Genomic DNA, 230,686 nt, shown 5'->3' with positions numbered 1-230,686 from the left:
CGCATCATCATTGAGCGTGAACTGCCGCTGGACCTGCAGACCGTTTGCGAGTGGGCCGAGCAGAACTTCAGCGTGCTGACCGAGCAGAACACCGCCACCACCGTGGTGGACTACATGCTCGAGCGCTTCCGCGCCCACTACGAAGAGCAGGGCATCGGCGCCGAGGTCTACCTCGCGGTGCACGCCCGCCGGCCCACCAAACCGCTGGACTTCGATCGCCGGGTCAAGGCCGTGGAAGCCTTCCGCCAGCTGCCCGAGGCCCAGGCCCTGGCGGGGGCCAACAAACGGGTATCCAACATCCTGACCAAGCAGGGTGGTGACAGCATCGGCGAAACCGTGGACGACAACCTGTTGCAGGATGCCGAGGAAAAGACCCTGGCGGCCCGGGTGGAAGAGCAGGCCCACAAGGTGGTGCCGCTGTTCGAGCAGGGCGACTACGCCAGTGCCCTGAGCTCCCTGGCGAGCCTGCGGGAGCCGGTGGATACCTTCTTCGACGAGGTCATGGTCATGGCCGAGGACGAGGCGATCCGCAACAACCGCCTGGCGCTGCTCAATCGCCTGCGCAACCTGTTCCTGCGGGTGGCGGACATTTCCCTGTTGCCCACCGCCGGGTAACAGGGACGGCGAGACGGCCGGTACTGGCAGTTATACGGACAAAAATTCCCCGCCCAAGGGGTAGCCAAAACGCGTTTAATCCGTATAATACCGGCCGTTGTTCGGCGTGTGGCGCAGCTTGGTAGCGCACTTCGTTCGGGACGAAGGGGTCGCAGGTTCGAATCCTGCCACGCCGACCATTTCCTTCCCGCTTTTCTCTGCTAAGACATCTGTCAGACTGATCCCCTATAACAGGGATTCGATCGGCATCAACGACCAGAAAAACACCATCATTCGCTTCAGTGGCCCGGTGCCCGGCTCATGGCTGTATGTCACCGTCCGGTGTTCCTGTTGCTCCAGCCAGCGCAGGTCACCGTCCTCGTTCAGCACCACCTGGTAAGCACTGAAGCGCACCTGTTGGTCAAATTCCCGTTCCAGGGTTCGCGCCAACTCCGGACTCTCAATCACAAACCCCAGTTCGGTATTGAGGTGGATGGAGCGGGGATCGAAGTTGAATGAGCCCACGAAGAGGGTCTGGCCATCCACCGCGAAAGTCTTCGCATGCAGGCTGGAAGCCGAACTGCCCATCATGCCCGTTTGCAGGTCTTCTTCCCGCGGCGCCTCATCATCGAGCCTGCGCATTTCCCACAGCTCGACACCCGCCCGTAGCAGGGGTTTCCGGTATTTGCTGTAACCGGCATGCACCAGGGCCACGTCGTTGGCCTCAAGGGAATTGGTCAGAACCCGCACCTCAACCCCCCGCTCTTCCAGCTTTCGGAACAGTTCGACTCCGGCATCCCGGGGGATGAAGTAGGGAGAGATCAGCGTGATACTCCGTTCGGGGTCCTCGAGTGCCCGGGCCAGCTGCCGGCTGAGCAGGTCCTCCTGGTCGCTCTCACCCATCACTTTCGAAGGATCATCGCTGACCATGACCACTGGCGCCCAGTTGAACGTCAGCTTCCTGGCCAACAGCTTTCGCAGGAACTCCGAATCCTCCAGCGCGCGGACATAGACCGCGGCTGCATCACTGTTCTCGGCGCTGCTGAACAGATCGGTGAGTGCCGCCTGCGGATCAGGATCCGGATCCGGCTCACCCAGGATCCGCTGGACGGGCCAGGAGGCACTGCTGGCCCAGTAACGGTCGAAATCCCGGGATACCTCATCCACCGCCGGGCCGATGGCCAGCACATCCAGATCCGCAAACAACGCACCCTGGGCGGCGCCAAAGTATTCATCCGCAATGTTACGGCCACCAATGATCGTGACCTGATTGTCCGCGGTGAAGGATTTGTTGTGCATCCGGTGATTGAGGCGCCGGAAGTCCGTAAAGTAACCCAGCCATTTGGGGTTTCGCACCACGAACGGATTGAACAGACGAATCTGGATGTCAGGATGCCGGCTCAGGGCCCCAAGGATGTCGTCCATGCCGGCAATGCCGTTGTCATCCAGCAACAGCCTGACCCGCACGCCGCGTTCGGCAGCCCGATAGAGGGTATACAGCATCAGGGTACCAGTGGTGTCCGGCCGCCAGATGTAATACTGCACATCCAGGCTGCTCTCTGCGGCTTCGGTCAGCAGGGCCCGGGCGGCAAAGGCATCGTAGGGATCCGCCAGCAGAACGACTCCGCTCTCTCCGGGATGGGCATCGGTCTTCGGCGCAATGGCCTGCCCCAGGGCCGTCTCACGAGTTTGGGACTGAGGAAACGACTGGCTGACAGGCCGGTCGGCCAATGGCGGCAAGGCACAGCCCGATAACAACAGAAAGAGTGCCGCTACCGGCCAAAGCCAGGTACGTCGCACTGCAGGAAATGTCGCTGCCAATCGCCCCTCCATCCAGGAGTATAGGAATCTCCTCCTGACACTATAATGCAGAACCGACTCTTCGCCCGGTCTTTGGGCCACCTGACATATTTCTATTTGATATAACGTTATACCTCAATGTTTGCTAATATTTGATCAATATCAACCACGGCCTGGTGGTTGCTCCAAGAAAGACAAACAGAGAGGTTCAAGGCATGAATTCGAATGCAGTCCCACGGGAATACGACAAAAAACACACCGTAGTGATTGTGGGTGGTGGAGCCGCGGGCATTTCAGTCGCGTCCAGCCTCCACAATCGGGACCGGACCCTCGATGTCTCGGTGCTGGAACCGTCCTCCATCCACCACTACCAGCCCGGCTGGACCATGGTTGGAGGGGGTGTCTTCCGTCCCGAGGTGACCGCCAAACCCATGCAGGAGGTCATGCCCTCATTCGTCAGCTGGTACCAGCAAAAAGTCATCGCCCTCGACCCGGACCAGAACTGCATCCAATTGGCGGACGGCTCCTGGATGGCGTACGAGACTCTGGTAATCGCGCCAGGCCTGGAACTGCACTGGGAGGGAATCGACGGTCTGAAGGAAGCGCTCGGACAAAATGGCGTAACCTCGAACTACCTGGAGGGGATGGCCAGCTACACCTGGGAAACCGTGCGAAGCCTGAAACAGGGCCGCGCTCTGTTCAGTCAGCCACCAATGCCCATCAAATGCGCCGGAGCGCCCCAGAAAGCCATGTACCTGTCGTCGGACTACTGGCTCAAACATGGCGTGCTGGAGGGCATTGATATCCAGTTCCACAATGCCGGTGCGGTGTTGTTCGGTGTTCCCGACTATGTGCCGGCGCTGGAGGCCTACATCCGCAAATACGGCATCGATGTGAGTTTCCAGAGCAACCTGGTGGCGGTAAATGGTCCGGCACAGACTGCCACATTCCGCGTCACCGATGCCGAGGGTAACAGCCGGGACAAGGACGTGAACTTCGATATGCTGCATGCGGTGCCGCCGCAGCGGGCGCCGGAAGTTGTCCGGGAATCCACCCTGGCCAATGAAGGTGGCTGGCTGGACCTGGAGGAGGACACCCTGCGCCACAGGCGCTTTGCCAATGTCTTTGGCCTGGGGGATGTCAGCGGCACAGGCAACGCCAAAACCGCGGCGGCAGTCCGCAAACAGGCGCCGGTTGTAGCCGAGAACCTGCTGGCAACCCTGCGCAATCAACCCTTGAAAGCAGCCTATCTGGGCTATGGCTCCTGCCCGCTGACGGTGGAGAACGGCCGGATTGTGCTGGCCGAGTTCGGCTATGGCGGCCAGCTGCAGCCCAGCTTCCCGAAGTGGCTCAACGATGGCACCAAGGCAACGCGGGCGGCCTGGTGGTTGAAGGCCAAGCAACTGCCGGGCCTCTACTGGCACGGCATGCTGAAGGGTCACGAATGGCTGGCAAAGCCCGCACCACGAGGGTGAGGGCTAACGCTCAGTAAGCCCCGCGGATCAGGTCAATACCGGGGTTCAGCACTTCCCGCCAGGCCTTGCCCAACTCCGGTGTGTAGTCCGGGTCGTGCTGGCGAACGGTTTTCAGCAGCGCCTCCAGCCACAACGTATACCACTCCGGCTTGATGTCGTAGTTGTTACGGTTGTGGCTCTCGCCCAGGGCTCGCAGCTTACGGTCCGACATGCCACGGGCATGCAGGATCAGCTGCATGATGCCGTTCCGGAGCAGATGCCGCTGGGCGTCCATGTCGGTTTTCAGGAAGCGGTTGCGGATGGTATCGGAACTGGACATGAAAAAGTCGTAGAAATCGACGAAAAAATCATCCCTGCGGCAGCAACGTCCATAACTCTGGAAAACGAGATCCGTGTTGTTCATTTGCAGTCTGTGTCCTTGTCGAGAGTGAAACCAGTCTGATAAGGCCACGCATTCTAATTCTGCAAAGAAACTTTTCCATAGCTAAATGTAACTACTAGTCGGTCTTATAGTTTATTTTTGCATAAAAACCGTTTAACAGATTTATATCGCGGCCGCTGTCACTTCCGCCTTACCGGTTTTCAGTAGGGCGTATCCGAAACCGATGACCAGGGAACCGATGCCGATGGCGACCAGATAAGGAAGAACGGCACTCACCGCATTCGGAATGGCCAGGACAAACAGACCGCCATGGGGTGCCATCAGTTTTACTGTGAACAACATGGACAGCGCCCCGGTGATTGCACCTCCGAGCATGCATACCGGAATCACTCGCAGCGGGTCCTTGGCCATGAACGGAATCGCGCCCTCGGAGATAAAGCACAGGCCGAGCACAAACGACGCCCGACCGGCCTGGCGTTCGGCCTCCGCGAACTTGCGTCGAGCCACGAAAGAGGCGACCCCCATGCCTATGGCGGGAACCATCCCTGCCGCCATGATCGCCGCCATGGGTGCTGAGCCGCCACTGCCCTCGGACAGCAACCCCACACCAAACGTGTAGGCGGCTTTATTCACGGGGCCTCCGAGATCAAAGCACATCATGGCGCCAAGGATTCCGCCCAGCAGGATGGCGTTGGTGGTACCCATACTCTCGAGCCAGCCGGTCAGGCTGTCCATGATCGCGGCCATGGGTTCGCCGATCACGTAGATCATGCCCAGTCCGGTCACCAGGCTGGCGATCAATGGAATGATCAGGATCGGTTTCAGGGACTCAATGCTTTCCGGCAACGGCAGTTTCTGGCTTACCGCCCGGGCGGTATAACCGGCCAGGAAGCCGGCGACGATACCACCGAGGAAGCCGGCCCCAAGAGTTCCGGCCAGGTAACCGCCGATCATGCCCGGAGCCAGACCGGGCCGGTCCGCAATCGACCAGGCAATGTAGCCCGCCAGCAACGGAATCATCAGCTTGAAGGCGGTGCCGCCCCCGATCTGCATCAGCGCGGCGGCCAGGGTTCCTTCTTCCTGGAAGGCCTCGATGCCAAAAACGAAGGACAGGGCTATCAGCAGGCCGCCGGCCACCACCATCGGCAGCATGAATGAGACCCCTGTCAGCAGGTGCTTGTAGGGGCCACGCTTCTCACCGCCGGCGGCCGTTTCCGTTTTCTGGCTCGACGCGCTCAGCACCTCGGCCCGGTCCAGGGCATCCCGGATGGTGTCCGCCGGTTTCTTCAGCGCCGCACCGGTGGAGGTGCGCCAGACCCGCTTGCCGGCAAACCGGCCAGGCTCTACCTCGATGTCGCAGGCCAGGATGACCACATCGGCGCCGGCAATTTCCTCGTCGGTGAGCGGGTCCTGGGCACCCACGGAGCCCTGGGTCTCCACCCGGATCCGGTGCCCGGCTGCCTCGGCTGCCGCGGTCAATGCCTCCGCGGCCATGAAGGTGTGGGCGACGCCGGTCGGGCAGGCTGTAACCGCCACAATGGATTTACCGCCCGGTGCCGCGGCGTCGCCTGAGCCACCGGGTTCGGCCTCCGGCTCGAACGGGATGGCGTTCCGTTCGGCCAGCTTCAGGACTGCGCCCGGATCCGGCAGAGCCTCGGTCACCGGCAGGCGGTAAAGTCGCTTGCCAACATATGCACTCAGGTCAGCCGGGGCACTGACGGCGGCGATCACCAGGTCGGCACCGGCAATGGTCTCCGGGGCAGGCAGGCTGTCGATCCGGCCACCCTGGCCGCGAATGTCTGTGGTCACGTGCCAGCCTTTCTGCGTGGCGGCACGTTCCAGGGCCCGTGCGGCGAGAAAACCGGTGGCAACGCCCTGTGGGCAGGCGGTGACAATGATCAGGTTCATGATGGCATCTCCCCATTGTTGTTCGTCCCGGGCCAGGGGGTGATCCGGGTCTGGTCGAGTAAAGCTTGAAAATCCGGGGCGGCAGGGTCGCCGACACCCACGTGGCGTACACATTCGGCGGACAGGGCGGTGGCGTACCGCAGCACCTCCTCCGGTTGTTCCGGGCGTGTCAGCAGCCCGTGGACCATGCCGGCCAGCAGGGTGTCTCCGGCACAGACAGTGTTGGCGACGGATACCGCCGGCGGAATGGCCGAACAGGCTCCGCCCGGGGAGTACCAGAGCACGCCAGCTGCGCCACGGGATACCACCGCTTGCTGCACGCCCCGAGAGTGGAGCTGTCCGACTGCGTCGGTGATGGTCCCGGCATCCTCCAGGGGTTGACCGATCCAGTCCGACAGCTCCTCCAGGTTCGGCTTTACCCCAAAGGGTGCCGCGTCGAGCCCCTGAGTCAGGGCATCGCCACTGGCATCAAGCCAGACCGGTCTGCCGGCACTCCGGCCGAGGCGAACCAGCCCCGCAACGGCCTCGGCAGCGAGCCCCGAGGGCAGACTTCCGGCAATGACCATGGCATCGCAGTCCTCGAGCAGGGGCGCCAGGCGAACCTCGAGACGATTGCGGGCATCGGCCGGTACCTGGAAGCCGGGGCCGTTGATTTCAGTCACCTGCCCACTGGCGTTTGCCAGCTTGATATTGCTGCGGGTCTGGCCGGGGACCCGGACGAATCGGTCCTCAAGGGCTTCATCGTTGAACAGCTGCTCGAAGACCCCGGCGTTGTCCTCACCCAGCAGCCCGGAAACCGTAACACTGTGGCCAAGGCGGGCCAGTACCCGGGCAACGTTGATCCCCTTGCCCGCCGGCACCAGCCGGGTCCGGGTCGCCCGGTTGACTGCTCCTTGCTGCAGTTCCGCCAGCTCTACATTCAGATCCAGCGCCGGATTGAGGGTTATGGTCAGGATACGGGCCATCAGAAAGCCTCCAGGGCGTCCCGCACCTCGGCTGCGGTGGCCTTGCTGAGGGCCAGTGCCGCCTGTTCCCGGGCTGCAGCGCGGGTCAGGCCACGGATGCAGGCCTTCACGAGGGGCACCCGGCGACTGGTGACCGACAGTTCATCGACATCGAGGCCCACCAGCACCGGCACGGCCTGGGGGTCGGACGCCAGTTCGCCGCAAATGCCAACCCAACGGTTGTGGGCATGAGCGGCCTCAACGGTCATACGGATCAGCTGCAGTACCGCCGGATGCAGGCCATCGGACTCCGCGGACAACTGGCCGTGGCCCCGGTCAATGGCCAGGGTGTACTGGGTCAGGTCGTTGGTGCCGATGGAGAAGAAATCCACTTCCGGTGCCAGGCTTGGTGCCAGCAGCGCACAGGACGGTACTTCGATCATCACGCCAACCTGGACGTCGGCTGCCGCCACCTCCTCGCGCACCCTGTCGACTATGGCTTTGGCGGCGCGGAATTCGGCGAGGTCCTTGACCATGGGAAACATGATCCGCAGAGGCCGGTCACCCGCCGCCACAAGCAGGGCGCGGACCTGGGTTTCCAGGATGTCCGGGCGGGTCAGGGACAGGCGAATACCGCGCAGGCCCAGGAACGGATTATCCTCCGGGGGCAGGGGCCAGTAGTCCAGGGGCTTGTCCCCACCGACATCCAGGGTCCGTGCCACCAGGGGCAGGCCGTTCAACGCGTCGAACGCGTGCCGGTACTCCTGTACCTGGGTTTCAAGGTCTGGCGCTTGCGGGTGTGCCATGAAGATGAACTCGGTCCGCAGCAGGCCGACACCGTCTGCGCCACGCGCCACCGCATCGGGGGTATGGGCGGTGTTGCCGAGGTTGGCGCAGACTTCCAGGGTATGGCCATCCCGGGTGGTCGCCGGTTCGTCCTTCTGCTCATGGGCCCGGGCCTGCAGGGTTTCCAGCTGGGCCAGACGGCGTTCGATCCGGGCCCGGCGCTCGGCACCCGGATTCGGCACCAGGCATCCGCGCTCGCCGTCCACCACCAGGTCAGTCTCCCCGGCAATGGACAGAATCCGGTCGCCGGCACCTACCACCGCGGGTAAACCCAAGGCACGGGCCAGAATGGCACTGTGTGACGTGGCGCCGCCCCGGGCGGTTACCAGACCCCGAACCCGGGACGTGTCGAGTCGCGCGACATCGGATGGACCGAGGTCGTCAGCCACGAGGATAAACGGATGCTCGGGCGGTGAGGGCATCGTCACCCCGCACAGATTGGCCAGGACCCGGCGACCGACGTCACGAAGGTCCGCCGCGCGCTCGGCCAGCAGTCGGTCTGCCAGCGCTTCCTGGGCCCGGGCAGCGGTATCGATTGCCTGCCACCAGCCGGCTTCGGCCGAAGCACCGTCATTGCTGATCGCCTCGAGGGCTGCCTGATACAGATCCTCGTCCTGCAGCATTTCCACATGGACTGACAGGATGGGTGCCGCTTCGCCCCCTTCCGCCTGGCGGATCAGGGTGCGCAGCTGGCCGTCCGCATCATCAATGGCCTGGTTCAGGCGCTGGATTTCGGCCTCACTGTCGCTGGCCCGGGCCGGATACTCCAGCATTGGTTGGCGCAGAACAAAAGCCGGCGCCAGGGCCAGCCCCGGGGACGCGGCCACTGCCTTGAGTGGCTCGTCGTCGACCAGCGGTTCCGGTTCGGGCTGCTCAGTCTGCACCGGTTGGTCGTTGCTGCGCAGCGGCAAAACCTTTTCCCCGAGACCGTCAGTAATAGCTCTCGACAATGCCTCAATCGCGGCACCGGCCTGCTCACCGGTGGCCGACAGTACGAGGGTCTGGCCACGACGGGCCCCGAGGCCGATGATCCGGGTCAGGCTCGTGGCGGAAACCGCATTGCCGTCACCCTCCTGCAACCGGACCCGGATGCTGGCGTTGAAGCGGCGCGCTTCCTGCACCAGCTGCTTGGCCGGACGGGCATGCAGGCCGTGGGTATTGAGTAGCGTCACCCGCGCCGTAACCGCGTCGGCCGCCTCACCGGACAACCGGGCGAGTACCGCTTCTGTGGATAACCCCTCGATGGGCTCGGGATTGGCCAGGAAATTGTCCATCCGTTCCAGCAGTTCATGGCATTGATCACCGGGCCCGGCCAGGCAGAAGACTCCACGCAGGGAGCCCGTCACCCGCCGGGGTGTGGCCAGCGCCAGGGCAGGCCGTCGCGCCCCGATGGTGTGATGCACCAGCCAGTATCCCTGGCCCAGATCCACCGGCTCATGACCACTGATGGCGGCCAGGAAGTCTGGTCCGACGCAGTTCAGACGCTGCAGCCGGGCAGCCGCAACCATTGCCAGCTCGGTGGGTGCGGTGGCATCGACGTTGAGGCACAGGGTATCTGCATCGCATCTGGCGGCCACCGGTTCCCGGGACAACAGGGCAACCAGTTCGGACGCATCGGTCGCGGTAGCCAGCTTTTCCGCCAGGCCCGGCTTGTCCAGCACCCGGGTCAGGTGGCGCAGGATGTCCAGATGTTCGTCAGACTGGGCGGCAATGGCCACCAGAACATACACGGTCTCCTCATCGTGCCAGGTGATACCGTCAGGGAACTGCAGGATCCGGATACCGGTGGTGGTGACCGCCTGGCGGCTTTCGGGGGTTCCGTGGGGAATGGCGATGCCGTTGCCCAGTACGGTGGAAGACTGGCCTTCACGGTCCAGCATGCCATCCAGGTAATCGGGGGTGGTACGTCCGGCCTGACGGAGATCGTCGGCGGCCTGGGCCAGGGCATCTCGCCAGTGGTCGGCGGAGGCGCCGAGACGTACGTCATTGGCAGTCAGCGTCAGCATGGGGAGTTGCCTCGCTTTGTTGTTGTGGTATCCGTTTCGGTAAAACACTGGATCGTGTTTGCTGAATCGTGTCAGCATGCTTAAAATGGATCATGAAACAGATATGATCAGAAATCAAGCAGACTTTTCAGACGCCGCTGCAACCCCAGGAGAACCGACAGCATGACTCTGGCCGAACTTGCCCGCCTTGCCGGGGTATCGAGAACCACCGCCAGCTATGTGATCAATGGGCAGGGACCAGCCCGGCGTATCAAACAGGAAACCATCGACAAGGTGCTGGCGATCGCCCGCGACCACAATTTCCAGGTCGATACCCAGGCGGCCGCCCTGCGGGGCGGTGCCAGCCGCACCCTCGGTTTTATCCTGCCGGACCTCGAAAACACCAGTTACGCCCGGCTGGCCAAATTGCTGGAGCGGGGGGCCAGAGCCCGGGGGTATCAGTTGCTGATCGCCGGATCCGACGACGATCCGGGCACCGAGAAAGCGCTGGCACTGGCCCTGAAGGCCCGCCGATGCGATGCGTTGATTGTAGCCAGTGCCCTGCCCACGGATGACGCGTTCTATCCACGGCTTCAGGAGCAGGGTCTGCCGGTGGTCGCGGTGGACCGGGCCCAGTCGCCGGACCGGATCTCCTGCGTGGTGAGCGACAATGCCGGCGCAGCCCAGGAACTGACCGAGTCACTGTTGTCCGAGGCGACGGGGACCGTGCTATGGCTCGATGCCGTGCCAGCCCTGGCCATGAGCCGGGAGCGTCGATACGGCTTCGAGCAGGCCGTCAGCAAACTCGCTTGCCGGGCAGTGATCAGAAGCTGCTCCCACTATGACCGCAAGGCCGGTGCCGAAGCCATGCGGACATTCCTGCAACAGCACCCGATGCCCGATGCGGTGATGACGGCTTCCTATACCCTGATGCAGGGTGTTCTTGATGTGCTGGTGGAGCAACCGGGGGACCTGCCGGACGATTTGCGGCTGGCCACCTTCGGTGATGATCGCCTGCTGGACTTCCTGCCACTACCGGTCAATTCCCTGCCCCAGAATCACGAAGCCATTGCCGCCGCGACCCTGGAGCAGGTCTGGCGGATCATCAGCGGCGATACCGCGCCGAAAACCATCACCATCAATCGCTCGTTGAAGCGTCGTCTTCCGGCCGGGAAAACCACCAGCGTGGGAGCAGGCTCCGCACCTGAGGACGCATGAACCGGTCATCGATCAGCCAGATCACACCCTGGTCCTCCGGAGTGCGGATTACCCGGCCGGCGGCCTGGGCCACTTTCCGGAGCCCGGGAATCAGGTAGGTGTAGTCATAGCCGGCGCCGAAGCGATCCTGTAGCCGTTCCTTGAGTATCTCGTGCCACGGGTCGAACGGCGGCAGCCCCAGGGTCGCCACGAACGCCCCGATCAGCTGCTCACCGGGCAGATCGATCCCCTCACTGAACACCCCACCCAGCACGGCAAACGCCACACCGGGCTCCGGTTGCCGGAACTCCGCCAGGAAGGCCTCTCGCTCAACCTGGCTCATGCCCGGTGTCTGACAGCGCCGGGGGATGTCCGGAGCCTGCTCGGCAAGCGTCTCACTGACCGACCGGAGATACTGGAAGCTGCTGAAGAACGCCAGGTAATGGCCGGGCCGCTCCCGGAACTGATGGGCAATGATCTCCGCGATGGGCGCCCGTGACGCTTCCCGGTGCGCCTGGCGGGTACTGATCCTGGGCGTAAAGTGGACCTGCAGCTGGTCGGCGCTGAAGGGACTGGGCAGAGAGGTGAAGGCGGTGGTTTCCGGCAGGCCCAGCAAATCCCGGTAGTAGATGCCGGGGCTCAGGGTGGCCGAGAACAACAACACCGAGCCGGCGGCGGCGAACCGTTCGCGCAGGAAGTCCGCCGGGATCAGGTTCTGGATGGTGAGTGAGGCCCGACCACGACCGGAGCGCCGGAATTCGCACAGCGAGTGGTCGCCGAAGCTGTCCGCCAGCTTCATGAAGCCGACGCTCTCGAACAAGAGCTCCTGCAGTGCCAGATCCGGCGGGTTGTCGGCGAGGTAATCGGTCAGGCTGGAGACCAGCCCCTGCAGACTGCCGATCAGGCTGGGCGGCAGAGACTCGAGAAACACCGGCCCGGACGGGTCCTCATCCTGATCCCGGATGAGGGTTTGCCAGGCACGTGCGGTGCGATCCAGCGCTTTCTTCAGCACCTTCGGAGCGGTTTTCCTGACCCGCAACAGCCGCTGCTGTTCCAGCGTGACCGAGTACATGCCCCGGGCCCGGTCCACCAGGTTATGGGCCTCGTCCACCAGGATCGATGCCTGCCACTGGTTCTGGCGAACCAGGCCATGGAGCAGGGCGGACTGGTCGAACATCCGGTTGACGTCGCCGATCACCACATCAGTCCAGCGGGCCATCTCCTGGGCCAGGAAATAGGGGCAGATGTCATGGCCCGCGGCAATGCGCGCCAGCTCGGCCCGGGTCAGCACCCCGGATTGAGCCGCTTCGGCGCGGGCATCGGGCAGTCGATCGAAAAACCCTTTCGCCAGAGGACAGGATTCACCGTGGCAGGCCTTGTCCGGATGCTCGCAGGCATCGTCCTTCGCCACCAACTCCAGAACCCTGAGCGACCAGTCAACAGACCCGTCCTGGGCGGCCCTGAGTTTATCCACGGCGTCCAGGGCCAGCTGCCGGGCGGTATTGCGGCAGGTCAGATAGAACAACCGGTCCTGGTTGCCCTGGGCCATCGCCATCAGGCCCGGAAACAGTGTCCCCAGGGTTTTGCCAAGACCGGTGGGCGCCTCCAGCAACAGAGTGCCGCCGGTCATGGCATTCTTGTAGACGGTTTCGGCCAGTTGCCGCTGGCGCGGCCGGAAGTCGGCAAAGGGAAAACTCAATCGGGCGAGGGCAGCATTACGCTGGTTCCGGTGGTGTTCTTCCTGTTCGGCCCAGGCCCGAAATCGTCGGCACAGCTCTTCGAGTTCCTGCCAGAGTTCATCGGCATTTGCGGTTTCGGCAAGCTGACTTTCCTTGTCCCGACCGGTGTCGTAATACACCAGCACCAGCTCGATCCTTTTCAGCTTTTCCTGTTTGCACAGCAGGGCACCGTAGGCCCGCAACTGGGCCCGGTGCAGGGCCCGCTGGTGTTCCCTTATCCGGGCAAGGTCGCCCCGGTGGGTCTTGATTTCCTCCAGCCGGCCACGATGGGGATCATAACCGTCCGCTCTTCCGGAAAGCTTTATTTCCAGGCACTCACCGGTCAGTAAATACTCGCTTTTGTAACCGTAGCCCCGGCGGGACTGGATGGCCTGGTGGCCGGCAATGCCCTCCTCGGAGGAGGGTGCCGGGGTGTACCGGAAGTCTAGGTCCCCCCGGCGGGCAGCGAACTCGCAGAGGGTGCGAACCGCAACCTTCACGGCATCTCCTCGCCAGTGTTTTCCTGCCAGCGCACGTAACAGACGCTGGCGGGAATGCCCTCGCGGGCAAAGAAATCGAGCCACCGGCGTTGGTGGTCCTGCAACCGGTCACCCGGGCCTTTGACCTCCACCATCTCGTAACCTGGCTTGTCCCCGGAGCCTTTCGGATGGAACTGGATCAGGTCCGGGAATCCGCTGCGATGCTCCTTCACATTCAGCAGCAGGCGCCGGAACATCGCCTCCAGATGGTCCGGGGGAATACAATCCAGCGCCAGCTCGATCAGGGCCTCGGACAGGGCCGGCCAGACGACAAACGGATTGGCGAGCCCCTGCTTGCCGTGCCAGGTGTCCAGGATGCGCTCGCGGTAACAACCATCGCGAAGTGCGGCGAAGCAGGCCTCGAAATCGGACCGGCGGCGCACCACGAAATCCTCCCGGGTCAGGTCGGCGGGGCCGGTATGGAAGGGGTGGAAAAAGGCGCCGGGCACCGGCTTGAAGATCACCGGCCAGCACAACAGGCCGAACAGGCCGTTGATCAGGGTGTTTTCCACATACGCCACCGGAGCCTGGGGTTGATTCAAATGTTCAGCCGCAGCCCATTCCACCGAACCAGCCGAGGGCCGGGGTAAGGAAACCTGCCACTCATTGATCGGTCGTGCCGTCGCCAGGGCTGGCCTGGGTTCCCCCACCTTCGGAGCCAGCCGTTTCAGGATCCGGTCCAGCCCCTGACGTTCGGCATCACTCAATTCCCCGGTCTGCCACTGGCTGGCAATCTGCCAGGCCTCCCGGTGACGCTTCATCCGCTCGAGCAGCCGCAATTGCTTCAACCGGGCTTCGCGATGCCCGCTGCCGGCCAAGGCGGTCAGCGCCAGCTCACGGTCGCCCTGGCGCTCGGCCTGCCGGCCCAGTTCCAGCAGCAGTCGATCCCGCCGACCCGCCAGCCAGGCGTTGGTCACCGGGCCGGGGACCTGCGGCCACACTTCAGATGCCGGAACCTCCTGGTCGAGCTGATCCCGACAGGCCTGCATGGCCAGATAGCAGTCCACGTCACTGCGGCAGTCGAAGGCCCGGGATTCGCGATTGATTGGTACCTGCTCGTAGGCCTGGTACCCCAGCTCCACCAGCACAAAGTCAGACCAGGTCTGGCGCAGGTTACCAAAGAACATCAGGCGGACCCGGTCGAACAGTGCCATGTGCTGCAAACGGACCACCCGGGCATCACCGGTATCGAACCATTGGTCGAGGGTCCGTGCCTCGGAAAAGTGATCGGACAACACCCTTTTCATGGCCGCTTTGGGCAGCCCGCGGTTGTGGCCGAGCCCTTTCAGGGTATCGGCGAAGGCCGGTCGTAACTCGGCCAGGGTGAACAGGCGGAACAGCTGGTCAAGGTCGAGCAGGGGCTCCGTCTCGACCCAATCGGCCGACACCAGGCGGTGCAGGATTTCAGAAACGGGTGAATCCAGCTCCGGATAGGCCAGTTTGTCCGCCCGGAACAGTTCCCCTGTGCGCATCACCAATCGGGTCAGCAGGGCTTTTTCCCCGGTCTCGAGACCGAGGAAGGTTTCCAGCAGGCGGAATTCGGGCCCGGTCAGAAGATCCCCGTGGTGATCCAGCACCCACCGTACCACGGTTTCCATGTTTTCCAGGTAATACAGAGGATTATCCAGGTCCGCGGTGCGCGGCACAGAAGCAGGGTCAAACGTGGTCATAGGGCGAGCAGGTACTTCACGGAAAGCTGTCAGATCGTGCAACTTTACGCCCGCTCGCCCGTGACCTCAAACGCGCTTTAGATTCCCATGTCCGTGGGCTGCAACTGCACACCGGCCACCCGCCAGTCGCCATCACTGCGCACCATTCGGTAGTAGGCATCCCAGCGTTGTCCATCCGGACCGGTCAGTCGCACCACCTGGATGTCGAACGTGCCGTGAGGGACCAGTTCGACAAATTCGATGGTCGAGGCCCGGTGCACTGCCGGGTAGGCCTCCCGAACCATGCTGAAGAACACACCGGCGTCACCAAACCGTCGTTTGATGCCCTCGGAGGCAAACGCCCAAGCGGCCTCCTGGTCGTCGTTGGCAAAGGCTTCGATCTGCCTCAGGATGGTCTGTTCGATGGCCTCGTCCTGTTCCCCGGCGCTGGGCAGACCCGGCAGCGCCACAACCACCAGGACGATCAGAAGAAAAAAAGGTAAACGGACTCTTGTCCGGAGAGGATTCCAGGCCATTTTTCTCACCTCCGCTTTTTGCACCACGCCCTCTCCAGATCATACGCTGCAGGCCCGCAACAGATGATTAAAAAATGATCGACCAGTAAAACGCCTGCGACCGTGGCTGTCGCAGCCAATGGTCAGACTGATCAGGCATAATGACCGTCTGATTTCCCAGCCACATACGGTAACCTGTGGCATCAGGATTGAACCGATCGCCAACAAGGAGCCCCATGGCCGACCACTCCGCCATCCAGCCCGGCTTTCACGCCATCCATGCCAACCACCTGGAAGATCTGCGCCGCGCGGTGATTTTCCTGTGCCGGGAGAACCCGCTGCCGCCGCTGCAGAGCGAGACCTTCCTGGTCCAGAGTAACGGTATTGCCCAGTGGCTGAAGCTGGCCCTGGCGGAGAAGCGCTCGGACGAGGGCGCCGAGGGCGGCCTGGGTATCGCCGCCGGCATGGACTTCCTGTTTCCGGCCCGGTTTATCTGGCAGGCGTACCGGGCGGTGCTGCCGGACGGCGAAGTGCCGGAACAATCCCCCTTCGACAAACGCCGGCTGGTGTGGCGGCTATACCGGTTACTGCCGGATCTGGTGGACCAGGACGAGGCCTTTACGCCGCTGGCGCGGTTTCTGGAGGGCACCGACACCGACCTGCGCAACTTCCAGCTGGCGGAGAAAGTGGCGGATCTGTTCGACCAGTACCAGGTGTTCCGGGCCGACTGGCTCAGTGCCTGGGAGCAGGGCCGGGATGTGGTGATCAGCGCCCGCAATGAGGAAAAGCCCCTGGATCCGGAGACGCTCTGGCAACCCCTGCTGTGGCGCAAGCTGGTGGAGGATGTGGGATCGGATGCCCACACCAGCCGGTCCCGGATTCACACCCGGTTCATGGACGAGGGCCAGCGCGTGGCGTCCCCCGCCAATCCGGCCCGGCTACCCGAACGGATAGTGGTGTTCGGAGTCTCCTCGCTACCGCGTCAGGCGCTGGAAGCGCTGTACGTGCTCAGCCGGTTCAGTCAGGTTGTGCTTTGCGTTCACAACCCGTGCCAGTACTACTGGGCCGATATTGTCAGTGACCGGGAGTTGCTCAAGGCCGAACGCAAACGGGGGGCCGTCCATCCGGAGCTGTCGAAGGTTGCCGACCCGGACCAGCTGCACCAGCACGCCAATCCGCTGCTGGCCGCCTGGGGTAAGCAGGGGCGGGACTACATCCGCCTGCTGGACGAGTTCGATAACCCCGAGGAATACCGGGACCGGTTCGAGACCCCGGACCAGAAAATCGATATCTTCTCCGCGCACGGAGAACCGGACCAACCGGCCCTGCTGCACCAGCTGCAAAACGACATCTATAACCTGACACCCCTGCAGGACATCCGGGCAGAAAACCGCCATCTGGACCTGGCCCGGGACCAATCGCTGGTCTTCCACGACGCCCACAGCCCCCAGCGGGAAGTGGAAATCCTGCACGACCAGCTGCTGGCCGCCTTCAATGCCGATCCCGGCCTGCGGCCCCGGGACGTGATGGTCATGGTGCCGGACATCAATGTCTACGCGCCCCATATTCAGGCCGTGTTCGGCCGCTACCGGGCCGGTCAGAAACGCCACATCCCGTTTACCATCTCCGACCAGGGCCAGCGCCATCACGAACCGATACTGATCGCCTTGGAGACCCTGATGTCCCTGCCCCGCAGCCGTTTCGGGGTGAGCGAGATCCTGAGCCTGCTGGAGGTCCCGGGTATCCGGGACCGCTTCGGCATCGACGAGGCCGAGATTCCCCTGGCCCGGCGCTGGGTGGAGGGGGCCAACATCCGCTGGGGCCTGCACGGGCGACACCGGGAGAGCCTGGCGTTGCCGGCGGAGCTGGAACGTAACACCTGGCAATCCGGCCTGCGGGCGATGCTGCTCGGTTACGGTATGGGTGAGGACGAGCCCTGGGCCGGTATCGAACCCTATGGCGAGATTGGCGGGCTGCAGGCAAGCCTGGCCGGACGGCTGGCGGAATTCGTCGAGCAACTCGAGGATCTTTGGCAGGCGCTGCAGACACCACGTACCCCGGTAGAGTGGGAAGCCCTGTTTTCGCAGATGCTGGAACGCTTCTTCCTCAAGGTGGAAGGCAACGACCTCTTGCTGCTCAACCGCTTCCGCCGCCAGCTGGAACAATGGCTGGACGATGCGCTCGCCGCCGGACTGGAAACCCGGCCGTTACCACTGAACATCGTCAAGGATGTACTGCTGGCGGGTCTGGACGAAGGCGGACTGAACCAGCGCTTCCTCGCCGGCAAGGTGAACTTCGCCACCCTGATGCCGATGCGGGCGATCCCGTTCCGAAAGGTCTGTCTGCTGGGTATGAATGATGGCGACTACCCTCGCTCCCGGCCTCCGGTGGACTTCGACCTCATGGCCAACGACTACCGGCCCGGCGACCGATCCCGGCGTGAGGACGATCGCTACCTGTTCCTGGAGGCTCTGCTGTCGGCCAGGGACCAGCTCTACATCAGCTGGGTGGGTCGCAGCATCCGGGACGATTCGGAGCGCCCGCCCTCGGTTCTGGTGGGCCAGCTGCAGGATCACCTGGACAGCCTGTGGCGCCTGCCCGGTGAAGACGAGCGGTCGGTCACCGGGGCACTGACCACCCGACACCCGCTGCAGCCATTCAGCCGGGCTTACTTTCCCCGTACCAACGGGCTCGACACGGGTCCCGAGAGCCCGCCCCGGCCTCTGGCCGAGGTACTGCAGGCCCGTAGCCTGTTCACCTTCGAGCGGGAATGGCGCAGTGCCCATGGAGCCGAAACAGCGGAACCGGACCAGGCACCGCTGCCGTACCGGCAACCGGAGGAGCCGATCCGGCTGGCCGATCTGTCGAACTTCCTGAAAAAGCCCATCGACACCTTCTACCAGCGACGGCTGCAGGTGCATTTCGAGGAGCTGGAGGACGATGACACCGATAACGAGAACTTCGACCTCACCGGCCTGGAACGGTGGCGCCTGGACAGCGAACTGATCCGGGAAGGCGTCATCAAGGCGGTCAGCGAGGAGGACCTGCATGAAAGACTCGAAACGACCCTCGATCGCATGGCCCGCCGCGGAGATCTGGGCATGGGGGTTACCGAACACCGCCTGCGCACGGAGCTGGCAGGTCGGCTACCGGACCTGCACCAGCGCTACCGGACCGCACTGGCCGACTGGCCGGAGGCTATCTCCGAGCCGCTGAGTTTCGAATACCAGTACCAGAATGGCACGGGCTCGGTGGAGGTGGTCGACCTGATTGATAACCTGCGTAGTGGTCCGGCCGGCAAGCTTTGCCGGCTGGTGGTAGCCAACTCCAGCCTGTTAAGCAGTTCAGGCAACGGCAAGAAAGTGCGCTATGCCAACCTGCTGCGGGACTGGGTGATCCATCTGGCCGGGCAACTGAGCGACCAGCCTTTTGAAACCTTGATCCTGGGTAAGGAAGAAGGCCGAAAGTTCTACTTCCCGGCGATGGTTCCTGACCAAGCACAGAAGTATTTTGAGGCCATTCTCGGTCGCTGGATGGAGGCCACCACCCGGGCCTTGCCAATCCACTGCGACGCCGGTTTTGCTTGGATCTACAGCTTCTATCAGAGCCGGGATTATAAGGCCAATCACGAGCGCGCTTCGGAACAAGCTGAACAGGCTTACGCCACCGCTCTGGAGCGGGACGCCGGCTATTTACGGGGCACCTTTGAAAACCCCGACGCGCTGACGGCCGGAGGAGAGTTCAAGATCCTGTTGCACGAGCTATATGTACCCCTGTGGGAAGCGGAGCAGGGCAAATACGCGGCAGAACAGGTAGGCCACCAGGACGAGGAGCAGGCATGAGTCGGACAACCAGCAACCGCAACCCGAACTTGGACCCGCTATCACTACCCCTGAACGGCAGCGCGTTGATCGAGGCCAGTGCCGGCACCGGCAAGACCTTCACCATCGCCATCCTGTACGTACGCCTAATTCTGGGCCACAGCCAGAACGACGATAGCCCACTGCAGAACCTGTTGCCGCCCAACCTGCTGGTGGTGACCTTTACCGAGGCCGCTACCAAGGAGCTGCGGGACCGCATCCGCACCCGCCTGACTCAAGCTGCAGAGGTGTTTTCCGAGGTGGCTGAACTGCCGGAGCCCACCCCAGAAACCGCTCTTATCCACAAGCTTCGGGACGAAAGCTACCCGGACCCATCCACTTGGCCCGACTGCCGCAAGAAGCTATTGCTGGCCGCGGAATGGATGGACGAGGCCGCCGTCTCTACCATCCACGGCTGGTGCAACCGGATGCTCAGCGAACACGCTTTCGACAGCGGCAGCCTCTTCCGGCTCACCCTGCAAACCGACCAGACCGAACTACTGGACGATGTCGTCCGGGACTACTGGCGTACTTTTATCTACCCGCTCAACACGACCGAGAGCGAGCGCCTTTCAGAGTGGTGGAAAACCCCCGAGGCCTTGCGCAAGGCGATCAAAAATTTGTTGGGTGATCCTTCAATCTCCTGTGCCAATAACGCCGATCCGCACAGCCTTCTGCAACGGGCCGCCAGCGAAAAAGCTTCTTTTCTAAGGGCTTTGAAATCCGAATGGGCGGTTTGGTGTGAGGAATTGAGCGATTGGATTGCCAGTACTCAGAATTTCAAGAAAGCCGCGGACAAAACGATCGGCGGCACGCAGGCCAACACATTAAAAACGGCAATCGCGCACCTGAAGGCATGGTGTGCCAATGAGGATGAGTCTCCGAAAGGCCTGCTGGAGAGCGGGAGTAAACGACCCAAAGGCTATTACTACCTGTCTCTGGAGGGCATGCAGGAGATATGGAAAGGGCCAGAGCCCTTCGATATCCACCCCGCGATGAAAGGCATTCTGGCATTACCCGAAAAACTGAAAGCCCTGCCAAGCGCCAAGTCGGACATCCTGAGACACGCCAGTCACTGGATTGCCAACCGACTGGAAGCAGAGAAACAGCAACGCTCGGAGATGGGTTTCGACGACCTGCTCACCCGCCTGGACGATGCCCTGCACGGCCCCCGGGGCGACCAGCTTGCCGCCACCATCCGCCGCCAGTTCCCGGTGGCGCTGATCGACGAGTTCCAGGACACCGACCCGGTCCAGTACCGGATCTTCAATCGCATCTACCGGGTGACGGACAACGACCCGAACACCTGCCTGCTGATGATCGGGGACCCCAAGCAGGCCATCTATGGATTCCGCGGTGCGGACATTTACACCTACCTGGAGGCCCGCCAGGGTGCCCGGGACCGGACCTGGACCCTGGGTCGCAACTTCCGTTCCTCCGCCAGCATGGTGGCGGCGGTAAACCGGGTGTTCGAACACGCCGACCAGCACAGCCGGGACGGCGCCTTCCTGTTCGGAAAGGGCGACCGTACCCCATTGCCCTTCCAGGGCGTCGATGCCAACGGCACCAAACGGCAATGGCGGATCGACGGCGAGGACCAGCCCAGCCTCCGTTTCTGGACCCTGGACAGTGAGGACGAAGACCGGAACGGCAACCGCAAGCCCCTGGCCAAGGGCACGGCCACCGCCGCGGTAGCCGAGACCTGTGCCAGCGAAGTCGCCCGCCTGCTGACCCTGGGACAACAGGGCCGGGCCGGCTTCGCCCTGCCGGATGACCCGGCGGATCTGCAGCCGGTCCGTCCCTCGGACATCGCCATCCTGGTCAACAACCGCAGCGAGGCGGCGGCGGTGCGTGATGCCCTGGGCCAGCGTCGGATCAAGAGCGTGTATCTGTCTGACCGGGATTCGGTGCTGACCTCTACCGAGGCCAACGAAGTGCTGACCTGGCTGCGCGCCTTCGCCGAACCCCGGCAACTGGCCCTGACCCGGGCGGCCCTTGCCACCCCGACTCTGGGACAGTCCTGGCAAAGCCTGGATCGGCTGCTCACCGATGAAATCGCCCTGGAGCGGGAAATCGAGCGGTTCATGGGCTACCACAACCAGTGGCAAACCCAGGGCGTGCTGCCCATGCTGCGCTCGTTCCTGATGGACTTTGACGTGCCGGCACGGCTGCTGCAACGGCCCGATGGCGAACGGCGACTGACGGATATCCTGCACATTGCCGAACTGCTGCAACAGGACAGTCTGCAACTGGACGGCGAGCACGCGCTGGTGCATCACTACGCCCAGATCCTCAGGGCGGCCGATGAGGAAGATGAACACCGCACCCTGCGACTGGAAAGCGATGCCGGCCTGGTCAAGGTCATCACCGTGCACAAATCCAAGGGTCTGGAATACCCGTTGGTGTTTCTGCCGTTCGGGACCGCGTTCCGGGCGCAGAACGACAAACAGGCCTATGTCCGCTACCACGATGACCAGGGCCGGCTGGTCACCGTGTTCGATCCGGAGCCCGAGGCGGTTGCCCGGGCCGACCGGGAACGGCTCGGCGAGGATATCCGTAAGCTCTACGTGGCCCTGACCCGGGCCCGCTATGCCACCTGGGTGGGTGTCGCTGCCATCGACAGCTGGAGCCAGAGTGGCCTGGGCTACCTGCTCGGCGGCGAAGGCCGGGAACAACAACCTCTGAGCGACAGCCTGATGCCTCTGGCCCGGGACGAGGACACCATCGCGGTCATGGCGCTGCCTGAAGCCGATACGGCCTGCTACGCGGAAGCCGCACCGGACGCCCTCGGACCGGCACTCGAAGCCGGCCGGGAAGCCCGGGAAGACTGGTGGATTGCCAGTTATTCCTCGATCGAATACACCGGCCTGGCCGGCACCGGCGTCGTATTCAGCGGGGAAGTGGAGGACGCTGAAAGCCAGAACCTGCTGGAAGAATCCGCGCAGGATACGGGGGAGGAGGGGCCGACAGCTCACGCCGATCATTCCCTCCACCGGTTTCCGAAAGGGGCGGGGCCGGGCACCTTCCTCCACGAACTGCTGGAATGGTGCTGCCAGCAGGGTTTCGACCAGATTGTGGATAACCCGGAGCGGCTACGTGAATACCTGGTACGTCGCTGTACCACCCGGGGCTGGGGTGACTGGGCCGACACCCTTGAGCACTGGCTGCTGAGCCTGCTGCGCACCCCCTTGCGCCTCGGACGCCACGACGACACCCGCGCCGCCCTGAGGGATTTGCATTCCGTGCGCCCGGAACTGGAATTCTGGTTCGAGAGCTGCAACGTCGCCACCGGCGCCCTGGACAGCCTGGTGCGCCGGCACACCCTGGAGGGTGCGGACCGGGTCCAGGTGGACGACCGGCGGTTCAACGGCATGCTCAAGGGTTTCATTGACCTTGTCTTCGAACACGAGGGCCGCTACTACGTGCTCGACTACAAATCCAACACCCTCGGCGACGATGACAGCGCCTACACCGACCAGACCATGGGCCAGGCCATCCTGGACAAGCGCTACGACCTGCAATACGTGCTCTACCTGCTGGCCCTGCACCGCCTGTTGAAGGCCCGGCTGCCCGATTACGACTACGACCGGCACATCGGGGGTGCGGTCTACCTGTTCCTGCGGGGGATTCATGCACCCGGCGCCGGGGCGTTCACCGACAAACCACCCCGGGCACTGATCGAACAGCTCGATGCCCTGTTCGATGGTGATAACGGGCGCGGGGAGGAGGCCGCATGAAGCTGAACGAACTGGACGCACTGCTGGCGCAATGGCGCGAGGCCGAATGGATCCGCCCCCTGGATGTGGCCTTCGCCCGGCTGATCCGGCAACTGTGTGAGGAGCAGGGCGAACACCCGGAGCCGCTGCTGCTGTTGCTGGCCGCGCTGGCCTCGCACCAGGTCGGGCGGGGGCATGTCTGTGTCGACCTGGTGACCTTGCTGGAGGACGCCGGTAACACCCTGGCCTTGCCACCGGAGGATACCGTTACCGTAGGAACGGAGGAGGACCCGGACCCATGCCCTCCGCCGTCCGAAGTTCTGGCAAAGATTTCAATCGGCGCGTGCCTATCCGCCCTTTCCAACACCCAAGCGGTAAGTGATGGCTCACTGACGGCGCCTCTGGTTCTCAACGATACTCGGCTATACCTGCGGCGCTTCTGGCGTTACGAACAGCGGATTGCCCGGGGCATCCGCACCCGCCTGGCGCTGACCTCTTCACTCGATGATGCCGGCTCCGGAGCCTCCCAGACCCTGGCGGCAACGCTGCAGACCCTGTTCCGGCCCACGGATGACGTGGACTACCAGAAACTGGCCTGCGCCCTGGCCGCACGCAAGCGTTTTGCCGTGATTACCGGCGGGCCCGGCACCGGCAAGACCACCACGGTGGTGAACCTGCTGGCGGCGTTGCAGGCGGTCGCGGGTGAGGACCCTGTCCGTGCCGGCAGGAAGTTCCGCATTCGGCTGGCCGCGCCCACCGGCAAGGCAGCGGCACGGCTGAACGAGTCCATTGGCGGGGCGGTCAGTCGCCTGCCCCTGGACCAGCTGCCCGGTCGGGTCCGGCTGGAGGATATTCCGAACCGGGTCACCACCCTGCACCGGTTATTGGGCAGCCGTCCCGATACCCGTAAGTTCCGGCATAACCGGGACAATCCGCTGCTGGTGGATATCCTGGTAATCGACGAAGCCTCCATGGTCGATGTTGACCTGATGGCCTCCGTGTTCGAGGCCCTGCCGGAGCATGCCCAGCTGATCCTGCTCGGCGACAAGGACCAGCTCGCCTCGGTGGATGCCGGTGCGGTTCTGGGCGAATTGTGCCAGCGGGCCCGTGAGGCCCACTACCAACCCGATACGGCCCAGTGGCTGGAAACCGTGACGGGACAAACCGTGCCGGAGGATCTTCTGGATTCCCAGGGGCAGGCCCTGGACCAGGCCGTGGCCATGCTGCGCAAGAGCTACCGCTTTACCGAAGGCAGCGGCATCCGTCAGCTGGCAGAAGCCGTCAATACCAACACCCTCGACGCCGCGATGCTCGACCATTGCCGCCGGGCCCACTTCGATGATGTGATCTGGCTCAACGGCGACGATGCCACACCCGATCCGGAAGCCACGCTGGAGCACATCTGCCAACATGCCATCTCCGGCAGTCCCGGGGCATTCCGTGACGGTGGCCGGGGCAGGGTCCTGCACGGCAAAGAACTGCCGGCACCGGTAGGCTATCGCCATTACCTCGAACGGATGGCCAACCACGATCTGGGGATGGACAGCCCCCTGGCGGACTGGGACGAGCTGGCGCGCAGGGTGTTGGCCGCCTTCGGTGACTTCCAGCTCCTGTGTGCCCTGCGTCAGGGGCCGTGGGGCGTGGAAGGTCTGAACGAGCGCATTGCCCGACACCTGCTGGCGGAAAAGCTGATTCCCCGGGCCGAGGGCTGGTACGCCGGCCGGCCGGTGCTGGTCACCGGTAACGATTACAACCTGGGCCTGATGAACGGGGATATCGGCATCACCTTCAGCGTGCCCTGGGACCGGGCCGAGAACGGAGAACCCCGGCCGGCCCTGCGGGTAGCCTTTCCCAGCAGCGACGGCACCGACGGAATCCGCTGGATTTCCCCGAGCCGCCTGCAACAGCTGGAGACGGTCTATGCCATGACGGTCCACAAATCCCAGGGTTCGGAATTCAATCACACCTGCCTGGTACTGCCCGACCGGATGAGTCCGGTGCTGACCCGGGAGCTGGTGTACACCGGAATCACCCGAGCACGGAACTGGTTCAGCCTGATAACCGGTGATGCCGGCGTGCTGACCGCCAGTACCAGCCAGCGGGTGGTGCGGGCCTCGGGGCTGGCCCGGGCCCTTGCCAAATCTGCCGTGCCGGATGAGTCGTAGGTGTGTGGCGCCTCAACGAACCCATCTACGGGGTAACGGCGGAGCAGGGGCGCAACGATGCTTTCCGGATCTTCGAAAAGATCCATCCGGGCCGACGCTGGGCTCTATGCGGGCGAAGCTGCGGGTCGAAACCGGGTCATGGTGTCTGACCGCAGCCTGCCCCGGACCGCCCATCATTCCGGCGCCTGATCCTGGTGCTGCTGATGCCAGAGCCGGGCATAATGACCACCCAGAGCAAGCAGGTCACTGTGATGGCCGCTTTCCACAAGCCGGCCAGCGTCCATCACCAGAATGCTGTCGGCATCGCGGATGGTTGACAGCCGATGGGCAATCACCAGGGTGGTCCGCTGACGACTGACCTCCTGCAGAGCCCCCAGAATCGCCCGTTCCGACAGGGAATCCAGTGAGGACGTGGCTTCATCCAGAATCAGCAGGGGTGGATTCTTGAGAATCACCCGGGCGATAGCCACCCGTTGCTTCTCACCACCCGACAGTTTCAGGCCGCGTTCACCGACCCGGGTGTCGTAACCCTCGGGCAGGCTGTGGATAAAGCCTTCCAGGTGGGCCATGCGTGCAGCCCGGTACACCTCCGCTTCGGTCGCCTCCGGCCGACCATACGCCAGGTTCCGGTAAAGCGTGTCGTTGAACAGGACGGTGTCCTGGGGCACCACACCGATGGCAGCCCGCAGGCTGTCCTGGGTTACGTCCCGGATGTCCTGGCCATCAATCCGGATACTGCCGCTGTCCACGTCAAAGAAACGGAACAGCAATCTCGCCAGGGTAGACTTGCCGGCGCCACTGGCACCGACCACCGCCACCGTATGACCGGCGGGAATGGAGAAATCCACATCCCTCAGGATCGGCCGGTCGGCACGATAGCCGAAGCAAACATGCTCAAACCGGACCTCGCCCTTGGCCACGGCGAGGGATGGAGCATCGGGTTTATCCACAATCGCCGGCCGGTCACCAAGCAGCTTGAACAGACGCTCCACGTTGACCAGCGCCTGACGAATTTCCCGGTAGACAAAGCCCAACGCATTCAGGGGAATGAACAGCTGGATCAGGTAGGCGTTGATCATGGTGAAATCACCCAGGGTAATGGTACCCGTGGCCACCTCGCGCACCGCCATCGCCATGATCACGATGAGCGCCAGGCCAATGATCAGGGCCTGTCCGCCGTTCAGGGTGGCCAGGGATAACCGGTTTTTCAGCCGGGCCTGTTCCCACTCCTCCAGATCCCGGTCATACAGCTGGGCCTCATAGTTTTCGTTGTTGAAATACTTGACCGTCTCGTAGTTGAGCAGACTGTCCACCGCCCGGGAATTGGACTGGTTGTCCCGGGCGTTGGCCTCACGCACGAATCTGGTCCGCCACTCGGTCACCCTGATCGAGAACACCACGTACACCACCACGGCTACCAGGATCGCCAGCACATACGTGACGTTGAACACCACCAGGAGGATACCGGCGACAAGGAGGATCTCGAGCAGAGTCGGGACGATGTTGAACAGGGTGAAGCGCAGCAGAAAACTGATCCCGTTGGTGCCACGCTCGATATCCCGGGCCAGACCACCGGTCTTCCGGTCCAGGTGGAAGGCAAGTTCCCGCTGGTGCAAATGGCGGAACACCCGCAGGGACACCCGACGCATGGCCCGCTCCGCCACCCGGGCAAAGACGGCATCGCGTAGCTCGCTGAACAGGGTGCTGGCAAACCGGAGGCTGCCGTAGGCGACCACGAGAACCACCGGTATCCACAGTACCAGGTCCGCGCTCCGGTTCTGGTCCAGGTAATCGACGATGTACTTGAGCGCAATCGGTGTGGCGACCGTGGCCAGTTTCGCCAGCACCAGCAACGACAGTGCCAGGAACACCCGGCCCCGGAACTCCGTGAGGTAGGGCCAAAGGCCCGCGATTACTTTCCAGTCTGGCTTGTGGTCGGCGGGGTAGTCGTTGTCGGCATAGGCGCGCACGGTTTTTCCTTCTTGGTCAAGGCAAAATGATCCATTCAGCCGTATGATGAACAGCGCTCAAAGTGTACAGCACTTCCACTGCAGATCCGGAGGCAGACCATCAATACCCGTCACCGCAAAGCCCTGAAACTGGTCCTGGAGTTCATCAGCCCGTATCGACGGGCCGTTGCCGGCGCCCTCGTGGCGCTGGTGTTCACCGCCGGCATCACCCTGAGCCTGGGGCAGGGACTGCGGGTTCTGGTGGATCAGGGGCTGGCCACCGAATCGCCCGCCAACCTGGCACGGGCCATCGGCCTGTTCTTCATACTGGTGCTGGGTCTGGCGTTCGGGTCCTTTGCACGCTTCTACCTGGTGTCCTGGATTGGCGAACGGGTCGTCGCCGATATTCGCAAACGGGTCTTCAACCATCTGATTGATCTGCACCCCGGTTTCTTCGAACAGAACCGGGCTCTGGAAATCCAGTCGCGCTTCACCGCCGATACCACGGTCCTGCAATCGGTGATCGGCTCGACGGTCTCCATCGCCCTGCGTAACGCCCTGATGCTGGTGGGCGGCCTGATTCTGCTGTTTGTGACCAACCCGAAGCTGGCCAGCATCATCCTGCTCGGTTTCCCGCTGGTGATTGCACCCATCCTGTTCTTCGGGCGCCGGGTTCGGCAACTGTCCCGACTGAGCCAGGACCGGGTCGCCGATGTGGGCAGTTACGTGGGTGAAAGCCTCACCCAGATCAAGACGGTGCAGGCGTTCAATCACCAATCCGAGGATCGGCGTTTCTTTGCCGGAGTGTCGGAACGGGCGTTCGAGATTGCCCGCGACCGGATCCGGCAGCGCGCCTGGCTGACAACACTGGCGATCTCCCTGGTGATGGGCGCCGTGGGCATCGTAATCTGGATTGGCGGGCTTGACGTCATCGAAGGCCGTATCAGTCCCGGGGAACTGGCGGCATTCGTGTTCTACAGCCTGTTGGTGGGCGTGGCCGCCGGCGCCATCAGCGAGGTCATCGGGGAGCTTCAAAGGGCCGCCGGGTCTGCTGCCCGGCTGTTCGAACTGCTGGAAACCCGCCCGGAAATCGGGCCGCCGATGGCGGGCAAAAACCAACTGCCAGAACCCGTAACCGGACGGCTCGAGATTGACCACCTGCGGTTCGGTTACCCGAGTCGAACTGAAAGCCCCGCGCTGGATGACCTGTCACTCACCATTGAGCCCGGCGAAACCGTCGCGCTGGTGGGGCCGTCGGGGGCCGGCAAATCGACGTTATTCGACCTGTTATTGCGCTTCTATGTCCCGCAGGCAGGCACTATCCGGATCGAGGGCGTGGATATCTCCACACTCGAGCTGGCTGACCTGCGCCGGTGTTTCGCCCTGGTGCCGCAAAACCCGGCCCTGTTCAACGGCTCGGTCGCCGACAACATCCGGTATGCCCGTCCGGACGCCAGCCAGGCGGAGGTGGAGCAGGTGGCCCGCGTTGCCCACGCCCATGAATTTATCCACAGGCTACCCCAGGGCTACGACACCCGGCTCGGCGATAACGGCCTGGGGCTGTCCGGAGGCCAGAAACAGCGTCTGGCGCTGGCCCGGGCTCTGTTGACCAAGGCCCCCGTGCTGTTGCTGGACGAGGCCACCAGTGCCCTGGATGCCGAGAGTGAGCATCTGATCCAGCAAGCGATGCCGGCGTTGACCCGGGGTCGGACCACCCTGGTGATTGCCCATCGGCTGGCGACGGTGCGGGATGCCGACCGGATTGCTGTGCTCGATGAAGGCCGCTTGCTGGCCGTTGGCAACCATGAGGAACTGATTGATTCCAACCCGCTTTACCGGCGTCTTGCCCGCCTGCAGTTCCGGGACCAGCAGACCTGAGACAGTGGTCGGTTTGTGGCTGGCGCCCGTACTCCTTACACTGGTAGTTAAACCTACTGACTCCAGAACAGGAGGATCGCAAAGTGAGCAATCAAGAATTGCAGGCACTGAAAGAACGTTACGTGGCCGCTGGCGCGGCAAGCCCCAATGAACAGTTTGCTGATCATGCCCTCAATGCGGAGCTTTGGGATGCCGATGGCAAACGTATGATCGACTTCGCCGGCGGGATCGGCGTGTTGAATATCGGCCACCGTCATCCCAAAGTGGTCGAGGCCGTCAAGGCCCAGCTGGACAAGGTCATGCACACCTGTCAGACGGTGATGCCCTACGAGGGCTATGTGAAACTGGCCCAGAAGCTGAGTGAAGTGGTGCCGGTACGCGGCCATGGCAAGGTGATGCTGGCCAACTCCGGGGCCGAGGCTCTGGAGAATGCCGTAAAGATCGCACGGGCCGCCACCGGCAAGACCAACGTCATCTGTTTTGACGGCGGCTATCATGGCCGCACCTTCATGACCATGGCCATGAACGGCAAGGCTGCCCCCTACCAGACCGACTTCGGTCCCATGCCAGGTATGGTGTACCGGGCACCCTTTCCGGTGCCTTACCACGGGGTTTCCGAGGACGAGGCGCTGCGCGGGCTGGCCATGACCATGAAAGCAGACTCGCCGGCCCGCAACACTGCGGCGATCGTGCTGGAACCGGTTCTGGGCGAGGGCGGTTTCTACCCGGCTCCCAAGAGCTTCCTGGAGAAGGTTCGCAAGATCTGCGACGACAACGACATCCTGATGATCGTGGACGAGGTTCAGAGTGGCTTTGGCCGCACCGGCAAGATGTTCGCCATCGAGCACAGCGGCGTCGAGCCGGACATCATGACCATGGCCAAATCCATGGCAGACGGCATGCCGATTTCTGCCATCGTGGGTACCGACAAAGTCATGGATTCGTCCGGCCCCAACTCCCTGGGCGGCACCTATACCGGCAGTCCGACGGCATGCGCGGCGGCCCTGGCGGTGTTCGACGTGTTCAAGGAAGAGGACATCCTCGGCAAGAGCCAGCGTCTGGGCGAAAAACTCAAGGCCCGCTTTGCCCAATGGCAGGAGCAGTTCGAGCATGTGGATAACGTGCGGAATCTCGGTCCCATGGCGGCGATCGAACTGGTCGAAAGCAAGGATTCCCACACCCCCATGCCGGAACTCGCCGCTGCGGTCACCAAGAAGGCCAAGGAGAAGGGCCTGATTCTGTTGAGCTGTGGCATGTATGGCAACACGCTGCGCTTCCTGATGCCGGTGACCATTGAGGACGAGGTCCTGGAAGAGGGGCTGAACATCGTTGAGGATTGTCTGAAAGAGGCAGGTGCCTGATTCATTGAGCATTTGCCGGCCGGGCCCAGGTGGCCCGGCCACCTCCCTTCGAATACCCCCGGAATCATCGTATACTGCCTGAAAACTGTTATTCACCGTCCCTGTTCATACAGGCTTACCAACCAGGTAATTCAATGACTCCGGATACTCCCCGATCTGTTCCTGATCACAAACCACGCCCCTGGGTCGATCTGCTCGTCAGTATCATCATCCCATCAGTCATCCTGATGAAGCTCAGCGGTGACGAGTATCTGGGTAGCGTGAACGCCCTGATCATCGGCCTGGCATTCCCGCTTGGCTGGGGGCTGTTTGAACTGGTGCGTTACCACAAGAAGAACTTTATCGCGCTGCTGGGCCTGATCAGTGTCGGCCTCACCGGTGGCATCGGTTTGCTGGAACTGAATTCGCAGTGGCTGGCCATCAAGGAGGCGGCGGTGCCAGCCATCATCGGGCTGGCTGTACTCGTGTCCACCCGCACCCGTTACCCGCTGGTACGGACACTGCTGTACAACCCGTCGGTGCTGGATGTGGACAAGATCCAGGAGCGTCTGGTGCATGAGGGCCGGGAGGGTGAATTTGAGACCCGGTTGCTGAAGGCCAGCTACTTTTTTGCCGGGACTTTCCTGTTTTCCTCGATCATGAACTATGTGCTGGCCAAATGGATCGTTACGAGTCCTTCCGGCACCCAGGCTTTCAATGAAGAGCTGGGGCGCATGACCCTGGTGGGTTATCCGATGATTGCGATTCCGTCGATGGTGATGATGATGCTGATTTTCTGGTATCTGTGGCGCACCATTCGGCGATTGACCGGCTACACGCTGGAAGAGGTTATGGCGCCTCATCTGCTGGAAAAGGAAAAAGAGAAGGCCCGCTCCCGGGAACAGACCTCCGGGAAATAGGGTTTAGAGCTTCCCGAAATAAAGGAAGTTTTTTAATACAAAAAAAGGCGGGAAGCTCTCACTTCCCGCCTTTTTTATTCGCTTTTCAAAGCACCTATACGTCCAGGTTGGTGACTTCCAGAGCATTGGTCTGGATAAAGTCACGGCGGGGCTCCACGTCATCACCCATCAGTGTGGTGAAGATCTGGTCGGCCGCGATGGCATCTTCGATGGTGACTTTCATCATCCGGCGGGTCTCGGGGTCCATGGTGGTTTCCCACAGCTGCTCCGGGTTCATCTCACCGAGACCCTTGTAGCGCTGAATGTTCAGGCCCCGCTGGGCCTCCTTCATCAACCAGGCCAGGGCGCCCTCGAACGACAGCACCGCCTGCTTCCGTTCGCCCCGCTGAATGTACGCACCTTCCTCGATCAGGCCGTCCAGGGTTTCGCCCATGCGGGCAATGGCGGCATAGGACGACGACTCGAAGAAATCGTGACTGAACACGTGCTCATGGGGAATACCATGCACGTAGATGGTGACCTTGGGCAGGAACAGGCCTCGTTCTTCATCCCGGGTAACCGAGAAGGTGTACTTGGTGCCTGTCCGGGTGTCCAGGTTCAGGCCTTCTCCGAGACGGCCAACCCAGCGTGCCACGCTTTCCTCGTCCTTCAGGTCATCCATCTTGAGCGTGACGTTGTGCAGCATCTGCTCCAGAACCTTGGCCGGGTAGGCGCGGGACAAGCGGTCAATCATCGCCATCACCGCCTGGTAGTCCTTCACCATGGTTTCCAGGGCAGAGTCCTTGATGGCCGGCGCTTCCGGGTTTACGTACAGCTGAGCGCCCTCAAGAGCGGTCTGGGTGAGATAGGCTTCCTTGGCCTTCTCATCTTTCAGGTATTGCTCCTGCTTGCCACGCTTGACCTTGTACAGGGGCGGCATGGCAATGAAGACGTGGCCACGCTCGATGATTTCCCGCATCTGCCGGAACAGGAAAGTCAGCAACAGGGTCCGAATGTGGGAACCGTCCACATCCGCATCGGTCATGATAATGATGGAGTGGTACCGCAGCTTGTCCGGGTTGAACTCCTCGCGACCAATGCCACAGCCCAGCGCAGTGATCAGAGTGCCGACTTCCGCGGACGACAGCATCTTGTCGAAGCGCGCCTTTTCCACATTCAGGATCTTGCCCTTGAGGGGCAGAATGGCCTGGGTCTTGCGGTCCCGGCCCTGCTTGGCACTGCCACCCGCAGAATCACCCTCCACAATGAACAGCTCAGAGAGGGCAGGGTCCTTTTCCTGGCAGTCGGCGAGCTTGCCGGGCAAACCGGCGATGTCCAGGGCACCTTTCCGGCGGGTCATGTCCCGGGCCTTTCGGGCCGCTTCACGGGCACGGGCCGCCTCGATCATCTTGTTGACGATCAGCTTGGCTTCGTTGGGCTGCTCCTGCAGGAAATCACTGAAGCTCTGGTACAGCTCCTGTTCCACGGCGGTCTTCACTTCCGAGGAAACCAGCTTGTCCTTGGTCTGGGAAGAAAACTTCGGATCCGGCACCTTCACGGAAATAATGGCAGTCAGGCCTTCCCGGGCGTCATCACCGGAGGTCGCCACCTTGGCTTTCTTGCCCAGACCCTCATGCTCGATGTAGTTGTTCAGGGAACGGGTCAGGGCCGCCCGGAACCCCGCCAGGTGAGTACCACCATCCCGCTGCGGGATGTTGTTGGTGAAGCAGTAGATGTTTTCCTGGAAGGCATCGTTCCACTGCATGGCGACCTCGACGGCGATTCCGTCCTCGCGCTCACGATTGAAGTGGAACACCCGGTTGATGGGGGTCTTGCTGGAATTGAGGTGCTCGACGAATGCCCGAAGGCCACCTTCGTATTCGAAGACTTCTTCCTTACCCGACCGCTCGTCGGTCAAACGAATCCGTACGCCACTGTTCAGGAAGGCGAGCTCCCGCAGCCGTTTGGCCAGGATGTCATAGTGGAACTGGATACTGGAGAAAGTTTCCGGAGACGGAATGAAATGGACCTTGGTGCCGGAGACATCGGTATCACCAACCACCGAGAGCGGCGCTTTCGGCACACCGTGGGTATAGGTCTGCTCCCAGACCTTACCATCACGGCGGATGGTAAGGGTCAGGTTCGAGGAGAGGGCATTGACCACGGATACGCCGACACCGTGGAGACCACCCGACACCTTGTAGCTGTTGTCATCGAACTTACCACCGGCGTGAAGCACCGTCATGATGACCTCGGCCGCAGAAACGCCTTCTTCCTCATGGAGATCGGTGGGGATGCCCCGGCCGTTGTCCTTGACGGTGACCGACTCGTCAGGGTGAATAATCACCCCGATTTCAGAGCAATAACCTGCGAGCGCCTCATCGATGGAATTATCCACCAACTCAAAGACCATGTGGTGCAGGCCGGTACCATCATCGGTGTCGCCGATGTACATCCCTGGCCGTTTGCGCACCGCATCCAGTCCTTTCAAGACTTTGATACTGGAGGAATTGTAGCTCGATTCACTCATTAAGGTGACTCCTGAAGGGTGATGACCGGTGCTCACCTGAAGGCCTCTTGGCTGATCATCAGGCTCGGCATCGCCGGTTTATTCTTCCGTCAATTTGCCATGTTCCACGTGGAACATTCTGTAATCCGGAGTGTCGACATTGCCCCAAAGGGATTCCGGGTCCGGATATTCAATCGATGTAATAAATACCTGGCTGCCCAGGGCACGGAGTTTCTGCGCCAGCATTGCCCGATGACCCACATCCAGCTCTGCATTGATGTCATCGAGCAAAAACGTGACCTGACGGCCCATCTCACTCAACACCATCCCTTGGGCGATCTTCATCAATATAACCAGGGTTTTCTGCTGTCCCCGGGAAAAGGTTTCTGCGACCGGCCGCCCCTGGAATTTAAGACGGATGTCGGCACGGTTCGGGCCATACAGCGTGTGGCCCATTTTCAATTCCTGTTCCCGGTGACGTCCCAGAATTTCAGTCAGGGCCTGAGCCCGATCCCAACCTGGGAAAAACTCCATCTTCAGACCTTGGGTCCAGGGTACGTCCACCTGCTCCACCAGAAGCTCAAACGATTCCTTGAAGCGATCGAACGTCGCTTGCCGCGCGTCACTCAGACGCTCGCTGAGGGCTGTGTACTGAGTATCCCAGACCCGTAACAGGGATTCGTCCATTCTACCATTTCTGAGCGTTTGATTCCGCTGTGATGTGACTCTCTGGCATTGCTGCCAGACCGACGCAAAGGAAGGTTCCACGTGGAACACTAACCAGTCGAGAAATTGCCGACGTTTCCCGGGACCGCCCGCCACAATGTCGAAAACGCCGGGATCAATGACCGACACGGGCAGGTGCTTTGCCATGAGCGACAGACTTCGCACACTTTCCCCGTCCACCCGCAGCGAGGTCTCTTTCAGACTCACATCCCGGGAGATCCCGAGCCGATGGGCGAGACCTTCCGTTGCACCGGGTCCCGGCTCTTCATCAGCCCCTCGGTCCAGCCCGCCAAATACCGTGAAACGGCTCTGCCCGTGACTCACGACGGCCTGATGCCGACTGACCCGGAAGGACCGTCCGAGCCCCAGGTAGCCTATGGCTTCCAACACGCTGGTTTTTCCACTGCCATTCGCGCCATAAAGAAGATTGAACGATGGAGAAAACGACACCGGTTCCGGCGCAAGATTGCGAAAGTGCTCGGTCTGGAGTCTGACAAGGGCCATAGAAGGGTTGGCTTTCCGGGGGGACGAAACTTGGCCATAAAAAAAGGCAGCACCGGATTATCCGGGAGCTGCCTTAGTGTACAAAAGCTGTCCGGTAATGGCGACCGGCTTCAATGCAACATGTTTAAACGTTCATCCATGAACACATCCATTTCCGGGGCCAGGATGTGAACATACCGATCGAAGTACAGGAACTGCTTGAGCAGCAGCGCGAATTCCCTGGGGAAATGCAAACCGTGGCTCTCTCCGATCCTGACCATATCCATGAGAATGTTATTCACATCATCCTCGGCCTGATCGGCGCCATAGGGCACCTGATCCGGCACCATACGGTCCATCTGCTGATAAAGACGCCGCAGATCCGCCGCCAGCTCTGAAACTTTCACGGTCTGATGGGTAACGCCGATCCGGATCATCGCATCCGCCATTCCATCAAAGTTGCCAACCATGATCGCGGAAATGAAATCACTCACCGCCTGCCAGGTATCCGGCTTGATTCGCCCAACGATACCGAAATCGATGAAACCGACCCGGCCGTCGCGCAACACCATCAGGTTCCCGGCATGCACATCGGCATGGAAAAACTCGCAGCGAGTCAGACTGGCAAACCAGGTATTCATGGCCGTAATGAGCGTGTGTTCCGGATCCCGGGCATAACCCCGGATACTTTCCAGATCGGTCAGTGGTACGCCGTGGAAACGTTCCATGGTCAGGATGCGACGGGTACTGCACTGCTCATATACCCGGGGGCATGTCGCCTCCTCGTTGTGGGTATCGTGCAGAAAATTGCGGAAGACCTTCAGGTTGTTCGCTTCCTTGATGAAATCACACTCTTCCATCATGGTGCGCTGGATTTCCTCGATTATCCCGGACATGGATGTCCAGGACAGCTTCGGCGCCAGGGTTTCCAGAATGCGTGCCGAGAGGTACAGGAAATTGAGATCGGTCAGCAGGATGTTTTCCACACCCGGTTTCTGGACCTTGATCACCACGTCCTCGCCGGTCACCAATCGTGCCGCATGGACCTGGGCAATCGACGCCGACGCCAGCGCAACCGGGTCGATCTCGGAGTAAACCTCCTCGATCGGACGCCCCAACTCCTCCCGGATGATCTTCTTGATCACCCCGAACGGCAGGCTCGGCGTCTTGTCCAGACAGTACTGGAATTCCTCGACGTACTCTTTCGGGAAGAACGTCGGAGAACTGGCAATGAACTGACCCAGCTTGATGTAGGTCGCGCCCAGGGACTCGAAAGTCTGGCGCAACAGACGCGGGGCAGGGGGCCGTTCGCCCCGAACCCAGTTGATGCCCGTCCGGCCCAGCACCGACAGCGTCTGGCCAATCCTGAATGCCCCTTTGATTCCGTTCGTCACGGTACCCATGGTATGTCTCCCTTACCCGGTACCCGGGTTACAGCCGCATCGGCATGACCACGTACAGGCACCGGTTGTCATTTTCCGCTTCGATCAATGCACTGCTGTTGGGATTGGACAGGGTAATCTTGACCTGATCGTCATCCAGCGCATTCATCACATCCACCAGGTAGCCTACATTAAAGCCGATCTGGAGTGATTCGCCCTGATACTCCACCGGCAGCGCGTCTTCGGCCTGTTCCTGGTCCGGATTGTTGGCAAACACCTGAAGCTGGTTTGGCCCGAGGTTCAACCGGACACCGCGGATATTCTCGTGGGACAGAATCCCTGCACGCTGCAAAGTGTTCTTCAGGGTCGACCGGTCAGCAAGTACCACCTTGTCGCCACCTCGAGGAATCACCCGGTTGTAATCCGGGAACTTGCCTTCAATGAGTTTGGAGGTAAAGGTGTAGGCTCCGACCGTCGCCCGCAGATGGTTATCACCAATCACCAGCGTTACCGGCGTTTCCACATCGTCCAGCAGTCGCGCCAGTTCCAGTACGCCCTTGCGCGGAACGATCACCTGGCGCAAGTCGGGGCAGCCGGTCTGCATGTCCACGTGCGCCATCGCCAGCCGGTGACCATCGGTAGCGACTGTGCGTACGTGCTCGGCCGACACTTCCAGCAACAGACCGTTCAGATAGTAGCGAACATCCTGTTGGGCCATGGCAAACGCGGTGGCATCCAGCATCCGACCCAACTCCTTCTGGGGCAGCTCCAGCCGGAAGCTCTCGTCCTCATCCTCGACGTTGGGGAAATGTTCCGCGGGCAACGTGGAGAGGGTGAAGTGGCTGTTACCCGAGCGCAGATGCAGCCGATCCCCCTCCAGGGACAACTCGATCGGCGATTCATCGCCCAGGGCCCGGCAAATATCAGCCAGCTTCCGGGCGGGTACCGTAATCCGGCCAGACTGGTCCACATGCACCGGAGTCACCCGGCCCACCAGTTCAACCTCCATATTGGTCCCGGTCAGGGTCAGCGTATTGTCCTCGGCCACCAGCAGTACGTTGGAAAGCACGGGCATTGTCTGTTTCTTCTCTACCACGCCGGCAATACTTTGCAGCGGGGTGAGCAGGGATTCACGGCTGATCGTCAGTTTCATGGCACTCAGCTTTCTTTGTGTTGGAAGGGTGAATGTTATCGCTAACGCCCGGCATCAGGTGGTCAGCAGTCTCATAAAGTTCTGATAATCCTCACGGATACCCGGATCCGTATCCTGCAGTTCCAGGATCTTCTTGCACGCATGCAGTACCGTGGTGTGATCTCGTCCGCCAAAGGCATCGCCTATTTCCGGCAAACTGTGATTGGTCAGTTCCTTGGCCAGGGACATCGCCACCTGCCGGGGCCGGGTCACTGTCCGGGTCCGGCGCTTGGACAGCAGGTCCGCCACCTTGATCTTGTAGTATTCCGCCACCGTGCGCTGAATGTTGTCGATGCTGACCTGTTTCTCGTGCAGCGCCAGCAGGTCCTTCAGGCTCTCCCGGATGAACGGTGGGGTGATTTCCGACCCCGTGAAGTGAGCATTCGCTATCACCAGACGAAGCGCCCCCTCTAGCTCCCGCACATTCGAACGAATCTTCTGGGCAATAAAAAACGCGGCTTCACTACTGAGTTTGACGTTGGCCTGCTCGGCTTTTTTCATCAGGATCGCGACCCGTGTTTCCAGTTCCGGCGGCTCCACCATGACCGTCAGACCCCAGCCGAAGCGGGATTTCAGACGCTCCTCCATATCCGAAATTTCCTTGGGGAAACGGTCACAGGTCACGATGACCTGCTGGCCGCCCTCAAGCAGGGCGTTGAAGGTGTGGAAAAACTCTTCCTGGGATCGCTCCTTGCGCGCAAAGAACTGGATGTCGTCGATCAACAGGGCATCAACGGACCGGTAATAGCGCTTGAATTCATTGATCGCGTTGAGCTGCAACGCCTTGACCATGTCCGCCACAAACCGCTCTGAGCGGAGATAGGCAACCTTGGCCCGGGGATTCCGACGAACGATTTCATTACCAATCGCATGCATCAGGTGGGTCTTACCCAGGCCCACACCGCCATACAGGAAAAGAGGGTTATAGGCGCCCCCCGGATTCTCCGCTACCTGCATGGACGCCGCCCGGGCCAGTTGGTTCGATTTACCTTCGACGAAGGTTTCGAAGGTGAAGCCTTCATTCAGAAAACTCTGGTGCTTGATGTCACCTTCAACCTGGACCTCCCGACGATTGTGGTCAGCTTTGGGCTTTACACTCACCGGGCCAGCCACTGTCGCGGCCACACCTTTCTCTTCTTCGGTGACCTGATTGCCGGTTTCCTCCTGCAGCCTGCCGTTGACCTTCGGCTTTTCCGCGGCCCGATTGACGGGGGTTTCCTCCCGAGGCGCCGAACCGACCTTCATATTGACCCGGGGCGCCTGACCACCGTTCAGATCCTTGAGTACTTCCTCTATACGGCGCAGATACTTTTCATTGACCCAGTCCATCACGAACCGGTTGGGAGCGAACAGCACCAGCTGGCCTTCCCGGTGATCCGACTGAAGGGGCCTCAACCAGGTATTGAATTGCTGTGCGGGAAACTCGTCCCGGAGTACTTCAAGACATTGATGCCACATACTGTTCGGCACGACCGTCTGCTCCCGATAACCCAGAAATTCTTCTTGCCGGACCGACTGCTTCCGGTAGTAAAGAGGTGATCCCGGATTCTAACCCGAGCGCCCTACCAGTAAAAGTGCAAAACTGAACTCATAAACAGCCTGTGGAAATTTAAAAACTGCTAAAACAAACCCTTAGGGACTTACCTACACCCTTGTGTACAGTAAACCCACTATAAAAAAGTTACCCACAGCCCTGTGTGTACACCCTGCGCGCAACCCTGTGCGAAATCCCGGGACCGATCAGTGGATAACCACGATCCTTTCCGATAATCCGACTTTCCCACATTTCGTCAGCCTTCCCTCCACAGACCTCAGGCCTCCTTGTCAATAACCTTGTCAACGAGCTAGGAAACTGACGATCAAAGAAAAATTGCCCTTATCCACAGAAACCCTGACGCCTAATAACAGTAATAAATAATCCTTAAAAGAATTCATAAAAGACTTATTGATTCTGTTATTCGGTTGCCCACCCCGGCACACCGGATACCACGTATTCGTCCTGGCACAATAAACATTGAATTTTCACCGGCATTTGCATAGAATGCCGCTCCTGTTTTGGCTGTACATTTTCCAGCCAGTTACTGAATTTCAAACTTACGAAATGTGAGATCGTCACCATGAAAAGAACGTTTCAACCAAGCGTCCTGAAGCGTAAGCGCGTCCACGGTTTCCGTGCCCGTATGGCCACTGCCAACGGCCGCAAGGTTCTGTCCCGTCGCCGTGCCAAAGGTCGCGCGCGCCTGTCAGCGTAAGATTTGCTCGCCTGATGAAGGCTTTGGGTTTTCCAAAATCCGCCCGTCTCCTACGGCCTGCGGATTACAGCAAAGTCTTCGATGACGTACAGCTGAAGGTTCCGCACCGGAATTTCCTGATCCTGGCCACACCGAATAATCTCGGTCACGCCAGGATCGGTCTGGTGTTTTCCAAGAAGAATCTGAAGCTGGCCGTCCAGAGAAACCGGGTAAAACGCCAGGTCCGAGAGACTTTCAGACTCCAGCACGACCTGCCCGGCGTGGATATCGTGCTCCTTGGACGTCAGGGGTTGGCCAGTCTGGACAACCAGAGTATCCGGGACTCACTGAACGATCTCTGGCGCCGACTCAAAAAAAAATACCACCAGTCATCGCCGTCCCGAGCAGCTGAAAGCAGGCCTGCCGGTAGAGGAACGGGTTAATGCGCAAACTGTTGCTTGTGCCCATTCGCTTCTATCAATACGCAATCAGTCCTCTGATGGCGAGTCACTGCCGCCACTATCCCACGTGCTCGCAATATGCTCTTGAAGCCATTAACCTGCACGGTGCCGCCAAAGGCTCGGTTCTCGCCATCCGGCGTTTAGGCAGGTGTCACCCCTGGAGTGAAGGCGGCTACGATCCTGTTCCAGGTACTGAGCATTCCCCTCAAACCACCCAGACCAGACAGTAATCCTATGGATATTCAACGCATTGTTTTGTTTGCCGGCCTGGCGATTGTCAGTTATCTGATGGTGCTGGCCTGGAACGAGGATTATCATCAGCAGCCTCAGGCTACTGAAACTGCACAGGTTGCCAGCCCGTCAAATACCAGCAGCACCAGCGGTGACGACGGCATGGTGCTCCCGGAACAGAACGGTTCAACTGCGGCAGGTACCGAAGAGTTTTCCACACCCGAGAGTGGCCAGGCGACCGTGGCAGCAACCGCGGAAGGCACCACTGTCGAAGACCAGTTTGTGACCGTACGGACCGATGTTTACGACCTGACGATCGACCGGGTCAGCGGTAATCTTGTCCACAGCTCCCTGCTGAATTACGACAAATCCCTGAACAGCAAGGAACCGCTCAAGCTTCTGACCAACACTGAAACCCGCACCTACGTTCTGGAAAGCGGACTGATCGGTCAGGATGGCCCCGATAGCCAGAAAAATGGCACGGCGCCCGTTTACCAGACCGCCGCCAATCAGTATGAGCTCGAGGAAGGCCAGGACCAGTTGACGGTGGACCTCACCTTTACCACCGATAATGGCGTGAAAATCACCAAGCGTTACCAGTTCGAGCGCGACAGCTACGAGATTGGTGTGCGCTACCTGGTTGAAAACAATTCCGGTGAACCCTGGCAGGCCAACTTCACCGGCAAGATCGTCCGCGACGAAGCCCCGGATCCTACCAGCCAGGCAAGCATGGGCATTCGTGCCTATCTGGGCATGGTGATGAGCTCGCCGGAAGATCCCTATGAAAAATTCGACTTTGACGATCTCAAGGAAAACCGCGTTAACCAGCAAGTCACCAATGGCTGGCTGGCGTTCCTGCAGCACTATTTCCTGAGTGCCTGGATTCCCGAGCGTGATACGCCAGCGCAGTTCCAGAGCACCCAGCGCGGGCCATTGCACGTCATGGGATTCGTCTATCCCGCCACCACCGTCGCACCGGGCGAGACCGCCGATGTTGGCGCCACTGCCTATGTCGGTCCGAAGATCATCGACCGGCTTGAGGCAGTCGCGCCGAATCTCGACCGTACCGTGGACTTTGGCTGGCTGTTCTTCATTTCCCTGCCGCTGTTCTACATCCTGCAGTGGTTCCACGGCCTGGTGGGTAACTGGGGCGTGTCCATCATTCTGCTGACCGTTCTGGTCAAGGGCGTATTCTTCCACCTGTCCGCGACCAGTTACCGTTCCATGGCGAAGATGCGTGCGGTTGCTCCGCAGCTGACCCGGCTCAAGGAACTGTACGGCGATGATCGCCAGCGCATGTCCCAGGAAATGATGGCCCTGTACAAGCGGGAGAAGATCAACCCGCTCGGCGGCTGTCTCCCGATCCTGGTGCAGATGCCGGTGTTCATTTCCCTGTACTGGGTGTTGTTCGAGAGTGTGCAGCTGCGTCATGCCCCGTTCATGCTGTGGATAAATGACCTGTCCCAGATGGATCCGTACTTCATCCTGCCGATCCTGATGGGTGCCAGCATGTTCCTGCAGATGCACCTGAACCCGACACCGCCGGATCCCATGCAGGCCAAGATCATGAAGATGATGCCGCTGATCTTCACCGTGTTCTTCCTGTGGTTCCCGGCAGGTCTGGTTCTGTACTGGCTGGTCAACAACATTCTGTCGATCGCCCAGCAGTGGTACATTACCCGCAAGATCGAAGCGGAAGTGGCAGGCAAGAAGCACTGACCGAAGTGCTGACCTGACCCGACAGAGGCTCCTTCACGGAGCCTCTGTTATTTCAGCCGGGGAATTTTCATGCAGCAGAGTACAGACACCATTGCCGCGATTGCCACCGCGCCTGGCCAGGCCGGTGTCGGTATCGTTCGGGTCTCCGGTCCGAAGGCCCGGGCCATCGCCAACCGCATGCTCGGTTTTGAGCCGAAACCCCGGTACGCCCATTACGGGCCCTTTGTGGATAACTCTGGTCAGCTCATCGACGAGGGCATCGGGCTGTTTTTCCCCAACCCTCACTCCTTCACCGGCGAGGACGTGTTCGAGCTCCAGGGCCATGGTGGCACGGTGATCCTGGATCTGTTGCTCCGGGAAGTCTGCAGCCTCGGTGCCCGGCTGGCCCGACCGGGGGAATTTTCCGAGCGGGCCTTTCTCAATGACAAGCTCGACCTCGCCCAGGCCGAGGCCATTGCCGATCTGATCGAAAGCAGTTCGGAGCAGGCGGCACGCTGTGCCGTGCGCTCGATGCAAGGGGTTTTCTCCCGCCGGATCGACGAGCTCGTGGACGCGGTCACTCACTTACGGATCTACGTCGAGGCTGCCATCGACTTTCCCGAGGAGGAAATCGACTTCCTGGCCGATGGCAAGGTGGCCACCGACCTGAATGCGTTGATTGAACGGGTCCATACCATCCTGGCCGAGGCCCAGCAGGGCACCATTCTGCGGGACGGCATGAAAGTGGTGATTGGCGGACGCCCCAATGCCGGCAAGTCCTCCCTGCTCAATGCTCTGGCGGGTCGGGAAGCGGCCATTGTCACTGCCATCGAGGGCACCACCCGGGACGTGCTCCGGGAACATATCCACATCGACGGCATGCCGCTGCATATCATCGATACCGCTGGTCTGCGGGACAGTCCCGACGAAGTGGAACAGATCGGCATTGCCCGGGCCTGGGATGAGATCCGTCAGGCCGACCGGATCCTGCTGATGGTGGATGCCACCACCACCGACAAGACCGAGCCCCACGAAATCTGGCCGGACTTCATCGACCGGCTGCCCCCGAATGCCCCGGTGACCGTGATCCGGAACAAGGTGGATCTGTCGGGAGAGGCCGTTGGCATCACGGCCGAGCCCCACCAGGCAGCGCCCGTCATCCGGCTGGCGGCCAAATCCTCTGAAGGACTCGAAATTCTGCGGGACCATCTGAAACAGTGCATGGGCTTTGTGACCACCACCGAGGGGGGATTCCTGGCCCGGCGTCGGCATCTGGATGCCCTGGAACGCGCCCGGGACTCCCTGCTCCAGGGCCAGACCCAGCTCGAAGGCTATGGCGCCGGCGAACTGCTGGCTGAAGATCTGCGAGCGGCCCAGGATGCCCTCGGGGAAATCACCGGGCATCTGACCCCGGATGAACTTCTGGGCAAGATATTCAGCAGTTTCTGTATCGGAAAATAAGAGGACAAAGCCATGGAAACGTCACACGGCCGGGTAGCTGCGTTGATGACCGCGTTTCTGCTCGCCCTGGCACTGGGCGGCTGCAGCACGGTGTACTACAACGCCATGGAAAAACTCGGCTTCGAAAAGCGGGGTATTCTGGTGGACCGGGTGGAAGACGCCCGCGATGCCCAATCGGAAGCCCAGGAAACCTTCCGCTCGTCCCTGGCCCGGTTCCAGAGCGTGGTGGCCACGCCGGACACCGAACTCAAGGAGAAATACGAGGAGATCCGTGACGCATACGAGGACAGCGTCGATGCCGCTGACGCGGTGAGGGATCGTATTGACGGTGTCGAGGATGTGTCCGAAGCCCTCTTCGATGAATGGGAAGAGGAGCTGGATCTTTACGAAAGTGCCTCCCTGAGGCGCAGCAGCCAGCAGCAGCTGCGGGAAACCCGGAGTCAGTACCAACAACTGATCACCCGCATGCATCAGGCCGAAGATCAGATGGATCCGGTCCTGCAGGCCTTCGAGGACCAGGTGCTGTATCTCAAGCACAACCTCAACGCCCAGGCCATCGGGGCTCTGGAAACCGAACTTGGCCGGATCCGCAGTGATGTGGATAACCTGATTCGCAACATGGAAGCCTCGATTGCCGAATCCGAGGCGTTTATCCGGCGGTTCCGGGATCAGTGACCCGGCTCAACCGCTACTGACTGGAAGGGGAAGCCGCATCCGGGCTTCCCTTTTCTGCTTCCCGGCACGTACAAGCCTCTCGTTGATTCCGGTTACCCGAACGTACAGCTGAATTATTTATTGAGTGATCGCTCAATAATTACTAAAGTACTGGACAGGATAACAACAACAGCCATTGTTCAGGAGCAAAAGCGATGAATCCCAGGATCGATTATTACTTCACCTGCATTTCCCCGTTCACCTATCTCGGACACCGGGTGTTTCTGGAGACGGCCGGACAGGCTGGCGCAGAGGTCAATTTCAAGCCAGTGAAACTGGCAAAGGTGTTTGCCAACTCCGGCGCGAAACCCGTGCCTGAGCGCCCGGTTTGCCGTCAGGAATACCGCCTGCTAGAGATCGAACGATGGGCAAAGAAACGAGGTCTGGCCGTTAATCTCAAACCTGCACACTTCCCGACAGATCCCGGCTTGGCCGACCGTTGCGTTATTGCACTGCAACAGGCTGGCCGCCATCCCGGCGAATTTGTCCAGCGCGTTCTGGCCGCCTGTTGGGCCGAGGAGAAGGACATCGCGGATGAAGCGGTGATTCGTGACATTCTGAATACGCTCGAACTGGACGCCGATGGTGTCATTGAAGCGGCGCAGTCAACGGACATCGCTGACCTATATGACCGCAACAGCGACGAGGCGGTTGACCAGGGCGTTCTCGGTGCTCCGGCCTATGTGTTGAATGGCGAGCAGTTCTGGGGTCAGGACCGGATTGAGTTGTTGGCCGAGACTCTGGAAGCAAAGCCCGGAGAATAATGATGATCGATCTCTATTACTGGCCGACTCCCAATGGCCACAAGATCACCATTTTCCTCGAGGAGGCGGGCCTTGATTACCGGATCCACCCTGTGGATATCAGTGCCGGAGACCAGTTCAAGCCCGAGTTTCTTGCCTTCTCACCCAACAATCGCATGCCGGCGATCATCGACCGGGATCCCGGCGACGGTGATGATGAGCCGGTCACCGTGTTCGAGTCCGGCGCCATCCTTATCTATCTGGCAGAAAAGACCGGCTGCTTCCTCCCCGTCGACCTTCGGGGCAGGAAAACCGCACTGGAATGGCTGATGTGGCAGATGGGAGGTCTGGGACCGATGGCAGGGCAGGCCCATCACTTTGTGCAGTACGCCCCTGAACAGGTTCCGTACGCGATCAATCGTTACGTCAATGAAACCAACCGCCTGTACGGCGTACTCGATACCCGTCTGCATGGTCGGGACTGGGTTGCCGACAGTTATTCCATTGCCGATATCGCCATTTATCCCTGGATCGTGCCCCACGAGCGGCAACGGCAATCCCTCTCGGACTTTCCCAACCTTGAGCGGTGGTTCTATTCGATGCAAGCAAGGCCGGCGGTGATTGCTGCCTACGAGAAAGGCAAGCCCTGGTCCAGCCGTCCGGCGGTCACCGAGGAAGGAAAGAAACTGTTGTTTGGTCAAACGGCAGCGACGGACAGGAAAGGTTAGGGGAAGCCTTCCGGCTTCCCCCTCCCGTTGCAATCGCAGGGTCGTGTTACCCGGTTTTGCGCCAGTTGTCCTGACCAGCCGGTTTCAGGGCTTCAGTGCGGGTGCGGTTGCCGAGGAAGTCCGGCCGCGGCTTGTTGCCGCAGTAGGGCTGTTCCAGCTGGTTTTCCACACTGTTGTAGACAAAGAACAGGTTGCTCCGCGGCCAGGGTGACATGTTGGCGTTGGAGGCGTGCAGGGTGTTGCACTCGAAAATGATCAGCGAGCCGGCTGCGCCGGTGGGCGCCTTGATGCCGTACTCATCGGCCATCCGTTTCAGGTCCTGATCATTGGGTACCCCGAGCTCCTGTTTTTTCAGGGAGGACTGGTAGTTGTCCTCGGGGGTGCGGCCGACGCAGGGTACAAAGGTCTTGTGGGAGCCCGGGATCAGCATCAGCGGGCCGTTGAACGGGGTGTTGTCGGTCAGTGCGATCGAGAAGCTGACGGCGCGCATACGAGGCATGCCGTCCTCGGCGTGCCAGGTCTCGAAATCGGAGTGCCAGTCGAATCCCTTGCCGTGGAAGCCCGGCTTGAAGTTGATGCGGGATTGGTGGATGTAGGCATCGCTGCCCAGCAGTTGCCTTACCATGGCGAGAATTTTCGGATCCCGGGTCAGGCGGTCAAAGCGATCGGACAGCTCGTGAATGCCGAAGATCGAGCGAATCTCCTGCTTGCCCGGCTCGGTGATGGTGCCCTCGGAGCGCAGGATGCTGTCATCGTCCTCATAGGCACGCAGATCCTCACGGAATTTCTGGACGGTGGCCTGGTCGAGAAAGTTGTTGATGGCGAGGAACCCGTCGCGCTCGTATTGGGCCAGTTCGGTTTCACTCAGGGGACCGTTGGTGCGGTCGTCTCCGGTGCTGTGGATAACCGGGTCCCGGCGTTCAAAGCTCGGGGTGGGGCGTTCCAGGCGGGTTGGATAAAAGTCGTCAGTACGAGTCTCCATATTCGAACCTCCTTCTTTTATTCAATGTCTGAACAAATTTTTCCTTTCACCTCATAGAGTTAATGAATTCAGCACGGAAAGGCACCAAAGAGATGGGGGTGCCTGAGTCAATTTCAAGGGCAGAAAATCCCCCGGGGTTTGTACCCCGGGGGGACTCAATGTCAGTCGAGTGTTTCAGCCATGGCTTCCTCCCGGTAGGCGGCAACCGGGTTGTCCAGCGTGCCGACAAACTGAAGAGCACCGGCCGGGTCTGACAGGTCCACCATCTGCTGGTTATTGGCCAGCTGTAACCGGTTCAGGCAGGAACGGGCGAATTTGGGCGCGAACAGATCATGACGCCGGAACTTGTCCGCCAGGTCGGGATGCGCCGCCTGGTAATCATGGATGCATTCTGCGACCAGTCGCCAGAACTCGGACTCCGGGAAGTCGCCCTGGTCCTCGAGAATGGCTGACATGAACCGGAAGATACAGTCAAACAGGTCGGTGAAAATCGACAGCACCTTGAGATCTTCCGGTACTGCCACCTGTAAACGACGCACGTTAGCCGACAACTCCACGTCGGTATTCATGATGGCGGCCTCCTCGGCGATGTCTTTCATGATCGCGCGCACCGGTGCCCCGTTTTCCAGCACCAGAATGAGGTTTTCGCCATGGGGCATGAACACCAGATCGTGGGCATAGAAGCAGTGGAGGAGAGGGCAGAGGTAGCATTGCAGATAGCGGCTCACCCAGGATCGGGTGCTCAGTCCGGATCGGGCAATCAGGGCGGGTAACAGGGCATTGCCCTGGTTATCCACGTGCAACAGTGCCGCCATCGTCATCAGCTGCTGGCTTTCCTCGACGGTGGGCACAGGGCTTTCTCGCCACAACGCGGACAACATCTTGCGGTAGGGGCTGTGATTGTCGACCGAATGCTCAAAGTAGCGATTGGTGTAGCCGATACCGGCGACCTCCCGCAGGATGCTGAAACCGGTTCCGGCCAGGTAGGGATCCTGCCTCACCAGGTTGTGGATAAAATCGTTGATGGCCGGCGTGGTGCTCATGTAATACGGCGACAGCCCCCGCATGAAGCCCATATTGAGAATGGACAGGGCGGTCTTGACGTAATGCCGGTGTGGCTGGTCCCGGTTGAAAAAGGTGCGGATGGACTGCTGGGCCTGATAGCAATCGGCGCCGTGTCCCAGGTACACAAGGTGGCGGTTGGCCAGATCCGGAGCGAAAATATGACTCAGCTTGTTGGTCCACTGCCAGGGATGAACCGGGATAAACAGATAATCGGCCGGTTCCAGGCCCAGTTTCCGTAGCTGCGCATCAAAGGCCTCCACTTGCGCGGCTCCCAGCTGGCTGGCAATGAGGTCCCGATGACTCAGCCCGTCACTGGCCGCGAAACTGGTGTGGTCACGATGCGCCGCGAGCCAGATCAAGCGCACCGGAGCGCCGGCTTCCGGGCTGAAACGCCGATAGTCGTCGGCGCCGAAGCCGATGCGGCCGTTGTTAGCCACGAAGCAGGGATGACCCTCGGACATGGCAGCCTCGATCTGCTGGAAGCCGGCATCCACCAGCTCGTCAACAGTCCGTCCCGGCCGATGGTGTTTGAAGGCACTGCCGTACAGAGTGCTGCTGATTTCTTCCAGATAGGTCGGCAGCATGGCCTCGCCAATGCCCAGGGTCCGGCGGAACTCGATGATGAAATCCACTGCGTCTACCTGAGCCGGTTGTCCGTCTACCCGTTTGTTGATGGAAGCGGGGTCGATTTGCCAGTGGTCGAGGGCCAGCTTGCGGGCCTGGAAGTGGTACTCGATGTCGCGTTCGTCGGCGGACACCCGGTAGTGGTTCCATCCGTCAGTGCTGGACAGGCACTCGGGCTTGAGCAGCAGTTCGTGGGCGAATTCACTCAGGGCCTTGCGAACCAGCAGGGTATTGACGTGCTGCCACAGGGTTGGATTCAGGTGCTCGGTTGCTTGCTGTGGCGACCATTCGGATTCTGTGCTCATGGTTGAACTCTCGTTAAGGTGTGGGCGGAGGGCTTGTCGGAAACGGTCAGGGGTGCAGAACGCCAGGTGGGCGGTCTTGTCCGGCAGTTCGATGACCCGGTCGTAGACAAAGCCCGCATAACGGTTGAGGGTATGGATGCGGTCGTTACGGATATCCGGCTCCACCACGACCCGGCGGGCGTTCAGCTGCTCGAAAAGGAACGCCATGATCACCGTGAAAACGCCACGGGTGAAGCCGGCAATCCGCTGATCCGACGGCGCCACCAGGATGTGCATGCCGAGGTCACCGGTCTGCACCGGGTAGTGATCGGCGAGGGGGGAATGCTCCGGCAGGTAGGTCTCCATCAGAAATGAGGGTTGGCCCATGTGGTAGCCGATGAATGCGTCACCCTCGCCGGTTTCACGCAGTCGGGTATAAAACGTCGCCAGATCCGTCTCGCTCATGTCCTGCATGCCCCAATAGCGCGCATGGTCGGAACTGAGCCAGGCATGGATCCGGGGCAGGTCGGCAGGCAGCACCACCGGCCGGACCGTGAACTCGCCCAGGTCGGGATGCGGGTAGTTGAACAGGGGGGTGTCGATGGTCATGAATGACTCCTCACGGGTTCGGGGGATTGGGCGTGGGACCGCAACAGGGGTCTTACCAGGACCAGAAAGGCGATGGCGGTCAGAAGCAGCCCGGCGGCTCCGGCCACAAACGGGGTGGTCAGTTCGAATCGGGCGACCAGGGAACCGGCGACCAGTGAAGCCACCAGCACGCCAAACTGCTGGCAGAAATTGATCTTGCTGAAGTCGGCGGCGTATCGGATCGGAGTACTGAGGGCAAACAACAGCTGGTCGAGGCGCACGGTGGTCTGGAACAGGCCCCAGCCAAACAGGCAGCGCCCCAACAACACGTGGAGGGGCTGGTCTGACGCCTGGATCAGCAGTCCGGCAGCGGCAAGCAACAGGGCAGACGTGATTCCGGCTCCGGCAGTGGCGGTGGCGTTGCGCCGGAGATTGAGCCAAAGTGCTGCAATCGCGATGGCGGCGGGGATGGCAAATACCAGGCCGGATACGACCTCATTCGTGAGCGCTGACGCCGACTCCCAGTGGCGCACGAAAAATGGCCGGATCAGGTAGGCGCTGAAATAAAAACCGAACATGACCACGCCCAGGGGCAGCAGAAACCGGACCGTCCCCCCGGCTCCCGGAGTGGCGGCGGACGGGGTTTCCGCCACTTCCCGTCCCGCGTCTCCATTCACCGGCCGTCGCAGGAGATACAGACAGGTTGCGGTCTGCAGGAAGTCGCTCACCGACATCACCAGGAACACCTGTCGCGGTTCGAACCACTGCAGCACGGCCCCTCCGAGCACCGCGCCGACGATGCCGCCTAGATGGACCACTACCGAAAGCAGGCCGATGGTGCCGCCGTGCCTGTCCTGGCGTTCCTCCGCCATGATCATCGGGTAGATCAGCAGGTAGCTGGCCTTGAACACCAGCATACCCAGCGAAACCAGCCAGAACACCGCCAGGGTGTCGGTCCAGTAACACAGGATGCTGAGCAGTCCGGCGACAACCTGGGTGCAGACCAGGAGCCGCAACACACCGGTGTGTTGCACCAACCGGGCCCAGAGTGGCAACGCCAGGATCACGGCAAAGCAGCAGGCGCTGAGATAGAGGCCAATATGGTTGGCGTCGGTGACGCCGAACACCGTGGCAAAGAAGTGGGGATAGAACGGCAGCAGCATCGAATCGGCGACCACCGCGGAGATGGTCATGCCGATCAGCCAGAACTTCAGGCTTCGATGGGTCATATCAACACAGCTCCGCCTGCAGCCGGGGAGCGGCCTCGGGCACACCGAATTCCTGGAAGGCAATCCTGCGTTCGATGGGGTAAGGCTCTCGGCCGGTCAGTTCCCGAAGGATCCAGGCGTTCCGATAGCAGGCCATTCCGAGGTCCGGTGTCACAAAGCCGTGGGTGTGCAATTCGGCGTTCTGGACAAAGATTTCGCCACCGTTTTTGTCAATGCTGTAGTTGCGTTTCACGTCGAAACGGTCCTGGTCATCCCACCCGATCCGCTCACGGATGCCCTCCAGAAATGCTGGCGGCTGGTACCGGTAGCCGGTAGCCAGGACCAGGCCGTGACAGTGGTGGTTAAACGAGCGGTTCTGTTCGGTGTGGTGGAACGACAACCGGAACCCGCCAACGGACGCGTCCTGCCGGGCATCGGTGAGCCGGCAATTGGTCATCAGGCGGGCGTCCAGGTCGGTCTGCAGGCGTTTGGTATAGAGCAGGTCGTGGATGTCGTTGATCAGGTCGGTATTGATGCCCTTGTAGAGGTGTTTCTGTTGGCTCACCAGGCGATCCCGGGTCTCCGGGGGCAGACTGTGGAAATAGTCCACGTATTCCGGTGAGGTCATCTCCAGGGTCAGTTTGCTGTACTCAAGCGGGAAGAAGCGGGGCGAGCGGGTGATCCAGTTCAGGCGGTAACCAAAGTGGTCGATGTCCTTCAGCAGGTCGTGAAAGATCTCTGCTGCGCTCTGGCCGCTGCCAAGGACGGTGATCGCCGGCTGGGCCTGCAGTTCCGACTTGCGTTGAAGGTATTCCGAGGAATGCAGGGCCGGTCCTTTCAGCTGTTTGCAGCAGGCCGGCAGGTAGGGTCGGGGACCGGTACCGAGCACCAGTTTGCGGGCGCGGAATATCCGGTATTCACCGGTGCGGGTACAACGGGTGCTCAGGCGGTAACAGCGATCTTCATCCTCGTACTCGACCTGTTCCACCCGGGTGTTGAAGCGGACATTGCCCAAACGCCCGGCTACCCATTGGCAGTACTGGTTGTACTCCCGCCGCTGGAGGAAGAAATTCTCCCGGATGTAGAACGAGTAGATTCGCCCCCGGGCCTTGATGTAATTGAGAAAGCTGTAGGGGCTGGTGGGGTCTGCCAGCGTTACCAGGTCAGACAGGAACGGCGTCTGCAGGTGTGTGCCCTCCAGCATCATGCCCGGGTGCCAGTCGAAGCCGGGGTTTTCGTCGAGCACCAGACCCTTGAGGTCAGTCACCGGTTCGGCCAGGGCGGCCAGACTCAGGTTGAAGGGGCCGAGGCCAATAGCGATGAAATCGTAGCAGTCAGTCACAGATCAGCTCCTCATTTTCAGGTTCCCTTGCGGGGGTGGTCGGGGTGGGTCTCTGTCCCCGGTACTCAGAGCCGTGCCGCTTGATTAGACGAAGAATGGCTTGCAGGTCCCGGATCCGGGTTTCGGGATTGAGCAGGGTGAATTTCAGATACTGCCGGCCTCGTACCTCGGTGGCTGCGATCATCGCCTCGCCGGACGCCATGATCGCTTGCCGGATGTGGCGGTTGACGTCGTCCAGTTGATCCCCGGAAAGTCTTCGGTCGGGGTGGAAGCGAAACACCAGCGTACTGAGCTGAGGCTGATGGATTACCTCGATTGCGTCGTCGGAGAGCAGGAGCAGGTAGGTCTTGCGGGCGAGGTGTATTACGTTGTCGAAAGCCTCGCCGAGGCTGTCGGGACCCAGGGTGCGCAGAGTTATCCACAGCTTGAGGGCATCGAACCGGCGCGTGGTCTGGAGACTTTTGTCCACAAGGTTGGGGGTTCCCTGCTCCCGGGCACTGAGTGGGTTGAGATATTCAGCGTGCCAGGTGACACAGGACAGGGTCCGTCTGTCCCGAACCAGCAGGGCACTGCATGCCACCGGCTGGAGGAACGACTTGTGGTAATCCACGGTCACCGAATCCGCGTGCTCTATTCCCTGTAACAGATGGCGGTGCCGGAGGGAGGTGAGCAACCCGCAGCCGTAGGCGGCGTCCACATGCAGCCAAAGGTTCCGGGCCTTACAAAGGCTGGCAATGGCCGGCAGAGGATCGATGCTGCCGAAATCCGTGGTGCCGGCAGTAGCAACGACCGCCATGGGAATTTCACCCCGGTCAACACAGTCGGTCAGGAGTGTGTCCAGGGCATCGGGGTCCATTCGGAAGTAACCGTCACAGGGCACCGGTACCACCGCCTCGTAGCCCAGTCCGAGCAGGGCGGCTGCTTTCTGGATACTGAAATGACTCACTTCGGAGCAGAATACCCTCAGCTTGTGGGCGTCGGGGTGTAAACCGCGCTCCCGGGTGCTGTGCTGCCACAGCCGCTGGCAGGTGTTGTCCCGGGCCAGCAGCATGGCCATCAGATTGGATTGGGTGCCGCCGCTGGTGAAGACACCATCGGCCTCCGGTCCCAGACCGATCCGGCCGGCAGTCCAGTCGATCAGACTCTGCTCGATCAGGGTGGCACCGGCGCTCTGGTCCCAGGTATCCACGGAGGTATTGAGGGACGCCTGGATGAGTTCGGCAAGGATCGCAGGGACGGTCACCGGGCAGTTAAGGTGAGCCGCGTATCGAGGGTGATGGAAGTAAACGGCATGGTCCAGATACAGCCCCCTGAGCTCATTGAGGCTTTGTCGCAGGTCCCCTAATGGTTGATCGAGGCACACGTTCTGGAAACTCTGGCTCAGTTTTTCCGGGCTGATACCGGAAAATGGCTTGTGGACCGAGTGCATTTGCTGCTCGATCAGCTGTAGCACCTCCTGCAGGCCGTTTTTGTAGCCGGCAAGATTGTCGTGATGGAAAAGCGGTGGGGTACGGTTGGCGAGGGTGGTGTGTGGTGGCACACCGGGAGACTTCTCCGGGGCAAAGCTCTCGACGGGTTCCTGGTTCATCGACTGTATCCTTATTGATAACATCAGTTACAAATCGGGATACAAACGATAATGATTTTTATTTAAATTTGATATGTGTCAAGTTACGACATATAAAACCGGCTTAGGGGAGGAACCGGGTCCAGATGGACCCGGTGTTGCGGTGGGGCTGACGGGACCTCAGTCCAGAAACGCCATATGATCGGAATCCATCTGCATCAGGCTCCGGGTCGGGCTGAGCATGCTGGTTGCGTGAGTCTGGGCCCGGGGCAGCAGGCGTTCAAAGTAGAATTCCGTGGTCGCCAGCTTGGCCTTGTAGAATTCCCCGGATTCCTCGCCCCCGTTATCCAGTTTATCCACAGCCACGGCCGCCTGGCGCAACCACATGTAGGCCATGGTCACGTAGCCGCTGTACATCAGGAAATCGTTGGCAGCGGAACTCACCACATCCCGATCCTTCCGGGCGGCGAGCATGACTCGCACGGTCAGCAGGTTCCACTGGGCGGTCAGTTTGAGCAGCTCGACGGCATAGGGCCGCAGGCGCTTGTCGGTGAGGTGTTTGCGGGCAAAATTGGCGACCTTCAGGGTGAATTCCCGAACCGCGCCGCCCTGGGTCATCAGCAGCACTTTCCGGCCCAGCAGGTCCAGGGCCTGGATACCGGTGGTGCCCTCGTACAGGGTGGCAATGCGGGTATCCCGGACGATCTGTTCCATGCCGTGTTCGCGGATATAGCCATGGCCGCCGAACACCTGCATGCCCAGGTTGGTGCACTCATAGCCCAGTTCGGTCAGGAAGCCTTTGAGAATCGGGGTGAGGAAGCCCAGCTTATCGTCGTAGGCCTCGGCTTTCCTGTCGTCCCCCCGGGTATGAGCTTCCACCATATGGTCGGCCAACCGGGCGGCGTAGTAGAGCATGGCCCGTCCACCCTCGGCGACCGCTTTCTGCGTCAGGAGCATGCGCCGGACATCGGCGTGGTGGATGATGGCGTCGGCCACCTGCTCCGGCTCCTTCTTGCCCGACAATGCCCGCATGGACCGGCGCTCTTTCGCATAGTCCAGAGCCCACTGGTAGGACAGTTCGGCGGGGCCCACACCCTGGATGGCGGTCCCGATACGGGCGGTGTTCATGAAAGTGAACATACACTCCAGCCCCTGGTTTTCCGGGCCGATCAGGTACCCGGTGGCACCGTCGAAGTTCATGACGCACGTCGCCGAGGCCTTGATGCCCATTTTCTTTTCCAGGCTGCCGCAGCTGACGCCATTGCGCTCGCCGACACCGCCGCTGGCATCCGGCAGGAACTTGGGCACGATGAACAGGCTGATGCCCCGGGTTCCCTTGGGGGCATCCGGCAGACGGGCGAGGACAATGTGGACGATGTTCTCGGTCAGGTCGTGTTCACCGGAGGAAATGAAGATCTTGGTGCCGGTGATCCGGTAGCTGCCGTCGCCCTGGGGCTCCGCTTTGGTCTTGACCTGGCCCAGGTCGGTTCCGCACTGGGGCTCGGTCAGGCACATGGTGCCGCCCCAACGGCCTTCGGTCAGGGGTACCAGATAGGTCTGTTTCTGGGTCTCGCTGCCATGCAGGTAAATGGTATTCATCGCGCCCAGGGACAGGCCCGGGTACATGGAAAACGACCAGTTGGCAGTGCCCATCATCTCCTGTTTGAGCAGACCCATGGAGGCCGGCAGTCCCTGGCCGCCGTATTCTTCGGGGGCGGAAAGGCCCTGCCAGCCTCCCATCATGTACTGGTTGTAGGCTTCCTTGTAACCGGCGGGCGTGGTCACTTCGCCGTTTTCCAGCTTGCAGCCTTCCTCATCGCCGGACTGGTACAGCGGACTGAGGACTTCTTCGCAGAACTTGCCGCATTCGGCCAGGATGGCATCGACGATGTCCGGCGTGGCGTTCTCGCCACTGGCCAGGGAGGCGTAGTGTCTCGGGTAATCGAACACTTCATTGAGCAGGAATTTCATATCGCGCAGGGGCGCCTTGTAGACCGGCATAACGAAACCTCTGTACCTGTAATGGATTCGGGGGAGGGCGATCGGCCTCCGATGAACCCTGTTTTACGGCATTCCCGCAGAGCTGCCATTGACGAAAAGCGCCGGACGGTGTGTCACCAAAGACAATTGGCTGAAATGACGGTCGGCTTTCCGACAGGCACAGACGACTCTGATCGAACCTCAGCCCGGACTCGTATATTCCCCGGCATATTCGGGAGTTTCAGCCACGCGGGAGTGTAAAAGTCATGCAAAAGCCTCAAATTGCGCCCGGGGACAGTAGCCGTGCAGCGCTGCTGTGGTTATGTTTAAGTCTGGTGCTGCTGGCCGGCTGTGCCTCCCCGTCACTGGAGGATTACGCGGACCGGTCGCCGAAACTGGTTCCGGAGCAGTTTTTCAGCGGCGAACTTTCGGCTCGGGGTGTGGTCAAGAATTTCGCGGGCGAAGTGATTCGAACCTTTGATGCCGATATCTCCGCCTCCTGGGACGCCGACGGCGTCGGCACCCTGGACGAGGTGTTCCGGTTTGACGACGGCGAGGTCCAGACCCGGGTCTGGACCCTGGAGCCATCGCCGGAGGGCTATCGCGCCGACGCCGGAGATGTGGTGGAGCCGGGCACCATGCGCTGGCAGGGCAATGCCATCCATATGAATTACGTGCTTCGGGTTGCCTATGGCGACGGTACCATCGACGTTCGTATGGATGACTGGATGTATCTGATTACCCCGGACACCCTTATCAACCAGACCACCATGAGCAAGTGGGGAATCGGAGTCGGGGAGATCGTGTTGGTCATCCAGAAAAAGTAACCGGGCCGGCATACCGGATCATCAAACTGAAGGCAGTCATACCATCATGTGGAAACAATGGGTCATCGCGCTGGTTCTCGTTGCCGTTGCAGTCGGTGGGGCATGGATCTACCGGTCCTACGACAGCGATGCGGAACAGCAGGCCGGTAATGAGCGTCCCGCCAGCCCCGTGAACACCGTGCGCCCGGAGCGGGATACGGTCAGGGATGTGGTCAAGGCCGTGGGTAACCTCCAGGCACTGAATGCCGTGGAACTGACCACCGAGGTCAGTGGCCGGGTGATCGAGATCAATCTGGCAGCCGGCCAGAAGGTTGCCACCGGCGCTCTGCTTCTGCGCCTCGATGACCGCCAGGCCCGCGCCGACCTGGCCGAGATCGAAGCCCGGCTGGCGGATGCCCGGCGGCAACTGGAGCGGGCAAGTCGTCTGCGTTCCAACAACAGCATTTCCCAGTCCCAGGTGGACGAATTGAGGACCGCCGTCGACGTGGCCCTGGCCCAGCGCCAGGCGGCCCGGGTGCGGCTGGACAATCATCGCATCACGGCGCCGTTTTCCGGGGTCGTGGGGCTCAGTGATATCAGTATCGGCGCTTATGTCAGCGCGGGGACGGCGATCACCACGCTCGATACCACCGAGCAGATGGAGCTCAGTTTCAGTATTCCCGAGCGCTTCCTGGGACAGGTGACCGAGGGGCAGGAGGTCCGGGGCATATCCCCGGCCTACCCGGGAGAGCCGTTCCGGGGTGAACTGGTGGAATTGGGGACTCGCATCAACGAGCTGAGCCGGAGCCTGCCGGTTCGCGCTGTCATTGACAACGCCGAGGGACGACTGAGGCCGGGCCAGTTCATGTCCGCGACCCTGACGCTGCAGCAGCGCGAGGCCCTGGTTATTCCCGAACAGGCGGTGATGATCCGGGGTGATGAGAAATATGTCTTTGTCGCCGAGGATGGCTCAGCCAGACGGGTATCGGTGCAGCTGGGTTCCAGGATGCCGGGCAAGGTGGAAGTGGTCAGCGGTGTGCAGCCGGAGGATGAGGTGATCGTAACCGGTCAGGATCGGCTGAGCTCCGGTGACCGCATCCGGATCCTGGACGGGGAGAACGTGATCCCCGAAAACCGTTTTGTCAGCTCCCTGGAGTCATAGGCCGTGGTGCTGTCGGATATTTCCATCAAACGCCCGGTCTTTGCGACGGTCCTGAGCCTGCTGATCGTGGTCTTCGGGCTGGCGGCCCTGTTCGAACTGCCGGTCCGGGAGTATCCCGACATTGACCCTCCGGTCGTGTCCATTTCCACGGATTACACCGGCGCCGCCGCGGAGGTGGTCGACACCCAGATCACCCAGGTGATCGAGGGCGCCATCAGTGGTATCGAGGGTATCCGTTCCATCGAGTCTTCCACCGAGCAGGGGGAGTCCCGCACCAGCATCGAGTTCAACCTTTCCCGGGATGTGGATATTGCCGCCAACGATGTCCGCGATGCGGTATCCCGTGTGGCCAATCAACTGCCGGACGAGGCCGACGCCCCGGTGGTGAGCAAGGCGGATTCCGACGCCCGCCCGATGATGTGGATAACTCTGCGCAGCCAGGTCTGGGACAGCGCCGAGCTCAGTGATTTCGCTGACCGGGTGCTGGCGGACCGGTTTTCGGTGCTCGACGGCGTTGCGGATGTCCGAATCGGTGGTGAGCGCCGGTATGCCATCCGGGTCTGGCTTGACCGCGAACGGCTGGCCGCCCGGAACATCACCGTGGCCGAGGTGGAACGGGCACTGCGGGCCAACAACGTGGAACTGCCGGCGGGGTCGGTGGATTCCTCCACCCGCAATTTCACGGTGCGGGCCGAGGGTCGGTTATCCACAGTCGAGCAATTCCGCGAACTGGTCATCCGTCGCGACGGCAACGATCTGTTGCGACTCGGCGAGGTGGCCAATGTCCAGATGGGCGTGGAATCCGATGTCAGCCGGTTGCGGGCCAACGGGGAAACCGCCATTGGCATGGGCATTATCCGCCAGTCCAAGGCCAACACCGTGGCGGTATCCGACGCGGTACGGGCCGAGCTCGACAGGATCCGGGAAACCCTGCCGCCGGAAGTCACCATTGCCGAGAGCTACGACGAATCCATTTTCATCCGGGCGTCCATCAGGGAAGTGGTGATTACCCTGGCCATTGCCGTTTCCCTGGTCATTCTGGTGATCTTCCTTTTCCTGCGCTCCTGGCGGGCGACTCTGATTCCGGCCGTGACCATCCCGGTGGCAGTCATCGGTGCCTTCATCGGCCTGGGCTTTCTCGGCTTCTCCATCAACGTGCTGACGCTGTTGGCGGTGATCCTCGCCATCGGCCTGGTGGTGGACGATGCCATCGTCATGCTGGAAAACATCCAGCGCCGGATTGACGAGGGCGAGCCGCCCCTGCTGGCCGCCTACCGGGGGGCCAAACAGGTGGCCTTTGCCGTTATTGCCACGACCCTGACTCTGGTGGCGGTGTTCGTGCCTATCTCGTTCATGGGGGGCAACACCGGTCGGCTGTTTGCCGAGTTCGGTTTTACCCTTGCCGCTGCGGTGGTGTTCTCGAGCCTGGTGGCCCTGACGCTGGCACCCATGCTCTGTTCCAAGTGGCTGCGCCACAGTCCGGAATCTGCCGAGGGGCACCGGCTCTGGGCCGCCAGTGAGACAGTTCTCAATGGACTGACCCGGAGTTATGAGCGGCTGTTGCGTTTTTCCCTGAGGATGCCGGGCCTGCTGATCGGCCTGGGCCTGGCAGGCCTCGTCGTGGCGGCGGTGGTCTATCCGAAGCTGCCCCAGGAACTCGCCCCCACCGAGGACCGGGGCATCATCATCATGCCCACCAGTGCGCCGAGGGGCTCCACCGTGGAGTTCACCGACCATTACGTGCGCAAGGCGGAGGAGAAGCTGCTGCCCTACCTGGATGAGGGTATTGCCAACCGGCTGCTGTCGATCGTCGGCTTCCGGGACGAGGAAGACAATGCCTTCATGATCATGGGGCTGGAGCCCTGGGAAGAACGGGATATCAGGCAACAGCAGGTGACCAGCGAAATCCGGCAGAAGCTTGGTGACATTTCCGGGATCCGGACCGTGGCAATCAATCCACCGGGCCTGGGCCAGCGCGGTTTCAGCCAGCCCGTGGAATTCGTAGTGGCAGGGCCTGACTATGACTCGGTGCAGGCCTGGAGTGAGGAGATCGTCGCGCGTGCGAAAGAGAATCCGAATCTGCTCAACCTGGAGACGGACTTTGAACTGACCCGACCGGAACTGCGGGTCAGGATTGATCGGGAACGGGCCGCAGACCTGGACATCACGGTCGAGGACGTTGGCCTGACCCTGCAGACGATGCTGGCTTCCCGCCAGGTGACGACCTATCTGGACCGCGGCCGGGAGTACGATGTCATTGTCCAGGCCACCGAAGCCGATCGGGCCACGCCGGCGGACCTCGGCCAGATTTTTCTGCGCCCTCGGGAAGGTGGCAACCTGATCCCCCTGCAGGCGCTGGTGTCAGTGGAGGAAATCGGTGCCAACCCGGATCTTCGGCGGATTGACCGCCTGCCGGCGGTGGTGATCAGTGGCTCCCTGGCCGATGGCTATGATCTTGGTTCGGCACTGACCTATCTCAACAATCTGGCTGTGGATAACCTGCCGCCGGAAGCGAGGGTGAGTTACAAGGGCCTGTCCCGGGAATTCGAGGAATCGTCCAACGCCATCTACGTGACCTTCGCTCTCGCCTTCGTGATTGTCTTCCTGGTACTGGCGGCGCAGTTCGAGAGCTGGATTCACCCGCTGATCATCATGCTGACGGTGCCACTGGCGGTCACCGGGGCTCTGCTGGCGTTGTTATGGTCCGGCATCAGTCTGAACATCTACAGTCAGATCGGCATCATCATGCTGTTGGGTTTGATGGCCAAGAACGGAATCCTGATCGTGGAGTTCGCGAACCAGCTCAGGGACAAGGGCTATGAAGTCAGGGATGCGATTCTCGAAGGCGCTGTGTTGCGCTTTCGCCCGGTACTGATGACCACCATCTCCACCATCTTCGGTGCGGTACCGCTGGTGATTGCCACCGGCGCTGGCGCCGAGAGCCGGGCCGCCATCGGTATGGTGATCCTCGGGGGGCTGATTTTCGCCACCACCCTTACCCTGTTCCTGATACCGGTGCTCTACAACCTCCTGGCCCGGTTTGCCAAATCCACCAACGCGGTGGAGCAGGAGCTCGAACGGCTGGCAGCCGGACAGTCCGGAGGGGCGGGCCTGGCATCGGTGCCCCAGAAGCGGGCCGACGATTTCTGATCCCCCCGACCGGATCATGAACGGTCAATGGACGGCCCGTTTGCGGGAAGAGTGCAACGGCGTGGCACGGGAGCGGGCAAGGGTGTCGCGCAACCGGGCTTCGGCCCGTTCCCGGGCGCCCGGGGATGCCTCATCGGGATGCCCGAAGGCATAGCCCTGGACCAGGTCGGCCCCGGCCGACAGCGCGATGCGGGCCTGATCTGCGGTTTCGACGCCCTCCAGCAGCACGAGGCTGCCGCTCTCCTGCAACATGCCAACCAGGCTCTCCAGCATGAGCCGACCCCGGCGATCTTTCTCCGCATTCAGCAACAGGCACCGATCCAGTTTTACGATCAGCGGTTTGATCAGCCACAGCCGTTCAAAGTTGGAATGTCCGGTACCGAAATCGTCAATGGCAATCTGGAACCCCAGCGTCCGGGCGTTGTGGATAAAACCGAGCAGGGCATCCGGTTTATCCGAGGCAGTCTCCACCAGTTCCAGCACAACCTGCCGCGGGTCAACGCCGCAGTCCCGGCAATGCCGGGCCAATCGCTCCAGGGAAGCGCCCGGATGGACACAGCTGTACGGGTTCACATTGAGGAAAAGCCAGAAGGGGTTGCCGGCAGCCCGATAATTATCCAGGTGCATGTGCACCAGATAGCGGTCGAGTTCGGCCAGCTGGTTGCGTTGTCGGGCCAGTTCAAACAGCGCGGGCGGCGTCATGGTGTCGCGGCCTTTGCCGACCCGTACCAGTGCCTCATAACCCACCAGCATTTGATGGGTGGGGCTGAGTATGGGTTGGTACACCGAACGGAGATCGTGGCGGTGGATAATATCGGGAACGACGCCGATGCTGTCACGCCGGAGGTTTTGCCGTGAGAGACTCACTACGCTACTCATGGTCAGGGGCCTGTATCCTGTTGTCCTGTTGGTAGCCGTCCTGGCCATGGAAATGATCGGTCCAGCGCAAATCCAAGGCGAATTCTGTGCCAAGCTATTGAAAACGCGGTGATCCGGAAGGCCGGCAGGTTAGGCGAGGAGTTTGAAGGTTTCATGACACCCCTCGGCGCACCAGATTCGTGCAGGGAAAGGCGTTGCAGAGGACACGATGCACCAACAACAGCACAACTGACCATCCAGGCGCTTCCTGTTATCCCGGGAATCCGACCGAATTCTGTGGACAAATAATTGAACAAGGTACAGATAACCACTGGATGGATTTTAAAATATCAATAAAAAACAAATGCTTAAGCTTTAAAATTTGGTGATCAGCAAGTGTTCTGGCTTGTGGATAACTTTTTGAAAACTTTTCTGAAAAGGTGATCGCAAGCCACTGATAAAGCATGAATTTCGGTTAATACTTATACAGAATAAGGTTGGTTCCGGAGGTTTTTAACAGTTCCCGTGGCGTCATGGCTTTCATGTGTTGCTGGCTCTGGTTAAAATTTACCCATTCTGACTGCATTTTCCACGGCGAGGCGTTATACTCGCCGCCCTGTTTTTATCCCCCGATTTCCGAGGTGAAGAGTGGAGTTTCCGACCCGTTTCGATGTCATTGTCATTGGTGGTGGCCATGCCGGTACCGAAGCCGCGCTGGCAGCAGCCCGCATGGGTTCGCAAACCCTGCTGCTGACCCACAACATTGAGACCCTGGGCCAGATGTCCTGTAACCCGGCCATCGGCGGGATCGGCAAGAGCCATCTGGTCAAGGAAATCGACGCCCTGGGCGGCGCCATGGCCCACGCCACCGACCAGGCCGGGATCCAGTTCCGGGTACTGAACAGCCGCAAGGGCCCGGCGGTCAGGGCCACCCGCGCCCAGGCGGACCGGGTGCTGTACAAGGCGGCGATCCGCCACGCACTGGAAAACCAGCCCAATCTGACCCTGTTCCAGCAGGCGGCGGACGACCTGGTTGTGGAAAACGACCAGGTGACCGGCGTGGTGACCCAGACCGGCATCCGCTTCAACGCCAAAACCGTGGTGTTGACCACCGGGACTTTCCTCGGCGGTGTTATCCACATCGGCATGCAGCACCACTCCGGCGGCCGTGCCGGGGATGCGCCGGCCAATGCGCTGGCCAGGCGCCTGCGCGAACTGCCGTTCAACGTCGGTCGGCTGAAGACCGGCACGCCGCCCCGGATTGATGCCCGGTCTGTGGATTTCTCCGTGATGGACCAGCAATGGGGAGACAACCCGACCCCGGTGATGTCCTTCATCGGCAGCCGCGATGAGCATCCCGAGCAGATCTGCTGCTACGTCACCCGCACCACCGAGCAGACCCACGACATCATCCGCAGCGGTTTTGACCGCTCGCCGATGTTTGCTGGCAGTATCGAAGGTGTCGGTCCGCGCTACTGCCCGTCCATCGAGGACAAGGTGAACCGCTTTGCCGACAAGGACTCGCACCAGATTTTCGTGGAGCCGGAAGGTCTGACCACCAACGAGCTGTATCCGAACGGCATCTCCACCAGCCTGCCCTTTGATATCCAGCTGGCGGCGGTGCGCTCGATCCCGGGCTTCGAGAACGCCCACATCACCCGGCCGGGCTATGCCATCGAGTACGATTTCCTGAACCCGCAGGATCTGCGCCACACCCTGGAAACCAAATTCATCCAGGGCCTGTACTTTGCCGGCCAGATCAACGGCACCACCGGCTACGAAGAGGCCGGCGCCCAGGGGCTGCTGGCCGGCATCAATGCGTCGCTGCGGGCCCAGGAAAAGGACGAATGGTACCCGCGCCGGGACGAAGCCTATCTCGGCGTGCTGGTGGACGACCTGATCACCATGGGCACCAGCGAGCCCTATCGCATGTTCACCAGCCGCGCCGAATACCGGCTGATCCTGCGGGAAGACAATGCCGACCTGCGCCTGACCGAAACCGGCCGGAACCTCGGCCTGGTGGACGATGCCCGCTGGCAGAAGTTCAACGACAAGCGTGACGGCATCGTCAGGGAGCGTAGCCGCCTGGAAGCGACCCGGATTCACCCCAATACCGATGCGGGCGAGCGCGCCAACAGCTTCCTGAAACAGCCCCTGGCCCGCGACCAGTCCCTGGCGGAGCTGCTGCGTCGTCCGGAGATTGCCTACGACCAGATCGCCGAGATTGGTGGCGAGCGTGCGGACGACCAGAACGTGGCAGACCAGGTGGAGATCGAGATCAAGTACGAGGGCTACATCTCCCGCCAGGCGGACGAGATCGAACGCCTGCGCAAGAACGAGAACACCCCGCTGCCCATCGATCTGGATTACGATGTGATTGGCGGTCTGTCCAACGAGATCAAGCAGAAACTCAAGGACGTGCGCCCGGAGACCGTGGCCCAGGCTTCCCGCATCCAGGGCGTGACCCCGGCGGCGGTGAGCCAGATTCTGGTTCACCTGAAAAAACGGGACCTGCTGCGCAAGCAGAGCGCCTGATTCGCCCATGACGCAAGCACTCTGGCAATGCCAGCTCCGGGACGGGCTGGCCGAGATGGAGCTGTCCCTGACCGACGGCCAGCAGCAACAGCTGTTGGCCTTTCTGGCTTTGCTGAACAAGTGGAACAAGGCGTATAACCTCACTGCCGTGCGCGACGAGCGGGTAATGGTCTCGCGCCAGTTACTCGACAGCCTGAGTATTCTGCCCTGGGTCACCACAGACCACCTGCTCGATGTCGGCGCCGGCGGTGGCTTGCCGGGCATTCCCCTGGCCATCGCCTTGCCGGACAAGCGCTTCACCCTGCTCGACAGCAATGGCAAGAAGACCCGTTTCCTCAACCAGTGTGTGCTTGAGCTGGGGCTGGACAACGTGGACGTCATTCACGGGCGGGCCGAGGACTGCCAGCCGGAACAGCCCTTCACCCAGATCGGCAGTCGGGCGTTTACCGCCCTCGAGAACCTGGTGACCTGGTGCGGGTCCCTGCTGGCAAATGAGGGTGAGTTCCTTGCCATGAAAGGTCAGTTTCCGGATGATGAGGTGGCTGCCCTTCCGGCCGGCTGGCAGGTAAAATCCAGCCAGTCCCTGAAGGTCCCCGGCGCAGATGGCGAGCGGCATTTGCTGGTCGTGGCCCGGACTGAATATTCCCGGTAACCCGCAACAGGAGGCGTAACATGGCGCGCGTGATGGCAGTGACCAATCAGAAAGGCGGTGTGGGCAAGACCACCACCTGCGTCAACCTGGCTGCCTCGCTGGCCGCGATCAAGCGGCGGGTGTTGCTGGTGGATATGGATCCCCAGGGTAACGCGACCATGGGCAGTGGTGTGGATAAAAACGCCCTGGAATTGTCCGGTTACGATGTACTCACCAAGCGCGCAGCCCCGGCCGACGTCATTATCAAGGTGGAAAATGGCGGCTTTGACCTGTTGCCCGCCAACGGCGACCTGACGGCGGCGGAAGTGGAACTGATGAATGAAATCGGTCGGGAGCATCGGCTGCGCCTTGCCCTGAACAGCATCCGTGACCGCTACGATTACATCCTGATCGACTGTCCGCCCTCCCTCAACCTGCTGACCGTTAATGCCCTGTCTGCGGCGGACTCGGTGCTGATCCCCATGCAGTGTGAGTACTATGCCCTGGAGGGCCTGGCCGCACTGATGAACACGGTGGAGCAGATCCAGGAAACGGTGAACCCCAATCTGGAAATCGAGGGTCTGTTGCGCACCATGTACGATCCGCGTAACAGTCTGACTCTGGACGTATCCGCCCAACTGGCGGAGTTTTTCGGTGACAAGGTCTACCGGGCAGTGATTCCGCGCAACGTGCGGCTGGCAGAGGCGCCCAGTTATGGCTTGCCGGCGTTGAGCTACGATCGCGCCTCCAAGGGCGCCGTGGCTTACCTGGCCCTGGCCGGCGAAATGGTCCGTCGCCATGGCTCGAAAAAGACATCCGCGCCGGTTGCGGTGTAACATACCCGACCGTTGGTACACGACACATAACGCTTTTCCACGGGAAGAATGACAGACACCATGGCGGCTAAGAAACGAGGATTGGGTGAGCGTGGCCTCGGGGCCCTGCTGCAGGGTTCCAAGGTCAACCTGAACCAGGAGGTGAAGGACCACGACGGAGAGCTGCGCGAGATCCCCATCGACCTGGTCCAGCGTGGCCGCTACCAGCCGCGCCGGGACATGGATCCCTCCGCGTTGCAGGAGTTGGCCGATTCCATCCGCCAGCAGGGTGTGATGCAGCCGGTGGTGGTCCGGCCGATTGCCGAGGGTCGCTTTGAGCTGATCGCCGGTGAACGTCGCTGGCGGGCCGCCCAGATTGCCGAGCTGGACAGCATTCCTGCCATCATCCGGGATGTACCGGATGAAGCCGCCATTGCCATGGCGCTGATCGAGAACATCCAGCGGGAAAACCTCAACCCCATCGAGGAAGCGTTTGCCCTGCAGCGCCTGCAGGACGAGTTCGGCCTGACCCAGGCCCAGGTCGCCGAGGCTGTGGGTAAGTCCCGGACTACCATCACCAACCTGCTGCGACTGATCGGTCTGACCGAGGATGTCCGGCTGATGCTCGAACACGGTGACCTGGAGATGGGTCACGGCCGGGCCATGCTGACCCTGCCCCCGGAACTCCAGATGCAGGTGGCCCGCCAGGTAGTGGCCAAGTCCCTGTCGGTGCGGCAGACCGAAGCGCTGGTACGCCGCGTCCAGCAACAGGCGCCCGAGGGCAAATCGAAAGACAAGGGCGCCATCGATCCCAATATCCGCGCTCTGCAGGATGATCTGGCCGAACGCCTCGGCGCCCGCGTTTCCATCAATCACGGCCAGCGTGGCAAGGGCAAACTCGTGATCGAGTACAGCTCCCTCGATGAGCTCGATGGCATACTGGGCCACATTAAGTAAGCGGGATTTTTTCCTGGTCTTTTCGACCCCCTACCAAAGTCCTTGGGGTGGTCATTTACACAACATGTAGTGTTCAATTTTTATTCCCGTACCTATTTGTGTCCGGCCGGTGTAAACGCCGCTGATTTAGCGCCATCCGGGGCTCCGTGGCGCGGCCGGATTTGTTGATTCGTGCACATTGAACACATATAATCTGCCGCGCTTGTGTCGGTGTATTTGTTTATTTTTTAGACCGAATCGAGTCGAAAACACCGAATTCCCGGGAAAAACATGACGAAGGCAACCCCGAGCGGCATTCGCCGCCCGCCCATCGCACGATGGTTCTTGATTGAAAGTGTGATCCTTGTCATCGTCAGCCTGGCCTTTTTATTGCGCAGCCAGGTCGCAGGTTATTCAGCGCTGTTAGGTGGGCTTATTTTTCTTCTGCCCCACGGTTATTTTGCGCTCAAGGCATTCCGCTACTCCGGCGCGCGGTCTGCCAAAAAGATCATGAGTTCTTTTTACCAGGGTGAGGCCGGCAAGCTCATCCTGTGCGCCATCCTCTTCACGATGGTGTTCAAATGGATTCAGCCGCTTGATATAGCGGCACTTTTTTTAACATTTGCGATCATGCTGGTCACCAACTGGTTGACACCGCTTCTGGCGGGCAGCAATACGCAGCAAAGCTAACTGGACCTGGGAACCCGTTATGGCAGGAAGTGCATCCGAATATATACAGCATCACCTCCAGAACCTGACCTACGGTAAGCTGCCGGCAGGCTATGAGCGTGCCGATGGAACCGTAATCGAAGACGCCACCTGGACACTGGCCCACACGGCGCAAGAAGCGTCGGATATGGGCTTCTGGGCGGTACATGTGGACTCGTTGGGCTGGGCAGTCGGCCTCGGCGTCCTGTTCCTGTTTCTGTTCCGCATGGCGGCCAAGCGCGCCACTTCCGATCAGCCCGGCGGGCTCCAGAACTTCGTGGAAGTGATGGTCGAGTTCGTGGACAACAGTGTGAAGGAAACCTTCCACGGCAAGAACAAGGTGATTGCCCCGCTGGCCCTGACCATTTTCTGCTGGATCTTCCTGATGAACCTGATGGACCTCGTGCCGGTGGACTTCCTGCCGCAGCTGTTCCATCTGATGGGCGCCGACTACATGAAGGTCGTCCCGACCACCGACGTTAACGTGACGCTGGGCATGTCCCTGTCCGTGTTCTTCCTGATTATTTTCTACAGCCTGAAGGTCAAGGGCGTGGGTGGTTTCCTGGGCGAACTGACCCTGCATCCGTTCTCCTCTGACAACCTGGTCCTGAAGATCCTGCTGGTTCCGGTCAACCTGCTGCTGGAAGGCGTGAGCCTGATCGCCAAGCCGATCTCACTGGCGCTGCGTCTGTTCGGTAACCTGTACGCCGGCGAGCTGATCTTTATCCTGATTGCACTGCTGCCGTTGTGGGCACAGTGGACGCTGTCTGTACCCTGGGCGATCTTCCACATCCTGGTTATCACCCTGCAGGCATTCATTTTCATGATGTTGACGATCGTGTACCTGAGCATGGCTCACGAAGACAGTCACTGATCGGACACCATTGAACCGTAGTCTTAAACCCTAAACCCTTAAACTGAAAACCTAACTGAAACTGGGAGTTATCATGGAAACTGTAGTTGGAATGACCGCTATTGCTGTTGCACTGCTGATCGGCCTGGGTGCCCTGGGTACTGCAATCGGCTTTGGTATCCTCGGTGGCAAGTTCCTGGAAGGCGCTGCGCGTCAGCCGGAAATGACCCCGATGCTGCAGGTTAAAATGTTCATCGTTGCTGGTCTGCTGGATGCCGTGACCATGATCGGTGTTGGTATCGCACTGTTCTTCACCTTCGCCAACCCGTTTGTCGGCCAGATCGCCGGTTAATCGAGTCGCCAGCCGGGGGCCCTACCCCGGTCAGATGATTCTTAACAAAACAGGCGAGAGGTGAAGACGTGAACATTAATTTGACGATGATTGGTCAAGCCATCGCGTTCTTTATCTTTGTCGTCTTCTGCATGAAGTATGTGTGGCCGCCCATCATGGCCGCACTGCAGGAGCGTCAAAAGAAGATCGCTGACGGCCTGGCTGCTTCAGACCGTGCTGCGCGCGATCTGGAACTGGCTCAGGAAAAGTCAGCTCAGGAACTGCGTGAAGCCAAGCAGCAAGCTGCGGCCCTGATTGAGCAGGCCAACAAGCGTGCGGCCCAGATTGTGGAAGCGTCCAAAGACGATGCCCGCAAGGAAGGTCAGAAGCTGATTGAGCAGGCCAAGGCCGAAATTGAACAGGAGCGTAATCAGGCTCGTGACGCCCTGCGTGCAGAAATTGCCGCAATCGCTGTCGCCGGTGCTGAGAAGATCCTGGAAACCTCTGTCGATGCCTCCAAGCACAACGAGATGTTGGAAAAACTGGCGGCAGAACTTTAAACGGCGAGGTTCATCATGGCAGAACTGAGAACGCTGGCCCGTCCATACGCGAAAGCAGCATTTGCAGCCGCCCAGGAGCATAAAGAGCTGGCTGAGTGGTCCCAGGTGCTGACGATTGCCGGACAGGTCACCGCGAATGAAGACATTCGACAGCTTCTCGCGAATCCGGGTCTGGAAGAGCAGAAGAAAGCCGAGCTGATTCTGGAGGTCGTCGAGGACGGCGTCACCGAACAGGTTCGCAATTTCTTCGCTGTACTGGCAGAAAACCGCCGGCTGACTCTTCTTCCTGAGATTGCAGCGCTCTTCAACACGTACCGGGCTGATCTGGAGCGCACTGTTGATATCGACGTCACCGCCGCATTCGAGCTGACGGACGAACAGCAACAGAAGCTCGCCCAGGCGCTCTCCGAAAAACTCGAGCGGAAAGTGTCACTCGCAGCGTCTTTGGACAAGTCTCTGATTGGCGGTGTGATCATCCGCACCGGCGATCTGGTCATTGACGCATCTGTACGCGGAAAGCTGGACAAGCTGGCCGACGCTCTGGGCTCCTGATTTCAGCACAAGGTTTGAGGATATTGGCATGCAGCAACTGAATCCATCCGAGATCAGTGACATCATCAAGAAGAGAATCGAGAAGCTCGATATCTCTTCCGAAGCAAAGAACGAAGGTACGATCCTGTCCGTTTCTGACGGTATCGTGCTGATCCACGGTCTCGCCGACGTTATGTACGGTGAGATGATTGAATTCGCCAACGGCACTTTCGGCATGGCTCTGAACCTGGAGCGTGATTCCGTTGGTGCGGTTGTGCTGGGTGACTACGAAGGTCTGGCAGAAGGCCAGAAGGTTCGTTGTACCGGCCGCATCCTGGAAGTTCCGGTAGGTCCGGAACTGATGGGTCGCGTGGTTGACGCCCTGGGTAACCCGATCGACGGTAAAGGCGATCTGGGCACCGACCTCAGCTCTCCGGTTGAGAAGGTTGCACCCGGCGTTATCGCTCGTCAGTCCGTTGACGAGCCGGTCCAGACCGGTCTGAAAGCGATCGACACCATGGTGCCGATCGGCCGTGGTCAGCGTGAGCTGATCATCGGTGACCGTCAGATCGGTAAGACTGCGGTTGCGATCGACGCGATCATCAACCAGAAGGACACCGGCATCAAGTGTATCTACGTTGCCGTTGGCCAGAAGCAGTCTTCCATTGCCGCCGTCGTACGTAAGCTCGAAGAGCACGGCGCCATGGACCACACCATCGTGGTTGCCGCCGGTGCCGCCGATCCTGCAGCGATGCAGTTCCTGGCTCCGTACTCCGGTACTTCCATGGGTGAATACTTCCGCGACCGCGGTGAAGACGCCCTGATCATCTACGATGATCTGTCCAAGCAGGCCGTGGCCTACCGCCAGATTTCCCTGCTGCTGCGTCGTCCGCCGGGCCGTGAAGCTTACCCGGGTGACGTATTCTACCTGCACTCGCGTCTGCTGGAGCGTGCCTCCCGCGTTAACGCCGAGTACGTAGAGCAGCTGACCAACGGTGAAGTGAAAGGCCAGACCGGTTCCCTGACCGCGCTGCCGATCATCGAGACCCAGGCCGGTGACGTTTCCGCATTCGTACCGACCAACGTAATCTCGATCACCGACGGCCAGATCTTCCTGGAAACCAACCTGTTCAACTCCGGCATCCGTCCGGCGATGAACGCCGGTATCTCCGTATCCCGGGTAGGTGGTTCCGCCCAGACCAAGATCATGAAGAAGCTTGGCGGTAACATCCGTCTGGCCCTGGCCCAGTATCGTGAACTGGCCGCTTTCGCGCAGTTTGCTTCCGATCTCGACGAAGCAACCCGTAAGCAGCTTGAGCACGGTCAGCGTGTTACGGAACTCATGAAGCAGAACCAGTACAGCCCGATGTCCGTGGCTGAGATGGGCACCGTTCTGTTTGCAGCCAACGAAGGCTTCCTGGACGACGTTGATGTCGACAAGGTAGTGAAGTTCGAAGCGCAGATGCTTGACTGGATGCGCTCCGAGCAGAAAGACCTCCTCGACAAGATCAACGAGAAAGGCGATTACAACGACGAAATCGCTGCCGGCCTGAAAGCTGCACTTGAGAAATTCAAGACCACTCAGAGCTGGTAAGAAATCGGGCCTGCGGCGTCAGTCGCGGGCCGCTTTCGTAGCAACGAGTGTCTAACTTGAGAAGGCAGTGAGTTATGGCCGTCGGCAAAGAAATACGTAACCAGATTTCAAGCATCAAGAGCACGCAGAAAATCACCAGCGCCATGGAAATGGTGGCTGCGAGTAAGATGCGGAAGGCTCAGGAGCGCATGCAGGCGACTCGCCCGTATGCCGACAAGATGCGTCAGGTGATCGGGCACATTGCCAAGGCGAATGCTCAGTACAAGCACCCGTTCATGGTCGAGCGCGACGTCAAGCGCGTGGGCTATATCGTGGTGTCGACTGATCGTGGCCTCTGCGGTGGTCTGAACATCAACCTGTTCAAAGCGCTTGTCCGTGAAATGAAAGCGTGGAAAGAAAAAGGAGTCGAAACCGATCTGTGCGCCATCGGGCAGAAAGGGGCTTCCTTTTTCCGGAGCTATGGCGGCAATGTCGTTGCGGCATTGACCCATCTGGGTGACAGCCCGAGCTCTGAAAAACTCATCGGCAACGTCAAGGTTATGCTGGACGCGTTCTCGGAAGGCAAGATCGATCGCCTTTATGTGGTAAGCAACGAGTTCGTCAACACCATGACCCAGAGCCCGAAGGTGGAGCAGCTTCTGCCCCTGCCTGCGAGCGAAGACGAAGAAGAGATCAAGAACCAGTGGGATTATCTCTACGAGCCCGATGCCAGGCAGATCCTCGATGGCCTTCTGCCACGTTTTATTGAATCCCAGGTGTACCAGGGTGTGGTAGAGAATCTGGCATGTGAACAGGCAGCCCGGATGATCGCCATGAAGAGCGCAACTGATAACGCCGGTAACATTATCGACGAACTTCAGCTGGCTTATAACAAGGCGCGTCAGGCAGCCATCACCCAAGAGATTTCAGAGATTGTGAGCGGTGCGGCTTCGGTCTGATCACCCCACGATCCAACTGGTTTTATTGACTATCAAGATAACGAGGAACCGAGCATGAGTAGCGGACAAATCGTTCAGATCATTGGCGCGGTTATCGACGTGGAATTTCCACGTGACTCCGTACCCAACGTATATGACGCACTGCTGCTTGAAGGTGGCGAAACAACTCTGGAAGTCCAGCAACAGCTGGGTGACGGCATTGTTCGTACCATCGCCATGGGCAGCACCGAGGGCCTGAAGCGTGGCCTGAAAGCAGATAACACCGGCGCACCGATCTCCGTACCCGTGGGTACCGAGACCCTGGGCCGGATCATGGACGTTCTGGGTCGTCCCATCGACGAACAGGGCGACATTGGCGAGCAGGAAAAGTGGGCCATCCACCGGAAGGCTCCGGGCTATGCCGATCAGGCAGCCTCTGCTGACCTGCTGGAAACCGGCATCAAGGTTATCGACCTGATCTGCCCGTTCGCCAAGGGTGGTAAGGTTGGCCTGTTCGGCGGCGCCGGCGTGGGCAAGACCGTAAACATGATGGAGCTGATCAACAACATCGCGAAAGAGCACTCCGGTCTCTCCGTATTCGCAGGTGTTGGTGAGCGGACCCGGGAAGGTAACGACTTCTACTATGAAATGAAGGAGTCCAACGTTCTCGATAAGGTTGCCATGGTTTACGGCCAGATGAACGAGCCCCCCGGAAACCGTCTGCGTGTGGCCCTGACCGGTCTCACCATGGCCGAGAAGTTCCGTGACGAAGGCCGTGACGTTCTGCTGTTCGTTGACAACATCTACCGTTACACCCTGGCCGGTACCGAGGTATCTGCACTGCTGGGCCGTATGCCTTCAGCGGTAGGTTACCAGCCGACCCTGGCGGAAGAGATGGGTCAGCTGCAGGAGCGGATCACCTCCACCAAGACCGGTTCCATCACGTCCATCCAGGCGGTCTACGTACCGGCGGATGACTTGACTGACCCGTCCCCGGCGACCACCTTCTCGCACCTGGACGCGACCGTGGTACTGAGCCGTGACATCGCCTCCAAGGGTATCTACCCGGCGATCGATCCGCTGGATTCCACCTCCCGTCAGCTGGATCCGCTGATCATCGGTCAGGAGCACTATGAAGTGGCTCGTGGCGTGCAGACCAACCTGCAGCGCTACAAGGAACTGAAAGACATCATCGCCATCCTGGGTATGGACGAACTGTCAGAAGAAGACAAGCTGACTGTTGCCCGTGCCCGTAAGATCGAGCGTTTTCTGTCCCAGCCGTTCCACGTTGCTGAAGTATTCACCGGCTCCCCCGGTAAGTACGTGTCTCTGAAGGAGACCATCAGCAGCTTTAAGGGCATCCTCAATGGCGACTATGACGACATGCCTGAGCAGGCGTTCTACATGGTCGGTACCATCGAGGAAGCGGTCGAGAAAGCGAAGGAAATGAAGAGCAAGGGCGAGTAAACTGAAGCCTGAGCCCGAATTTCCGGATCGATCAAAGAGGCAACTGACATGGGTATGACCGTGCATTGTGACGTGGTAAGTGCCGAAACAAAGATCTATTCCGGATTGGTAGAAATGCTGATCGCAGCGGGTTCTGAAGGTGACCTGGGTATTGCCCCGGGTCACACTCCGCTGCTGACCCAGCTGAAGCCTGGTCCCATTCGGATCATCAAGCAGGGCGGTGAAGAAGAAATTCTTTACGTGTCCGGCGGATATCTGGAAGTCCAGCCCAATCTGGTGACTTTGCTGGCAGACACAGCCGTTCGTGCAAAGGATGTGGACGAAGCTGCTGCGCTTGAAGCCCAGAAAGAGGCTGAGAAGGCACTTGCCGACAAGACCGGTGAATTCGAGTATTCCCGTGCTGCTGCGGAACTGGCGGAGGCTGTTGCACAGCTTCGTACCATTCAGCAGCTGCGTAACAAAATGCGCTGAGCATTTTCGTTTCGGGTTTGCCGAACACCAAAGCCGCATCCTGAGCGGCTGGAATACCAGCGCACCGCGTTGGCGATCCGGCCCCGAAGGTTGCGGCTTTTTTATTGATTCAAACAAACATCCCGGGAGCCTGCGTTTTCCATGAGCCCGTTACACGTCGTGATCCTGGCCGCCGGCCAGGGCTCCAGAATGAAGTCCGCCTTGCCCAAGGTTCTGCATCCGGTGGCCGGCAAGGCCATGCTGCACCATGTGGTGGATACCGCGAAGCAGCTGGGGGCGGAGAAAATTCACACGGTGATCGGTCACGGTGCAGACCGGGTAAGGGCCTCCCTGGACGATGCGGCGGTGAACTGGGTGCTCCAGACCGAACAGCTGGGCACCGGCCACGCGGTGGCGCAGGCGTTGCCTGACCTGCCGGACGATGCCCGGGTCCTGGTGCTGTACGGTGATGTGCCGCTGACCCGCCGGGAAACCCTGGAAGCCATGGTCGGCGAACTGGATGAACGCAGCCTGGCCCTGCTGACCGTCGATATGGACAACCCGCACGGCTACGGTCGTATCGTGCGTGACGCCCACGGTGAGGTGCAGGCCATTGTCGAGCAGAAGGACGCCACCGCCGAGCAGCAGGCCATCCATGAAGTGAATACCGGCATCCTTGCCGTCGCCGCGAAGCACCTCAAGAGCTGGCTGCCGACCCTGTCTAACAGCAATGCCCAGGGCGAATACTACCTGACGGACATTATTGCCATGGCGGTAGAGCACGGCCTGGCTGTGACCGTGTCCCAACCGCTCAACCCGTTCGAAGTGCAGGGCGTCAATAACCGGGTCCAACTGGCCGAACTGGAGCGCTGGTACCAGCGCCAGCAGGCCGAGCGTCTGATGACCGAGGGGGCCAGCCTGGCCGATCCGGCCCGGGTGGATGTGCGCGGGGAGCTCAGCATCGGCAATGACCTGTGGATCGACGTGAATGCCGTGTTCGAAGGCACGGTCAGCCTCGGCAACAACGTGGTCATCGGGCCTAACTGTCTGATCAAGGATGCCACCATTGCCGACGGGGTCGAGATCAAGGCCAACAGCGTGATCGAAGGCGCCGTGATCGGTGCCAATGCCCAGATCGGCCCGTTCGCGCGCCTGCGACCGGGGACCGAACTGGCCGCCAACACCAAGGTGGGCAACTTCGTCGAAACCAAGAAAGCGGTCGTGGGTGAGGGCAGCAAAATCAATCACCTGAGTTACGTGGGTGATGCCTCCCTGGGTCGTAATGTGAATGTGGGTGCAGGTACCATTACCTGCAACTATGATGGGGTGAACAAGCACCGGACGGAGATCGGTGACGGTGTGTTTGTGGGATCGAATACGTCCCTTGTTGCCCCCGTCACGATTGCGCCGGAAGCGACGATCGGTGCCGGCTCCACCATCACCCGGGACGTCGCAGACAGTGAATTGGCCGTGGCCCGTGGCCGTCAGCGCAATATTTCCGGTTGGGAAAAGCCGAAAAAAGCGTAAACGAACGAATAGCGAACAGGTGACAACAGCATGTGTGGGATTGTAGGAGCGGTTTCCGAACGGGACGTCCAGGGTATTTTGCTGGAAGGATTACGCCGCCTGGAGTATCGGGGATATGACTCAGCGGGTATGGCCGTCATCGATGGCCAGAATCAGGTGCAGCGCGCCAGGGAAGTCGGCAAGGTCGCCGCACTGGCCGATGCGATCGACGCCAATCCCCTGAGCGGCAACCTGGGCATTGCCCACACCCGCTGGGCCACCCACGGGGAGCCATCCCGGGTCAATGCACACCCGCACATGTCCGGTGATCGTCTGGCCATTGTCCATAACGGCATCATCGAGAACTACCAGGAGCTGCGAGAAGAACTCAAAACCGACGGCTTCGAGTTCACCTCCCAGACCGACACCGAGGTGGTCGCGCACCTGATCGAAAAGAACTATCGCGAGCTCGGCGAGCTGTATGCTGCGGTAAAAGCCGCCATCACCCGACTGCGCGGAGCCTACGCGCTCGCCGTCGTCCACGCTGACGAGCCGGAACATCTGGTGGTGTGCCGTGAGGGCAGTCCGCTGGTTTTGGGCGTGGGTATCGGTGAGAACTTCATCGCCTCGGACCAGCTGGCACTGCTGCCGGTGACCGACCGGTTCATGTTCCTGGAAGAGGGCGACATCGCCGACATCCGCAAGGACAAGATCGAGGTCCACGACCGCGAGGGCACGCCGGTCGAGCGCCCGGTTACCCGTTTCGAGCACGGCGCCGATTCTGCCGACAAGGGCGAATACCGCCACTTCATGCTCAAGGAAATCTACGAGCAGCCGAAGGTGATCAAGGCCACCATGGAAGGTCGACTGACCGATTCCCGGGTTCTGGAACAGGCACTGGGTACGGAAGCGGCCAATCTGCTGGACAACGTTCGCCATGTCCAGATCATCGCCTGCGGTACCTCCTACCACGCCGGCATGGTGGCCCGTTACTGGATCGAGGAACTGGCCGGTGTGCCCTGTTCCGTGGAGGTGGCCTCCGAGTTCCGCTACCGCAAACACGTGATCCAGCCGGATACCCTGTTCCTGTGCATTTCCCAGTCCGGTGAGACTGCCGACACCCTGGCGGCCCTGCGTCAGGCCAAGCAAGCCGGTTTCCGCGCAGCCCTCGCCATCTGTAACGTGCCGGGCAGCTCGCTGGTGCGGGAATCCGATCTGGTGATCATGACCCAGGCCGGCCCCGAGATTGGTGTTGCTTCCACCAAGGCTTTTACCACCCAACTGACCGCCCTGCTGATTTTCTCCCTTGCGCTCGCCCGTCACAACGGTTTGGATGCGGAGCGTGAGGCAGAGATCGTCACCGCGATCCACCAGTTACCGGGCCAGGTCAGCAATATCCTCGCCCTGGACGGCGAGATCGAGGACATGTCCAAGGCCTTCATGGACAAGCACCATAGCCTGTTCCTCGGCCGCGGCTCCCAGTACCCGGTGGCGATGGAAGGGGCCCTGAAGCTCAAGGAAATCTCCTACATCCACGCCGAAGCCTACCCCGCGGGGGAACTCAAACATGGCCCGCTTGCGCTTGTGGACAGCGAAATGCCGGTCGTCACTGTCGCGCCCAACAATGACCTCGTGGAAAAACTCAAATCCAACCTCGAGGAAGTGCGTGCCCGTGGGGGGGAACTGTTTGTCTTTGCCGACAAGGCGGCCGACGTGAAGGCGGAAGAGGGCATCCACGTGATGCAGATTCCTTCAGTACATGAGATCACTGCACCGATTGTGTACACCGTGCCGCTGCAGCTGCTGTCCTACCATGTGGCTGTGCTCAAGGGCACGGATGTGGATCAGCCGCGGAATCTGGCCAAGAGCGTGACGGTGGAGTAAAGAGCCAGCCTTGGCATGCGAAATGCAAACGTTTAGGCTAAAGTTCGTTTCAGACGTGCTGGCGGGAGAGACCGGGTCGCGCAATTGCGTGACCCGGCGCCGAAGGAGCAACTGCCCCGGAAACTCTCAGGCAAAAGGACCGCTAGCATGAAGACTTTCCGAAGAGCTGCCGACGACCGCGTCCGTCGGCACACCGAAGGAGCAAGCGGCCGCTTTCATTGAAGCGGCGCGTGAATCTCTCAGGTCCCGTGACGGAAGGGGTGCTGTCCACCATGTTGTGTGGAGAGGAAACCCTGGACGCCCCTGGAGATTTTCATGAAGCGAATTGCAGTTATTGGCGGTGGTATTACCGGTATCACCACTGCTTACACCCTGGCCAAGCGCGGCTTCGATGTCACCGTGTACGAAAAGCACCGCTACGCCGCGATGGAGACGTCCTTCGCCAATGGGGGGCAGCTCTCGGCCTCCAACGCCGAGGTCTGGAACAACTGGCAGACGGTGATCAAGGGCATCAAGTGGATGTCCCGAAGAGATGCACCGCTGCTGGTCAATCCCAAGCCCTCCTGGCACAAGCTGAGCTGGTTCGCCGAGTTCATTGCCGCCATCCCCCAGTACGAAACGAACACCACCGAAACCGCCCGCCTGGCGATTGCTGCCCGGGATCACCTGTTCCAGTGGGCGCAGGACGAGGGCATCGATTTCGACCTCAAGAAGCGGGGCATCCTGCATATCTACCGTGACAAGGACGGCTTCGATCATGCCGCCCACGTCTCGAAGCTGCTCGCCGCCGGAGGGCTGGAGCGCCGCGCCGTCACGCCCGAAGAAATGCGTGCCATCGAGCCCACATTGGCCGGCAGCTATTACGGCGGCTTCTATACCGAGAGTGATTCAACCGGGGATATCCACAAGTTCACCCACGGGCTGGCCGAGGCGATCCTGCGCCTCGGAGTCACGACCTGTTATGGCCACACCGTCACCGAACTGAGCGCGGACCAGAGCCATGCCTGGGTGACCGCGGACGACGGCGAACAGCAGAACCGTGAAACCTTCGATGGCGTGGTGATCTGTGCCGGCGTGGGCAGCCGGGCGCTGGCGAAGAAGCTCGGGGATCGCGTCAACATTTATCCGGTCAAGGGCTATTCCATCACGGTTGAACTCAACGACGAGGACTCGCAAAAATCGGCGCCGACGGTCAGCCTGCTGGATGATGCCACCAAGATCGTGACCAGCCGGCTGGGCGATGACCGGTTCCGGGTTGCCGGTACCGCGGAATTCAGCGGTTTCAATCGGGATATCCGCGATGACCGGATTCGGCCGCTGACCCGCTGGGTGGAGCAGTGTTTCCCGGGGGTCAGCACCCGACGGGTCATACCCTGGGCCGGTCTTCGCCCCATGTTGCCCAACATGATGCCCCGGGTCGGACCAGGCCGCCTGCCGACGGTGTTCTACAACACCGGTCATGGCCATCTGGGCTGGACGCTGTCTGCGATTACGGCCGAGATGCTGGCCGATGCGGTTGAAAAGGCTTAGGCTCCGGAGTCAGCCATAGTGGGGGGAATCCACCCCCCCATTCACCGACCGACCCCCGACTTCTCGACGTTCCTGCCGGTGTCCCGATGACACCGGTTATCGGAAAAACCGTGTCCAAACCACAACAAATTCTGACCAGACTTTGAGTATCTGAGGAATTTATTCGTAATAACAAAGGCTTAGTCTGTGGCATGCAAAATGCAGGACCATACATGAGCAAAGCCCTGAGGGCTTTTGAGAAATACAATGTATGAGGTCCCTGGCCATGTTGGACATAACCAATCCCTTCTACTCCGCAACTCCCGACCCCATCCCGGATCAAGAACAAAGCCATGCGGAGGTACCCGGGCTACGGTAATTGCCGGTAACCGAGCCATCCTGGAGTGTCCGGGAGCTTGTTGCTCTTTGCGACCAATCAAGCCGTTTTGCAGGTGGCGAGCTGGTTACCAAGTTCAACGAAAACCCCGGAGCTCTCTATGTGGTCGGAAGTGGCGCCGCCAAGAGTTTCTACTACGACGCCGACGGCAATGAGCGCATCACCGCATTTTATCTCCCTGGAGAGGTCTTTGGACTGGAGGGGCTCAATCGCAACAATCTGTCTATCGCAAACAAGATGTTGGTGACGGGACACCTGTTCCGTATTCCTTTCAGCCAACTCTTCTATCTGCTCAGCAGGGATATACAGTTTTCGAAATATCTCGTCGAATTGCTCAGCTATGAGACGTTCGATGCGCGAAGAATGTCGATCATCAACGGCCATTACACCGCAGAAGTCCGGCTCGCCTACTTCCTGTTGAATCTGTGGACACGGCTAAAAGCGCAGTGCCACCAGGATCATGTCCTGACCTTGCCGATGACACGGATCGAAATAGGCAATTTTCTGGGGTTAACGCCGGAAACCATCAGCCGGTGCCTCGCTCTTTTCAAGAAAAACAATTGGATCGAGTCGCGCGGGAGAAAGATCAAACTGGTTGATATGGACAGCCTGACCCAGCTGGTCACCGGCACTTCGGCCTGGAATTCGCGACACATCAAGTCACTGTGCGGGAAAACAGCAGCCTGAAAGCTCACGCAATTCAAAGCGGGTTAATCAAATGATATCCGATCATTCCGTAGTGAATGCCGCCCGGGAGCATGCCAATGCCGAGCTCCCGGGTGATTTTGCCATGTGGCTGTTCATCCTGATGGAGCTGACGGTTTTTGCCATCTTTTTCATCAGCTTCGCCGTGATGCAGAGCCTGTTCCCCGAGATGTTCGGGGCCGGAAAAGCATCGCTGCACCCGGTGGCGGGCATGATATGCACACTGGCCCTGATCACCAGCAGTTACTTTGTTGCCATGGCCGGAATCCAGTTGAAGCAGGGGGATCACCGTCATTGCGGTTTTCTGCTGGTCGCGGCACTGGTGGCCGCCACGGTATACCTGGTGACCAAATTCTGGGAGTACTCGGAACTTATCGGCGCGGGATACGACCTGTCGACCAACTCGTTCTATACGCTCTACTTCTTCGTCACCTTTTTCCACTTGATGCACGTGGTGCTGGGCATGGTGATCCTCGGCTACATGTTCTACCGGGCATGGCAAGGGGCGTATGCCGCAACGGACCATTCCGGTTTTGAGTCCGGGGCTTCCTATTGGCACATGGTGGATCTGGTCTGGATCATTCTGTTTCCCATCATGTACATAATCCATTGAGATCCGGAGGGCACGGCACCATGAGTACATTGACCATCAAGGCAACCAATTCCTGGCTGATTCTCAATGCCCTGACTCTGCTGTCGCTGGCTGCCACCGAACTGGTGGGGAACCTGTCGGTGCTGATCCTGTTCGTCGTGCTCACCGTTATCGTGAAGGGGCAGACGATCGTTGATGTGTTCATGGGCCTGAAAACGGCACCCGTCACCTGGCGGCGGCTTCTGCTCGCCTACGTTGTCGTGGTTCCGGGCATTATCGGAGCGATCATGGTATTGCTGTGAGTTGCAGGTAGCTCACAGCACCCCCGACCAGGAAGGTCATCACCAGGAAATAGCCGGTCACAATCCATCGAGGGAGAGGCGCCGCGTTTCTCAGGTTCATGAACTCCCGGATGACCCAACGTCCTTTCAACACCACCACCAGACAGACGAAAACGGTCCCGGTGACAGACGGTTGACCGGACTCCCCGATCAACACACTCAGTAACGTGAGCCCGACCAGTGCCAGCCACACCACGCGCAGGTTCTCGCCACCCTTCGTTCCGGTCGTCCGGATTGGTTGGAATTTCGGCATGAAACTACCTCAATACATAAACCAGGGGAAACAGGAGAATCCAGACGAGGTCGATCATGTGCCAGTAGCTCGCCGCGCCTTCCAGGCCTTCATGGGAATTGGGTGTAAAGTGGCCGAGGGCGGTAAGCACAGCTGTGGCAAGAATCGTGACGGTTCCGATCACAACGTGGAGGAAGTGATTGAACATCAGGTAGTAGTAGCTGGTGAAAAAGTAGTTGGTCCGGGACGTCAGGCCCATCGCTGCGTTCCACTGGTATTCCCAGGCCTTGATCAGGCAGTAGGTCACCCCGGCAGCCACGGTGCAGAGTAACCAGACCACGGTGCGCCGTTGTGCCCCGTGTTTGATTGCCTCGACGGCGCGGGCGATGCAGAAGCTGCTGGTGAGCAGCACCAGAGTGTTCAGCAACCCTGCCAGGGTATTGAGCTGAGAGGGCCCCGCGTGGAAATCCTCAGGGAAGTAGAGTTTGGCCACCAGGAATGCCAGGAAGAAAAAGCCGAACTCGGTTAACTCCGCGTAGATGAAAATCCACACGGCGATATTTCCGGGCGTGTGCTGTTCTGTTCCGACGCAAACGGGGTGGCCGGTTCTGGAGATCTCGGCTGCAGTCATTCAGTTCGCCATCAGAAGTGAGCGTCTACCAACCGTATCAGCGGCTCCAATGTTGACGGCTCGTCCGTCAGCGGCTCGATCAGGCAATACAGGCAGGCCTTGCGCGCAGGGCACCCGCTGCTGAGCATCTTGCCCGCGTAGATCAACAGGCGGGTTGAGACTGCCGCCTTGAGGTCGATATCGGTCAGTCGGCGAATGTCCGTCGCGAGTTTGACGAGTTGGCCGGCGGTTGCCTCATCAATGCCCGCCTCATGGGAGACGATCGACGCTTCCACCGATGGCTCCGGATAATCGAAACTCATGGCCACGAAGCGTTGCCGGGTACTGGGCTTCAGGCCCTTGACCATGTTCTGGTAGGAGGGGTTGTAGGAGATCACCAGCATGAAGTCATCATGGGCAATCACGGTTTCCCCGGTGCGCTCGAGGTGAACCGTACGCCGGTGGTCCGACAGGGAGTGCAGCGCAACCGTCGTGTCCTTGCGGGCCTCGATGATTTCGTCGAGGTAGCAGATTCCGCCTTCGCGAGCTGCCCGGGTCAGGGGACCATCCTGCCAGTAGGTCCCTTCCGGGCCCACAAGGTGCCGGCCCAGCAGGTCTGCCGCGGTCAGATCGTCGTGGCAGGACACGGTATACAGGGGGCGTCCAAGCTGTTGCGCCATGTGCTCGATAAAGCGGGTCTTGCCGCAGCCCGTTGGCCCTTTGATCAATACCGGCAGGCGATGCTGGACCGCGTATTGAAAGATTTCACATTCATCATTTTGAACCTGGTAATGGGTGCAGGTATTCATGGTGACCTCAGAGTCAGTGCGTTGATAGGTTCAGATAAATTCGCGGGAGTACGCCGGGCAGCTGGGCGGGGTCCCTGACCACCGCAAAACCGTCCCGGCCAAACAGGTAGGGCAGGTAGTCGTGGCCCTGTTCATCCACCGTGACGCAGTAGGGGGTAATGCCCTGGCGCTGGGCTTCGATGACGGCCTGGCGGGTATCCTCGATGCCGTAGCGCCCCTCGTACTGATCCAGGTCGTTGGGCTTGCCATCGCTCACCAGCAACAGAACCCGGTGAGCCTGTGGCTGCATGTCCAGGATACGGGTGGACTGCCGGATCGCCGCTCCCATGCGGGTATAGAAACCCGGTTTGATGCGGGCAATACGGCCACGGACCCGATCGCTGTATGGCTCCCCGAAGTTCTTCATTAACTGGTAGCGAACATGGTTACTGCGCACGGACGAGAAACCGTAAATGGCAAACTCGTCCTGTATCCGGTCCAGTCCCTCGGCCAGAACCATCAGACTGTCGCGGATCACATCAATAACCTGGCAGTCGTCACTGACGTAGCCTTCGGTCGAAAGGGACAGGTCCGCCAGGATCAGGCAACCGAAGTCACGGTGATGCTGGCGCCGGTCGAGGAAAAAGTTCTGGCGGGTCGTATCCTTGACCGGCCGGCTGTAGTCGTCGAGCCAGGCATCAAGGTCCAGTTCCTGACCGTCGGGCTGGCCTCGGAGCCGGGTGCGCTGGAGTCCCAGTCGGGAGAACTGCTGTTTGACCTCGTCGGCGGTCCCTGCCAGGTGTGGCGGTAGTGAGACCGGCTCCGCGTCATCCGTCAGCAGAGGCTGCAACAGGCAAACATCCGGTCGCAGCCTGCCCTGTTTGAAGTGCCACTCCGGCAGGCGGATGCCCGGTCCCAGGCAGAGCTCATCATTCTCCGCCGCGGGCAGGTCCAGGTCGAACTTCACCTTTGCCGCAGTCGCTTTGCGCCGACTTGAGACCGTAATCAGATCGAGGTCGCTGGCAACCTGGTCGAGGTCCCCATCGCCGTCGTCGTCCTGGCAGCGATCAAGGTTGATCTGTTCGGTCCAGCTCATCAGGCTGTCGGGCAGAAAGACCAGCAAGCCATCGGTTTCGTGTTCGTCATCGATGCGCTGCGCCTGTTTGCGCTGTTCCAGTCTGGTTTGTCGGGGAGAGCGTTGCCCGGGGTCGCGCTCCGTCGAGCTGTCGTCACTGGCCTCCGGAACGCAATGAAGCGTTACAGGTGGAGGATAAGACCACAACCAGACGGGAAAACAGTCGAACCGGGCGAAGGGCAGGTCTGCCAAGGCACCCGGGTTGCGCAACGCCTCTGCGACCGCCCGTTCCCGGCGTTGCAGGTCATCCGGCAGATCCTCCGCCGGTGGCCTCAGCGTCAACAGCGTCTCGGCAAGCTCACGGTACTGTCGGCCAAGACCGGGGTAGTGACCGATGAGTGCCAGCACGGTCTGCTGGTTGTCGGCAAACCAGTTGTGTACCTGCGGCAGGTAGGCAGCCATTGCGACCTGCCAGTAGTACAGGGCGGTGTTTAACCGGGCTGAAGGGAACACTGCCAGTGACGGTGGCAAGCGCACGCTGCGTTCATCCTGCCAGGGCAGGGCAAAACGCTGGTGAGTGCCGGCGACGCGCTGCATACCGGTTCGCCTGAGCCGTACCCGTCGGGTATCCGCCGGCTCCAGAGTTTTACCCGGCGCGCCGCCTAACGCGTGGTAATAGAGCGTCAGCTCCGCCTGCAGATCCGCCAGGCGGACCGAGGCGCCGGAGTAATCCGACGCCACCTGTCGGGTAACCCAGCGATCCCAGATCTTGCCAATGACTTCTTCCATAGCGGTTCCTCGGGTGCGGCGGTTGCCGCACACCCGGGACCCGGTCAAACCGGATCGCGGGGAGCGGACCGCCTGTGGGATTAGTTCACCGCGGCACTACGGCGTTTCGGGTAGGGGAGCGCGGGCTTCTACATCCACGGTTTTGGCTCCGACAAAGAAGCTGGCGAAGTACGCCACCAGGCCGAGGGCGAACAGGACACCGAAGCCCAGCCGGACCCAGTACATGCCCATCAGCTCGCCTTGTGTGGCCATGAAGCTGAGCGCCTCACCGGATTCGGGTATGCGCTGGAGAGCGACCTGCAGGGCGCCGGCTACCGTCAGGGCCAGGGTAATACCCGACATGGCGATGCACATGGCCCAGAATCCGAACTTCTCCACTTTCTGGGCCGACACCGGGTTGCCCTGGGGGCGACCCCGCAGGATGGGCATGGCATAGGAAATGATGCACATCACGATCATGGCGTAGGCACCAAAGAACGCCAGGTGGCCATGCGCGGCGGTCAGCTGGGTCGCGTGGGTGTAATAGTTCACCGGGGCGAGGGTATGGATAAAGCCCCACACACCGGCACCGAGGAACGCCATCACGGAGGTGCCCAGCGCCCAGGTGACGGCCACCTGGTTGTGGTGCTGACGCCGGCGCTCCCTCACCATCTTGAAGGCAAACAGTACCATCATGAAGAAAGGCACAGGCTCCAGTGCGGAGAACACGGACCCCATCCACAGCCAGTACTCGGGCGGCCCGATCCAGAAATAGTGATGCCCCATGCCGATCAATCCGGAAATCAGCGCCATGGCGATGATCAGGTACAGCCATTTTTCGATGTGTTCACGATCGACACCGGTGACCTTGATCAGTACGAAGGCCAGAATCGCGCCAAGAATGAGCTCCCACACCCCTTCAACCCAAAGGTGGACGACGAACCACCAGAAGTACTTGTCGAGCGCCAGGTTGACCGGATTGTAGAAGGAGAACAGGAAGAAGACCGCCAGACCCACGAGGCCGGTAATCAACACCATGTTTACGACGGTTTTTCTCCCCTTCAGGATGGTCATCCCGATATTGAAGATGAAGGACAGGCAGACCAGGACAATGCCGAACTTGGTAATGGTTGGCTGTTCGAGGAATTCCCGCCCCATGGTGGGCAAGAGGTGATTCTGGGTGATGCGAGCCAGCTCCGCGTAGGGCACAAGCAGATACCCGAGAACCGTCGCAACCGCGGCAGCAGCAAAGACCCAGAAGGTAATGCGTGCCAGTCTCGGGCTGAACAGCTCGGTCTCGGATTCCTCCGGAACGAGGTAGTAACTCGCTCCCATAAAGCCGAACAGTATCCATATGATCAGGAGGTTTACGTGGACCATCCGCGCCACATTGAACGGGATGGCCGGGAACCCGATATCACCGTCGATATACTGGATGCCCATCAGCAGACCAAACACGATCTGGCCCGCAAACAGGATCAGCGCCATAATAAAGTAGGGTTTTGCAACCAGTTGAGAAGTGTATTTCATAAGTATTCCCCGCCTCAGCCTTCGATGTTGGGTGGCCAGTCGTTGTCGTTGATTCTTGACGTCCAGATCAGGAATTCCGCGAGCGCATCGACTTCTTCCTGGCTAAGGTCGAACTGAGGCATTTTTCGCCGTCCGGGATTATCCATAGGCTGAGCCGCGAGCCATGCCTGCATGAAGCCCTTGAAAGCCTCTTCGTTCGCCAGACCCCGGCGATCAAACACGTTCGCCAACTCGGGCGCGTAGTAGGCGCCTTCGCCCATGAGGCTGTGGCATCCGATACAGTTGTTGGTTTCCCACAACTCTTTGCCAAGGGCTACTTCGGGGGTGATCTTCTCATCGTTGCTCCGCTCCGGGAGTTGACGCACGGTATCGACGGTCAACCCCAGGAGCAGTAACAGAAAGAAGAAGCCACCACCGTAATAGATGTTCCTGGCCATACCTTTGGTAAATTTCTCAGCCATTGCTGACTCCTGTTATGCATTGGTATTTCAAACTGCACAGGGGTAGAGCAAGTCACGTACCATGATTTCAGTTGACTGTTTTTATTGGTTTTATTGAAAATTCGTGTGGCTCCGTAGTAAAAATGACAGCGTCAGGCTCATGTCATATCGATAGCGGGTGTCATTTCGACAGCGCATTAGATCAGGCCGAGTTCCAGCTGCGCTTCCTCGCTGACCATGGCCATGTCCCAGGGTGGATCAAACACCAGGTCGACCCTGGCTTCCTCCACCCGCGGTAACCGGAGCACCTTCTGCCTGACCTCTTCGGTGATCACCTGGCCCATGCCGCAGCCCGCAGCGGTCAGGGTCATCTGAACGTGAACGCGGTAACCTGTCCGGGTCCGGTGGCAGTCCACGTGGTACACCAGTCCGAGATCGACAATGTTCACCGGTATCTCCGGGTCGTAAACGGATCGCATTACCTGGTAAATGTCCTGATCGGTCAGCGCTGTCCCGGTGTAGGCCGATACATCGATGGAGGAACTTGCCGGTTTGCCGAGGGCATCGGCATCGGACTCATCAATCCGGGCAAGATTTCCGTTGATCAGGACAGTGAAGCTCCCTCCCAGCGCCTGGGTAATCGTTACCTGAACATCGCCAGGGATCAGGATTTCGGTACCGACCGGTACCAGTCTGGCGACACACTCCCGTGTGGTTGTCACGTTTTCCCGCAGCTGTTGCATGGTCATACCTCACTGCACGTTGTCTGAATGAGGTAGCAGGAACAGAAAATCCGGCAGACTGCCCGTTTCCTGCTATCGGCGGTGTGTCCGATGCATAACCCAAGCCATGACATAACTCGCTGTTTTTTCGTAAATTAAATGGGGTCTTCGGCCGGGCGGCGTCGAAATGACACGAGTCTGTTGTCACGGGCATGGGCAGGCGTTGTCACAGGGATAACGGAGAAATTGACCAATCCTTGGAGTGGGTGTTTTTTGTTTGCAAAATCAGTTGCTTGAAGACATGGCCCCGGAATTGCTGACTGGAAATGAAACAGGCAGCAATTCAATCATCGGAAAAGAGGGGATACCCATGCTGGTCGATTTCAATGCGGCTCTACTGGCCAAATACGACACCTATGGCCCGCGCTATACCTCGTACCCCACGGCCGTCCAGTTTTCGGATGAGTTCGGGGAAATGGATTACCGGCTGGAACTGGAACAGAGCAATCAACAGCGCACACCCCTGTCCCTCTATTTCCATATTCCCTTCTGCAAGTCGCTGTGTTTTTACTGCGCCTGCGCGAAGATCATTACCAACAAACAGGAACGGACCATTCCCTACCTGGAGCGTATCCACGCCGAGATTGTCCGGCAGGCGGAACTCGTGGATCCGAACCGGGAGGTCAGTCAGCTCCACTTCGGGGGAGGCACGCCCACCTATCTGCATGACGATCAGCTTGCCGCTCTGCTCGGGGAGATCGCCAGGAACTTTACCCTGGCACCGCCCGAGTCCCGTGAGTTCTCGATTGAGATCGACCCGCGCGCGGTACGCGACACCACCATTCCCCTGTTGTACGAACTCGGCTTTAACCGCATCAGCCTGGGGGTGCAGGATTTTGATCCCAGAGTGCAGGCTGCGGTAAACCGGATCCAGTCGGTGGAACAGACGTTTGCGGTCATTGATGCGGCCCGCGCGGCAGGCTACCGATCCACCAATGTGGATTTGATCTACGGACTGCCCCATCAGACCGTGGACAGTTTCAGTACCACCCTCGATACCGTGTTGTCGAAACGGCCGGAACGTCTCGCGATCTATAACTACGCCCACATGCCGGACAAGGTGAAAGCCCAGAAGCTGATCAATGTGATCGACCTGCCATCCCCGGAGACCAAGCTGGCTATCCTGGAGATGACTGTCGAACGTCTGCAGGGCGCGGGGTATGTCTATCTCGGCATGGACCATTTTGCCCTGCCTGATGATGAGCTGACGCTGGCAAAAAGCAGTGGCCAGCTGCAACGCAATTTCCAGGGATATTCCACGTACGCCGACACGGACCTGATCGGAATCGGCATGACCTCGATCGGCAGGATCCATCACAGTTTCAGTCAGAACATGCGAGAGGAGGACGATTACTTCAAGGCCATCGACAGCGGTGCCCTGGCGATTGCCCGGGGTTACCGTCTCTCCCTGGACGACCAGATCCGGCGGGATGTGATCCAGGCGCTGATGTGCCAGAACGAAGTTGTCTACGAAACCATCAGCCAACGCTATGGAATTGATTTTTTCGATTACTTTTGCAAGGAAATGCGGCAGCTTGCCGGTATGGCGATCGATAGCCTGGTCGTGATCAACCCACACCGGATTACCGTGACACCGACCGGCCAATTACTGTTGCGGAACATCGCGATGGTGTTTGATGCCTACCTTGATCCATCGGAAAGCCAGCGTCAGTTCTCGAGGGTTATCTGACTCCTTTTGATATCCGAAGCTGTGGTTGTGACATCACGGCGACCCAAAAAAGCCAGCCAGAAAAGTCAATAAAGTTACTCAAGCTATTGGTATTGCGAATAAATTAATAAATGGCACAGAAAATGACTCCCGGGTACCCGTACTTGTCAAAAAAGCGCTACAGAGGAGTAGATGTCAGATGAGTGAGTACCCTGTCATTAATACCGATCGCCGTCGTTTCTTCAAAGGAGCCGCAGCCATTGCCGGTACGGTTGCCGCCGGGAGTGTGGCGGCGTCCAATGCCCACGCCAACAAGATAATGAATGCACCATTGGGTGAGACTGCGGATACAAACGCCTTGCTCGCCTATTCAGCGGACCAGCTGGAGGTATTCGAGCAGCAACTGGTGGCGCCCCCGTTTTTGCCGACACACTCCCAGAGTGCGGCCGGAAAGCCCGTCGTCGTCAAAGTCACTCTCGAGATCATTGAGAAAGAGGTGGAGGTCGAACCCGGGGTGAAAATGTGGGCCATGACCTTCAACGGGTCGATACCCGCCCCGATGATTGTCTGCCACCAGTATGATTTTGTCGAAGTGACTGTTGTTAACCCCGGCACCAACAGCATGGCCCATAACATCGATCTGCACAGTGCCACCGGTGCGCTGGGCGGTGCCGGACTGACACTGGTCAACCCGGGTGAAAAGGTCACGCTCCGGTTCCGTGCCATCAAGTCCGGTGTGTTTGTTTACCACTGTGCACCGGGTGAGGCGATGATCCCCTGGCATGTTGTGTCCGGTATGAACGGCGCCATGCTGGTGTTGCCCCGTGAAGGCCTGAAGGATGGTGCAGGTAACCCGGTGCGCTACGACCGGGCCTATTACATTGGCGAGCAGGATCTGTACCTGCCAAGGGATGAGTCCGGCAAGTACAAGCGCTTCAACTCGCCGATGGAGGGATTCGCCGACACCATCAGGGTGATGGAAGGGCTGATCCCCACCCACACCGTATTCAATGGCGCCAAAGGCGCGCTCACCGGCGAGTCGGCGCTGACTGCCAAAGTGGGTGAAACGGTGCTCTTCATCCATTCCCAGGCCAACCGGGATACCCGTCCTCATCTCATTGGAGGACATGGTGATCATGTCTGGGAACGGGGCTCGTTTGATACCGCGCCGTTAACCAATCTCGAAACCTGGTTCGTTGCCGGTGGCAGTGCCGGGGCGGCCACTTATACATTCCGGCAGCCGGGGATCTACGCCTACGTGAATCACAATCTCATTGAGGCCGTTTCTCTCGGGGCCGCGGCCCATGTAAAGGTAGAAGGTGATTGGGACGAGAACCTGATGACTCAGGTCAGTGCGCCTTCCCCCATCTGATGCCGCACCTGCCATACCCACGGGACCCGGCCCACGCCCGCCTCCCGTGGGGTTTTCAGACCATGTTTTGAATCAGGACCGGATGTAATGGCACTCAATACTGTTCGCTTGGCCGGAGCTGTTGTCATGCTGCTCGGTTTAACCCTGGCGCATGGGTCGCTGGCGGAAGAGATGCCTCCGCCCGAGTCGCCAGCGTTAGCCGAAGAAAACACTACCGTGGAGCTCTCTGCCAGGGCGCTGGATCGGGCCATGAGGAACCTGGTGGACCGGTGGAGAATGGCCCTGGACCAGTCTGACGGTGTGCCGCACCTGAGTACGTTGCTGGAGACGCACCCCTTGCAACTCGATCTGGTTCAGGGGTCGTTCAGAACGCTGCGAGAGCTGCAAACCTGGATCACTGACCGTCAGCAAACCCTGGCCTCCAGCCAATACACCGTAAGCAAGGTTGAAGCTCAGTGGCTGGATCAGCAGACCCTGAGGCTCGAATTCGAGTATGCCACGGTCGAAAAGACCGTTGAGGGCCCGCCTGAGTGGTCCCGGATCAGGGCGGTCTCTGGCGTGTGGATTATCGGAATCCGGACAAGCCACGGATCCTGGAGATGTCAGAGCACTATCTGCCACCGGCATTCAACTCCGGCGCACGAATCCAGTGTTAGTCCGACAGGAGTCAACCATGAAATCCAAGCCTCTCAAGGCCACGGCGCTCCTGCTGGCGGCCACCCTTGCTGTTCCCGGCCTTGTCTTTGCCTCAGAACTTCCGGTCCTGCGCGGTGTGGGGGGAGACTTCCGCATGAACAGCACCCTCGGCCATGAAACCAGCTTGAGTGAGTTCAGTGACAAACTGGTACTGTTGACGTTTGGCTATACGAATTGCCCGGACGTCTGCCCGGTCACCCTGGGTTTCCTGAACAAGGTCATGTCAGAGCTTGGGGCGCAGGCGGGCAGAACCCAGGTGTTATTTGTGTCACTGGACCCCGAGTACGATACCCCTGAAAAGCTGAAGAACTACCTCGCTTTCTTCAATCGGGACTTTATTGGACTGATGGCGCGGCGTGAGGTACTCGATGATGTTGCCCGTCAATACAACATTCGCTACGGGAAACTCTCCAGCCTCCAGGTCAGCACCCGGTTCCGGAAACTCAAGATCCCGAACCAGGCACAACAGGCGCAACCGGACGAGGCCGATACGTCAGCGCTTTATTACCACAGTACCGTCATTTACCTGATTGATTCCCAGGGCCGGGTACGGTCGTCCTTTGATACCACGACCGCCGTAGCCGGGGTGGTGGATGGGGTCAGAGCTCTTTTGGGGGAATAAGGCAGATACCCGGACCGGCGAGGTTGGGCCGGTCCGGGCCGTAAGGCTCAGTTCTTGAGGCCAAGCCGTTTGGCCATCCGGTGCAGGTTGCCCCGATCCATGCCCAGGGATTTCGCCGCCTGCGACCAGTTCTGGTTATTGGCGGCCAATCGCTCGGAGATCAGTTTTCTCTGGAAGTCCGCCAGGGCATCGTTCATGGCGATCCTGGCAGACATTTTAGGTTCCGGAACGGCGTGCGTTTCCACAGTCCGCTCAGGCGGGACCGTCGCCGCTGACTCCTGGTCGCCGCCAATCAGGTCACAGTGACGGGACTTGATAGTGGCCATCCCCTCCTCCTGTTCGGACCTGGCCCGCAAGGAGGCCCGACTGATGACGTGTTCCAGCTCGCGGACGTTTCCCGGCCATGAGTAGGATTCCATCTGGCTCAGTACCTCCGGGGCAATGCAAAGACTTTTCAGGCCGAGTTTCAGGCGCATCCTCTCGGCGAAGAAACCGGCGAGAAGCGGGATGTCTCCGTACCGGTAACGCAGCGGAGGCACCTCCACCGGAAAGACGCTGAGCCGGTGATAGAGATCGCGCCGGAAACTGCCGTCCTCGACCTCCTCTTTCAGGTTGCGGTTGGTAGCGGCCAGAATGCGGACATCCACATACTTGGTCTTGTCCGAGCCCACTCTCTGGACTTCGCCACTTTGCAGCACCCTCAACATCTTGGCCTGCAACAGCGGGGATAGCTCACCGATCTCATCGAGGAACAGGGTGCCGCCATCGGCCAGTTCAAATTTGCCGCCCCGGTCTGACGTAGCCCCGGTAAACGAGCCCTTGGTGTGGCCGAAGAGTTCGCTTTCGGCAATGGATTCCGGTAAGGCCGCGCAGTTGATGTAGACCAGTGGCTGGTCTGCCCGCGAGGACAACAGATGGATGGTCCGGGCCACCAGCTCCTTGCCGACCCCGGTCTCGCCGGTAATCAGGACCGACAGGTCAGAAGCGGCAACCAGCTCCAGTTCCTTGTTCAGGTGCCGGATTTCCTCGCTCTTGCCGATCAGCTCGCCGCCATCCCGTTTCAGTGCCTCACTGACCAGCTCCTGTGCCAGCAGATTCTTGTGCCGGGCCTGTTGTTCCAGCCATTCGATCAAGATTGCGGTACGCATGGCGGCCGCAGCAAGGGCGGAGAATGCGGACATGGTCTGATCGTCCACACGAGCGAACATTCCGGGCGTCAGGCCGTCAAGCGTGAGAATGCCGAGCAACTGCTTGTCCAGATAAAGCGCACATCCCATGCACGCGTGTACTTCGAGGTTGCCCTCATGGCCCAGAACCAGGCCGTCGTAGGGATCCGGCAGGTCCGAATCGGCGGGAAAGCGTACCGGTTGCTCAGACGCGATGATCTGTTGAAAGCGGGGGTGCTGCGCGGGATCAAAGCGCCGCCCGAGAACGTCGGTCGACAGGCCGTCTATCGCAACGGGTACCATGACGCCATTCTCATATTTAAGCAGTGCTGATGCATCACAGGGTAGTACCCTGCGGACGGCGCCCAGCAGGCGCTGGTAACGATCCTGCGCTGAAAGGTTTTTGGTCAGATCGACAGCGATATCGAGTAATGCATCAATCATGGTCGCCTCTCAGAAGGCTGGTACTTTCGTTGAATCATCAAACAATCTTTTTTTGAGACGAGGCTCAACATTAAAGATTTATTTATTATACATCTTAAGGTGGGGAAAGGAAATCACACCTACTGTCGGTCTGCTGGATGATCCCGGCAAAGGTAAAAGATCCCTCACAGCTTATTTTACACTTTGGCTGAAAAGCCCCTTCAGTCCCAGTGCCTGTCTGCCCCTCCCGCAGCCTTTCATAATGCTCTCCAGGTTCTAAACACACTGGCCTCTCGGGCCTGGCAGGAGAGTTTCAATGGATCAGTACGACGTCATCGTTCTTGGTGGAGGCAATGCGGGACTCTGCGCAGCTCTGTCTGCCAGGGAGTCCGGTGCCAGGGTGCTGCTGCTTGAACGAGCGCCGGAATCAGAGAAGGGTGGTAATTCCGCGCATACCGGGGGGGCCTTCCGGGTCGCCTACGAAGGCACAAATGACTTGAAAGCGTTGATGCCGGACCTGCTCGATTCTGAGATCGAGCACAGCGATTTTGGCAGCTACAGCGCCGAAGAGTTTTTTGAAGAGCTGGCGGTACAAAGCCAGTATCGTGCTGATCCGGATGTTCTGGATACGGTCGTGACCGAGAGTTTCGATACCCTGCGATGGATGACTGGCAAGGGCGTGCGGTTCATGCCGATCTACGGTCGGCAGGCCTTCAAGGTCGACGGTAAGTACAAGTTCTGGGGTGGCCTCACCATCGAAGTGTCCGGTGGCGGCCTGGGCCTGGTGGACGCCCTGACTGCCCGGGCGGAGCGGGACGGGGTATATATCCGGTACGGAGTCCGTGCTAGATCATTGAGCCGGGCCGGTGACGATTGGCAGGTAGGTTGTTGCGATGGGCAAACCTTCGAGGCCCGCTCGGTGATCATCGCAACGGGCGGTTTCCACGCCAACCTGCGCTGGCGAACACAGTTCCTGGGCCCGGGCTGGGACCTGGCCAAGGTCCGGGGATCCCGTTTCAACACCGGGGATGGTATTGAAATGGCGCTGGAGACCGGGGCTGCCGCGCACGGTAACTGGTCGGGGTGCCATGCGGTGTTTTACGACCTCAACGCTCCGGCAATCGGGGATATCAACCTGCTCAACATGCAGAAGAACTATTTCCACCTGGGCATTGTCGTGAATGCCAATGGTGAGCGTTTCTTTGATGAGGGGGCGGATTTTCGGAACTACACCTACTCGGGAATGGGTGAGAAAGTGCTCCAGCAGCCGGGCGGGGTCGCCTGGCAGATCTTCGATCAGCACACCGAGTCTCTCTTGCCGGACGAGTATCGGGTTCGCCAGGCCACCCGGATCCAGGCCGACAGTCTGGAAGAGCTTGCTGAAAAGCTCGATGGCATCAACGAGAACGGATTCCTGCAGACGGTGACTGCCTGGAATGCCTCCGTTGACCAGTCGACCCCCTTCAACCCCGCCATTCGGGATGGCCGGGGTACCACCGGCCTGACAATCCCCAAGTCCAACTGGGCCAACCCGCTGACTAAGCCGCCATTTGTCGCCTATGCCGTGACCTGCGGTATCACGTTCACATTCGGTGGCCTGAAAGTGGACACCCTTGCACGCGTCCTTGACGACGACGATCAGCCAATACCGGGCTTGTATGCCGCGGGGGAGCTGGTGGGCAATCTGTATTTCGTCAAATACGCAGGAGGTGCCGGATTGACGTCCGGTTCCGTTCTTGGGCGTATCGCGGGTCACGATGCGGCCAGCCTCGTGAGTAAAACGACAACAACACTGTAAGGAACGAAAGCCATGACCGTTCGAATCTGGCATCAGAGCTTTACCGTCCTGAGTGACCTGGGCGCTTATGACCGGGCCCTTCAGGCGCATTTTCGCAAAGTGGCCCGACCCGGCACCGAGATTCATATGCATGGTATGAAGCCAGGTACCTATCGCAGCAACTATCCGGGTGACGACATCAAGCACGCTGCGCTGCAGTATCTCCATGGCCTGCAATTCATGGCTAACGGCCTGACGGCTGAAGCGGAAGGTTATGATGCCTATGCCATCAGCACCTTACCCGAACCGGCCCTCAGGGAGGTTCGCAGTCTTCTGAACATCCCTGTCGTCGGTTACGGCGAATCCGCCATGTTCACGGCGTGTCTGTTGGGACGACGGTTCGGGGTGTTGGTGTTTATCGATGAACTGGCGGAACTGGTTGAAGAGAATGCCCGTTGCCATGGGCTGGCGGACAGGCTGGCCGGCGTCCGCCACGTTGGCTTCCGGTTCGCGGACGTCCTGGCAGCCTTTGAGGATCCCTCGGAACTGATTGACCGCTTCAAGAGCGCGGCCCGTGAGCTGATTCGGTCCGGCGCAGAGGTCATCATTCCGGGTGAAGCGCCGTTGAATGTGCTGCTTGCTTCCAACGGTATCAATGAAGTGGACGGCGTACCGGTACTGGATTCGCTCGGTGCCTGGATCAAGCAGGCGGAGGCCATGGTGGATCTGCAACGGGCAAACGGTACCAGGACCTGTAACACAGGTTACTTCTCAGCGACCCCGGATTCTGACCGGGTACGGGAAATCTTCGACTTTTACGGCTTGGCCGAGCGCCTTCTGGATTCGGTAAGGGAGGAATATCATGAGCAATACCATTGAGACCGATCTGGTCGTTGTTGGTGGCGGCCTGGCAGGATTTTCTGCGGCCCTGGAGGCAGCTGAAAGTGGTCTGAACGTGGTGCTTCTGGAAAAGACCGATGCCATTGGTGGGTCCTCCGCCATGAGCGGGGGCTGCCTCGCCTTCGCTGGTACCGATCTGCAAAGGGAAAACGGTATTGAGGATTCTCCGGAAAGACTGTTCGAGGACCTGGTGACCGTAGGCAAGGGCGAGGCGGATGAGGCTCTGGTTCGGGCCTATGTCGATCTGCAGTTGGATACCTATGAATGGCTGAGAGGCCATGGGGTGGACTTCCAACCGGTAATCGAGACTGCCTCAGGGCAATCTGTACCACGGGTCCACAACGTGGATCCGGCGGATATGGTTCGGCAACTGGAAACCGCTGCCCGGGCCAGCGGGAAGGTCGAAATTTTGCTGAATGCCCGGGCCAGTCGTTTGATCCGCCACGCGGAAGGGCGAGTAACAGGGCTGAAGGCCCTTGTAGCCGGGCAGGAGCAGATCATCAGCGGCAATCATGGCGTACTCCTGGCCTCCGGCGGCTTTGTCAAAGACCAGGCAATGATTCATCGTTTTGTCCCGCTTTACGATAATGCCGTCTTCATCGGTGGTGAGGGCAATGAGGGCGATGGCTTGCGTATGGCCTGGGCGCTGGGCGCCGATCTGCGCGATATGGTTCACATCAAGGGCACTTTCGGTAAGCACCCGATGGACGAGAACAACCATCACGCCTGCCTGGCGGTATACAAGGGCGCCATTGCGGTCAATCAGGAAGGCTGCCGGTACGTCGATGAGTCGCTGTCCTACAAGCTGCTCGGGGATGCCTGCATGCAGCAGTCCTGGGGCGTGACCTACCAGATCCTCGACCGGGCGATTATGCAAAGCGGTGACAATCGCGTGCGCATTCTCGATTTTGAGCGTCGCCTCGAAGAGGGTCTATTTGTCGAGGCAGACTCCCTTGAAGAGCTTGCCAGGTTGCTGGAGTTGCCCGAGGAGACGTTCCTGGCGCAGGTGGCTGCCTATAACGAGGCTGTTGCTGATCAGAGGACACCGGAGTTTGGCCGGAAACACCTGGTCCATCATCACGGCGATCTTAAAACCATCAGTGAACCCCCTTTCTATGCCTATCCATCCACCGCGGCCGTATTCGGAACCTATTGCGGCGTGAAAGTGGATCCGTCCATGCAGGTGTTTGATGTTTTTGGTGAACCCATCGAAGGGCTGCTGGCCGCCGGCGAGATGGTCGGCGGATTCCATGGTGCCGCCTATATGACCGGTTCTGCCTTGGGCAAGGCCGCCGTTTTTGGCCGGATCGCTGCCAGAACCGCCGCGGCCCGGGGCTGAGCACGAAGAACAAGGGGGGGATATGAATATTCTTGTGGTGTTGGCGGGTGTGGCAGATAACCGATATCCACTCCACCAAGTGGCTCTGGATAGCGAGGGAAACCTTCATGAGACCGGCCAGACCCGTCGGATTCTGGGCCCTTTTGATGAGGGCGCGCTGGAGCTGGCTCTCAAACTGAGGGACAAGAGCGATGCGATCAGTGTGCATGTACTGGTCTTGGGCGGGGCGAATGAGGAGCAACTGGCCCGGTCGGTGGCTGCGTTCAAGCCCGACAGCCTGCGTATTCTGCATCTTCGGCCCTGCCGGCCATGGGATTCATCCATGACTGCCGCCCAGATTGGAGCGTTTGTCCGGGACGATGAAACGCAGCCGGATCTGGTTTTCATCGGTCGGGAGTTCGGAGACCTGGACGAGGGCAGCATCCCGGTGATGCTGGCGACTGAGCTGCAATTGCCGCTTTTTTCTCTGGCCCAGTACGCCGAATGGCAGGGCGATCAGGTGCGGCTGATGCGTGAAAAAGGTACGAGGCGGGAATGGTTGAGCTGTTCCGGAACGTACCTGGCCACGGTAACGAATGATCGGCGCAACAAACTGCGGCATCCACTGATGAAGAACGTGATGATGGCCAAACGTCTGAGCATTGAGACCGTGACCCAGAATACGGATGAGCCCGGATCAGTGCGGTCCCGCGAGTTGGCAGAGCCGAGGGCGGCGAAGCGCCAGGGCCAGTGCCGCATGATTGACGGCAGCGTTCAGGAGCAGGCCGCAGCGATTGTGGATTATCTCAGGAAAGCCGCGGGCTAACAGGAGCATTCAATGGAAAGCTTGATGCCAATCTCTCGAATTGTCGGTGTGGTTCCCTCGTCCTGGGGCCAGGAAAGCATGGAACTGACCCTGGCCGCCTTGCAGGCAACCTGCGCAGAGGCAGTGAGTCCTGAGGTGGTCATTATAGGGAACGAAGAGGTGGAAGCCCGCATGAATCTGGCCGCCCGTTCCGGAATAAGTCGGGTATGGCAGGTGGAGACTCCAGAGGATATTGACGCTGATGAGCCGGACGCGATGGCAACCCTCGCCGGTGAGGCCCTGGCGCAGGTGGCTTGTGCCGAAGCCTCCAGCCTGATCCTCACACCGCCGGGTCCCGAGGGGGAGGAATTGGCAGCCAGACTGGCACATGGCTTGGGCGGCCATTGCCTTGGCCGTTGCCTGAAGGTCAGGCTTGAAGACGACCGGATTGTTGCCGAACGGTCGGTCTGGGGCGGGCGCAAGCTGATCTCACTGGAGGTCAGCGGTGGTGTTGCCGTTGCCTGTGTTCGTGCGGGTAAACCGATGCTGACAGAGTCCGCTGACCCAGTGGATGTCAGAAAGATCCGTGTTGATGCAAGAGCCCCCGCCGCACCAGTGCTGGCAACAGAATCCAGCGGAGAGAGCCTGCCTCCGGTGGAGAGTTCAAAACTGGTGATTTCGGGGGGGCGCGGACTTAATGAAGAAGGTTTTTCAATGCTGGAACAACTCGCCCGCAGCAGCGGCGGTACCCTGGGCGGCAGCCTGCCAGCGGTGGACGCCGGGCTCGTGCCGGTGGTGCGACAGGTTGGCATCTCCGGCAAATTCGTGAGCCCGGAACTCTATTTCGCCGTGGGTATCTCGGGTACCCCCCAGCATATGGCAGGTATCAGCCCGGACACCCGGATTCTGGCGATCAACAAGGATCCGGAAGCGCCGATCTTCTCGATGGCCGAAGCTGGTGTGGTCGGTGAATGGCAGGAGTTACTGCCGGAAGTTCTCGGGATCCTGCACGACCGGGAGTAATGGGGTCAGCCGTCTCGGCCCGGGCGCAACTTGATCTGCGTGGCAACAGAGGGACGGCGTTCCGAATCCAGGGTCGACATCATGAAATCAATAAACGCCCGGGTTCGGGGAGCAACGAATCTTGATTGGGGGGTCACCGAGAAAAAAGTTCGGCCATTGGTGGACCAATCCGGAAACAGGTCAACCAGCTGTCCGGATGAGATCAACTTGTTCACGAACACATCCAGTACAAAGATAATCCCCTGATCTTCCAGAGCGGCCTGGATCAGCGCATCCGAGCTGTTGAAGTGCATCCTGCCATCCGGCTCGATTTCTACCCTCTCATCCGCTTGTTCAAACAGCCATTTACGCGGTGAAAACCGGGTATGTCCGAAAATTCCCAGGCACAGCTTCGGATCCAGCTCACTGGGATGGCCCGGAACATCGATGCTTTCCAGAAGTGCCGGCGAAGCACACGCCACGTAATGGGCCTGATACAGCGGGCGTGCTACAAGGTCCGCATCACTGACCGAATCGATTCGTATGGCCACGTCAGTACCACTCTCGATGAGTCCTTCCGGATGATCGGTCAGCCGCAGTGCGATCGAAAGCTCCGGGTAGGCCTTTGAGAAAGCGGCTAATCTGGGAACGATGACCGCTTTTCCAAAACCCACCGGGGCCTCGATTTTCAGTTGGCCCTGCACGGATGTCTTCTGATCCCGTACCGACGCTTCCGCCTCTTCGACCCGCCTCAGCAGGTCTGTGCAATGTTCAAAAAACCGCTCACCTTCGTCCGTCAGACGCAGGGTGCGGGTATTGCGAGACAGCAGGGTGACGCCGAGATAGGACTCGAGATTGCGAACGCTGGAGGTCACTGTGGCATTGGCGATATCCAGGGACTCTGCCGCCCGACTGAAGCTGCCACATTCTACAACCCGGGCAAAAACCTGCATTGCCCAGAGTTTATCCATCCGGTTCTTCACCTTTTTCTAAAACCCCATTAGTCCAGCGTGCATCGAACCCCTCTCAGGGCGAACTTATAGTAACAACAAATCAGGGAGGCACAAGCATGACAAATTTGAAGTTCGATCTGGTCGTTGTTGGCTGCGGCGTGGCGGGTCTCTCTGCCGCGGTTTCTGCGGCTGAAAACGGTTTGAAGGTGGCGGTGCTGGAGCGGGCGACCCGTGAAGAACGGGGCGGTCAGAGCCGGTTTACCGAGGCTTATTTACGAATGAAGAGCGAGACTGAAGTCACCGATGATTTCGATGATTTCCTCGCTGAGAATTCCGGCTTCTACCAGGATCCGGATTTTGTGGCGGAGTCGCTCTCGGAGCGCCAGTACTGGTCGGCCCAGACCCGGGCACTCCCGGCGGTGGATGCCGGCATTATTGGCACTTTTTCCGAGAATGTTCCGGTCACCATCAGCTGGCTGCAGGAAAACGGGGTCAAGTTCGACTTCCTTCCGACCCAGTTCCTGACCAGTACCCAACCCCGTTTGCTGCCGGTTGGTGGTGGGGAAGCCATCGTTGAAACCCTCGCTGCCAAAGCCGAGAACCTTGGGGCTACCTTTTTCTATGAGACCTCCGGGCGTGAGCTGATCCTGACCAGAAACGGTGAGGTTTCCGGGCTCAAGGCACACTCCCGTACCGAAGGAAGCCTTGAGTTTGAGGGCGAGGTGGTGTTGGCCAGTGGGGGCTTCGAAGGCAACAGCGAGATGCTGACCCGTTACCTCGGGCATCGTGCAGCCTACCTGCGCCCGGTTTGCAAGGGCGGTTATTACAACCGGGGAGAGGGCATTCGGATGGCACTGGATGTGGGTGCGGCTGCCGGCGGCGAATTCGGCAATTACCATGCGGAACCGGTGGATCCGCGTTCCGGTATCTCGGAGCCGTCGATTTTTATCTTCCCCTACGGTGTCCTGGTCAACAAGGAGGGTCGGCGTTTTACCGACGAAGCGCCGGGAACCGTCGATGCCTGGTATGAGCGCATCACCCGGAAGATCTACGCGCAGACGGATGGCATTGCCTACTGCGTGCTCGATCAGAAAGTGAAGGACATTCCCAACTACCGCCTGGGTATCCGTACCGATCAACCGGCCATAGAGGCGGGGACACTGGAGGGGCTTGCAGAGAAGCTGGAAGTCCCGGTTGAGGAATTCGTGGCCACAGTGCGCGCCTATAACGCGGGATGTAAGGGCGGTGACTATCGTCCCCTGGAAGAAGATGGCGTATGCACCGAGAGCGTTGTTCCGGCCAAGAGCAACTGGGCACTGCCGATCGATCAGGGGCCGTTCATGGCGTATCCCGTTATTTCCGCGAACGTGTTTACCTTTGGTGGACTGAAAATTGATGACGGTGCACGCGTCGTCAATATCGACGGCGATCCCATCAAGGGCCTCTATGCTGCCGGTGAGACCGTGGGCATGTACTACCGCAATTATTGTGGTGGCACATCGGTACTGCGGGGACTGACGTTCGGCAGGATTGCCGGCCGAACGGCAGCGGGCCTGGAGGCCTGACGGCATGGTAACTGTCAACAGACCGAAAGTGGCCCTGGTTACCGGGGCCGCAGGGGCTATCGGTGCCGCTACCTGTCAACAGCTTCTGAGCGAGGGATACCGTGTTTACGGCGCGGACCTCCGCGCCGGGCGCCCCGACTCCCTGCCCGATGGCGTGTTTTACGCCTGTTGCGATATCACTGACGAGCACGCGGTCAAGCTCTTGGTCGAGCGGGTCGAGGCCAGTGCCGGAGCTATAACCGCCCTGGTGAATGTGGCCGGTGTGGTATCCGTTGGCAGCGCATTGTCGCTGTCCCTCAAAGAGCTAGAGCGGGTTTTGCGGATCAATGTCATGGGCAGTTTTTTGCCATGTCAGGTCGTGGGTCGCCGTATGGCGGAGAATCGATTTGGCGCCATCGTGAACCTCGGTTCCGTGGTGGGCAAGAATTCCGGCAACGCACGAGCCTGGGTTGATGAACGGGAGTTGGATCGGGCGGGCAATGTCGCTTACGGAATGTCCAAGTCCTCGGTGCATACCATGACCGGGTTCCTGGCCAAGGAACTGGCGCCCAGAAATGTGCGGGTCAATGCCGTTGCACCCGGCCCCATTGCCACCTCCATGACGACCAACTTTCCTGACAACCTCCGGAACCTCATTCCCGCAGGCCGCATGGGTGAAGCGGGTGAGGTGGCCGAGGCGATCAGTTTTCTGCTGTCCGACAAGGCCCGGTTTATTACCGGGGAAGTTCTCGATATCAACGGCGCACTCTGGTGTGACTGATTTTCACAAGACAACCAAGAGGAAGTATTTATGAAAAGTATTTATCTGGTTCTGGATATGCAGAATGATCTGATCCACCCGGAGGGCGCCAGTGGCAAGACTCCGTTGCAGGATCAGGTCCAGTCCCGCGACATCATCAATCGCACTGCAAAGGCAATCGAGACTGCGCGGGCCAAGGGCATTCCCGTGGCGTATGTGCGCGTTGCGTTTTCCGATGATCATCGGGAAGCCAATCCCGATTCCCAGGTGTTCGGTCCCATTGCCAGGAACGGCATTCTGAAGATGAACGAATGGGGTGGCCAGGTCCATGAGGCGCTGGCGCCGAAAGAAGACGAGTGGGATATCGTCAAACACCGGGTCTCGCCATTTTACGCCACAAAACTGGAAGTGCTGCTTCGTCGAGCGGGCATCGAGCGGATTTATTGCAGTGGCGTGAGTACCCAGGCGGTGGTGCAGGCTACTGTTCGTGACGCTCATGACCGGGATTTCGACGTGGTACTTCTGGAAGACTGTTGTGCTTGTCCTTCAGCCCAGGAGCATGACAACTCCGTGGGCAGTATTGGACGATTCTGCACAGTGGCCAATTCCGAAAGCGCATTCGAGTAATTGGTTCGGGTGATTACAGGCAATAATGATGACGACAGACAGTTATCGGGTGGCGGAAAAAGCGGCGACCTGTCGAGAAGCCGAGCGTAGCCTGAGTCGCCTCCTGACTGCTGCGCTGACGCTGGGTTGTTTCGCTGTCGTCATGTCTGCCACCACCATCAATGTTGCGATCACGCCAATGATGAGGGATCTGTCGTTGGAACCCCGGGTCGCTCAATTGTTCTCATCGGTCTTTCTGGGTCTGACCGTCGTTGTTGCTCCCATTACCGCCTGGCTGGCCGATCGATTCGGCCCCTGGCGGGTTTTTTTCAGCGTCCTGATGGTCTACTCCGTGATTTCCTTGCTTGGCTTGCTTGTTACCGGCTTTGTCGGATTACTACTGGTGCGGATGTTCCAGGGGATCTGCGCCGGAATCATACAGCCTTTGTCCCTGTTTCTCTTGCTGGAGTACACCCCGGTTCACCGCCATGGGCGCGCGATGTCGATGTTCGGCCTCGGTGTTGTCATGGCCCCGGCCTTGGGACCGGCTTTTGCGGGCTGGGCTGTGGATTATGCGGGCTGGCAGTCGGTCTTTGCCCTTGGTGCCATACCCGCATGCCTGGCGGCACTGATGGCTCTGATTGCGCCCGATACCCAATCGGACGATGTGTCCGGTAAAGATCAGACCGGCGCCCTCGACTGGGCGGGTATCCTGCTGTTGGCTTTTCTGGTGGCAGGGATATTCCTCTGGCCATTCGCCTGGGCGGAGTCGTCCCTCGCAGGTGTGCTATCCGGAGGAGTCTGGCTGCTGGGTGTATGGCTGTTCTGGATGCAACAGTGCCGAAGCCCTGCCTCACTGATCCCTGTAAATCTGTTTCGCCAGCCTGAGTTTCGCCGTGCTGCCATGATTACCGTGGCTTACGGCACCGGAATGTATGGATCCGTCTTTCTGATACCACTGATGCTGCAGCAAGGGCTGGGCGTTTCTGCGACAACGACCGGCAATTTCCTGCTGGTGGGCGGGATAGCCCTCGCGCTGACGATTGCCTCGACCGGCCGGCTGGTTGATCGTTATTCGCCAGCCCGAATACTTGTGCTGGGCTTGATGAGTTTCACGGTGTCCTGCCTCATCTTCAGTCTTTCGGATAACCTGGTGGTTTTGGCAGTAGCCATCGTTCTGAGTCGAGTGGGGCTGGGCAGCATCATACCGAGCCTGTATTCGGCCATTGCACGTTCGGTTCCTGCCCGGGAAGTAAGGCACGCCACGGCGGCCGCCACTTTCCTGCGCCAGGGCGGTGGAGCTTTGGGGATTGTCCTGCTCGGACTGTCCGTGTCCTGGCTTACCGTACTTTTCGAGGTCGCGCCCGCAAATTTCATGGATATATATGGTTGGTTATTCGGGATCCTGGCCCTGCTTTTTGCCGGTGCGGGGGTCCTGGCACTCGGGCTCCGGACCTAGGTTCCACCCGGTTCTCTGTCACGTCGAACCGAATACAGACGGGTCAGGAGGCGCTGTCTCCCTGATCCATGCCGGAGGTCAGCTTTTTTAGCCGGTAATCGAGCTGGGCTCGCGTTATCCCCAGTAGTTCGGCCGCCCGCGTGACATTATTGTCGGTCATTTCGAGCGCTTTACGGACGAAGATCGTTTCTGATCGGGCGAGGCTGAAGTTTCCCGAAGCAAGGATTCGTCCAGCAAGATTGGATAGCATGGCCTCGGTGATTTCCTCCGACTTCTGGCCATCATTCGGGCCCGAAGTTTGCCCCTTGGGCAGCTTTATGCCAATGCCCGGTGCAGCGTCCCAGCTTACCGTGCCTTCATTTCTTCCCTCATCCAGTTCCCCCAGACCGGACAGATGGCGTTCATCAAGGGCTTCACCGTCATCGGCCAGTATCACCGCTCTCTCAATCACATTCTCGAATTCCCGGATATTCCCCGGCCAATTGTGATCCAGAATTTTCTGAAGCGCCTTGGGTGTGATACCGCTCAAAGACCGACCGTGCAATTCGGTCATCCGATTGATGCAGTTGTCGAGAAGTATCGGCAAATCATCCTTTCGGTCTCGCAACGGGGCGATTGTCACCGGAAACACATTGACGCGGTAGTAGAGGTCGCTGCGGAACCGACCTTCTTTGACCGCGGCTTTGAGATCCTCGTTGGTTGCGGTTACCACCCTGACGTTGACCTTGATCGTTTTGTTACTGCCAAGGCGCTCGAGTTCTCCGCTTTGCAGGACACGGAGCAGCTTACCCTGTGCAGTCATGCTGAGAGTCGCGATCTCATCCAGGAAAAGGGTTCCCCCGTTCGCAGCCTCAAACCGCCCGGGGCGGGAATCCGAGGCACCCGAATAGGCACCTCTCTGGACGCCAAACAGTTCTGATTCAATCAGCTGGTCCGGTATGGCTGCGCAGTTCACCTCGACAAACGGGCCGTTGGCTTGCCGACTGTTGGCGTGGATCTCATGGGCAAACATGGTCTTGCCAACGCCGCTCTCGCCGAGCAAAAGAACCGTCGCGTTGGTAGGTGCTACCCGAATAATCTTGTGCAGTACGGAATGGTAGGCCCCGGAGCTGCCAATCGGGCGGTCAAGAGGCATGGGCTTATCCTGTTCGGGCTTGAGTCCGAAAGGTGCTGTCTTGGGGGTAACGGTCCGATTGGGTTTGGTAAACACCGGGGCGATCTGTCGATGATCGCTTGAGCGCGGCTGAAAATACTTTAGGTCTTCCTCGGCGTTGTCCCACTCCTCTACAGGTTTGGCAACTGCTCTGCAGACGTTGTCACCGGTGGCCAGGCACTCCACTTCACGAACCAGCACCCGTTTTCCCATCAGGCGCGTCAGAAAACCCGAACTGTAGCCGATCTCCATCCAGCAAACCGGTTCGTTGGTCTTGCTGTTGAACGCCAGATGCATGTCGTCTTCGACCGAGTGCTTCCAGATGAACTCACCGTAGAGATAGCCACGCTCCTGATCGGCTTCGACGCGAACGGGCTCCACTTCCACCATCCCGGAAAGCGCATGTAACTGGGCTCCCGCCGCCAGCATCTCCAGTTCACTCTCGTTGTGGCGAGTCTTGATCGCGAGCTCTGCATCCCGCATCCCCGAGAGATAGCCGGCCCGGGTCAGCAGCCCTCTGGTGTACTCCGTGCCCATGGTTTCCACCAGTTCCTGTCGGAGCGACCCAAAGGACTCGGCATGGATAAGCAACATGCGCTTATCGCCGAGCCAGATCTGGCCTTCCTCCGGCCGGAAGTTGAGCAGGCTGGCAAGGTCCTGCATATCCGGAAAACGCAGGTCGGTGATGATGTCCCGAAGCACTGTGTTTTTATCGGAACCCGATTTGGTGGAGTTGCTGGCTGCCATGACTCACCTGCGATGGGGGGAATTAGGGATCTGGAGCACCGATCTTAACCCGGGATTTCATCATTTTCTTCATGAAATTTATGACGAATCATAATTTTCTTATCCCTTTGGTGCCGATTCTGGTCGAACTCCCAATGTTTGAATGGAGATATAGTCCAGTAAAAACAATGCCCTAAGGATGTTTTTCGGCAACTCACCAAGTTTGGCACAGCAGCTGCAAAAGAGGAGATACAAGATCCTGGAAACCAGGACCGATACCTGGACCGGAACTGCCTGCCGGTCGGGATACAAAAACAACAGGAGATACCGCAATGGCAGAAATTTCCTCTTTGGGTTACGTGGGGCTGGGCGTCAGCGACCTCGACGCATGGGAGTCGTTCGCCACGGAGATTCTCGGCATGCAGATCGGGCACCGTGACAGCACCTCAATGACCCTCCGCATGGATGAGTACCTTCAACGCTTCTTTCTCGAGCAGAGCGACAAAGACGACATCATTGTTGCCGGCTGGGAGTTCCAGACAGAAAAAGAACTTGAGGAATTTGTCTCCGAGGTCAAGGACCAGGGCGTTACGGTCCGTGAGCTTTCCGGAAGCGAGCTGCGCAAGCGCCATGTCGAGAAGGCCTATTCCTGTGAAGACCCCAATGGCTTCGCCCACGAGTTCTTTTTCGGACACGGCGTTGCCAGGCTTGAAGACCGGTTCCGTTCCAAGGTCCTTAAAAGCCATTTTGTCACCGGCGATCTGGGTGTCGGCCATATCCTCCCGTTTGCACGGAATGGCGCAGAGACCCTCGATTTCTACAAGAATATCCTGAAGTTCCGAGTCAGCGACTACATCCGGGAAGAGGTAGCACCCGGGATGCTGGTTGACGCGACTTTCTTCCATACCAAGACCGGACGTCACCACTCCATTGCGACAGCAGAAGTCCCTCATGCTCCCAAAGTCCTGAACCACTTCATGCTTGAGGTGGCTGAAATTGATGACGTTGGTATGGCGTATGACCGGGTTTCCAGAGCCGGCATTCCCGTTGCCCTGGAGCTGGGCCATCACCCCAACGACAAGATGTTTTCCTTCTACGCGCAAACGCCTTCCGGTTTCAACTTCGAGCTTGGCTGGGGCGGCGTCGTGATCAAAGAGGACGAGTGGGAAGTCAAATCCTACAGCCAGATGAGCGACTGGGGTCACCGGCGCAACAACCTGGCCTGAAACGTTCCGGATTGAGGAGAAGGATATGAGCATCTGGCTTGATTTCATGGGCGCCGAAATCCGCCACGTCGACCTGCCTACCTTTGGCACGACGCGTATTGCGGAGGCCGGAAAGGGCAAACCGGAAGTACTGATTCTGATGCACGGGATTGGCGGGCATCTGGAGGCGTATGCCAAAAACGTGGTGCCCCTGGGTAAACACTTCCATGTCATTGCCTTTGATTACGTTGGTCATGGCCTGTCTGAGAAAAAAACTGACATTGAGTATCAGATCGCCGATTACGTAGAACAGCTCCGGGAACTGATGGATGTGATGGGTATCGACAAGGCCCACATATCCGGTGAATCCCTGGGAGGCGTCGTTACCGGCCATTTTGCCACGACCTATCCGGAACGAATCAATCGCGCCATCCTGAATACAACCGGAGGCATTCCCATCGTCTCTGAGAAGGGCCGTCAGGACCTGAAGGAACTGGGCGAGCTCTCGGCCAAAAGCTCCGGCAAGCAGCCGACGTTCGAGTCGGTCCTGGAGCGGATGAAATGGCTGCTGTTCGAGGGCAACTGGGATTTGCTGACCGACGAACTGGTGAAAAGCCGTCTGGCCATCTATGCCAGCAAGGGCTTCCAGGCCGTCGCGCCACTGATCTACTCCCGCCTGCGCAAGGTCAACAAGGATGGTGCCAAGCCCGACATGATCGAGCTTGAGAAGGTGACATGTGACGCGTTGCTGCTGTGGACCACCAATAACCCGATTCATGACCTTGCAGCGGCGGAAGCGGCACTCCCCCGTCTGCCAAAAGGGCAGCTGTATGTGATCGGAAAACCCGCCGGCCACTGGCCCCAGTACGAAAGCCCGGACGAGTTCAACGACGTGGTGCTGGGTTTCCTGCGAGAAGGGAGGGTGCCGCAATGATGTATCACAGCATGTCACTGGATACTGCCACGCCCGTCATCCCGCCTGTAAGCAAGGACGATTTCTGCAATGGCATGCGCAATCTCGCCGGCGCCTGCGTCGTGATTGCAAGTGGCCACGATGGGCAGCGGGCCGGACTGACCGCCACAGCGGTTTGTTCGATCTCGGCTGAGCCCCCCCGGCTTCTGGCGTGCGTCAACAAGACCGTTTACGCCCATGGGCTCATCACCCGTAGCGGCTCGATCAGCATCAATGTCCTTGCCAGTGAACAGGAAATCATCGCGAAGCGGTTCGCAGGAATGGTGGACGGCGTGAGTGGCGAGGCACGTTTTGAACAAGACGGTACGTGGGAGAACGGTGTGCTCGGAACGCCGGTGCTCAGAGATGCGCTGGCCAGTTTTGAATGTCGGGTTGTGGAAGCGATCCCCGCCAACAGTCACGACATGTTCGTCTGCGAGGTGGTGAGCATTGATGGCCAACTGGGCGCCCAGGACCCCCTGATGTACTTCAACGGACAGTTTTCGGCCCTTCGCTAACCCGTTGGGCAGCTGAGTAAGACAAAAACAACAGAGAGGAAAAATTATGACTGCGGTAGCGAAAGCGAAAGAACAGCTGAGCCAGAGTATCCCGACCGAGAAGGAGCTTGTGGAAAGGGCTCGGGCACTGATCCCCATGCTGAAGGAAAAGGCCGATAGCGTCGAGAAGGCGAGACAGGTTCCCTCCGAGACCATTCAGGAATTCATCAACGCCGGGTTCTTCAAGATTCTGCAACCGGAACAGTTTGGTGGTTGGGCCATGAGCCCCTCGGTGTTCTACAAGGTGCTGATGGAGCTGGGCAGGGGCTGCCCGAACAGCGCCTGGAACATGATGATTCTGGGTATTCATCAATGGGAGTTCGGTGGCATGGACCCCCAGGCGGGAGAGGATGTCTGGGGCAAGGATGACAAGGTCCTGGTCGCGTCTTCCTACCCTCCGTTCGGTAAGGTCGAGGAAGTCGAAGGTGGTTACTTGCTGAATGGCCGCTGGCGGACATCTTCCGGTTGCGACCACGCGGACTGGGCATTCGTCGGGGGATTCCTGAAGGATGAGTCCGGTAAGCCGGCAGACCGTTGCTCCTTCCTGGTATCGCGGGAGAATTACGAAATCCTGGATGACTGGCATACCTTCGGTCTTGCCGGAACAGGCTCCAAGAGTCTGGTCGTCAAGGATGCCTTTGTTCCTTACCACCGCATGCACAGCCTGGTGGATTACAAGCATTCCGACAGACCGGCCAACTACCTGTTCCCCTTCAATCAGGCCTTCTTTGCGGCGGTGTCCGCCGTGATCATCGGCATGGCTCAGGGCGCGATTGACGAGTACATCGATCAGATGAAGGTGCGCCAGAACACCACCGGTGATGGGGCGGCAGCGCTGAGTCCCTATGTGAAAGACCGGCTGGGTAATGCCGTTGTACGCGTGCGCAGTGCCAGGGCCCGTTTGCTCCAGATGATTCAGGACAGCCATGAATACGTCGACCGGGGTGAGCTGGTGCCCAACCATGAGCGGGTTCAGCACATGCTCGATATTGCCCGGGTCGGACGCGAGTGCGAAGAAGCTGTGATGCTTCTCTTCAAGGCGACTGGCGCCCGCGGAATCTTCCTGGAAAACAGCCTGCAACGATACGTTCGTGACGTAATCGCAGCTTCGAATCACATCACACAGAACGCGGATGACACCGCCGGCATGCTCGGTGCCTACCTGCTGGGCCAGGAAATTCCACCCATGGTATTCGGCCTGGATCCGGTCTCCATCCACGACAACGCTTGATCGCACAGCAGGCGGAAACAGGAAAGGTCCACCGGGCCGGATCCGGCCCGGTATATCTGAATGCCGGATGAGTCTGCGGAGTCGTCCGGCAACGATAAAAACAAAAGGCGGCTTACCGCCCAAGAGGTAAAAAATGAACGACAAGAACCGTAGTCAGTTTTCTGCTGCTCGGGGAGTGGCAGGAAGATTCAAGGTCTCCGCACTCGCTGGTGCCATCTGTGCCGTCACGGCACTCCCGGCGCAAGCCTTCATGTTTGACACCGGTAATCGTGACTTGCGTGTGCGTTGGGACACCAACATCAAATACACCGCCGGTTGGCGCCTGCAGGATCAGGACGCCGAACTGGTTGCCGATCCCAACCTGGATGACGGCGACCGAAACTTTGACCAGGGCGAGATGATCTTTAACCGTGCTGACCTCTTTACTGAATTCGATGTGGATTACAACGGAACCGGTCTGCGGGTCAGCGGTGCAGCCTGGTATGACCAGGTGTACAACAGCAGTAATGACAACGACTCACCGCAAACCGTCAACTCCTACACCGTGCCCTACAACGAGTTCACCGATGAAACCCAGGAACTGCACGGAAAGGATGCAGAGATCCGCGACGCCTTCGTCTACAGCGACTTCAACGTAACCGATGAGATGTGGGGCGTGGTTCGCGCTGGCCAACATTCACTGTTGTACGGTGAGAGCCTGTTCTTCGGCAACAACGGGATTGCTGGCGGCCAACTGCCAATCGATGCAATTCGCGCGCTTTCCGTTCCCAACTCTCAGTTCAAAGAGCTGGCCCTGCCGGTCGGCCAGGTTTCGGGTGAGCTTCAGCTGACCCAGGCACTCTCCGTGGGTGCTTACTACCAGTACGAATGGGAGCGGACCCGTATCCCGGCAGCTGGCAGTTACTTCAGCCCGGCGGACCTGCTTGATGGGGGCGGTGAGCGCATTCTGGCCGGTCCCGGTGCCTCTTTCTACCGCGGTTCAGACTATGAGGGTAGCGATTCAGGCCAGTACGGCATGCGTATCCGTTATCGGGCGGACGATATCCGCACGGAGTTCGGTCTCTATGCAACCCGCTACCACGACAAGAACTTCCAGGTCCAGGTTCGTCCCTACCTGACCGGTCCGGTGCCTGGCGCCGCCGGTGATGCAGAAATCGGCGAATACATGCTGCTGTTTCCCGAGGACATCGAAGCCTATGGCTTCAGTGTGAACACCGGTATCGGGAACGCCAACGTTGGCTTTGAGGCGTCCACGCGGCGCAACGCGCCATTGGTCAGCCTGACGGGCACCGATCTCACGGGTGTTGCGGACAATGACGACAATGCGCTTTACGCCATTGGTAACACCGCGCACGCCCAGGTGAACATGATCAATATCCTGCCGACAGGCACTTTCTGGGACACCGCAGCACTGCTGGGCGAACTGGCCTGGAACCGCACGCTGAGCATCAGCGAAAACCCGGAGAGCCTGGATCCCAACACCACCCGTGATGCGACTGCCGTGAAGCTCGTGTTCACTCCCACCTATTTCCAGGTGATGGACGGTGTGGATATGGATGTCCCGATGGGCATCAGCTACGGCATCGACGGCCGCTCGTCCGCGGTTGGCGGCTTTAGTCAGGAGAAGGGCGGCAATTACAACATTGGCGCCTCTTTCAACTACCGCAAGCGGGTGACGGTTTCACTCTCCTATAACGGTTTTTATGGCCCATCCGCGCCAATCAACATCAATGGCATCAAGACCTTCAAACAGACCAACGCGGATCGTGACTTTATTTCACTGAACGCATCTTACACATTCTGAGGTGGCGACCATGTACAAGAACAAAATCCGGAATCTCGCAGTGTGCGTCGCAATCCTGTCGGCAAGTGCAGGGGTAGCGCAGGCAAAGGTATCACCCGAGGAAGCGGCGAAACTCGGGAACGAGTTGACCCCACTGGGAGCTGAGAAAGCAGCGAATGCCGATGGCTCGATCCCGGCATGGACCGGTGGCTACACCGAGTCCCACCCGGGCTTCGAGGAAGGGGATCGTACGTTTAATCCATTTGCCGATGACAAACCGCTCTACACGATCACCATCGATAACCTTGACCAGTATCGGGACAAGCTTGCTGACGGCGTGATCCAGTTGTTCAAGGACAACCCAGACACCTTCAGGATCGACGTTTATCCGACCCGCAGGACCGCAGCGGCGCCCCAATATGTTTATGACAACACTCGGGAAAATGCCACTCGAGCCACACTGACCAATAATGGACTGACCGTTGAGGGCGCCTACGGCGGTGTACCTTTCCCCATCCCGCAGTCCGGTCTTGAGGTGCACTGGAACCACATGACGCTCTGGCGGGGGGTGGCCACGGAAACAGAGTACAAGGTCTGGACAACCACCGGTGATGGGTCCCGCATACTGGCGACCGCAGCTGAGGACATTGGTCAGTATCCCTACTACTACGCTGACAGCTCCTACCAGGAAACCCCGGATGCCAAGTATATGAAGGCCATCCAGTTGGCCTATGCCCCGGCATTCCGAGCGGGGGAGGCGCTGATGGTTCACAACGTCCTGGATCACGACAAGGGCCGGACCCTGTGGCAATACCTGGCGGGTCAGCGCCGCGTGCGTCAGGCACCGAGCATCAACTTCGATACCCCTAACGTGGTGGCTTCAGGGGTGAATTTTGTAGACGAGACCTTTGGTGGCGGCGGTTCGCCAGAGCGATTCGATTGGAAGCTCATCGGCAAACGGGAAATGATCATTCCCTACAACAACAACGCGTTGTTGGCCAACAAGGACGAGGAGGTGATGGGCAAGCGCCACGCCAAACCCGAGCACATGCGTTGGGAGCTGCACCGGGTCTGGGAGGTGGAAGCAACCCTGAAGCCGGACAGCCGCCACGCTGTGCCCAAGCGCAAGTACTACTACGACGAGGATAACTGGGGCACCGCAATCATGGATGGCTGGGATGCCGAAGGTAACCTGTGGCGGACATCCCTGACCACGCCGTTCGCGGCACCGGATATCCCTGCAACCGTAAACTACTGCACCGGTTTCTTCCACGATCACCGCACCAGGGCGTGGGTCTACAACTGTGCTCTGGGCGATGTGGCCGGAGAGCAGTACAACGAAGTCGAACCGCGTTCCGAAAGCTATTTCTCACCTCAATCATTGTTGCGTATGAGCGGTCGTTGATCCGGCTCTGACGGTTCCCGGCACGTATCCGCGTGCCGGGCTTTTTGACGGATAACACGCTTTACCGGGGTGAATGACAATGACGAAACCCATCCTCCAGCTGGCGAGCGGTCTGATCGGAGTCTGGATGGCGACCAGCGCCACCGCAGTCTTCGCGAACCAGATACCGGGCTCCCTCGAGCAGCCTGCCCAGCAGTCGGCATTGGCAACCCGCTCGCTGGTTACCGCTGTTGATTACGCGGGAGACCGCCTGGTCGCTGTCGGTGAACGAGGCCACATTCTGCTTTCTGATGATCAGGGCGGCAGTTGGCAGCAAGCCGAGCAGGTGCCGGTGACAGTGACATTGACCGATGTCTGCTTCGATTCTGATCGCGAGGGCTGGGCTGTTGGTCACCGGGGCGCGATTTTGCATACCAGGGATGCCGGCGCGACCTGGCAGTTGCAGTACGACGGCTTCCGAGCGGCCGAAGACCTGCTTGAAGTGCTCGAAAAGGCCGGCTCGGAACAGGCGTTCTACGCCGAAATGATGGTTGAAGATGGCGCTGACAAACCGTTTCTGGGTGTCCGATGCCTCGGAGATCGTCAAGTGATTGCCTACGGTGCCTACGGTTTCGCTTTCAGGACCGTTGATGGTGGTGTGGAGTGGGCGCCCTCCGCTGCTGTTTTCGACGGAACCATGCAGATGCACATCTATGACACCGCCAACGGAGATGCCGGGCTTTACATGGCTGGGGAACGTGGTGGGCTTTACCGCACGGATGACACGCTGACTGATTTCGAGACGCTTTCCGCTCCGTACGAAGGGACGTTTTTTGGCGTGCTGGAAACGACCGGAGACACCGTGCTGGTGTGGGGACTCCGCGGACACGCTTTCCGGTCGGAGAATCAGGGCCAGTCGTGGACCGAACTCGACCTGGATACCCAGCAAAGCCTTGGCGCCGGACTGGAGTTGTCCGGAAACCGGGTGTTGTTGGTTGATAACGCGGGTCAGGGCTGGTTGAGCCTGGACGGTGGCCATTCTTTCCGGTTGGTTACGGCCAATCGCGGCTTCCCGATAACTGACCTGATTGAACTATCCACTGGTGACGTTCTGGGCGTTGGCGCGCGTGGCTTTGTCCAGTTCAGTGGCGACACGCTCGAATAAGGCTGAATGCTATGGCGACACAAATGAACAATGAATTCGAGTCTATTTCATCCCTGGATCAGTTTGACCGCCAGTCCGGTAACCGGATCGAGCGATTGCTGTTCAATTATCGCGCGTGGGTCGTTGCGATTTGCCTGATCCTGACAGGCTTCTTTGCCTGGTCGGCAACTGACGCGAAACTCAATGCCAGTTTTCTCAAGACCATTCCGGCGAGCCACCCGTTCATTCTGAAATATCTGGAACATGAGGACGAGTTGACCGGATCCGGTAATGCCCTCCGGATCGCCGTCGCCCTGGAAGGGAAGGGAACCATCTTCTCTGCCAGTTATATGGAGACTCTGCGTCAGATCAATGATGAGGTCTACCTGCTCCCGGGTATTGACCGGGCATTCATGAAATCGCTGTGGACCCCGTTGACGAGATGGCAGGGGGTTACAGAGGTCGGTTTTGATGGCGGACCCGTGATTCCGGATGGTTTCTCCGGCACGGAAAAGGATCTCGAGCAACTTCGCTCCAATGTCATGCGTTCGGGGGAGATCGGTCAGCTGGTAGCGCCGGATTTCCGCTCCTCGATCATTTACGTACCGCTGTTGGATATCAATCCTGAAACCGGTGAGCCGCTGGATTACAAGGCGCTGTCGGATCGGCTCGAGACCATCCGTGCCAAGTACGATGACCAGGGCGTCAGTATTCACATCACCGGGTTCGCCAAGGTGATGGGTGACCTGATTACCGGTCTCGAGGAAATGCTGGTCTTCTTCATCCTCGCGGTTCTCATTACCACCTCCGTGCTGTTCTATTTCACGCGTTGCATCCGCAGTACCGTCGTGGTTCAGGGTTGCACGCTGGTCGGGGTCGTCTGGCTACTCGGAATCCTTCCGTTGCTGGGCTATGAGCTGAATCCGTACTCGATTCTGGTGCCGTTCCTGGTCTACGCCATCGGCGTCAGTCATGGTGCCCAGAAGATGAACGGCATCATGCAGGACATCGGTCGCGGAACCCATCGGCTGATTGCGGCACGGTACACCTTCCGCCGGCTGTTCGCTGCAGGCATGACCGCACTCCTTGCCGATGTCGTCGGCTTTGCCGTGCTCACGATTGTCGATATCCCGGTCATCCAGGAATTGGCGATTATCTGCAGCATCGGTGTTGGCCTGCTGATTTTCACGAACCTGGCATTGCTGCCGATTATCCTCTCGTTTGTTGGGGTATCGCCAAAAGCCGCAGAGCGCAAGTTGCGGATGGAACAGGAAGCAATGGCTCCTGCCGGGAACGGGTCTGTGTTTGTGAAGACCATGCGCGTGCTGGATTACTTCACCACCCGGCGGTACGCGGCAATCGCGCTGCTCGTGGCCAGCGGTGTGGTGCTGTGGGCCTTCACCATCAGCAAGGATCTTCAGGTTGGCGACCTGGACCCCGGTGCTCCGGAGCTGCGGGCCGATTCCCGGTACAACCAGGACAACGCGTTTATCAACAGTGCCTACGAGGCCAGCAGTGACATTTTCATCGTCATGGTGGAGACCCCGGCAGGTGAATGCGTCAACTATGAAACCCTGCGCAAGGTCGAGGCACTGGAATGGCGGTTACGCCAGCTGCCTGGCGTGGAGAGCAGCCGATCCATCGCGGGGCTGGCCCGCAGGGTCAACGTGGGGATGAACGAAGGCAGCATCCTTTGGAACGAGTTGCTGCCGAACCAACCCATGATCAATGCGGCTGCGAACCGATCGCCCCGGGAGCTGTTCAATTCGACCTGCGACCTCCTGAAAATCTTTGCCTATCTGAAAGATCACAAGGCCGCGACGCTCACTTCTGTAGTAGAAACCACCCGCGCGTTTGCCGAGGAGTTCAATACCTCCGATGTGACGTTCGTGATGGCAGCCGGCAATGCCGGCATCGAGAGCGCCACCAACATCGTGGTCAAAAAGGCCAACACCGAAATGCTGATTGGTGTTTACCTGGCCGTTGCGATGCTCTGTGTAATCGCTTTCCGGTCCTGGCGTGCCACCGTGTGCGCCATTCTGCCTCTGATGCTGACCTCCATCCTGGCGGAAGCCCTGATGGTCAAGCTGGGGATGGGCCTGAAGGTGGCAACTCTGCCGGTGATCGCCCTTGGTGTCGGCATCGGAGTGGACTATGCCCTCTACATACTCAGCGTCACCCTGGCATGGCTGAAGCGCGGTGCGACACTCTCCGAGGCCTACTTCCAGGCGCTGAATTTCACCGGGCGGGTGGTGATCTTTACCGGCATCACCCTGTCGCTGGGGGTTGTGACCTGGGTGCTTTCGCCCATCAAGTTTCAGGCCGACATGGGGCTCCTGCTGACCTTCATGTTCCTGTGCAACATGCTGGTAGCACTGATTCTGGTGCCCTCGCTCGCCTATTTCCTTCTCGGCTCCATGTATCGCCGGGAAGCAGAAAGCCAGCCTGCCAGCGCAGCTGCTGAGTCCTCATCCGTCACCATCAATAACAATGTGCAATCGGGTAATCGCCAGCCAGGCCATGCCCACAGGGAGGTTACTGCATGAACCAGACACCGAAAACACCGATCCCCCGGGTCATGGGAGCCGAGTTGCCGCTGGAAGCCGCAGAGGCGGGTGTAAGTGCGGCCATGGAGTGTGCCAGGCAATCTGACCTGCAAGTCAGCGTTGCGGTTGTCGATGCCGGGGGGCACCTGCTGAGTTTCTCACGGGTAGCCGGTACCCCATGGAGCAGCATCGAACTTGCCCAGGGGAAATCGCGAACGGCGGTTTCCTTCGGCATGCCGAGTAACACCCTGGGCAACATGATCGATGCCGCAACGGACCGGGTTCGGCTCCACCTTCTGTTGAGGCCCGACATCATCGCTATGGGCGGGGCGTTTCCAGTACAGGCCCATGGGCGGGTAATCGGTGCCATAGGGGTATCAGGTGCCAGCGAAGAGCAGGACATTGAATGCGCTGAGGCAGGGCTGGCGGCGATTCACCGCCTGATCGAAAGCGCCCTTTAACCACCGAATCCGAGGAGTAGTCATGAGTCAGTCCGAAGTAGGCATTGTTGCCCTGGGCGATGAACTGTTTGATGCGCTGCGACAGGCGCGCATGGTTGACCCCCTTACCGAACGTTACTCCGGCCTCACAATCGAGGATGGATACAGGATCCAGCAGCGGCTGATCGAGCGGCGGATCCAAGCCGGTGAGAAGGTGATTGGCAAGAAAATAGGCGTTACCAGTCAGGCCGTCATGGACATGCTGGGTGTGAACCAACCTGATTTTGGTCAGCTGACGGACCGGATGGTGATCAACCAGGGCGAGTCGATTGCCATGGAATCCCTGATCCAGCCGAAAGCAGAGGGTGAAATCGCCTTTGTCCTGAAACAGGACCTGAGCGGCCCCGGCGTCACCGTGGCTGATGTGCTCAGGGCCACCGAAGGTGTGATGGCATGTTTCGAGATTGTCGATTCACGCATTCGCGACTGGCAGATCCGGATTCAGGACACAGTGGCGGATAACGCGTCGTGCGGAGTGTTTGTCCTCGGGGATCGCCTGGTGGATCCCCGTCATCTGGACCTGTACACAACCGGCATGGTGCTGGAAAAAAACGGCCGGATCGTGGGCACAGGGGCAGGCGCAGCCACCATGGGTTCGCCGGCGGTCGCGGTGGCCTGGTTGGCCAACACCCTTGGTCAGCTGGGTATGTCCTTGAAGGCCGGAGAAGTCATTTTGTCCGGGGCCCTGTCCGCCATGGTGCCGGTCACTGCCGGTGACAATTTACGGATGACGCTGGCGGGTATCGGCAGCTGCTCCGTGCGGTTCGACTGATAGAAGCAACAGGAAAGAATCATGAGCAAGAAAATCAAAGCCGCCATCATCGGCTCGGGCAACATCGGCACCGACCTGATGATCAAGATCCTGCGCAACGGCCAGCACATCGAGATGGGCGCCATGGTCGGGATCGATCCGGAATCCGACGGCCTGGCCCGCGCCGCCCGCATGGGCGTGGCCACCACCCACGAGGGTGTGGACGGGCTTGTGAAGATGCCGGAGTTCGCCGACATCGACATCGTGTTCGATGCCACCTCCGCCAAGGCGCACATGCACAACGAGGTGTTCCTGCGCGGTCACAAGGAAAACATCAAGATCGTCGACCTGACCCCGGCGGCCATCGGCCCGTACTGTGTGCCGGTGGTGAACCTGGAGCAGAACCTCCAGGAAGGCAACGTCAACATGGTCACCTGCGGGGGCCAGGCCACCATCCCGATGGTGGCGGCGGTCTCCCGGGTCGCCAAGGTGCACTACGCCGAGATCGTGGCCTCGATCTCCAGTAAATCCGCCGGCCCCGGCACCCGCGCCAACATCGACGAGTTCACCGAAACCACCTCCAAGGCCATCGAAGTGGTGGGCGGTGCCCAGAAGGGCAAGGCCATCATCATCCTGAACCCGGCCGAGCCGCCGCTGCTGATGCGCGACACCGTGTACGTGCTCTCGGATGCGGCCGACAAGGCCGAGGTGGAAGCCTCCGTCGAGGAGATGGTCAAGGCCGTGTCCTCCTACGTGCCGGGCTACCGCCTGAAGCAGAAGGTGCAGTTCGACGACATCCCCGAAGACCAGCCCATGAACGTCCCGGGCCTGGGCCGCTTCAGCGGCCTGAAGACCTCCGTCTTCCTGGAAGTGGAGGGCGCCGCCCACTACCTGCCGGCCTACGCCGGCAACCTGGACATCATGACCTCCGCCGCGCTGGGCACCGCCGAGCGCATCGCCGAATCGCTGGTCAAGTGAGGAGACTGACTCATGACTTATAACCCCGGCAAGAAACTGTACATCTCCGACGTGACCCTGCGCGACGGCAGCCACGCCATCCGCCATCAGTACTCCATCAAGAACGTGCAGGACATCGCACGGGCGCTGGACAAGGCGAAAGTCGATTCCATCGAGGTGGCCCACGGCGACGGCCTGCAGGGCTCGAGCTTCAACTACGGCTTCGGCGCCCACACCGACCTGGAGTGGATCGAGGCGGTGGCCGAAGTGGTCGAACACGCCAGGATCGCCACCCTGCTGCTGCCCGGCATCGGCACGGTCGAAGACCTTGAAGATGCCTACAAGGCCGGTGCCCGGACGGTCCGGGTGGCCACCCACTGCACCGAGGCGGATGTCTCGAAGCAGCACATCGAACACGCCCGCAAGCTCGGCATGGACACCGTCGGCTTCCTGATGATGAGCCACATGCAGACGCCGCAGGGCCTGGCCGAGCAGGCCAAGCTGATGGAAGACTACGGCGCGACCTGCCTGTACGTGGTCGACTCCGGCGGCGCGATGAACATGAACGACATTCGCGACCGTTTCCGGGCCCTGAAAGACGTGCTGAAGCCCGAAACCGAGACCGGCATGCACGCCCACCACAACCTGGCCCTGGGTGTGGCCAACTCCATCGTGGCGGTGGAAGAGGGCTGTGACCGTATTGATGCGTCCCTGTCCGGCATGGGTGCCGGTGCCGGCAACGCCCCGCTGGAAGTGTGCATCGCCGCCTTCGACAAGATGGGCTGGGAGCATGGCACCGACCTGTACGCCCTGATGGACGCGGCCGACGACATCGTGCGCCCGCTGCAGGACCGTCCGGTACGTGTGGATCGCGAGACCCTGGCGCTGGGCTATGCCGGCGTCTACTCCAGCTTCCTGCGTCACTCCGAAGTAGCAGCGCAGAAGTATGGCCTGAAGACCGTGGACATTCTGGTAGAGCTTGGCCGCCGCCGCATGGTGGGGGGCCAGGAAGACATGATTGTGGATGTGGCGCTGGATCTGCTGGCGGCACAGGACAAGGCCTGACCATTTCTGGTTACAAACCCAATAAACAACTAGGCAGAGAGTGTTATGAGCAAATTTACCAATGAAGGCACCAGCAAGTTTGTCCAGACCGAAGAGTGGAAGCTCCATTACAACGAGGCGGGCGAGGGTGAAGTCGTTCTGATGATTCACGGCTCGGGAGCCGGTGCCACTGGTTGGGCGAACTTCCACCGAAACGTGGATCCGCTCGTGGAAGCCGGATACCGGGTTATCCTGATGGATTGCCCGGGTTGGGGTAAATCAGATCCGATTGTCACCGGCGAACCCCGTTTCGATGTTAACGGTCGTGCCATCAAACAGCTGATGGATGCTCTGGATATCGAAAAGGCCCACCTGATTGGTAATTCAATGGGTGGTGGCAGTGCCCTCGCATTCGTGAAGGATTACCCGGAGCGGGTTGGAAAACTGATCCTGATGGGGTCGGGAGGGGTTGGTAAGACCAGCATTTTTACGCCGCTGCCGATGGAGGGCATCAAGCTGCTGTTTGGTGTTTATCAGGATCCCTCCATGGAGAGCCTGAAGCGCATGCTGGATGTCTTCGTCTACGATTCCAGTGCTCTGACTGACGAGCTGATTGAGCTGCGTTACAACGCCATGATGGAGAATTCCCATCACCTGGACAACTTCCTCAAGAGCGTTGAACAGAGCAAGTTCAATATGGGGGATTACACCAATAATCTGCCCGACATCCCCAACGACACACTGATCGTCTGGGGCCGGGACGATCGTTTTGTGCCGATTGACTGGAGCCTGAAGCTGCTCAATATGATTCCCAACTCGACCCTGCACGTGTTCAGTCAGTGTGGCCATTGGGCGCAGTGGGAGCATGCGGATGAGTTCAACCGTCTTGTTATCGACTTCATGAAGCACTGATAGCTGTCAGAACCCGCCAGGCATGGTGCCCGGCGGGTTCCCTTTATTCAGTTCATTCGAAAGGGCTATTTCGTTACGCCGCGTTGAACCACACAGGCCTCTGCAGGAAGCTGATCAGACAAGATCTGATAACAACAAAAACCGGAGGCAAACAGCGATGAAGTGGATAGCGAAAGCCATGCTGGCACTGTTACTGATTCTGCCGATTGCATCTCTGTCTTCAGTTTACCTCGCAAACCCCGGGCTGGGCATGACCAGCGCATGGTATCAGGGGCTGACTGGTAAGACGTCAAAGGGAATGGGCGGAACAGTGGTGGTTAGCCAGGTCCAAAAAAGTCTTCGTGGAATGAACGCTTTCTGACCCACGGATCCAGGTAGTTTTTGATGAGTCAGAGTCTCCGCCCTGTTTCTTCCGGTGTAAAACCGGTTTTATTGGTGCTTCTGGGCAGCCTTACTGCCATTGCGCCGATGTCCACGGACATGTATCTGCCGGCTTTCCCGGTTATCACCCATGAGCTGGGACTGAATTCCGGCGATGTAGAACTCACGTTTTCTGCCTATTTCGTCGGAATGATGATCGGCATGCTGTTCTATGGTCCGGTCAGTGATCGCTTTGGTCGAAAACCTCCACTGATTTTCGGAGTTGGTTTGTACGCAATCTCTGCCTTGGGTGTGGCCAGTGCTGGAACGCTCCTTGAGATGATCAGCTGGCGCTTCCTTCAGGGTTTGGGTGGCTGTGCTGGTGCGGTAATAACCATTGCTATCGTCCGGGACCGGTGTGAGCCAAGGGAAGCCGCAAGGGTGATGTCTCTGATCACCCTGGTTATGGGGACGGCACCAATTCTTGCACCACTGGCCGGTGGTGTAGTGCTTTCTCTGGGTGGCTGGCAGGGAATCTTCGGCGTACTGGCCGGGTTTGGACTTTTATGTCTCGCCGGCATCATCCTGGTTCTGAGTGAGACATCGACCAGACGGGTCGCACGTTTGGCACTCCAGCCGGTGGTTTCCGGTTACTGGAGTCTGATGCGCACGCCTTCATTCATGGGTTTTGTGCTAAGCCAGGCTTTCACCACGGGTGCCATGTTTGCGTACATCGTGGGTTCTCCTTTCGTCCTGATGGAAATCCACACCGTAACGCCGGAAGCATTCGGATTCTTTTTCGGAGCTAATGCGTTTGGTCTGGTTCTCGCCAGTCAATTGAACCGCCTCCTGCTCAGGCGGTTTAGCCCTTCCGGTATTCTGCGGACAGCCTTATGGATCCCCTTTGTTGGCGCAGTCTTTCTCACAATCAACGCACTTCTGGGCGGAAGCACGCTCTGGCTGGTATTGCCGGGCTTCTTCCTGGTGGTTTGCAGCGTCGGACTGGTTGGACCCAATGCAACAGCCATGGCTTTGGCAGAGCAGGAGGCAAGAGCGGGGCTGGCGTCCGCACTCCACACGACCACCAGCTTCGGCATGGGAATGCTGGCCGGGGTGCTGATCAGTGTTCTGCACAACGGCACCACCATCCCCCTGGCAGGCGTGATTCTTGTTTTTTCCCTGTGCGGGCTTGCCGCCAATCGGTGGCTGGTTGTGGATTCGAGAGTATTACGTTGTTCCTCAAACTTAACCGATAGCGGGGTCATGCATGAAGAACGTTCTCCTACCGTTTGATGGCTCGGAAGCTGCCATTCGGGCGCTTGAATATGTCATTGGTGTGAAGCAGGGAGGTTCGAGCGTCAGCGTTCATTTGCTGAATGTTCAGGAGGCACCGCGAATTTTTGGCGACTATGCCTCCGCTGATCTGTTGGAGAAACTGAATCGGGGAGCACGCGCACAAGGGCAGGAGATCAACTCACGCGCTGCGAAGATTCTGACAGACAATGACGTGCCGTTCACAGTACACGAAGCCATCGGAGAGGTAAGCCAAACAATTGCCGAAGCCGCTGATGAATTCGGGTGTGACACCATCATCATGGGAACCCGGGGCATGACTAATCTTGCCAACCTGATGATGGGGTCTGTTGCTACCCGGGTTGTTCATGAAGCCTCTGTCCCTGTCTTGTTGGTGAAATAGTCATGAAGTTCCAGTCACTCCAGAACATGGTTTTGCCCACTGCATTTATGGTCCTGTACCTGATGCTGATTCCCTCTTTCTCTTTTGCAGACAGCGACGGCTGTAAGAGCACGGACGCTTATGAAGCCATTTGTGGCATTGCGCCGCCCGAGGATATGGAGGTGACGCCCGATGGTCGGTTTCTTTTCATGGGTATTACTCCTGGAATGGACGGACGACAGATTCCGCGGCTGCAGGTGATGGAACTGGCCACCCGGCAGACCAGGGATGTCGAACTCCAAATTGAACCCGAGTCAGGTTGGGGCGAGGCTGACTGTGCGCCGCCCAGTCAACCTATGGGAGCTCATGGCATTCACCTCAGCACCCGCGAAGATGGCCGTTACCAGCTTCTGGTGGTTAACCACAGCAAACGTGAGGCAATCGAATTTCTGGAAATTGAGCCGGTGGGAGAGGGCTGGAAGACCATCTGGCGTGGCTGTGTCGAGAATTCCGGAACCGGACGTTTCAATGACGTTTCTGCCCATCCGGATGGTGGTTTCGTCGCGACCGTCATGTTTGAGGCGGAGTCCATGCATAATCCGCCACCGCTGGACGATTTGCTCGGAGGTCGGGATACCGGTTATCTGATGGCCTGGTCGCCGGAGCGACCGTTGGCAAAGATCGAAGGCAGCGACGCGCCGTTTCCCAATGGCATTCAGGTCAGCCCCAACGGTCGTTATGCCTGGTACGCCGCGTGGACCGCAGGCGAAGTACACCGGTTTGACCTGGCGGCAAACCGTGTCTCGGCACGGATTCCCGTGGACTACATGCCCGATAACCTGAGCTGGGGAGAGGACGGCCTTCTTTTGGCTGCCGGTATTCGGGATGCTGACGTGTTCAAACAGTGTTTTCTAGCCCACAACGCTGATTGCCCCAGCGGTTTCAAGGTATCTGCGATCGACCCCGACGCGCTCTCGAACAAAACGGTGTTTCAGGCCGGTCAAGGGGTCCTTCCCGGCGTGTCTGTGGCGCTTGAAATCGAGGGTGACATCTACGTTGGTGCGTTCAACGGAGACCGGATGATACGCCTGACGTCACGGCAGGACTGAGACATGAGTAGTGGGAGATCGGAAACATGACAAAGACCTGCGTGCGGGTTGCATTGATGATGGCTGGTTGCCTGGTAATGGCGTTAAAGCCTGTGGTCTCAGCGGCCGAAGACACTCGTCCCAATATTCTCCTGATCATGGCCGATGACCTGGGTTTTTCGGACCTTGGCAGCTACGGCGGTGAGATCGAGACGCCGACACTCGATCAGTTGGCAAACGAGGGTCTGAGGATGTCCAGCTTTTACGTTGCTCCGACCTGCTCCCCAACCCGTTCGATGTTGATGTCAGGTACCGACAACCATCTGGTGGGATTGGGCACGATGGCCGAGGTATTGCCGTTTTCCCCGCAGCTGCACGGGCGCCCGGGCTATGAGGGTCATATCAATGAGAAGGCACACTCTCTTCCGGCACTGCTCCGGGATGCAGGCTACAACACCTACATGGCTGGAAAGTGGCATTTGGGAAAAGCACCCGCGCAGGATCCATATAACTTCGGCTTTGATCGGGTGTTTGCCTTGCTGGATGGTGGGGCCAGCCATTTCAAACCCATTGAAGGGAGCGAGGTCCGTGTCGAAAACGTGACCTATCGGGAGAACGGAGCGGACGTTGAGGTACCGGATGATTTCTTTTCGACCGAGTTCTACACCGACAAACTGATCAGCTACATCGAGGCGGACCGCGAGAACGGCAAGCCGTTTTTCGCCTGGGCGGCCTACACCGCTCCGCACTGGCCGCTGCACGCGCCGGAAGCCTACATCACAAAATATCGGGGCCGTTATGACCATGGTTATGAGGCGATCCGTGAACAAAGGATAGATCGCCTGATGGCCAGCGGCCTGTTCGCGGAACCGTTTGCACCTGCCAGGCCGGCCGAAGTGAAGCATAAACGTTGGGACGAACTCACCGAAGATGAAAAGGCCCTCCAGGCCCGAAAGATGGAAGTCTATGCCGCGATGGTTGATCACCTGGATGCCAACATCGGTCGGTTATTCTCCTTCCTCAAGGACATCGGTGAGTACGACAATACCGTGATTGTTTTCGTGTCTGACAACGGTGCAGCAGGCGAGGACCACGCCAAAGGCTACTCACCGGGTGATGAGCACACCAATAACGCTCTGGACAACATTGGCCATAGGGGGTCCAACGTGAACTACGGTTTCCGATGGGCCGAGGTCAGTGCCACCCCCTTTAGCCTGGTCAAGGGGACGTCAGCAGAGGGCGGTATTGCTTCGCCTGCGATTGTGCGATTGCCGGCACGTTTGCAGAGCGAGCAACCCGTTTCGGTAACCAGGGAAGTGGGCAGGGTGGATGACCTGTTGCCCACGTTCCTGGAGATTGCCCAGACCGATCTCCCGGGTGATAGCTACCAGGGCGAGCCCAGGTTCCCGACCACCGGACAGTCGCTGCTGCCTGTATGGCAGGGTACCAGCCAGTCAAGAACGGAAGCTTTTGGTGGAGAGATGTTTGGCCAGTCCTACATCCGGAAGGGTGACTGGAAGCTGCGCTCGGCGCACGCGCCGGATGGCACACCTGCTTCACTGTACCGACCTTACGAATGGAAGCTCTTCAATCTTGCCGAGGACCGTGGCGAGCGTCGGGACCTTTCGGACATATTTCCGGACAAGGTCGAGGAGTTGCTTGTGGAGTGGCGACGGTATGCTGACTGGGCGGGGATCCCGGACGCCAGCCAATAGGTTGCTTGAAAGCGGAGATTTGCTGTCTGGGTAGCATGGGAAGCAAAGGCCGGGGACAAGCCCGGCCGATTTATTGATACCCGTGGAAGTCAGGCAGAGACCGCCATCCTCAGAGCTTTTTTGAAGATTTCCAGTTCCGAATCGTTGAGGTTTGCAAACACCCGCTCCTGCTCCGACCGTACGATGTCCCAGAGCTCTTTTAATTTCTCGTGACCCGCACCCGTCAGCTCATGCTGGTGAAGATCTCCTTTGAGCAGACCTTTGTTCTTCAGGTTATGCATGGCTTCCTCAATCTCCCGGGCAGGCATTGCCACCGCGCGTTGGAGCTCGGCGGTTGTCGTTTGGGAGCCGGCACTGTCGAGTACGAGGAGCAACCGGGACTCGGAATTACGCATGCCCGCATTGAGTTGTTGTTTCACAAAGTTGTTGTGGGACGCGTTAACCGCCTGGATCATGAGATAGAACAGGTTGTCGCCCAGAGGGCTGCTTAGCATGCAGGCGCTCTGGCTTTCGGCTTCGGGATCGGAAGATTTCTGGAAGCGCGGATGAGGAATCACCATCGAATAGGCTCCCTGGTGGTAAACCAGGGGTGGTTTGCCTGCATCCATGAAATTCGCCACCTTACCGATGATAATCCAGTGGTCACCGCCTTCGACGAACTCGTATGTCTCGCATTCAAAGTATCCGGATACACCTTCAAAAATGGGCGCATTGCCCAAACCGTCGAGATGTTCAACATTCGCGTATTTGTCGTCTTGCGGCTTGGCGAAGTTGTTGGACAGATCGGATTGATCGGACGCCAGAATGTTCACCGCAAAATGGCTTGAGGCCTTGAAAATATCCAGGGCAGAGGAGCGCTTATCGATACTCCAGAGGATAAGCGGTGGATCCATGGAGACGGAATTAAAGCTGTTGGCAGTCACCCCCGCCTTTCGGCCATCAGGTGCGGTGGCGGTGACGACGGTTATGCCCGTGGCGAAGTTACCCAGAGCGCGCCGGAAGGCGCGGGTGTCGAAATCAGTGTTGGCAGAAGTCATAGAACTCTCCGTTATCAGAGGGCTGGTGTAGTCGATGGACACATCCCCGTTCACCACCCGTGAGCTGTACTTTTTGTACTCCTTTCAGATGCTAACAAGATTCTTCGCGGATGCCGGCGGGATAACTTGAAAGGGCTTTTTTGTTGAGCTTTAAGGCGGGTCCAGATGGAGTTTGGGCGAGGATGCTAAACGGTCTAACTCGCCTGACTGTGCTATCTATTCAGTGTTGTCCTGTAGCCGTCTGAATCCGGTATCCTGTAGATAACACCGTTTGTTCCAGGACGATCGTGGGGGGGCATACCATGAGCAGACTGACCATCAACGCCGACATGGGCGAGAGTTTCGGCCCCTGGGTCATGGGCATGGACGAGCACGTTATGCCCCATGTTGATCTGGCCAATGTGGCCTGTGGCTTCCACGCCTCCGATCCACACGTGATCCGCCGCACGGTGCGGTTGGCGAACCAGCACGGCGTGAAGGTGGGGGCGCATCCGTCCTATCCGGACCTGGTCGGTTTTGGCCGCCGCTCCATCGCCTGTTCGCCGGACGAAGTGGAAGACCTGGTGCTGTACCAGATCGGAGCGCTGTCCGGGATTTGCCAGGCCGAGGGCACGCGGATCCACTACGTGAAACCCCACGGCGCCCTCTACAACGACATGATCAAGGATCCCGGCCTGTTTGAGGCTGTGGTCAAGGCGATCAAGGATTTCGATGGCAGCCTGCCACTGATGACCATGGCCTCCTGTGACACCTCCATGGCGCAGGACATTGCCGGTCGCTACGGCGTCGCCCTCTGGTTCGAAGCCTTCGCCGACCGAGCCTATGACGGGGAGGGTCGTCTGGTGTCCCGTCGAACGCCTGGCGCGGTGCATGAGGATCCTGACACGATCCTCGAACAGGCCGTTCGGATCGCCAGGGGCGAGCCGCTGACCGCCATTGACGGGAGTGAGATCGTGTTGAACGCCGATACCCTGTGCGTACACGGTGACAACAACGAATCCATCGCGGCGATCCAGTCGATCCGCGAAGCCATCCTGGCGCTGGGCAACCGGGCATGAGCGGCAGTCTCGCCGATGCCTTGCCCCGGCTTGAATCCGCCGGTCTCGACGGCTGGATGGTCCGGCTGTTCGAGGAAATCGACGAGGCGAATCTGGCCTGGATTACTGCGCTGGCCCGCCACTGCGAGTCGGCGTTTGGCGAGGCCCTGGTCGATCTGGTGCCTTCCTACACCACACTGATGGTGATTTTCGATCCTGTCCGCCTGTCTCCGTCCGAAGCACGAGAAATCATCGCCCGTGTACTGACCGACCTGGAGCCGGAGGAGGCAATCGGGACCGGCCAGGTTCACGAACTTCCGACCTTCTACGACCCCAGTGTCGGGCCGGACCTGGAACGGGTTGCGGAGCACACCGGTATGACGGTGGAGGAAGTCATCGACTGCCATAGTGGTAAAACCTACCGCGTGTTCGCCCTGGGCTTTGCGCCCGGCTTTGCCTTCATGGGCCTGACCGACCCCCGGCTGGAGTGCCCCCGGCTCGATACACCCCGCCAGAAGGTGCCGGTGGGCAGTGTCGCTATTGCCGCGCGCCAGACAGCCGCTTATCCGACAGTCACTCCGGGCGGCTGGAACCTGCTCGGCCGCACCAGTGCCCGTCTGTTCGACCGCGAGCGGGAGGGTTTCAGCCTGCTGAGAGTAGGGGATGAAGTGCGCTTTGTCTCTGTCAGCCGTGAGGAATTCGAACGCCAGGGCGGCGATCCCACCCCCATGGAGGCGGCGGGATGACACAGCAACCAGGCACTCAAACCGCCATCCGGGTCCAGCGGGCCGGGCCGCTGGCACTGCTGCAGGACCGGGGTCGTTTCGGCGTCCGCCATCTGGGCGTGACCCAGGGCGGTCCGGCGGATTCATATTCCTGGGCCTGGGCCAATTACCTGGCGGGCAATTCCTGGGGTTCGGCTTGCCTGGAAATCACCTTTGGCGGGCTGCAGCTGATCGCGGAACGGGATCTGGAGATCGCCATCGCCGGCGCCGACCTCGGCGCCACCCTCGACGGGCAACCGGTACCCCTGTGGCAACGGATCACCTGGAAGGAAGGGCAGAAACTGGCCTTTGCTACGCCGGAGAGTGGACTGCGCACTTACCTCTCGGTTCGGGGCGGTTTTGCCGCCGAACCCGTGATGGGCAGCGTGGCCTGTGTTGGTCGAGAACAGCTGGGTGGCTTCGACGGTTGGGGCAGCAAGCTGGCGGACGGTGACCAGCTGGCGATCCATTCCCCCGAAAGGAAACCGGCAGAGGGAATGACCGAGGCACCGGACCAGGCCCGGCAGGATTTCCGAAAGGCGCCGGTTCTGGAGCTGTTGCCCGGTGCCCAGATCGGGGAGTTCACCGGCCGCAGCCTCTACGATGCCTTCAATACCTGGTGGCGGGTGGACGACCGGGCAGACCGCATGGGCGTGCGTCTGCTGGGCCCGAAGTTGCAATGCCGGATCGGTTCCCTGGTCTCCGAAGGCATCAACCTCGGCGGTGTCCAGGTACCGCCGGATGGCCAGCCCATTGCACTGCTGAATGACCGCCAGACCATCGGCGGTTACCCACGGCTTGGTGCCTTATCTCCGTTGTCCGCATCCCGGCTCGCCCAGTGCCTGCCAGGGCAGGAGGTTCGTTTGGTGGCGCGGGGGAGTGGGCCTGTGCTTCGGGAGTACCGGAATTTTCTGGCGCTGTTCAGGGCAGGGTGAGAGAGCCCCCAAAGCGTCAGTCTGCGGGGTTTGCTCCCTCTTGAACGCTGCCCTCCGTTTCCGAGGTAAGAGATACGCTGGACAGGTCCTGCTGGAGTTTCTTTAGCAGGTGCAGCAGGCTGACGCCATCGTCAAAGCTCATGCTCTGCAAGGCCTGGCGATAGAACTCGGTGATGGTGTCCTGCAGCCGGTTCCAGAATTGCCGGCCGGAGTCGGTCAGCACCACCAGCCTTGCCCGCCGGTCCTGGGGATGGGGAATACGGACCACGTGGCCGTCCCGCTCCATGCGCTTGAGGACGCCGTCCAGGTTCTGGCGGCTGACGAACAGGTACTCCTTGAGCTGGTTGAACGAGGTGCCTTCCTCGAACCCCTCCCGCGACAATGCACCCAGCACCGCCCATTGCACCGCGCTGATGCCCATTTCGTTCTGGACCTGGCGCTGCAGGACGTTCCCGGTCTGGAACAGTCGGAAAAACAGCCGGTTGGGTACGCCTCCGGATTCTTTGACGATCATCTGTGCTCCTGTATTGCCGCCCTGGCTTTCAGGCCAGGGCAGGCTGTCACCGGCACCCCGAATCGCGGAGGACATGGGGCGCATCACCTGGGAAGGTACTCCCGCGCGATGATGTTCTTCATGATCTGCGCGGTACCGTCTCCAATCTGCAGGCCAAGGACATCCCGCAGCCGCTGGGCAAACGGCAGATCCTCGCCCCAGCCGGTGTGACCATGGGCCAGCAGGCACTGCTTCACCACATCAAAGGCGAGCTTGGGGCCCCACCACTTGTTCATGGCGGCTTCGGCGTTGTGGGGGAGGTTGTTGTCCTTCAGCCAAAGCGCATGGTAGCACTGCATGCGCGCGGCATGAACGTAGGTCTGGTATTCCGCCAGCGGATGGGTCAGGCCCTGGAAGGCGGACAGGTTCTGGCCGAAGGCGGTACGTTCGGTCAGCCACTGCCAGGTCTCATCCAGGGATTGCTGGGCCACCGCCAGGCACTGCAGGCCGATCAACGCGCGGCTGTAGTCAAAGCCCTGCATGATCTGTTTGAAGCCTTTCCCTTCCTCCCCCATCATGTGGCTCGCGGGTACTTCCACGTTATCGAAGAAGATCGAACCGCGGCCGATGGCACGTTGGCCATTGTCTTCGAACCGGGTGGTGGTGATGCCCGGTGTGTTCATGGGCACCAGGAACGCGCTGATCCCGGAGGCACGCTGTTCCACCGTGCCGGTGCGGGCAAACACCACCGCCACATCGGCCTGGTCGGCCATGGAGATGGAGGTTTTCTCACCGTTGAGTACGTACACATCGCCCTTTTTCTCGGCTTTCAGGCGAAGGTTGGCGGCGTCAGACCCTCCGTGAGGCTCGGTCAGGGCAATGCAGGCCACCTTCTGGCCGGTGGTCATGCCGTGCAGCCATTCTTTCGCCAGTTCGGGGGCGGCATGGCTGGCGATAATCTGACCGTTAAGGGAAGTTAGCAGCGGGATGTAGCCGACGTTGAAATCTCCTTTGGATATTTCCTCGATGATCAGGCCGCTGGTAACGCAGTCCATACCGCTGCCACCGAACTCTTCGGGCAGCTCACCACCGAGTAGCCCCATCTCGCCGAGCTGGCGGATGACATCCTTTTCGATAACCCCTTCCTGGTCACGCTTGCGATAGCCCGGAGCCAGCACCTCGGCGCTGAAGCGGGCCACAACCTCGCGAATCGCGTTCTGTTCTTCATTGAATCCGAAATTCATGATGTTCTCCGGGCGTTGTCTGTGACCCGGTGGCCTGCGGCCACCGGGTGGATCCCCTTATTTGTAGAATTTCCGGAAGTCCGGCTTGCGCTTTTCCTTGAAGGCATTGACGCCTTCCTTGGACTCGTCGGTGTCGTAGTACAGGCTCAGTGCCTGCATGCCCAGGGCGCCAATGCCGGCGATGTTGTCACTGTCGGCGTTGAAGGAACGCTTGGCGATGGTCAGGGCGGTGGGGCTCTTCTCCAGGATTTCCTCGCACCATTTCTGTACTTCCTCGTCCAGCTGTTCGGGCGGGACCACGGCATTCACCAGCCCCCACTCCAGAGCCTGTTGCGCGCTGTACTTGCGGCACAGGTACCAGATTTCCCGGGCGCGCTTCTCACCGACGACCCGCGCCAGGTAGGCGGTGCCGAAACCGGGATCCACCGAGCCGACCTTGGGGCCGACCTGGCCGAAGATGGCGGTTTCCGAGGCGATGCTCAGGTCACAGATCACATGCAGCACATGACCGCCGCCGATGGCGAAGCCGTTGACCCGGGCAATCACCGGTTTGGGCACTTCGCGGATGGTGCGCTGCAGCTCTTCCACCGGCAGGCCGATCAGACCGCGGCCGTCGTACTGACCCTCGTGGGCGCCCTGGTCACCGCCGGTGCAGAACGCTTTGTCACCGGCACCGGTGAATACGATGACGCCGATGTCCTTGTTCCAGCCGGCGCGGTTGAAGGCGTCCAGCAGCTCCATACAGGTCTGGCCCCGGAAGGCGTTGTAACGGTCCGGCCGGTTGATGGTGATGGTGGCAACGCCGTTGTTCTCTTCGTACAGGATGTCTTCGTAATTCATGATGCGTTCTCCTAAATCGTATGACGGGTCGCTTAGCCGGCCATGGTCAGGCCGCCGGACACACTGATGACCTGGCCGGTGATGAAGTTGGCATCGTCACTGGCGAGCAGGGCGATGACGCCGGGGTAGTCCTCCGGCTGGGCCAGGCGCTTCATGGGCACGGCGTTGCGGAAGGCCTCCAGCAGCTTCTCCGGGTTCGGAGCGGTTTCTGCCACGCCCTTGAGCAGTGCAGTGTCGGTGGGGCCGGGGCAGACCACGTTCAGGCACACATTCTTGGTGGCCAGTTCCCGGGCCACGGTCTTGCTGAAGCCCACCAGACCTGCCTTGCAGGCGGCGTAGACGGATTCACCGGAGGAGCCGACACGGGCTGCGTCAGAGGCCACGTTGATGACCTTGCCGCCACCGGCGGCGACCATCTTCGGCAACACCACGTGGTGCATGTTCAGGGCACCGGTGAGGTTTACCGCAATCAGCTGATCCCAGAGTTTCGGCTCGGTCTTCAGGAACGGCAGGAAGCGGTCGAAACCGGCGTTGTTGACCAGCACCGTGGGCACTCCCAGATCGCTCTCGATGGCCGCCACGGTGTCAGTGATAGCGGCGTAATCGGTGATGTCGGCGGCGTAGCCTTTGGCCTTGCCGCCCGCTTCGGTAATCAGGTCTACCGTGGCCTGGGCCGCGTTCTCGTCACGGTCCAGGACGGCCACCAGGCTGCCTTCCTCGGCAAAGCGCTGGCATACGGCGCGGCCGATGCCGCCACCGCCACCGGTGACGATGACTGTTTTTCCGTTCAGGCCTCTCATGATGCTTGTCTCCTGTTGTTTTTGATGAATGAATCAGCCGCGTTTGGCCGGGTCCAGGCGAACCTCTTTGGCTTGCTCGCGCAGCTTGAATTTCTGGATCTTGCCGGAGGCGGTACGGGGCATGGCCTCGATGACCTCCAGGTATTCCGGCAGATAGCTCTTGGAAAGCTTCTGTTCCATCAGGTAATCCTTGACGTCATTCAGGGTCAGATCGGTAGCGTTCTCGTCAAGGGTGACGTAGGCACAGACCCGCTCGCCCAATCGGTCATCCGGACAGCCCACCAGGGCCACATCGGCGATGCCCGGATACTTGTAGAGCAGGTTCTCCACCTCGACGACCGGAATGTTCTCGCCGCCCCGGATGACCACGTCCTTGGTGCGGCCGGTGATGCGGATGTAACCGTTCTCGTCCATGCGGGCCAGATCGCCGGTGCTGAACCAGCCGGCCTCATCGACGCCATAGAGTTCCGGGCGCTTGAGGTAGCCGACAAACAGGCTCGCTCCCCGAACCAGCAGGTTGCCTTCTTCGCCGGCCGGCAGTTCGTTGCCCTTGAAGTCGGTGACCTTGATTTCCATCCAGGGCAGGACCTTGCCGTCAGACTGGCTGGCACGTTCGGCCGGATCTTCCGGGCAGGTCATGGTGACGGCGCCGTTTTCGGTCATGCCCCAGGCGGAGACGATTTTGGCTTTCAGGGTCTTGCTCGCCTGTTCGACCACGGCGGTGGGAATAGGCGCACCGGCCGAGACGAAGATGCGCAAAGAGTCGAGTTCGCCCTCGTGCCGGGGCGCGGTTTTCACCAGATCGGCCAGGAACGGGGTGGAGGCCATCGTGAAAGCAGGCTTCTCGGCCGCGATCACCTTGCAGACATAGTCGGCATCCCAGATGTCCTGGAGGATCGCGGTGGTGCCGAGATAAACCGGCATCATCACGCCATAAAGAAAGCCGGTCTGATGGGCCAGGGGCGAGGCCATTAGGATCTTGTCGCCGGAAGTCAGATGCAGACGGTCGGCATAGGGGCGCACATTGGAGAACAGCGTGTTGGAAGTGTGCATGACCCCCTTGGGTTCGCCGGTGGTGCCGGAGGTGTAGAGGATCTGGATGACGTCGTCCGCGGTCAGTTTGCGCTCCGCGAAGAGCGCCGCGGTGTCCTGTTTCTCTTCCCAGGGGGTTTCCAGCAGTCGGTGTTCAAAGCTGCGCTCGCCCTCACCACCGATCACCAGCAGGGTTTCCAGTTTCGGCAGTTCGGAGCGGATGCCATCGACCATGGCTTCGTAATCGAAGTTGCGGAAGACCTTGGGGATGACCAGCAGTTTGGCGTCACCGTGGGCAAGCATGAAGCGCAGTTCGCGCTCCCGGAAAATAGGCATCAGCGGGTTGAGGATGGCGCCGATGCGCATGCAGGCCAGGTGCAGAGCGGTGGTGTGCCACCAGTTCGGCAGCTGGCAGGCCACCACATCGCCTTTCCCGATGCCCATGGCCGCCAGACCCGCCGCCATGCGAGTGACCCTGTCATTGAGTTCCCGATAGGTCAGGGCGGTGCGGGTATCGTTGGTGACCTGGTAGCCGACGATGGCCTCCCGGTCCGGGGTACTCGCCACGGCCTGATCGAGGTAGTCGGTAATGAGCTTATCGTTCCATGCGCCGGTTTCCACCATGGCGGCACGGCGTTCCGGATTGAGAGTGATGCCTGTATCCATCTGATTCACCTGTTGTGTCCGGTTTGTTGTTGTTGGGAGGTCTGACCTAAAAAGCGGGTCGTTGCCTTGTCAGTTTCAACATACGCCTTCTCAAAATAATATGTCAACATGTTGCCTTAAAAAATATTCGGGTGTAGTCTTTTTTCAGTCGGAGGCATCAACATCGAAGCATTTATAAGAAAGGAATAAGAAATCGCCTCTTAGTGGAGATGGTTATGGAGTACAGCAACATATTGCTTGAAAAGCATGAAGCCGTGGCCCTCATCCGGCTCAACCGGCCGAAGGTGCACAACGCGCTGAACAATGAACTGATGAACGAACTGACGTCGGCTCTGGAAACCCTCGAAGCGGATAACGCCATCCGCGCCATCGTCATCACCGGCAATGACAAGGCGTTTGCTGCCGGTGCGGACATTTCCGAAGTCCATGCCCTGGATTTCTCCCGGGCCTACCGGGAGCGCTTCATCTCGGCGAACTGGGAAACCGTGAGCCGTTGCCGCAAGCCGGTGATAGCGGCAGTGGCCGGCCTGGCACTGGGGGGCGGCTGTGAGCTGGCGATGATGTGTGATCTGCTGATCGCGGCCGATAACGCGCGTTTCGGCCAGCCGGAGGTGAAGATTGGCACCCTGCCCGGGGCCGGGGGCACCCAGCGCCTGGCCCGGGCCATTGGCAAGGCCAAGACCATGGACCTGTGCCTGACCGGGCGGATGATGGATGCGGAAGAAGCCGACCGCAGTGGCCTGGTGAGTCGGATCGTGCCGGCGGAGCGGCTGCTGGAGGAGGCGCTGGCCGTGGCAAATGACATCGCCGGTTACTCGCAGATGGCCACCATGATCAACAAAGAGGCCGTGAACCAGGCCTTCGAGACCACCCTGCGTGCCGGGGTGGAATACGAGCGCCGCCTGCTGTGGTCCAGTTTTGCCAGCGAGGATCGCAACGAGGGAATGACCGCCTTTCTCGAAAAACGTCAGCCCGAGTGGAAGCACCGGTAACCTTTAAAAGCTCAGGAGCGATTATGGATATTCATTTCACCCCCGAAGAGCTGGCTTTCCGCAGTGAGGTACGGGCCTTTCTCGAACAGAATCTGCCGGCTGATATTGCCGGGAAAGTCCGTCTGGGACGCCGACTCTCCAAAGAGGATCACCAGCGCTGGCAGAAGATCCTCAACAAGCAGGGCTGGTATGCCGTTAACTGGCCGGTGGAGTATGGCGGCACTGGCTGGTCCGTGGTGCAGAAGCACATCTTTGACGAGGAATGCGCGGCGGCCGGTGCGCCACGATTGGTGGCCTTTGGCGTGAACATGGTGGCGCCGGTGATCATCAGGTTCGGTACCCCGGCGCAAAAGGAGTTTTACCTGCCCCGGATCCTGTCCAGTGAGGACTGGTGGTGCCAGGGCTATTCCGAGCCCGGCGCCGGTTCGGACCTGGCTTCCCTGAAAACCCGGGCCGAGCGTGATGGTGATTTTTATGTGGTTAACGGCCAGAAGACGTGGACCACTCTGGGCCAGCACGCCAACCGCATTTTCTGCCTGGTGCGCACCGATCCTGCAGCCAAGAAGCAGGAGGGCATTTCCTTCCTGCTGATCGACATGGATACGCCTGGCATCACCGTGCGTCCGATTATCACCCTTGATGGTGAACACGAGGTCAACGAAGTGTTCTTCGACAATGTCCGGGTGCCGGTGGAAAACCTGGTGGGCGAGGAGAACAAGGGCTGGACTTGTGCCAAGTACCTGCTCACTCACGAACGCACCGGTCAGGCCGGCATCGGACTCTCCAAAGCGGCTCTGGCGCATCTGAAGGACATTGCCAGCGCCGAGACCGTGGCCGGACGGCCACTGATTGACGACCCACTTTTCCGTGCCCGTATTGCCGAGGTGGAAATGCGCCTGATGGCGGTGGAAATGAGCACCCTGCGGATTCTGGCCGCCACCCGCGACGGCGGCGTGCCGGGCGCCGAGAGTTCGTTGCTGAAGATCCAGGGCTCCGAGATCCGGCAGGCGATCAGTGGTTTGATGCGCAAGGCGCTCGGACCCAATGCACTGCCGTTCCTGGAGCCCGAGCTGGAACCGGATTTTGGGGGCGAGCCGTTGTACCGGGATTACAGTGCTTCCCCGGCGAGCCAGTATTTCAATCTGCGTAAGTTGTCGATCTACGGCGGGTCCAACGAAATTCAGAAGAACATTATCGCCAAGCAGGTTCTGGAGCTGTAGGAGGGCGCCATGAATTTTGAATTGAATGAAGAGCAACAGATGCTGGCGGACACCGTTGAGCGTCTGGTCCGAAACACCTATGGCTTTGAGCAGAGAGAGGGTTTTTACCAGAGTCCCCAGGGGTACAGTCCCGATTTCTGGCGGCAGTTGTCGGAGCTCGGCATCACCTCCGTACCGATTGCGACGGACTATGAAGGTTTTGGCGGCACCGGCGTCGAGAACATGCTGGTGATGAAGGAACTTGGGCGTGGCCTGTGCCTCGAACCTTACCTGCATTCACAGGTATACGCGGCCGGCCTGATCCAGCAGCTTGGCTCCCTGGAGCAGCGGCAGCAAATCCTGCCGTCGGTGGCATCGGGTGAACAGTTGCTGGCGGTGGCGGACGAAGAAGCGGGCACCCACTTCCATCCGGAGGCCAGCGAATGCACCGCCGTTCCCTGTGAGCGGGGCTGGCGTCTGAGTGGTCACAAACGAGTGGTTATCGGGGGCGAGCTTGCCCACACTATTCTGGTAACCGCCCGAATGAGTGACGGAGACGGGGTCAGCCTGTTTTTGCTGGACCCGGCAGCGGAGGGAGTCTCTCGCACCGGCTACCCCTGCATTGACGGCCCCAAGGCCTGTGATCTGGAGCTCTCCGGCGTCTACGTTGAGGCGGATGCTCTGATCGGCCCCGCGGGCAAGGCAGGGCCGGCTCTGGCCTACCAGCGCGGCCGGGCTTTGGCGGCGCAGTGCGCCGAGGCGCTGGGCAGTATGGAAGAAGCCTTCCGTCTGACTCTGGAGTACCTGAAAACCCGCCAGCAGTTCGGCTCGCCGATTGGCCGTTTCCAGGCCCTGCAGCACCGGATGGCGGAAATGCGGGGAGAGCTGGAGCTGGCCCGCTCCATGACCATTCTGGCGGCATGCGTGGCAGACGACCCGGATTCGAGCGAGCGCAGCCGCCGGCTGGCAGCCGCCAAATTTGTCGTCGCCCGGGCGTCAGAGTTGATTGCAGAGCAATCCATACAGTTGCATGGGGGCATTGGCATGACCTGGGAATACTCACTGGCACACCACGCCAAGCGTCTGGTGATGCTCACCCACCAGTTCGGGGATGACGATTTCCACCTCGGACAGTATTCGGCTCTGCTGGAATTACCCCGGCAGGCTTCACGGCAGGTGGCCTGACAGCCAGCCATCAAGACAGGATCAACAAACGGAGACAACCAACATGGCCAACCAAGCAAGTTTCAACTGGGAAGACCCCCTGTTGCTGGACCAGCAGCTGACTGAAGAAGAGCGCATGGTGCGTGACAGCGCCCGCCAGTTTGCCGAGAGCAAGCTCCGGCCCCGGGTGCTGGAAGCCTTCCGCAACGAACAGACCGATCCGGCGATTTTCCGGGAAATGGGTGAGACCGGCCTGCTGGGCTGCACCATTCCTGAGCAATACGGCGGCAGTGGCTTGAACTACGTGTGTTACGGCCTGATCGCCCGGGAAGTGGAGCGCGTGGACTCCGGATACCGGTCCATGATGAGTGTGCAGTCGTCCCTGGTGATGGTGCCCATCTACGAATTCGGCAACGAGGAAACCCGCCAGAAGTACCTGCCGAAACTGGCTTCCGGTGAGTGGATCGGCTGCTTCGGCCTGACCGAGCCGGATCACGGTTCCGACCCCGGCAGCATGGCGACCCGTGCCCGGAAGGTGGACGGCGGTTACCGCCTGACCGGCAGCAAGATGTGGATCACCAACAGCCCGATCGCCGACGTGTTCGTGGTCTGGGCCAAGGACGACGACGGCGCGATCCGCGGCTTTGTGCTCGAGAAGGGTTGGGAAGGCCTGAGTGCGCCGGCGATCCATGGCAAGGTCGGCCTGCGAGCCTCGATCACTGGCGAGATTGTGATGGACGGTGTGTTTGTGCCGGAAGAAAACGCTTTCCCGGACGTGCGGGGGCTGAAGGGCCCGTTCACCTGCCTAAACTCGGCCCGTTATGGCATTTCCTGGGGTGCCCTTGGCGCCGCTGAGGACTGCTGGCACACCGCCCGCCAGTATGTGCTGGATCGCAAGCAGTTCGGTCGGCCGCTGGCGGCCAACCAGCTGATCCAGAAGAAGCTGGCGGACATGCAGACCGACATTACCCTGGCTCTGCAGGGGTGCCTGCGCCTCGGGCGCATGAAGGACGAAGGCACGGCGGCGGTGGAAATCACCTCCATCATGAAGCGGAATTCCTGTGGCAAGGCCCTGGACATTGCCCGGTTGGCCCGGGACATGCTCGGTGGCAACGGCATCAGTGATGAGTTCGGTGTGGCGCGCCATCTGGTGAACCTCGAAGTGGTGAACACCTACGAGGGGACCCACGACGTGCATGCGCTGATTCTGGGCCGAGCCCAGACGGGCATCCAGGCCTTCTTCTGACCCGTTTTTTTATCATTTTTTCAGAAAGCGACCGCATTTGGCCGTAAATCGGTTAAAATGCGGTCGCCCAATCCGGCACTATTTAGTAATATTACGAAAATTTTTGAGGTCGGCGAGCACCCTCAGCCTTTCTTGTTGTTATTAAGACCAAATGCGGTCGTTAAATGTACCTTTGGAGCATACCCCGGTGCATAAATATCAAGGAACATTCGGGCTTGCCGCCACATAATTCCAATAACCCGTTTTTCAGAAGATTTCTGCAATGCCCACGACTGTTTTTTCCGGCTTTACCCACAATTTCCTTGGCAAGGCGCCTGTCTGGTACAAACAGGTCATTCTGCTGTTCCTGATTGCCAACCCGATTGTGATGTACGTGCTTGGGCCGGGTGTAGCGGGCTGGCTGCTGATCGGCGAGTTCATTTTCACCCTGGCCATGGCGCTGAAATGCTATCCCTTGTTGCCGGGCGGGTTGCTGGCGGTGGAGGCCCTGTTGATCGGGCTGACGACGCCGGATGCGGTGTATCTGGAAGTGCTCACCAACTTCCCGGTGATCCTGCTGCTCATGTTCATGGTGGCGGGCATCTACTTCATGAAGGAACTGCTGCTGGTCACCTTCACCCAGATTCTGGTGGGGGTCCGGTCAAAATCGGCGTTGTCCATGCTGTTCTGCGTTGCCGCGGCGGTGCTGTCGGCGTTCCTGGACGCCCTAACCGTCACCGCTGTCATCATTTCCGTGGCCGTGGGTTTTTATTCCGTTTATCACAAGGTGGCCTCCGGCAAGGGATACCACCACTCCGATCACAACGCCAACAGTGACGATGAGGTGATCGAACTGCACCGGGAAGACCTCGAGAACTTCCGGGCATTTCTGCGCAGCCTGCTGATGCACGGCGCCGTGGGCACCGCGCTGGGTGGCGTGACCACCATGGTCGGGGAGCCCCAGAATCTGCTGATCGCCAAGGTGGTGGGCTGGGATTTTTCCAGCTTTTTCCTGAGCATGGCACCGGTCACCCTGCCGGTGCTGGCAGGTGGCCTGGCTACCTGCTGGGCTCTGGAGAAACTGCGCTGGTTTGGCTACGGTGGCCGCCTGCCCAAGCCGGTTCGCCGGGTGCTGGAAGAGTTTGCCGATAACGAGCGTAAAAAGCGCACCAAGGCCGATCAGGCCGCGCTCTGGGTACAGGCTTTTGCCGCGGCCGTCCTGGTCGTTGGTCTGGCTTTGCACCTCGCGGAGGTGGGGCTGATCGGCCTGCTGGTGATTATCCTGGTCACCTCCTTTACCGGCATCACCGATGAGCACCAGATCGGCAAGGCCTTTCAGGAGTCCCTGCCGTTCACCTCGCTGCTGGTCGTGTTTTTTGCCGTGGTTGCCGTCATCCACGAGCAGCACCTGTTCAAACCGATCATCGACTACGTACTTTCGCTGCCGCAAAGCGAACAGCCGGGGATGTTCTTCCTGGCCAACGGTTTGCTCTCCATGATCAGCGACAACGTGTTCGTGGCTACGGTCTACATCAGTGAGGTCAAGCAGGCCCTGGATGCCGGCGCCATCAGTGTCGCGCACTTCCAGGACCTGGCCGTGGCCATCAACACCGGCACCAACCTGCCCAGTGTGGCCACCCCGAACGGGCAGGCCGCCTTCCTGTTCCTGCTGACTTCCGCGATTGCTCCGTTGGTTCGGCTCTCCTACGGTCGGATGGTATGGATGGCGCTGCCGTACACCCTCGTGATGGGTGGGATCGGCCTGTACTTCGTGGTGTTCCATATCTGACACGTTGCTCGAAGTGAGCCGGTGGTCAGTGCAGACGCCGAAAGTTCTGGTAATCTAACCGGAAGGCAAAGCTGCAGAACTGGAGATCATGATTCGTCACGCGAGGTTGTTTTCCGGAGACGGAGACGTTCGGTTACCGGTCCGATTTTATGTCTGGGTGGCCTTGGTGCTGCTGGCCAACGCCGCCTCGTCGGCGTGGGCCGGGGATCCTGATCCAGGCCGGGTGCTCCGGATCGCCTACAACGAATTCCCGCCCATTGCCCATCATAATGATTCCGGCGAAGCCTCCGGCCTGATCATCGACATGACCCGCAAGGTTGTGGAAGAGGCCGGTTACCAGCCTGAATTCCTGTTCCTGCCGATCAGCCGGATCTATCTGTACCTGAAAAATGGCACGGTCGATGCCTGGCCGGGCCTGACCGACATTCCCCAGCTGGAAGGCGAAGTCCTGGAAAGCTGGGCGCAGCCGATGACCGTGCAGCTCAGCGCCTGGTACCTGGACGGCAACCCGCCCCTGAACCATTTCGACGATCTCAACGGCAAGACCGTGATCGTGATCGGGGGCTACACCTACGCCGGGCTGATCGAATGGCTGCGCGAGTCTGACCAGATCGTCGTCACCGAGGCTCCGAATCATCGGGCGGCCATCGATATGCTCAAACGCCAGCGGGGCGACTACGTGCTGGATTACCGTGCGCCGGTCCGGGAAATCCTCACTCAACCCTCTGACAACGTGGTCCGGGAAACGGAAGTTCGCTCCCGAACCGCGGCCTGGCTGTTCTCCCTGGCCAACCCGCGGGCTGCGATTCTTCGGGAAGAGTTCGATGATGCCTACCTGCGGCTGGTCCAGCGGGGCGAGTTGCAGGCACTGCCGCGCGACAGCGGGAGCTATGTCATTCCCGGTTTCCCGGAAGCCTATCGCTGACCTGACCGCCGATCCGGTCAGGGCGTGAGCGTGAGGTCCCGGTACCAGGCGGTGGCCTGCTCACCGGTGTTATCCGAATCGGACATGATGGCGATGCCGACGATCGGTGGTGGTGGCTCGCCGAAGGCCTGGCGATAGTCCGCCACAATGTCACGCTCCACCCGCACCCACTGTCCAACCCGATCGGTGCCGGAGGCAACTGCCACCATCATGGTCTTGTCCGTGTAGGGATTGGCCACGAACTCACCCTCGGGCAACCGGTTGGCCCAGATGTAATTCAGGGCATTACCGGGCAGTGTCTCGCCGAACAACACCTCCACCGCCTTGCGTTTGGCGCGTTCGAAGAAGCCGGCCCGCTCCGGCTGGAATTCAAAGGCGACGTAGATCCGGGCAGGGTAGTCGTCGCCGGACTTCTCCCGGGCGTTGCCACCCTCGAATACATTGGATACTTTCCATTCCCAGGTCAGGTTCAGACTGCCGCCGGGCTCGAGCTTGAGTCGGGTAATGAGACCCGAGGCGCCTCCGTTCGTGGTCGCCCTGACCACCTGTTGGCCATCCTCCGTTACGAGTTCATACCGGGTGTGTTGCTTGATCTTGGGGAACTGCAATGGTTCCCAGCCTTCGTCCAGCGACTGGATCCGGGAGAAATGCGGCAGCGGGTTGTCACTGGCCAGGACCTGAGCGGTCAACGCCGCAGACAGTGTGATGCCGGCCAGCCAGTACCAGCGATCGTTCATGGCAATCCCCTTTTCATGGCGTATCAACGAAGACAGGGCGTTGTCGGAAAAGTGCCTTGTCCCGATTCCTTTACGTGTATATAGTGTCTGAATCCTTGGTCAACTACCAGATGTTGTGATCATTCTCTGATCACCTCCGGTAGTCGGGAATCCGGTGAGAGTCCGGAACTGACGCGCAGCGGTATTGGGGAACGAGCGTGGCACGATGACACTGGCAGCCGCCGGGAAGTCGCCACGCAAGGCCGGATCAGATGATCCACGCCCCTGAGTCCGAAGACCTGCCAGGGATCAGAAGCCGGCAAACACCGGTTTCTGGACTGCACCTTCGCGACTCAGGGTGAGCAGACCGGTCCCCGTTGCCTGTCCTCCAGGCAAAGTGTGCCCCTGCATTCGCGAAGGTGAAATGGAACCAACGCGACTTCAGGAGAGCACCATGACTGCCACCGCCTTCGCCGAACCATCGGCGGCTTCCACCGATACCGAATCCCTTCAGGTGATTAAACGCAACGGCACCCTGGTCGGATTCAATCCGGCCAAAATCAGTGTCGCCGTGACCAAGGCTTTCCTTGCCGTGGAAGGCGACAAGGCTGCCGGCTCCGCCCGTATCAACGACGCCGTTCACCGGGTGACCGAACAGGTAATCCAGGCCATCAGCCGCCGCCTGAAAGCCGGTGGCAAGGTCCATATCGAAGACATCCAGGACCAGGTGGAGCTGGCCCTGATGCGGGCCGAGGAACAGAAAGTGGCCCGGGCCTACGTGCTGTACCGGGAAGAGCATGCCCGCAAGCGCGCGGTTGAAGAGCCCATGGAGGCGCACCCGCATCTGACCGTGAAAAAGGCGGACGGCAGCATCGCCCCGCTGGACCTGGGCCTGATGAAGCTGCAGGTGGAACAGGCCGCCACCGGCCTCGAGGGCATTGACGGCCAATCCCTGGTAGACGACGCCCTGCGCAACCTGTACGACGGCATCGAAGAGACCGAAGTGCTCTCCGCGCTGGTCATGACCGCCCGCAGCCGGATCGAGCAGGAGCCGGACTACAGCGCCGTCACCGCCCGCCTGCTGCTGGAGCAGCTGCGCCTCGAGGCTGCCGAGGCCCTGGACCTGCCCCGGAATCAGCCCCTGGCGGAGGTTTATCCACAGGCCCTGAGTGCGTTCATCCACGCCGGAATTCGTTACGAACTGCTGGACGAAGCGCTGGCCGCGTTTGATCTGGATCGCCTAGGCGAGGCCCTGAAACCCGAGCGCGATCACCAGTTCGGCTTCCTCGGCCTGCAGACCCTGTACGACCGCTATTTCCTGCACTGGGACAAGGCCCGGCTGGAACTGCCCCAGGTGTTTTTCATGCGCGTGGCCATGGGCCTGGCCCTGCGGGAAGACGACCCCAACGCCCGGGCCATCGAGTTCTACGAGCTGCTCTCCAGCTTCGACTACATGGCCAGCACGCCGACCCTGTTCAACTCCGGCACCCGACATTCCCAGCTGTCCTCCTGCTACCTGACCACCGTGCAGGACGATCTTGAGAGCATCTACGGCGCCATCCGCGACAACGCCATGCTCTCCAAGTGGGCCGGCGGCCTGGGCAACGACTGGACGCCGGTGCGGGCGCTGGGCTCCCACATCAAGGGCACCAATGGCCAGAGCCAGGGTGTGGTGCCGTTCCTGAAAGTGGTGAACGACACCGCCGTCGCGGTAAACCAGGGTGGCAAGCGCAAGGGCGCGGTCTGTGCCTACCTGGAAAGCTGGCACCTGGACATCGAGGAATTCCTGGAGCTGCGCAAGAACACCGGTGACGAGCGCCGCCGCACCCACGACATGAACACCGCCAACTGGGTGCCGGACCTGCTGATCGAACGCATGCGTGAGGACCGGGACTGGACCCTGTTCTCCCCCAGCGACGTACCGGATCTGCACGACCTGTACGGCAACGCCTTCCGGGAGCGCTACGAGCATTACGAAGCGCTGGCGGAGCAAGGCAGGATCAAGCTGGCGAAGAAAATTCCGGCCAAACAGCTGTGGCGCAAGATGCTGACCGTGCTGTTCGAGACCGGCCATCCCTGGATCACCTTCAAGGACCCCTGCAACCTGCGTTCGCCCCAGCAGCACCAGGGCGTGGTTCACAGCTCCAACCTGTGCACCGAGATCACCCTGAACACCCGCGAGGATGAGATTGCGGTATGCAACCTGGGTTCGGTGAACCTGGCGGCCCACATTGTCGCCGGCGAGCTGGATGTCCAGCGCCTGGAGCGGACCGTCACCACCGCCGTGCGCATGCTCGATAACGTCATCGACATCAACTACTACGCCGTGCCCCAGGCCCGCAATTCCAACCTCAGGCACCGCCCCGTGGGCCTGGGCCTGATGGGCTTCCAGGATGCCCTCTACCAGCTGGGCCTGCCGTACTCCAGCCCGGAAGCGGTGGAGTTCGCCGATGTTGCCATGGAGCAGCTCAGCTATTTTGCCATCCGCGCCTCTGCCACCCTGGCGGGCGAGCGCGGTGCCTACGAGACCTACGAGGGCTCGCTGTGGCATCAGGGCATCCTGCCGATCGATTCCATCAAGCTGTTGCAGGACAACCGTCGGGAAGGAGATCTGAGCCTCAACACCGACACACGTCTGGACTGGGCCCCGGTACGCGAGCTGATTGCCAGGAACGGCATGCGCAACAGTAATGTCATGGCCATTGCGCCGACGGCCACCATCTCCAACATCGTCGGCGTGTCCCAGTCCATCGAACCGGCGTACCAGAACCTGTTCGTCAAATCGAACCTCTCCGGCGAGTTCACGGTCGTGAATCCCTCCCTGGTGCGCGATCTCAAGGCCGAAGGCCTGTGGGACAACGTCATGGTCAACGACCTCAAGTATTTCGACGGCTCGGTGCAGCAGATCGACCGCATCCCGGCGGAACTGAAAGCCCGCTACGCCACCGCCTTCGAAATCGATGCCCGGTGGCTGGTGGAAGCGGCCGCGCGGCGCCAGAAATGGCTCGACCAGGCCCAGAGCCTGAACCTGTACATGGCCGAACCCAGCGGCCGGAAGCTTGATGCCCTGTACCAGCTGGCCTGGGAGCGGGGGCTCAAGACCACCTACTACCTGCGTTCCCTGGGGGCCACCGGCGCCGAGAAAACCGCCCCGGTCGCCGCGCCGCAACCACAGGTGTGTTCTATCGATGATCCCGACTGTGAAGCCTGTCAGTAACCACTTACTTTATCTTTGGGAGGCATAACCATGCTGGACTGGGACGACGAACCGAAAACCGACTCCGGAACGGCCGCCACCGGCGGCCCGGCACCCGTGAATGTGGACGACAAGCGGGTGATCAACGGCGAGACCGACATCAACCAACTGGCGCCGTTCAAGTACCCCTGGGCCTGGGAGTACTTCATGAACGCCAACAAGAACCACTGGACCCCGCTGGACGTGAACATGGCCCAGGACGTCCACGACTACCACCACCGCCTGAACCCGGCGGAAAAACACGTGTACGAGAACGTGCTGGCGTACCTCACCACCTCCGACATCCTGGCCATGCGCAACATCGGCCTGGCGGTGATGGAAAAGATGAGTGCGCCGGAACTGCAGATCTACCAGGCCCGGCAGGTGTACGAGGAGTCCATGCACACCTGGGCCTACCAGCACTGCATTGAGACCCTGAACCTGGACCAGAGCGAGATCTACAACCGCTACCGGGTGGTGCCGGAAATCCACGGCAAGATCAAAATGGCCAACCGGCGGCTCGACGCCGCCATGCGCCCGGACATGAACCTGCGTAACGCCGACGACCTGCACGAGTTCGTCATGTCCTACCTGTTTTTCGCGGCGGTGTTCGAGGGCGCCTGGTTCTACAACGGCTTCAGCCCCATCTTCGCCCTGCAGCGCCGGGGCCTGATGCGCGGTACCGGCGAGCAGCTGCAGTACATCCTGCGGGACGAAGCCATGCATTTCTCCTTCGGGCTGAAGGTGGTGAACCAGATCCTCGAGGAGGAAAACATCACCCTGGACCCGAAAGCTGTGCGCGAGATGTGGGACGAGTCCGAGGCGGCGGAAACCGCCTACGCCAACTACATCCTGCGCGACCCGATCCTCGGCTACTCCGCCGAGTACCACAGCGAACAGTTCCGTTTCGTGGCCAACCGCCGGGCCCGCACTGTGGGGCTGGAGGAGCCTTTCCCCGGCGCACAGAACGTCTCGCCGTGGCTGGATGAGCAGGCGACCCTGCGCAAGGAGAAGAACTTCTTCGAGACCCGGGTCATCGAGTATCAGACCGGGGCTCAGCTGGAGTGGTAGCGTCGGCGCAGAGGTCGCTTACTCCCCGGGCGCGGTTTCCGACCGCGCCGCCAGCCAGTGCTGGAGTTCCGGCAGTGGCTTGGGAGTGCACAGCCAGTAGCCCTGCAGCAGGTCGCATCCCATGGCGTTGAGGCGCCGGGCGGTGGTGGCGTCTTCCACGCCTTCGCCCACCACCTGGTAGCCCAGGCTTTTGGCCATCTGGATCGAGGTTGCCACGATCACGTCGGCACTTTCGCTGGTGGTCACGTCGTGGACCAGGGAACGGTCCAGCTTGAGTTCGGTGGCGGGTAGCTGCTTGAGGTAAGACAACGACGAATAGCCACTGCCAAAGTCATCGATGGAGATGGTGAGCCCGGTCGCGGCCAGGGCTTCCAGTGCCCTGAGACCCTCGACCGGGTCCTCCATGGCTGCGGTCTCGGTAAGCTCCACCGTCACGGCGTGGGGCTCAAGGGCGTGGCGTTCAAGCGCAGACCGGAACACCTCCGGCAGGCCTTTTGAGGACAGGTCCCGGGCGGAGATGTTGAGCGAGAGCTTCAGGTCCGGGCACTGTGTGCGCAGCGTCTTCAGATCCCGGGTAGCCTGGTTGACCATCCATTCGGTGAGCTGACTGATCACCCCGGTTTCCTCCGCCAGGGTGATGAACTCCGCGGGACTGATCCAGCCCAGCTCGCGGTGACGCCAGCGGATCAGCGCCTCCACCCCGACAATCCGGCCGCTGGCGAGGTGTTCCTTGGGCTGGTAGAAGATCTGGGTCCGGTCTTTGCGCAGCGCGTCCCGCAGCTCCGCCATGAGGGTGAGACGGCTCTCGCTGTAGATGTCGTATTTCCGGGAATAGAGCCCGGTCTCATGCTGGCCATGGGGCGTGATCTCCATGCCCACGTGGGCATTGCGGATGAGCAGGGCGGCTGAATCCCCGTGTTCGGGGTAACTGGCGGCCCCGAACCGGGGGTGCAGATCGATCGCCAGCTGGTCCAGAGGCACGGGCTCCGCCAGCACTTTCAGGGCCTGGTCCAGGGCCTTGAAGTCACCGCCGGCCCTGCCGGCGTCGATCAGCAGGCCGAAGGTGTCCCCGGACAACTGGTACACCCGCTCCTCCCGGCCATGATCATCGACGATGCTCTGGACAATCGGCAGTCCGCCGGCCAGTTGCTCCATCTGATCGGCCGTGCGTTTGAGCAGGCGTTCGCTCCGGTTCAGGCCGAGGGTCCGGTTGATTTCATCGAGTCGGGTTATCCGCGCGACCCCGACCATATAGCGGCCGTCCGGATTCTTCTTCAGCTGTTGATCCACCATCCATTCGAACCGGTTGCGGTTGGGCAGACCGGTCACCGGATCGTGGGTCAGCGCCTCGGTGAGTTGATCCCTGGCCTCGCTGCGGGCCTGGGCTTCGCGCAGGCTGTCGGCCTGGGCACGGATTTTCTGCTCGCGCTCCCGGTACAGGCGATCGGCCAGCGCCAGCGTGAGAATGAAGGCCTCCAGGCCGGAGCCGATCTGCATGGCGTACTCGGTCCAGAAATTGACCGGCAGAAAACCGAGGGAGCGCCCGGCCGTGGCAAAGACCCCAATGGTCAGTGGTGTCCAGGCCACCGTAAAGAAGGCGCCCGCCCGGAGACCGGCCGACCAGGTGATGGGGCCGGCCACCAGCAGCAGGGAGAAGAAGATCAGGGCGGAAAACGCCGAGAGCAGGACGGCGGCGTTATAGCTGAGCATCAGCGCGGCCACGAAGTTCAACACCTCGAATGCCCCCATGGCGATCAGTGCCTTGTCCAGCCGCGGGCTGTGGGACTTCACTCGCAGAAACTCCCGGCAGAACAGCACCGAGAACAGCGCCAGGATGGGCATGGACACCAGCAGTGCCCGGGCGTGGAACCCCGGTGCCTGTGGATAGAAATGCTGGAAGCTGAAGCCCTTGATGGAGGCGAAGAACAGCAGGTAACCGAAAATCGCCAGGGCATAGAACAGGTACAGCTTCTCCCGTAGGGTCAGGAACACCGCCAGGTTGATGAGGATGATGACGGTCAGGGCCCCGTAGTAGAAGAAATGCAGCTTCTGTTCGTTGGCGGCGGCCTCGAAGAAGTTGTGCTCACGCCACAGGTGTAACGGCAGGATCATCGAGCCGGCGGTCTGTACCCGCACGTACACTGTGTCACGTTCATCCGGTGCCAGCGTGAGGCGCAGCAGCATGTTCGGGTGGTCCACATCGCGGGGATAGAACGGGCGGGCATCGCCGGTCTTGAGCTGGCGGCGCAGGTCATCTCCGGAAAAGACGTGGAACACCACGTCGTCGAGCTGGGAGTAGCCGAGTTCGGCGATCAGGTTGAGGTGTTCCCGTGACCGGTTATGTACGGCAAACCGTATCCAGTAGGCCGAGTCGGTGATGCCGAAGGTCGTGCTGCCCTCGGCAATCCGCTCCCAGTGGTCGTCGGGGAGTGCACGCACGTGATCGATGCCGGCCTCACCCGCAGGGTCCTCCCAGTATTGGAACCGGGCCGGAATCGGAGAATCCGGGGTAATCTCGATCGGATTGGGGGCGGCCAGGGCCGTGCAGCAAAGACACGTCAACCAGAGCCCGACCAGGATTCGCAACGAATGGTGTAGATTCACGGACAGCTAACCCCGCTCTCGGCCATACGGCATCGTTTTTGTGTTCCCGCACGGTTCAGTCTACCGCCCCCATCGCGTGGCGACACGGGCCTGGTCGTCATTTCATGTAGCCGAATGTGTCAAATCAGCGTTTGGCCATGGCCTCCAGCATCCGGTTCACCGCGTCCAGGTGTTCCGGCTCGTTGTGGCTCATGCCCTGGAAACAGGCGCAGATGTCCAGGAAGTCCTTCAGCTCCGTGCGCTGGGCCATCTTCATCAGGCGCTTGGTCAGGCGGGTGGCTTTGGGCGGCTGGCTGGCCATCTTGCTCGCCATCTTCATGGTGGCCGGCATGAGCTCATCGGCCGGCACCACATCCAGAACGAGGCCCAGCTCCTTCGCCTCGGTGGCATCCACAATCCGGCCGGTCAGCGTGAGCTCGAAGGCTCGCTGGTAACCGATCAGCCGCTGCATGAACCAGGCGCCGCCGTCGCCGGGAATGATCCCCAGGTTCAGGAAGGTTTCACCGAATTTGGCCGATTCCGCGGCAATGCGGATATCCGCCATGTTGGCCAGATCAAACCCCGCGCCGATGGCCGGCCCGTTCACCGCCGCGATCACCGGCACCTCCACCGCCTGCATCGCCAGCGGAATCCGCTGGATACCCTTGCGATACCGCTCGGCGCACTCCGCCGGATCGCCCGCGAAATCGCCGCTGCGGTTGGCCATATCCCGGATATTGCCCCCGGCGCTGAAGGCCGAGCCGGCTCCTGTAATCACCAGCACCGAGACGTCCTCACAGTGGTTGACCCATTCCGCCGTGGTGACAATGTCATCGATCAGGTCGGAACCGGTAAGGGCGTTGCGCAGGTCGTGCCGGTTCAGGGTCAGCACCGCGACGCGGTTTTCCAGGGTGAGCAGGGCGTCGGACAGCTGGGGCAGTTGGGTCATCATGGATTCCTTGTTCGGTAGATTCAGGGCGATTGTCTCCCTATGATTGGCCCATGCCAAGAACCTTCTACCGCCGAGGCCCCGATCACCGGGGCGATACTGCCGTCACCTTCCTGGACGTTCGCCGCCGTTTCCAGTTCCGCATTGTCGAGATCGGGCGCTGGGTGACCGAACCGGAAAAGCAGCGCAGCGCCGGACTCTTCTACGACGCCCTGTGCGACCTGATGACCATCCTCGGCGGCACCGAAACCCTCATCTCCCTGCGCGGCACCCTGGCGCTGCAGTATGGCATCGGTGGCTGGCCCGGCGTCTCCGCCCACTACAGCCCCGCCACCCGCAGCTTGGCGTTGGCCAAGAACGCCGGCCCGGGCAGCATCGCCCACGAGTGGTTCCACGCCTTCGACCACTACATCGCCGACAAGATATTCACAGGCCCCGGCAAAGGCGAGTTCGCCTCCAAACTCTGGCTTACCCGTGAGGATGCCATCGCCCACCCGCTGAACGACCGCCTGCAAGCCTGTTATCGGGCGGTGCTGCTAAACGACACCGGCGATGAGCCAAGTGACCTGTTCCGTCAGTCTGCCAAGGCCGACAAGGCCGCCGGCGTGCACTATTACAGCCAGCCCGAAGAACTCTGCGCCCGTGCTTTCGAAGCCTTCGTGCAGGATGCCGACTGCAAAAATGCGTTCCTGGTCCAGGGCACCCGCGAGTCCGAAGAGGCAAAACTTGGGCTTTATCCACAGGGTGAGCACCGTGACCGCATCAATCACGCCTTCCGGGATTATTTCTACAACCTTGGCCGCGCCCTGCAGCGCGCAGACCAGTGAGAGCCGGAGTTATACGAACGCGTTCGCAAAACTCCGAAAGTTGCATGAGAAATCCCTGTATCTATCTGATAGTGTTGAAAAGAGGAAAAAGCACGGGCGGAGTTATACGCCCTTGGCTATGAGCAGGGGTGACTCAGAGGTGGGCGTATAACTCCGGCGTAGCCGTGATGGAAGGCTCATAAGGTTTTGTTTTTACGGAAAATCGGGAGCTGTTCCTGAGTGCTTTTAAATGGAGTTTTACGAACGGGTGATATACGAACGCGTTCGTATAATTGGCTGTTATGCATTTCGAATGGATTAAAATCATGAATAAAGACGATGCTGAGAAATTAAGCATATTGTTAATGCAAGTGTCTGGAAAGTTGGACCAAAGTGTACGTTTCGTAATGGACCATGACAGTAAAGAAAACTTTGAAAAGTATCGACAACGAATTGGTAAAGTAATGGGTGAGTTATTTCTGGAAGTTCTTCAACCTCTCTGGAAAGAGCATCCTGAATTACTTCCTGAGGATATGGAAGGACCATATAAGGTAGATAGAGCCATATATGAACCTTATTTTTATAAACCAGAATAATTCACTCAACTTAAAGACGTCGAGGTATGCATAACAATCGGCAGCAGTCGGAAAACCTCCGCTTCGCGGCTTTGTGTATGGGCTTCGCCCATTGTTGCACAAAGCCACTACACTACGGTTTCCGCTGTGCCGGGCGTTATAACTCAGGAAAGTCATGGGTAATTTTCAAAAATTGGAAGAAACTGATTTCTTTTTATCTGTTATCGAAGACGGAAAAGAAGCTTTTTCTGATATTGAAATCGATAGATTGGCAACCGAACTGCCTGAGGATCTTGAATTATCTGAGTACCAATATTACGTCCAAAAGGTCGGCTTTTATTTGGTAAACACAGTTTCTTGGTGTAAACAGCTGGACTTAGCAATCGACCTGTTGTCGAATTTCGATTACTCGAAGAAGAATGCTTCTCGGGCGGATCATCTGATATACAACATTGAAAATTACCTAATTCGCATAAAATCTGTACATGATCGAGTCCTTCAACTTGTAAATGCTGTTTTTCATTTATGTATCAATGAAGAAAAAGTCAATCATGGGATTATAGTCAGTAACTACAAGGTACAGCACCGTCCCGACGTTCATAAGGCGATAAAAGCAATTTCTCGGTACCTTAAAGAACATGAGCAAGCAAGGCATACACTGATTCACCGTCATTCCTTGTTAGATAGAGAGCTCAAAAAGTTTGAATTATTTTATCTTAATGACTTCGAGCACATTGATGATGAGAAGACAGTTAAAGCTTATAAATATGTTCGTACTGAGAGCCTTAAGCGGTACCTCTCAGAGAAAAAGTCTGAATTTAGTAATATTAATAACCAGCTCTATAATCTTGTCGATAATTTATTTGGCTGCCTTAAGCAGGAATATCAAAAGCAGAAGAAAATTGTAGAATGAATGTTATAACAAATGCGTCAACGGGACCGCTTTGTTCCGCTGCCGCTCCACAAACCGGCCCGTTACGCCAGCGTTAAAAGTCTTGAAGGAGTCCGTAGCATGAAAGGGGTAGCCGCATACATCGAGAGGGATGGTGAGAAGGCGAGACTCACGTTCGACGATATTGAGACTGATGCGTCCGCGGAACCAACGACTTGGAGCAAGATGGCGCTGTATACGTGCAATGCATATCCGTCCGGTGATCTAGATTCTATGTCATTGTCCAAAGAACAATACGCGGAGATCGGTGAAAATCTCGTTCTCCGATTACTGGCCACCAATGGCAGGCTGAAGTAGTCAACTTTTAACAAGCGCGTGTACCGGGACTGGTTTTTCACTGGCGCTACAAACCAGCCCGTAACGCGGGCGTTAGATTGTCATCGGACAGAAATGCGTATAGCCGCTAGCATTATAGGTGCTACCACATTACCTCCACTGATAGTGATTTTATTATCAGTAGCAACTACTGCATCAGGGACTGAGCTCGATCTTCATGTTCTTTCAGTAGTTTCCACACTAGGGGGCATCGTTGCCTTATGGCAACTGCCAATGGGAATCAGACCACGTGGCCTAGTGTTGTTGGTTTATAGCCCATTAATGCTTGTTGCTATTGCTTATTTTAGCTTATGGCTTTGGTGCAGGATGTACGGGGTATGCATATAAAATCTAACAAGGCCATTAAGGTTGTTCCGGGCCGAAGGCCCTCCACCGGACGCCCTTTTCAGGGCGCCGCTTATGGCTGGCGTTAATTTCTAAAGGAGTAGAACCCAACATGGAAGCACGGGAAGTATCTAACCAGAAAGATATCGACTCGAAGCGCCCGGGTGGTGTAGCACTCGCTGCAATTTGGTTGATGATTTCATCAGGTGCTAGCTTTGTAAGTGTGTTGATGAGTGGCAATTTTTCGGGGTTGTCCATTGCTCTGTTGGCTTTTTCCGTAATTGCTTTCTTAACATCATTCGCGGTTATAGCCCTCAAGAAATGGGCCTACTGGGTATTCTTAATTCTTGTTGCTCTCCTCGGACTCAACAACTTATCTGATGTCATGCTTTGGGGTTTAGGTGTGGCGCCCGATCAAGAGTTTCAGATCTCTTTCATCACCTCAGTCATAATTCCGGTAGCGATTACCGTATATTTCTTCACCCAACCTGTAAGGCAGGCTTTCGGAGTTGACGAAGGTGCATCAAATTAACAAGGCGCATCAGTACGCGGCCGATGGCCGCCGGACGCCACTGACGTGGCGCCGCTGTGCTCAGCGTTAAGGCAAAAGAATCTTGAATCAGATCTACGGGAAGGTATTTAAAGCAACGGATGGCACTGAATATGGTGTGCTTCGAAAAGCCAGCGGGCCATACCCTGATGATGTTCCCAAAGCAGATTTGATTGCAGAAGATGAGTGCGGCAATTTTTTCCTCAAGTCGGCAGCAGGAGTCTCCTTTTGGGATCATGAAACAGGGCAGGCTTCAATCATTGCCGAATCGATGGAGGAATTTGTCGATTGCTGTGTTGCGCCATCGGAAGTGGAATTAGAACGAGGCAAAGTCAAATCGGCTTGGATCGATCCAGAGTTTGCCAAAGAATTCGGAATTGACCCTGAGCCTTAACAAGGCAGTCAACCGGACGCCAAAAGCGTGCCGCTTTTGGTTCCCTTCGCTGGCGCTCTGGCGCCGGTTACCTCAGCGTTAACGATCATGATTAGACTTCTCGGCATAATCCTCTTCGGGCTATTACTGATGGCATGCAACCCTGCTGACAACTCTTACTCACTCATAGGTGAAGTCGATTTGAAGAATGCCTCGGATGCAGCGGATATAGCCGAACTTAGAGCGGCCCTTGAAACGATCGAAGGGCATCATCAGGGCAACGAAACGGGAATACAACTGAATCAAGGAGCTAAACCAGAGGATATTGCTCAGCTGGAGAGGGAGCTCCAATGTAAGATTCCGCAGGAGTTGTTGGAAATATGGAAGTGGCACAACGGAGAAAGCACTTCAAATTTTATCTGGTATCACCGTTTCCTTTCAGTTGAGGAAGCTTTAGCAGAGTACCGCGAATTAACAACCCAAGAATGGTCGCTCTGGGAGCCTGATTGGGTTCCAGTTTTTGAGTTCGAGGGCGAATGGTATGGCGTAAAGTGCGATGAAGACCGCAAGATAGCAAGCCCAGTAGTGTTCCATTTCATCGAGGACGAGCCTCATATCGCTTACTTAAATCTAACGCGTTACATGAAAACTATGGCGATAGCTCTGGAACAAGGAGCGTTGTCTTGGGGCGGGATTGCTTGGGAGGAAGATCCTTATCGGTTGGATGATATCTTCTCTGAACTCAACCCAGGGTTGGCTTTTCCGTATTTTGTACCGGAGAAACGTTAACAATCGGGTGCACCGCGACCGATTTTCCGCCGCTTCGCGGCTCCAAACCGGCGCGTGAGTCGGGCGTTAGGCAGTATGGAGTAATTCGTGACGACTGCACTCGATTTAGCTACCAAACTCGGGGATGAGATCGAACAATTTCCACTCGGCCAATGCAGTCCGAGTGATGATCCAGATCTCCAATATGCCTATAGCGCCGGATTTCGGGATATCGCCCGTCGTTTCGTCGGAGCCGTAAAACGTATTGGCGATCCTGACCTTGCCGATCTTGTCGCTTCATTAGATTTGGATGTACCGCCTTATATTGCACACGCCCACGATTTACGAAGTGAGCTATACGTTGTGATCGACGCGTTGTGGGAAGCGAGCAAAGAACCGAACTACGGAGACATCGTCGCAAGCAATTCCGCATTTTTGAATGCCGACTTATTGATGGGCCTGAAAGCCGCCCCGAAAGGTAAATTTGATGCCATCAAGCTCGTCAAAATGTGTGAAGAGCTGAACGATGCATATGCCAGAGGTAACTACATTACGTCTGTACTTTTACTCCGCGCCGTTATGAACCATGTGCCACCGATATTTGAAGTAAAATCGTTTAAAGAGGTGGTTGCCCAGTCAGGTCGCAGCTTGAAATCGGTCCTAGGCCGGCTGGAGGATGAAGCACGACCCATTGCTGATCTCCATACGCACATGACGATCAGAAAATCAGAGCACATCCCGACTAAAAACCAAATCGAACCATATAAGGCAGCGTTCGAAATTTTGATTGCGGAAGTCGTAGCCAGGCTAGAAATAGACCAACATGCCTAACCAATCATTCCAGTTCGTTCTGCACTTCCCCCGGTGATGGTCACCGGTATCTTCTCGACATAGGGATAGGCGTATAGGAACGCCATGATCCCTTCCGGGTAGAAGATGTTCTCAATGCCCTGTGAGCTGCCTCTTCTTACGAGTCTATGTTTTCGTTTCACTGAGTTATGGCGGTTGTAAGTTGTTCATCGTTCGTTCGCATTAAATTGTGTTACGGTGCTGGCTCAATATGGAAATGTTTTTGTTGTACATTAAAGGACTGATTATGCCCATACGATTATCTCTGAAGTTTTTCGTACTGTTCGCCGTATTCTTGACCCTCCTTGGCTGTCGCGATTATTCATCAGGCGGCCCAGATACGCCTCCCGGAACCAGCCACGCTTACTTTCTGAAGAATGTTGGCGGCGATGTAACGATTACCAACCTCTCCAGTACTGCAATTTATGGCGAAACAACTGTAAGTGACGGTTCTGGTAGCCTGGGTGCGAGTCAATGGAAAGTCGACCTCAGTGCACTGTCGTCCGAGGAGCTGGTTGTCGTGAGGGTAGGTGGTGGCACCGATATTAGCGGCCAGTCACTGTCGGTTTCTGAAAACGCAAAAGTCTTCGCTGTAGCCTCTGCCGAAGCGGTCCGCAACGGCATCCATGTCAGCCCCTTGACCGATCTGGTATGGCGCATCTCGAAACGGTATGTGCAACGATCCGAACGGACGGACTCGCTCCGGTATCTGGACAACCTTGCCGGCCTGTTCCTATCTGAGGACCTCAATGATGACGGTTCGGTAAACTACCGGGATGTGCTCGACTTCAATCCAAATGATCCGCAGCACAACGATAGCCTGGCGTTAGATTTCTCAATCCTCTGTTGCGACTCGCAAACCTACGTGACTCAAGTGCTCTCGGGCACGCCCGCTGATGAGGTTGACACTGAAATCAAAAACCTCGTTGGTGGCAGTGTTTCTCTGGCGCAGGATGAATCAATCTCCCAATATGCCGGCATCACGGTGGTCGGTTTCGGCGCCGGCTACGTGCTGGATGAAAATGGCGAACGGGTTTACGACCCGTCGCGAATTAAAAGCCGCTTTCACGTAGCCAAGAGTCGCTCGAACAGTTATTACCTGACCGCCTACCCGGACTCGGACAGTCAGATACTGGGATGGGATGGCTGCGACAGCGTTAGTGTCGATGGCACTCGCTGTGAACTGAGCAGTTTTAAGCGTGACCGTGTCGTGGAAATTAACTTCGGTTACACCGAAGTCTCGATTGCAGCGAATTTTGTTGGCCTAGGCGAGGGGCTTACCGGCGAGGTCACAGCTGACCGAATTACAGTAGATCTGCCTTCCGATCCGACCTTGAAAAGCCGCTTGATGAACCTTTCCGCGGGCGACAAGGCCTCACTCATTGTCAATGGAAAAGCGCTCCTCGTCAGTATTCTGGACGTAATCAATTACCCTGACTCAGTGGAGTTCGGCTATGCGCAAGCCAAGCTCACGGATGTGATCGAAAAAGGGACGGGAACTTTCAGCAAGGTGTTTTCGGCGGATGACATCGAGTCGATAGAGTATCCCAGCTCTCTGGTCTCCCAAGCCTCTCAGTCACTCAGGATCAAACCTTATAAGTTATTGGTTCAGCCCAGCAATGATTCCTCTGTGATCAGACTGGCGGTCGAGCCTGCTGAGGCGGATAGTAAATCGCTCAACCCTTTCAACAATGTCTGGGAGGTTAATGAGAGGCTGGTCGAACTCTCGGGCAGCATTGATGTGACCTTTGAGCTGGATGTGAGTGCGTCCTTCGAGTTTTACGAAGGACTACAGTTCTTCAAGGTTTCTCCGTCAATCAGTAATGAAGCGAACATTGCGCTCAAAGTCGAGGGATCGGTCAAGACGCCAAAGGATGCGAACGGCAATGACGTTATAAGGGAATTACTTGGCCGGATATATTTTTCGCGAACCGCCTTTTTAATTGGTTTTGTGCCTGTGTACTTGAACCCCTACGTCGATGTTTATATAGGGGGCAATGGCGAAGTCACGGGGCAGATGGGACTGGAATCTACCATGAGCTCCTCGGTATTTGCCGGCGTTTACTATTCCAAAGGTGCCGGCTGGGAATACTCGAGCGGTTCCGGCAGTGATTGGAGCCCTGCAAAGCCATTCCTTGAAGGTGAGGCACGGTTTCGAATGTATGCCGCGGCGGAGCCCACTGTACAGATCTACGATCTGATGGGGCCGGCGATTAATTTCGAGGCTTATTCGGAAATACGTGCCTCATACGACATTGAATCGGAGTGTAATGAATCGCTTGTCTATGGCATCTATGCAGGACTGGGCAGTGTCTTGGAGTGGAAAGCTACGGGCGGCGAGAAGTTTTTTGAGGTAGTTGGAATCTCACCAGCGGATTTGCGGGTCAATATTGGTTTAAAAGAAGCCAAGATCTTTGAAGACAAGCTCAATACCTGCGGTCCGGCGCCCGCATCCATGTTGGTAAACGGGACTGGCATATCGGAGATCATCGAAGAAGGCGACAGTTCAACTATTGCCCGCACAGTGTCCATCGAAAATGTTGGTGGGCAGTCACTAACTTGGCGAGCAGACTATCAGAACGACAGCTACCTGACGGTCTACCCCGACGGTGGTGAGATTCCGCCGGGGGAAACCCAAACGCTATCAATGAGCTTCAACAATCAGGGATCCAGTGAAATCCGAACTTATAAGAATCTTGTCCAGATTTCACAAGTGGGAAGCGCTTATGATTCGGCGACGCCCTTTCGACGGATCGACGTGGATGTGGTGCCCAAAAAGATCTCACCTCCGGAGATAGTGGAGGCATTTCGCGATTCTGAAGATCCTACAGTCGCTGAAATCGAGTGGTCAGTTGAGCCTGCCGATGAACCATATATTGCGCGATTTGATGCTTATCTCACCCATGACCCGGTGCTGGCACAACAGAAAGAGAATAATCATGAAAATCCTGCTTGGGAGAAATTTGCGGAGTTCGGGCGCACTCAGCGAAAGGTAACGGTATCTGGTTTGCCCGATGAGCGGGTTTTCCTCTCGATTCAAGCCATAGGCACCAAAGGCCAAACTGTTCAGGCTAAGACCTATGAGCTCAAGGAAAAGGCTGATCATGGATTGGTTGCCCGGACCTCATCTGGTGCAATGTTTTTGACCCATGATGGCAGTTGGAATGCAACAGCAACTGAGAATGCAGCCTTCGGAAACATTGATTGGAAGGGCCATTACGTGGGTGATACTCCCACGAAAATTCTAAGCTGGAGTGGACCTTCCTCCAGATATTTTGGGGAGGCGGGATTCTCCAGCGAGATCTATCAGGGCGGCAAGTTGTTTTCTGTTGCCCCGGGGAATGTGCATGGCGCTGCGATAGTGGCCGACGGAGTTGGTGATGAATGGTTGGTGGCGGTAGTAAATGATTCAGTCACCGATACACTTTACGTTCGCCCAAATACCCCCTCAACTTCGTCTGCATTGTACGACTCTGTTACCTATCCTGATGGATGGCGTGAAATTGCAAGCCAGCCTATAAATGGAGAAATCAGCGGGGGTTGGTTCTTTGATGGGGCAGGCAAAATAGCGAAGTCGGTTCGGTGGGTAAAAACAACGATCACAAGTTGGGGTAATGATTTTGAGGTGTATATCAGCGATGTTAATAGACTGTCTCTGGACCTAGGGGCTGCCACGCCAGGGGTTTTAGGGGCAGCATTTAGTGCTGATACCTCTGCAAGTTCAATGGAATCAGCTCTGTTGGCCGTTGACTTCAATAAGACTGGAGAGGTGGAACTGAGGCTCTCCGCTGACAAATGGTTGGAAGTAAATGGACAGTCGGTGATTCCCAATTCCGAGCTAAACATTATTTGCTATAGCAGTTCTTATACAAATTGTGAGGGATCTCCGAAATTTGCCCATATGACAAGGTTTGGAGAGTTTGGTATTGAGGCTGGTGACTATGCCCAAGATGGTGGGAATAGAATCGCAACCATTCACTACCTTGATCTACGTTCGGGTCTTTTTGCTTATGGGGTGTCCCACCAGCAATCCCGAAACATAGAAGGGAATTATAGGGTTCGCCATGGGAACGAGGTTGTTGCGGCCACTAACAAAACGGAGGTGATTGGGTGGGCAGCGTCAACTTGTATGAGTAGTCGAGGGTTTCTGGAACGAGTTGATGCTTTCGACTTCCACTGCAGTTCAGCGGCCTTTGGAATGGAGCCCCCTAATGGATCATGGGCAACGGGACCAAGTGGCGAGATTCTTCTCTCCCAGAAATCCATCTCTTCGAGTGGAGGTCAAACGCTCAATTATATTAACAATGGAGGCAATCTCGCTGAGCTCTTGGGTGTTCTAGCTGATCAGGGCGCTTTCACAGTTGGGGTAAAATAAGTTCCTCAAGAGCACTTCGAAAGCCATCTTTCCCTGACGCTATAAGAGAGATTGCCGCGCCTGGTGACACCAGGCGCTTTTTTGTAATTACATCGTCAGCACATCCCTGACCTGCCCCCAATGGTTCAACTGGCAGGCCCCCGATACCCGAGACACCTGAAAGCTTTTCCGTTGCGGCTGCGCCTCCACTACAAAGCTGCGTGTGTTGGCGACGTTAAAAGTCTTGCTTCAGTGCTTTTAGGTTGGGTGTTTGACCGGCGCTTCGGCGGTTGCCGGCAGCCAGAACGCCGCCCGTGGTGTTGATCAGTAATTCAGTGTTCCGTTCGCGGGGCCATCCGACGCTTCCAGCGGGCAATTTCCGCCCATTCAGTGTTCTGGGCCCTGGCGCCCTGGGTTGTACTAGTACAGTATCGGGGGTTGGTATTCGGCTTGGGTGCCAGAATGCATGGCCGGGTAACCGGCATTAAATCTGTCGCACCAGGACGCGGCCGCCCTTGTCAGGGCGCCCCTGTGCTGAGTGTTATATTTCTTAAACCTCAATCAAGGAAGATCATGAGAATATCGACATTACCCCTAATCGTTCTCTGCCTATTCCTGGGCTTCACCTTTTGGGTTATGGCAGGCGCAGAACAGTCGCTTCTGGCTTTCGGTGCCCAGCTAATGTCCAGCCCAGACACCGCTCAGGTCGTCATTGATCTCTACATTGTGGCCGCGTTGACTTGTGTTTGGATGTACGAGGACGCCAAAAGCTGTGTTAAAGGTTTGGGCTATCTCATCCCATTCTTCGTCGTAACAGCGGTGTTTGTATCTGCTGGGCCGCTGCTATATTGGGTGCTGTGTGGTGGGCGAGGACCTGAAGCCGAAGTCAGCAAAATATAACAAGTCATGGAAGGCGGACGTGTGAGACGCGCCGCTGTGCTCGGCTTTATACATGAGATGGAACTTCGATGAGCCTGAAATATCACTTTGAATTGCTAGCCACTTACAATCAGTGGATGAACTCGAAGGTTTATGAGGCTGCGGGACAGCTTTCTGCGACAGATCTGGCGAAAGACCGCGGGGCCTTTTTTGGCTCCATCCTGGGAACTCTGAACCACATCCTCGTTGGAGATACGATCTGGCTCAAACGTTTTGCTACCCACCCGTCCTGTTTGAACTCGTTGCGAGAGGTCACTGATCTTCAAAATCCGACAAGTCTGGATCAGGTACTCTTTGACGATATCGGGAGCTTATCAAAGCAGCAAATCTGGCTAGATCGGCAGGTTGTCAACTGGATAACCCAGCTGTCTGAGGACGATCTGGATTTCACCCTCAGCTACCGCAACACCAAAGGGATTCTCGCCAATAAGCGATATTCGAGCCTGATGCTTCATTTCTTTAATCATCAGACTCATCACCGAGGGCAGGTTTCAACCTTGTTATCTCAGGCGGGTGTGGATATCGGGGTTACTGACCTATTGGCTCAGATCCCGGAGGCGATTCACGTATAACCGGCCGCTGTTGCCAGATCGACAACTCGGTTACGCCCCTCTTTTTTGGCAGCGTAAAGTGCATTATCAGCACGGTGCAGCACCGCACTCCAGTCACTGTCACCAGCACAGTAATGAGCCACCCCGAAACTGGCTGAAAGAGTCAGACTGATATCACCATCAATGGTAATCTGAGTGGCTGCCGTTATTGCTCTGAGTTGCTCCGCAACCTGTAACCCCTGCTCGGTATTGTTGTCAGGCAACAGTAAGACAAACTCTTCGCCACCAAAACGCGCCACCACATCATGCTGTCGTATTCTGTCTTTGAGAATAGCCGCAAAGCGCCTCAACACTTCATCACCTATATGATGGCCGTGCTCATCATTCACTCTTTTAAAGTGATCCAGGTCGCACATGATAATGGCGAAAGAGGTACCCGAACGCTGCGCGCGGCTGAACTCAATATCACAGCATTCGTCGAATGCCCGCCTGTTGTAGATCCCCGTTAAGGGGTCAACCCGGGCCATCTCTGAGAGTTCATCCTGCAGCTCATCGGAAGCCATCCATATAGTGGAAAACGATGATAAAATAACCAAAAATTCCCCGGCGATAACCGCCAACGCACTAAGCAACCCTGCTTTCATGAAATCATCAGGCGGTATTTCAAAAAACGACCAAAGCAAACGGAAAATAAAGAAGGCGCCCACCAGCAAAAACATGCCGATAAGCATTTTGGCGACCATACGGTTGTGGATTTCACGATGTTGCAGCAACCCGCTGGCACCAATAAAGCAGGCGACTGCAAAGGCGATAGAGAAAGCCTGTATACGCAGGTTTACATCTGGAATATGAAAGGTATAGAAATACAGTACAGCTGCAAGCAACACCACCAGTGTCGGGCTCAGCCAACGCTCAAAACGCAGAGAGATACCGAGAAAACTAAACAGTCCTCTGTAGATCAGCACCACACCCATAATGATCACGGTGTTGGAAAGCACTATGGACGCAAAATCGTGAATAAAATGACGCAGGCCGAGCAGCACACAGCCACCACCAATCAGAAAATATCCAACACCGATGGTTTTTATACCGGAGAACTTGGGATGCGCTCTGGAATAAGCAAACATACCAAAACCGAACACCAGGCTGAAAAGCATCAATGTCAGGCTGAGGGTGCGAAAATCAAGCTGAATAGACATGGGCTTTCCTGTAAACCTACGGCAGCAGCGCCCCAAAAAGGATACTTTAGCCTGTAACCCAGTTCCATGCAGCCTGTGAAAAGGGGGCGTTGCCGAGGCACGGAACTCCCCTTAGAGTCGCAATCTGAAGATTCTGAGCTTTTGCATCAGGTCAAAATCTTCACAAGGACGTTATATTTCTCAAACCTCAATCAAGGAAGATCATGAGAGTATCGATATTTCCCCTAGTCATCCTCTGCCTGTTCATGGGCTTCACCTTCTGGGTAATGGCGGGCGCTGAGCAGTCGCTTCTGGCCTTTGGTGTCCAGCTTATGTCCAGCCCCGATACCGCACAGGTTGTCATAGATCTCTACATTCTCGCCTCGCTGGCCTGTGTTTGGATGTACAGGGACGCCAAGAGCCGCAGCAAAGGGTTGGGCTATCTGATCCCGTTTTTCGCTCTGACAGCGGTGTTTGTATCTGCAGGTCCGCTGCTTTATTTGGTGTTGCGTGCCGGGCCAGAGCCTCAAGCCAAAGCCGGCAAAATATAACCAACCGCCGCAGTAGGCGGTGGACTTCCGCTCCAGATCGGCAGCATAGACCAGGCGTCAGAAATCCAGAGATGAAAATCTATCAACCAGCAAAACATGTTTTCCCGAAACTGATCTCGATGTTCCCGTTCGGCCTGGGCCTGTTGGGATTTCTGTTACCAGGGATGAAGAGTAATAATTATTTTTTATCAGCTATTGGTGTTGTATTAGTAATATTGGGGGCAGTTACGTTCTTCGCCAGATCAGAAAGATTTATAGATACAGAGGCCGGAATGGTGATAAAGCGCAAGCGGTGGCTGTTCTTCCAGTCCAGGGAGGAAATTCCGTTGCGGTTTTTCAAGTATATTTGCGTCATTGAGAATTCAGAATACAAATCGGGACTGGCCGGCGGCGGTGGCGGCGATTCTACGCGGCACTTTTACGATGTGAACCTGGTGGGAAAGAACAGTTCAAGTGACCATGCCGAAGGCTTTGAAATCAATATGTTTTTAGGGCAATACCCACGGACAAAGGCAGGTAGATCGGAAGCAATGGAGTTCGGAAGTATGGTGGCCTCTCAGGTTGGCCTGCCACTGCGCGCCGATAAGAATTTCTAAACGGGCGCGTCATTTTGTTGCCCACTGGGGCGTGTATTTCATTATGGGTTGTGGAAAGGATTCTGATGGCTACTCATTTCGGTTCGTGCCTGTGCGGCACCGTGAGATTTGAAGTACAAGGCGATTTCGACAGCTTTTACCTGTGTCACTGCCGGCATTGCCAAAAAGATACGGGTTCTGCTCACGCGGCAAATCTATTTTCGCAGTCGGCTGAATTGACCTGGCAATCGGGTGAAGATGCCGTGACTTCCTTTACGCTTCCGGGTACTCGTCATAGCAAGAGCTTTTGTCAGTTGTGTGGTTCCGCATTGCCAAGCACTCAGATCGCAGGTTTGCTCGTCGTTCCTGCCGGGTGTTTGGATACTGACATCACGATGTTGCCAACGGCGCACATCTTTTCATCCAGCAAAGCTGCTTGGGATGGGGAGTTGGGAGAGGTGCCAAAATTCGAGGGACTGCCAGATTGAGCAACCATCAAAATGTTGAATCACAAGTTGCTCAAATCGGTTCTGCACTTCCTTCTGGTTCAGTTTCGCGATAGCGATTTTAGTTGCCTTGGACGTTTCTTACCTCAGCTATGTGCCTTTTTATCCAGGGACTAAAATGTATAGCAGGGCGCTGAAATCCAATTGCCCAAGAGCGAGCCAGGAGAACCCTGGCGCTGACCTCGTTATGCACCGGATGCCAAAGCCTCTGCTTTCCGCCAGGAGTGGTTGGTCGGCCTGAAATCAGATTTGCTGCGGCTCTTATCCACAGTCACACGAATGGCATACGGAGAGGCCGTCAAATGAGAGCAAATCAGTCAACCAGCGGATTCGATGTCATTGTCATCGGGTCCGGCATGGGCGGAATGACGACGGCCGCGGCGCTTTCCCGGTTGGATCATAAAGTCCTGCTGCTTGAGCAAGCGCAGGCGATTGGTGGTCTGACTCACTCCTTCACTCGCGATGGTTTCTCCTGGGATGTTGGCCTGCACTATTGCGGTACATTCGGCCATGACCAAACTGCGGGCCGCATTCTGGACTGGCTCAGTGGCGGCACCATCGAGTTTCGCTCGGTCGGTACCGTCTATGACACGCTGCATTTCCCGGATCGTTTCGAGATACCCGTCGGGCGCCCGGCTGCAGCTTTCAAGATGGAGCTTAAGGACCGTTTCCCCGATCATGTTGGTGAAATAGATGCCTACTTCGAGGCGTTGCTATCGGCAGAGGAAGCCGGACACATGGTGGCTGCCGAGCGAGCGATGCCGGAGCCATTCCGTTCTGCCCACCACTGGTGGAATAACAGGAAGATCCAGCGCTGGTGCAGTCGCACGACCGGTGAGGTCATCGAGGAGCTCATCAGCAATCCGAAGCTCGCTGCCGTATTGTCGGCTCAGTGGGGCGATTATGGTGGAAAACCGGCAGAAGCCAGTTTCGCGGTTCACGCAACCATCATGGGCCACTATCTCGAAGGGGCCGCCTACCCGGTAGGCGGGGCCGCCTCTATCGCCAAGGGGCTCGTTTCGGTAATCGAAGCTGCCGGAGGCACCGTTCGGGCGGGGACACCGGTCAGCAAGATTCTGCTCGAAGACGGCCATGCTGTGGGCATACGAACCAAATCCGGTGAAGAAATCAACGCGCCCAGAATAGTCTCGGCGGTTGGAGCACGTGAGACTGTGAAACGGCTTCTGCCGGAAGAAATTCCCCCACAGGACTGGGCTCGCGAGATCGCCACGTTCAAGCCGTCAGTCTGTCACTTTGAAGTGTATCTCGGTTTTGAGGGAGACATCGCCAAACACGGCGCGACGCGAGCCAATCACTGGTTCCATGAAACGTGGGACCCCAATGTCGGAATCTGGTCCGCAGCTGCAGACGAATCGATCCCGATGTCGTTTGTGTCCTTCCCCTCACTGAAAGATCCCGCGCACGATCCCGGCCCTGCGAACCGACACACCGGTCAAATGTTGGTTCTGTCTGACTGGTCGGCCGTCGACGAATTTGCAAACGGCGGCGCTGCGGAACGGCCGGCGGAATGGCGTGCATTCAAGGAGAAGATCGAGGCCAGAATGCTGGCATTCTTCGCCGATAAATTCCCGGCGCTGGCGCCTTTGATTGTGTTTCACGAACTGGGCACGCCACTTGCCACCATATCATTCACGGGCCACGATAAAGGTGGGTTTTACGGTGTCGAAACCACCCCCCGCCGCATGTTGTCCGACGCGCTCAACGCTCGCACCCCTATTCCCGGTCTGTTTCTGGCAGGCCAGGACGTTCTGATCCCGGGAATCGCTGGAGCTCTTTCGGGTGGCATGCTTGGAGCGGCCGCGATTGATCCGCGGGTCTTCCAGAAACTGAGATAGGGCATATTGATTCCACCTGATTTGACTGAAGGAGCGCCGGTTTTACTGGTCCAGATCTCCGGAGCCGAGGCCTTGGTCAGCCTCGCTCAACACCAAATCGCCATTCAAACCTGCTTCGCTTCCACATCATGGCGTTCAATGCGAAGTAGAGGGACATGTACAGGGCAAAGTGCCATTCGATGACGTTTTCCGCCTCATCGGCCCAGCTCACGCCGGTGGCTTTGATGACAACGTTGGCGAGGCCCAGGCACCAATAGAGCAGCATCAGGAGGAACTGCAGGTTCAGGTATCGACGGATTTTCGTGTCCAGTGTGCCGGCCTTTTGTTGAAGGCTTCGAATACTGAACATCTGGGCCAGGATCGTTAACGCGAAATAGAGCGTCGTGCCGTATCGGCGCAGGAACTGGTAGAGGTCTCCTTCTGTGCCGAGGAAGTCCACGTAGAGGATCAGGAATACAGCACCAATCGCCCCGGAAACAAAGGTCCAGGGATGGGGTTCCCGGGTGACTTGTCGTAACCAGACGCTTTGCAGGTACCAGAATAATACCAGCAGCGCCGCCACTGGCATCATCAGGCCACGAAACAGAAAGATCGCATTCCCTTCACGAGCCGCACGACTGATTGACGTGCACCCCTCAAGATACGGCACGCATTCGTTTGCCACACCTTCCCACAACCCGAACAAAAACGACCCGTGAGCTGCGACGACGGGTATCAAGCAAACACTCCAGGCAATGTGGCGGGGCTGCATGGGACGCTCCTGAATCCATAAGTTTAAGAAAGCGCTAGACCTGGCATCGTCTACCCTTTTATAGGGTAGTCCGGGGATGAGTTCATGCCGTAGGCTCTGCCTGACCGCTTTCAGCTGAAACCAATCCGGAGCCACGCCTATGAACCAGGAAGCGAAGCCCACAGACCGCTCACGTCTCATCAACGCCCTTGCCGGAGGCTGGGTTGCGGATGCCGCCAGCCTGGGCCTGCATTGGCTGTACGACAGCGATCGCATCGAGGAGGTTGGCGGGACAACGCCGGAGTTTCTGCCGCCGCGGGCCGACTATTTCCGGAAAGGGTTCGGGTATTTTGCCCATGAGGGCAAGCAGGTTGGCGATGTCAGCCACTACGGCGCCGCCACCGGGGTTCTGACAGAAAGCCTGCTGGCCGGTGACGGGAGGCTGGACATCCGGGATTACCAGCGGCGTTTCCGCGTCTTTTTTGGCCCGGGCGGGCAATGGCAGGGCTTCATCGACAATCCGACCCGGATCACGCTGGATAACCTGACGGCCATCGAGAAAAACGCCATTGAGCAAGCCTGGGCGACGACCACGGCTGAACTGACCGACAAGCAGAAGCGGGTACTGGTTCAGAAAGTGTTGCCCTATACCCGCCACCTCAGCGGCGAGCAACTGGCGGAGCCGGTTCGCAAGGCCATTGACCTTTCCTACAAGGAGAAGGCAATCCAGGACGCCGGTGTTCATCTGGCCGAAACCATCGACCGTCACCTGAAATCGGAGAGTGGTGCCGATGACCTGCAACTCCCGGCAGTGTCCAAGCTGTCACCACTGGTTGCCAGTCACTTGGGGCAGGGGGATCTGATGGCGCTTGTCGAGGCGGCTGTACGGGTGACCAATCACAACGATGAGGCTGTTGCCTGGGCCCGTTGTGCCGCGAGGCTCATGGACGGGGTATTCCGGGGCGACGCTCTGTCCGACTCCACGGCGGCGGCAGTTCCGGAGGCGCCGGATCCGGAAAGTCTGAAACGAGCCTGCTCGGGCTCTGCCCTCGATGGACCGGCGGCCGGGGAAAGGTTTGGGCGCACCTGCTATCTGCACGAAGCCATGCCGGTGATTTTCCACATCCTCAGCCATGCCGGCAGTTACACGGAGGCCGTTCGCGCCAATATCCTTTGCGGCGGTGACTCCTGCGGGCGGGCCTGGGTCATCGGCCCGGTCATGGCCGCACTTCACGGTGTCGGCGGTGAGCGCGGGATCCCCCTGAGCTGGCTGGCCCGGCTTACCGATGCGCCCGGGATTCTTGCCGATATTGAGGCGCTGGTGAACCAGGGTTAATCTGGCTGATGGCATGGTTGCCGTCTACGCTGACAATCATCCGGGATCTCATGATAGGGTTTGAATCGCCAGCTACCCATCCATAGATCCATTTACGTGGCTGGAATGAGCGGAGGCGGCATGAAGTTTCCTTCGAGCACGACGTTTGCACTTCTCGGTGCGGCGCTGATTGCGATCAGCTACGGGCTTGCGCGCTTTGCCTTCGGGCTGTTCGTGCCCCCTATCCGGGCCGAGCTGGAATTATCGCCCTACGTGATCGGTATCATTGGTGCGCTGCCGCTCATCAGTTTCCTGCTGGCGACCATGGTCGCTCCTCTGGCGGCCGACCGTCTGGGGGCCCGTAACACGGCCGTGCTGTCCGGTGGTTTCGGTACGGTGGGGCTGGCCGTCATCAGTCAGGCTTCGGGGGCTGTTTCGCTGGGTATCGGTGTGATTGCCTGCGGTATCTGTACCGGTTTGATGATGCCGGCGTTGTCCGCTGCCATGCAGGCGCTGGTGAAACGTTCGCTGCACGGGCGTGTCAGCGCGGTCATGAACGCAGGGACCAGCATCGGCGTTATTGTCGCTGTGCCGACGGTCCTGTTTCTGGTCGGGGCGTGGCGTTACGCCTATTTCTCCTTTGCGGTCCTCGCTGCCATCGGGGTGGTTGCGGCCTGGTTTTTCCTGCCTTCGGTGTCGCGGGTCACTCCGGCAAGTGTGGCAACGTTGCCACCCATCAGCGCCCAGCAATGGTGGCGCCTGCTCCGGCTCTCCCTGTTCGCCTTCATGATGGGCTTTGTTTCTGCCGCGTACTGGATCTTCGCGCCCGATCTGGTGGTCACCCTGGGCGCCCTGGAATCCGATGCCACCGGCTGGCTCTGGCTGGCGGTCGGGGTTGCCGGTCTCGGGGGGGCGGTGGTAGCCGACCTGGCCGATCGCAACAACCCGCCCATCACCCAAGCCCTGATGCTGATGATGCTCTCCGTGAGCCTGGCCTTGCTTGCCGCCAGTCCGGACCGGCTGGCAATCGCGGGATTCTCCGCGCTGGTCTTCGGTCTCGCCTATATGAGTCTGACGGGGCTGTATCTGATGACCGGCATTCGTCTGCTGCCGGGCCGTCTGTCGATGGGGCCCGTGCTGCCTTTCATGGCGGTCTCGCTGGGTCAGGCCACTGGCTCGCCCCTGCTCGGTATGCTGGTGAACGAATTCGGGTATGCCGATGCGTTCGCCATGTTTTCGTCAATCGGGATTCTCGTGGCTTTGCTGTCGCCGTTTTACCCGCGCTATCTGGACTATGAACCGGATGAAGAAGTGGAGGAAGAGACCGGCCTGCAGGCGGCCTACGACAACCAGCTGAATCTCGACGCCCTTGAGCCGGATGAGCCGGAGACGACCGAACCTGACCAGAAGGAACCGGAGAAACTTGAGTCTTGAAGATCGGCACGCGATGCAGGCGGCCTCCCTCGGCCAGGCCTGCACTGCGTGTTGAGCGGGCGGCTTACCCGAAGTAGAAAAACGCCAGCTTGTTGCCGTCCGGGTCTTTCACGTAAGCGCCGTAGAACTGCCCCGGAATTCTCTGGCCCGGCTCGCCGTCACAGGTGGCGCCCAGTTCGATGGCCTTCTTGTAGTGGGCATCCACGGCTTCTTTGGAGCCGGGGTGGATGGCCAGCATATTGCCGTTGCCCGGGTGGTTGGGCTCTTCATTGAACGGGGTGCACACCGCCAGTGTGGGTTCACGCATGCTCTTGCCGATGAAGGCGATGCGGCCCATATCCACCAGCACCTTCGCGCCCAGATCACCCAGCAGGTCGCTGTAGAAGGCCTTGGCCCGTTCCATGTCACTGACACCGATGGTGACGTAGCCGATCATAGTGTTTTCTCCTCGTTGGTTGATGCCGCACCGTATTTTCGAAGGGTGCGATGAAAAGATGGGTCGGCTCCGGTCCGTCGCAGTATTACGGAGAGACGGGGCCTTGCAAAAACTGGATAATAACGGATTTCAGCCTGACGGCTCGCCGAAATTCTCCAAGCCTGGTGCTCCCGCTATGGAAATCAAAGTCAATTTTCTCGAAAACCTCCGCCTTGAAGCCAAGTTTGACGACTTTTCCGTCGTCACCGATCAGCCCATCCGCTACAAAGGCGATGGCTCGGCGCCGAGTCCTTTCGACTACTTCCTGGCGTCCTCGGCCCTGTGTGCGGCCTATTTCGTGCGGGTGTACTGCCTGGCGCGCAACATTCCCACCGATAATATCCGGCTGTCCCAGAACAACATCGTTGATCCGGAGAACCGTTACAACCAGATCTTCAAGATCCAGGTGGAGCTGCCCGAGGATCTGTCGGAGAAAGATCGCCAGGGTATCCTGCGTTCGATTGACCGCTGTACGGTGAAAAAGGTGGTGCAGACCGGCCCCGATTTCGAGATCGAGACGGTGGAAAACCTGGACGAAGACGCCCAGGCGCTGCTGATGGTGGAGCCGGACAGCGAGCACCACACCTTCATCGAAGGCAAGGACGCGCCGCTGGAACAGACCATTGCCCGGATGACCGGCATCCTGCGCGAGCTGGGCATGAAGATCGAGATTGCCTCCTGGCGCAACATCGTGCCCCACGTGTGGTCCCTGCACATCCGCGACGCGGCCTCGCCCATGTGCTTTACCAACGGCAAGGGCGCCACCAAGGAGAGCGCCCTGTGTTCGGCGCTGGGTGAGTTCATCGAGCGGCTGAACTGCAACTTCTTCTACAACGACCAGTTCTTCGGCGAGGAGATCGCCAACGCCGAATTCGTGCACTACCCGGACGAGAAATGGTTCCAGCCGGGCCCGGACGACGAGCTGCCTGAGGGTATCCTCGACGACCATTGCCTGGCCATCTACAACCCGGAGGGTGAGCTGGGCGGCTCCAACCTCATCGACACCAACTCCGGCCGGGTCGATCGGGGTATCTGCGCGCTGCCGTACGTACGCCAGTCTGACGGTGAAGTGGTGTACTTCCCCTCGAACCTGGTGGAGAACCTGTTCCTCAGCAACGGCATGAGCGCCGGTAACACCCTGGCCGAGGCCAAGGTGCAGTGCCTGTCGGAGATTTTCGAGCGGGCGGTGAAGAAGCAGATCATCGAGGAAGAGATTGCCCTGCCGGATGTCCCCAAGGAGGTGCTGGCGCGTTATCCGGAGATTGTGGAGGGCATCGAGGCCCTGGAAGCCCAGGGCTTCCCGGTGCTGGTGAAGGATGCCTCCCTCGGTGGCCGGTTCCCGGTCATGTGCGTGACCCTGATGAACCCGAAGACCGGCGGTGTGTTCGCCTCCTTCGGGGCGCACCCGAGCTTCCACGTGGCGCTGGAGCGCAGTCTGACCGAACTGATGCAGGGCCGCAGCTTCGAAGGCCTGAACGACGTGCCGCCACCCACGTTCAACAGCAAGGCGGTGTCCGAGCCCAACAACTACGTGGAGCACTTCATCGATTCCACCGGTGTGGTGTCCTGGCGCTTCTTCAGCGCGAAGTCCGATTACCCGTTCAGTGACTGGAATTTCTCCGGCACCAACGAAGAAGAGGCCGATCTGCTGTTCGGCATCCTCGCGGACCTGGGCAAGGAAGTGTACGTGGCCGTGCACGAGGATCTCGGTGCGCCCACCTGCCGCATCCTGGTGCCGGGCTATTCCGAGGTGTACCCGGTGGAGGATCTGATCTGGGACAACACCAACATGGCCCTGGACTACCGCGAGGACATCCTCAACCTGCACGCCCTGAGCGACGAGCAGCTGGCGGACCTGGCGGAGCGGCTGGAAGCCAGCCAGCTCGACAACTACATGACCATCATCACCCTGATCGGCGTGGAGTTTGACGAGAACACCGTCTGGGGACAGCTGACCATCCTCGAGCTGAAACTGTTGATCTGCCTGGCCCTGGGCTGGCACGAGGAAGCGCTGGAGTTCGTCGAGATGTTCCTGCAGTTCAACGACAACACCGTCGAGCGGGGCCTGTTCTACCAGGCCATGCAGGCAGTCCTGGAGGTGACCCTCGACGACGAGCTGGAGCTGGACGATTACATTGTCAATTTCCGCCGCATGTTCGGTGATGACACCATGGACGCGGTGGTCGGCTCGGTGGAGGGCACCGTGCGCTTCCACGGCCTGACCCCGACCAACATGCAGCTGGAAGGCCTGGACAAGCACCTGCGGCTGGTCGAGAGCTACAAGAAGCTGCACGCGGCCCGGGCCCGTGCAGCGGGTGTGGCCGGAAGCTGAGGCGGCGTCCCAGCCCCGGCTATACGTCCACCACGACTTCAAAGCCCCCGTAGATCAGCCGCTTGCCATCGAACGGCATGGGATTTACATCCGGCTGTAAGCGGGGGTCTTCCATGATTCTGGGCATGGCCTTATCCCGTACCTCCCGGGAAGGCCATACCAGCCATGAGAACACCACCGTCTCGTCTGGCCGGCATTGTACGGCCATGGGAAAGGAGGTGACGTCCCCCTCGGGCACATCGTCTCCCCAGCATTCCACCATCTTCACAACGCCGTGTTCCTTGAAGACGGCGGCGGCATCACTGGCGTGCCGGATGTATTCTGCCTTGTTGGCGGTGGGTACGGCGGCAACAAATCCATCGATATAACTCATCGCGAGTCTCCTTGGTCAGTCTTTGGGCGGCAGCTCTCGGGCGGGTCGAACTTCGATACTGCCGAAGCGTGCGGGTGGAATACGGCTTGCCACTCGAATCGCCTCATTCAGATCCCTGGCTTCGAGCAGGTAGAACCCCGCGAGTTGTTCCTTGGTTTCGGCAAAGGGACCATCTGTTATCAAAACCTCCTTGTCCCGGACCCGCACGGTGGTTGCGGTGCCCACCGGTTGCAAGGGCTGTCCGGTCACGAAATGACCTTGGGCCGACAGTCGCTCGACGCCGGCCACGCATTCCTGATTGAGGTCGTGCCATTCCTGTTCCGTCATCGCCTCGATGATGCTTTCCTGGTAGTAAACCAGGGCAACATATTTCATGGCTTGCTCCTTTTGTTTTTACATGCACTGCTCAAGGCCGCAGCTGACCATCCACTGAAGCCCGAAACGGTCCCGGGCCATGCCGAAGCGGTGAGCCCAGAAGGTCTGCTCGAATGGCATGAGCACGGAACCTCCGTCCGAGAGTGATCGGAAGACCCGTTCAGCCTGATCCTCGCGGTCGTATTCCAGGTGAACCTGAGTGCCCACTGGCGCCTGATACTCCGGACAATCAGCGCCCATAAGCCTGCGCCCTCTGAGATTCAGGGAGGCATGGACGATCTGATCGTGCATGTCTGCGGGCACGTCTTCCGAGGCAGGGGTCTCGCCATAGGTAATCATGGCCTCCAGGTGGCCGCCCGTGACTTCGGAATAGAACTTCATGGCCTCGCGGCAGGTTCCGGGAAATGCCACATGCACGTTCATTTCCACTGGCAGGTGGCCCAGGGCCTCGTGTTTCTCCAGTCCGGGGCCGGCTCTGAAGTCATCGAGCGTAAAATATCGACGCAGCTCCAGAGTGACGTTGCCGTTGGCATCCTCCTTCGGCCACTGTCGGGCCCAGTCGATAGCCTCTTCCAGGGACTCGACTTCAAGCACGCTATACCCAGCCAGCAGTTCTCCGGTCATGCGGAAAGGACCGGAGCTTACGGTCGGTTCGCCGTCGTGAAATTCAATCCGGCAGCCTTCGCGGCTCGGACGCACGCCGTTGCCACAGACAAACACCCCGGCTCGGGTCATTCGCTCATTGTAGTCAGCCATGGCCTGGAGCAGGCTGTCTGAGGGGAGTACTCCGCTTTCCGTGTCTGAATCTGCCTTGCGCATCAACATGTATTTCATGGTGTGGTCCTCCGTTGGTGGTTCTATGACTGAGTCGGCTCGTACCAACGGAAATCGACAGCATCGGAAAATTTTTTCAGATGGTGGGTCCGAGTTTTGCCAACCGGCGTTGCAGGAATCGTTGCTCGGGGCCCTGACTGGTCAGTTCTATGGCGCGTTTGTAGGCCATTGCTGCAGCTTTCGGCTCATCGGCCCGGCGATGGAGGTCGGCCTTCGCGGCGTGAAACAGATGATAGTTGAGAATGGCTTTCTCGTTGATTAGGGCATCAAGGAGCTGAAGCCCATCTGCCGGTGTGTCACGCATGGCAACGGCGACTGCCCGATTCAGTGCGATTATCGGAGAAGGTTGTTGGCGGTAAAGCGCGTCGTAAAGCCGGACAATCCGCGCCCAGTCAGTGGCGTCTGCCCGAAGCGCTTGGGCGTGCACGGCAGCGATGGAGGCCTGCAGGGTATAAGGGCCGGTAGGGGTGTTGGCAAGGGCGAGTTCCAGGTATTGCAGCCCCTGACGGATGTCGTGCTGATCCCAACAGGTGCGGTCCTGATCTTCGAGGGTCACCAGTTCTCCCTGCGCGTCCTGGCGAGCGTGGCGCCGCGAATGGTGCAGCCGCATCAGTGCGATAAGTCCGAACACCTCCCCTTGCGGCAGCAGGCCCCCGAGCTCCTCGGCAAGTCGAATTGCCTCAGTGGCGAGACTGGCGTCGACTACAGAGTCTCCGTCGCTTCGGGAGTAGCCTTCGTTGAACACCAGGTACACGACACGCAGCACTGCCGGCAAACGCTGCGGAAGTTCTTTTGCTCCCGGAATCTCGTAGGGGATCCGGGCTGCCCGGATCTTTTTCTTGGCGCGCACGATGCGCTGGGCCAGGGTGACCGGTTTTTGCAGGAGGGCGTTGGCTACCTGCTCGGTGGACAGCCCACACATCTCCCGAAGGGTCAGGGCTACCCGCGCATCCATGGAAAGGGCGGGATGGCAGCAGGTGAACAGCAGGCGGAGCTGGTCGTCTGCGATGGTTTGTTCATCGGGCTCCGGGGTAACGCCCTCCTCGTAAGCAAGAAGCTGGGAATGCTGCCGGGCGGTCTGCTTGCGCCGGATCTGGTCTATACCTCTGCGTTGGCCGGCACGAATCAGCCAGGCGGTCGGGTTGTCGGGAACACCGTCCTCTGGCCATTGGCGGAGAGCGGCGGCGAACGCCTCCTGCATGGCCTCTTCGGCCAGGACGAAATCGCCGAGCAGGCGGATCAGAGTGGCGAGCACTCGTCGGGACTGTTGCTGGTAGAGTTGCCCAAGCGCGAGAGGGTCGTTTGCCATTGGTTTCTGTCCGAGTTTGTCACACCAGTGCAATCACTTTAGCTCACTCGAACCGGTCCCAGTAGGGTGGTTCCCCGAAGTAGCCGTCCAGGAAGTCGATAAAACTGCGCACCTTGCTGGCCAGCAGCTGCCGGTGCGCGAACACTGCGTACAGGGCCATTGACTCTGGTTCGTGATCCGGCAGGATCACCTGGAGTTTCCCGTCGCGAATCGCGGCGCCTGCGATGAAGGTGGGTTGCAGCGCGATTCCGGCACCGGCGATGGCGGCTTCCACCAGCACGTCGCCGTTGTTGCTCACCATGTCACCTCCCGCCTGCCTCGCTGAACTCTGAAGCCACCGGTGTACCTGTCCGGTGGCATCCTGATCCATATAGCTGTAGCGCAGATAACGGTGATGCTCGAGGTCCTCCGGGCGCTGGGGGGTACCGTGCTGTTTCAGGTAGTCCGGGGAGGCGCACAGCACCAGCCGGACCGGCGCGATGCGTCGGGCGATCAGGGACGAGCTTTTCAGGTGGCCGATGCGCAGGGCAATGTCGAACCCTTCCTCGATGATATCCACCTTCCGGTCGTTCAGTTGCAGGTCGATATCCACCGCCGGATGAGCCTTCTGGAACTCGGTCAGCAACGGAGCCATGTGGCGGATGGCAAAGGACACCGGGGCGCTGATACGCAACAGGCCCCGGGCCTCGGTCTGGAGGTCGCCCAGCTGGTTTTCCAGGTCGTCGATGTCCGTGAGAACCTGTTCGGCGCGCTGATGGTAGCGGGTGCCGGCCTCGGTCAGGTGAAGCTTCCGGGTGGTGCGGTTGAGCAGGCGGACGCCGAGGTGCTGCTCAAGCTGGGAAACGTACTTGCTGACCAGCTGGGGGGACATCTCCAGCCGGTCCGCCGCTCGGGTGAAGGTGCCTTCGTTCACCACGGTGACAAAGGCGCGCATGGCATCGATACGGTCCATTCGTTTGTCCTGGCTGGATGGTATTCCCGATTATCAACATAAAGTTGATAATAAGCCAACATCTACCACCTTAGTCTTTTCATCTGGCGATAGTAAAGTGGTCCCATCTTCTGGAGCGGGGCTTCAGAACTCATCAACAGCGAAAGATTCGAGGTGACGATTATGAACACTCAATTTGCACAGGCGCTTTTCGGCTCCACCGGCGGTCTGGCCGCTTTGGTCCTGCGGGTACCGGTCGGACTCATTCTGGCAGCCCATGGCGCCCAGAAGTTGTTTGCCTGGTTTGGCGGCTACGGTCTGGAAGGCACCGGTCAGTGGATGGCCAGCATCGGCCTGGAGCCGGGCTACCTGATGGCGCTGATGGCCGGTAGTGCCGAGTTCTTCGGTGGTCTGGCGCTGGCCCTGGGTCTGCTGACCCGCCCGGCAGCACTGGTCAACGCCATTGCCATGCTGGTGGCGATCTTTGCGGTCCACATCGGCAACGGCCTGTTCATGTCCAACAACGGCTACGAGTATGCCCTGACCCTGTTCGTGGTCAGTATCGCCCTGGCCATTCAGGGTGGCGGACGCTTTGCCCTGGACAATGTCCTGCTTGAGCGCTTCGGTGGCGCAGGTTACAGCCAGAGCGCGGTCGCGGCACGCTAAGCAGACAGGGTTAACGGCAATAACTGACTGAGGCACTCCCCAAGTAACGGGGAGTGCTCCTGTAACAGAGGGGAATGGATCATGCTGGTAAACGGTGTCTGGCAGGAGAACTGGCAGCCGGTACAGGCGAAAGATGACGAAGGACGCTTCATCCGGCAGACCTCGTCGTTCCGGAACTGGGTTACGCCCGATGGTGAGCCCGGTCCAACCGGCAAGGGCGGCTTCAAGGTCGAGAAGGGACGTTACCACCTTTACGTGGCCTACATCTGCCCCTGGGCGTCCCGGGCCCTGATGGCGCGGGAGCTGAAAGGGCTGAAAGAGTTGATCGGGGTGACGGTGGTGAATCCCCGGCTGACGGACCAGGGCTGGCAGTTCGGCGGTTTCCCGGGTGCGGACGAGGACTCGCTTAACGGCGCACGCTACATGCACGAACTCTACACCCGGGCCGATCCGCAGATCTCCGGTCGCGCCACCGTGCCGGTGCTCTGGGACAAGCAGACCGGAACCATCGTCAACAACGAGTCCGCGGATATCCTGCGGATGCTGAACTCGGCGTTCAGAGAACTGGTGGATCAGGGCCCCGATCTCTACCCGGCAGAGCTTGCTGCTGACATCGACGCGCTCAACGCCTACCTCTATACGGACCTGAACAATGGCGTATACCAGGCCGGTTTCGCGTCCTCGCAGCAGGCCTACGATGAGGCCTATGGCAAGGTGTTTACCGCGCTGGATGAGCTGGAAAGCCGGTTGGCGGACGGGCGGACCTATCTGTTCGGGGACCGGCTGACGGAAACCGATATCCGGCTGTTCGTCACGCTGGTGCGCTTCGATGCGGCCTACCACGGCCTGTTCAAGTGCAACCGTAACACCCTGGCATCCATGCCGGGCCTGCACGCCTATATGCACAGGATCCTGGCCCTTGATGGCATCGCCGGCACGGTGCATCTTGATCATATCAAGGCCGGCTATTACTCCATCAAGGCGCTGAACCCCAGTGGCATTGTTCCGGCAGGGCCCGGGCAGATCTGACATCACGACGGGTACCGGAGTTCACCGGTATCCAGGAGGCACTTCCATGGGCAGTCATCAAGACATCCTGTTCATTTCCCACGGTGGCGGTCCCATGCCGTTGCTGGGAGATCCCGGCCACCGCGAGATGGTGAATCGGCTCACCGAAATTGCCGGTAAGCTGCGCAAACCCTCGGCGATCCTGGTGGTCAGCGCCCACTGGGAAGAAGCGGTGCCGACGGTCACGGCGGGAGCCAACCCGCCGCTGATCTATGATTACTCCGGATTTCCCCCCGAATCCTACGCCATCGAGTATCCCTGTCCCGGTGAGCCGGCGCTTGCCGGGCAGATCCATTCGGCCCTGGAAAAGGCCGGAATACCGGCAAGGCTGGACGACCGGCGGGGCTTTGATCACGGCCTGTTTGTACCGTTGAAACTGATGTATCCGCAGGCGGATATTCCGTGCGTGCAGCTGTCACTGGTGAACAGTCTGGATGCGGAGGCCCATCTGGCCATTGGCCGGGCCTTGCAGGCACTGGACTACGACAACCTGCTGGTGATCGGCTCCGGGTTTTCGTTCCACAACATGCGGGCATTCTTCACGCCGAACACGCCGGAAATCCGGGCCCGGAACGAGGCTTTCGAGGTCTGGCTGGAGGATACCTGTACCAATGCGACGATCAGTGAAACCGAGCGGGCTGACCGACTGAGGCACTGGGAACAGGCGCCTTACGCCCGGTTCTGCCACCCTCGTGAGGAGCATCTGTTACCGTTGCATGTGTGCTATGGACTGGCGGGGCAGGCCGCCCGGACCCGCTTCGAGGCAACCATCCTTGGAAAACAGTCCGGGATGTTTTACTGGCGGGTGGGCCGGTAAAGTAAGGGTTTAATCTCGGTTTCCGGAGGCTGTGACTGTTGCCATGATGCCGCTGAAAAAGCGGGGCTCTCATGTCCCCTGAGCTGTATCTGCTGCTGGCGGATTCGCTGCTGGTCCTGCATGTGCTGCTGGTGGCCTTTGTTATTTTCGGCCTGGTGGCGGTTTTCCTGGGCCGCTTGCTGCATTGGCGCTGGGTACGGAATTTCTGGTTCCGGGTCACTCATCTGGTGGTGATCGGGATTGTTGTGCTGCAGGCCTGGCTCGGCGTGTTGTGCCCGCTGACCGTCTGGGAAATGGAACTGAGGGAGAGAGCCGGCGCGGCCGGAAATGATCCTCAGCGTGTCTGGATCACACCGTTCTCGTCGGAGATGACAATCTCGACACGACGGTTCTGCTGCCGTCCGGCACTGGTTTCATTGGATGCCACCGGATAGGCTTCGCCGTAGCCAATTACCTCGACCCGGCTGCGGGCGACGCCCTCGGCCACCAGCGCATCGCGAACGGCCATGGCCCTGCGTTCGGACAGGTCCTGGTTATACGACTCTGCACCGGTACTGTCGGTGTAACCTTCCACCCGCACCCGGCGCTCCTCATACTGCAGCATGAAGTCTGAGAGCCGTCGTACCGTGCGCACGCCCGCGGGCTTCAGGTCGGCCTTGTTGACGTCGAACAGGACGTCACCCAGTGTCAGTACCATACCACGCTCGGTCTTCTCGGCCTGGAGGGCCTCCATTTGTGCGCGGAGGGCCGCCGCCTCGTTGGATTTCAGCTGCAGCATGATGTCCTGCCGGCGTTTCTCCGCGGAGCTGATCTCTTCTTCCAGTTCAGCGCGCAGGCCCTGCTGCTCGGCAATCTCGGCATGGCGCTTGGCGAGGTAGGCGGCGTGCTCCACCCGCACGATATCCTCGTCGTCCTCCAGCAGGGCTTCGGCCCGATCCAGTTGTGTCCGGGCGCTGCGTAGCTGACTGGAACCGCTGCGGGCCACGTAGGGATCTTCCGCGATCTTGTTGTAGACCATGCGGGCTTCTTCGATTCTGGCGTTCTGTTCAGGAGCGCTGGCACAGCCAAACATCAGCGCCGAAAGCCCGACCGTGGTAATCAATGACAGTATACGATTCATGATGTCGATCTCCTTTCAGGGCTCACTGTTGGTCCATTTCCAGCTGTTTGCGGAGGTTCTCGATGTTGGCATTGATCTCCTCCACGGCGCGTCTGGCTTTTTCAGTCTCGGAGCGCGCTCCGGCCAACTGTGCGTCCACCGAGGCCTGCTCCAGCAAGCGCTCGGCTTCCCTGTACTCTTCACGATCGATCAGTTCGCGGGCATCGGCCACCTTGTTCTGGGCCTGGTTCAGCAGCACCGGCTCGAACTGGCGGGCATCGGCCGCCTCTGCCTGGGTGATGGACCCGGTCGCCAGCTGCAAATCGCTGTCCGGGCGGGGTCCCGGACCCGCGCAGGCCGCCAGGGTCGCTGCGAATCCAAGAATGATGAAGGGGCGTGAGAAACGAATGTGTGGCTGCATGCATGAACTCCCTTGTTCAGACATTTCCTTGGGTGGGGGTGATCGCGGCGGTTAAGAATTGAGCAATCCCTACGGAAATATAGCAGCTGTGTGAGGAAGGTGACGGGATATCCGGCCAAAAAATGACCGGATCAGGGCAGTGAACGCATGGGCGAGGCGGTCAGTCGAGTCGGAGTAACTTGATGAGGTTGTCTCTCAGAGCTTCTGCCACAGCCCGGCCAGCAATGCCCTCGGCCAGGCGGATAACCTTGCCCCCGGTTGCGTCGCGGAATTCCAGTGAGAAGTACTCGGTGGTGCGCCGGCCGCTGTTCATGCTCATACCGCCTTTCAGGTTCAGTTGGTCAGCCCGCACCAGGTTACCCGAGCGTTTCCACAGGGCCATACCGCCCCAATAACGGACCGCCTCCACACGGGAGCCTGCGATACGTGCTTTCAGGCTTCGTCCGAGCATGAACAACCCGCCCAGGAACATGGGGAAACCGAACAGGCCGAACATCAAGGCCATGAAGTAGAGCATGACGCCTTCCTCCGCAGCCACGTAGGCCAGCCCGACGCTCACCCCGCCGAAGATCAGTCCGAAGATCAGGACCATGGCCTTCAGGGCGAGGTTGCGACCGGCACGGCTGTGCAGCAGCACACCGTTGCCAAGCATCTGGACATCGATCTGTTCAGCGGCGTTGGTCAGCGACTTCATGCGCGCCTGGCGCTCGTGATGCTCCACGTGGGCCTCGCTGAGGGAAATGGAGGACGTTTGTGTGCCCTGTACCACCGGCAACTCGTAGGTGCGTTCGAGCGGAATGGGCTGTCCGGGCCCGGTCAGCAGCAGGCGCCATTCGACCTGGCGACTGCCCTCGTTGTCGGTCTCGGGAAGATCGGTTGGCGGGGTGAAGCGAAACCGCACCACAGAACCACCGGCTTCGTCGGTCACCTCCGGCACCTGATCCGCCTGCCAGATGACGGATTCGCTGCGGCTGCTGTTCTTGCCGCGGCTGATCCGGATCCTCAGGCACTGAAGGGTTACCAGCCAGTCGGCCTGACCGAGGCGGCGGACCAGGTTGATACGGCCGGCGACATCGCCACCGATCTGGCCGGGGGAAGGGTCCAGCGCCAGTGGCGCGGGCCCGTAGTAGCGCCAGTTTCTCAGGTTTTTCCAGGCCATGTAGGCGAGCCAGAGGCCGGCCATGGGAAACAGGAGCACCGCGAGAATTGGCCAGTTGTCCTTGCCGAGCTCGTCCGGAATCGCCAGGACGGCGGGCAGACTGATGCCGATGAACATGAAGGCCATGAACCCGAACATCCAGAATCCGTGTTTCTCGGAGGAATGGATGGGGCCGCCCGCCATGGCAGTCTCAGCCGCTTTCTTCCGCCCCATGAGCATGACAAACAGGCCAACGCCGCTGAACACAGCCCCGAAAATGGTCATGAACAGCATCTTTTCCCAGCGCAGCTCACGCACGAGATAGCTTTCCGATGGCACCTCCGGATTCACCCAGGCGGTCAGATGGCCCTGGCTGCTGGCCCGGCGCAGGCGGCTGGCCAGTTCGTGGTGGTAGTCACTGATGTTATCGCTGCCGCGATCATAGCCGACCCGGGAACCGTAGTAGTTTCGCCCGCTGTAGTGGTAGCGGTAGGCGGCTTCCACCGAATAGGTGGTCGAGTCGGAGCCGCTGTTACTGCGTACGTTGACGCTCTCGAGGGTCGCGGGTACTTGTCGCCAGTCGGCGCTGACGGCGTGTTCGTAGAGGGTGTGCAAGGGGCCGAGGGCCAGAACGCCAAGACCGGCGGCCAGGAAGATGAGACCAAAGAGACTGACCCCGAGCCCGGATTTTTTCTTTTTGCTGACTGCCGCCACCGTTGGTTTCCTTTCCTTGTGGTTCGATGAAATTCGACACAGGTCTCTTATGATAGCGACAAAAACGGAACAGAAGTGTGTTCTGTGTCAGCCCGGGCGAATTCGCCGACCTCCAGAATACCGATTATGCTGGGAGGACCGGTTAAGGGGAACCCTGTGTACCCTGGAGCGTCTTGATTGTTACCGCGAGTCTGGAGGCCATTGGCTCTGTGCAGCGGTAAAGATGTATAAACCAGAAAACAGGGTGCGAATAGGTGAAAAAGAGCTTTTATATCAGCATGGTGACGGCGCTGTTCCTTCTTGGCGGATGTTCCCCGGAAGTTGGCAGCAAGGCCTGGTGTGAGGACATGGATGAAAAACCGAAAGGCGAATGGACAGCCAACGAGATCGGGGACTTTGCCAAGCACTGCATGTTCCGGTCGGACAAGTAACGAAGGTGGCGGGGCGAGGGCGTCATGAGAGATGAAATCGTCGTGCTCGCCTACTACCTCGCAGAGCTCCTGGCCTTTGGCTTTGCTCTGTACACGTGGGTTTCCGCGGGGGCCGGTTTCGGCTGGGGCGCGCTGCTCGGTGCGGGGATCGTGTGGTTTCTCGCCCGGAGCGTGCTGGTCTACGTGGCGGCCTTTCTCTTCCGTTAGCTGAGCGCTCTCGGTCAATCATTGCCTTCAGCCTTGTCTTTCGCCTCCATCTCCGCTTTCCGTTTGCGGATTTTCTCCAGCTTGTCCTCGGGAATGCGCGTGGAATGTGCCGAATCGCGCAGGATCATCAAACTGCCGACAATCAGGGCCAGGGCGAGCAAGAGGATGATCCATCCGATAGCGGGCATATCGGTATCTCCGGTTATTGAATCCCTCCTATAGTGACCCACGCGCGCTTGCCATCACAAGTCCGAGTCAGGACGTTGATAGTCTTGCGGCGGGCCTGTCAGCGCCTGCCCAAAAAAAACCGCGGGTTTTGGCCCGCGGCTTTTTTGGGGCGGAATTTCCGATCAGTAATCCTTTACTTCGAACTGATCGTCTTCCGGGTCGGCGGTGTAGCGGCCTTCCACCTGGTCCCAGTGGTAGGTGTCGCCCATCATGGCCCGGATCCGCGCGTCGCTGGTGGCTGCGCTGGCGGCATCCTTTCCGGTCCAGGAGCGGGCGCCGTACCAGTTGATCGTTACCTCTTCCGGTGCAGCCGACGCCATGGAGCGGAAGTACCAGGGCACCACGTGATTGTGCTTGTTCAGATAGTCGGCAGACGCCAGGTACCACAGGCGGTTGTGGACGAACGTCACGATGCCCTCCAGTTCGACATTCTTGTCACCGATCCAGACGTCCTGAATGCCGGAGGACTTGTACCAGGTGACCGGAGTGTCATGGCGCTGGATCAGTGTCTCGATGGACCACCGGGTGCGCTCACCCACCCAGTCGTTTGCGCCGTCGCCGTTGGCGTCACCCAGATAACTCTTGCCATCCTGGGACCAGAAGGGGTCCAGTAGCTCCAGCCGATCCACCATGACGTTGGTGCCAACGCTGCCGGCGTAGATGGCGTCGCTGATCCTGGTGGCGACGATGGTGGCCAGCTGGTTGCCGAGGGAGTGGCCAGACAAGCGCAGATAGTAGGAGGTGTTGTTGGCCAGAGCCGCGGTCACCTGCTCGAAGGCAATCTGGCCCACTGACTTGTCCGGTGAGTGCCTGTTGGAGTAGGAGCCGTCGCTCAGGCGATAGCGCATGCCGCGCGGACCGTTCGTGGACCACATCTTGGCCTCGGCATCCTTGACCTCGGATTCGTCGGCAAATTGGTCCCAGTAGAAATAGGCGATGTTCCAGCCTTTGTTTTTCCACGATGTGGCGGTGATGACATCCTCGTCTCCCCAGACGAACCGGAAGTCCTCCCGGTCATAGCCATTGCCCCGGGTTGCAGAGCCGGGCTGCCAGCCATGGAAATGGACGATGGTCGGTTTGGAGGGATCGTAGAATTTCAGGGGCACGTTATTCACGGTGCCATCCGCCTCTACGGCTTTGACAGCGTTGTTCTTGCCGTCGAACCAATAGAGTCCGTAATCAAGAGAGTCCTCCACCGCATGCGCGGAGAACGATGCCATGATCAGAAGGGTGCCGGCCAGCGAAAGGAAAAGTCTGAATGTTCTTTCCATAATGGTTTTAACCTGCCTTTTTATAGTTGTAACAGATGGTTAGGCCACCTGGCAGGCTATCAGAGCTTACTCCGGCCGAAACGGACGGTTGATCATATTGTGCGGATGTTCATTTTTTCGCGATCAAGCTTCCCGATGAATTTGAAGGCTTTCGCAATCCGGAACAGGCGGCCTGATCGGCAATGGACTTCAAGGCCCGATCAGGCCTTTGTGAGGTCAGTGGCAATGCGCGTGCGCCGCCGCTTCGGTGTCCCGTGGATCGCCCATGCCACCCTTCAGACCATACTTGATCAGCAGCAGGTTGGCGGGCCAGGCCGCAAACAGACCCAGTGACAACGACACATAGAGGGACGACCAGAACAGGGCGTCGCCCATGGTGGATTTGCCGCCGAGGTACAGGTCGGTGGTGATGGCCACCGATTCCATGACTACGATGGAAATGCTTTCCGCCACGAAGGCGCCCTTGAAGGCCTCCTTGAACGGCATGCCGTTCTGCATCATCGGTCCGATGTTCAGGGCGAAACCGAAGATGTAGGCCAGCGAGAAGGTGATGATCGCGGCCCAGAAATTCCCCAGGGCGAACAGACCGACGGAGATAATGACACCGAGGATCTCGCCAATGCCGCAGCCGGAATAGCAGTGAGCCACGGAGCGGAAGCCTTTCCGGGACAGGCTGTCTGTCGGAATCTGTTTACGCCCCGAGTAACGGTAGATGAGAACACCGATAGGGCCGGAGTACAGCACCGTCAGGATCCAGACCCATTGCATCATGGATGCGATGTGGCTGTTGTTGGTGCGCAGATCATAGACTACCCACGCGACACTGGCGGCAACAAAAGCCAGCCAGATGCTGAGCCCCGTCCAACTGTCGATCAGGGCCTGAATAGAGTCAATACTCATATTGAGGAACGTCCTGTAGCCGAAAAATTTTGCCTGTCTATAGCTCAGACCATGGAACCGGGCAGCGCACTTTTCAACCAACCAAGCTCCAGAGCCGGCCGGAGGAGGCCTTCGGAAGTGACGTATGGCAACAGGAAGAGACAAGCGCGATTCTTCAGGCAGGTTCTGATGTCTTCTGTTAGTTTTATAGAAGGACACCCAACACGAAGGAGATCCTCATGTTTGTTGCGGAGAAAGCGACCGGACACCTGATTGAGGTGCTGGATACCAGTGCCCTGTTCGATCCACATCTGGATAGCATCAAGGGCAGCCTTCACTATGGTGAGGAAGCCCAGGATCCCGAATCCTTTGCCAAGTCCGAACTGGTGTTTCCCTCGGGTGAGCCCCTGCCGGTGTGCTGGACAGACCCTGATTATCGACGCCGAACCTAGACCACTGCCCCGATCCACCGGAGCAATTGGTGGGGTCTGGACCCCGCCTGAAAAAAATATGGAATAAATCTGCTGTCCACCCGTCTTCCTGGTGAAAGCAACCCGAAAAGGGCAAAACAGGAGGACGTGACCATGAAAAAGCATGTACTGACTCTCGCAATCTGTTCCATCCTTTCCACCGGCGCCCTGGCTGCTGAAGGTTCTGGTGCGGCCAATGCCAATGTTCAGGCAGAAACCAGCATGAAGGCGGAAGCCAACACCCGGAGTGGTGTGTCTGCCCAGGGCAGTGGCTCGGCTTCTGCCGAGGGCAATGTGGACGGCCAGGCGGTTCGCGATGAGGCATCCGAGCAGGGCCGGACCACCAGCAATGAGGCCCGCCAGAAGGCCAATACCGCCGTCCGTGCCGGTGTCGAGACGGGCCAGAAGGTTCGTGGCACCGCCAATGCTACGGCGGATGCGGCAACCGACACCGCCGCCGAGCAGCGTGAAGCCGCCGGCGAACGCATGAATAAGGCCCGAAATGCCGAAATCCAGGCTGAAACCAATCAGCAGATCGGCACGTCAGTCTCCGATAGCGTCAAAAGCGAAGTCCGTAACACCGTGAAAGGTACGGTGCAGGGTTCCGCTGGCGGCGGCCTGTTGTAAAGGCGTGATCCGAGAGCAGCCGGGCCGTTTCAGGCCCGGCTTTTTTCTGACAGAGAGGAGCCGATATGCGTTTGATACAGCGAATCTCCACCCTGTCCCTGGCACTGGGACTGATGTCTCCGGTACTGGTGGTCGAGGCGGCGGACAAGGCTGAACTGAACGGCCATCTGGAAGGCGGCTATGAGCACGACAGCAATCTGACCGTGGACGAACTGAATGCCTCTTCCGGCGAGAGTGACGAGGCCTGGGTGTTCGATGCCGGCCTGGAAGGCATCCTCAAGCCGGCAGAACGACTGAATGTCACCCTGGGTTATTCGGTGTCCGGTCGCCGGTACCAGACTTTTGACCGGTTTGATCAGGATATCCACCTGGCGTCTGCCGACATCAGTTACGACTTCGATCCGGTCACTGTCGGGGCGAGCTACCATTTCTCCCATGCCACACTGGGGTCCGACCCTTTCCTGGATTATCAGCGGGCGAGTGTCTATCTCGGTCGTCTGGTGGGTGACGATGTCTACCTGCTGGCGAGCCTGCAGGACAAATCCAAGGACTTCGAGGACAGCAGCGCCCGGGACTCGGACATCAAAGGCGCCAGCCTGGACTCGTTTTTCTTTTTCAACGAGGCGCGAAGCCATTTACTGCTTGGTTTGGACGGCGACCGCGAGGACGCCAACGCCGATGCCTATGACAACCGCCTGATCCGGGTCCGCGTCAGCCTGGTGCACAAGTTCACGTTGGCCGGTAAGGACAACCGGTTCCGCCTGGGCTGGCGCTTCGAGGACCGGGAATACGAGGCGGTGACCATCACCAGCAGCGATCCGTTGCTGACCGATCCGCTCACTGGTGACCTTACCGAGCGCAGTTCCAGCCAGCGCGTGGATCAGGCCCGGATCCTGGAAGCGGGTTGGCGCATCGGCCTGACCGAGGTGGTCAGTGTTGAGCCGAGCATTTCCTACGGTAACTATACCTCCAACGTGGACTCGGCCGACTATGACAAGACCGTAGCCGGCGTCACCCTGCGGGCCGGTTTCTGACCGGGAAAGCTCAGTAATCCAGCAGGCCGTGGCCGAAACTCCGGTCACGGCCAGGTTCGCCCAGATCCCGGGCTGTCCCGATAAGTGCCTCGATTGCCTGCTCGGCAGAAGCCTCACGGAGCCGGCAGGCCAGGGCCGCCGTGACCACCGGTGCTGCCAGGGAGGTGCCGCTGTCAGATACCCGTCCGCCCTCCGGAGCGGCGACCGGAACCGATACCCCCCGGGCCGCAAACATCACCTGCTCGCCACGATTGGCCCACCGATAGAGCTCATTCGAGTCGTCCACCGCGGTAACACCGATGACCCCGGGATAGGCTGCCGGATACAGCGGCGGTGCTGCCGGTCCCTGGTTGCCCACTGCCGCCACCAGCACAATGCCTCGATCCAGCAGGTTGCGGATAACGGTCGCCAGTACCCGGTTATCCGGCCCGGTCAGGCTGATGTTCAGAACAGAAATATCCTGCTTTGACAGCCAGTTCAGGCCTTCCAGAAGGTGGCCCAGGCTGGCTCCGGACAGATCCCGGTTCCGGTCAAAGAACACGGACGCATTGAACAGAGTGGCGCCGGGCAGGCGGGCCGGCGACTCGCCCCTGTAGTCGCCCACCATCAGGCTCGCGACGGCAGTCCCGTGGGCACGTGGCGCCGAAAGCTGGCCCCTGTTTCCGTCAACCTCCAGAAAACGGGATTGCACCACGCGCGCCTGCCGGAATGCCGGATGGTCGGTGGCAATCGAGGTATCCACCATGCCGACCCGGACCGGGGCGGAGCACAGGGTTTGCCAATGAGGTGCCTGCGCCTGCGGCTCCGACGGCCCGTCGGCCTGCGGGCTATAGATGTGGTTTCGGTCCAGCCGGTCCGCAAGTTCCGGCAGGACTGCCCGCAAGGCTTCCCGGGAGTCCAGCTCCGGTGATACCCGGAAGCGGACGAGATTCAGGCCTACTCCCGTCAGCTCCTGGCGCTTGAGCAGCGTAATGCCGGCTCGGTCGAGCCGGGCGATTTCCTCGTCGGTACCGGTGAACAGCCACTGGCGCTCCACCGCGCGCCAGCCATCTTCGACGGCAACATCGGTGAACGCCACTTCGCCCTGTTCCGTCAGAACGGGAAGCTCTGGCGGCAGGCTTTCAAGCGGGTTCCGCAGGGTGTCAGGCGCGGCTTCCACCCGGTCCTCGACCTGCCGCGACAGCCTGCGTTCCACGAGGCGTTCTGCGCTCTGCTCGACCTGTCGGGTTACGGGCCCGGCCGCCCCGTCCAGCACACTGCCGGTACCCAGCGCCAGCACCGGGGTGGCGAGCGAGGCCAGGGCGAGCGCGGGGAGCCAATGGATCTTTCGGAAGTGCTTCATCGTGTCTGTCCAGATTCGGAAGTGTTTCATTCGATATAACGACCGGGTCGGGAAAAAATTCCGTTCTTTGATGGAATAAAACGGTTTCTGGCCCGTTGTACTGGTAACACGTATCAGCAAAGAGCGCTATGCAACAGGAAATCACCGAACTTTTGCCCAGGCTCAGACGCTTTGCCTACTCGCTTACCGGCTCCATGCCCGATGCCGACGATCTGCTCCAGAATACGGTGGAACGGTTGCTGGCCCGGGACATGCCGGAGGATGCGGACCTCACCAAGTGGGCGTTCCGGGTCTGTCGGAATGTCTGGATAGACGAGTGCCGGGCCCGGAAGGTTCGCCGGGAGGCAACAGAACAGCCGGAGCTCTCCGAAGGCCAGGTTGTCGATGGTGAGCACCAGACAGCCCGCGAGATCGAGTGGAATCGGGTAGATGAAGCCATGGCAAAGCTGCCGGAGGATCAGCGCCAGATCATTTCCCTGGTGGCCATCCAGGGTTTCTCCTACCAGGCCGTTGCGGAGATCCTCTCGGTGCGCAAGGGTACGGTAATGAGCCGGCTGGCCCGGGCGAGGGCGGCACTGAGCGAGGCGTTGGCGCCTGCAACCATGAGGACCGGACCATGAACATAACCGACGAGACCCTGTCTGCCTTCCTGGATCAAGAACTGCCCGAGGCGGGCATGCAGGCGGTGCGTGACCAGCTGGCCGCCGACCCGGCACTGGCCGATCGCCTGGCGGAGCTGGCCTCGGTCGACGCCGAACTCCAGACCCACTATGGCGCGATTGATGACCGGCCGATGCCGGAGGCGGTTACCCGTCTGCTGGCGGATGCGCCGCCCGCCGGCGCAGGCGGCGAGCCCGACAACGTCATTGCCTTCCCCTGGTGGCGCCGGGTGCGTGAGCACACAGGCAAGGCCGTCGCCGCGGCCGTGATAGCAGGGTTCGCCCTCGCACAATGGCTGGCCGTGCCGGGGTCCGGCGAAGAGGCCGGCTGGCCGGCAGTGGCACAGTCTCTGGAAACCCGTCCCAGCGGTGAGCCCCATGCCATTGATGATGCCACCATCGTGACGCCGAGACTGACCTTCCGGAACCAGGCGGGTGACTGGTGTCGGCAGTACCTTGTGCAGCGGCCTGACCATGCCTCGGAACAGATTGCCTGCCGTACCGGTGCCGGCGACTGGGAACAGGTGGCGAAAGTCGATGTCGAGGCCGGTGCTGCGCCGGACTCCTATCAGACTGCCAGCGGTGGCAGCGTGCTCGATAGCACGCTGGATCGGTTGATGGCCGGTCCTCCACTGGGTCGACAGGAAGAACGGGCACTGATGGGGCGCTGGACTGACGCCGGGCCCTGATGCTGATGGGCTCTGAGACCCACGGACCGCCCGATTGATACTATGCTGTTACTGGAGGCTCCGGGTGGGCCTCCATGTCGGGCGTAGGACTTCAGGGAGGTGCCGGTGGCCAGGCGAAAGGATGTCACCGTCTTTTACGATGAACGGGTACTCAATCACGCCCCGGATGTGAATGCGGCGTTTCTTCCCGGCCGGCTGGATAAACGTGTCCGGGCCATCCTGTCCGGTCTGGCAGTGCAATGGAAATACCCTGAGCACCCCGGTCGGATCCGGGCCATCGTTGACCTGCTCGAGCGTGAACCGGTCGAGGGCGTCCGGTTCGCCACCGGGCAGCCGGCAACACGGGAGCAATTGGCCCGTGTACACACCACCTCGTACCTCGATGAGGTGTTCTCCCTCCGAAACAAGAACGCCTGGCTGGATGTCGATACCACCGCGGTGTCCCCCGGCAGTGTCGAGGCAGCCGAGGTGGCCGCCGGCACGGCCATTGCTGCGGTCGAGGCGGTGGTTGCAGGGAATACTGACAGTGCCTTCGCCCTGGTGCGACCGCCGGGCCACCATGCCGAGCCGGTGCGTGCCCGGGGGTTCTGCCTGTTCAACAACGTGGCCGTGGCGGCAGCCCATGCCCAGGCCCAACTCGGTTGCGAGCGGGTCCTGATCCTCGATTGGGATGCCCATCACGGCAATGGCACCCAGGACATTTTCTGGGCTGATCCGGATGTCATGTTCGTTGATATCCACCGTGCTGCACCGTTCTATCCCGGCAGTGGCGGTTTGCAGGAAGTGGGCGCCGGGCTCGGGGAGGGGACCACCGTGAACATCCCTATGCCGGGTGGCGCCGGTGATCCTGCCTACCTGCGGGCAATGCAGGACATCCTGATTCCCGCTGCGGAATACTTCAAACCCGATCTGATTCTGGTGTCGGCCGGCTTTGATGCTCACTGGTACGACCTGGCCCTGAATGTTACCTACGAGGGTTTCGCGGCCATGACCAGCATCGTGCAGTCCCTGGCGGAGCGATTGTGTGAGGGCCGGCTGGCCTTCGTGCTCGAGGGTGGCTACAACACCGAGTCTCTCTCCCGTGGTGTCCGTTCGGTGCTGGATGTTCTGGCCGGTGGCGATATCCCGCAGCCCAGAATTTGCGGAATGGCGGAGGTGGAAGAGGCGATCGCGTTCCACCTCGGTGCCTTTACGGACGATTCGACCGGAAATTGAAGTTGGCCATGGCGCACCGTGGCTGATGGCTTTCTCCCGTCTGCCTGTTTTTTGTCCAAAGTTGAAACCCTGTCGCCTTTTCTGTAGCCTTTATTTTAATTGAACGTTCAATTAATAAAAAACAGGCCGAAATCACCGCCTGTTTTCGACACGGAAATCATCGGGAACACACGGAACCGCCATGCCAAAAGTTGGAATGAAAGACACCCGAAGGCAGCAGCTCATCGACGCCACCATGGAGTCCATTGCCGAGCTGGGCATGCAGAACACCACCATCGTCAGCATCAGTAAGCGGGCGGGGATGTCCTCGGGGATTATCAGTCATTACTTCGGGGGTAAGCAGGGCCTGATCGAGGCGGCGTTGCGTTACCTGCTAGAGCAGCTGGGCAAGGAGTTGCGTGAGCGCATGGCGAACACCGACGGCTCTCCGGAACAGCGGCTCGATTGCATCGTGGAAGCCAATTTTTCCGAGTTTCAGCGCTCCGCTCTGGCGGCCAAGACCTGGCTCAGCTTCTGGGCCCGCTCAATGCACGAGCCCGGACTCAAGCGCCTGCAGCAGATCAACAATGCCCGGCTGTATAGCAACCTGCGCTATTCCTTCGCCCGGGTACTGCCCGCGGCCCAGGCCACGGAGGCGGCACGGCAGACCGCTGCGATGATTGACGGCTTCTGGCTGCGAAGTGCCTTGAGTGTGGACCCGATGGAAAGCTTCGAGGCGGGCGAACGGCTCACCAAACAGTTTATTCACGACACCCTGGCCAAGTCCGGGGCAACGAATTCAGCGAATTGAGGTTACCGGTCACTATGTCCAACAACGTACCTGTGGTTCAGAACTTTGTGCACGGTCGTTTCCTGGCCAACACCAGCGGCGAGAGGTTTCCGGTGGTAAACCCGGCCACCGGGCAGATCATCTACGAAGTGGAGGTTGCGGATGATTCCGTCCAGCAGGCGGCCATGGAAAGCGCCCGGGCCGGATTCGCCCAGTGGTCCGCCATGCCGGCCATCGAGCGCAGCCGTATTCTTCTGAAGGCTGTGTCGCTGCTGCGCGAGCGCAATGACGAGCTGGCCGCGGCCGAGGTCCGGGATACCGGCAAGCCCTGGCAGGAAGCGGAAGCCGTGGACGTGGTGACCGGTGCAGACGCTATCGAGTTTTTCGCCGGCCTGGCGCCGTCCATTGAGGGCAACCAGCAGGATCTGGGTGGCGATTTCTACTACACCCGGCGTGAACCGCTGGGTATCTGTGCCGGTATTGGCGCCTGGAACTACCCGCTGCAGATTGCCTGCTGGAAGTCGGCTCCGGCACTGGCTACCGGCAACGCCATGATCTTCAAGCCCTCCGAGGAGACACCCCTCGGCGCCATCAAACTGGCGGAAATCTTTGTCGAAGCGGGTGTGCCGGCGGGCGTGTTCAACGTGGTCCAGGGCGCGGCCGAAGTCGGCCAGTGGCTGACTCACCACCCGGACATTGCCAAGGTATCGTTTACCGGTGAGGTGGCGACCGGCAAGAAGGTCATGTCCGCGGCGGCGAGCACCCTGAAAGACGTGACCATGGAGCTGGGCGGTAAATCCCCGCTGATCATCTTCGATGACGCCGATCTGGAGAACGCCATCTCCGCCGCCATGGTTGGCAATTTCTACACCCAGGGCGAGATCTGTACCAATGGCACCCGGGTGTTTGTCCACGAGGACATTTACCCGCGCTTCATGGAGCGGCTCCTGGAACGGACCCGCAAGAACATCAAACCGGGCGACCCGATGAATCCGGACACCAACTTCGGTGCCCTGATCTCGGCCAAGCACCGGGACCTGGTGCTCGATTACATCGCCAAGGGGCTCGCCGAGGGCGCCACCCTGAGTCATGGGGGCCGCGCCTTCGAGCCGGACGATTCCAAAGGCGGCTATTTCGTGGAGCCCACCATCTTCACCGACTGCACCGACGACATGACCATCGTGAAGGAAGAGATCTTCGGGCCGGTGATGTCGGTGCTGACCTTCTCCGACGAGGACGACGTGATCGCCCGGGCCAACAACACCGAGACCGGTCTGGCCGCCGGTGTGTTCACCAACGACATCCGTCGGGCCCACCGCGTCATCCACCGGATCCAGGCGGGTATCTGCTGGATCAACAGTTACGGTGCCTCGCCGGCGGAAATGCCGGTGGGCGGCTACAAACTTTCCGGCATCGGCCGTGAGAACGGGCGCGAGACCATCGCTCACTACACCCAGATCAAATCGGTGTATGTGGGCATGGAAGATCTCGACGCCCCGTTCTGATCCCGCAGGCCACAGAGGAGACCGCGTATGACAGAAAACCGATACGACTACATCATCGTGGGTGCGGGTTCGGCTGGTTGCGTGCTGGCCAACCGCCTCACCGAGGATGGCCGGAGCAAGGTCCTGCTGCTGGAAACCGGTGGCAGCGACAAGAGCATCTTCATCCAGATGCCCACGGCCCTGTCCATTCCCATGAACACCAAGAAGTACGCCTGGCAGTTCGAGACCGAGCCGGAGCCGTATCTGGACAACCGGCGCATGCATTGCCCCCGGGGCAAGGTGCTGGGAGGCTCGTCGTCCATTAACGGTATGGTCTATGTCCGGGGCCACGCCCGGGATTTTGACGAATGGCAGTCCGAGGGTGCCGACGGCTGGAATTACCAGAATGTCCTGCCTTATTTCAAAAAGGCGGAAAGCTGGGCTTTCGGTGGCGACGACTACCGGGGTGACGCCGGGCCGCTGGGCGTGAACAACGGCAACAACATGCAGAACCCGCTTTACAAGGCGTTTATCCGGGCGGGTTCCGATGCCGGTTACCTCGAAACCGCCGACTACAACGGGGCCCAGCAGGAAGGTTTTGGCGCCATGCACATGACCGTGAAGAATGGTCGCCGCTGGTCCACGGCCAACGCCTACCTGCGCCCGGCCATGGAGCGGGATAACCTGACCGTGGTCACCCACGCCCTGGTGCACAAGGTGTTGCTGGAGGGTAAAACCGCCACCGGCGTGCGTTACGAGCAGGGCGGCAAGGTCCATGAGGTGTATGCCGGGACCGAGGTGATCCTGTCGGCCGGCTCCATCGGTTCACCCCACTTGCTGCAGCTGTCCGGCATCGGCAAGCGTGAGGTGCTGGAGCAGGCCGGTATCGAGGTGCAGCACGAGCTGCCCGGCGTCGGCGAGAACCTGCAGGACCATCTGGAGTTCTACTTCCAGTTCCGCTGCAACCAGCCGGTCTCCCTGAACCGCAAGCTGGACTGGTGGAACAAGCTGAAGATCGGCGTGCGCTGGATCCTGCGCAAGGACGGCCTGGGCGCCACCAACCACTTCGAGTCCTGTGGTTTTATCCGTTCCAAAGCGGGTGTGGAGTGGCCGGACCTGCAATACCACTTCCTGCCGGCGGCCATGCGCTATGACGGCAAGGAGGCCTTCGATGGCGATGGCTTCCAGCTGCACATTGGTCACAACAAACCGAAAAGTCGTGGCTTCGTGCACGTGCAGTCCGACGATCCGAAACAGTCGCCGCGTATCCGCTTCAATTACCTGGAGCACGAAGCCGACCGCGAGGGCTTCCGCGACTGCGTGCGGCTGACCCGGGAAATCATCAACCAGCCGGCCATGGACGAATACCGGGGGGCGGAAATCCAGCCCGGTGCCGAGGTCCAGAGCGACGAGGAGATCGATGCCTTCGTGCGCCAGGCGGTGGAAAGCGCCTATCACCCATCCTGCTCCTGCAAGATGGGCACCGATGAGCTGGCGGTGGTGGATCCGGAGACACGGGTTCGCGGCATCAACAACCTGCGGGTGGTGGACTCGTCCATCTTCCCGACCATACCCAACGGCAACCTGAACGCGCCCACCATCATGGTGGCCGAGCGGGCCGCCGACCTGATCCGGGGCAAGGACGCCCTGCAACCTTCTGACGCGCCTGTGGTGATGGATGACCAGTGGCAGGCACGGCAGAGACCGGGACAGGCAAAGCGCGCGCTGGCTTAGCGCGTCGTCATCCCACCCGGGCGTGCAAGGCGCCCGGGGTTTTGCAAGCCCTCAGGATTTCCCTATCAGCGCGACGGCATCCCGCCGTTTCCGGGCGCCGGATAGGCAAGTCCTGGGTTTGTGTCCGATTCGAAAGAACAAAGTAGAGGAGGAAAACCCATGCTGTTCACTATAATGATGACAAACAACCGGAGGTGTAGCGCATGACACTCTGGTTATCCACAGGACTGATTTTTACCTTCGCCGCCATTGCCCTGATTCTGTACAAGTGGTGGGACATGCAGTGCATCGGCGTGACGCCGGTTCGCACCCTGACCTTCATTGCCATCCTGTTCACCTCCGGCCTGGACGTGGGGCTGATCATGTTCCCGCTGACCGAGTTCGGCGGGTATGGCAACCTCGGTGACAACCCGGAATACGGCTTCGCCAACCCGCTCGCCATCGAGTTCGGCTTCTGGGCGTTCCTGATCTGGGGCTTCTATTTCCTGACCTGTTTCTATTTCGCCATCATCGAACCGCGGGTGAAGTTCTTCGAGATTCCGCTGGTCAAGCTGGTGAATAACGTGGTGATCATCGGCACCTGCGCCTTCACCGCCTACCTGTTGCTGGTGAATCTGCCCTGGTATCTGCCCCAGCTGGGCGACGGTGAATCCGTGGTGCCGGCGTTCTACGTGATCGTGTTCCTGTCGATCGCGCTGGCGGTGTACTCCAGTTCCAAGGTCAAGTACATCCGGATTCTGAGCATCGGCTCCAGTGTGCTGTTCATTGCCCTGATCACCGGCATGTGGTTCCGGGCGTTCGTCCTGGGCAAGGGCTCGCCGGCGGACTTTCTCGGCACTGCGGGAATGTTGGGTGACTATTTCGCCAACATTCACCAGTTCGTGCTGCCGATCAACGATTACCACGCCTTCTACCTGTTCTGGTGGTTCTCCTGGAGCATCATGATCGGTCAGTTCACCGCCCGGTTTGTCAGTGGCATCCGGACCTGGCAGCTGCTGATTGCCATGCTGGTGGTGCCGTCCATTGCCATCGGGGTCTGGTTCAGCGTGCTCTACTACTACCACGCCGAGGGACTGCAGATTGCCGCGTTCACCAACATCGCGATGATTTCGGTGGGCGTGCTGATGGTGGTGAATTCCCTCGATTCCCTGATCCGGCTGTACACCGACAACCTGAACCTGACGGCTCAGCGTCTGGGCCGGGTGAACTACGTGATCTTCAACCTGGTGGCGATGGTCGGGCTGACCATGCTGTTCCAGCTGGACTTCCTGAGGATCCAGTGGGTCGGTGCCCTGGTGATTGGTCTGTACTTCGCCTGCTTTGCCTACATCCTGGCAAAGAAGCGGCCGGAGGTGGCTGCCATCAAAACGTCACCGAAGGAAAATATTCTGGATTTTCACAAGATTGAATTAGCGGGATAAGACCCCATATCATCAACCGCAGTTACTTCCCGGGATGGAGATGACTGCGGGTTGTTGCGCCCGGCTCCGTTGGAAAATAGGCTGAGCCTATCCCTGGATTGGAAATTATCAATTTAAACGAAGCCGGCAACATCCGTATATTTGCGTCCCGTAGATTCTTCAACCCTCACATGCACCAAACAGGAGTTTTCAATGGGCATCATTAACAGCGAGATCAAGCCGTTCAACGCAACTGCATTCAAACAGGGCGAGTTCGTTGAGATCAGCGAAGCGGACGTAAAAGGCAAGTGGGCGGTATTCTTCTTCTATCCGGCCGACTTCACCTTCGTTTGCCCGACCGAGCTGGGCGACGTGGCTGACAAGTACGAAGAGCTGCAGAAGATGGGCGTAGAGGTGTTCTCCGTGTCCACCGACACCCACTTCACCCACAAGGCGTGGCACGATACTTCCGAGACCATCGGAAAGATCAACTACTACATGGTAGGAGACCAGACCGGCACCATCACCAACAACTTCGGTGTTATGCGTGAAGGCCAGGGCCTGGCCGACCGTGCCACTTTCGTGATCGATCCGGACGGCATCATCCAGGCTGTTGAGATCACTGCCGAAGGCATCGGCCGTGACGCGGACGACCTGCTGCGCAAGATCAAGGCTGCCCAGTACGTTCGCAACAATCCGGGTGAAGTATGCCCGGCCAAGTGGAAAGAAGGCGAAGAGACTCTGGCTCCGTCCCTGGACCTGGTCGGCAAGATCTAAGTTTCTTCCCTGCGAAGGAACGAGTATTGGCGGGGCCTGCATTGCGGGCCTCAGCCTCAAGACAAACCCCGGTTCGGCCGGGGTTTGTTGCGTCTGGGCTATGCGTTTTGTTTACAGGGCAGCGAGGATGGTCTCGGCGCTGGTGGTGTCCAGGCCCTGTGAGTCGACATGCAGCAGTTCCACAGTGCCGTCGTTGACGATCATGGCATAACGCTGGCTGCGAATGCCCATTTTGGTGGCCGTGCGATCCTGGGTCAGGCCCAGGGCGGTGGCGAATTCCGCCAGGCCATCGGCCAGCATCACGATCTCCTCGGCGTTGTGGGCCTTGCCCCAGGCGTCCATCACAAAGGCGTCGTTCACCGAGGTGCAGACGATGCTGTCCACGCCCCTGGCCTTGATCTGGTCGGCGTTGATCACAAAACCCGGCAGGTGGGCAGCCGAGCAGGTGGGGGTAAAGGCGCCGGGAACGGCGAACAACACCACTTTCTTACCGTTGAACAGCTCACTGGTACGCACCGGCTGCGGGCCGTTCTCACCCATGACCTGAAGCTCAATATCCGGCAGTTTGTCGCCTACCTGAATCGTCATTGCTGTGTTCTCCCGGGTGTTGATGGGTATGTTGTGTTGATGCCAGGCCGCGATCAGGAGCCGGTCGCTTCGCTGCCGTAGTTGGCGCCGCGGGCCTTGAGGCGATAAAACTCCTCTATGACGGCTGCCATGGCATCTGGGGAGTAGGGGCGCAGTCCGCCCAGGACCAGGCGCTTGGTGACTTCGCCCACCGGCTTGCCATCGGCCTTGAGCTGGTATTCGAGGGTTACGTTGCCACGCTTGCCGGCAGCCTCCAGTTCGGCATTGCTCAGCTCCAGTTCGGGAGAGGAGGCATCCACCGTGTCCAGAGCCAGGCTCATGCTTTCATACATCACCATTGGACGGTCGGGGTTGAACATCACCCCATTGGATTCCATCAGTGGCTTGAGGGTGTGGGGGAAATTCTTGCCGGAGGCGGCCACGTAGCATCGGGTAAAATCCTCAATGAACTGCTCGTCCCGGGTGATCTCTCCACTGCGGGTAACTTCCAGATATACCTTGCCGTTGGCGTCGCACACTTCGATGCAGTTTTCGCCCTTCTCCTCCAACAGCAGGGAGACACCATCCCCAACAAGGCTGCAGAACCGGAAGGTCATGTTCTGGGACAGACCGAAGCGTGAGAGCACAACGGCAAACAGCAGGTCGCCGGGCACACAGAAACGCCGTGCATCGGGATCATGGATCGGGTTGAAGTCCCCGGCCACCTCCTTGGCGAACTGGCTGGCCTGAAGCGCTGAAATGGTGACGCGTCCATCCCGGACGGAGTGAAAACGATCTAGAAACATGGTTCGCCTTTTACGGGTCGCGGGGCTGACAATGGGAGCACATGGTTTGTCTTGTCTATCATAGTTGAGTGGTATCAAGAGGAAAATGCGCTATTTGTCCTAGTTTGGGCCTACATCATTAAATAACGCCGGGCGTGGCGCTGTTTGCCCTTCTGGAGTTTGCGGGTAGGCCCCGAGGCTATGGAACTCATGTCTATATAGCAAAGCTCTATTGAATGATTTGAACCAATTAATTTGAGCATTGTCTGGACAGCCCTTATCGTACCCCTAACTTAATTTAGCGATTCATTTTGAATTCAGACACTTAGCTTTACGACATATCGAGGGGAATGCCTACATGTTGGATGCCAATATCAAGCAACAGCTCAAAGCCTACATGGAGAAGCTGCAGCAGCCGATCGAGCTGGTGGCGGCGTACGATGACAGCAAGAAGTCCCAGGAGCTGAAGCAGCTGCTTGAGGAAATCGAGCCCATGTCCGAGAAGATCGGTCTCCGTACCGAGGAGAATCCGGATGTGCGTCGCCCATCGTTCGCCATCAACCGTGTCGGCACCGACATCGGCGTGCGTTTCGCCGGCATTCCCATGGGCCACGAATTCACGTCTCTGGTTCTGGCCCTGTTGCAGGTGGGTGGTCATCCCTCCAAGGAGTCCCAGGAGCTGATCGAGCAGATCAAGGACCTGGAAGGGAACTTCGAGTTCGAAACCTACTTCTCGCTGTCCTGCCAGAACTGCCCGGACGTGGTTCAGGCTCTGAACCTGATGAGTGTGCTGAATCCGAACATCAAGCACACCTCCATCGATGGTGCCCTGTTTCAGGACGAAGTGGAGCAGCGGGAAGTCATGGCCGTGCCCAGCGTGTTCCTGAACGGCGAATCCTGGGGCCAGGGCCGGATGACCCTGGAAGAGATCGTGGCCAAGCTGGACACCAGATCCGATGAAAAAGAGGCAGAAAAGCTGAACCAGAAGGACGCCTTCGACGTTCTGGTCATCGGTGGTGGCCCGGCAGGTTCTGCGGCAGCGATCTATGCCGCCCGGAAGGGGATTTCCACCGGTATCGCCGCGGAGCGCTTTGGTGGCCAGGTGGCGGACACCATGGGTATCGAGAACCTGATCTCCGTACCCTACACCGAGGGTCCGAAGCTGGTGTCTGCCATGGAACAGCACGTCAAGGAGTACGACGTGGACATCATGAACATGCAGCGTGCCGAGAAGCTGATCCCGGCCGCCAAGACCGGTGGTCTTCATGAGGTGCGTCTGGCCAATGGCGCTTCCCTGAAATCCCGCACCCTGGTGCTGTCTACGGGGGCCCGCTGGCGTCAGATGGGCGTTCCGGGCGAGGAAGAGTACCGCAACAAGGGCGTGGCCTACTGCCCGCACTGCGACGGACCGCTGTTCAAGGGCAAGCGGGTGGCGGTCATCGGTGGCGGCAACTCCGGTGTGGAAGCGGCTATCGACCTGGCCGGTATCGTGGGCCACGTGACCCTGATCGAGTTCGGTGCGGAGATGCGTGCCGACGAGGTGCTGCAGAAGAAGCTGCGCAGCCTGAAAAACGTGGAGATCATCACCTCTGGCCAGACCACCGAGATTACCGGCGAGAATGGCAAGGTAAACGGGCTGACCTACACCGACCGTAACACCGGCGAGTCTCACCACGTCGCTCTGGAGGGTGTGTTTGTCCAGATCGGTCTGGTGCCGAACACCGAGTGGCTCAAGGGCGATATCGAGCTGAGCCAGCATGGCGAGATCATCGTCAACGACCGCAACGAGACCTCCATTCCGGGTGTCTTCGCGGCCGGCGATGCCACGACCGTGCCTTACAAGCAGATCGTGATTTCCATGGGAGAGGGGTCCAAGGCGGCATTGAGTGCCTTTGATTTCCTGATCCGGAATTCTGCCGAGGACTGAGATCGCGGTGAAAATGGGGTCAGATGAACGAGTTCATCAGACCCCGACTTGAACTCGAACCCGAACATGGGGTCAGAAGAAAGCCTTCTTCTGACCCCTTTTTATCCCCAGGTCAGCGCCCGAACTCCGGGGTCAGATGAACGCTTTCATCTGACCCCATCTTCACGCCCACTCACTTCGCGGACATATCCTTCTCCAGGCTTCCGTCCACCGCCACACTCTCCCCATCGGCCGGAAACAAATGCCCATACGCCGCGCGTACCCCATCCACGATGAACTGGTGCGGCACGTCATCGAACACCCCGTGATCGTTGATGTATTCCATGTGGGCCTGGCCATCCTCGGTAAATTCCTGGAAGACCGAGTCGTTTTCACCATCGAACTCCAGCGGCTCCACTTTCATCAGCTCACACAGCTGCCTGTTGAATGCAGGTGTTGCCTTCACCCACCGGCCATTCAGGTACAGCTCGATGAAACCGTGCATCCGGAAAATGTCCGAGCGTAGCCACTCAATCAGTTTCGGGCTGGACAGGTGGTTGCGAACGTCGGCCAGGCCAAGGCGGCTGGGGATGCCGATGGAGCGGGCGGCGGCGCCGAGCAGGACAGCCTTGGGAATGCAGTAGGTTTCACCACTGGTCAGGGCATAGCTGGCAGACAGGGTGGTGGGATCGGTGCGGAACACGTAAGGGTTGTAGTTGATGCTGTCCCGGACCGCCAGGTACAGGACCTTGATCTGCTCGACCGGATCGTCGGGCACGCCTTCGAGCTGCTGGTCGATCCACGCGCTGATTTCCGGTTTGTCGTAATCGAAGAAGGCGGTGGGCTGGAGGTAGCGTTCCATAGGGGCTCATCCACAATTCGGGTATTGAACGCTGATGCTCTCTGATTAGCAACCTACGGGCAATGACCATTTCCACCAAAGCCATTGCCCGCTTTGTTCATTCCTTGCCTTCAAAGCCCTGCATGACATTGACGGCATTCACGCCGATGGCATCCACGTCATAGCCGCCCTCCATGGTGAATACCGTGGGCAGGCCGAGCTGCTCCAGACGCCTGCCGAGCTTCAGGTAATCGCCAGAGGTGAGTTTGAAGAAGGAAATCGGATCTTCCTCGAAGGTATCCACTCCGAGCGCCACCACCAGGGCATCCGGAGCAAAGGCCCGGATGCGTTCGCAGGCGGTTTCCAGTCCCTGGCTCCAGACGCTGTAAGGCGTGTCTGGCGGAAAGACGATGTTCAGGTTGTAGCCTTCGCCAGCACCCTCGCCGGTTTCATCCTCGAACCCGAGAAAGTGCGGGAACACCAGATCCGGGTCGCCGTGCAGGCTGATGGTAAGTACATCATTACGATCGTAGAAGATCGCCTGGGTGCCGTTGCCGTGATGGAAGTCCACGTCAAGCACCGCCACCTTGCCGTAACCCTGGTCCCGGAATGCCTGGGCGACGATGGCGGCGTTATTGAAGAAACAGTAGCCACCAAACACGTCAGCATGGGCATGATGCCCCGGTGGCCGGCACAGGGCGAAGGCGGCGCGCTCGCCACCGGCCACCAGTTTCTGGGCGGTCAGGGCGACATTGGCGGAGGCCCGGGCCGCTTCCCAGGTGCCATCCGAGATAGAGGTGTCGGCGCCGAGACTGTAATAGCCGAGGCGACCGTCGATATCCTTCGGCAGCCGGGCCCGCATTCCCCGGCCAACCCAGAAGGTGGGAATGGCCTCGCCGGCCTTGCCGGCCGCTACCCATTCGTCCCAGCAGGTTTCCAGAAAGCTGACATAATCGGCTGTGTGGATCCGCCTGACGGGCTCAAGCCCGAACTCCTCCGGCTCCAGGATTTCCCCGAGGGCCTGGTCCTTCACCCGCGCCAGGATCGTTTCGGCCCGGGACGGCTTTTCGTGAGGCTCGATCAGCAGGCCACCGTCGAGTTCGGTTTTGACGTGGCGGCGGCTGTGCAGGGGTGAGAAGACGGTTTTCATGGCGGCGGAGATTCCTCGCTGAATGAATCAGATCACTGTGGCATACGGTGGTTCATGGCTCAATGTCGGCAATTGTGGCAGGCTGGAGCCCTTTGCGGGGAGAGGGGAATACCGATATGACGTCTCGTGAGCTGCCGGAGGCCCATGACTGATCTGACCGCGGAAATGACCCTGGCCGGGGGGCTTGGGCAGCTTTGCGGCCTGATCGCATTGGCGTTCTGCATTGCCGGCTTTGCCAACAAGAACGACGACCGGTTGATGGTGCTGCTGATCTCCGCCAACGTTGCCTTTGCCCTGATGTTCGCCTTCTTCGAGAGCTGGACGGCGTCGGCGCTGACCGTGCTGGTGATCGTCCGCATCACCCTTGCCCGCAAATATCAGGGTAACTGGCAGATCATGGCGGTGATGCTGGCGGTGAATCTGGTGGTCGCCTGGGTCACCTGGAAATCCCGGACGGATATTTTTCCGCTCACGGCGGCGGTGCTCGGTACCGTTGGCATGTTCATGCTCCGGGGCATCGCGTTGAGGATCGTGCTGGGCCTGGCAGCATTGTCCTGGATGCTCAACAACATTGTCATCGGCTCGGTGGGCGGCACCCTGGCCGAGGCCATGGTGCTGGTAACCAATATCATCACCATCATCCGTCTCTACAGGCTGCAGAAAAAGTATCCGGATCTGAAAACCGATGCCATAGTCAGGACACAGAGCGACTGACTGGCGGAGCATATGAATGGGAAGGATGATCCGGGTCATTTTAATAGCAGCGGCAGGCATGCTGGCGGGATGTGTCATGGCGCCGGTGCACTATTACGAGCCGGTGGCGCCCGGGTACAAGACCATAGGCGGCCCCTGTGGTGCGGGCCCCGAAGACCGGGTTTTGCTCGAGTATGGCGACATCACCTTGCAGGTATCCATTGAGCGTGAGACAGACCGGCCCGCGCTGTTAATCGGAATCGACATCCCTGATGGTCATGTTGTCACCCTTCTGAGCGATCAACTCTCAATCAACGGTGAATCCCGGGACCTGGGCCCGGTCAGAACCTGGAACCCGGTGCAGGCTGCGATGGTGATCGTTGGCCCCGAGCTGGTTGGTAGCGGCGAGAAAAAATTCCGTTGGATCGTGTCCGACACTTCGGTATTGCCAAGGCATTTCACGATCGAGACGCCATTGCCTCCGGGCCTCGAGGTATATCGGATCCAGCTACCCGCAGTCCTCTTGGATGGTGAGCCAACCGGGCTGCCGGAACTGACCTTCCGGAAAGCCTCTGGAGTATTCAGTACGCCGATTAACTGCTGAATCGGCCGTCCCTGAGCCATCGACAGCTTTTCCCATGTCCAATTCTGAACTATTGTCAGAGAAGATTTTTCAAGCGAAACCACCCATTTCCGCCTAGAAAAGGATCACACCATGGCCAACGAAAGCTACCATGAACCTGTCGAAGAGCTGTCCGACGAGACCAGGGACATGCACCGGGCAATCAGCTCGCTGATGGAGGAATTCGAGGCAGTTGATTGGTACAACCAGCGGGCAGAATCCTGCAAGGATGCCCAGCTGAAGGAAATCCTGGAACATAACCGGGATGAAGAGAAAGAGCACGCGGCCATGGTGCTGGAGTGGATCCGTCGGAAAGATCCCACCATGGACAAGTACCTGCGGGAGTTCCTGTTCAAGGACGGCCCCATCGGCCACCACGACTGACCCTTCCAACATGCCGTTTGCGCGACATGGGCCAATTTGTGTCGAAGCGGAACTCGTTACCGTTGAATCATGACCCGGGCCTGCTGTCTCACAGAAAGGGCCCGGAATGCGTTCATCTGTTTGCGAGGCCGCACCCATGAGCCAACACCATTTTGATGTCCTGATCATCGGCGCCGGCGTGTCCGGCATTGGCATGGCGTGTCACCTGAAACGCGAGTGCCCGGGCAAGTCCTTTGCCATCCTGGAGCGTCGCCAGTCCCTCGGGGGTACCTGGGATCTGTTCCGTTATCCCGGCATCCGTTCTGATTCCGACATGTTCACCTTCGGCTACAATTTTCGTCCCTGGACCGGTGGCAAGGTGCTGGCGGACGGTGCGTCGATAAAGAATTATGTTCGCGAGACGGCCCGGGAGCACAACGTCGAACGGCATATCCGCTATGGTCTGGCGGTGAAAACCGCGGACTGGTCCGGGGTGGACAAGTGCTGGAAACTGACAGCCCTCAATGAAGCCACCGGTGAAACCGAACACTACACCGCCAGTTTTCTGGTGGGGTGTACCGGTTACTACAACTATGACCGGGGCTACAAACCGGATTTCCCGGGAGAAAGCGATTTCAGGGGCCAGATCGTACATCCCCAACACTGGCCCGAAGATCTCGACTACACCGGCAAAAAGGTGGTGGTGATCGGCAGTGGCGCTACCGCCATTACCCTGGTACCGACCCTGGCCGAGAAAGCCGCGCACGTTACCATGCTGCAGCGCTCGCCCACCTATCTGATGCCGTTGCCATCCACGGACAAGATTACCCTCGGATTGCAGAAGGTGCTGCCGGAGAAGGTGGCCTACAAGCTCACCCGCGCACGTAATATCTCCATCTCGCGCCTGTTGTACCAGCGTTCCCGAAAGAGCCCGAAGGCCATGCGCCGGCTGTTCCTGTCGGTGATCAAGCGTCAGGTCGACGGCAAAGCCGATATGCGCCACTTCACGCCGGACTACAACCCCTGGGACCAGCGGCTGTGCGTGGTCAAGGATGGTGATCTGTTCAAGGTGCTCAAATCCGGCAAGGCCTCCATTGCCACCGACCACATCGAGCGGTTCACCGAGACCGGCATCCGCCTGAAATCCGGTGAGGAGCTGGATGCGGACATCATCATTCCGGCCACCGGCCTGGACATTCAGATGCTGGGCGGCATCAGGCCGAGCGTGGATGGTCAGGAGGTAGTACTGAGGGACAAGGTAATCTACAAGAACGTGATGGTCGAAGGCGTGCCCAATGCCGCCATGATCTTTGGTTACACCAACATCTCCTGGACCCTGAAGGTCGACATTGCGGCCGAGTACCTGTGCCGGCTGATCAACCTGATGGACAAGCGGGGTTACCGCACCGTTGTGGCCCGCGATACCGAGAACAGCCGGGGCGAGGACACCATTCTGGGCTCCCTGAACTCCGGGTACATCAAGCGCGCCGCCGATCGTCTGCCGAGGCAGGGCACCCACGGGCCCTGGAAGTCCACACAGAACTATCTGGAGGATGTGAAGACCCTCCGCTTTGATCCCATCGAGGACGGCTACCTCGAGTTTGACGGAAAACGTTCACGAGCGGGCGAAGGCCAGTCAAGGGGCTTTCTTCGCCCCTTGCGTTCGGCGCTGTTCGGATCCTGATCAGTCGAAGGCCGGGCGAATCACGTCCCGGTAATTCCGGATGCGCTGGACATAGTGCACCGGCTCGTACCCCCGGGCGTAGCCATAACGGGTGCTGGGGTAATAACGCTTGTCGGCCTTGAGGGGGAGCACCTGAACCATGTCCTCCCAGGAGTCCGGATTCTTGCCCAGATCCCGGGCCAGCTGGCGGGCGTCCAGCAGGTGGCCGCGGCCGATGTTGTAGCTGGCCAGTGCCAGGAATGTCCGGTCCGGCTCGGGGATGGTTTCCGGCAGCCGGCGATGCCGGTCGGCCAGGTAACGGGCGCCACCATCGATGGCGGCGACAGGATCCAGGCGGTTATTCACGCCCAGTGATTCTGCTGTGCGCTGGGTCAGCATCATGATGCCACGCACTCCGGTGGGAGATTTTGCCTTGGGATCCCAGTGCGACTCCTGGTAGGAGAGGGCTGCGAGCAGGTCGGCGGGTACGCCGGTCTTCGCTTCGGCCTCCAGGAAGTGATCGATGAATTGGGGCAGACGGTTGTCGATCCGGCGGTTCAGGGCGCGCAAGTCGACAAAATCGAAGTCGCCGATGTAGGCGTAGTAGCGATTCTCCATGCGGCCGATGGCTTCGTCCCCTTCCACGCTGTTCATCCATTCGTGGGCGTCCGAGGCCAGATTTTCCGAGCCTGCCGGCAGGTACCAGCCCAGGTTACGGCCGTCAGTCAGAGTCATGGCGACTTCCAGGTGGGGGAAGTGGCGACGCATCACCTGGACGATGTTGGAGTCGGCGACGGTACAGCCGATCTGCTGTTCAGCCACGGCAGACAGGATGATCTCGGTGGTGCGGTCCGGGTCCTCGGTGAATTCGATACCTGGATGTTTCTCGCCGAGTTTGCGCAACGTTTCCGCATAGCTTGAATCGGCGGTAATCACGATCTCGGTGCCCGGGATAGCCTCGGGCTTTCGGGGCAGGGGACGGGCATCCCGGTGGCAGACCAGCTGCTCGGTGATTTCGGTATGAGCCGGGCCACGGGTGAACAGTTCGTCCCGTGAGGGTAGGTGGGTCAGCCCTGCTGCTGCCAGATGGGTGTCACCGGAGGCAAGACTGTCGAGCACCTCACTGGTGGAATCAAGCATTGTCCATTCCACCTGCCAGCCGCGGGCGGCGGCGTAATCACTGATCAGGGCATACTCGGGACCAACCGGATTCTCGTGGCGGTCCAGATAATAGGTGGTAGAACCGTTCCGGGTAGCAACCTTGAGGACCCCCGTTTCAGAGGGAGGCGCAAGTTCCTCACTGGCGGCCTGCTGGTTTTCCATGTCGGTTTCGAGTTCAGCTTCGCTGCAGCCTGCCAGCAGGATAGGCACGATCAGAAGACCTCTCCTGAACATCCGTCCTGACATCATCACAACTCCGTGGTCTGGTGACTGTATAGGTATTATTACGTACCTATAGAAGACATACTCCCAGACTTCCCGAATGGATGCATCAATCTTCGCCGGGTGATCTAGACTGAAAGTTACATTTCCCTGAAGGGACTCCGTCTTGTGAATTTACTGATCAAGCCCCCGTTATTCGTGATCGTCCTTTTGCTGGGTTCACTGGCCCATGCCGCCGATGGATTGATTGAGGTGAAGAGCAACTACGGTGTGACAGAGACTGCCGATCGGCTCGAAGCCGTGTTGCAGGAGAAAGGCATGACAGTCATGAACCGGATCAATCACGCCGCTGGTGCGGAGTCTGCCGGTATGGAGTTGCGACCCACGGAGCTGGTGATCTTTGGTAACCCCAAGGTCGGCACGCCCCTCATGCAATGCGCCCGGAGTGTGGCGGTGGACCTTCCCCAGAAGGCCCTGATCTGGGAGGACGAACAAGGCCAGGTATGGCTTGGTTATAACGATCCTGCCTACCTGAAAACGCGGCATGCGATCGAGGGCTGTGACGGAGTCCTGGAGAAGGTGAACAACGCGTTGGCAAACTTCGCCGCGGCGGCGACGAAATAGTCACAGGCGCGGTATCCCCAGAAATGCTGATGGCAGTACCTGGGTAGCTTCCTTAATATCGAGGCTTCGCCTACTGAGGAAGCATGCCCTTGCAGTCGATCCGTTCCATTATCGCCTATCTCGCCCTGATTGCCGCGGTACTCTCATTGTTGCCGGGCATGGCACTTGTCGGGGCCGTCGCGGTGGGTTTGGCAGTGCTGTTGGGCTGGCAGGATATGCGTCGGGTGCCACGGGTGGTGTTTTCCGTTGCCGTCCTGGCACTGGTGTTCGCGCTGGGCCGTGATCCGGCACTGATTGTGGAGGCCGCGAACAATATGACCCGCCTGGCCGGGCTGGTGCTGGCGGTGATGTTGCTGTCCAACGTGCTGGGTCGTTCCGGTGACCTGCAACGGATTTCAGCCAGTCTCTTCGGTGGCAAGCCGCTGACCCGTTATCTGAGTCTCGCCTTTGGCACTTCCCTGGTTTCCATCCCCCTGAACTTTGGTTCGGTAGCCGTCGTCGGCAGTCTGGTGGGAGAGCGGGTCCGCCGAGGGGGCGATTCAGCCGCCACCCGTAACGCGACGCGGGCCGTGCTGAGGGGCTTTGGGGTGTCGCCGACTTTTTCACCACTTTCGATTTCAGTGGTGCTTACGCTCACCCTGTTGCCAGGGCTGGGCAGCGTGCAGCTGTTGTCATTCGCCATACCGTTCTCTGTCTTTCTGATTCTGCTGGGGCTGTTCTGGCGTGATCCGGAGACGGGGCGGGAAGAGATTCCCTCCGAGAGTAAGGCCGGGGTGGCAAGCTGGCTCCGGTTTGGTGGCCTGGTTGTGGCGATCTGTGCCGGTGTCTTTGTGTTCAGCCACCAATATGAGCTCAGCTACGCCTATGCGGTAACGCTCTCCTGTCTGGGCGCCGTGTTGGGAGCGCGTGTGCTGGCCTGGAGCCGACGGCAGAATCCGCCGATGTCCAACATGGCGAACGTCAGCAATGAGCTGGCCATTGTCGGCGGCTCGGCTTTCATTGGTTCGGTCATCAGTGGCGTGGTGCTGGGCCAGATCAGTGGTAATGCCGACTTGCCGGCCTGGAGCTGGCCCATCCTGGCCGCAGGTGTGCCCTGGGTTTACTTTCTGGCAGGTCTCGGAGGCGTGAACCCGATCGTGGTGGGCACCCTGATCGGTGGCATCCTCGGTTCCTTGTGGCCGGCACCGGCGCTGATTGGCCTGGGTATCGGTATGGTGACCGGGTGGGGGATTACCGCGTTCGGGACTCCCTTTGCGGCCAATGCCCTGATCATGGAGCGGCTGACCGGGTACCCGGCCGTAGACGCCTCGCTCCGCTGGAGCCTTCCTCTTTCCCTGTCCGGGCTGACGCTTGCCAGCCTGACGGCCGGTATTCTGACCGCCTGGCTGGCATAACCGCCTGAAACACTCAGGGCTTGGGCCCCATCATGCGCTTCAGTGCCTGGGGATTCGGCAGGCCCTGCACCATCACCACCTTGCCGTCGTCGTCCTTGTAAAGGGTACTGGGCGTGGCGCGAAGACCCAGCTCCTGCATCAGGCGGTTATTGGCTTTGACCTCCATGTGAGCGGCGCTGACCAGCTTGCGGTCAACCTCAATGCCGCCCTGTTGGTAGCTGGCTTGATGGTCGTGTAGGGCGGCTTCCGGGTTTTCACTGCCCAGGATCGTGGCGGCTTTGGTCAGGCTGTCTTCTTTCAGGATACCTACCAGGATATGCCGCAGCTGGACCTCGCCGGCCGCGATCCAGGGTTCGGCCTGCTGGCGGAACCGGTAGCAATAGGGGCAGTTGGGATCGGTGAAGGTGTAGATGATGGTGTCCGCGTCCCTGGAACCATCCCGAACCCAGTTGCTGTCTTCCAGCCGGGGCCACGCTTTGGCAAATTTCGGGCCTTCGATCAGTTCCTGGATGCTGGCGGCGCTGAGGTTGTTCCCTTCCTCATCCAGCAGGGTGCCGACGATCACGTGGTTGCCATCCGGTGTCAGGTAAAAGGCCAGCGACCGCCCCTGCATCTCGCCGACGTAGCCGGTCATACCACCCGGCGCTTCAAAGCTCTCCACGACCTTCACACCTTGTTGTTCCAATGACTGGATGACCAGTGGATAGTCCTGTGCCTGCACGGCGGTTGCGACGAGGGCGGTGGACAGCAGGGTGCCCCTGATCAAGTGTTGGAGGCGGGAGGTATTCATCGGGATGTTTACTCCTCGGAGTTGGTGGAATTGAGAAAGGCGGAATCGAAGCGCTCAAGGCTTCGTGCCAGGCTGGCGTGTGACAGTTCGCCAATGTGGGTGTCCACCAGGTTGCCCTTGGCGTTGTAGAACAGGGTAGTGGGCAAGCCCTGGCTGCCCACTACCCGGCCGAAACTGCCCGGGCGGTCACTGAGGACATGGTCGAGGTGCAGGTTCTGTTCGTTCAGGAACTTGCGGATGGTCTCCGGATGTTCGCCCTGGTTGGCGAACACGAAGTTGATACCGGGGTAGCGTTGCTGGGCCTCTTCCAGTACCGGCATTTCACGAATGCAGGGCGGGCACCAGGTGGCCCAGAGATTCACCACAACGGGCTGGCTCCGGGCAATGTCGGCCAGGCTGACCGGCTGTTCGTTTAGGTCGGTCAACGCCACTTCGGGCAACCCCTGAGTCTGTTGGTTGATCAGGGCAATGGCACCGGAGGTGAAGCCCCAGGTGATCATGCCAGCGGCAACGGCGGAGCCCAATGCCCGGCGAATGTTTGCGCGCCGCCACATCAGGTAACCCGAGAAGGCGAGCGCCGCAATCAGCCCGGTCACCAGATCAAAGCCGCCATCCCGGATATCGATCATGCCCAGCCAGTCATCCTGGTAATGCTCGAAATAACGGAGCACGAAGCTGATCCGGGCGCTGATCATGGCAACCAGGAAAATATCCGCCAGGGAGCCGGATATCGGGGTCTTCTGCTTGCGACCGGTGAGTGCGCCGACAATCAGGGCCACAACAAAGGCCAGGAGCAGAAGCAGGTGCCCGATGGACAGGCTGAGAGGGCCAACGCCTACGCTGAGCATGGAATCTCCGGAATCTGGCGGTTTTTTAGGATGATACGGGCGCTAGTGACCAGAGACACCTGCCGGAGTTCCATCTTTTCGTGAAAATGAAAGCCTGCTAATGAAACCACTTATAGCTATTTCCCGGACCCTCTGTTACTGTGCTCGCATCCTGCCTCTAGGGATTCCGCAGTTTCACGGCCAGCGAGCCGCCTTGCGAACCTCCATACGACCTGTCAGAGGACGTCCCGCCGCTAACGGCGTGTGACTGTAGTCGTCATTTTTCCATGAATCATCATGGCTTCTGCCCGCATTCGCCGATGGACGGTGTTCGTGGAGGCAGAATCAATCAAGAGTTTATTCAATATGAGTTTTTCTTCTCTCGGTTTGTCCGAGCAGCTGGTCCGTGCCACCACCGACCAGGGCTATGAAACCCCGTCCCCCATCCAGCAGCAGGCCATTCCGGCGGTGCTGTCCGGCAAGGATGTGATGGCTGCTGCCCAGACCGGTACCGGCAAGACTGCCGGTTTTACCCTGCCGCTGCTGCAACGCCTCGCGGCTAACCCGCGCTCCGGCAAGGGCCCCCGTGCCTTGATCCTGGCGCCGACCCGCGAGCTGGCGGCCCAGGTACACGACAGCGTGGCCTTGTACAGCAAGTACATGCCCACCAAGTCTGCCGTGGTTTTTGGCGGCGTGAAAATCAATCCGCAGATGATGAAGCTGCGCAAGGGCCTGGACGTGCTGGTGGCGACACCGGGACGACTGATGGACCTGTATCAGCAGAACGCCGTACGCTTCAATGAGGTGGAAGTCCTGGTGCTGGACGAAGCCGACCGCATGCTCGACATGGGCTTTATCCGCGACATCCGCAAGATTCTTGCTCTGCTGCCGGCCAAGCGCCAGAACCTGCTGTTCTCCGCCACCTTCTCCAACGACATCCGCAGCCTGGCCCAAGGCCTGCTGAACGATCCGGTTCAGGTGGAAGTGGCGGCACGGAACACCACCGCCGAGAAGGTGAAGCAGTCCGTCTACCCGGTTGACCAGAGCCAGAAGACCGCCCTGCTGAGCAAGCTGGTGCGGGACAACGCCTGGGAACAGGTGCTGGTGTTCACCCGTACCAAGCACGGTGCCAACCGCCTGACCAAAAAACTGGAGCAGGATGGCATCACCGCTGCCGCGATTCACGGCAACAAGTCCCAGGGTGCACGCACCCGGGCGCTGTCCGAGTTCAAGCAGGGGGATGTTCGGGTGCTGGTCGCTACGGATATCGCCGCCCGCGGCCTGGACATCAAACAGCTGCCGCAGGTGGTCAACTTTGAACTGCCGAATGTGCCGGAAGACTATGTGCACCGGATAGGCCGTACCGGCCGTGCCGGCGAGAGCGGCCATGCGTTGTCCCTGGTCAGTGCCGATGAAGGCAAGCTGCTGGCGGGCATCGAGAAGCTGATCAAGAAGCAGCTGCCGCGCAGGGAAGTGGAAGGCTTCGAGCCGAAAAACAACCTGCCTCTGAAGCCCAAGGCCAAGGCCGACCCGGCCAAGGCCCGCAGCCGCAACGGTCGCGGTGGTGCCAACGGCAAGCCTGCCGGCGATGGCCGCAGCTTTGGTGGTCGTCCGGGCGGTGGCAATAACGGCCGGGGCCGAAGCGGTGGCCAGCGGGGCCGATCGGCGCAGCGCCAGAGCGCCTGAGTTACCCGGTAAATATCACAAAGCGGAGCACTTGCTCCGCTTTGTTGTTTCTGGCGTCTGACTTTGGCCGGGGTAATGCTCTAGTATCCAGAGTTGTTACTTCGGCAAAAGGCGCAATTGCCCATCCATGGCGAATGATACGAATATAAGGGAAGATCTGGGGCTGGTACCGCCACCTCGTCTGTTCACGGACCGTAAGTTCATTCTGGCCTTAGTGGTCGGGTGTGGTGTAAGCCTGCTGGTGGCGGACTGGTCCGTCGCGGGTTCCGCCAACCTCAGCCTGACATCGCTTCAGGTCTTTTCCCTCGTACTCTGGTATCCGGTACTGGAGGAATTACTGTTCCGGGGGGCGATCCAGGGCTTTCTCGGGAGCACCGCGCTTGGAAAACGTGCATTGATGGGGCTGTCACTCGCCAACGTGCTGACGGCCATTCTCTTCACGGCTATGCATCTGTTTTACCGGGCTGACCCACTGGCCTGGCTGGTGTTTTTCCCGGGCCTGGTGTTCGGCTACTTCCGTGACCGGCATGGCGCCATTCTTGGACCCCTCATTCTGCACTCTGCCTATAACGCCTGCCTGATTCCCGGCTGGTTCCTTCTCGCTTTCTGAGCTTTACTCATTGGTGGACGTACAGTGTTACCTGATTGCTATTTGACCAGAGACTGACCAGCGTCAAGTCTCTGGTAGCTGGGCTGTATCAGATTGGAGGGAACGTAATTTCAGGGAGAGAACATCATGAGAGTTCAGCCTGGCTGGCAGGGCACAGCGGCACTGTTTGTCGCATCGATCATGTTTCTTTTGACAGCCTGCAGCGATAGCGGCGGAGGCGACAGCAGAACGGATTCTGACGATGGTATTCTGATGCCATCCCTGACGGAGCAGATTGAACACTGGGAACAGAACGGTGTCTTCATGGCGGCAGCCGATTGCGGCCAGTGCCATACTGCCAGCCAATCGGGTGATGAGCCGGCGGTGATGCGAACGCCTGATCCCCTGGTTTCGGAAAACCAGCCATCGCCGGATGGAGAAGACATCAGCCCCTTCTATGACTGGAAAAGCAGCGTGATGGCCAATGCCTTCACGGATCCATATTTCCGCGCGGTCATGATGCATGAAACCGAAGTCTTTCCCCATCTTGCGGGCTTCATTGAGGATACCTGTCTGACCTGCCACAGCCCGATGGCGCGAACCCATGCCCACCAGACCGGCGTCAGTCTGATACAGGATGACTCCTGTCTTTTGGAAGACGGCTGTTACCGGGCTGAACAGGCGCTTGAGGATCCCCATGCCAGAGAGGGTATCAGTTGCACCGCCTGCCACCAGATTACCGATTCAGTGCTTTCCGGCGACGTGAATTCGGGCAACTTCGAGATTGTGGATGCCAACCACCCGGATGCCTTTACCATCTTCGGCCCTTATCAGAATCCGGTCGGGCAGGCGATGCAGAACCAGGTCGGCTATACGCCGGCGTACGGTATACATCTGGCGGATTCCCGCCACTGTGCCAGCTGCCACGAGCTGTTCACCCCGACCATCGACATGGTGACGGGTGAGCCCAACGGAGAGGTTTTCCCCGAACAGACCCCCTACACTGAATGGGAAAACAGTAACCTGGGCCCCCAGGGTGCTGAAGTTTCCTGTCAGCAGTGCCACATGGTTCGGGAGGAGATAAGCGACGGTTATCAGACCCGCATTGCGGTCACGGCCAATGGCGGGGTAAACCTGAACTGGCCAGAGCGCAGTCCCTATTTCCCCCACGTGATGGTGGGTGGTAATACCTGGCTACTGGACACCCTGGAAATATTCCGGGAGGAGTTGGGCAGGGCTGATATCAATGAGGAAGGTGAGTTTGCCGGCACCGCCGAACTGACACGGGATTTTCTCAAGACCGCAGCAGGGTTGCTACCGGGGAATCCCTCGTTGTCTGCAGGTGAGCTGGCATTCGACCTGACCATACAGAATTACTCTGGCCACAAACTGCCAACCAGCTTCCCGTCACGTCGGATCTGGGTGGCTACGCGGGTAACGGATGGCACCGGTGTCGTGGTGTTCGATAGTGGTTTCCCGGACCAGAACTATCAGTTGCCTCTGGATGCAACTTTTACCTCTGACGCCTGTATGGCGATTAACAAGTCGGCAGACTTTGATTCCTCGGGCTGTTACCAGCCGCATATCAATCTGGTCACAACACCGGTGGATATTCCCATATACGAAGTGGTTATGGGTTCCACTACCGGTGCCATTACCCATGTGCTGCTGTATGCGTCAGAGTCGCTCAAGGACAACCGGATTCCTCCCGGTGGATTCGATATCGCTTCAGCTCCGTCCTATGTCGCGCCTGCCGGTGTCGATGGGGATGCGGATTTCAATCTGAATAACGGTGGGCAGGACACCATTGCCTATCGCTTGCCTTTGCCGGAAACAGCAGAGCCGCCGTTTCAGGTTGAATCCACCCTGTATTACCAGGCCATTCGCCCAACCTTTGTCGAGGCGGCGCATGGCGAGCATCCCTGGATTCGGGAGTTTGAGGGCGTTGTGAGCGTTAATCCGCCACCTGCGGAAGTCATGGCTTCGGTGACGTTTGCGGTTGGTGAGGGCTGATCAGGGCAAGGGGGACCGAGCGGGTTACGGATCGAGCCGGTTCCGGGCACAAAAAAAGCGGGGCAGAGCCCCGCACAGGAGAACGCACCTCCCGGCAGCCCACAGACCATGAGGCTGCCGGAGGGCACGGGGATCAGAACTTGTAGGAAACGCCGACCATGTAGACCCAGGGGTCGATTTCGACATCCAGGGTGCTGCTGTCAACGCGGGAGCCGTCAGCGGCATAGGCGTTGATGGTGGCATCGGTGTCAATGTCCGCCCACCAGATAGCGGCGTTAACACCAACGTTCTCGGTGATCATGTAATCCATGCCGATTTCAGCGGCAAGGCCGAAGCTGTCGTCCAGTTCCAGGTCGGTGCTGGCTACAACGCCACCTGCGCCGCCCGATGCAACGTCATCATAGATGCCGGTGAGGGTACTGGTGGTCTTCTCTTCGAAGAAGTTGGTGTAGTTAACGCCCAGGCCCGCGTAAGGCTGGAACTTGCTGCTGCTGGGCATCGGGAAGAATTGCAGCGTGATGGTTGGTGGCAGGTGCTTGGTTTCTGCCAGTTTTCCTGCGCCTCCCAGAACGGCGCCATCGCCCTCAATGTCATGCTTGAACGGAGTGGCGCCCAGTACACCGATAGCGATCTGGTCGGTGATCATGTAGGTCACGGTCAGACCGAGCTGGGTGTCGGAGTCAACGCTGACCTGTGCACCCGGAAGCACACCAAGCGCGTCAGAGTTCAGGTCGCTGCTGGAGGAGTCAGGGTCAACTGTCGCGACACCTGCACGACCAATAAAATCACCAGCTTCATAAGCCTGAGCCATCGGAGCCGCAGCCATTACGGCAGCAGCGAGAACACCAAGTTTGAAAGAACGGGACATAAGCCATCTCCTTTATGCAAATCGTCGATGGCCCAAGATTAATGACAGTGGCAAAGTGAAACTTGATTTAGCGCAAGATTCGCCGGCGGTTGGTGGCGCTTTGAGTGGCGGATTGATCCAACTCAATAAAATGAACGCGTCTGCGGGCACTGCGGATGGTCAGGCAGAGTTCTTTTTGCTCGCCGGCAGGTTTTCGTCCGGTACAAATACATCCCGGATGCTCAGCGGCTGGCCATCGGCATCGCGGACCTGAACCTCCTGGATCGGCCGGCCGGTGGCCCGATCACGCAGGTCCAGCGGCCCCTGCTCCGGCGCCGGATTCCACTTGTCGCCCCACTGGCGCAGGGCAATCACCACCGGGAACAGGTCCCGGCCCTTTTCGGTCAGGCGGTATTCAAAGCGGGAGCCGTGCTCACCCACGTCCACCTTGCGCAGCACCCCGTTATCAACCAGGCGGGCCAGGCGGTCACACAGGATGTTCTTGGCGATGCCCAGCTCCTGCTGGAAGTCGACAAACCGCCGGGTGCCGTACATGGCGTGCAGCACAATCAACAGGGACCACCAATCGCCCACTTCATTGAGGGCGCGGGCGACGGAGCAATGGGAATCATCAAAACGTTTTCTGGCCATGTAGGGGAGTGTACCGAATAGGGTTGCATCTTAAAACCAGATTGAATAGGGTTGCTTTACGAAACCAAATTAATGAGGTTGCACATTACCATGAGCATGAACCTGGGTCCTATGTTTGAACCGTTTGAAATTCACAACCTCAAGCTGCGCAACCGCGTAGCCATGGCGCCGATGACCCGCAATTTCTCGCCCAATGGCATCCCGGGAGAGGATGTGGTGGCATACTACCGCCGCCGCGCCGAGGCAGGCGTTGGCCTGATCATTACCGAGGGCACCACGGTTAACCATCCGGCAGCCAATGGTTACCCCAACGTGCCGGCGTTCCATGGCGAGGAAGCGCTGGCCGGCTGGAAGCAGGTGGTCGATGCTGTGCACGAAGCGGGCGGTGCGATCTTCCCGCAGCTGTGGCACGTGGGCGCCGTGCGAAAGGAGGGTACCGACCCGGATCCTTCCGTGCCGGGTTACAGCCCCTCTGGTCTGTTCGCGCCGGGCAAACCCAACGGCAAGGCCATGAGCAAGGAAGACATCCAGGACGTTATCCGGGCTTTCGGTGATGCCGCCCAGGATGCCCGGGCGCTCGGCTTTGACGGCGTCGAGATCCACGGTGCCCATGGTTATCTTCTGGATCAGTTCCTGTGGGAAGGCACCAACCAGCGGGATGATGAGTACGGTGGCAGTCTTGAGAATCGACTGCGGTTCGTCGTGGAGATTGTTGAAGAGGTCCGCCACCGGGTCGGCCCCGATTTCCCGATCATGCTGCGCTTCTCCCAATGGAAGCAGCAGGACTACGAGGCGAAACTGGTCAACAGTCCGGAAGAACTGGAGCGTTTCCTGAAGCCACTGGTCGAGGCCGGTGTGGATATCTTCCACGCCTCCACCCGCCGGTTCTGGGAGCCCGAATTCGAGGGTTCCGATCTGAACCTGGCCGGCTGGACCCAGAAGCTCTCCGGCAAGCCCACCATGTCTGTTGGCAGTGTCGGCCTCACCGAGGACTTCATCAGCGGCACCTTCGCCAGCAAGAAAGAGGCGGTGGAAAAGGCCGGCATCGACGAGCTGGTCGAGCGCATGAACAACCACGAGTTTGAGCTCATCGCCGTCGGCCGGGCCCTGCTGCAGGACCCCGAGTGGCTGGTCAAGGTGAAGGAAGGTCGCCTCGAGGAGGTCGAGTCCTTCGCCAAGAAGTCGCTCGCCAAGCTTTACTGATCGACCCTTCGATCCCACTGTGCCGCAGTGCCGAAAGGCCTGCGGCTTTTTTGTGCCCCGGAATGTGTCAGGTTCGTAATCGCGTCCCTGTGCACAGCAGCTAGGATGAGGGAAATCCGTAAGAAAGCAGGGAGTGTCTCAATGACAGTTTTTCGCTCTATCAAGACCACGGCACTGACCATTCTGATCGCAACCCTGGTGGGCTGTGCCACCGTCGGCCACGATTTCCCGACCCATAGCATCGATCAGATCCGCATCGGCGAGACCACCCGGTCAGACATCCAGGAGATGTTCGGCGAGCCGTGGCGCACCGGGATTGAAGACGGCAAACGCACCTGGACCTATGGCAAGTACAAGTGGTCCGCCTTCGGTGATGCCGAAACCACCGACCTGGTCGTGCGGTTCAACGAGGATGGAACCGTGTCGTCCTACGTCTACAACACCACCGAATAAATCCCCAGGAGAACAGGCGCGGGGCTGCCTTCAGCCCCGCAAACCCGACACCAGCTTATCGATGCTGTCCTTGGCATCGCCGAACAGCATCCGGGCGTTGTCCTTGAAGAACAGCGGGTTTTCCACGCCGGAATAACCGGTGGCCATGCCGCGCTTGAGGATAACGACCTGTGCGGCCTTCCAGACCTCCAGCACCGGCATGCCGGCAATGGGGCTGCCAGGGTCTTCAGCCGCCGCCGGGTTTACCGTGTCGTTGGCGCCAATGACCAGCACCACGTCAGTATCCGGGAAGTCATCGTTGATCTCGTCCATTTCCAGCACGATGTCGTAGGGGACATGGGCTTCTGCCAGGAGTACGTTCATATGTCCTGGCAGCCGGCCCGCCACCGGATGGATGCCAAACCGCACATTGACGCCACGGTCCCGCAGGATCTTGGTCATTTCGCTGACACCATTCTGGGCCTGGGCTACCGCCATGCCATAACCCGGAACGATGATCACCGATTGGGCGTTGCGCAGTTCTTCACAGACTTCATCGACGCTGGATTCATGCACGGTCTGGTCGGCATCGGCTGCCGCCGAGCTGCTGCTGGTCTGGCCGAAGCCGCCCAGGATCACACTGATGAACGAGCGGTTCATGGCCTTGCACATGATGTAGCTCAGAATGGCACCACTGCTGCCCACCAGGGCCCCGGTGACAATCAGCAGGTCATTGCCCAGCATGAACCCGATGGAGGCCGCGGCCCAACCGGAATAGCTGTTGAGCATGGAGACCACCACGGGCATGTCGGCGCCGCCGATGGCCATGATCAGGTGAATGCCCAGGACCGAGGCGATGGCGGTCATTACTACGAGCGCCACGATGCCGAGGGCCATGCTGTCGGTACTCAGGAACCAGGCCCCGAGGAAGACGCACACAATGATAGCCGCCAGATTCATCAGGTGCCGGCCGGGCAGGGTCAGGGCCTTGCTGTCGATCCGACCATCCAGCTTGCCGCAGGCCACCAGCGAGCCGGTGAAGGTGACCGCGCCGATAAAGATACCGACAAAGACCTCCACCAGTTTGATGGTGTGCTCGGCGCCGGAGGTGGCAATCAAGGGCTCGATGTAGCCGGAAAAGCCGACAAACACGGCCGCTGCGCCTACGAAGCTATGCAGCAGAGCCACCAGTTGCGGCATCTGGGTCATTTCCACCTTGTTGGCGATGGCAATGCCAATCCCGGCACCGAGCAGCACGGCAATCAAGATGGCGGTGATGCCGCCATCACCCACGCTGGCCAGGGTCGCCCCGACCGCGATGATAATACCGGCGACCCCGTAGAGATTGCCGCGTCGTGCCGATTCCTGGTGGCTGAGGCCACCAAGGCTGAGGATAAACAAGATACTTGCGACCACGTAGGCCACGCTCACCAGTCCTGTGCTCATATCGGGCGCCTCTTACTTGCGGAACATTTTGAGCATGCGATGGGTGACCCGGAAGCCGCCCCCCACGTTGATGCTGGCGATCAGCACCGCGACAAACGCCATGATCCCGACGGCAATGTTCTCCGCCTGGGCCAGATGCAGCATGGCACCGATCACGATGATGCCGCTGATAGCGTTGGTTACGCTCATAAGAGGCGTATGCAGGGAAGGCGTTACGTTCCAGATGACCTGCCAACCGATGAAGCAGGACAGAACAAACACGGTGAAGTGTTGCAGGAAGCTTTCTGGCGCGTGGGCGCCAACGCCGTAGAGTGCCAGGGCGGTCACTACCAGGAGAACACCTTTGCCAATCAGGCCACGGCGATCGGCGTCTTTCTTTGCCGCGGCCTTGTCAGCGGCTGACGGTTCCTCGGTGCCCGGAGCGGGCTTGGGACTGACCGGTGATTTCGGTTGAGGAGGTGGCCAGGTAACGTCTTCCTCGTGCACCACCGTCAGGCCCCGGATAACCTCGTCTTCCATGTTCACCAGCGGCTTACCGTCCTTTTCCGGTGTCAGTTCGGTAAGCAGGTGCACCAGGTTGGTGGCGTAGAGTTCGCTGGCGACCTTGGCCATCCGGCTGGGCAGATCGGTGTAGCCGATCAGGGTCACGCCATGATGATGCGCTACCTTGCCCGGCTCGGTCAGCTCACAGTTGCCGCCCCGCTCGGACGCCAGATCCACGATCACACTGCCGGGCTTCATGGATCTCACCATATCGGCGGTGATCAGTTTCGGCGCCGGCTTGCCGGGAATCAGGGCGGTGGTAATGATGATGTCCACCTCTTCCGCCTGCTCGGCAAATAACGCCATCTCCGCCTTGATGAACTCGTCGCTCATCTGCTTGGCGTAGCCGCCGCTGCCGCTGCCATCCTCGTCTTCGAAGTCCAGCACCAGGAACTGGGCGCCCATGCTCTCGACCTGTTCCTTCACCTCCAGCCGGGTATCAAAGGCGCGGACGATGGCGCCCATGCTGTTGGCAGCACCAATGGCCGCCAGGCCGGCAACGCCGGCGCCGATCACCATGATCTTCGCCGGGGGTACCTTACCGGCGGCCGTCACCTGACCGGTGAAGAAACGCCCGAAGTGATTGGCGGCCTCAATCACCGCCCGATAGCCGGCAATGTTGGCCATGGCGCTTAGCGCGTCCATCTTCTGGGCGCGGCTGATTCGGGGCAGGCTGTCGATGGCGAAGGAGGTGATCTTTCTGGCCGCAAGCTTCTCCAGCAGTTCCGGGTTTTGCGCCGGCCAGATGTAGCTGACCAGAAACGCGCCCTCTTTCATGAGATCCGCTTCGTGTTTGCCCAGCGCCGGATTCTCCATCGGCGCCCGGACTTTCAGGATAAAGTCGGCCTCTTTCCAGAGGGAGCCGGTGTCCGCTGCGATGGCTGCGCCCACTTTTTCATAGGCGGCATCGGAGTAGTTCGCAGCCTCGCCGGCACCGCCTTCGACGATGACGTCGTAACCAAGTCCAATCAGTTTGTGCACAGAGGGTGGCGTAGCGGCCACCCGTCGCTCGTCCTCGAAAATCTCCCTGGGGATACCGATTTTCATTATTGGTGTACCTCCGGTTTTCCCGATCAATCAGATGTCTGGATAACTACATACTAGTGCAGGTTGCCAGATCCGCTCGTAAATCGGAGGTTTCGAGAGCGTATCAGGTGTGTGCCAGAGCCAGGCGCTCGACCTCCGTCTGGGACAGATGGTCCAGCATTGCGCCCCGGAACTGACGGTTGATGAAGTGCTCGGTTTCGCTCTGGATGGTTTCCCGCTGCGCCGGTTTCTCGATGTAATCCATGGCCCGGAAAAGAATGTAGCGGATGGTCATGCGGGAGATCTCATGAATGGTTTGCGGCGGCACGGCACTGACCAATTGCCGCTCGATAATATCCTCTGCCATTTCCCGGGCGCTGGCCTCCAGTTGAGATTCCAGGGCCCGTCGCAGCAGCGGCGAGGGACCGTGAAGTTCCCGGACGGCCACGGTGGTGGCTGATGGGTTGGCCAGGAAATAGCGATACACGAACGTAACGGTGTCATGGGAAGCCTGTTCAGACGAATCCGCCATTTGCCGAAGTTGCCGGACTCCGGCCTTCATGTCTTCGGCGATGTAACCCAGCACCTGCAATCCGAACTCGTCCAGATTTTTGAAGTGCCGATAAAAGGTATTCGGGTTCAGCCCCGCCTCGCGGGCCAGTTCCCGCAGTCCCAATGACGTCAGGCTCCGGGTTTCGGTAATAAGCCGGAGTGCGGCCTGGATCAGTTTCAGTTTTCCGCCTGTTATAGCGTTCATCTATTCCTCTGATTTGGGAGTAGGGTCGGGTGGTGGCTCTTCTTCCCAGACACGCTACAAGCACGTCCCTGTGCGCTTGTTTCAGGCCATCCATGGCCTTCAACAGTCTGGGAAGAAGAGCCACCACCCGACCCCCGAGTCTGGAAGACGGCATTCTCCCAGAGTCTGCAGGTTGGTTTGGGCAGGGCTTTCCAAAACTGTGCGGAGCCATGGATGGCGGAGCTCAAGCGTCACAGGGACGTGCCGAAGGAGCGTGTTTTGGAAAGCCCTGCCCAAATCAACCTCACGCCCTTAGTCAGAGGTGATAGAGGACAAGAACCTGTCAACCGAGGCCATTTGACTGTAAATCGGACCAACAAAGTATACGACTGTCTACTTGCTCCTGTATACATGTGTCTACCGACCATGATGACCACTGGAACAAAAGCAGACAAGGCCATACAGGCCAGCGAGGAGAGCAGCAATGACAAGAAACACACAGATCGCCATCATCGGCACCGGATTCTCCGGTCTCGGCATGGGCATCAAACTCAAGGAAGCCGGCTTCCACGATTTCGTCATACTCGAACAAAGCGATGACATCGGCGGCACCTGGCACGAGAACCATTACCCGGGCTGCGCCTGTGATGTCCAGTCCGCGTTGTACTCCTTCTCCTTTGAACAGAACCCCGACTGGAGCCGCATGTTCGCCACCCAGCCGGAGATCAAGGCCTACCTCAAACGCTGCGCTGACAAATACGATCTGATGGACCACATACGGCTGAATACCCACGTGGCAGGCGCCCACTGGAATGAAAAGAGCGGCAGCTGGACCATCGAGACCTGCGACAGCCCCAAACTCTGGGCCTACATGCAGGAAAAGGGTCTGAAACCCGGGGATAAACTGGATAGGAACGACAAGGATCTGCCCTGGTTCAGCAAACTGAATGCCGACATCCTGGTTTCCGGAATGGGTGGCCTCAGTACTCCGTCCTACCCGGACATCAGGGGCATCGAAACCTTCACTGGTACCAGCTTCCACTCCCAGGACTGGGACCACAACTATGATCTGCGGGGCAAACGCGTGGCCGTCATCGGTACGGGAGCTTCCGCGATCCAGTTTGTGCCGGAAGTCGCCAAAGACGCCGCGAAACTGGATCTGTATCAGCGTACACCGCCCTGGATCATGCCCAAGCCTGATCGGGAAATCCGCCCGCTTGAGAAAGCGGTGTTCCGGAAGTTTCCGCAAACCCTCAACGCCCTCCGGCAAAGCATCTACTGGATGCTGGAAGGCCGGGTGCTGGGATTTGTCGGTAATCCCCGGATCCTGAAAATCGGGGAATTGCAGGCACGCCGGCACATCCGGAGTCAGATCAAAGATAAGGAATTGCGCAGGAAAGTTACCCCGGATTTTCATTTCGGCTGCAAGCGGGTATTGATCTCCAACAACTATTACCCGGCGCTGGATCAGGACCATGTAAACGTACTGACCGATGGCATCCGGGAAGTGAAAGGCAACGTGATCGTGGATAACGCCGGTACCGAGCGTTCCGTGGATTGCATCATATTCGGCACTGGCTTCAAGGCTCAGGAGCCGATCCCGCGCGGAATGATTTTCGGTCGTGGCGGACAGGACCTTCTCGAAGCCTGGCGGGAGGGCGCGGAAGCCTACAAGGGCACCACCGTGGCCGGATTTCCGAATTTCTTCATGCTCATGGGACCTAATACCGGCCTGGGCCACAGCTCCATGGTGTATATGATCGAATCCCAGGTGCAGTACGTGCTGGATGCCATCGGGAAGATGCAGCACCGGGGCTGGAAGAGTGTGGAGGTGAAGGAGGAGGCCTTCAGCCAATACAACGCCTCGATTCACGCCAAACTCGGCGATTCGGTCTGGCAGACCGGTTGCAAGAGCTGGTATGTGAACGAGAACGGCAAGAACACCACCCTCTGGCCGGGCTTCACCTGGCAGTTCCGGCAGCAGACCAGGCGATTTGATGCTGAGCAGTATGTTTGCGAGGCAGAGCCAGGAATGCAGGCGCACGGCGAGCCGGCGATGGCTGGGTAGTGGCCCTTTCCGGATAGGCCAGAACTGAGAGCCCGTCCCTTGTGTCGTTTTCGCAAATTGAGTAATTTCGTCTGTCCCGGCGAGCCACGGATTCGGCTCGCCATCGACTGGTGCCCGGTCAGGAGCCGGGCACTCCGGATCAACAGGGAATGTTATGCAGATCAAACCCTTCTATCGCCTTCGCCCGGCGGACTTGCCGTTGGTGGAGAACCCGTTGCTGGCGTCGCACACCCTTCGCCGGACACTCGCCGACCCGTTTGCGAGGCGGTCCTCGCTGGTACTCGATGATATTCCCGGCATCCTGCCCGGTACCCCGCGCGAATCTGTTCACCAATACCTGCTGGCCAGAGTTGCGTCAGGCGAGTTGTGCCTTGTCTATAGAGGAATCGGGAGCGACCGCCCGCAGAACCCAGTGGTAGCCTGGCAACCAGATCATGTTCCGGGAGATTCCGGCTCCTGGCTTTGCCGGGACGGAGGCCTGATGATTCCGGGCCTTGCAGGCTCGGTAGCCGACCTGAACCGGAAGGGTCAGAGGCCCGCCGACCTTGGTTATGCCACCGGAATCGGATTCGGGACTAACGGGAACAATACCCAGGCATTCGGGGATGGGGCCGGAAGCCCGAAGGAGCGCGATCCCGAGCATCGGCTTTCCCTCCCCCTCGGTGCCTCAGCCAGTATCCTGCCTCTGGCAACGGCAGAGGACGATCCCCGGTCACGGAGCAGCGCGGAAGGCGTGCATGTCGTAGCAGGGCTGTTCATGGATGGCACGCTAAACAACGTCGACAATATCGAGATCTTCCGCGAGCAGCTTCTCGCAGAGTGTATTGAGCCCCTCAAAAAAGACCCTTCCCGCCTCGAAGAGTGCCGAACCCGGCTGGCTATGCGGTTGGGGGAGAGTTATGCCAATGGGCCTACGAATGTGGTGAAGCTTTTTGACTTGTATGAGGAGGAAGGTTTCAGGGATGGCGCCCAGCGAAACGTGACAGTAAAAGCATACGAGCCAGGCGCTGGCACGAAAAGTGGTGAAGAGGATTCATTGATTGGTGCAGCAACGGGCCTGGGTGAGACTGGAGTGGTTGAACAGGTCAAGAGGTTGTTCAGCGAAGCGGCGCGGAGAATATTGGATGCCACCGAGGGAGCAAACATAAGAACCCTGACAGTCGATTTATTTGGATTCAGTCGAGGTGCGGCGGCAGCCCGCCACGCGACAAATGAAATCTTGAAGGGACAAGAGGGGGATTTGGGGTCAGCTCTTTTCAATGAGGGGATTGGCTGGCCTAACGAAATCAACATTCGCTTCTTGGGGCTTTTTGACACGGTTGCGGGCATCGTCAATTTCTCGAGCTTTGATTTATCTGCTGGTAACGAACGAAATAGCCCTATTGAGCTTTATTTGGATCCAGACAGGATCAGTCGCGTCGTGCACTTGGTGGCATCAGACGAAAAGAGAGCAAACTTCTCGTTAAACAGCATCAAAGGAGAAGATGGCCGGCTTCCTGAAAATTTTGTCGAGATTGCTATGCCTGGCGCGCACTCGGATATAGGAGGAGGGTATCCGGACCTCCAAACTGAGGATTTACTGCTTTACCCGACGCTGAATTTGAGGGGACGTAAAACCCTGTGGCCTCAAAAAACCATGGAGTGGGATAACCTTAGGAGTTTAAAGAGCAGAGTAGAGGGTGAGGGTTGGATAGGGCAGCACAGTCTGCCGCTGCCAGGTGGTAACGAGCCTTCTATCCGGATCAAAGAGAGACGATACGAACATCCTCTCCCTGATGGCCAAGTTGCAATGTCCCTGAAGATGACTAGGCAGGTCCGAGGCGAGTATTCGAGGATAGGGCTGTATTTAATGCATGAATTGGCAAGCGAAAAAGGCGTCCCATTGGATCAGTTAGATAAAAACGATCCAGCAATGAGGATCCCAGACGAATTGCTACCAATAGCCGAAAAGTTCTCACAACAGATTGGTGCTGAAGATTTAGAGTTATCGCTTAATCCCGAAGCATTCGACTGGCTTAGACAGAGATATATTCACCATTCTGATCATTACAACCCAATAGAGTGGTTGATGGCTGGCGAGATAGCTGGCCTGGAAATTCCGGCTCAGGAGTTTATACATCCGTTGCGACCCGCTTCATCTGGTCAGCGAAAGGTTCATCCCAACACAATTTCTGGATAAATCATGAGGATTAAAAAGGTACTCATAATTATCATATCGTTAACGCTGTCGTCGTGCGCGAGTACGACGAGAGAGAACGAAAATATTACTTGGCGATTTCAGCTTGCTACGCCAAAGCACTACGACATTTGGGTCGAGCATCTGGAGTTTGAGTTGTCCGGTGTCAGGCATTGGTGGCATCCAGCAGGCTCAATGGGTTGCTGTTGGAAGGGCCCGAATGGCCCTCGCGGAGTTTCGGGCAGGATGGAGCCTTTCCCGAATTTCGTAGCCATCCAATGGTTTTCGTTTGCTGAACAGAGGTTTTATCAGAGGTTGATTGAAGTTCCTCCAGTATGGAAAGAAAGGATGCAGGCGCTAGCACCGATGGTGACGCAGGTTGATGTTCGTATGAAACCCAGAGACACCCTCACTTTTGGCCTAGCCCCTGGAGGCGAAATTGTTGTCTGGATGATGAACCAGCCCGGTAACGAGATTGAGCTTGCACGATTACAAGCCAATGAGATCGAAGGTAACCCCTCGCATTATCAAAACCGAACCCGAGAATACCTGGAAGAAAATGGCGAATACCTTGAAGAGCATGGGATACCCCTGACCGGCTGGTAACCCGGTGAGGAACGTTCCCTATTTAGAGCCCATCCGCCTCCAAAGCCCGAACCCTTAACTGCTCCCTTCCGGTAAACAGGCGCTCCCGCAGCGCCTCTATCGCTTGGGCGCGATCGGCCGGGCTTAACCCCGCCTCCGTGAACCGCGCCTTTGCCTGTGCGTATTGGCTGAGTCGTGCCTGCCACTGCCGTTGTTGTTCGTCGAGCTCGGCCAGGTTGGCGGCCGCAACGTCGCCGAGGGACGCGGCTCTCAACTGGTAGAGTTCGTCGGCGCTCGCGCCCTCGGCTTTCAGTGCCTCGGCGCGGGTGTAAACCTCTCCGTTCACAGTCGCCCGTTTTCGTGCCTGACGCTGCGCTTCCGATAATTGCTGTTCAAGCGACATGAGCTGGCGGCGTTTCTCGTCGGCACTGAGCGAACCGTTTCGTTCGATCTCAAGGCGGGCCAGTGTGTAGTTGTCGAGCTGTTGGTCGTCTTCGAAGAACGCCGTGTATTCCTCCTGTGAAAAGTGGCTCAGCCTCAGAGCTTCCAGGGCCTGTTCCCGTTGCCTCAGCGCTTCGAGATCAAAACCGTCGGATGTCACGCCAGGGGCTAATTGCTGGTCAAGTTCGTCCAGGGCGAGGCGATAGTCCACGTAGCGTTGGAGCAATGAGATGGATTGTCCCAGTGCCGGTTCAGTGAAGCGTTGGCTCAGGGCCTCACGGATACGTCTCAGGGCCTGGGGCAGGGGCTCCTGGTCGAGATTGGCGAGGTAGAAGTCGAAAAGCGTACGCAGCTGTTTTGTGGGCACCAGGTTGTCCCGGTCGTCGGTACGAAGGTCCCCATCCGGCTCAAGACCGGCCAGCTCGCTGGGGAGTGGCGGAAGTGACCCGCTCGTTTGGGTCGTGATTTCCGGGCGGGTGGCCTGGGGTGATTGGGCCGGTGCCTGAAACTCCGGGTGTCGGGTTGCTTTCACGGCCGGGCCGCCGGACTCCGCCGGAAACAGCCAGAGCCCTGACGACACCGTCAGGACCGCAGCACCCGCGGCCACTGTTATCCGTCTGTTCATGGTCGGTATCCTGGAACGAATCCACCGGCCGGTGCTCCCGCACCGGCCGGCCTCAGTCTCTTACAGTCCGGCGTTCTTCAGTCGTCGGGCGTGGTTGCGGAACAGGGTCTTTGGCGAGGTTTCAAACAGGGAAACCAGGCCAAGCACATGATTGTTTACGTCCAGGTGGTTCATGAAGTAGTCATCCCGGATAACCTGGCCAAAATGGCTGGAGCAACGGCCGGTCACGCCGTCATCGGCACCCGGAATGGCCAGGCTGGTGATGCCGAACAGCGCATCCGACACATCCACACCCGTGGTAACAGTGGCCGTGCCGCTCCAGGAGTAAAGCCGGATCCGGTTACCATCCAGGGTGACTTCGGCGGGGCCCTGGCCACAGTCGGTTGATGGCAGGCCGGCAGGGAACATGGCATTGAATGCGGCGGCCCCCGGTTTGTTGAATTCGGCCAGCATCGAGTTGATGTCGGACGGATCCGCCGTGGCGTCGGAAAGCAGGTTCACCAGGTCACCGATGGCATTGGCCAGGGTTTCAAAGGCGACCCCCTGAAGGCTGTCGGCCGGTGCCACGCCGGTGACAATGTCAGCCAGAGGAGAGCCCTTGTGAGGGGTGTGCAGGGTGGTGACGGAGGCAACGAGGTCAGGACGGGCGTTCATCACATAGCGGGAGGTCATGCCGCCCTGGCTGTGGCCGATGAGGTTGAAGCGGGTGATCCGGCCATCGGAGGCGGCGCGGATGGCATCCAGTTGCTCAATCAGTCGCTCGCCCCGACGGGCAGAGCTGTCAAAGGCGTTGATTTCCGGAATGAACACCCGGGCTCCCTCGTCCTCAAGAGCTGCAGGGATGCGGTACCAGTAGTCGACACCGGCAATGGAGTCGAAGGCGAAGATGCCGGGAACCAGAACGATCGGGTGCCGGGTGGCAGCCTCATCGCCCGGGCCCCATAGCCAGTCAAAAAGGCCGGCCTGGGCCGGCAGGGCAGCGGATAATGTCAGGGCCGCAAACGCGCCCTTGATCCAAGTCTTCATGAGTCGGGTTTCCTTGTCTTTGTTATTGGAACGGTTTTGCTCGTAAAGCGTTGCCACCGTATGCCGGTAGCTGATCCGTTCGCTTGTAAGAACTGACGGGAAACGGCCCGGGTGGGAAAAAGTCGTGAACTGGTCACGAAACAGACAAAGGAAGTGGGTGTGTCGGCCGGGATTTGCATAGAATATGCAACTATCGAAAACAATAACAGCTGGCGGTCCGTTTCCGGTGCTGGCAGAGGCGCATCGCTTTGGCCAACAATCACCTATCGAATCTGTTATACCTGTGGCCGCGCCGTACCCTGTTCGTGGGGCGCGTCGCCGGGCCTATCCGGTTCAGCCAGGCGGCGGCCTCCCTGGTGGTTGGTCTGGAAGCGCCTCTGCAAGTTGCCTTGCCCGGCAGCGGGGAAGCCTGGCATCAGCACTCCCTCCTGTTGGCGCCGGGCACCCGTGTCGAGATTGATGCCGGGGGACAGCTCGTTGCGGCCTGTTACCTGGATGCGTTGGGCCAGGATTTTCGATTGCTGGCCGACGGTATGAACCGTTGGACACCGGGTATTCATGGCCACCTGCCCGGGGAACCGGAATTGCAGGACCTGTGCCGTCGACTGCACGCGCGGCCGCTCGAGCCTGAGGACGCCTACCTGGCACTGGAGCGGTGTATCAACCCTTCGGGGCAGGCCTATCCGCCGGCCGATCCAAGAGTGGAAGCCGTCGTGGCGCTGATCCGGGAACGGATCACGGAGAACCTTTCTGTTGAACAGCTCGCCGGTGCGGTGAATTTGTCGGTGTCTCGCCTGGTCGAACTGTTCCGGGAGCAGATCGGGGTTCCGATTCGTCGTTACCGGCAGTGGCACCGGCTTTTTGTAACGGTGACCGGTGTCGAGCGCGGCGAAACCCTGACCAATGCCGCGATTGCAGCCGGGTTTACCGACTCTGCCCACTTCTCTCACACGTTCCGTATGACCCTGGGCATGACGCCCTCTGATATCCTGGCCATGCTGTCCGGGCGTCTTTTCGTGGACCTCTCTGTCTGACGGTAACCCTGGTTGGCGGTATTGCGCGGGATATAGGTTCTGTTGCGTACGGAAGTCGTTGAAATCAGGCGCTATGCTATCGGTTTTTCTGGCCGGACTTCCCTGATGTTTGAGACGTTTTTCAGCACCTATCTGAACAGCACCATCCGCTTCCTGTTCCTGTTGGCGCCGTTCTTTGTGATTACCATG

At 59.3% G+C, this 230,686-nt stretch carries 200 protein-coding genes, 1 tRNA gene and 2 riboswitches (2 of these 203 cut by a window edge); of the genes, 132 read left to right on the top strand and 69 right to left on the bottom strand.

The features are described from left to right. Positions 1 to 615, top strand: partial view of a glycine--tRNA ligase subunit beta gene (gene glyS / locus MD273_RS11460; protein WP_239037929.1) — the final stretch only. Its footprint begins 1,467 nt before the window's first position; 615 of the gene's 2,082 nt are visible here — the last part of the coding sequence; its start codon lies off the left edge, out of view; it ends in the stop codon at positions 613 to 615. A 102-nt stretch (positions 616 to 717) separates the two neighbouring features. After that, a tRNA-Pro gene (locus tag MD273_RS11455) sits at positions 718 to 794 on the top strand. A 46-nt stretch (positions 795 to 840) separates the two neighbouring features. Here MD273_RS11455 and MD273_RS11450 read toward each other — a convergent pair. After that, positions 841 to 2,415, bottom strand: coding sequence for a phospholipase D family protein (locus MD273_RS11450; protein WP_502846054.1), 1,575 nt, complete (start codon positions 2,413 to 2,415; stop codon positions 841 to 843). A 194-nt stretch (positions 2,416 to 2,609) separates the two neighbouring features. Between MD273_RS11450 and MD273_RS11445 the strand changes: the two genes are divergently transcribed. Further along, the gene (locus MD273_RS11445; protein WP_239037927.1) at positions 2,610 to 3,869 is read left to right on the top strand and encodes an NAD(P)/FAD-dependent oxidoreductase; all 1,260 of its coding nucleotides are present in this window, start codon (positions 2,610 to 2,612) and stop codon (positions 3,867 to 3,869) included. Between the two features lie 10 nt (positions 3,870 to 3,879). Here the strand turns inward: MD273_RS11445 and MD273_RS11440 are convergent, their stop codons facing one another. From MD273_RS11440 to ptsP, 4 genes are all read right to left on the bottom strand, one after another. Further along, the gene (locus MD273_RS11440; RefSeq protein WP_239037926.1) at positions 3,880 to 4,272 is read right to left on the bottom strand and encodes a globin; all 393 of its coding nucleotides are present in this window, start codon (positions 4,270 to 4,272) and stop codon (positions 3,880 to 3,882) included. Positions 4,273 to 4,413: 141 nt separating this feature from the next. Continuing rightward, the gene (locus MD273_RS11435) at positions 4,414 to 6,159 is read right to left on the bottom strand and encodes a PTS fructose-like transporter subunit IIB (RefSeq protein WP_239037925.1); all 1,746 of its coding nucleotides are present in this window, start codon (positions 6,157 to 6,159) and stop codon (positions 4,414 to 4,416) included. Continuing rightward, positions 6,156 to 7,124 carry a 1-phosphofructokinase gene (pfkB, locus tag MD273_RS11430; protein WP_239037924.1) on the bottom strand — a complete coding sequence of 323 codons (969 nt, stop codon included), beginning with the start codon at positions 7,122 to 7,124 and terminating at the stop codon, positions 6,156 to 6,158. Before pfkB ends, MD273_RS11435 begins: the two co-directional genes overlap by 4 nt. After that, positions 7,124 to 9,955 carry a phosphoenolpyruvate--protein phosphotransferase gene (gene ptsP / locus MD273_RS11425; RefSeq protein ID WP_239037923.1) on the bottom strand — a complete coding sequence of 944 codons (2,832 nt, stop codon included), beginning with the start codon at positions 9,953 to 9,955 and terminating at the stop codon, positions 7,124 to 7,126. Before ptsP ends, pfkB begins: the two co-directional genes overlap by 1 nt. Positions 9,956 to 10,117: 162 nt before the next feature. Here ptsP and cra point away from each other — a divergent pair, with 162 nt between their 5' ends. Next, positions 10,118 to 11,152: a catabolite repressor/activator gene (gene cra, locus MD273_RS11420; RefSeq protein ID WP_239037922.1), complete on the top strand. Its 1,035-nt coding sequence runs from the start codon at positions 10,118 to 10,120 to the stop codon at positions 11,150 to 11,152. On the opposite strand, the gene MD273_RS11415 is transcribed toward cra, so the two are convergent. From MD273_RS11415 to MD273_RS11405, 3 genes are all read right to left on the bottom strand, one after another. Further along, on the bottom strand, positions 11,073 to 13,349 hold the full coding sequence (locus MD273_RS11415; protein WP_239037921.1) for a helicase C-terminal domain-containing protein: 2,277 nt from the start codon (positions 13,347 to 13,349) through the stop codon (positions 11,073 to 11,075). The genes cra and MD273_RS11415 overlap by 80 nt on opposite strands. After that, positions 13,346 to 15,058: a VRR-NUC domain-containing protein gene (locus tag MD273_RS11410; protein WP_239037920.1), complete on the bottom strand. Its 1,713-nt coding sequence runs from the start codon at positions 15,056 to 15,058 to the stop codon at positions 13,346 to 13,348. Before MD273_RS11410 ends, MD273_RS11415 begins: the two co-directional genes overlap by 4 nt. A 77-nt stretch (positions 15,059 to 15,135) precedes the next feature. Continuing rightward, a complete protein-coding gene (locus MD273_RS11405) occupies positions 15,136 to 15,573 on the bottom strand; it encodes a DUF4864 domain-containing protein (protein WP_239037919.1) in 438 nt (145 codons plus the stop codon). Positions 15,574 to 15,788: 215 nt separating this feature from the next. Here MD273_RS11405 and recC point away from each other — a divergent pair, with 215 nt between their 5' ends. From recC to recD, 3 genes are read left to right on the top strand one after another with little or no spacing between them, the layout of a single operon-like run. Then, the gene (recC, locus tag MD273_RS11400; protein ID WP_239037918.1) at positions 15,789 to 19,394 is read left to right on the top strand and encodes an exodeoxyribonuclease V subunit gamma; all 3,606 of its coding nucleotides are present in this window, start codon (positions 15,789 to 15,791) and stop codon (positions 19,392 to 19,394) included. Next, positions 19,391 to 23,149: an exodeoxyribonuclease V subunit beta gene (recB, locus tag MD273_RS11395; RefSeq protein ID WP_239037917.1), complete on the top strand. Its 3,759-nt coding sequence runs from the start codon at positions 19,391 to 19,393 to the stop codon at positions 23,147 to 23,149. Before recC ends, recB begins: the two co-directional genes overlap by 4 nt. Continuing rightward, positions 23,146 to 25,293, top strand: a complete 2,148-nt coding sequence (gene recD / locus MD273_RS11390; RefSeq protein WP_239037916.1) for an exodeoxyribonuclease V subunit alpha — start codon at positions 23,146 to 23,148, stop codon at positions 25,291 to 25,293. The genes recB and recD overlap by 4 nt, the downstream gene beginning before the upstream one ends. Positions 25,294 to 25,466: 173 nt before the next feature. Here the strand turns inward: recD and MD273_RS11385 are convergent, their stop codons facing one another. After that, on the bottom strand, positions 25,467 to 27,263 hold the full coding sequence (locus tag MD273_RS11385) for an ABCB family ABC transporter ATP-binding protein/permease (protein WP_239037915.1): 1,797 nt from the start codon (positions 27,261 to 27,263) through the stop codon (positions 25,467 to 25,469). Between the two features lie 123 nt (positions 27,264 to 27,386). On the opposite strand from MD273_RS11385, the gene MD273_RS11380 reads away from it, so the two are divergent. The 3 genes from MD273_RS11380 (at position 27,387) to MD273_RS11370 (ending at position 31,380) form a co-directional block, all read left to right on the top strand. Then, positions 27,387 to 29,120 (top strand): ABC transporter transmembrane domain-containing protein, encoded by a 1,734-nt coding sequence (locus MD273_RS11380; RefSeq protein ID WP_239038472.1) that lies wholly within the window; start codon positions 27,387 to 27,389, stop codon positions 29,118 to 29,120. An 83-nt stretch (positions 29,121 to 29,203) separates the two neighbouring features. After that, entirely contained in the window at positions 29,204 to 30,481 is a 1,278-nt protein-coding gene (gene gabT / locus MD273_RS11375) for a 4-aminobutyrate--2-oxoglutarate transaminase (RefSeq protein WP_239037914.1), read from the top strand. Positions 30,482 to 30,615: 134 nt separating this feature from the next. Beyond that, complete coding sequence (locus MD273_RS11370) at positions 30,616 to 31,380, top strand: VC0807 family protein (RefSeq protein WP_239037913.1); 765 nt, start codon at positions 30,616 to 30,618, stop codon at positions 31,378 to 31,380. A 94-nt stretch (positions 31,381 to 31,474) separates the two neighbouring features. Here the strand turns inward: MD273_RS11370 and gyrB are convergent, their stop codons facing one another. From gyrB to dnaA, 5 genes are all read right to left on the bottom strand, one after another. Beyond that, on the bottom strand, positions 31,475 to 33,889 hold the full coding sequence (gyrB, locus tag MD273_RS11365; protein WP_239037912.1) for a DNA topoisomerase (ATP-hydrolyzing) subunit B: 2,415 nt from the start codon (positions 33,887 to 33,889) through the stop codon (positions 31,475 to 31,477). A 78-nt stretch (positions 33,890 to 33,967) separates the two neighbouring features. Beyond that, on the bottom strand, positions 33,968 to 35,098 hold the full coding sequence (gene recF, locus MD273_RS11360) for a DNA replication/repair protein RecF (RefSeq protein ID WP_239037911.1): 1,131 nt from the start codon (positions 35,096 to 35,098) through the stop codon (positions 33,968 to 33,970). A gap of 110 nt (positions 35,099 to 35,208) precedes the next feature. After that, on the bottom strand, positions 35,209 to 36,480 hold the full coding sequence (locus tag MD273_RS11355; protein WP_239037910.1) for an ABC1 kinase family protein: 1,272 nt from the start codon (positions 36,478 to 36,480) through the stop codon (positions 35,209 to 35,211). A 28-nt stretch (positions 36,481 to 36,508) separates the two neighbouring features. Then, positions 36,509 to 37,612: a DNA polymerase III subunit beta gene (gene dnaN, locus MD273_RS11350; protein ID WP_239037909.1), complete on the bottom strand. Its 1,104-nt coding sequence runs from the start codon at positions 37,610 to 37,612 to the stop codon at positions 36,509 to 36,511. A gap of 54 nt (positions 37,613 to 37,666) precedes the next feature. Beyond that, a complete protein-coding gene (dnaA, locus tag MD273_RS11345) occupies positions 37,667 to 39,121 on the bottom strand; it encodes a chromosomal replication initiator protein DnaA (protein WP_239037908.1) in 1,455 nt (484 codons plus the stop codon). A gap of 647 nt (positions 39,122 to 39,768) precedes the next feature. On the opposite strand from dnaA, the gene rpmH reads away from it, so the two are divergent. From rpmH to MD273_RS11305, 8 genes are all read left to right on the top strand, one after another. Continuing rightward, a complete protein-coding gene (rpmH, locus tag MD273_RS11340; protein ID WP_008940054.1) occupies positions 39,769 to 39,903 on the top strand; it encodes a 50S ribosomal protein L34 in 135 nt (44 codons plus the stop codon). 14 nt (positions 39,904 to 39,917) lie between these two features. After that, positions 39,918 to 40,325 (top strand): ribonuclease P protein component, encoded by a 408-nt coding sequence (gene rnpA / locus MD273_RS11335; protein ID WP_239037907.1) that lies wholly within the window; start codon positions 39,918 to 39,920, stop codon positions 40,323 to 40,325. Beyond that, complete coding sequence (gene yidD / locus MD273_RS11330; protein WP_239037906.1) at positions 40,325 to 40,573, top strand: membrane protein insertion efficiency factor YidD; 249 nt, start codon at positions 40,325 to 40,327, stop codon at positions 40,571 to 40,573. Before rnpA ends, yidD begins: the two co-directional genes overlap by 1 nt. Before the next feature lie 4 nt (positions 40,574 to 40,577). Beyond that, on the top strand, positions 40,578 to 42,293 hold the full coding sequence (gene yidC / locus MD273_RS11325) for a membrane protein insertase YidC (RefSeq protein WP_239037905.1): 1,716 nt from the start codon (positions 40,578 to 40,580) through the stop codon (positions 42,291 to 42,293). Positions 42,294 to 42,362: 69 nt separating this feature from the next. Further along, the gene (mnmE, locus tag MD273_RS11320) at positions 42,363 to 43,733 is read left to right on the top strand and encodes a tRNA uridine-5-carboxymethylaminomethyl(34) synthesis GTPase MnmE (protein ID WP_239037904.1); all 1,371 of its coding nucleotides are present in this window, start codon (positions 42,363 to 42,365) and stop codon (positions 43,731 to 43,733) included. Positions 43,734 to 43,745: 12 nt separating this feature from the next. Next, on the top strand, positions 43,746 to 44,408 hold the full coding sequence (locus MD273_RS11315; protein ID WP_239037903.1) for a DUF2959 domain-containing protein: 663 nt from the start codon (positions 43,746 to 43,748) through the stop codon (positions 44,406 to 44,408). A gap of 194 nt (positions 44,409 to 44,602) precedes the next feature. Beyond that, entirely contained in the window at positions 44,603 to 45,211 is a 609-nt protein-coding gene (locus MD273_RS11310) for a 2-hydroxychromene-2-carboxylate isomerase (RefSeq protein ID WP_239037902.1), read from the top strand. A 2-nt stretch (positions 45,212 to 45,213) separates the two neighbouring features. Beyond that, positions 45,214 to 45,918, top strand: a complete 705-nt coding sequence (locus MD273_RS11305; RefSeq protein ID WP_239037901.1) for a glutathione S-transferase N-terminal domain-containing protein — start codon at positions 45,214 to 45,216, stop codon at positions 45,916 to 45,918. Positions 45,919 to 45,964: 46 nt separating this feature from the next. On the opposite strand, the gene thpD is transcribed toward MD273_RS11305, so the two are convergent. The 6 genes from thpD to MD273_RS11270 all read right to left on the bottom strand — a co-directional run bounded on the left by thpD (position 45,965) and on the right by MD273_RS11270 (position 55,579). Next, positions 45,965 to 46,900 carry an ectoine hydroxylase gene (thpD, locus tag MD273_RS11300; RefSeq protein ID WP_239037900.1) on the bottom strand — a complete coding sequence of 312 codons (936 nt, stop codon included), beginning with the start codon at positions 46,898 to 46,900 and terminating at the stop codon, positions 45,965 to 45,967. A 161-nt stretch (positions 46,901 to 47,061) separates the two neighbouring features. Continuing rightward, positions 47,062 to 49,482 (bottom strand): GNAT family N-acetyltransferase, encoded by a 2,421-nt coding sequence (locus MD273_RS11295; RefSeq protein ID WP_285229152.1) that lies wholly within the window; start codon positions 49,480 to 49,482, stop codon positions 47,062 to 47,064. Continuing rightward, on the bottom strand, positions 49,479 to 50,690 hold the full coding sequence (locus MD273_RS11285) for an MFS transporter (RefSeq protein ID WP_239037899.1): 1,212 nt from the start codon (positions 50,688 to 50,690) through the stop codon (positions 49,479 to 49,481). Before MD273_RS11285 ends, MD273_RS11295 begins: the two co-directional genes overlap by 4 nt. A 1-nt stretch (position 50,691) precedes the next feature. Continuing rightward, positions 50,692 to 52,011, bottom strand: a complete 1,320-nt coding sequence (locus tag MD273_RS11280) for a lysine N(6)-hydroxylase/L-ornithine N(5)-oxygenase family protein (protein ID WP_239037898.1) — start codon at positions 52,009 to 52,011, stop codon at positions 50,692 to 50,694. Continuing rightward, entirely contained in the window at positions 52,004 to 53,599 is a 1,596-nt protein-coding gene (locus MD273_RS11275; protein ID WP_239037897.1) for a pyridoxal phosphate-dependent decarboxylase family protein, read from the bottom strand. Before MD273_RS11275 ends, MD273_RS11280 begins: the two co-directional genes overlap by 8 nt. A gap of 159 nt (positions 53,600 to 53,758) precedes the next feature. After that, positions 53,759 to 55,579 carry an acyl-CoA dehydrogenase C-terminal domain-containing protein gene (locus MD273_RS11270; RefSeq protein ID WP_239037896.1) on the bottom strand — a complete coding sequence of 607 codons (1,821 nt, stop codon included), beginning with the start codon at positions 55,577 to 55,579 and terminating at the stop codon, positions 53,759 to 53,761. A gap of 245 nt (positions 55,580 to 55,824) precedes the next feature. Here MD273_RS11270 and MD273_RS11265 point away from each other — a divergent pair, with 245 nt between their 5' ends. The 3 genes from MD273_RS11265 to MD273_RS11255 are packed head-to-tail and all read left to right on the top strand — an operon-like array spanning position 55,825 to position 60,676. Further along, positions 55,825 to 56,385, top strand: a complete 561-nt coding sequence (locus MD273_RS11265; protein ID WP_239037895.1) for a DUF3833 domain-containing protein — start codon at positions 55,825 to 55,827, stop codon at positions 56,383 to 56,385. Positions 56,386 to 56,431: 46 nt separating this feature from the next. Further along, entirely contained in the window at positions 56,432 to 57,526 is a 1,095-nt protein-coding gene (locus tag MD273_RS11260; protein ID WP_239037894.1) for an efflux RND transporter periplasmic adaptor subunit, read from the top strand. A gap of 3 nt (positions 57,527 to 57,529) precedes the next feature. Continuing rightward, positions 57,530 to 60,676 carry an efflux RND transporter permease subunit gene (locus MD273_RS11255; protein ID WP_239037893.1) on the top strand — a complete coding sequence of 1,049 codons (3,147 nt, stop codon included), beginning with the start codon at positions 57,530 to 57,532 and terminating at the stop codon, positions 60,674 to 60,676. Between the two features lie 24 nt (positions 60,677 to 60,700). Here MD273_RS11255 and MD273_RS11250 read toward each other — a convergent pair whose 3' ends face one another. Continuing rightward, positions 60,701 to 61,555, bottom strand: a complete 855-nt coding sequence (locus MD273_RS11250; protein WP_239037892.1) for an EAL domain-containing protein — start codon at positions 61,553 to 61,555, stop codon at positions 60,701 to 60,703. A gap of 627 nt (positions 61,556 to 62,182) precedes the next feature. Between MD273_RS11250 and mnmG the strand changes: the two genes are divergently transcribed. The 19 genes from mnmG to MD273_RS11155 all read left to right on the top strand — a co-directional run bounded on the left by mnmG (position 62,183) and on the right by MD273_RS11155 (position 80,757). Beyond that, positions 62,183 to 64,069, top strand: a complete 1,887-nt coding sequence (gene mnmG / locus MD273_RS11245; protein ID WP_239037891.1) for a tRNA uridine-5-carboxymethylaminomethyl(34) synthesis enzyme MnmG — start codon at positions 62,183 to 62,185, stop codon at positions 64,067 to 64,069. A 7-nt stretch (positions 64,070 to 64,076) separates the two neighbouring features. Beyond that, a complete protein-coding gene (gene rsmG / locus MD273_RS11240; RefSeq protein WP_239037890.1) occupies positions 64,077 to 64,721 on the top strand; it encodes a 16S rRNA (guanine(527)-N(7))-methyltransferase RsmG in 645 nt (214 codons plus the stop codon). Positions 64,722 to 64,741: 20 nt separating this feature from the next. After that, entirely contained in the window at positions 64,742 to 65,536 is a 795-nt protein-coding gene (locus MD273_RS11235) for a ParA family protein (RefSeq protein WP_239037889.1), read from the top strand. A gap of 60 nt (positions 65,537 to 65,596) precedes the next feature. Continuing rightward, positions 65,597 to 66,472, top strand: coding sequence for a ParB/RepB/Spo0J family partition protein (locus tag MD273_RS11230; protein ID WP_239037888.1), 876 nt, complete (start codon positions 65,597 to 65,599; stop codon positions 66,470 to 66,472). 270 nt (positions 66,473 to 66,742) lie between these two features. Then, positions 66,743 to 67,141 carry a F0F1 ATP synthase subunit I gene (locus tag MD273_RS11225; protein WP_239037887.1) on the top strand — a complete coding sequence of 133 codons (399 nt, stop codon included), beginning with the start codon at positions 66,743 to 66,745 and terminating at the stop codon, positions 67,139 to 67,141. 19 nt (positions 67,142 to 67,160) lie between these two features. Continuing rightward, positions 67,161 to 68,033, top strand: coding sequence for a F0F1 ATP synthase subunit A (gene atpB / locus MD273_RS11220; protein ID WP_239037886.1), 873 nt, complete (start codon positions 67,161 to 67,163; stop codon positions 68,031 to 68,033). A 73-nt stretch (positions 68,034 to 68,106) separates the two neighbouring features. Then, positions 68,107 to 68,364: a F0F1 ATP synthase subunit C gene (gene atpE / locus MD273_RS11215; protein WP_012138088.1), complete on the top strand. Its 258-nt coding sequence runs from the start codon at positions 68,107 to 68,109 to the stop codon at positions 68,362 to 68,364. A gap of 68 nt (positions 68,365 to 68,432) precedes the next feature. Beyond that, positions 68,433 to 68,903 (top strand): F0F1 ATP synthase subunit B, encoded by a 471-nt coding sequence (locus MD273_RS11210; RefSeq protein WP_181799929.1) that lies wholly within the window; start codon positions 68,433 to 68,435, stop codon positions 68,901 to 68,903. 15 nt (positions 68,904 to 68,918) lie between these two features. Then, positions 68,919 to 69,455 (top strand): F0F1 ATP synthase subunit delta, encoded by a 537-nt coding sequence (locus MD273_RS11205; RefSeq protein ID WP_239037885.1) that lies wholly within the window; start codon positions 68,919 to 68,921, stop codon positions 69,453 to 69,455. Positions 69,456 to 69,483: 28 nt separating this feature from the next. Beyond that, positions 69,484 to 71,028 (top strand): F0F1 ATP synthase subunit alpha, encoded by a 1,545-nt coding sequence (gene atpA, locus MD273_RS11200; RefSeq protein WP_239037884.1) that lies wholly within the window; start codon positions 69,484 to 69,486, stop codon positions 71,026 to 71,028. Between the two features lie 74 nt (positions 71,029 to 71,102). Next, positions 71,103 to 71,966, top strand: coding sequence for a F0F1 ATP synthase subunit gamma (atpG, locus tag MD273_RS11195; protein ID WP_239037883.1), 864 nt, complete (start codon positions 71,103 to 71,105; stop codon positions 71,964 to 71,966). 54 nt (positions 71,967 to 72,020) lie between these two features. After that, positions 72,021 to 73,412: a F0F1 ATP synthase subunit beta gene (atpD, locus tag MD273_RS11190; RefSeq protein ID WP_239037882.1), complete on the top strand. Its 1,392-nt coding sequence runs from the start codon at positions 72,021 to 72,023 to the stop codon at positions 73,410 to 73,412. 48 nt (positions 73,413 to 73,460) lie between these two features. Further along, positions 73,461 to 73,883: a F0F1 ATP synthase subunit epsilon gene (locus MD273_RS11185; protein ID WP_239037881.1), complete on the top strand. Its 423-nt coding sequence runs from the start codon at positions 73,461 to 73,463 to the stop codon at positions 73,881 to 73,883. Positions 73,884 to 74,024: 141 nt separating this feature from the next. Continuing rightward, positions 74,025 to 75,389, top strand: coding sequence for a bifunctional UDP-N-acetylglucosamine diphosphorylase/glucosamine-1-phosphate N-acetyltransferase GlmU (gene glmU / locus MD273_RS11180; protein WP_239037880.1), 1,365 nt, complete (start codon positions 74,025 to 74,027; stop codon positions 75,387 to 75,389). Between the two features lie 30 nt (positions 75,390 to 75,419). Beyond that, complete coding sequence (gene glmS / locus MD273_RS11175; RefSeq protein WP_239037879.1) at positions 75,420 to 77,252, top strand: glutamine--fructose-6-phosphate transaminase (isomerizing); 1,833 nt, start codon at positions 75,420 to 75,422, stop codon at positions 77,250 to 77,252. A 52-nt stretch (positions 77,253 to 77,304) separates the two neighbouring features. Then, a riboswitch (glycine riboswitch) is annotated at positions 77,305 to 77,404 on the top strand. A 163-nt stretch (positions 77,405 to 77,567) separates the two neighbouring features. Then, entirely contained in the window at positions 77,568 to 78,782 is a 1,215-nt protein-coding gene (locus MD273_RS11170) for a D-amino acid dehydrogenase (protein WP_239037878.1), read from the top strand. 358 nt (positions 78,783 to 79,140) lie between these two features. After that, positions 79,141 to 79,845, top strand: coding sequence for a Crp/Fnr family transcriptional regulator (locus MD273_RS11165; protein ID WP_239037877.1), 705 nt, complete (start codon positions 79,141 to 79,143; stop codon positions 79,843 to 79,845). 31 nt (positions 79,846 to 79,876) lie between these two features. Next, positions 79,877 to 80,476 carry a cytochrome c oxidase subunit 3 family protein gene (locus tag MD273_RS11160; protein ID WP_239037876.1) on the top strand — a complete coding sequence of 200 codons (600 nt, stop codon included), beginning with the start codon at positions 79,877 to 79,879 and terminating at the stop codon, positions 80,474 to 80,476. 20 nt (positions 80,477 to 80,496) lie between these two features. Further along, a complete protein-coding gene (locus MD273_RS11155) occupies positions 80,497 to 80,757 on the top strand; it encodes a cytochrome C oxidase subunit IV family protein (protein ID WP_239037875.1) in 261 nt (86 codons plus the stop codon). On the opposite strand, the gene MD273_RS11150 is transcribed toward MD273_RS11155, so the two are convergent. From MD273_RS11150 to sufT, 7 genes are all read right to left on the bottom strand, one after another. Then, entirely contained in the window at positions 80,741 to 81,049 is a 309-nt protein-coding gene (locus MD273_RS11150) for a cytochrome C oxidase subunit IV family protein (RefSeq protein WP_239037874.1), read from the bottom strand. The two genes, MD273_RS11155 and MD273_RS11150, sit on opposite strands and share 17 nt — an antisense overlap. 4 nt (positions 81,050 to 81,053) lie before the next feature. After that, the gene (locus MD273_RS11145) at positions 81,054 to 81,659 is read right to left on the bottom strand and encodes a cytochrome c oxidase subunit 3 family protein (protein ID WP_239037873.1); all 606 of its coding nucleotides are present in this window, start codon (positions 81,657 to 81,659) and stop codon (positions 81,054 to 81,056) included. 11 nt (positions 81,660 to 81,670) lie between these two features. Then, complete coding sequence (locus MD273_RS11140; RefSeq protein ID WP_239037872.1) at positions 81,671 to 82,447, bottom strand: CbbQ/NirQ/NorQ/GpvN family protein; 777 nt, start codon at positions 82,445 to 82,447, stop codon at positions 81,671 to 81,673. 13 nt (positions 82,448 to 82,460) lie between these two features. Further along, positions 82,461 to 84,290 carry a nitric oxide reductase activation protein NorD gene (locus MD273_RS11135; RefSeq protein WP_239037871.1) on the bottom strand — a complete coding sequence of 610 codons (1,830 nt, stop codon included), beginning with the start codon at positions 84,288 to 84,290 and terminating at the stop codon, positions 82,461 to 82,463. A gap of 96 nt (positions 84,291 to 84,386) precedes the next feature. Then, positions 84,387 to 85,799: a cbb3-type cytochrome c oxidase subunit I gene (locus MD273_RS11130; protein ID WP_239037870.1), complete on the bottom strand. Its 1,413-nt coding sequence runs from the start codon at positions 85,797 to 85,799 to the stop codon at positions 84,387 to 84,389. A gap of 14 nt (positions 85,800 to 85,813) precedes the next feature. Beyond that, positions 85,814 to 86,260: a c-type cytochrome gene (locus tag MD273_RS11125; protein ID WP_239037869.1), complete on the bottom strand. Its 447-nt coding sequence runs from the start codon at positions 86,258 to 86,260 to the stop codon at positions 85,814 to 85,816. 176 nt (positions 86,261 to 86,436) lie between these two features. Beyond that, positions 86,437 to 86,988: a putative Fe-S cluster assembly protein SufT gene (sufT, locus tag MD273_RS11120; protein WP_239037868.1), complete on the bottom strand. Its 552-nt coding sequence runs from the start codon at positions 86,986 to 86,988 to the stop codon at positions 86,437 to 86,439. A gap of 337 nt (positions 86,989 to 87,325) precedes the next feature. Between sufT and hemN the strand changes: the two genes are divergently transcribed. The 3 genes from hemN (at position 87,326) to MD273_RS11105 (ending at position 91,380) form a co-directional block, all read left to right on the top strand. Further along, a complete protein-coding gene (gene hemN, locus MD273_RS11115; protein ID WP_502846060.1) occupies positions 87,326 to 88,711 on the top strand; it encodes an oxygen-independent coproporphyrinogen III oxidase in 1,386 nt (461 codons plus the stop codon). Between the two features lie 178 nt (positions 88,712 to 88,889). Beyond that, complete coding sequence (gene nirK / locus MD273_RS11110; protein ID WP_239037866.1) at positions 88,890 to 90,062, top strand: copper-containing nitrite reductase; 1,173 nt, start codon at positions 88,890 to 88,892, stop codon at positions 90,060 to 90,062. A 673-nt stretch (positions 90,063 to 90,735) separates the two neighbouring features. Beyond that, a complete protein-coding gene (locus MD273_RS11105; protein ID WP_239037865.1) occupies positions 90,736 to 91,380 on the top strand; it encodes an SCO family protein in 645 nt (214 codons plus the stop codon). Between the two features lie 47 nt (positions 91,381 to 91,427). On the opposite strand, the gene norR is transcribed toward MD273_RS11105, so the two are convergent. Continuing rightward, on the bottom strand, positions 91,428 to 92,990 hold the full coding sequence (gene norR / locus MD273_RS11100; protein WP_239037864.1) for a nitric oxide reductase transcriptional regulator NorR: 1,563 nt from the start codon (positions 92,988 to 92,990) through the stop codon (positions 91,428 to 91,430). A gap of 295 nt (positions 92,991 to 93,285) precedes the next feature. On the opposite strand from norR, the gene tcuA reads away from it, so the two are divergent. The 5 genes from tcuA to MD273_RS11075 are packed head-to-tail and all read left to right on the top strand — an operon-like array spanning position 93,286 to position 98,792. After that, on the top strand, positions 93,286 to 94,767 hold the full coding sequence (gene tcuA / locus MD273_RS11095) for an FAD-dependent tricarballylate dehydrogenase TcuA (RefSeq protein WP_239037863.1): 1,482 nt from the start codon (positions 93,286 to 93,288) through the stop codon (positions 94,765 to 94,767). A gap of 12 nt (positions 94,768 to 94,779) precedes the next feature. Continuing rightward, the gene (locus MD273_RS11090; RefSeq protein ID WP_239037862.1) at positions 94,780 to 95,625 is read left to right on the top strand and encodes an aspartate/glutamate racemase family protein; all 846 of its coding nucleotides are present in this window, start codon (positions 94,780 to 94,782) and stop codon (positions 95,623 to 95,625) included. After that, positions 95,609 to 96,985, top strand: coding sequence for an FAD-dependent oxidoreductase (locus MD273_RS11085; RefSeq protein WP_239037861.1), 1,377 nt, complete (start codon positions 95,609 to 95,611; stop codon positions 96,983 to 96,985). The genes MD273_RS11090 and MD273_RS11085 overlap by 17 nt, the downstream gene beginning before the upstream one ends. A gap of 22 nt (positions 96,986 to 97,007) precedes the next feature. After that, positions 97,008 to 97,790: an electron transfer flavoprotein subunit beta/FixA family protein gene (locus MD273_RS11080; RefSeq protein WP_239037860.1), complete on the top strand. Its 783-nt coding sequence runs from the start codon at positions 97,008 to 97,010 to the stop codon at positions 97,788 to 97,790. A 24-nt stretch (positions 97,791 to 97,814) separates the two neighbouring features. Then, entirely contained in the window at positions 97,815 to 98,792 is a 978-nt protein-coding gene (locus MD273_RS11075) for an electron transfer flavoprotein subunit alpha/FixB family protein (RefSeq protein ID WP_239037859.1), read from the top strand. A 5-nt stretch (positions 98,793 to 98,797) separates the two neighbouring features. On the opposite strand, the gene MD273_RS11070 is transcribed toward MD273_RS11075, so the two are convergent. Next, on the bottom strand, positions 98,798 to 99,742 hold the full coding sequence (locus MD273_RS11070) for a LysR family transcriptional regulator (RefSeq protein WP_239037858.1): 945 nt from the start codon (positions 99,740 to 99,742) through the stop codon (positions 98,798 to 98,800). 98 nt (positions 99,743 to 99,840) lie between these two features. Between MD273_RS11070 and MD273_RS11065 the strand changes: the two genes are divergently transcribed. From MD273_RS11065 to MD273_RS11050, 4 genes are read left to right on the top strand one after another with little or no spacing between them, the layout of a single operon-like run. Beyond that, positions 99,841 to 101,289 (top strand): FAD-dependent oxidoreductase, encoded by a 1,449-nt coding sequence (locus tag MD273_RS11065; RefSeq protein WP_239037857.1) that lies wholly within the window; start codon positions 99,841 to 99,843, stop codon positions 101,287 to 101,289. Between the two features lie 4 nt (positions 101,290 to 101,293). Next, positions 101,294 to 102,049, top strand: a complete 756-nt coding sequence (locus tag MD273_RS11060) for an SDR family NAD(P)-dependent oxidoreductase (RefSeq protein ID WP_239037856.1) — start codon at positions 101,294 to 101,296, stop codon at positions 102,047 to 102,049. A gap of 30 nt (positions 102,050 to 102,079) precedes the next feature. Then, positions 102,080 to 102,655, top strand: coding sequence for a cysteine hydrolase family protein (locus MD273_RS11055; protein ID WP_239037855.1), 576 nt, complete (start codon positions 102,080 to 102,082; stop codon positions 102,653 to 102,655). A gap of 28 nt (positions 102,656 to 102,683) precedes the next feature. Then, complete coding sequence (locus tag MD273_RS11050; RefSeq protein ID WP_239037854.1) at positions 102,684 to 104,093, top strand: MFS transporter; 1,410 nt, start codon at positions 102,684 to 102,686, stop codon at positions 104,091 to 104,093. A gap of 43 nt (positions 104,094 to 104,136) precedes the next feature. On the opposite strand, the gene MD273_RS11045 is transcribed toward MD273_RS11050, so the two are convergent. Further along, positions 104,137 to 105,993 (bottom strand): sigma-54-dependent Fis family transcriptional regulator, encoded by a 1,857-nt coding sequence (locus MD273_RS11045; protein WP_239037853.1) that lies wholly within the window; start codon positions 105,991 to 105,993, stop codon positions 104,137 to 104,139. A 311-nt stretch (positions 105,994 to 106,304) separates the two neighbouring features. Here MD273_RS11045 and MD273_RS11040 point away from each other — a divergent pair, with 311 nt between their 5' ends. The 18 genes from MD273_RS11040 to MD273_RS10955 all read left to right on the top strand — a co-directional run bounded on the left by MD273_RS11040 (position 106,305) and on the right by MD273_RS10955 (position 125,776). Further along, positions 106,305 to 107,198: a VOC family protein gene (locus MD273_RS11040; protein ID WP_239037852.1), complete on the top strand. Its 894-nt coding sequence runs from the start codon at positions 106,305 to 106,307 to the stop codon at positions 107,196 to 107,198. Positions 107,199 to 107,223: 25 nt separating this feature from the next. After that, a complete protein-coding gene (locus MD273_RS11035) occupies positions 107,224 to 108,111 on the top strand; it encodes an alpha/beta fold hydrolase (RefSeq protein ID WP_239037851.1) in 888 nt (295 codons plus the stop codon). After that, a complete protein-coding gene (locus MD273_RS11030; RefSeq protein WP_239037850.1) occupies positions 108,108 to 108,647 on the top strand; it encodes a flavin reductase family protein in 540 nt (179 codons plus the stop codon). Before MD273_RS11035 ends, MD273_RS11030 begins: the two co-directional genes overlap by 4 nt. 46 nt (positions 108,648 to 108,693) lie before the next feature. Continuing rightward, on the top strand, positions 108,694 to 109,917 hold the full coding sequence (locus MD273_RS11025; RefSeq protein ID WP_239037849.1) for an acyl-CoA dehydrogenase family protein: 1,224 nt from the start codon (positions 108,694 to 108,696) through the stop codon (positions 109,915 to 109,917). 133 nt (positions 109,918 to 110,050) lie between these two features. After that, complete coding sequence (locus MD273_RS11020) at positions 110,051 to 111,721, top strand: DUF1302 domain-containing protein (RefSeq protein ID WP_239037848.1); 1,671 nt, start codon at positions 110,051 to 110,053, stop codon at positions 111,719 to 111,721. Between the two features lie 10 nt (positions 111,722 to 111,731). Then, complete coding sequence (locus tag MD273_RS11015; RefSeq protein WP_239037847.1) at positions 111,732 to 113,105, top strand: DUF1329 domain-containing protein; 1,374 nt, start codon at positions 111,732 to 111,734, stop codon at positions 113,103 to 113,105. 79 nt (positions 113,106 to 113,184) lie between these two features. Beyond that, positions 113,185 to 114,249 (top strand): WD40/YVTN/BNR-like repeat-containing protein, encoded by a 1,065-nt coding sequence (locus MD273_RS11010; protein WP_239037846.1) that lies wholly within the window; start codon positions 113,185 to 113,187, stop codon positions 114,247 to 114,249. A gap of 23 nt (positions 114,250 to 114,272) precedes the next feature. Next, complete coding sequence (locus MD273_RS11005; protein WP_239037845.1) at positions 114,273 to 116,774, top strand: efflux RND transporter permease subunit; 2,502 nt, start codon at positions 114,273 to 114,275, stop codon at positions 116,772 to 116,774. After that, positions 116,771 to 117,235, top strand: a complete 465-nt coding sequence (locus tag MD273_RS11000) for a GlcG/HbpS family heme-binding protein (RefSeq protein ID WP_239037844.1) — start codon at positions 116,771 to 116,773, stop codon at positions 117,233 to 117,235. The genes MD273_RS11005 and MD273_RS11000 overlap by 4 nt, the downstream gene beginning before the upstream one ends. 22 nt (positions 117,236 to 117,257) lie before the next feature. Further along, entirely contained in the window at positions 117,258 to 118,046 is a 789-nt protein-coding gene (gene dmpE, locus MD273_RS10995; protein ID WP_239037843.1) for a 2-oxopent-4-enoate hydratase, read from the top strand. 21 nt (positions 118,047 to 118,067) lie between these two features. Then, positions 118,068 to 119,003, top strand: a complete 936-nt coding sequence (locus tag MD273_RS10990; RefSeq protein WP_239037842.1) for an acetaldehyde dehydrogenase (acetylating) — start codon at positions 118,068 to 118,070, stop codon at positions 119,001 to 119,003. 12 nt (positions 119,004 to 119,015) lie between these two features. Beyond that, a complete protein-coding gene (gene dmpG / locus MD273_RS10985) occupies positions 119,016 to 120,047 on the top strand; it encodes a 4-hydroxy-2-oxovalerate aldolase (RefSeq protein ID WP_239037841.1) in 1,032 nt (343 codons plus the stop codon). 45 nt (positions 120,048 to 120,092) lie between these two features. Further along, positions 120,093 to 120,938 carry an alpha/beta fold hydrolase gene (locus tag MD273_RS10980; protein WP_239037840.1) on the top strand — a complete coding sequence of 282 codons (846 nt, stop codon included), beginning with the start codon at positions 120,093 to 120,095 and terminating at the stop codon, positions 120,936 to 120,938. A gap of 157 nt (positions 120,939 to 121,095) precedes the next feature. Continuing rightward, on the top strand, positions 121,096 to 121,299 hold the full coding sequence (locus MD273_RS10975; protein WP_239037839.1) for a hypothetical protein: 204 nt from the start codon (positions 121,096 to 121,098) through the stop codon (positions 121,297 to 121,299). Between the two features lie 23 nt (positions 121,300 to 121,322). Then, positions 121,323 to 122,591 (top strand): multidrug effflux MFS transporter, encoded by a 1,269-nt coding sequence (locus MD273_RS10970; protein ID WP_239037838.1) that lies wholly within the window; start codon positions 121,323 to 121,325, stop codon positions 122,589 to 122,591. Further along, entirely contained in the window at positions 122,566 to 122,994 is a 429-nt protein-coding gene (locus tag MD273_RS10965; protein WP_239037837.1) for a universal stress protein, read from the top strand. Before MD273_RS10970 ends, MD273_RS10965 begins: the two co-directional genes overlap by 26 nt. 2 nt (positions 122,995 to 122,996) lie before the next feature. After that, positions 122,997 to 124,082, top strand: coding sequence for an SMP-30/gluconolactonase/LRE family protein (locus MD273_RS10960; RefSeq protein ID WP_239037836.1), 1,086 nt, complete (start codon positions 122,997 to 122,999; stop codon positions 124,080 to 124,082). A 26-nt stretch (positions 124,083 to 124,108) separates the two neighbouring features. Beyond that, positions 124,109 to 125,776, top strand: coding sequence for an arylsulfatase (locus MD273_RS10955; protein WP_239037835.1), 1,668 nt, complete (start codon positions 124,109 to 124,111; stop codon positions 125,774 to 125,776). 89 nt (positions 125,777 to 125,865) lie between these two features. Here MD273_RS10955 and MD273_RS10950 read toward each other — a convergent pair whose 3' ends face one another. Then, the gene (locus MD273_RS10950) at positions 125,866 to 126,813 is read right to left on the bottom strand and encodes a p-hydroxyphenylacetate 3-hydroxylase reductase component (protein WP_239037834.1); all 948 of its coding nucleotides are present in this window, start codon (positions 126,811 to 126,813) and stop codon (positions 125,866 to 125,868) included. Positions 126,814 to 127,115: 302 nt separating this feature from the next. Here MD273_RS10950 and MD273_RS10945 point away from each other — a divergent pair, with 302 nt between their 5' ends. From MD273_RS10945 to MD273_RS10935, 3 genes are read left to right on the top strand one after another with little or no spacing between them, the layout of a single operon-like run. Continuing rightward, positions 127,116 to 127,871 carry a 5-oxoprolinase subunit PxpA gene (locus tag MD273_RS10945; RefSeq protein WP_239037833.1) on the top strand — a complete coding sequence of 252 codons (756 nt, stop codon included), beginning with the start codon at positions 127,116 to 127,118 and terminating at the stop codon, positions 127,869 to 127,871. After that, positions 127,868 to 128,596: a 5-oxoprolinase subunit PxpB gene (pxpB, locus tag MD273_RS10940; protein ID WP_239037832.1), complete on the top strand. Its 729-nt coding sequence runs from the start codon at positions 127,868 to 127,870 to the stop codon at positions 128,594 to 128,596. The genes MD273_RS10945 and pxpB overlap by 4 nt, the downstream gene beginning before the upstream one ends. Continuing rightward, entirely contained in the window at positions 128,593 to 129,549 is a 957-nt protein-coding gene (locus MD273_RS10935) for a 5-oxoprolinase subunit C family protein (protein WP_239037831.1), read from the top strand. The genes pxpB and MD273_RS10935 overlap by 4 nt, the downstream gene beginning before the upstream one ends. 16 nt (positions 129,550 to 129,565) lie before the next feature. On the opposite strand, the gene MD273_RS10930 is transcribed toward MD273_RS10935, so the two are convergent. From MD273_RS10930 to MD273_RS10910, 5 genes are read right to left on the bottom strand one after another with little or no spacing between them, the layout of a single operon-like run. Further along, complete coding sequence (locus MD273_RS10930; RefSeq protein ID WP_239037830.1) at positions 129,566 to 130,138, bottom strand: MarR family winged helix-turn-helix transcriptional regulator; 573 nt, start codon at positions 130,136 to 130,138, stop codon at positions 129,566 to 129,568. An 8-nt stretch (positions 130,139 to 130,146) separates the two neighbouring features. Further along, positions 130,147 to 131,286, bottom strand: a complete 1,140-nt coding sequence (aliB, locus tag MD273_RS10925) for a cyclohexanecarboxyl-CoA dehydrogenase (protein WP_239037829.1) — start codon at positions 131,284 to 131,286, stop codon at positions 130,147 to 130,149. 57 nt (positions 131,287 to 131,343) lie between these two features. Further along, positions 131,344 to 132,126, bottom strand: a complete 783-nt coding sequence (locus MD273_RS10920; RefSeq protein ID WP_239037828.1) for an enoyl-CoA hydratase-related protein — start codon at positions 132,124 to 132,126, stop codon at positions 131,344 to 131,346. A gap of 32 nt (positions 132,127 to 132,158) precedes the next feature. After that, complete coding sequence (locus MD273_RS10915) at positions 132,159 to 132,926, bottom strand: SDR family NAD(P)-dependent oxidoreductase (RefSeq protein ID WP_239037827.1); 768 nt, start codon at positions 132,924 to 132,926, stop codon at positions 132,159 to 132,161. Between the two features lie 33 nt (positions 132,927 to 132,959). Further along, entirely contained in the window at positions 132,960 to 134,624 is a 1,665-nt protein-coding gene (locus tag MD273_RS10910) for an AMP-binding protein (RefSeq protein WP_239037826.1), read from the bottom strand. A 215-nt stretch (positions 134,625 to 134,839) separates the two neighbouring features. On the opposite strand from MD273_RS10910, the gene MD273_RS10905 reads away from it, so the two are divergent. The 6 genes from MD273_RS10905 to MD273_RS10880 all read left to right on the top strand — a co-directional run bounded on the left by MD273_RS10905 (position 134,840) and on the right by MD273_RS10880 (position 141,918). Further along, positions 134,840 to 135,616: an enoyl-CoA hydratase gene (locus tag MD273_RS10905; RefSeq protein WP_239037825.1), complete on the top strand. Its 777-nt coding sequence runs from the start codon at positions 134,840 to 134,842 to the stop codon at positions 135,614 to 135,616. Positions 135,617 to 135,639: 23 nt separating this feature from the next. Then, complete coding sequence (locus MD273_RS10900) at positions 135,640 to 136,836, top strand: acyl-CoA dehydrogenase family protein (RefSeq protein WP_239037824.1); 1,197 nt, start codon at positions 135,640 to 135,642, stop codon at positions 136,834 to 136,836. Positions 136,837 to 136,845: 9 nt separating this feature from the next. Beyond that, positions 136,846 to 138,000, top strand: a complete 1,155-nt coding sequence (locus MD273_RS10895) for an acyl-CoA dehydrogenase family protein (RefSeq protein WP_239037823.1) — start codon at positions 136,846 to 136,848, stop codon at positions 137,998 to 138,000. A gap of 43 nt (positions 138,001 to 138,043) precedes the next feature. Beyond that, a complete protein-coding gene (locus tag MD273_RS10890) occupies positions 138,044 to 139,225 on the top strand; it encodes an acyl-CoA dehydrogenase (RefSeq protein WP_239037822.1) in 1,182 nt (393 codons plus the stop codon). Positions 139,226 to 139,487: 262 nt separating this feature from the next. Then, on the top strand, positions 139,488 to 140,993 hold the full coding sequence (nhaB, locus tag MD273_RS10885) for a sodium/proton antiporter NhaB (RefSeq protein ID WP_239037821.1): 1,506 nt from the start codon (positions 139,488 to 139,490) through the stop codon (positions 140,991 to 140,993). 88 nt (positions 140,994 to 141,081) lie between these two features. Beyond that, complete coding sequence (locus MD273_RS10880) at positions 141,082 to 141,918, top strand: substrate-binding periplasmic protein (protein WP_239037820.1); 837 nt, start codon at positions 141,082 to 141,084, stop codon at positions 141,916 to 141,918. 17 nt (positions 141,919 to 141,935) lie between these two features. Here MD273_RS10880 and MD273_RS10875 read toward each other — a convergent pair whose 3' ends face one another. Continuing rightward, positions 141,936 to 142,655, bottom strand: coding sequence for a DUF3047 domain-containing protein (locus MD273_RS10875; protein WP_239037819.1), 720 nt, complete (start codon positions 142,653 to 142,655; stop codon positions 141,936 to 141,938). Positions 142,656 to 142,734: 79 nt separating this feature from the next. Further along, positions 142,735 to 142,954: riboswitch (cobalamin riboswitch) on the top strand. A 134-nt stretch (positions 142,955 to 143,088) separates the two neighbouring features. Between MD273_RS10875 and MD273_RS10870 the strand changes: the two genes are divergently transcribed. Beyond that, positions 143,089 to 145,851 carry a ribonucleoside-diphosphate reductase subunit alpha gene (locus MD273_RS10870; protein ID WP_239037818.1) on the top strand — a complete coding sequence of 921 codons (2,763 nt, stop codon included), beginning with the start codon at positions 143,089 to 143,091 and terminating at the stop codon, positions 145,849 to 145,851. 30 nt (positions 145,852 to 145,881) lie between these two features. After that, positions 145,882 to 146,940, top strand: a complete 1,059-nt coding sequence (locus tag MD273_RS10865) for a ribonucleotide-diphosphate reductase subunit beta (RefSeq protein ID WP_239037817.1) — start codon at positions 145,882 to 145,884, stop codon at positions 146,938 to 146,940. Between the two features lie 18 nt (positions 146,941 to 146,958). Here MD273_RS10865 and MD273_RS10860 read toward each other — a convergent pair whose 3' ends face one another. Together MD273_RS10860 and MD273_RS10855 are read right to left on the bottom strand one after the other, a co-directional pair. Continuing rightward, entirely contained in the window at positions 146,959 to 149,544 is a 2,586-nt protein-coding gene (locus MD273_RS10860; RefSeq protein ID WP_239037816.1) for an EAL domain-containing protein, read from the bottom strand. Between the two features lie 124 nt (positions 149,545 to 149,668). After that, positions 149,669 to 150,472 (bottom strand): enoyl-CoA hydratase-related protein, encoded by an 804-nt coding sequence (locus tag MD273_RS10855; RefSeq protein WP_239037815.1) that lies wholly within the window; start codon positions 150,470 to 150,472, stop codon positions 149,669 to 149,671. 53 nt (positions 150,473 to 150,525) lie between these two features. Between MD273_RS10855 and MD273_RS10850 the strand changes: the two genes are divergently transcribed. From MD273_RS10850 to MD273_RS10805, 10 genes are all read left to right on the top strand, one after another. After that, entirely contained in the window at positions 150,526 to 151,299 is a 774-nt protein-coding gene (locus MD273_RS10850; protein ID WP_239037814.1) for a CLCA_X family protein, read from the top strand. 305 nt (positions 151,300 to 151,604) lie between these two features. Next, entirely contained in the window at positions 151,605 to 151,874 is a 270-nt protein-coding gene (locus MD273_RS10845; protein WP_239037813.1) for a hypothetical protein, read from the top strand. Between the two features lie 154 nt (positions 151,875 to 152,028). Continuing rightward, positions 152,029 to 152,766 carry a Cthe_2314 family HEPN domain-containing protein gene (locus tag MD273_RS10840; RefSeq protein ID WP_239037812.1) on the top strand — a complete coding sequence of 246 codons (738 nt, stop codon included), beginning with the start codon at positions 152,029 to 152,031 and terminating at the stop codon, positions 152,764 to 152,766. Between the two features lie 811 nt (positions 152,767 to 153,577). After that, entirely contained in the window at positions 153,578 to 153,997 is a 420-nt protein-coding gene (locus MD273_RS10835) for a hypothetical protein (protein WP_239037811.1), read from the top strand. A gap of 82 nt (positions 153,998 to 154,079) precedes the next feature. After that, a complete protein-coding gene (locus MD273_RS10830) occupies positions 154,080 to 154,409 on the top strand; it encodes an SMI1/KNR4 family protein (protein ID WP_239037810.1) in 330 nt (109 codons plus the stop codon). Positions 154,410 to 154,436: 27 nt separating this feature from the next. Then, positions 154,437 to 155,177, top strand: coding sequence for an SMI1/KNR4 family protein (locus tag MD273_RS10825; RefSeq protein ID WP_239037809.1), 741 nt, complete (start codon positions 154,437 to 154,439; stop codon positions 155,175 to 155,177). 87 nt (positions 155,178 to 155,264) lie between these two features. Continuing rightward, entirely contained in the window at positions 155,265 to 155,987 is a 723-nt protein-coding gene (locus MD273_RS10820; protein WP_239037808.1) for a hypothetical protein, read from the top strand. Positions 155,988 to 156,216: 229 nt separating this feature from the next. Next, positions 156,217 to 160,380: a hypothetical protein gene (locus MD273_RS10815; protein WP_239037807.1), complete on the top strand. Its 4,164-nt coding sequence runs from the start codon at positions 156,217 to 156,219 to the stop codon at positions 160,378 to 160,380. A gap of 552 nt (positions 160,381 to 160,932) precedes the next feature. After that, positions 160,933 to 161,259 (top strand): DUF2834 domain-containing protein, encoded by a 327-nt coding sequence (locus MD273_RS10810; protein ID WP_239037806.1) that lies wholly within the window; start codon positions 160,933 to 160,935, stop codon positions 161,257 to 161,259. 68 nt (positions 161,260 to 161,327) lie between these two features. After that, entirely contained in the window at positions 161,328 to 161,870 is a 543-nt protein-coding gene (locus MD273_RS10805; RefSeq protein ID WP_239037805.1) for a DinB family protein, read from the top strand. Here MD273_RS10805 and MD273_RS10800 read toward each other — a convergent pair. After that, positions 161,861 to 163,048, bottom strand: coding sequence for a GGDEF domain-containing protein (locus tag MD273_RS10800; RefSeq protein WP_239037804.1), 1,188 nt, complete (start codon positions 163,046 to 163,048; stop codon positions 161,861 to 161,863). The genes MD273_RS10805 and MD273_RS10800 overlap by 10 nt on opposite strands. Before the next feature lie 203 nt (positions 163,049 to 163,251). Between MD273_RS10800 and MD273_RS10795 the strand changes: the two genes are divergently transcribed. The 4 genes from MD273_RS10795 (at position 163,252) to MD273_RS10780 (ending at position 166,515) form a co-directional block, all read left to right on the top strand. Continuing rightward, positions 163,252 to 163,578, top strand: coding sequence for a DUF2834 domain-containing protein (locus tag MD273_RS10795; protein ID WP_239037803.1), 327 nt, complete (start codon positions 163,252 to 163,254; stop codon positions 163,576 to 163,578). 71 nt (positions 163,579 to 163,649) lie between these two features. Continuing rightward, the gene (locus MD273_RS10790) at positions 163,650 to 164,174 is read left to right on the top strand and encodes a hypothetical protein (RefSeq protein ID WP_239037802.1); all 525 of its coding nucleotides are present in this window, start codon (positions 163,650 to 163,652) and stop codon (positions 164,172 to 164,174) included. Positions 164,175 to 164,239: 65 nt separating this feature from the next. Next, positions 164,240 to 164,641 (top strand): GFA family protein, encoded by a 402-nt coding sequence (locus MD273_RS10785; protein ID WP_239037801.1) that lies wholly within the window; start codon positions 164,240 to 164,242, stop codon positions 164,639 to 164,641. Positions 164,642 to 164,961: 320 nt separating this feature from the next. Continuing rightward, entirely contained in the window at positions 164,962 to 166,515 is a 1,554-nt protein-coding gene (locus MD273_RS10780) for a phytoene desaturase family protein (RefSeq protein WP_239037800.1), read from the top strand. A gap of 76 nt (positions 166,516 to 166,591) precedes the next feature. On the opposite strand, the gene MD273_RS10775 is transcribed toward MD273_RS10780, so the two are convergent. Further along, on the bottom strand, positions 166,592 to 167,266 hold the full coding sequence (locus MD273_RS10775) for a hypothetical protein (protein WP_239037799.1): 675 nt from the start codon (positions 167,264 to 167,266) through the stop codon (positions 166,592 to 166,594). A gap of 139 nt (positions 167,267 to 167,405) precedes the next feature. Here MD273_RS10775 and MD273_RS10770 point away from each other — a divergent pair, with 139 nt between their 5' ends. Both MD273_RS10770 and MD273_RS10765 read left to right on the top strand, forming a co-directional pair. Then, the gene (locus MD273_RS10770; protein ID WP_239037798.1) at positions 167,406 to 168,581 is read left to right on the top strand and encodes an ADP-ribosylglycohydrolase family protein; all 1,176 of its coding nucleotides are present in this window, start codon (positions 167,406 to 167,408) and stop codon (positions 168,579 to 168,581) included. Positions 168,582 to 168,701: 120 nt separating this feature from the next. After that, positions 168,702 to 169,994 (top strand): MFS transporter, encoded by a 1,293-nt coding sequence (locus MD273_RS10765; RefSeq protein WP_239037797.1) that lies wholly within the window; start codon positions 168,702 to 168,704, stop codon positions 169,992 to 169,994. A 64-nt stretch (positions 169,995 to 170,058) separates the two neighbouring features. Here MD273_RS10765 and MD273_RS10760 read toward each other — a convergent pair whose 3' ends face one another. Further along, positions 170,059 to 170,430 (bottom strand): VOC family protein, encoded by a 372-nt coding sequence (locus MD273_RS10760; RefSeq protein ID WP_239037796.1) that lies wholly within the window; start codon positions 170,428 to 170,430, stop codon positions 170,059 to 170,061. A 175-nt stretch (positions 170,431 to 170,605) separates the two neighbouring features. Here MD273_RS10760 and MD273_RS10755 point away from each other — a divergent pair, with 175 nt between their 5' ends. Beyond that, positions 170,606 to 172,801, top strand: coding sequence for an OsmC domain/YcaO domain-containing protein (locus tag MD273_RS10755; RefSeq protein ID WP_239037795.1), 2,196 nt, complete (start codon positions 170,606 to 170,608; stop codon positions 172,799 to 172,801). Between the two features lie 19 nt (positions 172,802 to 172,820). Here MD273_RS10755 and MD273_RS10750 read toward each other — a convergent pair whose 3' ends face one another. The 5 genes from MD273_RS10750 to MD273_RS10730 form a co-directional block, all read right to left on the bottom strand. Beyond that, a complete protein-coding gene (locus MD273_RS10750; RefSeq protein WP_239037794.1) occupies positions 172,821 to 173,174 on the bottom strand; it encodes a DUF1428 domain-containing protein in 354 nt (117 codons plus the stop codon). A 15-nt stretch (positions 173,175 to 173,189) separates the two neighbouring features. Beyond that, a complete protein-coding gene (locus MD273_RS10745) occupies positions 173,190 to 173,549 on the bottom strand; it encodes a YciI family protein (protein WP_239037793.1) in 360 nt (119 codons plus the stop codon). A gap of 18 nt (positions 173,550 to 173,567) precedes the next feature. Continuing rightward, positions 173,568 to 174,383 carry a YciI family protein gene (locus MD273_RS10740; RefSeq protein ID WP_239037792.1) on the bottom strand — a complete coding sequence of 272 codons (816 nt, stop codon included), beginning with the start codon at positions 174,381 to 174,383 and terminating at the stop codon, positions 173,568 to 173,570. A 76-nt stretch (positions 174,384 to 174,459) separates the two neighbouring features. After that, complete coding sequence (locus MD273_RS10735) at positions 174,460 to 175,692, bottom strand: RNA polymerase sigma factor (RefSeq protein ID WP_239037791.1); 1,233 nt, start codon at positions 175,690 to 175,692, stop codon at positions 174,460 to 174,462. Between the two features lie 43 nt (positions 175,693 to 175,735). Beyond that, positions 175,736 to 176,644, bottom strand: coding sequence for a LysR family transcriptional regulator (locus MD273_RS10730; RefSeq protein WP_239037790.1), 909 nt, complete (start codon positions 176,642 to 176,644; stop codon positions 175,736 to 175,738). A 162-nt stretch (positions 176,645 to 176,806) separates the two neighbouring features. On the opposite strand from MD273_RS10730, the gene MD273_RS10725 reads away from it, so the two are divergent. From MD273_RS10725 to MD273_RS10710, 4 genes are all read left to right on the top strand, one after another. Then, positions 176,807 to 177,289 (top strand): DoxX family protein, encoded by a 483-nt coding sequence (locus tag MD273_RS10725; RefSeq protein ID WP_239037789.1) that lies wholly within the window; start codon positions 176,807 to 176,809, stop codon positions 177,287 to 177,289. A gap of 81 nt (positions 177,290 to 177,370) precedes the next feature. After that, positions 177,371 to 178,318, top strand: coding sequence for a glutathione S-transferase family protein (locus MD273_RS10720; protein ID WP_239037788.1), 948 nt, complete (start codon positions 177,371 to 177,373; stop codon positions 178,316 to 178,318). A 46-nt stretch (positions 178,319 to 178,364) separates the two neighbouring features. Next, entirely contained in the window at positions 178,365 to 179,174 is an 810-nt protein-coding gene (locus MD273_RS10715) for a DODA-type extradiol aromatic ring-opening family dioxygenase (RefSeq protein WP_239037787.1), read from the top strand. Between the two features lie 71 nt (positions 179,175 to 179,245). Further along, positions 179,246 to 179,608 carry a DUF2784 domain-containing protein gene (locus MD273_RS10710; RefSeq protein WP_239037786.1) on the top strand — a complete coding sequence of 121 codons (363 nt, stop codon included), beginning with the start codon at positions 179,246 to 179,248 and terminating at the stop codon, positions 179,606 to 179,608. On the opposite strand, the gene MD273_RS10705 is transcribed toward MD273_RS10710, so the two are convergent. The 3 genes from MD273_RS10705 to MD273_RS10695 all read right to left on the bottom strand — a co-directional run bounded on the left by MD273_RS10705 (position 179,509) and on the right by MD273_RS10695 (position 182,546). Continuing rightward, positions 179,509 to 180,294 carry an OmpA family protein gene (locus tag MD273_RS10705; protein ID WP_239037785.1) on the bottom strand — a complete coding sequence of 262 codons (786 nt, stop codon included), beginning with the start codon at positions 180,292 to 180,294 and terminating at the stop codon, positions 179,509 to 179,511. The two genes, MD273_RS10710 and MD273_RS10705, sit on opposite strands and share 100 nt — an antisense overlap. A gap of 22 nt (positions 180,295 to 180,316) precedes the next feature. After that, positions 180,317 to 180,694, bottom strand: a complete 378-nt coding sequence (locus tag MD273_RS10700) for a DUF4398 domain-containing protein (RefSeq protein ID WP_239037784.1) — start codon at positions 180,692 to 180,694, stop codon at positions 180,317 to 180,319. A gap of 160 nt (positions 180,695 to 180,854) precedes the next feature. Then, positions 180,855 to 182,546 (bottom strand): DUF3592 domain-containing protein, encoded by a 1,692-nt coding sequence (locus tag MD273_RS10695; protein ID WP_239037783.1) that lies wholly within the window; start codon positions 182,544 to 182,546, stop codon positions 180,855 to 180,857. Between the two features lie 254 nt (positions 182,547 to 182,800). Here MD273_RS10695 and MD273_RS19090 point away from each other — a divergent pair, with 254 nt between their 5' ends. Beyond that, positions 182,801 to 182,977, top strand: a complete 177-nt coding sequence (locus MD273_RS19090) for a DUF3012 domain-containing protein (RefSeq protein WP_239037782.1) — start codon at positions 182,801 to 182,803, stop codon at positions 182,975 to 182,977. 24 nt (positions 182,978 to 183,001) lie between these two features. Then, on the top strand, positions 183,002 to 183,184 hold the full coding sequence (locus MD273_RS10685) for a hypothetical protein (RefSeq protein ID WP_239037781.1): 183 nt from the start codon (positions 183,002 to 183,004) through the stop codon (positions 183,182 to 183,184). A gap of 14 nt (positions 183,185 to 183,198) precedes the next feature. Here the strand turns inward: MD273_RS10685 and MD273_RS10680 are convergent, their stop codons facing one another. The 3 genes from MD273_RS10680 to MD273_RS10670 all read right to left on the bottom strand — a co-directional run bounded on the left by MD273_RS10680 (position 183,199) and on the right by MD273_RS10670 (position 185,583). Further along, positions 183,199 to 183,372, bottom strand: coding sequence for a DUF2897 family protein (locus MD273_RS10680; RefSeq protein WP_239037780.1), 174 nt, complete (start codon positions 183,370 to 183,372; stop codon positions 183,199 to 183,201). A 162-nt stretch (positions 183,373 to 183,534) separates the two neighbouring features. Next, positions 183,535 to 184,683, bottom strand: coding sequence for a hypothetical protein (locus tag MD273_RS10675; RefSeq protein ID WP_239037779.1), 1,149 nt, complete (start codon positions 184,681 to 184,683; stop codon positions 183,535 to 183,537). A 216-nt stretch (positions 184,684 to 184,899) separates the two neighbouring features. Next, on the bottom strand, positions 184,900 to 185,583 hold the full coding sequence (locus MD273_RS10670) for a DUF4396 domain-containing protein (RefSeq protein WP_239037778.1): 684 nt from the start codon (positions 185,581 to 185,583) through the stop codon (positions 184,900 to 184,902). 218 nt (positions 185,584 to 185,801) lie between these two features. On the opposite strand from MD273_RS10670, the gene MD273_RS10665 reads away from it, so the two are divergent. From MD273_RS10665 to MD273_RS10655, 3 genes are all read left to right on the top strand, one after another. Next, a complete protein-coding gene (locus tag MD273_RS10665; RefSeq protein WP_239037777.1) occupies positions 185,802 to 186,014 on the top strand; it encodes an acetyltransferase in 213 nt (70 codons plus the stop codon). A gap of 132 nt (positions 186,015 to 186,146) precedes the next feature. Further along, on the top strand, positions 186,147 to 186,659 hold the full coding sequence (locus MD273_RS10660; RefSeq protein ID WP_239037776.1) for a hypothetical protein: 513 nt from the start codon (positions 186,147 to 186,149) through the stop codon (positions 186,657 to 186,659). 65 nt (positions 186,660 to 186,724) lie between these two features. Further along, complete coding sequence (locus MD273_RS10655; protein ID WP_239037775.1) at positions 186,725 to 187,693, top strand: hypothetical protein; 969 nt, start codon at positions 186,725 to 186,727, stop codon at positions 187,691 to 187,693. A gap of 10 nt (positions 187,694 to 187,703) precedes the next feature. Here MD273_RS10655 and MD273_RS10650 read toward each other — a convergent pair whose 3' ends face one another. Further along, positions 187,704 to 189,035, bottom strand: a complete 1,332-nt coding sequence (locus MD273_RS10650; RefSeq protein WP_239037774.1) for a S8 family serine peptidase — start codon at positions 189,033 to 189,035, stop codon at positions 187,704 to 187,706. Positions 189,036 to 189,163: 128 nt separating this feature from the next. Here MD273_RS10650 and MD273_RS10645 point away from each other — a divergent pair, with 128 nt between their 5' ends. The 8 genes from MD273_RS10645 (at position 189,164) to ahpC (ending at position 197,762) form a co-directional block, all read left to right on the top strand. After that, positions 189,164 to 189,655, top strand: a complete 492-nt coding sequence (locus MD273_RS10645; protein WP_239037773.1) for an RNA polymerase sigma factor — start codon at positions 189,164 to 189,166, stop codon at positions 189,653 to 189,655. After that, on the top strand, positions 189,652 to 190,383 hold the full coding sequence (locus tag MD273_RS10640) for an anti-sigma factor family protein (RefSeq protein ID WP_239037772.1): 732 nt from the start codon (positions 189,652 to 189,654) through the stop codon (positions 190,381 to 190,383). The genes MD273_RS10645 and MD273_RS10640 overlap by 4 nt, the downstream gene beginning before the upstream one ends. A gap of 105 nt (positions 190,384 to 190,488) precedes the next feature. Next, the gene (locus MD273_RS10635) at positions 190,489 to 191,598 is read left to right on the top strand and encodes a histone deacetylase family protein (protein ID WP_239037771.1); all 1,110 of its coding nucleotides are present in this window, start codon (positions 190,489 to 190,491) and stop codon (positions 191,596 to 191,598) included. A gap of 181 nt (positions 191,599 to 191,779) precedes the next feature. Continuing rightward, positions 191,780 to 192,388 (top strand): transcriptional regulator BetI, encoded by a 609-nt coding sequence (gene betI, locus MD273_RS10630; RefSeq protein ID WP_239037770.1) that lies wholly within the window; start codon positions 191,780 to 191,782, stop codon positions 192,386 to 192,388. 14 nt (positions 192,389 to 192,402) lie between these two features. Continuing rightward, complete coding sequence (gene betB, locus MD273_RS10625) at positions 192,403 to 193,872, top strand: betaine-aldehyde dehydrogenase (protein ID WP_239037769.1); 1,470 nt, start codon at positions 192,403 to 192,405, stop codon at positions 193,870 to 193,872. A 27-nt stretch (positions 193,873 to 193,899) separates the two neighbouring features. Further along, positions 193,900 to 195,585 (top strand): choline dehydrogenase, encoded by a 1,686-nt coding sequence (gene betA, locus MD273_RS10620; protein ID WP_239037768.1) that lies wholly within the window; start codon positions 193,900 to 193,902, stop codon positions 195,583 to 195,585. A gap of 203 nt (positions 195,586 to 195,788) precedes the next feature. Continuing rightward, positions 195,789 to 197,006, top strand: coding sequence for a BCCT family transporter (locus tag MD273_RS10615; protein ID WP_239037767.1), 1,218 nt, complete (start codon positions 195,789 to 195,791; stop codon positions 197,004 to 197,006). 192 nt (positions 197,007 to 197,198) lie between these two features. Then, the gene (gene ahpC / locus MD273_RS10610; protein WP_239037766.1) at positions 197,199 to 197,762 is read left to right on the top strand and encodes an alkyl hydroperoxide reductase subunit C; all 564 of its coding nucleotides are present in this window, start codon (positions 197,199 to 197,201) and stop codon (positions 197,760 to 197,762) included. Positions 197,763 to 197,873: 111 nt separating this feature from the next. Here the strand turns inward: ahpC and MD273_RS10605 are convergent, their stop codons facing one another. Beyond that, positions 197,874 to 198,350 carry a peroxiredoxin gene (locus tag MD273_RS10605; protein WP_239037765.1) on the bottom strand — a complete coding sequence of 159 codons (477 nt, stop codon included), beginning with the start codon at positions 198,348 to 198,350 and terminating at the stop codon, positions 197,874 to 197,876. 53 nt (positions 198,351 to 198,403) lie between these two features. Continuing rightward, the gene (locus MD273_RS10600) at positions 198,404 to 199,135 is read right to left on the bottom strand and encodes a DUF3581 domain-containing protein (RefSeq protein ID WP_239037764.1); all 732 of its coding nucleotides are present in this window, start codon (positions 199,133 to 199,135) and stop codon (positions 198,404 to 198,406) included. A gap of 337 nt (positions 199,136 to 199,472) precedes the next feature. On the opposite strand from MD273_RS10600, the gene ahpF reads away from it, so the two are divergent. Further along, on the top strand, positions 199,473 to 201,041 hold the full coding sequence (gene ahpF, locus MD273_RS10595) for an alkyl hydroperoxide reductase subunit F (RefSeq protein WP_239037763.1): 1,569 nt from the start codon (positions 199,473 to 199,475) through the stop codon (positions 201,039 to 201,041). Positions 201,042 to 201,213: 172 nt separating this feature from the next. On the opposite strand, the gene MD273_RS10590 is transcribed toward ahpF, so the two are convergent. Together MD273_RS10590 and MD273_RS10585 are read right to left on the bottom strand one after the other, a co-directional pair. Continuing rightward, positions 201,214 to 201,882, bottom strand: a complete 669-nt coding sequence (locus tag MD273_RS10590) for a transglutaminase-like domain-containing protein (RefSeq protein ID WP_239037762.1) — start codon at positions 201,880 to 201,882, stop codon at positions 201,214 to 201,216. Between the two features lie 97 nt (positions 201,883 to 201,979). Next, positions 201,980 to 203,011, bottom strand: a complete 1,032-nt coding sequence (locus MD273_RS10585) for a histone deacetylase family protein (protein WP_239037761.1) — start codon at positions 203,009 to 203,011, stop codon at positions 201,980 to 201,982. A gap of 144 nt (positions 203,012 to 203,155) precedes the next feature. On the opposite strand from MD273_RS10585, the gene MD273_RS10580 reads away from it, so the two are divergent. The 4 genes from MD273_RS10580 to MD273_RS10565 all read left to right on the top strand — a co-directional run bounded on the left by MD273_RS10580 (position 203,156) and on the right by MD273_RS10565 (position 206,373). Beyond that, positions 203,156 to 203,725, top strand: coding sequence for a YgjV family protein (locus MD273_RS10580; RefSeq protein ID WP_239037760.1), 570 nt, complete (start codon positions 203,156 to 203,158; stop codon positions 203,723 to 203,725). A 16-nt stretch (positions 203,726 to 203,741) separates the two neighbouring features. Beyond that, positions 203,742 to 204,308 (top strand): hypothetical protein, encoded by a 567-nt coding sequence (locus tag MD273_RS10575; protein WP_239037759.1) that lies wholly within the window; start codon positions 203,742 to 203,744, stop codon positions 204,306 to 204,308. A gap of 111 nt (positions 204,309 to 204,419) precedes the next feature. Continuing rightward, positions 204,420 to 204,710 carry an encapsulin-associated ferritin-like protein gene (locus tag MD273_RS10570; protein WP_239037758.1) on the top strand — a complete coding sequence of 97 codons (291 nt, stop codon included), beginning with the start codon at positions 204,420 to 204,422 and terminating at the stop codon, positions 204,708 to 204,710. Positions 204,711 to 204,846: 136 nt separating this feature from the next. Beyond that, positions 204,847 to 206,373: a flavin-containing monooxygenase gene (locus MD273_RS10565; RefSeq protein WP_239037757.1), complete on the top strand. Its 1,527-nt coding sequence runs from the start codon at positions 204,847 to 204,849 to the stop codon at positions 206,371 to 206,373. On the opposite strand, the gene mltF is transcribed toward MD273_RS10565, so the two are convergent. Continuing rightward, positions 206,374 to 207,723 (bottom strand): membrane-bound lytic murein transglycosylase MltF, encoded by a 1,350-nt coding sequence (mltF, locus tag MD273_RS10560; protein WP_239037756.1) that lies wholly within the window; start codon positions 207,721 to 207,723, stop codon positions 206,374 to 206,376. A gap of 180 nt (positions 207,724 to 207,903) precedes the next feature. Between mltF and MD273_RS10555 the strand changes: the two genes are divergently transcribed. Beyond that, positions 207,904 to 208,359, top strand: coding sequence for a DUF302 domain-containing protein (locus MD273_RS10555; RefSeq protein ID WP_239037755.1), 456 nt, complete (start codon positions 207,904 to 207,906; stop codon positions 208,357 to 208,359). An 89-nt stretch (positions 208,360 to 208,448) separates the two neighbouring features. After that, positions 208,449 to 209,753, top strand: a complete 1,305-nt coding sequence (locus tag MD273_RS10550; protein WP_239037754.1) for a hypothetical protein — start codon at positions 208,449 to 208,451, stop codon at positions 209,751 to 209,753. Positions 209,754 to 209,766: 13 nt separating this feature from the next. On the opposite strand, the gene dsbG is transcribed toward MD273_RS10550, so the two are convergent. Together dsbG and MD273_RS10540 are read right to left on the bottom strand one after the other, a co-directional pair. After that, positions 209,767 to 210,543, bottom strand: coding sequence for a thiol:disulfide interchange protein DsbG (dsbG, locus tag MD273_RS10545; RefSeq protein WP_239037753.1), 777 nt, complete (start codon positions 210,541 to 210,543; stop codon positions 209,767 to 209,769). 8 nt (positions 210,544 to 210,551) lie between these two features. Then, positions 210,552 to 211,391: a TlpA disulfide reductase family protein gene (locus MD273_RS10540; protein WP_239037752.1), complete on the bottom strand. Its 840-nt coding sequence runs from the start codon at positions 211,389 to 211,391 to the stop codon at positions 210,552 to 210,554. A gap of 345 nt (positions 211,392 to 211,736) precedes the next feature. On the opposite strand from MD273_RS10540, the gene MD273_RS10535 reads away from it, so the two are divergent. From MD273_RS10535 to MD273_RS10525, 3 genes are all read left to right on the top strand, one after another. Then, positions 211,737 to 213,056, top strand: coding sequence for a DEAD/DEAH box helicase (locus MD273_RS10535; protein WP_239037751.1), 1,320 nt, complete (start codon positions 211,737 to 211,739; stop codon positions 213,054 to 213,056). A gap of 127 nt (positions 213,057 to 213,183) precedes the next feature. Beyond that, positions 213,184 to 213,666, top strand: coding sequence for a JDVT-CTERM system glutamic-type intramembrane protease MrtJ (mrtJ, locus tag MD273_RS10530; protein ID WP_239037750.1), 483 nt, complete (start codon positions 213,184 to 213,186; stop codon positions 213,664 to 213,666). Positions 213,667 to 213,792: 126 nt separating this feature from the next. Continuing rightward, the gene (locus MD273_RS10525) at positions 213,793 to 215,658 is read left to right on the top strand and encodes a hypothetical protein (RefSeq protein ID WP_239037749.1); all 1,866 of its coding nucleotides are present in this window, start codon (positions 213,793 to 213,795) and stop codon (positions 215,656 to 215,658) included. Between the two features lie 133 nt (positions 215,659 to 215,791). Here MD273_RS10525 and MD273_RS10520 read toward each other — a convergent pair whose 3' ends face one another. Then, a complete protein-coding gene (locus tag MD273_RS10520) occupies positions 215,792 to 216,526 on the bottom strand; it encodes an OmpW/AlkL family protein (RefSeq protein WP_239037748.1) in 735 nt (244 codons plus the stop codon). A 159-nt stretch (positions 216,527 to 216,685) separates the two neighbouring features. Continuing rightward, positions 216,686 to 217,156: a winged helix-turn-helix transcriptional regulator gene (locus MD273_RS10515; RefSeq protein WP_239037747.1), complete on the bottom strand. Its 471-nt coding sequence runs from the start codon at positions 217,154 to 217,156 to the stop codon at positions 216,686 to 216,688. Positions 217,157 to 217,246: 90 nt separating this feature from the next. Between MD273_RS10515 and MD273_RS10510 the strand changes: the two genes are divergently transcribed. Further along, on the top strand, positions 217,247 to 218,359 hold the full coding sequence (locus MD273_RS10510) for an NADH:flavin oxidoreductase (protein WP_239037746.1): 1,113 nt from the start codon (positions 217,247 to 217,249) through the stop codon (positions 218,357 to 218,359). A gap of 141 nt (positions 218,360 to 218,500) precedes the next feature. Then, the gene (gene bamE / locus MD273_RS10505; RefSeq protein WP_239037745.1) at positions 218,501 to 218,812 is read left to right on the top strand and encodes an outer membrane protein assembly factor BamE domain-containing protein; all 312 of its coding nucleotides are present in this window, start codon (positions 218,501 to 218,503) and stop codon (positions 218,810 to 218,812) included. A 30-nt stretch (positions 218,813 to 218,842) separates the two neighbouring features. On the opposite strand, the gene pntB is transcribed toward bamE, so the two are convergent. From pntB to MD273_RS10490, 3 genes are all read right to left on the bottom strand, one after another. After that, positions 218,843 to 220,237 carry a Re/Si-specific NAD(P)(+) transhydrogenase subunit beta gene (gene pntB, locus MD273_RS10500; RefSeq protein WP_239037744.1) on the bottom strand — a complete coding sequence of 465 codons (1,395 nt, stop codon included), beginning with the start codon at positions 220,235 to 220,237 and terminating at the stop codon, positions 218,843 to 218,845. Between the two features lie 12 nt (positions 220,238 to 220,249). After that, positions 220,250 to 221,827: a Re/Si-specific NAD(P)(+) transhydrogenase subunit alpha gene (locus tag MD273_RS10495; RefSeq protein WP_239037743.1), complete on the bottom strand. Its 1,578-nt coding sequence runs from the start codon at positions 221,825 to 221,827 to the stop codon at positions 220,250 to 220,252. A 103-nt stretch (positions 221,828 to 221,930) separates the two neighbouring features. Next, positions 221,931 to 222,563, bottom strand: coding sequence for a TetR family transcriptional regulator (locus MD273_RS10490; protein WP_239037742.1), 633 nt, complete (start codon positions 222,561 to 222,563; stop codon positions 221,931 to 221,933). 463 nt (positions 222,564 to 223,026) lie between these two features. Between MD273_RS10490 and MD273_RS10485 the strand changes: the two genes are divergently transcribed. From MD273_RS10485 to MD273_RS10475, 3 genes are all read left to right on the top strand, one after another. Then, a complete protein-coding gene (locus tag MD273_RS10485; protein WP_239037741.1) occupies positions 223,027 to 224,610 on the top strand; it encodes a flavin-containing monooxygenase in 1,584 nt (527 codons plus the stop codon). A 154-nt stretch (positions 224,611 to 224,764) separates the two neighbouring features. Then, entirely contained in the window at positions 224,765 to 226,789 is a 2,025-nt protein-coding gene (locus MD273_RS10480) for a T6SS phospholipase effector Tle1-like catalytic domain-containing protein (protein ID WP_239037740.1), read from the top strand. Positions 226,790 to 226,792: 3 nt separating this feature from the next. After that, a complete protein-coding gene (locus MD273_RS10475; RefSeq protein ID WP_239037739.1) occupies positions 226,793 to 227,392 on the top strand; it encodes a DUF2931 family protein in 600 nt (199 codons plus the stop codon). A gap of 22 nt (positions 227,393 to 227,414) precedes the next feature. Here MD273_RS10475 and MD273_RS10470 read toward each other — a convergent pair whose 3' ends face one another. Together MD273_RS10470 and MD273_RS10465 are read right to left on the bottom strand one after the other, a co-directional pair. Beyond that, entirely contained in the window at positions 227,415 to 228,437 is a 1,023-nt protein-coding gene (locus MD273_RS10470) for a lipase secretion chaperone (protein ID WP_239037738.1), read from the bottom strand. 60 nt (positions 228,438 to 228,497) lie between these two features. Further along, positions 228,498 to 229,463, bottom strand: coding sequence for a lipase family alpha/beta hydrolase (locus MD273_RS10465; protein ID WP_239037737.1), 966 nt, complete (start codon positions 229,461 to 229,463; stop codon positions 228,498 to 228,500). A gap of 248 nt (positions 229,464 to 229,711) precedes the next feature. Between MD273_RS10465 and MD273_RS10460 the strand changes: the two genes are divergently transcribed. Both MD273_RS10460 and MD273_RS10455 read left to right on the top strand, forming a co-directional pair. Next, positions 229,712 to 230,497, top strand: a complete 786-nt coding sequence (locus tag MD273_RS10460) for a helix-turn-helix domain-containing protein (RefSeq protein WP_239037736.1) — start codon at positions 229,712 to 229,714, stop codon at positions 230,495 to 230,497. Between the two features lie 105 nt (positions 230,498 to 230,602). Beyond that, positions 230,603 to 230,686 carry the beginning of a MarC family protein gene (locus MD273_RS10455; RefSeq protein WP_239037735.1) on the top strand. The gene runs 549 nt beyond the window's last position, so the window shows 84 of its 633 coding nt (coding positions 1-84); the start codon lies at positions 230,603 to 230,605; its stop codon lies off the right edge, out of view.

The sequence above is a fragment of the Marinobacter sp. C7 genome (assembly GCF_022343555.1).
In the GTDB taxonomy this organism is placed as follows: Bacteria; Pseudomonadota; Gammaproteobacteria; order Pseudomonadales; family Oleiphilaceae; genus Marinobacter.
The sequence above is the reverse complement of the archived record's forward strand: the minus strand, read 5'-3'. Positions and strand labels throughout refer to the sequence as shown.

Bases quoted from the DNA above. Each gene is read 5' to 3' on its own strand.
- MD273_RS10870 (WP_239037818.1), top strand. From the start codon at position 143,089: ATGACTGCCACCGCCTTCGCCGAACCATCGGCGGCTTCCACCGATACC.
- yidD (WP_239037906.1), top strand. From the start codon at position 40,325: ATGCGCAAACTGTTGCTTGTGCCCATTCGCTTCTATCAATACGCAATC.
- MD273_RS10905 (WP_239037825.1), top strand. From the start codon at position 134,840: ATGGAGTACAGCAACATATTGCTTGAAAAGCATGAAGCCGTGGCCCTC.
- MD273_RS10875 (WP_239037819.1), bottom strand. From the start codon at position 142,655: ATGAACGATCGCTGGTACTGGCTGGCCGGCATCACACTGTCTGCGGCG.
- MD273_RS10480 (WP_239037740.1), top strand. From the start codon at position 224,765: ATGCAGATCAAACCCTTCTATCGCCTTCGCCCGGCGGACTTGCCGTTG.
- MD273_RS11105 (WP_239037865.1), top strand. From the start codon at position 90,736: ATGAAATCCAAGCCTCTCAAGGCCACGGCGCTCCTGCTGGCGGCCACC.
- pxpB (WP_239037832.1), top strand. From the start codon at position 127,868: ATGAGCGGCAGTCTCGCCGATGCCTTGCCCCGGCTTGAATCCGCCGGT.
- MD273_RS10720 (WP_239037788.1), top strand. From the start codon at position 177,371: ATGCTGGTAAACGGTGTCTGGCAGGAGAACTGGCAGCCGGTACAGGCG.
- MD273_RS11435 (WP_239037925.1), bottom strand. From the start codon at position 6,159: ATGAACCTGATCATTGTCACCGCCTGCCCACAGGGCGTTGCCACCGGT.
- MD273_RS10780 (WP_239037800.1), top strand. From the start codon at position 164,962: ATGAGAGCAAATCAGTCAACCAGCGGATTCGATGTCATTGTCATCGGG.
- MD273_RS11055 (WP_239037855.1), top strand. From the start codon at position 102,080: ATGAAAAGTATTTATCTGGTTCTGGATATGCAGAATGATCTGATCCAC.
- MD273_RS11155 (WP_239037875.1), top strand. From the start codon at position 80,497: ATGAGTACATTGACCATCAAGGCAACCAATTCCTGGCTGATTCTCAAT.
- MD273_RS10980 (WP_239037840.1), top strand. From the start codon at position 120,093: ATGAGCAAATTTACCAATGAAGGCACCAGCAAGTTTGTCCAGACCGAA.
- recF (WP_239037911.1), bottom strand. From the start codon at position 35,098: ATGGCCCTTGTCAGACTCCAGACCGAGCACTTTCGCAATCTTGCGCCG.
- MD273_RS11135 (WP_239037871.1), bottom strand. From the start codon at position 84,290: ATGGAAGAAGTCATTGGCAAGATCTGGGATCGCTGGGTTACCCGACAG.
- MD273_RS11205 (WP_239037885.1), top strand. From the start codon at position 68,919: ATGGCAGAACTGAGAACGCTGGCCCGTCCATACGCGAAAGCAGCATTT.
- MD273_RS10800 (WP_239037804.1), bottom strand. From the start codon at position 163,048: ATGTCTATTCAGCTTGATTTTCGCACCCTCAGCCTGACATTGATGCTT.
- MD273_RS11235 (WP_239037889.1), top strand. From the start codon at position 64,742: ATGGCGCGCGTGATGGCAGTGACCAATCAGAAAGGCGGTGTGGGCAAG.
- tcuA (WP_239037863.1), top strand. From the start codon at position 93,286: ATGGATCAGTACGACGTCATCGTTCTTGGTGGAGGCAATGCGGGACTC.
- gyrB (WP_239037912.1), bottom strand. From the start codon at position 33,889: ATGAGTGAATCGAGCTACAATTCCTCCAGTATCAAAGTCTTGAAAGGA.
- MD273_RS10655 (WP_239037775.1), top strand. From the start codon at position 186,725: ATGCGTTTGATACAGCGAATCTCCACCCTGTCCCTGGCACTGGGACTG.
- MD273_RS11070 (WP_239037858.1), bottom strand. From the start codon at position 99,742: ATGGATAAACTCTGGGCAATGCAGGTTTTTGCCCGGGTTGTAGAATGT.
- MD273_RS11445 (WP_239037927.1), top strand. From the start codon at position 2,610: ATGAATTCGAATGCAGTCCCACGGGAATACGACAAAAAACACACCGTA.
- glmU (WP_239037880.1), top strand. From the start codon at position 74,025: ATGAGCCCGTTACACGTCGTGATCCTGGCCGCCGGCCAGGGCTCCAGA.
- MD273_RS11250 (WP_239037892.1), bottom strand. From the start codon at position 61,555: ATGAGTAGCGTAGTGAGTCTCTCACGGCAAAACCTCCGGCGTGACAGC.
- MD273_RS10615 (WP_239037767.1), top strand. From the start codon at position 195,789: ATGACACTCTGGTTATCCACAGGACTGATTTTTACCTTCGCCGCCATT.
- MD273_RS10680 (WP_239037780.1), bottom strand. From the start codon at position 183,372: ATGCCCGCTATCGGATGGATCATCCTCTTGCTCGCCCTGGCCCTGATT.
- MD273_RS11010 (WP_239037846.1), top strand. From the start codon at position 113,185: ATGACGAAACCCATCCTCCAGCTGGCGAGCGGTCTGATCGGAGTCTGG.
- MD273_RS11030 (WP_239037850.1), top strand. From the start codon at position 108,108: ATGATGTATCACAGCATGTCACTGGATACTGCCACGCCCGTCATCCCG.
- MD273_RS10775 (WP_239037799.1), bottom strand. From the start codon at position 167,266: ATGCAGCCCCGCCACATTGCCTGGAGTGTTTGCTTGATACCCGTCGTC.
- MD273_RS10515 (WP_239037747.1), bottom strand. From the start codon at position 217,156: ATGGCCAGAAAACGTTTTGATGATTCCCATTGCTCCGTCGCCCGCGCC.
- dmpG (WP_239037841.1), top strand. From the start codon at position 119,016: ATGACTTATAACCCCGGCAAGAAACTGTACATCTCCGACGTGACCCTG.
- betA (WP_239037768.1), top strand. From the start codon at position 193,900: ATGACAGAAAACCGATACGACTACATCATCGTGGGTGCGGGTTCGGCT.
- MD273_RS11405 (WP_239037919.1), bottom strand. From the start codon at position 15,573: ATGGCCTGGAATCCTCTCCGGACAAGAGTCCGTTTACCTTTTTTTCTT.
- MD273_RS10795 (WP_239037803.1), top strand. From the start codon at position 163,252: ATGAGAGTATCGATATTTCCCCTAGTCATCCTCTGCCTGTTCATGGGC.
- MD273_RS10710 (WP_239037786.1), top strand. From the start codon at position 179,246: ATGTCCCCTGAGCTGTATCTGCTGCTGGCGGATTCGCTGCTGGTCCTG.
- MD273_RS10920 (WP_239037828.1), bottom strand. From the start codon at position 132,126: ATGAATTACGAAGACATCCTGTACGAAGAGAACAACGGCGTTGCCACC.
- MD273_RS11020 (WP_239037848.1), top strand. From the start codon at position 110,051: ATGAACGACAAGAACCGTAGTCAGTTTTCTGCTGCTCGGGGAGTGGCA.
- MD273_RS10970 (WP_239037838.1), top strand. From the start codon at position 121,323: ATGAGTCAGAGTCTCCGCCCTGTTTCTTCCGGTGTAAAACCGGTTTTA.
- rpmH (WP_008940054.1), top strand. From the start codon at position 39,769: ATGAAAAGAACGTTTCAACCAAGCGTCCTGAAGCGTAAGCGCGTCCAC.
- MD273_RS11090 (WP_239037862.1), top strand. From the start codon at position 94,780: ATGACCGTTCGAATCTGGCATCAGAGCTTTACCGTCCTGAGTGACCTG.
- MD273_RS10495 (WP_239037743.1), bottom strand. From the start codon at position 221,827: ATGAAAATCGGTATCCCCAGGGAGATTTTCGAGGACGAGCGACGGGTG.
- aliB (WP_239037829.1), bottom strand. From the start codon at position 131,286: ATGAATTTCGGATTCAATGAAGAACAGAACGCGATTCGCGAGGTTGTG.
- MD273_RS10740 (WP_239037792.1), bottom strand. From the start codon at position 174,383: ATGAAATACATGTTGATGCGCAAGGCAGATTCAGACACGGAAAGCGGA.
- MD273_RS10570 (WP_239037758.1), top strand. From the start codon at position 204,420: ATGGCCAACGAAAGCTACCATGAACCTGTCGAAGAGCTGTCCGACGAG.
- atpA (WP_239037884.1), top strand. From the start codon at position 69,484: ATGCAGCAACTGAATCCATCCGAGATCAGTGACATCATCAAGAAGAGA.
- MD273_RS10810 (WP_239037806.1), top strand. From the start codon at position 160,933: ATGAGAATATCGACATTACCCCTAATCGTTCTCTGCCTATTCCTGGGC.
- MD273_RS11025 (WP_239037849.1), top strand. From the start codon at position 108,694: ATGACTGCGGTAGCGAAAGCGAAAGAACAGCTGAGCCAGAGTATCCCG.
- recD (WP_239037916.1), top strand. From the start codon at position 23,146: ATGAAGCTGAACGAACTGGACGCACTGCTGGCGCAATGGCGCGAGGCC.
- MD273_RS10525 (WP_239037749.1), top strand. From the start codon at position 213,793: ATGAGAGTTCAGCCTGGCTGGCAGGGCACAGCGGCACTGTTTGTCGCA.
- rnpA (WP_239037907.1), top strand. From the start codon at position 39,918: ATGAAGGCTTTGGGTTTTCCAAAATCCGCCCGTCTCCTACGGCCTGCG.
- dnaN (WP_239037909.1), bottom strand. From the start codon at position 37,612: ATGAAACTGACGATCAGCCGTGAATCCCTGCTCACCCCGCTGCAAAGT.
- MD273_RS10510 (WP_239037746.1), top strand. From the start codon at position 217,247: ATGAGCATGAACCTGGGTCCTATGTTTGAACCGTTTGAAATTCACAAC.
- MD273_RS11160 (WP_239037876.1), top strand. From the start codon at position 79,877: ATGATATCCGATCATTCCGTAGTGAATGCCGCCCGGGAGCATGCCAAT.
- MD273_RS10935 (WP_239037831.1), top strand. From the start codon at position 128,593: ATGACACAGCAACCAGGCACTCAAACCGCCATCCGGGTCCAGCGGGCC.
- MD273_RS10765 (WP_239037797.1), top strand. From the start codon at position 168,702: ATGAAGTTTCCTTCGAGCACGACGTTTGCACTTCTCGGTGCGGCGCTG.
- MD273_RS10745 (WP_239037793.1), bottom strand. From the start codon at position 173,549: ATGAAATATGTTGCCCTGGTTTACTACCAGGAAAGCATCATCGAGGCG.
- MD273_RS11000 (WP_239037844.1), top strand. From the start codon at position 116,771: ATGAACCAGACACCGAAAACACCGATCCCCCGGGTCATGGGAGCCGAG.
- bamE (WP_239037745.1), top strand. From the start codon at position 218,501: ATGACAGTTTTTCGCTCTATCAAGACCACGGCACTGACCATTCTGATC.
- recC (WP_239037918.1), top strand. From the start codon at position 15,789: ATGGCCGACCACTCCGCCATCCAGCCCGGCTTTCACGCCATCCATGCC.
- MD273_RS11225 (WP_239037887.1), top strand. From the start codon at position 66,743: ATGACGAAGGCAACCCCGAGCGGCATTCGCCGCCCGCCCATCGCACGA.
- MD273_RS11315 (WP_239037903.1), top strand. From the start codon at position 43,746: ATGGAAACGTCACACGGCCGGGTAGCTGCGTTGATGACCGCGTTTCTG.
- MD273_RS10535 (WP_239037751.1), top strand. From the start codon at position 211,737: ATGAGTTTTTCTTCTCTCGGTTTGTCCGAGCAGCTGGTCCGTGCCACC.
- MD273_RS10900 (WP_239037824.1), top strand. From the start codon at position 135,640: ATGGATATTCATTTCACCCCCGAAGAGCTGGCTTTCCGCAGTGAGGTA.
- MD273_RS10705 (WP_239037785.1), bottom strand. From the start codon at position 180,294: ATGAATCGTATACTGTCATTGATTACCACGGTCGGGCTTTCGGCGCTG.
- MD273_RS11260 (WP_239037894.1), top strand. From the start codon at position 56,432: ATGTGGAAACAATGGGTCATCGCGCTGGTTCTCGTTGCCGTTGCAGTC.
- dsbG (WP_239037753.1), bottom strand. From the start codon at position 210,543: ATGAATACCTCCCGCCTCCAACACTTGATCAGGGGCACCCTGCTGTCC.
- MD273_RS10585 (WP_239037761.1), bottom strand. From the start codon at position 203,011: ATGAAAACCGTCTTCTCACCCCTGCACAGCCGCCGCCACGTCAAAACC.
- nirK (WP_239037866.1), top strand. From the start codon at position 88,890: ATGAGTGAGTACCCTGTCATTAATACCGATCGCCGTCGTTTCTTCAAA.
- MD273_RS10675 (WP_239037779.1), bottom strand. From the start codon at position 184,683: ATGGAAAGAACATTCAGACTTTTCCTTTCGCTGGCCGGCACCCTTCTG.
- cra (WP_239037922.1), top strand. From the start codon at position 10,118: ATGACTCTGGCCGAACTTGCCCGCCTTGCCGGGGTATCGAGAACCACC.
- MD273_RS10660 (WP_239037776.1), top strand. From the start codon at position 186,147: ATGAAAAAGCATGTACTGACTCTCGCAATCTGTTCCATCCTTTCCACC.
- MD273_RS10670 (WP_239037778.1), bottom strand. From the start codon at position 185,583: ATGAGTATTGACTCTATTCAGGCCCTGATCGACAGTTGGACGGGGCTC.
- MD273_RS10890 (WP_239037822.1), top strand. From the start codon at position 138,044: ATGGCCAACCAAGCAAGTTTCAACTGGGAAGACCCCCTGTTGCTGGAC.
- ptsP (WP_239037923.1), bottom strand. From the start codon at position 9,955: ATGCTGACGCTGACTGCCAATGACGTACGTCTCGGCGCCTCCGCCGAC.
- MD273_RS10665 (WP_239037777.1), top strand. From the start codon at position 185,802: ATGTTTGTTGCGGAGAAAGCGACCGGACACCTGATTGAGGTGCTGGAT.
- pfkB (WP_239037924.1), bottom strand. From the start codon at position 7,124: ATGGCCCGTATCCTGACCATAACCCTCAATCCGGCGCTGGATCTGAAT.
- MD273_RS11015 (WP_239037847.1), top strand. From the start codon at position 111,732: ATGTACAAGAACAAAATCCGGAATCTCGCAGTGTGCGTCGCAATCCTG.
- MD273_RS10835 (WP_239037811.1), top strand. From the start codon at position 153,578: ATGGAAGCACGGGAAGTATCTAACCAGAAAGATATCGACTCGAAGCGC.
- MD273_RS11270 (WP_239037896.1), bottom strand. From the start codon at position 55,579: ATGCCGGTCTACAAGGCGCCCCTGCGCGATATGAAATTCCTGCTCAAT.
- MD273_RS10895 (WP_239037823.1), top strand. From the start codon at position 136,846: ATGAATTTTGAATTGAATGAAGAGCAACAGATGCTGGCGGACACCGTT.
- MD273_RS11140 (WP_239037872.1), bottom strand. From the start codon at position 82,447: ATGAATACCTGCACCCATTACCAGGTTCAAAATGATGAATGTGAAATC.
- MD273_RS10950 (WP_239037834.1), bottom strand. From the start codon at position 126,813: ATGACTTCTGCCAACACTGATTTCGACACCCGCGCCTTCCGGCGCGCT.
- ahpC (WP_239037766.1), top strand. From the start codon at position 197,199: ATGGGCATCATTAACAGCGAGATCAAGCCGTTCAACGCAACTGCATTC.
- MD273_RS11050 (WP_239037854.1), top strand. From the start codon at position 102,684: ATGACGACAGACAGTTATCGGGTGGCGGAAAAAGCGGCGACCTGTCGA.
- yidC (WP_239037905.1), top strand. From the start codon at position 40,578: ATGGATATTCAACGCATTGTTTTGTTTGCCGGCCTGGCGATTGTCAGT.
- MD273_RS10475 (WP_239037739.1), top strand. From the start codon at position 226,793: ATGAGGATTAAAAAGGTACTCATAATTATCATATCGTTAACGCTGTCG.
- MD273_RS11370 (WP_239037913.1), top strand. From the start codon at position 30,616: ATGACTCCGGATACTCCCCGATCTGTTCCTGATCACAAACCACGCCCC.
- atpB (WP_239037886.1), top strand. From the start codon at position 67,161: ATGGCAGGAAGTGCATCCGAATATATACAGCATCACCTCCAGAACCTG.
- pntB (WP_239037744.1), bottom strand. From the start codon at position 220,237: ATGAGCACAGGACTGGTGAGCGTGGCCTACGTGGTCGCAAGTATCTTG.
- MD273_RS11170 (WP_239037878.1), top strand. From the start codon at position 77,568: ATGAAGCGAATTGCAGTTATTGGCGGTGGTATTACCGGTATCACCACT.
- MD273_RS10785 (WP_239037801.1), top strand. From the start codon at position 164,240: ATGGCTACTCATTTCGGTTCGTGCCTGTGCGGCACCGTGAGATTTGAA.
- atpE (WP_012138088.1), top strand. From the start codon at position 68,107: ATGGAAACTGTAGTTGGAATGACCGCTATTGCTGTTGCACTGCTGATC.
- MD273_RS11060 (WP_239037856.1), top strand. From the start codon at position 101,294: ATGGTAACTGTCAACAGACCGAAAGTGGCCCTGGTTACCGGGGCCGCA.
- thpD (WP_239037900.1), bottom strand. From the start codon at position 46,900: ATGGAGACTCGTACTGACGACTTTTATCCAACCCGCCTGGAACGCCCC.
- MD273_RS11085 (WP_239037861.1), top strand. From the start codon at position 95,609: ATGAGCAATACCATTGAGACCGATCTGGTCGTTGTTGGTGGCGGCCTG.
- MD273_RS10770 (WP_239037798.1), top strand. From the start codon at position 167,406: ATGAACCAGGAAGCGAAGCCCACAGACCGCTCACGTCTCATCAACGCC.
- MD273_RS10725 (WP_239037789.1), top strand. From the start codon at position 176,807: ATGAACACTCAATTTGCACAGGCGCTTTTCGGCTCCACCGGCGGTCTG.
- MD273_RS10750 (WP_239037794.1), bottom strand. From the start codon at position 173,174: ATGAGTTATATCGATGGATTTGTTGCCGCCGTACCCACCGCCAACAAG.
- MD273_RS10685 (WP_239037781.1), top strand. From the start codon at position 183,002: ATGAGAGATGAAATCGTCGTGCTCGCCTACTACCTCGCAGAGCTCCTG.
- MD273_RS11145 (WP_239037873.1), bottom strand. From the start codon at position 81,659: ATGACTGCAGCCGAGATCTCCAGAACCGGCCACCCCGTTTGCGTCGGA.
- recB (WP_239037917.1), top strand. From the start codon at position 19,391: ATGAGTCGGACAACCAGCAACCGCAACCCGAACTTGGACCCGCTATCA.
- MD273_RS10605 (WP_239037765.1), bottom strand. From the start codon at position 198,350: ATGACGATTCAGGTAGGCGACAAACTGCCGGATATTGAGCTTCAGGTC.
- MD273_RS11285 (WP_239037899.1), bottom strand. From the start codon at position 50,690: ATGACCCATCGAAGCCTGAAGTTCTGGCTGATCGGCATGACCATCTCC.
- MD273_RS10955 (WP_239037835.1), top strand. From the start codon at position 124,109: ATGACAAAGACCTGCGTGCGGGTTGCATTGATGATGGCTGGTTGCCTG.
- MD273_RS11005 (WP_239037845.1), top strand. From the start codon at position 114,273: ATGAACAATGAATTCGAGTCTATTTCATCCCTGGATCAGTTTGACCGC.
- MD273_RS11355 (WP_239037910.1), bottom strand. From the start codon at position 36,480: ATGGGTACCGTGACGAACGGAATCAAAGGGGCATTCAGGATTGGCCAG.
- MD273_RS10465 (WP_239037737.1), bottom strand. From the start codon at position 229,463: ATGAAGACTTGGATCAAGGGCGCGTTTGCGGCCCTGACATTATCCGCT.
- atpG (WP_239037883.1), top strand. From the start codon at position 71,103: ATGGCCGTCGGCAAAGAAATACGTAACCAGATTTCAAGCATCAAGAGC.
- rsmG (WP_239037890.1), top strand. From the start codon at position 64,077: ATGACGCAAGCACTCTGGCAATGCCAGCTCCGGGACGGGCTGGCCGAG.
- MD273_RS10990 (WP_239037842.1), top strand. From the start codon at position 118,068: ATGAGCAAGAAAATCAAAGCCGCCATCATCGGCTCGGGCAACATCGGC.
- mrtJ (WP_239037750.1), top strand. From the start codon at position 213,184: ATGGCGAATGATACGAATATAAGGGAAGATCTGGGGCTGGTACCGCCA.
- MD273_RS10845 (WP_239037813.1), top strand. From the start codon at position 151,605: ATGAATAAAGACGATGCTGAGAAATTAAGCATATTGTTAATGCAAGTG.
- MD273_RS11065 (WP_239037857.1), top strand. From the start codon at position 99,841: ATGACAAATTTGAAGTTCGATCTGGTCGTTGTTGGCTGCGGCGTGGCG.
- MD273_RS10880 (WP_239037820.1), top strand. From the start codon at position 141,082: ATGATTCGTCACGCGAGGTTGTTTTCCGGAGACGGAGACGTTCGGTTA.
- MD273_RS10640 (WP_239037772.1), top strand. From the start codon at position 189,652: ATGAACATAACCGACGAGACCCTGTCTGCCTTCCTGGATCAAGAACTG.
- MD273_RS11045 (WP_239037853.1), bottom strand. From the start codon at position 105,993: ATGGCAGCCAGCAACTCCACCAAATCGGGTTCCGATAAAAACACAGTG.
- MD273_RS11040 (WP_239037852.1), top strand. From the start codon at position 106,305: ATGGCAGAAATTTCCTCTTTGGGTTACGTGGGGCTGGGCGTCAGCGAC.
- MD273_RS10855 (WP_239037815.1), bottom strand. From the start codon at position 150,472: ATGACCCAACTGCCCCAGCTGTCCGACGCCCTGCTCACCCTGGAAAAC.
- MD273_RS10910 (WP_239037826.1), bottom strand. From the start codon at position 134,624: ATGGATACAGGCATCACTCTCAATCCGGAACGCCGTGCCGCCATGGTG.
- MD273_RS11410 (WP_239037920.1), bottom strand. From the start codon at position 15,058: ATGACCACGTTTGACCCTGCTTCTGTGCCGCGCACCGCGGACCTGGAT.
- MD273_RS11440 (WP_239037926.1), bottom strand. From the start codon at position 4,272: ATGAACAACACGGATCTCGTTTTCCAGAGTTATGGACGTTGCTGCCGC.
- MD273_RS11125 (WP_239037869.1), bottom strand. From the start codon at position 86,260: ATGGCTGAGAAATTTACCAAAGGTATGGCCAGGAACATCTATTACGGT.
- MD273_RS10760 (WP_239037796.1), bottom strand. From the start codon at position 170,430: ATGATCGGCTACGTCACCATCGGTGTCAGTGACATGGAACGGGCCAAG.
- MD273_RS11305 (WP_239037901.1), top strand. From the start codon at position 45,214: ATGATCGATCTCTATTACTGGCCGACTCCCAATGGCCACAAGATCACC.
- MD273_RS11075 (WP_239037859.1), top strand. From the start codon at position 97,815: ATGCCAATCTCTCGAATTGTCGGTGTGGTTCCCTCGTCCTGGGGCCAG.
- MD273_RS10715 (WP_239037787.1), top strand. From the start codon at position 178,365: ATGGGCAGTCATCAAGACATCCTGTTCATTTCCCACGGTGGCGGTCCC.
- MD273_RS11265 (WP_239037895.1), top strand. From the start codon at position 55,825: ATGCAAAAGCCTCAAATTGCGCCCGGGGACAGTAGCCGTGCAGCGCTG.
- norR (WP_239037864.1), bottom strand. From the start codon at position 92,990: ATGATTGATGCATTACTCGATATCGCTGTCGATCTGACCAAAAACCTT.
- ahpF (WP_239037763.1), top strand. From the start codon at position 199,473: ATGTTGGATGCCAATATCAAGCAACAGCTCAAAGCCTACATGGAGAAG.
- MD273_RS10565 (WP_239037757.1), top strand. From the start codon at position 204,847: ATGAGCCAACACCATTTTGATGTCCTGATCATCGGCGCCGGCGTGTCC.
- MD273_RS10930 (WP_239037830.1), bottom strand. From the start codon at position 130,138: ATGTCCTCCGCGATTCGGGGTGCCGGTGACAGCCTGCCCTGGCCTGAA.
- MD273_RS10470 (WP_239037738.1), bottom strand. From the start codon at position 228,437: ATGAACAGACGGATAACAGTGGCCGCGGGTGCTGCGGTCCTGACGGTG.
- MD273_RS10735 (WP_239037791.1), bottom strand. From the start codon at position 175,692: ATGGCAAACGACCCTCTCGCGCTTGGGCAACTCTACCAGCAACAGTCC.
- MD273_RS10815 (WP_239037807.1), top strand. From the start codon at position 156,217: ATGGAAATGTTTTTGTTGTACATTAAAGGACTGATTATGCCCATACGA.
- MD273_RS11310 (WP_239037902.1), top strand. From the start codon at position 44,603: ATGAATCCCAGGATCGATTATTACTTCACCTGCATTTCCCCGTTCACC.
- MD273_RS10975 (WP_239037839.1), top strand. From the start codon at position 121,096: ATGAAGTGGATAGCGAAAGCCATGCTGGCACTGTTACTGATTCTGCCG.
- MD273_RS10965 (WP_239037837.1), top strand. From the start codon at position 122,566: ATGAAGAACGTTCTCCTACCGTTTGATGGCTCGGAAGCTGCCATTCGG.
- MD273_RS11150 (WP_239037874.1), bottom strand. From the start codon at position 81,049: ATGCCGAAATTCCAACCAATCCGGACGACCGGAACGAAGGGTGGCGAG.
- MD273_RS10915 (WP_239037827.1), bottom strand. From the start codon at position 132,926: ATGAGAGGCCTGAACGGAAAAACAGTCATCGTCACCGGTGGCGGTGGC.
- MD273_RS10945 (WP_239037833.1), top strand. From the start codon at position 127,116: ATGAGCAGACTGACCATCAACGCCGACATGGGCGAGAGTTTCGGCCCC.
- MD273_RS10960 (WP_239037836.1), top strand. From the start codon at position 122,997: ATGAAGTTCCAGTCACTCCAGAACATGGTTTTGCCCACTGCATTTATG.
- MD273_RS10755 (WP_239037795.1), top strand. From the start codon at position 170,606: ATGGAAATCAAAGTCAATTTTCTCGAAAACCTCCGCCTTGAAGCCAAG.
- mnmE (WP_239037904.1), top strand. From the start codon at position 42,363: ATGCAGCAGAGTACAGACACCATTGCCGCGATTGCCACCGCGCCTGGC.
- MD273_RS10490 (WP_239037742.1), bottom strand. From the start codon at position 222,563: ATGAACGCTATAACAGGCGGAAAACTGAAACTGATCCAGGCCGCACTC.
- MD273_RS11035 (WP_239037851.1), top strand. From the start codon at position 107,224: ATGAGCATCTGGCTTGATTTCATGGGCGCCGAAATCCGCCACGTCGAC.
- MD273_RS10520 (WP_239037748.1), bottom strand. From the start codon at position 216,526: ATGTCCCGTTCTTTCAAACTTGGTGTTCTCGCTGCTGCCGTAATGGCT.
- MD273_RS11230 (WP_239037888.1), top strand. From the start codon at position 65,597: ATGGCGGCTAAGAAACGAGGATTGGGTGAGCGTGGCCTCGGGGCCCTG.
- atpD (WP_239037882.1), top strand. From the start codon at position 72,021: ATGAGTAGCGGACAAATCGTTCAGATCATTGGCGCGGTTATCGACGTG.
- dmpE (WP_239037843.1), top strand. From the start codon at position 117,258: ATGAGTCAGTCCGAAGTAGGCATTGTTGCCCTGGGCGATGAACTGTTT.
- MD273_RS10790 (WP_239037802.1), top strand. From the start codon at position 163,650: ATGAAAATCTATCAACCAGCAAAACATGTTTTCCCGAAACTGATCTCG.
- MD273_RS10805 (WP_239037805.1), top strand. From the start codon at position 161,328: ATGAGCCTGAAATATCACTTTGAATTGCTAGCCACTTACAATCAGTGG.
- betI (WP_239037770.1), top strand. From the start codon at position 191,780: ATGCCAAAAGTTGGAATGAAAGACACCCGAAGGCAGCAGCTCATCGAC.
- glmS (WP_239037879.1), top strand. From the start codon at position 75,420: ATGTGTGGGATTGTAGGAGCGGTTTCCGAACGGGACGTCCAGGGTATT.
- MD273_RS10485 (WP_239037741.1), top strand. From the start codon at position 223,027: ATGACAAGAAACACACAGATCGCCATCATCGGCACCGGATTCTCCGGT.
- MD273_RS11130 (WP_239037870.1), bottom strand. From the start codon at position 85,799: ATGAAATACACTTCTCAACTGGTTGCAAAACCCTACTTTATTATGGCG.
- betB (WP_239037769.1), top strand. From the start codon at position 192,403: ATGTCCAACAACGTACCTGTGGTTCAGAACTTTGTGCACGGTCGTTTC.
- MD273_RS10590 (WP_239037762.1), bottom strand. From the start codon at position 201,882: ATGGAACGCTACCTCCAGCCCACCGCCTTCTTCGATTACGACAAACCG.
- MD273_RS10650 (WP_239037774.1), bottom strand. From the start codon at position 189,035: ATGAAGCACTTCCGAAAGATCCATTGGCTCCCCGCGCTCGCCCTGGCC.
- MD273_RS10850 (WP_239037814.1), top strand. From the start codon at position 150,526: ATGCCAAGAACCTTCTACCGCCGAGGCCCCGATCACCGGGGCGATACT.
- MD273_RS11295 (WP_285229152.1), bottom strand. From the start codon at position 49,482: ATGACCATCGACACCCCCCTGTTCAACTACCCGCATCCCGACCTGGGC.
- MD273_RS10600 (WP_239037764.1), bottom strand. From the start codon at position 199,135: ATGTTTCTAGATCGTTTTCACTCCGTCCGGGATGGACGCGTCACCATT.
- sufT (WP_239037868.1), bottom strand. From the start codon at position 86,988: ATGACCATGCAACAGCTGCGGGAAAACGTGACAACCACACGGGAGTGT.
- MD273_RS10580 (WP_239037760.1), top strand. From the start codon at position 203,156: ATGACTGATCTGACCGCGGAAATGACCCTGGCCGGGGGGCTTGGGCAG.
- MD273_RS10575 (WP_239037759.1), top strand. From the start codon at position 203,742: ATGGGAAGGATGATCCGGGTCATTTTAATAGCAGCGGCAGGCATGCTG.
- nhaB (WP_239037821.1), top strand. From the start codon at position 139,488: ATGCCCACGACTGTTTTTTCCGGCTTTACCCACAATTTCCTTGGCAAG.
- MD273_RS10865 (WP_239037817.1), top strand. From the start codon at position 145,882: ATGCTGGACTGGGACGACGAACCGAAAACCGACTCCGGAACGGCCGCC.
- MD273_RS11275 (WP_239037897.1), bottom strand. From the start codon at position 53,599: ATGAACCAGGAACCCGTCGAGAGCTTTGCCCCGGAGAAGTCTCCCGGT.
- MD273_RS10730 (WP_239037790.1), bottom strand. From the start codon at position 176,644: ATGGACCGTATCGATGCCATGCGCGCCTTTGTCACCGTGGTGAACGAA.
- MD273_RS10700 (WP_239037784.1), bottom strand. From the start codon at position 180,694: ATGCAGCCACACATTCGTTTCTCACGCCCCTTCATCATTCTTGGATTC.
- MD273_RS10645 (WP_239037773.1), top strand. From the start codon at position 189,164: ATGCAACAGGAAATCACCGAACTTTTGCCCAGGCTCAGACGCTTTGCC.
- MD273_RS10540 (WP_239037752.1), bottom strand. From the start codon at position 211,391: ATGCTCAGCGTAGGCGTTGGCCCTCTCAGCCTGTCCATCGGGCACCTG.
- MD273_RS10840 (WP_239037812.1), top strand. From the start codon at position 152,029: ATGGGTAATTTTCAAAAATTGGAAGAAACTGATTTCTTTTTATCTGTT.
- MD273_RS11080 (WP_239037860.1), top strand. From the start codon at position 97,008: ATGAATATTCTTGTGGTGTTGGCGGGTGTGGCAGATAACCGATATCCA.
- MD273_RS11185 (WP_239037881.1), top strand. From the start codon at position 73,461: ATGGGTATGACCGTGCATTGTGACGTGGTAAGTGCCGAAACAAAGATC.